Below are 230686 nucleotides of genomic sequence, written 5' to 3' on the forward strand. Positions count from 1 at the left end.
GGGTTCGCTCGGCATTTCCCCGCTGTATTTGCCGCTGCTCGTCGTGGACGTGGTGTCGGCGAGTCTGCAGGTGCTGTTGCTCGGGCTGCTGAATGTGTTCTTCTATCTGGACGGGCGGCGCGTCGTGCTGCGGCTCACCGGCGCGTTCGTGGTGTTGAACGGGTTGTTCACCGGCATCACGCTCAAGCTCGGTCCGGATTTCTACGGGTATGGTTTTGCGTTGGCGCTGCTCGTTGCGGTGGTGGCATCCGTGAAAGTGCTCGACCGGAAATTCATGTCTCTGGAATACGAAACGTATATGTTGCGCAGGTGACCATTCGGCTCGCTCGAACAACGCATAAAAAGGAACCGGGTTTGGCTGAGCAAGATCATCACAGGCAATTTTCATTGCGCGCAATGCTGCGCTTCTTTAGCCGACTCGCGCGGGTAGTCGCGGTCGGCGCGCTGGCGTCGGTAGCCCACGCGCAGGGCGTGGCCGGCGCGGCGACGGGGCCGTCTGTCGCGCTGTTCTACGGCGCGAATCCGCCGGTCGAGCAGCTCTCCGCGTTCGATGTGGTAGTCATCGAACCCGACGCGCACTTCGACCCAGGCGCTCATGCAAATACACACTCCGCGTGGTTTGCCTACGTGAGCGTCGGCGAAGTGAACGCGCATCGCGCCTATTTCAAAGCGATGCCGCGCGCGTGGCTGTCCGGTGTGAACGCGGCGTGGGCGTCGAAAGTCGTCGATCAGACCGCGGCGGGCTGGCCGGCATTTTTTGTCGATAAGGTGATTACGCCACTGTGGAACAAGGGCTATCGCGGCTTCTTTCTCGATACGCTCGACTCGTATCAATTCATCGCTAAGACGGACGCGGCGCGCGCCGCGCAGGAAGCGGGTCTGGTCAATGTGATTCGCGCGATCAAACAGCGTTATCCGGAGGCCAGGCTGATCTTCAATCGCGGCTTCGAGGTGTTGCCGCAGGTCCACGATCTGGCCTATATGGTCGCGTTCGAATCCTTGTATCGCGGCTGGGATGCCGGCAAGCAGCGCTATACAGAAGTGCCGCAGGCGGATCGCGACTGGCTGATGATGCAAGCCACTACCATTCGCGATACATACCGGCTGCCGGTGCTGGCTATCGACTATTGCGATCCCGCCGACCACGCATGCGGTCCCGCCACCGCGGCACGCATTAGCGAAACGGGCCTCGTCCCCTATGTCACCGATGGCGGCCTCGCTACGGTCGGCGTAGGTCCGGCACACACGTCCGATTGAACAGACCGGGTCATCTGCGTGGGCGGCCGAGCGATGCCGCCGGGCGCGGTTCGCCCGATGAATCCATCTGAAGGGGAGTTCTCCCCGCCACTCCGCCACTCCGCCACTCCGCCGGCCGCCGCACAAGGCGGCCCAGCAAGCCTTCCAGCCTGATTTCGATTTGTTCTCGCCGCGCAACACTGTTTGTCCAGTGTGGGTATTCGAAATCTGGGTCAATGCGCTTACATTTGCCTTTACCGAAGCCATCGGCCCGATCGGCGTTGAAGCCGAACACCCCATGTTTTGGGCGCAAGCCGGTGCCTTTTCATCCCTGGAAAACGGGATCAAGCACTATCTACTGGAGAAATGAAAAGTGAAATTCTCAGTGAAAGATGAAATCCGCTCGGACGATATTTCAACGATTGAACATGCGATGAAGACTGTCGACACCGATGCGAAGGTCAACGTCGACATCGATGCGAAGACGGTGAGCGTTGACTCGTGGCTGATGCCCGAAGAGTTTCTGGTCGCGTTCGAAGATGAAGACTATGAGGTGACCATTGTTGAAGCGTAGACAGGTAGTTTGACGGGCTCCGGTGAAGGCATGGAAGCCACGCCGGTCGCCTTTTCACAGCGTTCCAACACAACACCCTGCAAATACACGACACTCCGGAAATTTTGGCATGGTGGCCAAAAATAGACAGGAAATGTCCCGAAACCATCGTAGCTAGCGCGTCAGTGAAAACCCGCAATACCTAAACTGTTCTCATCGGTGGTCAGGAGACTGCTGGTCCTGGCGGGCACAGGGATCTGGTGACAGGAGTCACGGGGTTTTGCACAAATTGACGCGGACTGGATGGCGCTGAATGTTGCCTTCTTTCGCATTCGGATCTTTGTCTTCGTGTACCTGTGGACGCTTTGGGTTGACCAAAACGGCAACGGATGTTGCCGTGGGTAAATTCGTTGCAGATACCGGGCGTGAGCCCGACTGAGGACAGAGTCATCATGATGATGCGGAATCGGAATACCTCCTTCCTGTTTGGAGGCAATGCTCCTTATGTCGAGGAGCAATACGAGGCATACCTTGCCGACCCGAACACGGTGTCGCAAGAGTGGCGCGGGTATTTTGATGCGTTGCAGGGCACGCCGGCCGTTGATGGATCGGACGCCGGCGACGTCGCGCACGCACCGGTCGTGTCCCGCTTTGTCGAGCTGGCCAAGCAGACGCGAACTGGAGGACGCTCAGAGAACGAAGTACTGAGTTTCGCGCGCAAGCAAGTCGCCGTGCAGGCCTTGATTTCGGCGTATCGCATGGTCGGCACCCGCCATGCTCATCTGGATCCGCTGCGCTGGACCGCGCCGGTGCCGGTGCCTGAATTAAACCCGAGCTATTACGATCTGTCCCAGGCGGACACGAACACGAAGTTCAGCATGTCGGGCGCGTATTTTTCGGACGAAGATACGACGCTCGGTGATCTGGTGCAGGCGCTGACAGAGACCTATTGCGGGACGATGGGCGCCGAGTTCATGTACCTGGCTGATCCGGATCAGCGTAACTGGTGGGCCATGCGCCTCGAGTCTTCGCGTTCAAAAGCGACCCTGGATACCGGTGACAAACTGCACATCCTCGAACGGCTGACGGCCGCCGAGGGCCTCGAGAAATACCTGCATGCCCGCTATGTCGGCCAGAAGCGCTTTTCGCTCGAGGGGGGTGAGTCGCTCATCGTCCTGCTGGATGAACTGGTTGCATACGGCGCCCTGAAGGGAATCAAGAGCTCGATTCTCGGCATGGCCCATCGTGGACGTTTGAACGTTCTCGTGAATATTGTCGGGAAGCCGCCGGCAGCGCTGTTCGACGAGTTCGAGGGAAAAACCGCGAATCTTCTTCCGGCGGGCGACGTCAAATATCACAAGGGCTTTACCGGCTTGCTGCCGACGGCAACCGGGCCGGCAGAGGTGACGCTTGCGTTTAACCCATCGCATCTGGAAATCGTCAATCCGGTTGTTCAAGGTATCGCTCGCGCGCGCGCCGAAGTCCTGGGGCAAGGTGCGGGCGCAGTCCTGCCCGTGGAGATCCACGGGGACGCCGCGATCTCGGGGCAAGGTATCGTCATGGAGACGATGAACCTTGCGAATACCAGAGGCTACGGCACGGGCGGCACGATCCATGTGGTGGTGAATAACCAGGTTGGCTTCACCACGTCCCACCCGGAAGATACCCGGTCGTCGTTCTATTGCACCGACATTGCCAAGATGATCGAGGCGCCGGTCCTGCACGTGAACGGCGACGATCCTGAGGCGGTGATTGCCGCCACGCGTCTGGCAATCGATTTCCGTGCGACCTTCAAGAAGAGCGTGGTTATCGACCTGGTCTGCTTCCGCCGCCATGGCCACCAGGAACAGGACACGCCGATGATCACGCAACCGCTGATGTATCGCTCGATTGCAGGCCACCCGGGTGTCCGTACGCTCTATGCAAGGAAGCTCGTCGAAGAGCGGATTCTGACTGCGGAAGACGTGGAGAAGTATGTCCACGACTACCGTGAACGTCTTGACGCCGCCCAAACCGCTGAAGAGAGGAAACCGGTCGATCAAAAGAGCGAAGAAGTGAGCTGGCCGCAACTGCTCGATGGAAACGTCGGCCGCATCTACTACGCGCCACCGTTGCCGGATCTGGTTCAAAAGCTTGCACTCAAGATCACAAGCGTTCCTGAGCAATACTCGTTGCATCCGCTCGTCGGAAAAGTGATGTCTGCCCGTCGCGAGATGGCGGAAGGCAAGCGTCCGCTGGACTGGGGTTTGGCTGAGCATCTGGCTTTCGCCTCGCTTCTCTCCGCGGGTATCGACGTGCGTCTGAGCGGGCAGGATAGCGAACGCGGTACATTCAGCCATCGTCACGCGGTACTCCACGATCAGAAACGGTCGATTCGGGGAGAGGGCACGTACGTCCCGCTGCACCATGTGTCGGATACCCAGGGACGATTTTCGGTCACCAACTCGGTTCTGTCGGAGGCCGCGGTTCTGGGCTTCGAGTACGGATATTCGGTGGTTCGACAAAACGCGCTCGTATTGTGGGAAGCGCAATTCGGCGACTTCGCGAACGGGGCGCAGGTGGTTATCGACAACTTTCTGTCGGCAGGCGCTGCCAAGTGGGGGCAACACAGTGGTGTAACGATGCTGCTTCCGCACGGTCAGGAAGGGGAAGGTCCGGAACACGCGTCCGCCCGCCTTGAGCGCTATCTGCAACTGTGTGCACAGGAAAATATGCGGGTGGTTCAGCCCACGACACCGGCGCAGATTTTCCACCTGTTGCGGATGCAGGCCGTCCTGCACGATCGCGTTCCGCTTATCGTAATGACGCCCAAGTCTCTTCTGCGCCATCCCGAAGCTGTCAGCAGTCTCGAGGACCTTGCCACCGGCCGATTCAAAGAAATTCTTGCCGAATCGCCTACGAAGGAAGCAGCGTCCAAGGTGGACCGGGTCATTCTGTGTTCGGGCAAGATCTACTACGAGCTTCTGGAGCGCCGGCGTAAGGCCGAGAAGGACAACATCGCGTTGATTCGCGTTGAACAGTTATATCCGTTCCCGGCGAAGCAGATCAGTGCTGAGCTGGAGCGCTATTCGAATCTGAAGAGTGTCGTCTGGTGTCAGGAAGAGTCAAAGAACCAGGGTTCCTGGAGTTTTGTCCTGGAACAGCTGCTGGACATTGTGAAGGCACCTGCAGCGCTGCGCTATATCGGACCTGAAGCAACCGCATCGACTGCACCGGGTTACCGGTCGATGCACCTTGCACGTCAGGAGAAGTACCTGCACGCAGCGATTGAAGAGTAAGGAGGCAGCAAGGGCGAGTCGGAGACAACGTCACTGATTCGCCCTGATGGGGGCACAATTAACGAACTTCGACATACAAAGAAAGACGCAATAGCAAAAACGATGGATAAGATTTCAGCAATGAAGGCGTATGTGAAGGTGGTTGAATCGACAACCTTCGCGGGAGCGGCCGAAGTTCTGCACACATCGCCGGTCTATGTCACGCGCATGATTCAGGCTCTCGAGTCGGATCTGGGCGTGAAACTTCTTATCCGAACAACCCGTCGAAGCAAGCCGACAGATGCCGGCATGCGCTACTACGAACGTTGCGTTGCGCTTCTTCGGGATGTAGAAGAAATGGACGCCGACGTGCAGGCTTCCAGGGGAAGCAGAAGCGGAATAGTCCGTGTCAGCATGCCCTCGTTGGTCGCCAAGTCAGTTGTTATCCCCGCACTACCGAATTTTCTCGCTGATAATCCGGATATTCAACTGGACATCAGCATTGCTGATCAATACCCCGACCTGATCGAGGAAGGGTTGGACTGCGCCGTGCGCGTTGGACCGGTGAGCGAACTGGGCGTGGTTGCCAAGACTGTGGGCTTCTACAAAACGCTGACCTACGCGTCGCCCGACTATATCCGGGCCCATGGCGAACCGTTGACTCTGGATGACCTCAGCCATCACCTCGGCGTGAACTACGCCATGAAGTCAGGTCGTATCAGAAGCTGGGAGTTTCTCGAGGCAAACGAGGTCCGCTCCGTTGTGCTGAAGAGCGCGATCCTGGTGAACGACGCAGACACCTACGTGGCGTGCGGGCTCGCGGGCCTCGGACTGATCCAGGGCGGCACCTTTGTGCTCGACCCTCATGTGCGATCCGGCCGTTTGACCAAGGTCCTGAAGGACTATCCGTCAAATCCTCGCCCTGTGTCCGTGGTGTATATGCCTAATCGAACCAGGCCACGGCGGGTCGACATTTTTATCGACTGGTTGATTGATTTGTATTCGGTTCAACTTGCCGACTAAAGCTGATTCGCGTCAGCAACCATGGCGTTGCTGCATGGCGAAGAAGCCGATGTGTACGCCGGTGCCGGATATCAGGGTATTCACGGAAGAAGTTCGCGGACGAAATCAGGGATAACGCGCGGCGTAAGCGGTTGAACCTGGGCGACCGCTGTTTCAAAACATGAGAGTAGCTCATACTATCGCTGCACACAGGATGACGACGAGGCTCATGATGAATGGAAGAATATTGATCTCCGGCGCAGGTGTCGCCGGTCTGGCACTGGCTTACTGGCTGGATCGGGCGGGATTCGCTACGACGCTGGTCGAGCGCTCCCCGGAGTTTCGCCGTGGCGGCCAAGCTGTCGATATCCGTGGTGTCGCGCTCGATGTCGTCAACGCGATGGGCTTACTCGATGACACCCGCGCATTGCGTACGCGGCTCAAGGGTATGTCGATGCTCGATGCTGACGGCAACGAGACGCAACGTACCGAAGAGCGTACCTTCAGTGCAGGCCGGCTCGACAGCGAGGATATCGAAATCTTTCGCGACGATCTTTGCGAGCTTCTGATGGGCGCGATGAGCGACCGCGTCGAATTCATCTACGACAATAGCATTCGCGCGATCGATGATCAGGGCGATAGCGCGGCGGTAAGCTTCGCAACCGGCCAGGACAGGGAATTCGATCTGTTGATTGGCGCCGACGGAATCTACTCGAACGTCCGCAAGCAGTGTTTCGACGCTGAATCCACGTTTGTTTCTCCGTTGGGCATCGTGCTTGTCCTTTTCTCGACACCCAACCTGATCGCTCTGACCGATTGGCAACTCGGGCATCGCGAAGACGGCGTCGGCTACGTGATCTACCCGAGCCGCGACAAGAGCGAACTCCGGATTGGCGTTGGCTTCGCGGCGCCAGAGCCTGCCATGCCCCGAAGCGATATGGCAGCGCAAAAGCAACTTGTGGCCGCCCAGTGCGCTCGTCTGAAGGGCGAATTTCCGCGCTTCATCGAAGCAATGAAAGTCACCGATCAGTTTTACTACAACGAGCTCGCACAGATCCGCATGCCGTCGTGGTCAAAAGGCCGTGTCGTGCTTGCCGGTGACGCAGCACATTGTGCATCCCCTTTCTCGGGTCAAGGGACGAGCCTCGCGCTCGTCGGCGCTTTTGTGCTGGTTCGCGAGTTGGTTCGGCACTGGGATCATCCGGCGCAGGCCTTTGCCGCATACGAACACCGCATGCGGCCCTATGTGAACCTCAACCAGGCACTTGTGGACCTCACTCGCGAGGGTCCGACTCCGGATGATTTGATGACCGAAGCGAAGAACGGTATCGACCTTGGCGATTTGCTGAAAGAGTTGATATAGCCGTCGGGGCTCTGCCGCCTCGACCGGGCCGCGGACCGTGTTCAGGTGATGACGAACACTTCCACTTCTCTCGTCAGCCTGGCGGCCTGCTCCGCCATGGCCGTAGTGGAAGCTGACGCTTGCTCGACAAGCGCCGCGTTTTGCTGGGTCACCTGATCCATCTGCGAGATCGCGATATTCACCTGGTCGATGCCGTTGCCCTGCTCCGCGGATGCCGTCGCTATTTCGTTCATGATCGTATTCACCTGTCCGATCGCATCGACCGTTCGTGAAACCGTATTGCGGGCCGTCGTCGCCGTGTCGGCGCCTTCCTGGATCGCCGAGACCGATTCTTCTATCAACGATTTGATCTCCTTGGCTGCCGTGGCGCTTCGCTGTGCAAGTGCACGCACCTCGCCGGCAACCACCGCGAATCCACGACCCTCCTCACCCGCGCGAGCGGCCTCGACGGCCGCATTGAGCGCCAGAATATTGGTCTGGAAAGCAATCCCGTCAATGAGGCTGACAATCTCGCTGATTTTCGCGGTGCGGCTCGAGATCCTGTCCATGACGACAGCCACGGACTCGACAGCACTGCCGCCATCGCGAGATGTTGCCGATGCGGCGAGCGCAAGATTGAACGCGGCGTCGGCGTTCTGCGCATTCTGCTTCACGGTCGCCGTGAGTTGCTCCATGCTCGATGCCGTCTCTTCGAGCGATGCGGCCTGCTCCTCCGTGCGTTGCGAGAGGTCGGTGTTCCCGAGTGCAATTTCATTCGCGGACACTGAAATGGCATGAGCGCTGCGTCGAACGTTGCCGACCAGTTGCAAGAGCTGAATGTTCATGTCCTGCAACGCGAGTAGAAGCTGAGCGCTCTCGTTGTTGCCGGTTGTTTCGATATGACCCGTCAGGTCGCCTTTAGCCACTCTGCGCGCGAATTGGACGGCGAGATCAATGGGTTTGACCACCGAGCGAATTACAGCCACCGCGAACGCCGCGGACAGCAGCACGATAAACAGCAAAGCCGCGAGCACAGCGAGTTGTATCGCGCGCAAATGAGAGCTCTGTTGCTGGAGCAGCGCATCGAGTCCATCAATCGCAATTGCGTCGACAGTAAAAAACTGGTCGATCGCATTGGTGTACTGCTTGATGTAGTCGACGGGCGAGAGATCGGGCGCCGTCGAATTGATGATGCGCTTGTCTGCAAGGTCCAATGCTGCTGACGCCGCGGACTGCGCATCCTCGATTGGACGATTCAACAAACTGGCCAGTTGTGGATTCTGCCCCGTGGCTTTGTCCATCGAGCTTTTGAACAATGCGGATCGCTCCCTGCCACGTTCGAGGAGATTCGTCAGTTCGACCGTGTCGGCCGGCGTGGCGCTCCCTCTGGACAGGATATTGGCGCCTTTGGCTCGCGCCTTTCCAAGCTCTTCGGTAACGGCCGGAAGGTCGCTCAGCGAACTGCTCGCGAGGCGTGAACTGTCGAGATCTCCGTCGATAGACAATCCGTAGTGGTCAAGAAGCAAAGCGTTCGTCTTCAACAGATTACCGATAAGAGTTGCATGCGCCGAAAGACTCTCTCGTTGATCGATCGATTTGTTCGCGACTTTCTGGCGCAATGATCGCCATGCTTCCACCGTTCGTGCCCATTGCTGGATGGCGGGATCATCTCTATCGAATCGTCCAACTTCCGCTGCGACGGTCTCGTACGCCGCGTCCGCGTCTGCCGCCGTCTGCTGTGGAGAGTTGCGGCCGGCGCTGTCAGTCGCCAGCCAGATGGCGGCTTCGGCGCGGTGCTTCTGCGTCAACTGCAAAGCCTGTAGAACCGTTCGTTCAGTTTGGATACCTGAGCTTTCGCGCTGCTTCAGGCGGATCTGGGCATTCGTACCGTAGAAGTAAAAGGTGCTGGGTATGGCGACGAGGATAAGTGTCATCGCGCCAAGAACAGCGAACTTGGAGGCAAGGCTAATTTGTGAAAGTATTTTTGTCATGGCCTGAGCTTGTGTTCAAGTCCATTGAACCAGTTTTGCACAGCTGTGCATCCTCGCTGGGTCAATGGGAGACTCTCTTCTATTGCGAGAGCTGTTTAAGAATATCGGCGCACGTCGGGTTCTTCTTCAGCGCAATTGATCGTTTCTTTGGCAACGAACTTTCTGATTCTTGCCATTCTGGCAACGTCAACCGGATCGATGGTTTTCTACCGGCCCCGCGCCCTGACGGGCTAAGCGTACCGTCACTTATCGCACTAAAAGCAAGTGAGCTGCGAGTATAGGACTCCGACCAGGATAACCGGACGCTAGTCATCATTCCGTCGCGGAATAGTGTCTATGCAACGCGCGTGGATGGTAAAGGAATTGTGGCTAGCCTAATGTCAACCCTCGACGTTACTCCCCACGGGGGAAACGCGGCGGGAGACAACTGCCCGCTGCAACTGATGGCAGCAATACGCTGGACTTCGACTTCGTACCTGATCCAGGCAAGTAGAGCGGCACGACGGGCAATACTTTTTCCGACCCTTGACGCACGACCGATTGGACGTGCGGTGGGGAAGTGTTTTCTCGACGAATCACGAGTGGTCCAGAAAGCCGGTGCGAGCATAGCCCGCGCGTTATGGAGCCACGTGAAGCACGTAAAAGGTTTGATCAGACGGACTGGCGTGCATGCCCGGCATGAACACCACTGACAAAGGTCAACTCCGTTTGTCCGCGGGCAACCCTCAAGGAGACCGATAGTGATGAAACAACTTGTCGTGCCGAAATTGTCGAGAAGAGCTGTTCATGCATTGCTGCCGCCAACAAGCCTCAAACTGGCGCTCGTCGCAACGTTTGCCATGGTAAGCATTGACGGGTACGCCACCGAAGGCTGGGGTAATTCGTATCCGATCGGCAATGATACGGCTAACGCCGGCATGATGTTGCCTGAAGGATTGCACACGTTTCTCTTCTATCAGCACTACACGGCCCCACAACTGAAAGACAACAACGGCAACGACTACAGCCGGGCATCGACCTTCAAGATTCGGGCTGATGCAGTTGCAGTGCGCTTATCTTTCGTCTGGCCAGGCGTGAAGGTTTTCGGCGCCAACATCGAGACACGGCTGATCCAGGCCTATTCCATGACGGACCTCACGCTCGATCTGGCGCGTCCTGCGCCTTTGCGTCCGCTCGACAAAGGCGGGCATAAATCGGGCTTTACGGACACGCTGCTGGTTCCGATCATTCTTGGCTGGCACAGCCAGACCTATCATCAGACCGTGAGCGTGGAGACTCAAGTGCCAACGGGCGCGTACGACGTGACGTCGGCCGTGAATATTGGCCGGAACTACTACCAGATTGCACCTACCTATGCACTGACGTGGTTGCCGACCGACAGGATCGATATAAGCGCGAAGTTCCGTTATGCCTTTAACACCAACAATCGGACCACGAACTACGACTCCGGCGACGAGGCGACGATCGAATTCAGCGCCGGCTATCGCATCACGCCGGCTCTCGCGGCGGGTCTAAATGGTTACATCTATCGGCAGACCACTGACGACAGGCAGAACGGCGTGGTAGTCAACGGCAACGGCAATCGTGGCCGTGTCGACGCACTGGGCCCGTATATCCGATACAGCCTGACAGCAAAGATCGCCATGTCAGTCAAGCTGCAGCAGGAATTCGATGCGCGCAATAGGCCGCAGGGAACACGCGTGTGGGCGCAGGTCAGTTTGCCGTTCTGAAGACGTCTTTCTGCGTGACGAACATCACGCAGGCATAAGCACTGCCTTTATCCAGCATGTACTGCACCGTCTGGCTGTGCAGTCTGGTGGCTGCTCGTCGATCGAAATCCGCTTCATTCCACGCGGGAATAGTGTCTATGAGGCTGCATCCGTAGAGTTAAAGATTTGATCGGTGTACTGTAGATCGAACAAAACAAACGGGGCATCTTGCAACAGGGAGTGAATACAGCGGGCACGCACATCGTCCGGGATTGAGACTGATTTTTCCATGCACACGATTGACCTGACAGAGGAGTTATTTTGCTAATGCATACAATTGATTTGACCTATGTGGGGCGGCGTATGCGCTCAGGGAAAGACTACCAGGCCAGCCTTGAAATGGAGGCGACATCATGGCAGTCGCATTAATTACTGGAGCCAGCCGTGGCATTGGTGCGGCTATTGCGATGGAGCTGGCGAAGCAGGGGTATAAGGTGGTCGTGAACCATCGCGCCAGCGCGCCCCAGGCCGACGACGTAGTCGCGACTATCGTCGCGGCGGGTGGAGAGGCCGTTGCGATTAAGGCCGACGTCACCGAGCCTGACGACGTCACTGCGATGGTCGATGAAATCAATCAGCGATGGGGTGGGGTCGACGTTCTCGTGCACAACGCGTTGACGCCGTATGACGTTACCTCGTTCGCCAACCTCAGTTGGGAACAACTCGGCGGCAAGCTGGACACAGAGTTGCGTGCCGCCTTTCTGGCAACGAAGGCGGTTGTGCCAGGCATGATGGCTCGCGGCCGCGGGCGGCTGATCTATCTGAGCACCCTGCTGTCGCAGCGTCCGCGTGACGGGATGATTACGCTAGGCACCGCCAAGGCGGCTCTGGACCAGTTCGTACGCTACATCGCTGTGGAATTGGCCCCGCATGGAATCACCGCCAATCTCGTTGCGCCGACCACAGTGGAAGGCGCGACTTCGAGCACGCTGGTGTCGGCCGAACGACTGAAAGCAATTGCCGCGGCGAACCCCATGGGACGGCTCGCCCGTCCCGCTGAAGTGGCCCAGACCGTGTCGTTCCTGGCAAGCGACGCTTCGGGTTTCACCACCGGCCACTATGTTCCAGTAAGCGGCGGCTTCGGAATCTAGTGAATGCAACGAGCACGCAAATCGCCCGACACTGGGTGAGGCGTCATTTTGCCAGCGTGCTCGTTTGAACTGACAGAGGAGGTAATTGCTAATGCACTCGATTGACCTGACTTATGTGGGCAGCGGTATTCACGAAGAACTGATCGCCCATGTGGCTGATCAGGAGGGATATTTCGAAGAGGAAGGTGTTCACGTCGCCCTGCGCGACGGAGCCGTGTGGAAGACTGAACGCGTGCGCGGCGGCGCAACCATTGGTCTGGGCCGGGCGCTATTGTCGAGGCTGACCGACGGCATCCAATGGACGGTGCTCACGGCCAATACCCATCGTCCGCTCTTCTGGTTCCTCGGCGGTAGCGAGGTGAAATCCATGGATGATCTTCGAGGGCGCCGACTGGCGGTCCACGGCGCTCGCACGGCACCCGGTTGTTTCGCACGGATCGTGCTGCGTAAGCACGGGTTGGACCCCGATCGCGACCTGCAATGCGTAGAGCGCATCCCGGGTGACTACCAGATGGACCTGCGACGCCTTCGCGAGGGTTCGATTGACGCGGCCTACGTGGGCAGCACGCTTTCGGCCGAACAGGTCGCCCGCGAGGAGGGTTTTTCGGTGTTGTCCTTTGTGGGCGATCACTTCCAGATTCCCACCGTGGGTCTCGCCGTAGACCCCGAACGCATCCCGCTCGACGATCCAGCCCTGCAGGCGCTGGTGCGGGCCAACAAGCGGGCCCTCAAGACGATCGCCGAACAACCCAGTCTGGCAGTCAAACACATCCACTCGATGTTGGGGCGATTGACCAGCGCGGAAGCGGAGCAACATTACGAGCGCTACGTCCGCCCGTATTTCACTTCCGATGGTCGGGTGGATCTCAAAGCTGCCCAGCAGGGGATTGCGGCGGTCGCCACCGAACTCGGCGTCTCCGCGGGGACCGCTGATCAGATGTACCTGCCGGCCTTGTGATCGCGCCGCGACTTTAATCAGGGCGAGAATGAAGAATTGACGCGCAGTACGGCGTCATATCTCTTGTATAGGTTTTCGGACGCCGGCGTTGATGAAACGAACGGTGCGGTGATTGACCAGCGTCCGAAACGCGCCAATGAACGAAGCCGCGCAAATGTCTGCAGTGCCGCCCGACCTGAACCTGAGACAGAACTAGAGCCACAAGGCGCCGCGCCTGGCGCTGCAGAGTGGCCGTTACGCTCGCGCGATACGTCATGAACGCTTGTGGGCCGAGATTCCGTGAAAAGCGCGTGAATCCATCGAACTGGCCACGCTCGAATGGATGGTTTGATTCCATCACCATCGGCTGATGGAGTCCCTCGGCTATCTGGCACCCCCTGAAGCAGAGGCAGGCTACTACCGGCAACTCAACAATACCGTTTTCATGCCTGCATTAACTCGAACCAATTAGCTTCCCCGATTCCGTGGGCGGTTCAAAAGATTTTGAAGTGGACGTTATAAGACCAATAAAAATTCGCATAACAAAACTCGGAGACAAAAAATGAAGATGGTGAAAGGTTGGACATTAAAGTCCGCTTTGGGTGCGATATCGCTCATGTCTTGTGGTTTGGCGCAGGCGCAGAGCAATGTCACGCTATACGGGGTGGTCGACGGTGGATTGCTCTACACCAGCAAGACGCTCAATACAGCGACCGGACAGAACGGCGGCAAGACATTCGCGATGAACGACAGTGGACTCACGTCTTCACGATTCGGTATCAAGGGCACTGAAGACCTCGGCGGCGGCCTGAAAGTCAACTTCAATCTCGAAAGCGGAATCGATATCGCCAATGGCGGCTTCGAGGATTCGAACGGAAACTTTTTCGGTCGACAAGCGTGGGTGGCATTAGATAGCAAATTCGGGACGTTCACGGCAGGTTTGCAGTTCTCACCGTTCTTTATTGCTATGGTCGAGTCGGATCCGCGCGGCTTTACGCAGTTCGGGAGCGGCCTTGTAAATCTTATCGGCAGCGTCGGCGGTACCTCTGTGTTTACCTCGAATGCCGTCTCTTACACCAGTCCTAACATCGCAGGTTTTGTGGGTAAAGCGCTGATCGCTTTGGGTGGCGCGGCGGGCAATTTTCAGGCGGGCCGGCAGTATTCCGCCAGCCTGACATACCAGGCGGGTGCCTTGATGGTGGACGCTTCCATTTTTGACGGCAACAGTGGCGGCACCGTTCAGACACCGGTTCCGACTACCGTGGCCTTCGAAGGCCGAACCCTTGGCGTGGCGTACAACTTTGGCCCGGTCACCGCCCGGGCCTCGTTCGTCAACTATAAGGTCGCCGGGTCGTTCAATAGTGATGTTTTCGCGGTAGGTGTCGACAGCTTCGTGCTGCCCCAGCTCAATATTAATGGCGGCGTGTGGGTAACGAGCGACCGTGACCATACGGCGAATCACTCACTAGTGGTTGCCGTGGGTACGCAATATTTTCTGTCAAAGGCTACCTCACTCTATGCGCAGGTTGGCGTGGTGAACAACGACGGTGCGATGAACACGGGCTTGTCGGTAGCCCCTTTCAGTGCGTTGCATGGGGCCAGCGGTACAACAACCGGCGTAGGTATAGGAATACAACATAACTTCTAGGCACGATGTCTGTGTCTCTCGGAGCACCTCCGCCTTAACGCGGTGAAAGGTGGCTTTTGCGTATCTATACCGATGCCTTGAGGGAATAGTGTTTATGCCGCCAATCCGTAGATTCGCCCAAGGAAAAGGATAACAATCAATTCCATAAACGGAGAGGAAATAGGAAGCCCGAGTAACCTTTCATCTGGAGACGTGTTATGCCCGACACGCAGAAAATACGAGAACCAGCAGCCGATTCGGCAATTGCCAAGCTGGCAGGAAATCTGCCGGAGACAATATCCACCGAAGTGAGCGCGACGGAGTTCAGGGAGGCGCTCTCCAAAGCCATCACTCCCGTGACTATTCTGGCCACTGATGGACCGAATGGCAGAGCCGGAGTGACCTGCTCCGCAGTCTGTTCAGTATGCGACACGCCTCCGACAGTTCTGGTTTGCGTCAACCGCAATAGCTTTGCGAATGGCGTGATCAAGGCGAACGGAATACTCACCGTGAACTGGCTGAGTGCAGATCAAAGTGAATTGTCCCAGCTTTTCGCTGGCGTTGGTGGATTGCCAATGCCAGAACGGTTTTCCAGGAGTCAGTGGGGAACCCTGGCAAGCGGAGCGCCTTACTGTAAAGAAGCGATGATGACGCTCGACTGTCGTGTTGCAGATGCGATTGAGGTCGGGACACACAGCCTTATTTTCGCACGCGTGATTGCAACGACTAAAGCCGATGAGCGACACCCGCTGGCCTACTATCAGCGCGCCTACGCAACGACTCAACCCGCAACGTTTTAACCCGTCGTTTTCAATTCAATTCTTGAAGGAAAAATTATGATCCGAACCGGCCGTCAATACCTTGAATCCCTGAATGACGGGCGTCAAGTCTGGGTGGGAAATGACAAGATCGACAACATTGCCACGCACCCGAAAACACGTGACTATGCGCGGCGCCACGCGGATTTCTACGACCTGCATCATCGGGCCGATCTGCAGGATGTTCTGACCTATGTTGACGAGGATGGTGAGCGACGTTCAATGCAATGGTTCAGCCATCACAATAAGGATCAACTCCGGCGTAAGCGCAAGTACCATGAGACCGTGATGCGTGAAATGGCCGGCGCATCTTTCCCCCGCACTCCCGATGTGAACAACTACGTATTGATGACTTACCTGGATGACCCGACGCCGTGGGAAACGCAATCCATTGGTGCGGAAGGTCATATCAAAGGGAAAAATATCGTTAGCTTTGTCAACTTTGCTAAGGATAACGATTTTAACTGCGCGCCGCAGTTTGTTGATCCGCAAATGGACCGATCCGGCCCGGAGGCACAGCAGCGCTCACCGGGTTTGCGTATCGTCGAGAAGAACGAGAAAGGCATTGTTGTCAATGGGATCAAAGCGATCGGCACTGGCGTTGCTTTTGCCGACTGGATCCACATCGGCGTATTTTTCCGGCCCGGCATTCCAGGCGAGCAGGTTATTTTCGCTGCCTGTCCGGTCAATGCCAAAGGGGTGACGATCGTTTGTCGTGAAGGCGTGGTGAAGGAAGATCCAATCGAACACCCGCTGGCCTCGCAGGGCGATGAGCTCGATGGGATGACTCTGTTCGAGAATGTTTTCATTCCGTGGTCGCATGTCTTCCATATTGGCAATCCTGAGCATGCCAAGCTCTACCCGCAACGGGTATTCGACTGGCTGCATTACCATGCGCTGGTTCGCCAGATGGTGCGCGCTGAGCTGATGGCGGGGCTGGCCGTCCTGATCACCGAGCATATTGGAACCAACAAGATTCCCGCTGTCATGACTCGCGTGGCGAAGCTAATTGGTTTTCATCAGGCCATGCTGGCCCACGTGATCGCGGCGGAGGAATTAGGCTTTCACACGCCCGGCGGCCACTACAAGCCGAATATTCTGGTCTACGATTTTGGCCGCGCGCTGTATCTCGAGAACTTCTCGCAAATGATCTACGAACTGGTCGATCTTTCAGGGCGTAGTGCTCTGATCTTCGCCAGCGAGGATCAATGGAACGATGCGACACTCAATCCGTGGTTTGAACGCCTGAACAGTGGACCTGTCGGCAAGCCACACGACCGCGTCAAGATCGGCCGGGTGATCCGTGATCTGTTCCTGACGGACTGGGGTAGCCGCCTGTTCGTTTTCGAAAACTTCAACGGTACGCCGCTGCAAGCCATTCGCACACTGACCATGCAACGGGCGGAGTTCTCCGGTTCGGGTCCGTATGCAAGGCTCGCTCGCCGGGTTTGCGGCATCGAGGCAGGAGTAGACGACAACTCCGATTACAAGGCGACCGCCGACTACGCCAAAGCGCTTGATTCGGCACGGCATCAGGAATCGCTGGCGCTCAGCGGCACAATGTCCATTTAACGCAATTCCCGCCTAAGGGCGGGGCAGTTGCGTGAGCTGCATAGGGTGTAGGTACCGTGCGCTCGCACGGTACAGTTTCTCTCCAGGAAGGTGACAGAATATGGCCGATGAAAATTTTTTGGACCGTGTGTTTCGTCATGGTCGCAGCCAGAACGGGTGGCTTGCTGAGCCGGTGTCTGACGAACAGCTGGAGCAAGTTTACGATCTGATGAAGTGGGGTCCCACTTCAGTAAATTGTTCGCCCGCCCGGATCGTTTTCGTGCGCAGTGAGGCGGGCAAAGCAAAATTGAAGGACGCTCTCAGCCCGGGGAATGTCGATAAGAGTATGACGGCGCCTGTGCTCGCCGTTGTCGGCTACGAGACTCGCTTCTACGACGATCTGCCGCGGCTCTTTCCGCATAATCCTGCTGTGAAGACTTGGTTCGAAGGCGAAGCGAAGGTCGGGTTTGCTGAAACAACGGCCTTTCGCAACGGCACCCTGCAGGGTGGATATCTGATCGCGGCAGCACGCGCGGTCGGTCTGGACTGCGGGCCAATGTCGGGCTTCGACAATGCGAAGGTTGACGCCGCACTGTTCGCTGGCACGTCGATTAAATCGAACTTCATTTGCGGGCTGGGTCGCGGCGATCCTTCCAGGCTGTTTCCGCGCAGCCCACGGCTGTCTTTCGAAGAAGCCTGCAAGCTGATCTGATCCGCGATTGACGGTGCTTACGGGAGTCATCCATGATAGTCATCTCCGATCCAAGTGAATTCAATTTATCCGGGTCGGCCGTGTCGATCGGGATGTTCGATGGCGTTCATCGTGGGCACCGGCGTGTCCTGCGGAAGTTGCGAGATCAGGGATTGGCCTTGCAGCTTCCTACCGTCCTGGTCACATTTGATCCTCATCCGCTTGCCACGTTGCGTCCCGCCTTTTGCCCGGCGCTCCTGACGACCCTTGAAGGTCGTATGGAGTTGTTAGCGTCCACCGGTCATGTCGACTATTGTCTCGTTCTGACATTTGATCGGGTGCGAAGTGCGGAATCGGCGGACGAGTTTGTGCGGCGGACTCTGGTTGATATGCTGGGCATGCGCTCATTGATCGTCGGCGAGAATTTCGCCTGCGGCAGTGGGCGCCAGGGGAATATTGAGTACCTGGGCCATCTTGGCGATTCCCTGGGGTTCGACGTACGTCCTGTGCCGTTGCGGCCGGATACGTACGTCGGGAACAGTGCGCATTGTTCGTCGAGCGAAACAAGGCGGCTCATCCAGCAAGGCGACATTGCCAGTGCAAATGCCATGCTGGATCGCCCCCACGAGCTGTCCGGGACGGTGTTCGGACCGAGTGAATCCGCGTGCCGCGTGATCGACGTTGCGGTGCCTCGCGATATGTGTTCACCGCCGGTCGGGGATTACGCAGGAACTGTAAAAAAACAGGATGTTGCGGCGCCCTGGATCGGCGCTATCCTGCAAGTTCGGGAGCAACATCCGCAGATTGGCGCGCGCACGGTGCGGTTGCTTGTTGAGAAGGACACGGAAATCGCTCCCGGTGACGCAATGACCGTCCGATTCCTTGATAGGGCAAGGTCGGCCACAAGTCGCGTCGCATTCGGTACGATGGCCATGATCTGACGTGACCCAGGCGAAACTATCATGAACGAATTCACTTTTGTAAGCCATCCGCAGCGGGTTGTTTTCGGTGCCGGTACGCTAAGCCGGCTCGAAGCGGAAGTCGATCTGCTTGGCGCGCGTCGCGCTCTGATACTCGCGACGCCGGATCAGCGCCGCGACGCAGAACGTATAGCAGCAATTCTCGGGGCTCGTGTTGCCGGCGTGTTCGATAGGGCGGTCATGCATGTACCCGTTGAAGTTGCCCGTGAGGCGCGCGAACTGGCACGCCGTCTTGACGCTGACTGTGCTATAGCTATCGGCGGTGGGTCGACGGTAGGACTCGGAAAAGCCATAGCGCTGGAGTCAGACCTGCCGATTCTTGCTATTCCGACTACTTATGCCGGTTCTGAAATGACACCGATCTACGGCATAACCGAAGCGGGATTGAAAAAGACCGGTCGGGACATTCGTGTCATGCCAAAGACGGTGATCTACGATCCCGAACTCACGTACTCGCTGCCAGTATCTTTGAGTGTTAGCAGCGGGATCAACGCGATTGCTCATGCTGCGGAAGGTTTATACGCATCGGACGCTAATCCGATCACCGACCTGATGGCTGCCGAAGGTATCGCTGCCATTGGTCGAGCGCTGCCCCTACTGACGCGCGACGCTGAAGCTGCACAGGTTCAGCATGCACGCGCGGATGCGCTCTATGGCGCGTGGCTGTGTGGATCGGTGCTAGGAGCGGTGGCGATGTCGCTGCATCATAAGCTGTGTCATACGTTAGGCGGCAGCTTCAACCTGCCGCACGCGGAAACCCACACGATCGTCTTGCCGCATGCATTGGCCTACAACGCCTCGGCCGCCCCGCGCGCGATGAAGCACATCGCGCGCGCGCTCAACGGCACTAGCGCACCGCAGGCCATTTTCGATCTGGCGAAAACGAACGGTGCACGGTTGGCACTGAAAGACATCGGAATGAAAGCGTCAGACCTCGATAAGGCGTGCGAGATCGCGCTGCAGAATCAATATCCCAATCCACGGCCACTGGAGAAGGCGGCTATAAGACAGTTGCTGCAGGACGCATACGAGGGTGTGCGACCGCGGATCTGATCTGTCTGGGGTTCATCCAAACACCAAAACATCTGGAGACGAACATGCGCAACCTCAATGAAAGAACTGTCACGCAAGCAGTGCTCAATCTCTTATCCGGCACGCCGGATGCTCGCCTGAAATTCGTACTCACTAGCCTCATCACTCATCTGCACGATTTCGCGCGGGACGTCGAGCTAACGGAAGAAGAATGGCTGGCAGGGATTCAATTCCTGACCGCGACCGGGCACAAATGCGACGACAAGCGGCAGGAATTCATTTTGTTGAGTGACGTCCTCGGGTTGTCGATGTTGACCGTTGCGATGAACAACCAGAAGCCGGAAGGTTGCACGGAATCGACCGTTTTTGGGCCGTTCCACGTAGAAGGTGCACCTGAGTATGAGAACGGTGCCGATATTGCCAATGGCGCGGTGGGTGAACCTTGCCTCGTACGAGGCACGGTGAAGGATCGCAACGGCGCACCGATCGCCGGGGCGGTGCTGGAGGTTTGGCAGGCCGACGCTGAAGGGTACTATGACGTTCAGTATCCGGACCTCGCGACTCATCAGGGTAGAGGCGTACTCAGGTCTCAGGCAGACGGTAGCTTTGAATTTCGTACCGTTGTTGCTGTCGCATACCCGATTCCCGTCGATGGCCCCGTGGGCGATCTGCTACGTGCTACCGGGCGCCACCCTTGGCGCCCCGCCCACCTTCACTTCATGATCAAGGCGGAAAATTACCAGACCTTGGTCACGCACGTATTTCGCAATGGCGACCAATATCTGGATTCCGATGCTGTTTTTGGCGTACGGCAAACATTGGTAGCCGACTGGATCAAGCAGCCTGACGGTAGCCACACGTTGAGTTACGATTTCGTCCTGAACCCCGTGGGCTAAGGCGGTTCGTAGTCGTGCCGTATTGATCGATGGCTTTTGCAGGCGTCAGGTCTGCGTTGAATTTCGATTCAATGCAGACCTGATGGGCTCTCGCTTTACCCGGGCGTTGAAAACAGCGTGCGAAACACATTTCGAAGCCACTGGTTGCCGGGTTCGAGGTGGCAGCGATCATGCCAGTATTGAGCGATCTGGAGTTTTGGCAATGCAATCGGCGGCTCAACCAATTGCAAGTCGAGATCGTGACTCATCGCAACCGCAAGATTCTTTGGCACCGTGGCGATCACGTCGGAATGTTTAGCGATCAACGCAGCAGAAGTAAAGACGGGGACGCGACACACGATGTTCCTGCGCGGCACTTCGGCCTCGATGAGCCGCTCAATTGCCAGGTGCTCATGCCCGGTACCAAGTGCGGACACGAGGGCGTGCTTCTCCGCGATAAACTCCGCTTTGCTTGGATGCGTGCCGATGCGCGGATGGTCTTTGCGCGTAACGCTGACGTAGGTCTCGCTCCATAGCGGCAGGCGACGAATACCCATTGTGAGCGAAGGGAAGGAGCCAATTGCCAGGTCAACGAGCCCTGACTCAAGCCACAGATCGAGGTGTTGCGCGTCGCACGGAATCGACTGTACACATATTCCCGGCGCTTCAGCGGCGAGGTAGTTCAACAGCGCTGGGAAGATCTTTACCACGCCCGCATCAACAAGAAAGAAGCTGAACTTACGCGTTGATGTTTTTGGATCGAACGACGCGTGCTCCGAGCGCAGCGTGCGAAGTTTTTTTAATATCGCCCGCACGGGTTCTGCGAGTTCGAGTGCCTTCGGTGTGGGCTCCATGCGCAGCGCTACGCGCACAAAAAGCGGGTCGCCAAAATACAGTCTTAGTCGCGCCAGCGTCTTGCTCAGCGCGGGTTGAGAAAGATTAAGCACGCGCGCGGCCTTGGTCAAGCTATGTTCGGTCAACAATACGTCGAATACTTGCAGATGATGGAGATCGAGTTCGACTTCACCTTCATTTCTTTGTGGAATAGTGTCCATGCGGCAGCGGCCCTATCAATACCAATTTGGTAGGGCAACTGTAGCCGATCCAAAAGTCGGTGCCACTCGGAGTATTCACCAACCTGTGGCGCTCCCCGTGAGATAGGCTCGGTTCGGAAAGTGAGGATATCCTGGCTTATTTCCGCAGTGCCGCGACCATCTTGACTTCGACTAGCAACTCCGGACGCGCCAGTGATGCCACACCGAGAATCGTCCATGCAGGGAAGTCAGAACGGATGTAACGCTCCTTGATGGCCCTGAAGTCACCGAGTTGTGACGCAATGTCCACATGATATGAAACCAGTTCAACGAGGTCGGTGAAGTCGAGACCGAGCTCTCGAAGAATGACTTGGGCACGCTTGAATGCTAAATCGATTTGCTCTTCGGCCGACTCCGGAATGGTCCCGTCCGCTCGCAGCCCGACTTGCCCCGCAATGAAGACCAGACCGTTCGCCGACACAGCGGGCGAATATTGGAAGAGATCAAAAATTTTGTTGCCGCCGAACGTTTCATCGTTCTCGGGCAATCGCAGGCGTTCAATCTTGCTCATTTTTAGCCTCAAAGCAGTTCGTGTACCTGAAGAACAACATCACAGGTCAAGACGCAACCGTGGTCCAACCTCGACAAATCCTGCTGACAGATAGAATGCAAGCGTGCGGGCCCAGCGGTGCTGATCAGGCGCGCCTACATCGAGTCGTTTCCATCCCCGTTCCTTGCCGAACTTTACGGCTTCGCGCACCAGCGCAGCGGCGACCCCGCCAGACCGGAATTGCGGTTGGACGTATAGCTCCGTAATCTGCCCGAAGGCTCCGCCCGCGTATATTGCCATTCCTTCTGTCATGAGGAGTACGCCCACCGGGCTATCCCCTTCGAATGCCAGATAGCCGTAGTTGCGACTGGTCTGGGCCAGAACGGCTTCAGCGATACACACCCGGTCTGCGGGTTCGAGTTCGCCATTGTGGAGCTCAACCAGAAGCGCATCCACAAGGCGCGCAACAGAACGCGCATCGGTCGGTGCAACAGGGCGAATACGCGTCAAGATAATCTCCTTTACTGTCCCGCGCAGTGCTGCCGAATCTGTTGGCTTGACACTCATTCGCAGCAATGCCTCATATAATGGCAACAAGTAGTCATCTTTGAACTGCTCCTTCACTGAAGGCACCATGCCAAAATCTCAGAATCAGCCAGCCGTTGAAGAATCTCCGGACATTGAAGTAGCTGAGAAGCAGCCCGACCCTGCGGTAGAGAAAGTGTCCCGTGCTTTGGCTGCACAGATTCACGCCTTCCGGACCTCAGCAGGAATCGCGTCAGGCACCCTCGCGAAAATGGCCGGCATTTCTCATTCGATGCTCTCAAGAATCGAAAAGGGAACCGCTACCCCATCAATAGAAACGCTTACGCGGCTTGCCAATGCACTGGGCAAACCCGTGTCGCGCTTTTTCGTCGACCAGAGTGAACGCCACGACTGCTCGTTCGTACCCGCTGGGGAAGGCGTGACTGTCGATAGGGAAGGTTCGTCGTATGGTCACATCTATCGGCTCATTGGCCACGTACTATCAGGGAACCTGTCCGTGGAGCCGTATGTCGTTACGCTCGACGAAAAGTCCCAGCCGTGGTCGACCCACCAAACAACGGGAATTCAGTTTCTTCACGTACTCGAAGGCAGGATGAAATACCGCTACGCCAATCGACTCTACGACCTGAAACCCGGCGATAGCTTGCTGTTCGACCCGAATGCGGCGCATGGTCCGGAAGAAATCGAAAGCGTGCCCGTGAGGTTTCTCGCGGTATTCTTCAACATCCGGGAATACAGCTAGAAAATAGAGGCCATACTTCTGGCAGCGGCCTCCACCAGCAGCTTTCGCGCGTATCGGCTTATCGTTGCGACCGCTGTAATTCTGCGAACTGCTTTGCCACAACGCTTTCTCGACTCGCGACAATCTCTCCCGTCCCCACGCGCTCCCGGCCGTACACAATCCAGGCGTCATCGGGCGAGCCGATCGTTTCGTCCACTCGCAGCTTCTCCGGTTGCGAATCGAAATAGTATCGATAGACAAGCGCGGAATCGCATTCTCCCCGCATCAGTCGTTCGAAGGCCACCGGAATGGAGACCGCGGGAATCAGCCTGGAATACGAACCGAGGTCTGCGTAGTCATCGGTCGCCGGGGAGACAAGCGAGATGGATTCCGGTTTGCCCACCTCCTTACGCGTGAGAATCGCCAGTGTGTGACTCGGTGAGATGAAGGTGTCGACAACGAACCGTTCGCGGAAGTTGCTGCCCATCACTCGCGGGGTATCTGGATGGACTGCGCACTGAACGAGATAATCAATGTCGTGGGCGTCAAACGCAGCGAGAGCATCGTCGAAATTATCAAAGAGCTTGATCTCAGCCTCAAGCCCGTGGAATTCAATGTAACGACGCGTCACGTACTCGTGGTTGGTCCCGGATGGACCGAGCGTGCCAAATCTGATTGTGGCCATGCCTTACTCCTGAAATCCTGAAAATTCGCACGCATGTTCATCATGGCGCATTCATTTGTGAATCATCTGACTGAGGAATCGTTTGGCTCGCTCAGTCCTCGGTGCATCAAAGAAATTGGCAGGCTCGTTGTCTTCCACAATTTCGCCTTGGTCCATGAATAGGATGCGGTCAGCCACCGCCCTTGCAAATCCCATTTCGTGGGTGACGCAAAGCATGGTCATGCCGTCTTGCGCGAGTAGCGTAAGCGTGTCGAGAACCTCCCTGACCATTTCCGGGTCAAGCGCCGACGTCGGTTCGTCGAGAAGCATGATGGTTGGCGACATACAAAGCGCTCTGGCGATGGCAACCCGCTGCTGTTGACCACCGGAAAGCTGGGACGGGTATTTCGTCGCATGACTCGCAACGCGAACGCGTTCAAGCATTTCAAGGGCGCGTGCTTCTGCATCCTTGCGCTTCAGACCACGAACACGCATTGGCGCCAAGGTGCAGTTGTCCAGCACCGTCATGTGGGGGAACAGATTGAAATGCTGAAACACCATGCCGACATCTGCACGTACCATGCGCACGTGTTTCACATCGTCGGTGAGCTCGATTCCGTCGACGTGGACATCCCCCGAATCATGCCGCTCGAGTCGGTTCACGCAGCGAATCAGGGTCGATTTTCCGGAGCCGGACGGCCCACACAGCACAATCTTTTCGCCTCGGCGGACCTGCAGCGAAATAGAGTTGAGTACATTGAACTCGCCGAAGCTCTTTGAGAGTCCCTTGATAGATATCGCGAGTTCGGTGTCCGGTATCGTATTCATAGCGAAAATCCTGTGCTTTTTCGTGCGGCTCAGGTGTCGAGCCGCGTGAGCGTCTGGGCGCGGAATGCTTGCGCCGCCGGGCTCTCCTTCCAGGCTACCACCTGGCCGTCAGACAGCCGCTCACGGCCATAGACGATCCATGGGTCGTCGACGGTACCGATCTGCTCGTCGATTCTGAACCGGGTGGGGTTCTCGGTAGCAAGGGACGAGTACGTCAGGCCGCTCTCGTATTTGCCCGAAAGAAGTCCATTCGCAACTGACGCTGTCGATGTCTCCGGGATGAGGGTGAGTCCGTCTGTATTGACATAGTCTCGTGTGGCGGGCTGAAGCGCGAGCGTTCGGGGTGTGTTCACGTCAACGCGGGTCACTACCGCCATGTCTTTGCTGGAAGACACGAATGCATCAATGACGAAAAGCTGTTTGCGGTACTTCGCCACAATGTCTGCCGTCGAAGGATGCACCGCAACCTGAACGATATAGTCGGCCTCGCCGTCGATCACCTGTCGTGCTGCGTCGTCAAAGCTCAATACCAGAGCCATCGACGCTTGTCCTTCCAGGCCGTGATGTCGAATGTACCGGGCAGTCACGAACTCGTGATTGCTACCGCTCGGTCCAAGTGTCAGAAATCGAAGCAATTGGTGTTTCTCCATTAACTTTGCGTCAGGGACTCGGAAGCATGAGCCGACCTGTAAAAGTGCGCTATAAGCGGACTAGACTGTGTGAGCATCCCCAGAATCCGAAGACTTCAGCATCGCGGTTTGCTTGGGCTTTCGAGGGTTGACGAGGTTGACGTCCTTTCCTGTTCTGCGTGCAATGTTCAGTTCCAGAATCCGGAACGCATGCGATATGAAGAATGTCATCGCGAGATAAACCATTCCAGCGGCGACAAAAATCTCATAGGGCGCATAGGTCTCGCTAACCAGCAGTTTCGACGTTCCCGTCAATTCCATAATGGTCACCGTCGATGCCAGCGACGTCGCTTTCAGGTTCAGAATGGTTTCGTTCGCGTACGCGGGGAGGGCAATCCGAATCGCAATCGGTGCTTTAACGCGACTGAGGATGGTGACCCGGCTCAACCCCAGTGCCTCGGCCGCTTCCACGATGCCTTTGGGTACGGCAGACAGTGCCCCCATCAGAATGCGCGCCGTGTAAGCGCCCGAATTCAGGCCCAGGGCAATGACCGCGCAGGTGAATGGGTCACGCAAGAGCGGCCAGACCATGGAGTGGCGGATAAAAGAGAACTGTCCGAATCCGTAGTAGAGAAAGAACAGTTGCACGAGAGCCGGCGTACCGCGGAATGCGCCGATGTAAAACTTGACGCTACCGCGTACAACCTTTGACGAGCTCAGTCCTAATAGCGCTGCGGGCACGCCCACAATGAGACCAACAACCACAATGGCGACAAAAAGCTCAAGCGTGAGGGGCAACGCGGCAAGCAGACGCGGAAAACTCGACATGAGCAACGAGAAGTCAAACATGCCTCACCTCGCCAATGCGGTCGACGTCTTGCGGCGAACCGTGCTAAAAACGTTTGTCATGGCGAAGCTGAGGACAAAGTACAGCACGCCGGCGATAAGGTAAAAGAAAAAGGGGCGATTGGTCGCCTCAACGGCGAAGCCCGTTCGTCGCATCAGGTCTTCCAGACCGACCAGCGAGACAAGCGCAGTTTCTTTGAGTAGTACGGTCAGCTGGTTCCCGAAAGCAGGTACGGCGAGGCGCCACGCCTGTGGTGCAATGACGTGGACGAAGCTGCTAATGCCCGTCAGCCCGAGCGCTGCGGAGGCTTCGAATTGGCCGCGCGGCACTTCCAGAATTGCACCCCGGAAAATTTCCGTCGCATAGGCGCCAAACACCAGTCCCAGCGACACCGCACCCGCGCCGAACGCATTGATCTCGATGGGTCGGCCGAGGAGATGAGAAAGGGTTGCGCTGCCGCCGTAGTACACCAGGAAGATGACCAGCAGGTCCGGAACACCTCGTATCGTGGTCGTGTACGCGCCCGCAAACTGCCTGAGAATCCGCATGGGAGACAGCTTGGCAGCCGCCATCAGAATCCCGATCAGCGAGCCGATAGCGGTGGCCGCGAGCGCCACCAGCAGAGTCGTCAAGGCGCCAAGCAGAATGAGTCCGCCATAACCATTCAGAGTGAAACTGATCATGCTGGCTCCCGCATTACATCAGAGAGAAAGGGAAGTACTTTTTTCTGATCTGATCGTAGGTGCCGTTTGTCATGATGGCGGCCAACGCTGCGTTAATACGATTGCACAGTTCGGCGTCGTCGAGACGAACTGCAATTGCGTTGCCATCCCCGAGTACGCCACCTTTGAACTCAGGTCCGACGAAGGCGAAGTCCTTCGAGTCAGGCCTTTTGAAGAAGTCGGAATAGAACGTCGCTTTGTTGCCGATGATGAGGTCGACACGACCTGCGACGAGGTCCAGTTCCGGCTGACGGGTGTCGTCATACAGCACGAGCGACGCCGTCTTGTCATAACCGTTCGCGACCAGCCACTGGTGCTGCGAGGCGCCGCGTTGAACCCCGATGCGCTTGCCTTTCAGTCCCGCAGGCGAGACGTCCTTGATGCCGCTGTCTTTTGCTGCGATAAAACTGGACGTCGTGTCCTTGTACTTGTTAGTGAACAGAACCTGTTTGCGCCGCGCGGGCGTGGTCGACATCGAGGCAACAATTGCGTCGTACCGGTTGGCCTGGAGACCGGGAATGATGCCGTCCCATGCCTGCGCAACGATCTGGCATTTCACTTTCATCTGTGCGCAGAGGGCGTTCGCAATGTCCACATCGAAGCCCTGTAGCTGGCCGGAGGCATCTTTAAAGCTCCACGGAGGATAAGTGCCCTCGGTGGCGACCCTCAGCGTGTCGCCGGCCGACAAGGCGGGGGCCGACGTGGCCAATGCTGCTGCCGCCAGGGCGCAAGTGGCCAATCCTCGAAGACGTCGAAACAGGGTGTGTGACATGGCAACTCTCTCGTCGCGATTGCTGCGCCCCGGATATTCCGTCGCATTAGAGGTAAAGGTAGTCGTTCGTTAATTTAACGTCAATATTTTAATCTCATGCAAATTCCCTAACAGGGTTTACGCGTAGATTGCCGCGTGAGGCAGTTCGAAGGGGCGTGGCCTTCAATGACGCGGCCAAGGCGATAGAGACTTCATAGCCACTCGCGCACGGCAACGCGAGTTGTCCCGATTGCTACCTATGCTTCGCTCGGACAGATACCAAAGTGAAGCCAGCAATATGAGCATCGACATGTCGGCAGTGATGAAGACTCATCGTGATGCTGCGATCATTGGGCAACGTCTTAAGTGCGCTACCGCACCGCACTGCTTGTCGTCGCGCACGCATCATCTCCGCGGCGCATGTTTGTTCTTCGATAGCCAAATGACCAGCATCGCCAACAGAATGAGGCGTGTCTTCCCTATTGGAAGACATGTGTAGCTGCCACCTGCAGCGTTCCTGAATAAGGACGTCATATGTTGATGCGTGAAGTAGTCCCGACCGCCCTGAACCGAGGTTTCGCTCACCTTTCAGAGAACCCGATGGCCGAGATTTCGCTGAAAACCTTCCATCATGGTTTCGACATTTATCTAAAGGACTCGAATGCGTTCATGAACACGTATTTCTCGCGCTATTTCGAGTGGCAGGGGGTGTGCCGCGAGCGGTGGTTTCACGAGTGCATCCATAACGACTTGCTGGGATCGGACGGCATGTTCGTCACCAAACGCGCGCACCAGGAATATGTGCATGAAACCTTCCCGTTCCAACGGGTCGATTGCTATCTGAACACGGTGCAGGTCAGGCAATGCTCGGCATACCTGCTGTTTCGCTTCTGCGTGGATGGGCGCAAGGTTTCCCAGGGCTATCAGCAGATCCTGTACGCAGGTCGGGACCGGAAGATCAGGCGGTTCCCGGACGGAATCGTCGAGCGAGTCAAGGAGTATGAACTGCCGCTGTCGGCGCTGACGGAATAACAAGTAGCGTTCAACTGTAACTCTTCACGCCGGCGGCAGGACCACGCCGGCGCTCAGTGCAATGCGCGATCCGCTGGTGAACCTGGTGCCGGCAAGCGCACGGTGAAGGTGGTGTGCGCGCCGCGTCGCGAGCTGCATTCGATACTGCCGCCCAGAAGCTCCGTTGCGCGACGACAGAACGCGAGTCCCATGCCCGCGCCGCTGCCGTGCCGCTTGGTCGAGAAGAAGGCGTCGAAGATATGCGGCAACACGTCGGGCGCAATGCCCGGCCCTGTGTCGCGGAACCGCAGCACGCAGAAGTCCTGCTCCCGAATCGCGCTGATCACAATCTCGCCATCGCCGCTCACGCGAATGGCGTGCAAGGCGTTCTTCAGCAGGTTGAACAGGACGAAGATCATCAGGGTGTCCGAGCCCGAAAAGCACAGGCTTTCGTCGATGGGCAGGACCGTAACACTTGCGCGTTCGTCGCCACGGAATGGATAGCGATCGAGCGCCGACACCACGCATTGCTGCACGGAATGCGCGCTGAAGCCGCTGCGGTCCAGGCGATCGAGCGTGAACGAGGCGAGTGCCATTTCGACCATCGCGCTGGTGCCCGATACTTCCCGCCTGATCGCCGTGGCGAGCTGGCTGATGCGCTCGGACTGGCCGGAGTGTTCCTGATCGTCATAGATCCCATGCGCGACGGCCAACCGGTAACCTTTGAACACGTGAGTCCAGACGCTGGCGATTTCGTCTGCGTGCATGGCAATGGTTGCCAGCGGCGTCGCGATCTCATGCGCGATCGTTGCCGCGAGCGCATAAGGGTGAATCAGGTGATAGCGGACGATCGTGATCGCGAGAAGCCCCAGGCTGAGGGCGATGAACAGCACGCCCGGCGGGTAGAACGGGTAGCCGTAGTTGACCGCATAGTCGATCGCCGCGAACGCATAGAGGCACAGGCTCGCAAAGCAGAGGTCGAGACGCCTGCGCGCTTTACCGCCGGCTGTCTTGCGGGCCGCAAGCAGAAGCTGCCCGCTGCGTGCCGCGAGCAATACGGTCTGCAAAACGTGCAAAGGATGCAGCGGGCCAGCGATCGGATAGTAGCCAAAGAAGTAATGCCGGTATCCGGCGATCACTTCGTTGCCGGGAAGCAGTGCGGCGAGGACCAGGCAGATGCCGTAGGAGGTGAGCAGGAATGGCCGCTCGCGGCGCTGCGATGTCACCTCCGTCACGAAGTGATAGAAGGTGGTCGGCAGAAAGAGAATGAACAGATAGCCGACCCTGACCAGCAGGCCCGCGATCTGGGGATTGTCTGTCTGGAACAGCAGCGTCCACACGCCCTGCCAGGCAAAGGTGGCTGCGCACATTAACAGGAACGGCGCGGAGAGGCGCGTGACACCCTGGCTGATGAGTACGTAAAGGCCGAACACCACGAACATCGCAGACACGAAGGCAGTCGGAATGGCGTACATGTGGCTCAATGTGTCGGCAAGCGTTGGTCTGTTCCGGCTGTCTACCGCGGCGCCCTTGAATGGGCGAGTGTTCTATCCCGGCCTGGCGGCTATGCGGGCGCCCGCTGACTCCGATCGCGCCGCCATTGCGAAAAGGTCACGACATCTAAGCCCAATTCATTCGCCTCTACTCTGGTCCAGCCATAGAACGCGTCTTCCCAGCCCGGAATCTGATGCGGTGCCAGCGTTCTGAAGTCCATGCCGGGACGAAAAGCGAGATGTGGCCAGAAAAGCGGCATGGCCTCGCGGATTGCCATCCGCCTCAACAGGTCCGCCGGCCCACTCTCGTCCGCGACGATTTCGCCCTGGGAAATCCAGTCGTTCTCAGCCCAGGCAAGAAAAACGCTGGGGTTGCCTGCGCGGTCGAACATCAGAATGGCATTCTGCTCGGGACGCCAGTAGTACTCGACGATCCCTTCCGCGGCGACCACGTCGTCAATGACCTTCCTGGTTCTCGGGTCGCAATACGTCATGCCGTTCTCACCCAATGCCAGCCAGCCTCCTTCCGAGCAATGCCTGCTGCGGGCGTCCTTCAGGAAATTGACCAGTCTGCTGGGTGAATCCGGATCGGTCTTTCGCAGATACAAATCGACGATTCCGGCATTGAACGCCTTGACCGCGACGGTTTCGTCCGCGACGCCGGTGAGGAGCACCTTTGCGCAACGCAGGTTGGAGATGGACGAAAGGAATTCGACACCGCTCAGCCCGGGCATGTCGTAATCGACGACAACCGCGGCCACTTCCGAAAACCGGGAATCGCGGGTCAGGATGTCGCGTTCGGCCGAGCTTTCGACCAACCGCTCAAGACCCGTTTCGCTCAGGCACGCCGACGCTGGCGCAAACTCCAATGAGTTCTGGCGGGCATGTTTGCGGATGAAGGCGAGGGCGGTTTGAGGCCGCGTGAAAAAAAGATTGGTGGAAATATCCGGAAAGAATCGGCGCAGTGCATCGAGGTAGCTGTCGTTGTCGTCCACGAAAACGACGGATGCCGGATAGAAAACAGGGGGTCGAATAAAGTTGTTCATATTTTCACGTGGTCTGTCATGACGCCGCTGGCGACAACTGCGGCAGGGCAGCCACCACACGAAAACGCCTCACCGTGCGACATGTCACGGCGCCATTCGCACCTGCTCACATATTGGGTTTTCTAAAGTGGACTGCCGAACCGATTCCCGTGAACCGTATAGTACCTAGGTCTTTGCTTAACTGTGCAACTTGCGTCGCGTTTCGGGCCGGTGTATGCGGATAGGATATTTTGGCTGTAATACGCGGGTGATTACGCTTACGAACCGGCCTTGATCACATAGATCGCGTTACCTGGAGCGCGCGAGCCGGGACAACACCGCGGCGACGACCCGGTCGCAATGCGCACCGCCGAACTCAAACAGATCGCGCTCCGCGAGATCGATCTCACGCGCGAGCGATTCGCGCAGCAGGCTTCTCGCGCGGAAGTGTCTGCTGCGCACGGTCGCTTCCGTAATGCCCAGGCACTGGGCGGTTTCCTCAACGCTCATTTCTTCAACGGAACGGAGCACGAAAACCGTGCGGAAGGCGTCTGGCATGTGGTCCAGCTTACGCTCGAGTAAAGCGCGCATTTCCGCGCGTGCAAACTCCTTCTCCGGCGTGTTCACCTCGGGCGTGCTCATCACATCTGCATCCGCAAAGTTGTCCAGTTCGACCATTGGAATCACATTCTGACGACGCGCATACCGGCGCTGTCGCGCGAAGCATTCGTTGAGCAGGAGACGCGATAGCCAGGTGAACAGCGTGGCGTCGCCACGAAACTGTCCAATCGACCGGTAGGCGGACAGATACGCCTCCTGTAGCGCGTCCTCGGCTTCGGCGTCATTGCGTAGCGTTGCACGCGCCAGCCGGTACAAGCGCCGGTTGTGCAGGCGCATGAGCAATTCGAAGGCGGTTTGATCGCCAGCGACGATGCGGCGCACGAGTGTCTGCTCGTCGTCCGCACAAGGCGTCGCAATTGCCGCGACTACGTTTGTCATAAGTGCCTCACCCTACCGCTTTAACGAACAATCAGTACCGCCCGCATCGTTGGATGGAAACTGCATCCGTATGGATAACTGCCTGACTTGTCCGGCAGATAGGTCCATGATGCATTCGCTGCGATGCTGTGCGAATCGAATAACCTGGCATTTGCGCTTGCCGTGTGCGGAATCAGATCCTTGTTGGCCCACACCACGCGATCCCCGCGTTGCACCGTCAAGGTTGGCGGGTTGAATTGCATTCCCTCGATGGTGACGACATAGGTCTTCGGCGCCGCGGCCGCATCGTGCGCCGTAACGGGCAGGCTGGCGGTTGCGGTCAAGGCCACGACCGCGCCATAGAACACAGCACCTGTGCGCGGCACGCTCCGGTACGTGGCCTGTCCGGTCACGCAACGGTCAGCCACCGCTTTTTTCCAGCGACGCCTGGATCATCCGCGCATGCTCGAGATGCGCCACGAAGGCCGGCCGAACTTTGACCAGCAGTGCTTTCAAGTCGGCGTTTTGGGCATTCGGGATCAAGGTCTTGTCGAGCGCATCGAGAACTGCCTCGTGATACGCCACTTCATGATCAATATACGCCCGGTCGAACGGCGTGCCATTGAGGGGCTTCAGCGTTGCAACGTTGGCGTGGCCGCCTTGCGCCAGGCTCTGGCTCGTTGCGTTGTCCTGCGGCGTGACATTCAGTCGGTGCACCAGGTCAGTCGCCGCCTGGTTGACGGCACTGTGATCGGTCACCATGCGTTGCGCGAACGCTTTGACTTCCCTGGATTGGGTTTTCGACTCCGCGAGTTTGCCTGCGTCGATGTCGACCTGGTTAGCGGTCACCACGATGGCTGCAATCTGCGGGTCGGTCGGACCGGCGGTCTGCGCAGAGGCAACCACGCTGGCAAACACCAGCGCGCCGGCCGAGGCGGCATGGATCAATTTCATGAGACTTCTCCCCAAAAGGTATTCGCAAGTCAGCTACAGCCCAGCGGGCCGGTTCGATTCGACTTTCGATGTGGGGATAGATGTCACGTCCGCCGCCCGCGTTCCCGATTTTTCGCGGTGCGCTCTATTGGACTATCGGGCAGCGGTCACGGCGCAAGCCTGCAGTGGATACAGGCGCTTTCGGCAGGCGCCGCGGTCCACACACCGCGACCGGCGGCGCGCCGCGATTTATCCTGCTCGCCGTACCGGAGGGAAGCGCTTCGAGCCACGGCTGAGCGTCACGCGCCGGAAGCGTTCCCGTTTGTGTTCTTCGTCGAAGTGGGCGAGGGAAGGTTTGACCAGATCGCTACGCGAGACGATGCCGATCAGACACAGGCTGTCCCGGTCGGCGACCACGGGCAGACGCTCAAGACCATGAACCGCGAGCCGGGTCGCGACCAGCCGGCAGGTCTCGTCGGACAATGCCACCACCGGTGCGCTGCCGCGCAATACGTCGGCGACGCGCGCGTTGTCGGACTGGGCCGGGCTGCCCGCACGAAAACGCTCGAGTGTGGCACGGTCGAGCATGCCGGCCACGACGCCGTCCTTGACCGCCGGATAGGCACGGTGCGTTTGCGTGGCGCCAAAGAAGGTCGCCAGCGCTTCACGCACGGAGAGGTTCGCGTCGATGGTCTCGACAGAATGCGACATGACTTCATCGACGTAGTGACGCTCGAGCGGATCGACGCCATATTCGCGGTAAATGTGATAGCCGCGACGGGCGATTTTCTCCGTCATGATGGAGCGCCGCATCACGACGGTTGCGAAGCCGTGCGCCACCAGGGTGGCGGCCAGAAGCGGCAACAACGCGTTGCTGTCGTGCGTGAGTCCAAAGGCAAAAACGATGGCCGTGAGCGGCGCGCCAAGGGTCGCGCCGAGCGTTGCGGCCATGCAGACGAGCGGCCACAGCGCCGGCTCGCCGCCAGGCAGTACGTGGCCAAGTACCGTTCCAAGCCCCGCCCCCAGCATGAGCAGCGGCGCGAGCACCCCGCCCGACGTGCCGGAGCCCAAGGCGACCACCCAGATCACCGCCTTCACGCCCAGAATGGCGATTGCGACTTGCAAAATGATGTGCTGATGAAGCAGATCACCGATGACGTCGTAGCCGACGCCGAGCGCGCGCGGTTCGATGAATCCGCCGATCCCCACCGCGAGGCCGCCAAGGGCCGGCCACCACATCCAATGGATGGGCAGCTTGCCGAACAGATCTTCCGTTTTGTACAGCGCGGCCGAGAGCCCCGAGGCGAGTGCGCCGCTCAACAGACCGGCAATGACGCAGGACACCAGCGACAGCGCACCGGGCGGCGCCGTTTCGAGCGGAAATAGCGGACCGGTGCCAAAGAATGCCGCGCGTGCAAAACCCGCGACCGCACAAGCCAACGCAACCGGCAGAAAGCTACGCGGCCGCCATTCGAACAGCAGCAACTCCACGGCAAGCAGCACGGCGGCCACCGGGGTGCCGAACACGGCGGTCATACCGGCGGCCGCGCCCGCCACCAGCAGGGTTTTGCGCTCCGCGGCGGTGACCTTCACGCACTGCGCAATCAACGAACCCAGCGCGCCGCCTGTCATGATGATCGGACCTTCCGCGCCGAACGGGCCGCCGCTGCCGATCACAATGCCGGACGACAGCGGTTTGAGAACGGCCACTTTCGGCGACATGCGGCTCTTGCCGAACAGGATGGCTTCGATCGCTTCCGGAATGCCATGTCCGCGGATTTTTTCCGAACCGTAACGCGCCATCAGACCCACGATCAGCCCGCCGACGACAGGGATCAGAATCACCCAGGCGCCAAGCGTATTCTGTGCCGGCGATCGGTCCGCGAAAGAAAACGCGCCGAAGAAAAACAGGTTCGTGAACAAATGAATCAGACTGAGCAGGACGAACGCCGCGAGTGTGCTGAGCGCGCCGATGCCCGCGGCAAGCAGGGAGATGCCAGGCAGCCGTGCATTGGATGAAAAGTCGCGCTTATGCGTGTTGTGATTCATGGTTATTCAGGGTTACTCGAGATCGATTCGGGGAACGTTAAAGGCGCCTTCGAGCGACTTCAATTCGGCGCGGTGCATCTGGGCGAGACGGGCTAATACCTGCTCACCTGCTTTCAGCAAATGCACTTCGACCTGGCGCCGGTCCGTGTCACTGATCTTGCGGCGAACGAGATCGAGGGCCTCACAGCGCGACACGAGCGCGACCACGCCGTGGTGCTGCGCCTGAAGCCGTTCGGCGAGTTCGCCGATCGTGGCCCAGTCGCGCTCCGGATAACCCTTGATATGCAGCAGCAACAGATATTGCAGCGGCGTAATGCCCTCGCCCTGGGCGGCCTGTTCGGAGAAGCGCTCGAAGCGCCGCATCTGATAACGAAACTCGGATAGCTGCTCAAAGTCCGTCTTGGTCAAGCCGCGAGCGAGTGTTTTCATCGGAGCTCCGTCGAAACAGTAAGGAGAGCAATTATATCACGGTGTGATATGAAGTTTTTGCGGGTCGGCAGCCGTGGAATGGTGATCAGGCCGCGCGACGTTGTTGCGCATACGTCTCGCGATAGAGGCCGGCAATGAGGTCCGCCTGCGTAATCATCCCGGCGAGCCGCTTCTTGCTATCCAGCACCGGGAAATGGTGGTGCCCGCTGTTGGCGAATAGCGGCAGCAGTTCGCCGACGGGGGTCGTTACGTCGACGGTACGCGCCTCCAGGTTCATCAATGCCCCAACGAGCGGCGCTGGAGCGGTCTCGCGTTTGAACCAGCGTTGCATCGAGGGCGGCAGAATCGATGCTCTACCAAACGATCTCTTGTCGACCAGGTCAGCGCGAGTCACGATGCCGATGACGTGCTGGTTCTCATCCGTGACTGGAAGCGCCTTGAAACCGTGCAGCTTCAGCAGGCGCCATGCCGTCGACGCCCGTGCCGCGGCCGAAACGGCGACCGCGGGGCGCGACATGATATCGGCGCAGGTCAATTCGTTGAGCGTGCGGCCATAGGCATGCAGCTGGATTTCGCGTAGCAAGGATTCCAGATCGTCAACGTCGATGTCCAGCAATTCACTACGGCGCTTCAGTACGGTTTCGAGATCCGCGCGCGTAAAGCCTTCCTTCGACGTGTCCGGCGACCCTGCCGCGCTTTTACCCGGGCTATGGTGTGCAGCGTGCGGATAACGATGCCCGGTAACGGCGTGGTACGCGATCGCAGCGCACAGGAGCAGCACAGACTGGATCGCAATGGGTTCCGCCACAAAGCGGAAGCCCAGGGCGTGAACGGCCGGCCCGCCGAGAACCGCAGTCAGCGCGACCGCGCCAGACGGCGGGTGAACACAACGCAGCGCGAACATGAAACATATCGCTAGCGCCACCGCCAGCGCGGCGGCACCCACCGGGTCGCCAATCCAGTTCGCGCAAGCGACGCCGACCGTGGCGGAGACGAGATTGCCGCCGATGATGGACCACGGTTGCGCCAGCGGACTGGCGGGAACCGCGAACAGCAATACCGCGGAAGCGCCCATGGGCGCGACCAGCATGGGGATGTTCGCGGCCGGTCCGAGCAGAACGTGCATCGCCCCGCCGGTAAACGCAATGCCCACCAGCGCACCGAGCGACGACCTCAGCCGCTCCTGCCACCGGACGGCGATTGGACTGGGGATGAAGCTGGAAAGCCAGTGGATGACAGCGTAACGGGACAAAATTGGACCAGTAAAGGAGTGGAGAGAGAGTGGAGGAGATCGCGTGTAATGGACTCGCACCTTACGGTCAAACCCTCGCGAAACAAACGAATGTCTCGTCATAATTATATTTCATTGTGATATAAAAACGCGCACAGGGTTGTGCATGGCCTAAGCGGGAAACGGTAACGCTTTCATTAGTGGCGACGGCAGCGCGCGCGTGGACAATGCAGGCAACGTGTTGGGCATTCGCACGATCGTGCCTTTATCAAGAGTCTATTTCTTATGACGATTCGATGTCCGAGGCACCTGGAAAAAAGATGCTTCCCACATATTGATCTTTCGTTTGTCTCAAAGTTAAGATGAGTACATTGGCGTGCGAGACAGTCCACACTGAAGTGGACGCCGCAGCCGCCATCCCCGATGGTCCTGCCCGCGAAGCGGGTGCAACGGATCAGGTTCCCAGCGAAACGCAGGTGAAGCCAGGAGACGAAATGCTTAGTCCACATGAATTCGCAACCCTCATGCTGCTCAAGGATGCACCGGACCCAATGAATCTGGACCGTGCTGATCTGGAAGCGCTTCTAGAACGTCAGCTTGTCACACTGGAGCAACTCGAATCTGGCCAACGACGCCCTTTCATTACCAACGACGGACAGCTTTTCCTCAATGCTGCCGCCCGTATCCTCAACGACGAATGACACTAATGGGTTGATCCAGTTCTTCAGTCACGGAGTTTTTGCATGAGCGACTTGTGGGCAGGGATTGCCGTGGGGCTATTCGGTCTGGCCGCCGCCGCACTGCTGATTGCCGGTCACTATCGCCGCGAATTGATGCGGCGCAGGATGCTCCGGCAGATGGACCCGATTCAGTGTTGGGACGTCATGCGTCGCCGGCAATAAAAGCGGGCTTCGTACCTCCAGGTTATTGCGGTTCAGGAAGTCCCCGCACATTGCGTGCGGGGACTTCTTTTCTTATGGGGAAGGCGGCACGCCAGAACTGATCCCCCGGCGGCCGAAATTCAGGTAGGCTTACTGCCTGTCAGCACAACCGGCGCACACGCAGTGCCATAAACAGTCGGTAGAAAATCCCGGTTCCGCGCTATGCGCTCCCTTTCAATATAAAGCTGGCATATCGCCAGTCAGAGCTGGCTCGTCCGATAGAGATGATAAAAACGGGAAGCGGTCTGATCGCGGATCTGATCGGCCTTATCAAACGAAAGCTCGTTGCGTCTTCGCTCCTCATCGCCGGGTCAGGGGCCTTCATTGCGATCGTGATGGTGGGCCTGTGCGGGATGGTTCTGTATCAGAGCCGGGAGGACGCGCTGAATCACACTCGCGAGTCCTTGCGCGATATTGCGCTGATCGCCGAGCGCGACATCGAACGCAATTTCGAGCTCTATGAGTTGTCGTTACAGGCGGTGGTGGATGGCCTCAAAGACCCCGAGGTCATGTCCCTGTCACCCAGACTGCGCCGCGAAGTGCTGTTCGATCGTGCGGCGAGCGCCAAATACCTGGGCTCGATGCTCGTGCTCGACGCAAAGGGCAATATCATCCTCGACTCCGGCAGCGACAAGCCGCGCCAGGCCAATTTCGCCGATAGAGAATATTTCACGGTCCAGCGCGACAACCCGGCGGTCGGCATGTATCTCAGCGACCCCTATACATCGCGACTGAGAGGGGGAACGCCGAGCATCGCCCTGAGCCGGCGCATCTCGAATCCCGACGGCTCGTTTGCCGGTATCGTGCTGCTGACGGTGAACCTCGAGTACTTCCACAACCTGTTCGCGGGACTCTCGCTTGGCCCGAGTGGCTCGCTGTCGCTGATCGGCAAGGACGGTGTGATGCTGATGCGTCAGCCTTACGATCCGCGCATCATCGGCCGTAACATCAAAAACGCCAGCACCTTCCGGCACTTCATGGAGGATACGGAAGGCAGCTTCGGCGACACCGCGTCGATCGACGGCGTGCGCCGCCTCTACTGGTTCAGGAATTTCCCCAACACGCCCTTGATCATCATGGCGGCCTCCGCTGAACAGGACATCTACGCGGCATGGCGCCGCCGTGCCCTCACGATCGGTTCGCTGATGGTCGTATTTGGTTCGACGTTTATCGGCTTGGCGGCCTTGCTGGGGGTCCAGTTGCGTCAACGGATGCGCGCGGAGTCGGCGTTACGCCTGCTGGCACGCACCGATGGCCTCACTGGGCTGAACAACCGCCGCAGTCTCGGCGAGATCCTGGATGCGGAATGGCGTCGCGCCAAGCGCACGCGCAGCGTGATGTCATTGCTGTTCGTCGATATTGACCGGTTCAAGGCGTACAACGACACGTACGGCCACCAGGCGGGCGACGACGCGCTGGCGGCGGTCGCGCGCTGCATCACCGAGAGCATCCGGCGGCCGGCGGATACCGCGGCACGCTACGGTGGCGAGGAGTTCGTCGTCGTCCTGCCGGACACGCCTGCTGACGGCGCGTCCGAGATCGCGGAAAGGATTCGCCGCGCTATCAGCGATTGCGGTATCGAACACGCGGGCAGCGAGCACGGCCGCGTGACGGCCAGCATTGGCGCGGTCAGCCGTGCGCCGATGAGCGACGACGAAGTGACCGCCATGATCAAAGCCGCCGACGAAGCGCTTTACAACGCGAAAGCAACCGGCCGGAATAAGGTCTCGTTGAACCAGTATTAATAGTTGTGCGGATGAGTTCGTTCGCGTCAATCGTCTCAGACGCGAAGGAGGCCCATGACCCCGAGCCTTTTGACTACCGATAGAAAACGTAGTCCGCAAGATAAGGCGAACTGCCGAGCTGATGTTCCGTTGTGCACGGCGTCGCCGGCATCAGTCCGGCGACGGTATGCAGGCGCTGCACGTACCGCATGGATGAAAGTGTGCCGCTACCCGCCGTGCTGTGCGTTTCGAGCAACAACTGCGGGATGCTCGCCCTGGTTTCGCTGGGTTGCTGTGCGACCACGCGGCCGACGATCCGGCTTCCGTCTTCCGCTTCCCATGATGGCCCCGCACCGTGCCGGACCGCAGCGTGGCCGCTCGAGTCGAACAAGGTGGCTTGTGGGCTCTTGAACACCCATCCGAGATGATGCTGCGCATCGTATTCGCAGGAATAAGTTTGTACGCCGGATGCAGCCAGTGTCATCACGCGCTCGGCTTGAGGCGGATCGATGGATGCACTGGCTGGTGCGGCGGGCGGCGTTGCGCACGCGCCCAGCATGGAAAGGGCGGCGACCGCGAGGGCAGTTTGCGAAAGATTCCTGAGCATGAGTCTCACCTTGGATGGATGGCGCGCTGGTTCATGAGGCATTCGCCGCATGCAATCAGCCCATTGTCCCAGCCTCCTGCTCAGCAAACCACTGCAAGATGCGTTGGCGGCCCGGATGGAGGGCACCGGCGGTCTGCAGCCAAAGCACATAGACCCCCGTGGTTTTCAGAGGCGTGCCGAACGGGACAACCAGATCGCCACGATCGATCAACTCCTGCGCTAGCGTCAAGTCCGTCATTGCGACGCCGAGTCCGCGAGCGGCGGCATTCATTGCGAGTTCATCGAGATTGAAGGTGATGTGCTTGTAATTCCTGGCAACCGGTCCCCCTTGCGCTTTCAACCAGGTCGTCCACTCGTGCTGACCCGTGGAACCGTGAATGAGCGTGTGATCCGCTAACTCTTCCAGAGACTTCGGAAGCGGCTTGTCGTTGACCGCGAAAGGCGCGCACACCGGCACCAGAATCTCCTCGAACAGCGTGAGGAATGTCGGTTCCTCTCGCGCTTCGGGCAGGTAGAGGATGTAGGCGTCGCAGTTACCGGACGGGTCCACCACTTCCGTTGCCACGGTTTCGATTGAAAGGGATAGATCGGGATACTTTGCATAAAAGTCGGTCAGCCGCGGCAATAGCCAGCGAACCGCAAGCGACACGAAGATGCGGATGCGAAAGGGCCTGTCACGCGGCGATATCCGTTCATCGAGCGTCTCGAGGTCGCGAAGTACCTTTCGCGCGACCTCCAGCACCGCTTCCCCATGCCCGGTCAATTGCACGCTGCGACTATTGCGGGCGAACAGCGGCACGCCATAGTGGCTTTCCAGCTGCTGGATTTTCCGGCTCACCGCGCTCTGGGTCAGATGCAGCTTTTCCGCCGCCTCGGTGAAGTTGTCCGATTCCGCCACGACCGACAGCGCCTGAAGGGCTCCGATTGAGGGCGGCCGATAGAGTTTATCCATGCGTTTTTGGAATTCTTCAATGAATTTATAACGCTGGATAACGCACCCAGCTCCCAATATATTGACCTTCAAGCGAAGGCGTTGCCAGGCAAGCATGCCAATTGTTCATGCTTCGACAGCCTACGTCGTTCGTTGTGCCGAGGGGGAAATTATTTTGCTCAACAATACTTGTGGCTGGATCGCTCAAGCCGCTGTCTCGCCTCCGGGTGCGATCCTGAAGGGGCGGCAGAAGGCTGATTGGCTGGTGATCGGTGGCGGTTTTACGGGACTATCGGCGGCGCATACGCTCGCTGAACTGCATCCGCAAGCGCGCATCGTCGTGGTGGATCGGCAGCGCGCCGCTCAAGGCGCTTCGGCGCGGAATTCCGGGTTTGTGGTCGCTCACGAGCGTCCCGCGCCTGATGAACTCACGGGTCGACCGCTCAATGCGCAATATCACGTTGCTACCGCGATTGGCAAAGCCGCCTGCGCTGAGGTCAAGCGGCGCGTAGCGAGCCTGGGCATCGAATGTGAATTGAGCGATGCCGGCTACTTCTTCGCCGTGCACGACCCGGCCAAACTCGAAGACGCGGACCTCCAGGTGCAAACACTGCGCGAAGCGGGTGCGACCGCCGAGCTAATCGAAGGCGAAGCGTTGTCGCAAAGACTCGGCTCGGCTTTCTACCAGGCGGGCATAGCGTGCCGTGGTGGGAACGGGCTATTGCAACCGGCGAAGTACGTGAGGGGATTGCTGGATGCGTTGCCCGAGAATGTTTCGCTCTACGAGAACACCGAAATCACGGGCCTCGAGCATTTGCGCGGCGGCGGTGTTCGCGCACGGTGCAGCAACGGCGACATCGAGGCGGGGCAGGTGCTGGCATGTGTCGGTGCATTTTTGCCACGGGTGGGTCTGGTGGACCGTACGGTCTTCCCGCTCGAACTCAGTGCGTCTCTCAGCCGGCCTTTAAGCGACGACGAGTATGCCCGCATCGGCGGCGCGGCGCCCTGGGGCGTACTCTCGACGCGTCCCGCGGGCGCCACGTTACGACTGACACCGGACCGGCGGCTGCTGATCCGCAACACGGTGGAATATCGTCATCGCGACCTTGCCGGCCATTCGCTCGCGGTGCGGCGCGCGAGGCACCTAACCGGGCTAGAGCGACGCTTTCCGTGGATCACCGATGAGCATCTGCAATTCACATGGACCGGCCACCTGAGCGCCACGCGATCAGGCGAGCCACGCTTCGGAAAGCTGGCGCCAGGCATTTACTCCGCAGCCGGATGCAACGGCTCCGGTGTGGCGCGCGGCACGCTGTGGGGGCGACTGTTGGCGGAAATGGCATCGGGAGGCCAGTCAGTGTTGCTGACTTCCGTGCTGAACAACGCGAGACCCGGCTGGCTGCCTCCCAGGCCGTTCTTCGATATCGGCGCCTCGATACGTCTGCGATATGAAGCGCATCAGGCGAGAACCGAGTACTGAAGCGAAATGAAGCATCCCGCTATCGAGACTTTTGCAACATCACCCCGCAAGGAAAACACCATGCGAGTTTGTCATCCTCGAACCAGTCTGCGCTCCGCGGCCGTCGCCAGCGCTTTTATTGCGGCGGCCCTGTCGGCATGGACGGCGCCTGTCGCCCGCGCCGCGGACGCCGAGCTGAACGTGTACAACTGGTCGGACTACATCGCGAAGGACACGGTCCCGACCTTCGAGAAACAGACCGGCATTCACGTGCGCTACGACAACTACGACAGCAACGACACACTGCAGGCCAAGCTGCTTGCGGGCAATTCGGGCTACGACATCGTGGTGCCCACGTCGAACTACATGGCGAGGCAGATTCAGGCGGGTGCGTACCAGAAGCTCGACAAAGCGCAACTGCCGAATCTGAAGAATCTCAGCCCAGTGCTGATGGAAATGGTCGCGGGCGCCGACCCGGGCAATCAGTATGGCGTGCCCTGGGCATTCGCCGTGACCGGCATCGGCTACAACGTGCAGGCGGTGCAGAAGGCGCTCGGGGCGAACGCGCCCGTCGATAGCTGGGCGTTGGTGTTCGATCCCGCTAACCTCGCGAAGCTCAAGGGTTGCGGTGTGTCGTTCCTCGATGAGTCGGTCGACGTATTTGCCGCGGCGCTGCAGTACATGCACAAGGATCCCAACAGCACCAATCCTGCCGATTACCAGGCCGCATTCGAGATGCTCAAGAAGGTCCGCCCGTATATCACCGAGTTCAACTCGTCGGGCTACATTAACGACCTGGCGAATAACGACATCTGCGTGGCAATCGGTTTTGCCGGCGACGTTGGCATAGCGCACCGCCGCAGCGCCGAGGCCAGGCGTCCATACGACATCAGGTTCTCGAATGCAAAGGAAGGCGGCCTGCTCGCGTTCGACGTGATGGTGATTCCGAAAGACGCGCCGCATCCGCAAGCGGCGCTCAGGTGGATCAACTATATCGAGGACCCGAAGGTCAACGCGGCGATCACCAACGAAGTTTTCTACCCGACCGCCAACCACGCCGCGCGCCAATACGTCGTGCCCGCAGTCGCCCAGGATCCGACGGTGTACCCGTCTGACGATGTACTCAAAAAGATGACGCTGATGAAGCCGACGCCCGTCGAAATCGTGCGCCTCGAAAACCGCCTGTGGTCGCAATTGAAAACGCTTCACTGATCCGCGACACCCGTGGCGCAGAATTCTTTCGAATCCTGCGCCTGTCCCCATGTCATGCCAAACGTTTGCGCTTTTCCCTGACAAATCGACCCGTTAAAGATTTGTGTATTGCATGTCGTTATCCCATGAAACAAATCGGGACCATCATTCAGTTCGTGCTTTGCTCGTTGCCTCGAACGGGCGCGAACTGAACGAGGCAATAGCTCTACTGGGGAAAGCATCTTGAATCACCAACGATCGCCATGGTCGCGTACCGCGGCTCCGGGCGAAGTCATCTATTCCGAAGGCTTCGCGGGCGACGCCGTCATCTACGTGATCACAGATGGCAAAGTCGAAATCTCCACTCAGTGCGACGAAAAGAAAGTCATCCTCGCCACGCTAGGCAAGGGCGAGTTTTTTGGCGAAGCGGCGCTGTTACCCGCTGAGCCGCGGGCGCACACGGCTAAAGCACTTAGCTTCTGCCAATTCACCGTTATTTCCGCCAACGTGGTGGAAGCGGAGCTTGAGCGCGTGTCGCCGCTGCTTCGCCATATCGTGCGCACGATGATTCGACGTGTGAAGAAGAAGGACGACGTCCTCGCCACCTATACGCATGCTGATTTTCTGCCGGGTGTGCTTTCGTATGCTCACGTGCTGTCGCTGATGGCGGGTACCGACAACGCGGACCGACTGGATGGACGCACGCGTCGCTCGCAAGGGGAAGAGGTCTCCGTGCCGCTGCCCGACGTCATCAAGAAATGCCATGCGATCGCCGGCCATTCGCGTCCGCATGTGATGGCCATGCTCAAGCGGATGGAGAAACTGAACCTCGTCACGCTCGAACCCGGCCGGTCCGATCGTCCGGCCACGTCGACTCGCTATTCCGCGCAAGACGGCGCCACGAGCCGGCAAATCGTGACGTTCGATCCGGTGCGGATCACCGAGCGGGCGCAACAGGTGGCAGACCATGACCTCGACATCTCCATTAGCAGCGAGCTGGAACTGATCGAACTGGCTGATCTGGAGGCGCTGATCGGTGTCGAGAAGAAGCTGATTCTCAACAAACTGTCGCATGCAGAAATCGCCGAGGATATTTTCGCGTTTCGCAAGACCAGGGTTTTGAATTACGTCGAGGAAAAGGGCGTTACGTATTTTTCGCGGCGCAGCGTCCGTGGCCCAGTCGAACTGAAATCGCTGGACGATCTGGAGTTTGTCGATCAGCGCACCTTGTTCGAAGCCGTGAGCGCTTTCGACACCTACGACCTCGCGAAACTGCTCTCCGCGCTGGCGGACCAGCCTGCCGCCGATCGCCTGTATTCGGTGATGACCGAGGCGAGAAAAAAGGAAGTGTCATGGGTCATGCGGCGTGACATCAGGATCGATCCGCTCGAGATTGCCGAGATCGAGGAACGCTTCCTCGAGACCGTGCGAACGATCAAATCTCCGGCGGTTAGCGCTGGCCCGCTTACCAGCCTGGACGCCTGATCCCTGGTGCACGCACGACAGGTTGTTGACGCTTCGAGATTAACGGCTCGGGCAGCAGTTCGCGAGGATGTATGGATCTTTTGACGCTATTTGGCGCATTGTTCGGCGTGACGGCGATCGTTGCCGGATTCTCGCTCGAGGGAGGGCACTTCGCCTCCCTGTTTCAGTTGGAGGCGTTCGTCATCGTGCTGGGCGGCACCTTCGGCGCGGTGATGATCCAGAACACCTGGGCGCGCTTCCATGACGGCATCAAGCAACTGCGTCTGGCTTTTGTGCGGGCGCGGCAGGTTGACCGGGAAAGTCTGTCGGTCCTGCTCGAGTGGGGCGATCAGGCGAAGCTGAACGGCATGCTGGTATTCGAATCGATCGACGCCGGCGGCATCAATCCGTTTGCCAAACGAGGCCTGGAGCTTCTGGCAAACGGCGTATCCACGGCCGTGCTGGAAGACGCCCTGCAAAGAGAACTGGATGCGTATGAGCGCAATCACATGGCGGCTGCGCGGATATGGCAGCAGGCGGGCGGCTATGCGCCCACGTTCGGCATTCTTGGGGCCGTGCTCGGCCTGATTCAGGTCACGGGCCATATGCTCGAACCGGCGCAACTCGGGCAAGGCATTGCCATCGCCTTCGTGGCGACGCTGTACGGCCTCGCGCTGGCGAATCTGGTCTTTCTGCCTTTGTACGGAAAGTTGCGGGCGCAAGTAGATAGCGAGGTGCGGTTCAGGCGTTTATACCTCGATGGCCTGCTCGCGATTTCGCGCAAGGAGTCGCCCCACATGATCGAAACCCGGCTGACGGGTGAGGTTCGGGGAAGATCGGCTGAGTTGCTGGGGTAACCGGTCTCGATCAGGTGGCGAAGCGTTGTTGTGCGCGGCGCCATTCACATGTCATTCGGAAGCAGACTTTTCGGGTATGAACACGTCCTCGGGTAACAAGCGGCTGGTTGCGGATAAAACCGGCTATCAGCAGGAAGACGATGCAGAGGAGCAGTCCGGGCGCTGGTTGATTTCCTATGCGGATCTGATCACTACGCTGATGGTGTTGTTCCTTGCGCTCTATGCATTGCAGCTCGCAAAAAATAGAGAGCTTGAAGTCAGGATGCTCGAACGCCATGCGGAAAAGCAGGTGACGAGTGCCGGCAGCGCAAAGACCGCAGCCGTCGCGCCCGACGCAGCGAGACAGCAGATTCTTTCCGCATTCGAACCGCTGCGGGACAACCGGCAGATTACGATTTCGAATGTCTCGCAGGGCGTGGAAATCGCCATCGACGCGAAAATTCTGTTCAACTCGGGCGATGCGCGTTTGCTGCCGGAATCGTCCGGTGTCTTGAACCAGATCGCCGTGGTGCTGCGCGACCGTGCAAAAAACACCATCCTTGTCGAGGGACACACGGACAACGTGCCGATCTCGACGGCCAAATACGAATCCAACTGGGAGTTGTCGTCGGCACGGGCCGGGGCGGTGGTGCGATTCTTTGCCGACAAAGGCATCGAGCCGCACAGAATGGCCGCGATCGGCAGAGCGGACAATTTCCCGCTGATTATCGGTGACAGTCCGGCGGCGCGGGCCGCGAATCGCCGTGTGACTATCCTCGTGGAATAATGGGTTTCGTCGACGAGCGGCAGTCTGGCGTATCGGTCCAGCCCGCTCCGAAGTCGCTGTGTGCTTCAGGTTCACGGGAACTCCGGGTTCGTTCGGCCCTGCGCAATTTATCTCCTCTTCCTGGTGTGATCCTGGGCGCTTGCAGACTTGCAAGGCACGTAACAGGCATCACCCGTCATAATGTCTGTCGTTAATGGCGCCGACTGTGGTCGGTGCCTGAATCGAGATCCTGAGCATGCCCGCGATCCTTCCATCGGGGGATGCTGCCGGATGGGGTAACGTATCGGTCACGTTATTTTCCATCCGGTCACATTGAGCTTTGAGGCGCTTATGTCCATGGACGCAGACACAATCACCGATGAACAGGTCGCTGCAATCGCGGATCGCATGGTCGAAGAAGGCCGGAAAGTGTCCCCGGTGACAATCTGGCCAGAGATCCCAGGCGCTTCGGTTGTCGCCATTGCGGCGGCCTTGCAACGCTGGCGCGAGGCGCGGGAGCCCGTCATGCCCCACGTGCAGATTCAGGCCGCCTTGCCGCAGGACATCGCCGACACCATGATGAGCGCCGCCGACCGGCTCTGGATGGCGGCCCAGGGCCAAGCCGACCGGGCGATCAGTCAGCACCTGAGCGCGTTGAACCAGCACCTCGACACGGCCCGCGCGGAACGGGACGAGGTGCTGGCCGAGTATCAAAAGACAGCAGACGAGGTCGCTGCCGGCCATGAGCGGCAAAGTGCGCTGACGAGCGCGCTGAGCACCTCGGAGGCGGCGTCCACGCGGCTCACGGCGGAACTCGCTACGGCGACCGGCCGCGCTGAAGCGGCCGAGACACGGGTGGAGGAGCTCGTGCAGCGCGCGTCGGTGGAGGCGGTCGCGCTGGAGCACACGAAGGCGGAGCTGGATGAGGAGCGCAAGGCGCGCGAAGAACTGGCCGCCGTTGTCTCCGGCAAGAACGACGAGCTAGCGCGAGCGGCCCAGACGCTCGACGAGGCGCGTAAGGCGCACGAAGAACTGGCCGCCGTTGTTTCAGGCAAGAACGACGAGATAGCGCGAGCGACCCAGACGCTCGACGAGGCGCGTAAGGCGCACGAAGAGCTAGCCGCCGTCGTTTCAGGCAAAGACGACGAGATCGCGCGGATGGCGCAGGCGCTCCACGAGGCGCAGCAGGAGATTGCCAGCCTGGGCTACGCCTGTCAGGAGAAGTCGGCCGAAGCGGACAAATGGATGCAGGAAGCGAGCGCGGCTTCATCGCGCGCGGAAGCCGCTACGGCGCAGGCGAACGAGAGCGTCGCCCGGGTCGCCGCGCTGCAGGCTGAGCGGGACGAGGCGCACACCGCGCTCGCAGCCGAGCGGCAGACAGGCGCGGCGCGGATCGAGGAAGCATTGATTCAGCTCGACGAACTGCAGCACGTCACGCAGGAACTGCGGGCGGCGCGGGAGCAGATCAGCGCCATGACTGAGGCGAACACGGCCGCGACCGCTGAGCTGACCCAGCTTACGCAGGACGTCGCTGCCGCGAGCGAGCGGGCAGAGGCCGCCGAACAGCGTGCGACGACGTTGGAGCAGCGTCTTGCGGAAGCCGAGCAGGCGAAGTCGGCCGAAGCGGAACGATGGTTGCAGGAGTCCAGCGCGGCTGCATCGCGTGCGGAAGCTGCCACGGCGCAGGTCAACGAGAGTCTTGCGCGGCTGGCCGCGCGAGACGCCGAGCTGGAGCAGGTCTCGCAGGACGCGTTCGCCGCAAGAGACCGGGCGGAGGCCGCCGAACAGCGTGCAGAAGCGTTGGAGCGGCAGCTCGCAGAAGTGGAGCAGGCGAAGTCGGCGGAAGCGGCACGATGGTCGCAGGAATCCAGCGCGGCTGCTTCGCGCGCGGAAGCCGCTACGACGCAGGCGAACGAGAGCCTCGCGCGGCTCGCCGCTCAGGAGACTGAACTGGCTCGGGTTTCGCAGGACGCGTCTGCCGTGAGAGAGCGGGCAGAAACCGCCGAACTGCGTGCGACGACGTTGGAGCAGCGTCTCGCGGAAGTCGAGCAGGCCAAGTCGGCGGAAGCCGAACGATGGTCGCAGGAGTCCCATGCGGCTTCGTCGCGTGCAGACGCCGCCACGGTGCAGTTGAACCAGGGCCTTGCCCGGGTCGCCGCGCTGGAGGCTGAACTGGGCGAGGTACGCTCTGCACTCGCGGCAGAGCGCGAGACAAGCACTGCGCGCAGCGACGAAGCGTCGACCCATCTCAACGAACTGCAGCGCGTTGCCGCGGAGCTGGAGGCGGCGCGGGAACAGGTCAGTACGATGACTGAGGCGAAAACGGCCGCGACTGGCGAACTGGCTCGGGTGTCGCAGGACGCATCTGCCGCAAGGGAGCGGGCAGGGTCCGCCGAACAGCGGGCGACGAGGTTGGAGGAGCGTCTTGCGGTGGTCGAGAAGGCCCGCGTCGAAGATGTGCAGCGCGGCCATCAACTTGGGGTTCAGGCGGGCGAATCTGCGAAGGCGGAAGAAATCAGTTCGTTGCAACGCCAGATTGCGGCGCAGGCCAAGTCCCATGAGAAGGCCTTTAATGAGCTTCGCACGATTGCTGAACAGTGGGTGGCGCATGCGAAGGATCTGAAAGACCGACTCGGCTCGGCAAACGAGAAGCTATTGCTCATCGATTCGCGTAGCACGGGAGAGGTGGCGCTTATTCGGAAGCTTTCGTCGGAGATTGAGCGACTGAAGCCGGATCATGAGTTGGTGTCGCGGGAAGTGCAGCAAAAACTGATTGGGGCGACGATGGCCGATAAGCTGGCGCAGAAGGGTTATCGGTACGATCCGGCGACGGCGGTTATGTCGAAGGTGGAGCGTTGATTGACAGCTGTCGGGTTCAGAGCCCGGTGATATCAATGTGCTGAGTGGAGGCGGTGCGTTGTCCGCCTCCGAAGGTGCTTAGCTCTTAGTCTCTGCTTTGTTGGATCACGCTGTAGGCGTGAGACGGTGGCCGGTTGTGATTGTTAGTGTTGCGCGAGGGCCGGCTGCTGTGCTTTGTCTGTGCCTGTGCCTGTGCTCGTCGTGGCTGGCGTTGATGCCTGTTTGCGCTGGCTGGGGTTTGTGGCTGCCGGTGTTTCGTTTAATGCCCGTCTGGACTCTTCAAGAAGGCTCGCTGCGCGGCTGGCCGTGATGCGGCTTTGCGGGATCCCCTTCGCGTCGAGCGCGATGACCTGGTACAGTTCGCGATCACATTCGAGCGACTGCTGATATTGCTCCGTCGTGTCGACAAGCAGTTCAAGCTGCGTCCGTTGACGCTTTCTTTCGTCGCTCGTGATGGCAGGATTCCTACACATCGAGGACGAAACTGTGATCAGGGTGTTGATTTGGCTCAACTGCCGTTCGCATAGATCGAATGCGGATAGCGCGAGCTTTTCGTACTGCAGTGCGTCGACCGGCGGGCGTGAAGCGGGTAGAGATTGTTTTGTGGACTTGCTCATGGTGCGACCTCCCTAGTACTTCCTGGATCGCCCGACACTCGCTTTTTGAAGGGGTGAGCGGGCACGTAGCGGGGTTAGCAGACCGGGTCGGAAACAAACCGGCGAGCCTTGCGGCTCCCCCACCACGGCCCGCCCATTGAAATATAGACGTGCAGAGGTAGACGCACGACCCGCCTGGGCGGGTGTGCGGTTTCCGACTTCAGGCTGCTAAACCTGGCCGCCGGGTGTTTCCCGATGGCTCGATGATTACAAATCAGAGAGGAGCGGTGGATTTCAACCAGGCGGGCTAAATGGCCGAGTTTGGCCATTTGGACAAGGCTATCCGACATGCGGTGAGCTATGCGGCGACACACCGCCATCCAGAACCCGACAGGGGTAGTCGTGCTCTCTGACTTCCACGATGTGTTCGCACACCTCGTGCGAGCGAGTCCACTCTACTCGACCTTAACCCAGACCAACTCGGAAGTGCTTTCCTTGCCAGTCACTGGATTTTTGTCGGGCAGGGTCTTGAGGTACAAGTACTTGCCGTCGATTCTGAACTGACGCACCTGGGTCGTTCCTGTCCACGACTGATTCCACGACACATCAATATGATGACTAACCCGGTCGCCTTCTATGCTGTAGGTACCCGCGTATGAGCAAAGCCCGCTGTAGAGATCGATGCGTTCCGAGGCGGTTGGAACCAGATCGGTTGGCGCCGTTCGCCCTTCCTTGACCACAATTGCGTACATCCGGCCGTCGGGACCGTAGCTAAGATAACCACTTGGGTGACGGCCGAATAAATCGGTCTTCTGACCGGTGGCCAGGTCTTCAGTCGTGAAGGACTGTAGCTTCCACATTCCGAGGTGTGGACCGATGCAGTCCCGCCGTTCTTGCGCCATAGCTTCCTCCTTTCCAGAACAAGTAGGTCGTGTGGCCCGAAGCTGGGTCAAGCTCCTGGATGACGCTCATTCCAGTATTTTCTTATCCGTCTTTGCGTCCTCAGATTCTGTCAACAGTACCCGCAATCGTTCACCAGAACAATCAGCCTCGCACGACCGGAAAGTGCCGCGCTGACAACGGTAGGTGCTTTCATGACGATCTCCTTTCAAGTGAAGAGAGTGCCAATCTGCGCCAACCATCGGGGGCGATACCGGGAGCCGATTTTGGAAATCTCGTCGACGCCCCGATCAGGATTTTCGTTGGAACGGCGGACGACTACGACGGCGGAGATGCAGCTTGTGAGGAACTGCTGCACAGCTTGCCTCCCGCGGACGCGACGCATTTGTCGATACGTGCCTTTCCGGGCGCCACACACGAGTTCGATGTGTTCGACGGTCCTCGCGAATTCAGCGATCCGGGTGCCAACCGCCGTCATGGAGGCACCATTCGTGTCCGGCCTGATCCGCAGGCACGAGAACAGGCCCGTGATGACCTCGTCCAGTTCTTCAGCACGGCGTTCAAACAGGACCACGTCGACGCGCCACGAAACGGTCCGAATTGATCTCGTCAGCCTTTACCTTACGCGACTGGATCTTGCGCAATCACCAGACAGTCGGCAACTGGCTACTGGACGGTCGTGAGTCGATCGTGCGAGAACATGCAGGTTTGGGCTGAGACGGGTGATGAGTGACTCGGTTCGTTGAACTTTGGACAAGCCTTGACGGAGTCGGCCCGATGTTGATTGCCTCAGATCGACCCCGAACTGCCCTTCATGAGACGTTTCCACGGTCAGCAATGACATTCATAGCGGTCACCGAGCGGCGATTGCCTTAAGCGTTGCTGTCGATCGGGTTTGAAACGGTACAGCCAATTGGCCGCAAACTGCGGTCGATTGGTCCACTTACAACCCCGGCAACCGCTAAGCGTCGGAGCGCGTCAGTCGCATCGAAACCGAGAAGCGTTCTGCCGGATGGACGCTGATCGACACCTCAAAGGTTTCCCCCGCGGAGTCGAGGTAGCGCCGCACAATCTCAAGCGCCGCAGTCCCCTTTTCGACTTTCAGCCTTTCAGCCATCTCCTGCGAAATCAGCGCGGCGTGCACGTCCTGCTGGATCTCCGCGATGCAGCGACCATAACGCGCTTCGATTAACGAACTGATAAGCGCATCCGGTTGAGCTCGCGCAGCCTCTGCGACTTCCATATAAGCCGGGTCGATATATACGTCGGTCCAACCGACCGGCGGACTCTCTCTGTCGCCGTCGATGCGCAGGCTCGAAACGCGCAGCCATCGCGCACCGTCTGCACATTTCAGCGTTTTGGCGAGCTTGCCGCTTGCGAGGATCTCCTCCGTCGATTGCACCAGACGCAAGTGCTCGGAGCCGAACTGCACGAGATCGTCCACCGATGCGAGCGACGGCCGGAACTCGTTCTTCGGCTGCGCCGATTCGACGCGCGTTCCGGCGTTCTTGCGCCGCGACACGAACCCCAACTGCTGCAATTCATGCAGCGCTGCGCGAACCGTATGCCGGCTCGTCTGATAGTGGTCGCGCAGTTCAAGTTCGGTGGGCAGATACGAGCCGACCGGATAGCGACCGGACGCAATGCCCTCAGTCAAGTCGCGAGCGATGTCGGCGAAGTGCGGTCTGTTCATTTTTGGGTGCCGATGTAGTCAATTTATCAGGGGCTAGGGTAAATCATAGCTTGCCCAACATGTCCGAACATATTAATTTAATTATGTCCGGACATATCGTTGATTTTCGCGAATCATCCCGGCCCTTTTTTAACCGGTTTCCTGCACTTCCAAGAGGTCGTCATGACGAGTCGCACTATCCCTATGGCCAGCACTGTGGTTGATTCAATCCTGTTTCGCGACGCCTTCGGCACGGCGAAGATGCGTGCGCTGTTCTCCGATTACGCGCTCGTGCAGCGCTATATCGACGTGGAAGTGGCGCTGGCCAAGGCTGAAGCGCACGTCGGCGTGATTCCGTCCGACGCGGCGGAAGTGATCGCCCGCGAATCGACGATCGAGCGGATCGATTTCGATCACATGCGCGAGGAGACAGACATTGTGGGTTATCCGATTCTGCCGCTCGTTCACCAGCTCGTCGGCATGTGCGGCGAAGCGGGCCGCTATGTGCATTGGGGCGCGACGACACAAGACATCATGGATACGGCGGTCTCGCTGCAGGTGCGCGATGCGCTCGATGTGATCGACAGCGACATACGCGAACTGCGTACGATTCTGGTCGATCTTGCAAAGAAACACCGCGATACGCCGATGGCGGGCCGCACACACTTGCAGCAGGCGCTGCCCGTCACGTTTGGGTACAAGGTCGCGATCTGGCTGGCGATGTTCGACCGGCATCAGCAACGCCTCGCAGAACTGCGTCCGAGAGTGGCCGTCGTCGAATTCGCAGGGGCCGCGGGCACGCTGGCCTCGCTCGGCGACAAGGGTTTCGAAGTTCAGAGGGCGCTCGCCGATGAACTGAAGCTCGGCGTACCCGCAACCACGTGGCACGTAGCACGCGATGGTTTCGCCGAAGCGGTCAACCTGCTCGCACTCGTGACCGGCTCACTCGGCAAGATCGCGCTCGACATCATGATCATGGCGTCGACGGAGTTCGCTGAAGTGTACGAGCCGTTCGTCAAAGGCCGCGGCGCGAGCAGCACGATGCCGCAAAAGCGCAATCCGATTTCCAGCGAACTGATGCTTGCCGCGGCGAAAGCGGTGCGTCAGCACGCGGGTCTGATGGTCGACGCGATGATCCAGGATTTCGAGCGCGCCACCGGCCCATGGCACGCGGAATGGATCGCGATTCCCGAGAGCTTCATCCTTTCGGCCGGCGCGCTGCATCAGGCGAAGTTCGCGCTCGGGGGATTGATCGTCGACACCGAACGCATGAAACACAACCTGGGTATCACCAGGGGGCTAATCGTCGCGGAGGCGGTCATGATGGGTATGGCGCCGTTCACCGGGCGCCAGCAGGCTCACGATATCGTCTACGACGCCTGCCGCACCGTGAACGAGAAAGGCGGCACGCTCGCCGAAGCGCTAGCGGCGCTGCCCGAAGTCACCACGCATTTCGACCGCGCGGCGATCGACCGGATGACCGATCCAGCCAACTATCTCGGCCTCGCGCCGCAAATGGTTGATCGCGCCGTCGAATTGTCCAGCGGCATCTGAGTGAAAGACGTGGAGGAGCACACATCATGAACAGCGATATCGCATCAAACGAAACGCCGGACGTTCCACCGCCAAGAAAGCTGCCGTGGTACCGCAAGCTGGGCATGCAGGTTCTGGTCGGGCTGATTCTAGGAATCGCCGTCGGTCTGATTTTCCCGAAAGTTGGTGGACAGCTAAAGGTACTGGGCGACATCTTTCTGTCGCTTATCAAGGCCGGTGTAGCGCCGCTGGTGTTTCTCACCATCGTGCATGGCATCGCGTCGGCTGGTGACGTCAAGAGCGCAGGCCGGGTGGGATGGCGCTCGATTGTCTATTTCGAAGTGGTATCGACGATTGCCTTGATGGTCGGCCTGCTGGCGGGCAACCTGCTGCAAACCGGCAAAGGCATGACGGCCGCCGCCGTCGGAGCGGCACCGCCGGTGATTGCGAAGATGGAGTCACAAGGCTTCGTTGCGTTTGTCATGCACCTCGTGCCGGACAACTTTATCGGCGCCTTCGTGAAGGGAGAACTGCTGCAGGTGGTGGTGCTGGCTGTGATGGTCGGAATCGGCATACTTGCGATTCCTGAACGCCGCCGCGTCAGGATCAACGAGGGACTCGATCTGGTTTCCGAAGTCCTGTTCTCGTTCATCAACCTGGTGATGAAGCTTGCGCCGCTCGGCACCTTCGGCGCCGTCGCTTATTCGGTGGGTAGCAATGGTACTGCTGTGCTGATTGCGCTTGCCCAGCTCGTTTTCAGTTTCTATGCGGTCGTGATCCTGTTCATCGCCGTCGTCATGGGGATCATCGCGAAGCTGGCAGGTTTTAGTCTGTGGCGCTTCCTGCGCTATATCAAGGACGAGATCTTCATCGTGCTGGGTACCGCGTCGTCAGAAAGCGCGCTGCCGCGCCTTCTGATCAAACTCGAGCGGCTTGGCTGCGCGAAGCAGACGGTCGGGCTCGTGCTGCCTACCGGATATGCGTTCAACCTTGACGGGACGTCCCTGTTCATGTCGATGGGCGTGCTGTTCATTGCTCACGCGTATGGCGTGGCAATTACGCTGCAGCATCAGGTCGGCCTACTCCTGTTGATGCTGTTGACCTCCAAGGGTGCGGCCACGGTGTCAGGCGGATCATTTGGGGTGTTTGCTGCGACGGTGACGTCGACCGGCATCCTGCCCGTTGAAGGGGTCGCGGTGATCTTCGGTGTGTACCGCTTCATGTCGATGGCGATCGCCACCTGCAACACGATCGGCAACAGCCTCGCCACGGTCGTGATTGCAAAGTGGTCGCATACGTTCGACGCGCAGGTTGCTCAGCGTCATTTTTATCCGGAGCGCTACCCGGCCACCGCGCAGGCAGACGAAAGTCTTGCTGACGGTAACTTGCTGCCCGAGGACACGAGCGACGCAAATCCGCACCCGAGCGGCATCCCTATGAAAAGTGCCGGCACTGCGCAATGATCTGTTGCGCTAAGCCTCCGGCGCCCCGTCGGAGGCCAGGCGTTTCAGCGCTTTATCATTGGCTGCCGGATTGCCACTGATGTAGGCCGCGATCGTCCGAAATGACCGATGAACCGGCCATTCATGCGCAGCGACCGACCGTCGCTTGATGGCCGCACTGAGTCCGATGACGACCGGCTCGGCTCGACCCGATGCAGCCCTCCACGTTTCCCGAAAGGAGACGTTCAACGTCGCGCGCTGAAAGGTCTCCTGCATGCTGATTCAGGCTAAATGCATGAAAAACATGATCTCGTAACCCCAGATATCCTTTGCTACTCGTTGTACGTCGATTGTTTGGGTATTCGGTAGATGACGGACATATATTTCGATGTCTCGCGCCGCGCTACGACGACACCGCCGAGAGATTCGGCGATACGGCGGCTCGGGTAATTTTCCTCGGCTACGGGGTATGTGAAGCTCTCGGTGCCAAGTACCAAGCTTGCCCACATCGCGACAAGGCCTGCAGCTTCACGGCCAAAGCCTTGCGCGTGGAAGTCTTCTCGAATCCAGATTCCTAATTCCGCGCAAGCGTCCCGAACATTATGGAGTCCGGTCAATCCAAGGAAGCTCTCATCCGCCCTTTGGCGGATTGCAAAAGTGAAGTTCGTTCCTTCGGCTATTGTCGCCAACCAACCCTGCCAGATCCGATCGAAAACCTCTCTGTTTGCGGGTGGTTCCCATGACATGAAACGGGTAAGTGAAGGGGTAATGCAGCGAAACGCGGCGTCAGCATCGTCAGCCGAGAATGGCCGAATCGAAAGCCGTTCTGATTCAATGTGGATTTCATCCGAGCGTAATGGCATTTTTCCCCTGTTTACCTGCCAGTGTCGTCGGATTGTCGACGATCTACGTCTCTGTGTCGAACGCATCTTGCTGGCCGGTCACTGCCTCATGCGATCTGCATACCCAGGCTGAACCTCGTAAGGGCCACGGATCGACAGAACGCGATCCGATTGCTCCGTTAGGTCCGAAGTCGCCCCTATGGCCGCTGTCACGTAATGAGCGTCGGCCAAAGCCTTCGCTCGAGCATCAACGGTCGGTTTGTCCCACTCGTGTAGACTGCGCCGTTGTCCCAACAGATCGGCTACCTCGACCCGCTCTTCCCCCTGGGTCCGGCGTGTGTCATCGCCCGCGTTCGACGCGACCCCACCAACGGTTGATGGTTTTGACCAGCTGGTAGCAGGCCGGAGCGAGTACTCGATCGAGCCGCCAGCGGAAGAACAAATAAAAAGGGATGCATTTCTGGAACACCCCCTGATTGAAGTGGAAATCGAATTGCTGGATGATTGCCGAATCGGCGACGCCGCTCCGGACGAGGCAATCGATGTCTCGACGAATTCCCGATCCGGCGAATTCGACATCGCGACAAGCGCGCTCGCCGTCAATGGCTGGTGTGTCGTGTCGAACTTTTTGTCACAGACCCAGACACAGGCATTAGCGACCGAATGCATGGCTATGTACGCAGCCCAGCTGCTGACACCAGCCCGTGTGGGGGCCAACCGCGCTGCCACGCTTTTGCGCGGCGATAGTACGCGCTGGTTCCAACCCGACGCGCTGAGTCGGCGGCAGCAGGCGTTCGCCGATCGTATCGAAGCGCTACAGAACGCGCTCAACCGCGACCTGTTTTTAGGTCTGGTCGATAGCGAATCACACTACGCGGTATATCGGCCAGGTACCGGATACGCACGCCACCTCGACTGCCTGCGTAATGACGACAGCCGCGTGATTTCCGCCGTGTTCTACCTCAACGAAGCGTGGCAGGACGCCGAGGGTGGCGCACTGCGGCTCTACCTTACCGATCAGACATATCACGACGTCTTTCCGCGCGCCGGAACGCTGCTGTTGTTTCTCTCGGCACAATTTGAACACGAGGTACTGCCCGCGACGCGCGATCGCATGAGCATCGCGTGCTGGATGAGGCAACGGGTGTAAGACCGGCAGCACGCGACCCGTTGCGGACTTTGGTCAAGGCTGACTTGAAAGTCCGCGATGTGCTGGAAAGCGGCCCTTCAGAATCAATTTGCGTGATGGCAAGAACCATCGTATATCGCCACGCACTAGATGCCTACGACGCCTACACTTCGACGCGCCTTGCTTTCAATCGTTACGCCTGCGTAGATTAGTGAAACGGGGAAAAATCAGGGCGACGTTTTTCCAGAAAGGCTGTCAAGGCCTCACGAACTTCGCCGCTGGAAAGCGCCGCCACCAACGCTTCGCCTTCGCGCGCGACAACCGCGGATAGACCCGGTTGCTGCGCTTCTCGCAACAGCCGCTTGGTCGTTTGCACCGAATTCGGTGCTAGAGATGCCAATTGCTGTGCCCATTGCAGCGCCAGTGCCAGTTCCTCGCCGGCCGGCACTAACTCATTCACAAAGCCGGCACGCAGCGCCTTGTTGGCATCGAAGGTGTTGCCAAGGAGTAGCAACTCACTCGCCAGTCTCGATCCCGCCGCGCGCGGCAGCAGGAAACTTGACGCCAGTTCTGGGACCGCGCCCAGGCTTGTGAAGGGAAGCCGAAATTGCGTGTCGACAGCAGCAACCACAAGATCGCAATGCAGCAGCAAGGTTGCACCACCGCCGATGGCTTTACCGTGCACTGCCGCCAGCAATGGCTTTGGAAAGCTCACCAGGCACTTGATCAGGCTCGCCAGCGGCGATTTCTCAAAGCCTTGCTGCAGGGCGCTGGTGCGCATCCCAATAAGATTCGCGCCGGCACAAAATGCCCGTCCACGCGCGGAGAGCAACACGGCGCGCACGGCCGGGTCGTCTGTGGCACGCTGCAATGCCGATTCAAGCGCAATCCACCAGTGGTCATCCATGGCATTGAGGCCATCCTCTGACGTGAAAATCGGATTTAGCACGCCCTGCGCCAGGGTTGATTCAATGTTGGTATTCATGGCAGTTGCAGACCTTCTTTGAGGATTTCAGGAATGGGCAAGACTTCCTTCGAGTTAAGACTCAGTTAATCAATGGCACAGCGTTGCATTGCGATGGATTATTTTCACGCGAAATGACGGGCGTCGCTGGTCATTTCAGTCAATTCAGATGTCTGTAAGTGACCGATCTTCGAGCGAGGGGAACCTCAGCTTGTGAGAATGTCGAGGGGTACGTTTCGCGCCGCTGCGGACCTTTGCTCCGGCATTGCGGCGGTAGCGGACTCGGCCAGCTCGCTTGGCTCAAGGAGACAAGGTCAACGGCTGCTGCCGCGCGCACGGGCAATCTACTCAGTTATAGATGTCGAAATCAAAGTATTTCTTTTGCAATCGGTCGTAAGTGCCGTCTTTACGGATGGCGGAGATCGCATCATCGATTCGGCCGCGAAGCTCATCGTCGCCCTTTCTCAGACCAATCGCCGTGCCCGCCCCGAGAATGTCTGCGCCCTTTAGGGAGGCTCCGGAGAATGTATAGTCGGCGCCATTAGGCGTCTTGAGAAAACCGAGCGAAGCCTGTACGCCGTCCTGCAACGAGGCGTCCAGCCGTCCAAGCTTCAGGTCCGCATACACGAGGTCCTGGTTCTGGTACGGAATCACCTCGACGCCCTTTGGACCCCAGTACGTCTTGGCATAGGTTTCCTCAACCGTGCCTTGCTGAACCCCCACCTTTTTATGCGCAAGCGACTCCGCGGTCGGTTGCAACGGTGAGCCCCTCTTCACAATCAACCGGGACTGTGCGGCGTAGAGCTTGTCGGAGAACGAGACTTCTTGCGCGCGTTTCGGCGTGACCATCATGGACGACAGGATGCCGTCGAACTTGCGCGCCTTGAGAGCGGGAATCATCCCGTCGAAATCGTTTTCCACCCACACGCATTTCGCGTGCAGGTGCTTGCAAATCTCGTCGCCCAGATCGATGTCGAAGCCGACGAGTTTGCCATCGGCGCTTTTGGATTCGAATGGCGCGTAACTCGGATCGACGCCAAAGTGAATGCTGTCACTGTCCTTCGCATAAGCGGCTTCAAATCCTGATACGGCCAGCAATGCGATAGTCAGGGTTGCTAGAAATCTTTTCATTTTGATCATCTCCAATATGTGGTGTTTTCGATTGTCTCTTTGGACCGGGCAGACATCGATGACAGGCCCGTAAAGTCAGTTCGGGGACTGTGTTTACCGTGCGTTCGGAATAGTGGGAGGACCATCGCGCCAACTCGCTCCCAAGGCATTTATTACGAGTCGACCGGCTGTGATGCAGGTAATGGAGTTTTCGTAGTCGAACGAAGGTGCGATTTCCACGACATCAAGTCCCACGATCGTGCTCTTCCGCCCAATCGCATGCAGCAAAGGGATCACCTGCTCCACTCTCAGGCCGCCCGGTGACGGGCCAAGCACGCCCGGCGTTTGCGACGGATCAAGTCCATCGGCGTCAATGGTGACGTAGACAAGACCTCCTTCGGGGAGGGTGTCGACAACCTGTTGCATTCCGTTGCGATGGATTTCATTTGCCGTGAAAAGCCGCGATCCGTACGCTCGCGCAGCTTCAATTTCACTGCGACGCGCGCTTCCTGTGCCCCGCAATCCAATTTGCGTCATCCCACTTACCCACGGCTTTTCGCTGGCACGGCGCAGTGGGCTGCTATAACCGTTACGAACATCTCCAACAGAGTCTCGCCAGTCCAGATGCGCGTCAATGTGCACGATGTGTACGGGCTCGTTCAAGACGTCCAGCGCTTCGATTGCGGGAATAGTGATGCCGTGGTCCCCACCCAAGAGAACGACCTGCGTGCCGCTCCGCCACATCTGTCGCAACGCCGAGGTCTGCCAGGCGCTAAACGCCTCGTAGTCGCCATCGCTGAACGTCATGTTTCCGCAGTCCATTGGACGCATTCCGGCCAACTCGCAGAAAGGGCGATCGAGATCGAAGTCCCAGTGATCGGGTCCATCGCAGAACTGGAAGGACAGCCGGCGAATTTCGTCGGGCGCACGCGCCTGATCGTTGGGAACTCCATCTCTGGTGTAAGGCTCGCTACGCTGAACGCCTAGCAGCGCGACGTTTCCCGTCCATTCGGATGGGGTCGTTACGACCGGCCAGTCGAGGAACGGGCGCAGTGGCTCGGATGTACTTCTAAGCGGCGTGGCTGCGGGGCGGCTGGATCGCGAGGTTTCGGCTTGCACTTGATTTCTCATGGTCGTTTGCGGGGGACGACTCAAAGGTACAAGCGTCACAAACACTTGTGAAGCTAAAGTTTATAATCTGACTTTAGCCAAACTATTGTCACCGCCCATGATCGAACTGCGAGAGCTCGCTGCGCTACGCGCAGTGGTAACAGAGGGAAGTTTCGACGCTGCTGCCAGGCAGCTAAACGTTACGCCGGGCGCGGTATCGCAGCGCATCCGGGCGCTTGAGGATCGTGTGGGGCGCCCGGTTGTCGTTCGTTCTTCGCCGGTTCGGCTAACCGAGCCCGGAGAAGTCGTATTGCGATTGGCCCAGCAAATCCAGTTGCTACAGGACGAGGCGGCCGAACTATTGATCGACGAGGCTCGCCGCGAGGCGCGCGTAGTGTCCGTGGCGGTGAATTACGATTCACTCGCAACCTGGTTTCTCGGCGCCATGGCGGAATTCGCAAAGAAGTCGACGGCACAACTCGATCTGCGCGCAATGGATAGAGATCACACGCAGCGCTCGTTACGTGACGGTACTGTCGTTGCTGCAGTCACGTCGGAAAGCGCCGCAGTGCCTGGCTGCACAGTTCAGCACATTGGTGCATTGAACTATATAGCGGTAGCGAGTCGTTCCTTCGCGAAGGAATGGTTTGGCTCAGGATTCAACCCGCGATCGATTGACGTCGCACCGATGCTTCGTGCCGACAGAAACGATTTCATTGAAAGTAAGCTGGTGCGACGCGCAAGCCGTAAGCCGTTATCGTGCCCCGTGCACTTCATTCCTAGTGGCACACATGATCAGGTACGAGCGGCGTTGCTTGGGTTGGGCTGGTGCATGTTGCCCACCGGTGTTGTGAAAGAGCACGTCTCTGCAGGAAATCTGATACGCCTTTCTTCCACCGTACTGGACATTCCACTCTATTGGCAAGTGTGGAAGGTCGACTCACCCCTGCTGTCGACGCTGACTGAGGCAGTGCTGGCGGCTGCTCGCACCAGCCTCGAAAACACCGGTTTAGATGCCTGACCTCGACTTATCGGGATTCGCCACGACGCAGCGGGGCGAACACGGCGATAGAGGCACCGGCTATCGCGCTCTAAATGGCTGCCATGGCGCCATGACCGGCCATTCGGTGGCACCGGACGATTGTCTCTTCATGGCCGACCTCTGCCTGACGCGGTCGGCTCAGCTCGACCCTGAACCGCCTGGCGAGTCACCGTGTCGAATGTCCGTAAGAGAGCGGCAATTGGACACTCCAGACGATGGGTAATTGTCCCCTCTGTCTTTCACCCGACACCACATTTGCGGCTAGAACCTGCAGCGAGCACATCGATGGGGTGCTTGCTGTCGTCGGGCCCCGTTCAGGCGCCCCGCAAAGCGTCGATCTGTGCACGAAGTGCAGCTACTACGCCAGTCCAATCACCTCGCGTCGTTTGTCGAAACAACCGAGCCCCTGCGTACCAGGGGCTATCGCTTCTGTCGAGTTGCCATCGCCAGTCCGGCATGAAGGGCAAAGCGATCCACACGGGCTTCCCGAGCGCCCCTGCCAGATGCGCCACAGCCGTGTCGACGCTGATGACGAGGTCCAGGCGAGCAATCAGCGCAGCCGTTTCAGCGAACGTAGTGAGCCGGGCGGAAACATCGCGCAGCACCGCACGCTGCTCAAGCTGCGCGAGGCACGCACGATCACTGTCGCGGATATCCTGTTGCAGCGCGAAGAAATCTGCGTCGGCATCTAACAACGGCTTGAGTTGCTCGAGCGAGATAGACCGATTGCGATCGTCCACATGCGTCCGGCTCCCCGACCACACGATCCCAACCCTTGGCCGCCGAACGGAGTGTGCGAACAAATCGTCCCATTGAGCGACGAGCGCGTCGTCCGCGTGCACATACGGACCGGCCACCGCGAGATCGGTTGCGCGAACCTTGAGCGCAAACGGCAGACTGAGCATGGGAATGTGATAGTCGAAACGCGGCACTTGTTCCGTCTCACCGATTACTTCGGCCGCACCTCGATAATTCTGGAGGAGCGGCAACAGCGCATCCTGAACGCGCAACACGACACGAGCGCCCGCTGCACTGAGCCGATCCACGAAGCGCACGAATTGCAGCGTGTCACCAAACCCCTGCTCATGATGAACGAGCACTGTCCTGCCACCTATCGGTCGGGTACCCGTCCATAGAGTGCTCTCCGGAAAACCGTGGCTGCAGGTGCCATCGCGCCAACGCCATTCGTATTCGCGCCAGCCGTGTTCGAATTCGCCGAGCAGCAAATTCGTCTGAGCGCGATTGGTACGCGCGCCAGCGTCATTCGGATCGAGGGAAAGCGCCTTCTTGAATTGAAGCAACGCCTCATCGAAGCGCTGCAAATCTCGCAACGCGACACCAAGATTGACGTATGCGCGCACGAAACGCGGCTTGAGTGCTATCGCCTGCCGGTAGGCATCCAGTTCGTCCTCATAGCGCTCCATGTCACCGAGCAGCGCTCCCCGGTTGTAATGTGCTTCGGCTGATTGTGGCTGGATTTTGCACAGATGCACTAGCATCTCGAGTGCGCGCTGCAGTTCGCCACGCTGTATCAGCGACATCGCGATGCCATGCAACGAGTCGGCATGGTTCAGAAACTGGGCCAGGCAGCGCTCGAACAGCACTATCGCTTCATCGTGACGTCCCGCCAACTGACACACGCGCGCAGCGAAATTCAGTTGGTCCACCGACATGGACATGTGCGCCGATGCCCGCACCAGGTACTCCGCTGCGAGCGCATGATCGCCCTGTTTGGCGGCGATGTAGCCGAGACCTTCAAGCGCTTCGCCGTGGTCGGGAACGCTCACGAGGACACTGCGCAGCAGATGTGCGGCATCGTCGAATCGACCGCCCATGAGGTTCTTTTGTGCGGTAGCGAGAGCGTGTGCAATATCGTGATTCATTGCGATGTAGTCCGGCACAAAACGCGATTTGTCGACGAATAGGAAACGGCTCATTGTACGGGATGGCGGGAGCGGGCCGCCAGACTGGCTCGGCAGCAACTTGGGAAGGGTAAAGCGACACCCAAAAACCGAGTACTTTTGGGTTTTCACACACCCTCGGACGATCTTTGCCCGATGCCCGGCACGTCCGGACTCCCCAAGCCCACATCAAGTAGAAGACCGTAGGCGGTCGATTCTGTTTGCAAGGACTTCCCCCGAGAGTCAAGGGTGCAACGGCCATTCGTGTACTCGTGTCGGCCGGCAAGCGCACGGCCAAAAACGTCTTTCAAGAGACGCTGAGCGCACGCTTTAGCCAAGGACCATGATCCAGGAGATTGAATGCCAAAGATCGGCCCACAACAATACTCTAACCCGGCAGGATTTGAATCGCAGCTTTCAAGGTCCGTTGGCTGCCCCGTAAATTCGCGGTAGTCGGCAAGCTTTCGGCAAGCGGTCTATTGCAAGTCTTATCGGAGTGAACCGGCGACAAGCGCTCGTGGGCCGCTTTCAAGAACCAGAAAGACTAATCAAAACAGAAGAGTCGTAGTGCATCACTATGACGCTTCGATAAGTTTTATGACCGTCGCCCCGCTCAAGTTTTTGCTTGAGCTGCCGATATTGAGCGAATGCTCCGGCGCCGCTGGAGCAGTTGACAATGAGGTAACTCCACACATGAAAGCCGAATGTCATTCCAAGTACCGCTACTTGGCGTCGCTCGTTCGTCCGGTCATCTTCCGATGGTCGATGCTTGGAATTATTATCTTTGCCGATTCCGTTTGGCTTTTTTGGGACCAGTGGACGGTAGAACCAAGGAGCCTCCTTCCCAGGGCGATGATGGGCATAGTTTTCTGTACTCCGCTCCTAATCAAGCGATATCGCTGTGACGACAAACTGAGGAGTTTGGGGGAAGCGATAGCGTTTTCGTTGATTTTTGCGACGGCCGCCGAGATCTTCAGCTACTTAGTGGTCAGCACCGATGGACGGCTGGTGGACGCATCTCTGGCGGCGGCGGACAACGCTCTTAGTTTTGATTGGGGCAGTTACTATCTCTGGTCCACGAGACACCTGCTTTTTTCGCATGCTGTCCGCGCTGCTTATCAAAGCATGGGCCTACAGATTTTAATCGTATTGATCTATCTAAGCTTTACCCAGAGATTTTTGAAATTGTCTGAATTCCTCGATCTTTCGGCCTTACTGCTTATCCTGACGATCGTGGTCTCTCTGTTTTTCCCGGCCGAGGGAGCCTCCAAGTTTTACGGTTCGCGCTATCACGCCGACGTTTCCGGAATGTTTCACTTCGAATTGCTACGGTCGGGATCGATGAAGACGATCGATCTGGGCGTGATCCAAGGCCTGATCTCAATCCCCTCGTACCATACGATCATGGGGATCTTGCTTTGCTGGTCGGTATGGGGCTCGAGACTCTTCCCTTTTTTGGTAGTAGTGAATTCGGCGATGCTCTTCGCGACGCCGTTCGTCGGCGGGCACTACTTTGTCGATGTGGCCGCCGGAGCCTTGGTTACACTGGCGGGGATTACAGTGCGGCGCTATGTACGCATCAAATGGAACGTGCTCGGAGATCGTCTCACCTTGATTAGAACACATGCGTCGCACAACACTTGACGCCGTACTGTCTGTCTTATTTTCGGGTTCGGTGCATGGATAAAGCTCGAAGGCGTTGCTCCGTGACCTTATCGACGCCACTACCGTCTTTTCTCTCGATTGTTTCACCCTCCTGACTTTACTGGAGGGAAACCGATTTCGTGGTTTCCATCGAACGGTTGCGCAGCCCGAACCGAACCCGTGAGACTCAACGGGAAATCTCCCCCGACTACGGGGACGCAAGACGTCGCGATCGGTTCGTGTTGCCCCGGTCGCTTGGGGCTGCATGCGTTTAGGCGTCGTTCGACGCCTGCCAGCGAAGCGCGGTGACGCATTCACATTCCTGCGGGCGATGGCAGGCATCGAACAACCCTAAACGGATGACGACAGGCTCAGGTCGACCCGCAGCGGCCGGCCGGATTTCTCCATAGCAGCCGTTCGAATCGGGACCAACGATCTGGATCGGTCCCGATCCGCGAGTCCTGCTGTAATTGCTAGCGAACCCGAGCGTCGCGTATCATCGCAGCAAGGTGTTGCTGTTTACAGTGTCTGCAAATCATGTTCACTGTTTTTGGCGAGAACTGGCTTAGCCCCCGCCAGGTAAGGCCAGGAGTCCGGATTGCCAATTCTGTCATCCGTTGCGTTTCATCAACGGATGAGCGGCAGAGTGTCCGCTGATTTTGCTAGCGCGTTCGGTGTGTCTTCGAATTTGATTAGCGCATTGGTCTGAAGCGGCAGCAAGCGCAAATACCGGAGGTTATTTTTTGATCTCGGACGCCGGACATCTCAGCGCGCAGACCAAAACGCCAAGCAGTTTGGCACTTCGGGTGCTTCTTCGGCGGTCTTCACCACTGTTCGTATTGAGGGCGGTGAGAGCGTTATCGTACTGCGCTTTGTCAGTCGTTCCGGGCAATGAGTTCGTGCTCCGGGGGCAAAGCGACGCTAGTACAATAAACGGACAGTATTAGCGCTCCAATGGTCACCGCTAGCAACACTAACGATCTGCTACAGGAACTGCACGGGCGACGGATAATAGTGTGCATATGATTTTAAGCACCATTTTTAGGATTTAACATGGAAATCAAAGTCAACTTTCTCGATAAGCTACGCCTTGAAGCCAAGTTCGATGACTTCACGGTAGTGGCCGACCAGCCTATCCGTTATAAGGGCGATGGCTCGGCGCCTGGTCCCTTCGATTATTTTCTGGCCTCATCGGCTTTGTGCGCAGCCTACTTTGTGAAGTTGTACTGCGTAAATCGCAATATTCCTACCGAAAATATCCGCCTGTCGCAGAATAATATTGTTGATCCGGAAAACCGGTACCAGCAGATTTTTAAGATTCAGGTTGAGTTACCGCCGGATATCGCGGAAGTAGACCGCCGAGGTATTTTGCGCTTCATCGACCGTTGTACAGTGAAAAAAGTGGTGCAAGCCGGACCCGAGTTCGTCATTGAAGAGGTAGAAAACCTGGATGCCGATGCTCAGTCGTTGTTGACGTTGAAGCCGGCTTCTGATGCCAGCACCTATATTGCGGGTAAAGATTTGCCGCTGGAGCAAACCATCTCCAATATGTCGGGCGTTCTGGCGGACTTGGGCATGAAGATTGAGATCGCTTCGTGGCGCAATATCGTTCCAAATGTGTGGTCGCTTCATATCCGCGATGCGCACTCGCCGATGTGTTTTACCAATGGCAAGGGAGCGACCAAAGAAAGCGCGTTGGCGTCGGCGTTGGGAGAGTTTATCGAGCGCCTGAATTGCAACCATTTCTATGGCGGGGCGTTTTGGGGCGAAGACATCGCCAATGCGGCGTTTGTTCATTACCCGAACGAGCGCTGGTTCAAGCCTGGCCCTAAGGATGCGCTGCCGGCTGACATTCTGGATGAGTACTGCCTGCGAATTTATAATCCCGATGGCGAGTTGTGTGGCTCGCATCTGTACGACACCAACTCCGGCAATGTGCAACGCGGTATCTGTTCGCTGCCATTTGTGCGGCAGTCGGACGGCGAAGTGGTGTATTTTCCGTCCAACCTGATCGAAAACCTGTTCGTCAGCAATGGCATGAGTGCCGGCAATACGCTGGCCGAAGCGCAGGTGCAATGTCTGTCCGAAATTTTCGAACGGGCGGTAAAGCGTGAAATTCTGGAAGGTGAAATCGCATTGCCCGATGTGCCGCACGAAGTGCTGGCGAAATACCCTGGCATTCTGGCCGGAATTCAGGGGTTGGAAGAGCAGGGCTTTCCGGTGCTGGTAAAGGATGCGTCGCTGGGTGGGACGTACCCGGTGATGTGCGTCACGTTGATGAACCCGCGGACAGGCGGTGTCTTTGCATCGTTCGGCGCGCACCCGAGCTTCGAGGTGGCGCTGGAACGGAGCCTGACGGAATTGCTACAGGGGCGCAGTTTTGAAGGCCTGAACGATTTACCTCAGCCTACCTTTGTCAGTAACGCGGTGACTGAACCGAATAATTTCGTTGAGCACTTCATTGATTCCAGCGGTGTGGTGTCGTGGCGCTTTTTCAGCGCCAAAGCGAATTTCGAGTTTGTTGCGTGGGATTTTTCTGGCCAGGGCGAAAACTCGAATGCCGATGAAGCCGCAACGTTGTTCGGAATTCTCGAAGATATGGGCAAAGAGGTTTACACGGCGGTGTATGACCAACTGGGCGCCGTAGCCTGCCGGATTTTAGTGCCCGGTTATTCGGAAGTTTACCCGGTAGAGGATTTGATCTGGGATAACACAAACAAGGCGCTGTTGTTCCGCGCCGATATTTTGAACTTGCATCGCCTGGACGATGCCGGCCTTGCCGCAATGCTTGAACGGCTGGATAACAGTGAACTAGACGAGCACTCCGATATTGCTACTTTGATCGGCATCGAATTTGACGAGAATACGGACTGGGGGCAGCTAACAGTTCTCGAGTTGAAGCTGCTGATTCATCTCGCTTTGCAGCAATTTGAGGCGGCGCAAGAACTGGTTGGAGCGTTCCTGCAATACAACGACAACACGGTCGAGCGCGGATTGTTTTACCAGGCCCTGAATGTGGTGTTGGAGGTGCTGCTCGATGACGACCTGGAACTGGACGATTATGCGGTCAACTTCTGTCGGATGTTTGGCAAGGCCCGGATGGACGCGGTAATGGGATCAGTGGACGGCAGCGTGCGCTTCTATGGCTTAACGCCAACAAGTATGAAACTGGAGGGTCTCGATAGGCACCACCGCCTGATCGACAGCTACAAAAAATTGCATATGGCGCGGGCCAGTGTGGCGGCTACAGCGAGCTAGGGTCACAGCAACGGCTGGATGCGATGATGCCGTTCGTCCCGCTCGAAAAACACCGTTCGATACTCGAGTTGGCCGGCGTCGTGGTCCATCTGGCCAATACCACCGCGATCAAGAAGGATGGTGGGCTCTAGCACAGTCGCGACGAGACCGACGCGCGCTACCTTGCCCACCATTCGGGGCCCCGTTCTATAGAGACCGTTCTAATTGCTTCTTCGACGCCTTCCCGCCAAAGGTAAAGGACGAATGGGTCGACCGGGGCGATGACCAATGCCAGCTTCTGTATGCAGCCGAAAATCAGTGCCGGTGGCATCCACCAGCAGCAGGCGAGTCAGGTCTCCGTGAAGAAAGAGCTGACCGTTCAATACTGGGATTGCGGTCTCTGCCTGCCTGTCCATGACGAACGCGGGCCATCTGGCCAATGCACGATCCACGAGATTCTGTGGCGTTGCGTCCGCCACGGTTCAAACTGACGTTTGACCGCCCGGTGTGGATTGTCAACCATTCACGCGCGCTTGCCGAAGGTCCGAAATCGGCCGAATCCGGCTCGACGCTGACATGCCTTGATCGACCCACTTCCGCCACTGGACCAAGCAAGGCTCCGGCGGCAGCTTTCTGGGGAGCATCGGTCACACGAGTAGTTATGTTGCGCAGGGTGCGGAATAGCCTTGCCATGGAGAGAACTTCTAACTAGGGCGCAAGTACTAACGACAAGCCGCTATTGGTCATTTTCGTGCAATTAGACGCAATGCCGCTAACAGCAGTTATCGGTATTGAAACACGCGCCTGTTCGTCCGCCTTGGGCGTGTGCCAGCGCACCGACGCGACCAACCCAGCCGCGTAGCGTGAAGACGCCGGGCACGCTGTCTGCACCCACCATCAAGTCGACGCAGCGCGCCTTGTCTCCCTTGGCATTCCCAGATTTCGAGAAAATCAAGGATCAGAAAATGAACAATTGCGAATTTTCGAAGCAGGTGATGCTCACGGTACTTGACAAAGGTCTATTGGCGTTAATAGTTCTGCTCGCAGGGTTTTATTTGAACCGTGCGCTCGAAGGAATCAAAAGCAGACTATCTCGCGAACAAGATTTCGTTAAGACAGTTAACGTCGCTGTCGTGGACCTCGCAAAGAAGCTAGCCTCTGGAAATCATCTCGTTTCCTGGCTGTCGTGGAGTGCAACCCAGCCAGAGAACTCGCTATCTGCGGAGGATTTCAATTTATATGACAAGGACATGGTCGCTGTGCTGAGTGACTTGGTCGGCCTCCAGGCATCAGTTGCAGCTGTGGCGCCGGATAAGTTCGAGGTCCTATCGCCCTTCGCACAGAAACTGTATGAAATGGATGTAGAAGTTGGCAGGGCGCGAGACCTGTTCAAGTGTGAGCCGCAGAAACTGCAACGTTGTCTTGAAATTCTCAGGGCTGTACACGCTAAGACAGAGTACTTCGAACCGGCGCTGTTAAAATCCGTAACTGGACTCCTCATTATCAAGCATTCCGAAGACGCCATTCGCGGAACATAGGGGCAACGCGGCATAGATTGCGGCTCGCCCGGTTAGCGCACGAAGGTCCGTAACCTGGGCACAGCCGACGCCTGAATGTCCGGGCAATGCGCTGGACGAACGTCCCTTCATGGCCTCTCTCGCAAGATCCGGCCGTCACCTGGCTCGGCGGCTCGCCGGGCTCACAGCTTCGCTCAGTTCGCCGTGTTCGGCGTTAGCGGCTCGAGCCCGGTTCCCTCAATCGCGGGGGCCGCGTCCGGCGATGACAGAAAACGGATCAGGGCCGCTGCGCCCGCTGGATTTCTGGCATTGGTGGAGATGCCCCCGGAAAACACCGTGTACCTTTGGACCTCCGCGGGCAAATTGCCAACCACCGTCACCCCGTCCACCGGCAACAGCTCGACGATCTGCTGAAATCCGATCTCCGCTTCGCCGTTCGCGACGACATTGGCAACCCGCTCGGACGGGATCATGCGGCTCTTGCTCTTCGCCCGCTCCTCGATACCGACACGCCGGAATAGTTCGCTGCCGATATAGACTCCATTCGCGTCGCCCGGATAGACGATCGACTTCGCGGCGAGCAGCGTGCGCCGCAATGCGTCGACCGAGCTGACATCCGGCTTCGGCGCCCCCTCGCGAGCCGCGATGCCGATTGCCGAGCGTGCGAAGTCCACCTTGCTGCCAGACACGACCTTGCCAGCGTTGACCTGATCGTCGAGTGCATAGCCGACCACGATCAGCACGTCTGCCCATTCGCCCCGCGCGAGTCGCACAGGGATGGCATTCGCGGCCGTGCCCACCGCAGGCCCCCAGACGGTGACCAGCGTTTCGCCGGCCGCCTGCTCGAATTGTGGACCCAGTGCGCGATAGGCTGACGAAAATCCGCCCGAAATCATCACCTTAACTTCATCTGCCGAGGCCGCGACGTTGCCCAACAATGCGCCCATGACGCAGAATACGCGTGCGTGAACCCTCAGCTTGCGGCAAATCATGGCCCGCTCCATGTCGATGGATGATCCAGTCCAGACACGCATCGAGTCTGGACGCCACTCATGATGTTAGCCAGCAGCGTAGCATCGCGCGCAGCACCGATGCCGCGCCAATTCGGAGTCCCTCGATGCCGCCGTTTGCGCGATCGCTACCGCGCACAACCATCCCTGTGCGACGGGCTTCGTCGACGTCGCTTTCAGCGCCTCAAGTGGCTACGACGATCGCTTCGAATGGCGGAATTCGTAGTTGATGTTATCCACGCCATACTAGCCTGTCTGCACCTTCACAGGAACGTCGGCAATGACGTCTACCGCCTCGGCAGGAGACTCTGTCTCGACAGGCTCGATGGTAGCGGTGAGACCCGTCGCCAGCCCGGCATGGCGTTCGAACAAGGCTTTAAGTTCAGGGCGCAGTCCATCGCCGCGTTGGGCCGCAAGGGCATGAAGCGAGAGAAATGGCAGCATGGTTGAACTCCAGTCAATGAAGGACAGGCGAACCCTATGCCTATGACCGAATTGGCAACCGGGCGCCCGCAAGATTGATGTGATTCGAGCGCACCATTCTTCGTCCGTCGACCTCGTCTACTGTGCGATCGAATGAACAAGGTAGGGCAGGGGGGCGACGTGGGCACTCCGATTCTTGCTGTCTAATGTTTTGATAAACCCCGTGTCGGCTTCTCGAGTATTGCCGCAAGAAACGGGGGGCGGCTGACTGATCGAAACCCTATCGTTCGGATTGAGGGCAGCGATTTCGCTTCCCTCTCTCAACCACCGTCAATGAGGAATTCACCATGTCCAGGGAAGATGACAACAAGGCCGTCGTGGGCCGCTGGTTTACCGATTTCTGGGGCAAGACATGCAACCTCGATATCGTCGATGAACTTGCCGCTCCCGACATGCTTCTTCAATATTCACTGCACGAACCGCGCCGTGGCCGCGACGATATCAAGGCATTCATGACCGGTTTCCGCGAGGCGTTTCCGGACCTTAACTTCTGGGGCGCTGCTGATCTCATCGCCGAAGGGGACTATGTAGTTGGCCGCTGGGAGGGTGGTGGCACACATACGGGTCCGGCATTCGACGATTTCCTCATTGGATCATTGCCTGCTGCAACCGGCCGGAAAATGCGTTTCACGGGCACGACCGTGCTGCGGCTCAAAGACGGCAAGATAGTTGAAGAGATCGGACTGGACGACGGCGTGACCGCGCTGCAGCAACTTGGACTCATCAACGCGGCGTGATCTAAGGCGAAGTGCTTCTGCCGGTCATCAGGCAACGCTGTACGCATTTAACCCGACAACCGGCCGGGTGGTGCGAGATGGCAATGGCGCATGCGAACTGCGACTCGACGACGGCGCCGCGTTGAAACCGTCGCCGATCGTCGGAGGCGTGTTAACGATTTCTTCAGGTTAAGTCGATGGTGCAGAAGGCGGCTAGATCGCAGTATTGACGCAGCGATAGCAACGCGACGCCGCATTCTCGCGGGAACCGTCTGGGATCGCCTTACGGCCAGCCATGCGCTGACCGTTTCCGCACGAGTGGATAGGAGGAAATTGACATGAAGACGATCCGAATTGTGGCAATCTGTGCAATCGGCATGTTGCTGGGATATGCGCAGGCGCAAGACAAGCCCGTGCCGTCGGGCACTGCAACGTCCGCCCAGGATGTCGGAGGCGTTACCGATGCGTCAAGAGGTGAAACAGGAATGGCAATGAGTCCAGCACGGCAACAGGCTTACCCGGACCTCAGCAAATTCCACCAGTCCGCAGAGCAAAGCCTTGGCTTGAGCACGACGTTCGCCCACCATTGACTGCCGCGCGACGGTGTTGCGCGACCGCCGTCCCGCACGATGAGTGCACGCGAAAACACTCATGGTGCGTAACGGTGGCTGGCATGCAGGACTCGTTCGTCGGGTCATGCGGCTTCGCTCGCAGGCTCAGTAGCCAATGCGCTTTTCGATGTTTCGGAACCGCCCCGTGGACCGATAGCGATGGAACCATGCATTGGTGCGAAGTTCACACAGGCGCGGCGAATGTTCGGCAAGCGCAACGTCGAGCCAATGAAACATCTCGTCCTGCTGGTCGAGCCGTGCGTAAATTTCCGCGAACAGAAACGGCGATGTATAGCGCCTTTGCTGCCTCGCCATCAAGTCCCGCAAATACCATTCCAGGATCTTTTTGTAGCCCCCGGCGTCCCAGATCGTGCGAATGGTCTCTGCGCGGGCGAATTCGTTGCACCGCGTTAGCGCATCGATCGTCGCTTCGACAGCCTCCTCATATTGGCCCTCCTGTTCATAGGCGGTAGCCAGCAGCTGATAGGTCAGCGGGGAGCGGTTGCCATGTCCACTACTCACGCACTCCCGAATCACCTCGCCGTATTTGCCCGCCTGTACGAGCCCAAATATGCGTGACCCTTCGCAGCCGAGCGGGTCGACCCTTTCGGCAAGTTCAAACTGGGCTCTGCCTTCTGCTTCTCGCCCGAGCACCAACAGGAGTCTTGCATACAGGCGGCTCGTTTCGGCGTGGCTCGGGTTGAGCCGTAACGCCTCGAGAAACTCCTCCTCTGCCCGGTGCCAGTCCCAGTCATAGAAGTAGTGCACGCCGGCTAGCGCCTGGTGAGCCTCAGGAAGATCCGCATCTAGTTCCAGTGCTCGCAGCACCGCCTGCCGCGCTCTCGGATGGCCCTCCGACGGTGGACAGACCCCGTGTGTCGATGCGGCACCGAGGACGTTCGACATCCGCACATACCCGAGCGCGTAAGTCGGGTCCCGTTCAAGCGCGCGCTCGAAGTAGCCCCGCGCGCGAACGAAGTCCTCGTCGCCCAGCGCGTGATGCGCGGCAAATCCTGCGTCGAAGTGCACCCGACGGGTCCAGTAGTAACGGCCACGCAGATATGCATCATGCGCCGCCGGATCGACCGGCAAACGTCTCACCAGCATGTGCCGCTGCTGCTCCGCGAGCGCTGGCGATACCTCCTGGGCGAGCGCCATTCCAACCTCTTTCTGGATTTCCAGCGCTCCGCTCACCGTCGGCTCATGCGCGCGACTCCAGATCTGCACCTGATCGACGCAACGTATCAGTTGCGCCAGAATGCGAATCTTCGCGCCGTCGCGCTTTAGCGAACCCTCCAGCACATAGTCGAGCGACAGCTCTCGCGCGATCTCCGCGATACTCTTGCTGGCCCGCCGGTAGCGGGCGGCGGTCGTCCGCGAAATGACAAGGATGCGCTCTGGATCCAGCATGCCGATGTTGGCGGAGGTTTCGTCGGCCAGCGCGTCGCAGAAACTGTCCTGGCCGGAATCGCCGGTCTGGTTTTCGAATGGAAGGACCAGTATCCGCGCGGCTTCCTGCGGGGCGGGTACCGATTCTTCCGACACGGGCCGCACGTTATTCAGGCGATAGCCTTTGCCCTTCACCGTGACGACGTGCTGCGGGTTGACTGGATCATCATGAAGCGCGACGCGAATTTTCCGGATCGCCGTATTGATGCTGTTGTCCGTTTCTCGATACGCATTTGTGCCCCACAACGCTCGCACGATATCCGCACGCGTGACGAGTTGCCCGTTACGTGATGCCATCAGGATCAGCAACTCCATCGGCAGACGCTCGAGCCTGATCTTCTCGCCTGCACGGCGCAATTCGTAGCGCTGAATGTTGAGTTCGACATCCGCAATCCTGATGGATTCTGGCGTGTTCATCGGCACTCCTGCCGTCGCGAATTCCTGTTCGCATCGACGACGTCAGCGCGCTGTTGCTCGCGCTTCATCCCGAATGAAGCCGCGAATGCAAGCGCTGAGCACATCACGATGACGAGAGCGGGCGCGGCCGTCCAGTGCAGACTGGAAACGAGGATATTCGCCGCGAGCGGTGTTAGTCCCAGCGAGGTGGCCAGACCGAGATTCATGGCCGTGGCAACGCCGCTGAATCGGACTTCGACTGGAAACAATTCGGCAATCGCGCACGCGAAGGTTCCATTGGCGAGCGAGGCGACGACGCCGGCCATCAGAAACAGCACAGACAGGCTGGTGTAGTGACGGGCGGCCGCAATGAAGAACAAGGGCGCGAACAGCGCGGACAGGACGGCTCCCGACCTGAAAATATAACGGCGCGGTAACAGGTCGCCAACGTACGACGTCACGAGAATACAGACTGCCACGACGATCAGGTACCGCGTCTGGGCACTCGCGATCTGCTGCGCGTCGTATTGAAGGCCTTGCAGATAACCTGGCGTGAATCCGATAAAGATGCCACCCGACGCACCCACCAGCAGACACGCGGCAGCGCCTGTCGTCAGGCGGGAGAAATGGTTGCGAAACAGGACGACGAGAGGCTCGCGATGGCGGGCACCAATGGCACGCGCGTATTCGTCGGTCTCAGCAAGGGTCCGGCGCAGGGCAAAGCTCAACAGCCCGACCATCCCACCAAGCAGGAAGCCAATCCGCCATCCGAACGCGTTGACTTGCTCGGGTGTGAACGCCCATTGCACTGCAAGATTAATGCTCGTCGCCAGAAGCAACGCAAGGTTAACCGCGACGAACACGATGCCGCACAGGACACCAGGCCTTCCGCGCACGGTTTCAACGGCATAGACGACTGCTCCTGGCAGCTCACCGCCGAGGCAGAGACCCTGGATGAGCCGCAGCACGAGAAGAAGCGCCGGGGCGGACGCGCCCCACACGGCGTATGAAGGGAGTATTCCAATGAGGAGTGTCGAAACGGAGGCGATCATCGCTGACGACACGAAGACTAGGCGCCGGCCATGCGTGTCGCCTAACCGGCCAAGAAAGATGCCTCCCACCGGCCTTGAAAGGTAGCCGATGGCCAGCACCGCATACGACAAGGTCTCCGCCGCCATGCCAGTTCGTGATGGAAAGAACTCATTGCCGATGGCTCGTGCGAAAAATCCGAAAATGACGAAATCGAATACCTCCAGCGCTCCACCGGTACTGGCGACCAGAATGGTCCACCGTTGGCGCGCTGTCATGAACTCCTTTCGGATTGGGAGCGAATCGTCGAGCATGGAATCCCTGATATTTTCGTCGAAACCAATTGCGCTGTCGGGTGCCGCTGTCGGGTACGTTAACCCTTTTGGGTGCCCGACGGGATGTCGAGTTCCACCTTAATCGCAAACAGTTTCATTCTCGAATGCTCGCACTGGTCGACGCGCGCTACGACTATTGTTTTGATAAACCCCGTGTCAGCTTCTCGAGTATTCGTGATCGAAGGCGACTAGCGTGCAGAGAACAGCTCCACCACGCTCAGAGGAGCATCGTCGCCGAAGAAGCGCTGATGATTCTGGGCTGTCTGGTCAGCGAAGGAGGCGCTGCGAGGATAGAGCGCCCTTTCATATGCTGCCAATGCGGCCTCTATGTCGCCGGGATGGTCGCGCAGCGCGTGGCCCAGTTCGGCACCGTCATAAATGGCGAGGTTGGCCCCTTCGCCAGCAAACGGCGACATCAGATGGGCGGCATCGCCCACAAGCGTAACGCCAGGAACGCGATCCCACCGGTGGTCGACCGGCAGGGCATGAATGTGCCTCACGACGGGCACAGTATCGCTGTCGGTAATTAACGCCCGTAACTGTGGGGCCCAGCCTTCGAATTCGTTTGCAAGGTGACGGAGTGCGGCGGCCGGCTGGCTAAAGTCGATCGTGCCGAGCCACGCTTCCGACTTGTTCAACGCGACGTAGGTATGGAGGGTGCCGTTTGCGTAACGGTGCGCCAGGATGCCTTTGCCCGGTTCGACCGCCATCAGCGTGCCGCTGCCGATTGCCTTCGCGCTGCCTTTGTGTCGGGTGTCGCCGTCAAAGAGACGGGTCTCGACGAAGGTCGTGCCGACGTACGCCGGCATTGCGGCAGACAGAAGCGGACGAACTCTCGACCAGGCCCCGTCGGCCCCGACCAGCAGATCTGTGCTGGTCGTCGAGCCGTCAGCAAAGACCAGATGGTGCTGCCCGGCGGCGCGGCGGTTTGCCTGTACGAGCTTGCGGCCCCATCGGATGGCGTCGGCCGGCAGTGACTCGATCAGGAGACGACGCAGCGCGCCTCGGTCGACTTCAGGCCTGGCCGTGCTGCCCGAGCCGGGCTTTTCGAGCAGGACGTTACCGTGCCTGTCGACCACGCGCTTGGCATCCTCGCCCGGAAGCGTGAGGCCACGAAACGCGTCGTGGAGGCCTGCGGCTTTCAGCCCGAGCTGGCCGTTGTATTCGTGGATGTCGAGCAAGCCGCCCTGCGCTCGCGCATCGGGCGAGGCTTCGGCTTCATAAATCGTCGCGGGGATGCCGTTGACGTGCAGGACACGTGCGAGCGTCAGTCCGCCAAGGCCGGCACCGACGATGGCGATGCGGGGATTTCTCAATGGAGAGGAGTGGTCCAGGTCGCTGTTCATGGCGCGTTCCGATGACTACGAACATGCGCGTGGATGCGCGAACGTTCGCAGAAGGTCCGACATATGTCGGGGGAAACGCTGGCCGACCTCGCTAGAGATGCTTGGTGGCGTGTACGCGGCTGTCTGATTGCGTAGCCCGGAAGGCGATGTAGACAGCCGCTTTTTCGCGGTCTTCGAGAGCCAAGTATCGCACAGGCCGGTGCGAGGCAGCATAGCCGTCGCGCTCGGCCTGGAGGAAGTCCAACACGGGAATCGAGCGCAGGTGAAGATCGGCTTCATCACGCTATGGAATAGTGTCTATGCCGCCGCACCCGTAGATGGATTAATTTGGCGGGCCCACTGTTTCACGAAGCCAGTCTGTAATATTCAGCGCCTCACTCTTACCGGGAGTCTATCTCAATCGTTAAGGTATCCTTTTTATCCCAATCTTCTCATCCAGACAGCCTATTTGCATCAGAAGCGGAGCTAGGATCATGACTTCGTCAGACATCAAAGCCGGCTTACCACCCACGAACGGATGGCGTTTCAAACTTGGGATAGGCATCTTCGTGGCTGCTTTCGCGTTGTTGCCGGTCGTGCCGATCGCCGCTTCTCTGGGCACGCCCGTAAAAACCATGGCTGCACTGACGGGCGTCATTCTCGTCGCGAACAAGGTTCTGCTTATTACCTGTGCAGCGGTGATGGGCAAGCCCGGCTTTCAACGGCTCAAGGCGACCGTGACGGGCCATGCAACACGTCTGGCGCCTACCAGGACTGCGGGGGCTGTCCGCCACGTGATCGGGTTAGTGAGGTCAGTCGGAAGTCGTGGACGCCAGCGCGCTAAGCAGCGAGATGATTCTGATAGTAGCGCTGCGTGAGCGCCACGGGGGATGGATACTCGAGGCGGGCCTGCGTGCTACGCAAGGAAAACGATTGAAACGATCCAGGCATCGATGTCGACCGGCCGTTCATAGTCGAACCGTGCCCGATGGTGCCCAAGACCTGAGCTCGCGGGCCGCGCCGCGGCCCGTCCGCTGCAACCGATTGTTAGGCCGCCCTTACTGACGCACATAGCGCAAGTGCGTGGCAGCTGGACCATCAAGAACCTTGTCAATGCGAAACTGCGGCCCGGGCTCGCCCAGGTTCTCGAAGAGACGCCGCCCACCGCCGAACAACACGGGTGACAAGGCGATTTCCAGCTCTTCAACGACACCCATGGTCAGGTACTGCTGGATCACATCGGCTCCGCCCGCGATACGAATATCACGGCTGCCTGCGGATTCCCGAGCCAGCTCAAGGGCACGCTCCGGCCCTTCATTGATGAAGTAGAAGGTCGTCCCACCCGGGCGTACCCACGGTTCGCGTTTCTCATGGGTAAGAACGTATACCGGTGTGTGAAACGGAGCCTCCTCTGGCCAGGCGCGCTCGCCTTGGTCGAACATTCGCTTGCCCATAATGTTGGCACCGATGCGCTCCGTGGTGCTGCGAAGCAGATCATTGACCGGGCCGGTCTCTCCCCCTGGTCCGAGCTTGAGGTTCTCGCGGAAGTACTGTTGATTGAGGATCCAGGCCATCAGCGCGCCCCACTTGGCGCCCCAGTTCTTGTACTCAGGCGTATCCCAGTTCTCCATGGTCATTCCTTCCGGTGCCATGTAGCCATCGAGGCTAAGTCCAATGTTGACGAATACTTTACTCATGATTCTCCTCTCACATGTTCGGATGTCGGCCTAACTCCAATAAATGAAATGCATAAAGCAGCATATCGGAGAATGGTCTGCAGATCGTCCCTATGTCCGCTTTGGAGCGATTGACTGAATGTCGCCTGGTGGCCGCGCAATGTCCACCAACGGCTGGTTGGCATGAGTGATTGGCGCCGACGCGCCGGTGCACATCCCGTCCTGGGAGCGAATTGTCTTTGCTGTGCCGGTTCGCGGCATAGTGCGGCATAATGTGGCTCTCTCAGGTTCTGGCACGGCCCTCGGAATAGCCAGAATCTTTTAGCCGACCGTACCCCGGTCGGCTTTTTTTCGACTATTCCCCGCCGGGTCGGCTTCCGCTTATCCGCCGTTTGACGCCGCTGTACAGTGTCGATTGAATGGAAGGAGACGCGACATGGAGTACCAACCGAAAAAGGGGCCGATGCTTTGCGCGTTGGTTTTATGGCTCGCTGGCTGCGCGGCAGGCGGCAGCCCGCAAAACGCGGCGCACTTGAGCAAATTGCAATGCCGCGACCTGGCCGCGCTCAGGAACAACGCGCCTCCAACTCCGGAGCGAAACCGCAGCGAGTTGGCGGCTCTAAGGGAAGCTGGCTACGACCCATCCAGGTGGTTTGACCCGTATTACCCGGAGGATTTACAGGCGGCACAGCGCCGGGTCGACGGCTGGTTCCAGGCGGAATGCCAGCAGGCGCCGCCGGCTTGACGTTAAACCCATTTGGGCTCAATTCACCTGCCACTCTTTGGCCGACCTGGCGAAGCGAAAAGTTTGATGTCGACCCGCAAGGGACGTTCAAACTTGCCGGGAACGGCTATTCAAAACGGCATGCAGGAAGGGACCAACGATCATCAGCGTCCGGACGAGATCCTGGGCCACATGAGGCGTAGTCACCGTCGAACACATTGAAGCCGACAACCCACGTCATTTCATCTCCATGGAGTTTCGTTGAATCTCAGTGCTACAGCGCTGTTCGTAGATGAATGTCAGATCCGATGTGTTTCGATCGAGGGCCTTGAAAGTACCCCAATCCTCGCTTGGTTCACGGAGGCGGTTACACAATAGGTCAATCGCAGAGCCGGAGCGGGTACGCCGTTCATAGGCTGCTTGGACGAAATCAGAAAGTCCCGCATTGTCTCTGGCTGTTCCAGGTTGAGCGGGGCGTGCCATGGTAGCCGGCCCGATGTCCCATCAAACTGGACATACAAAGCGGGCCGAACCTTGAAGTGCATGTGGAACAGCCTATGCACATGGTCCGCGAAACGCTCGAAATAGTCCTCTATACGCGCCTGCAACGATGCGCGGGGATTGAGGGAAAGACCACTCGTGTCACAGGCTTCTAGACGAAATGTGACGAATCTTGCTTGCCCTTCCCGCGAAACCACTCCAACGCCGTACTGTCCTATCACTTGGATCGTGGTCGCCTGAAGGGGGGTATAAAACTTCTGACTGACATAGGAGACGTCCTCCCTATCGTCATCATCATCACGGGAGTTGCCCGCGCACAACCCATCCCGGGAGTTGCCCGCGCACAACCCATCCCAGTAGTTCACCCCGATCAATCGCACATCAACTGTCAATACTCCAAGCGGACGCTTCCATCTAACCCAGCAACGCATCGTGCCCCCGCGTCGTGCAAATTTCTGGCGGCGGGTCAAACTCGCATTTCGTCCGTTCCAATCACTGCGGTTCGTACCACGAATAGGTGCCCAGCGTGCTAACCGGTGTGCCAATCTGCAAGGTGATGTCGCGCAGCGACGTCAACTCGATGTCGCGCAAATCACCCATGTAGCGGCGCGAGTCGCCATTATCGTTGATGTATGCGACCACGGTCCCAGTTACGCCGGCCACATTCGTGCTGGTAAGCTGCTGGCCCCAAATATCGAAGAACTGACCAAGCGTGAAGGTTTTGAAAGTTGGCGTTTCAATATGGATGATGCCGGTCTGATCGTGTGTGTGCATTTCATAGTCGCACTGCGGCAGAATGCCAATATTTGCGGGCATCGCGAGCCACTGGCCATCTTTGAAAATGGCGAGGTGTGCATGGACGTGATACAGCACGCTCATATTGGGCGCGCAGATCAGCCCGTCAACTGCCGGACCGGCGCCACCCGTCGGCGTGTTGCCGTTCGGCCAAAAAGTGTTGCCCACCACACCGCCATACACGAGCGGGATCACGTTTGGATCGAATGGTGGTGGATCTGTCCATATGTACGTGGGAATCTGGGTCAACGGCGTGCCGATTTCGATCGTCACCTCGCCATGCGGCGGCAAAACAAGAGTTGCAGGATCGCCAGAGTATTGCGTGACAGTGCCGCCGTCGTTCACATAGATTGTGAGGGACCCGCCGGCAACTCCGGCGACGTTGGTCGTGTCAAGTGTTTCGCCCCAGATCGAGAAGAACTCACCGAGGGTGTATGACGCGTGAGTGCTCGCGTCCATGTGAATTTTGCCGGTTGAATCCACCGTGTGCAGCGGATACGCGCAGCCCGTCGGGGCAGCCATGGTCGGCTCGACCACACCAACGTTGCCCGGCAGCGCAAGCAGGCGGCCGTTCTGATAAATGGACAGATGCGTGTACGTATAGGCACTGCTACGCAGGGCGCAGTTGAGCCCGCTCACAGTTTGACCCAGGCCACCCGACGACGTGGAGCCTGCAGGCCAGAAAGCATCACCGAGCGTCGTACCGTCGATCACCGGTGTTGCGGAGGCCAGTGTCGGCGTCGTAGCACTGGGAGTCGATGCGCCTGACGGGGGAGTCGCAGCACTGGGAGTTGATGCACCGGACGCCGGAGTTGATGCGCCTGATGCCGGGGTCGCCGCTCCCGTTGCCCCTTCCGAGCCGATAGATCCGGCGGCACCCGGCGCGCCGACGGTGCCCGCGCCGCCTCCGCCTCCGCCGCAACCGGTCAATATCAGGAAGACCCCAATAGCGACCAACCGTGACCTCAATCCCATCAACATGTCTCTCTCCGCTCTGGCAGTCAAAAGAGGAATTGGGTGCACCAGATCACGTTCGGACCAAGCGCCTCGTCAGAGACGCATCAATAGACCGAGACAACACACAGTCGCCAGTTCCGCGATTGCACGACGTGTGCAAATCGCCCGGATTCGGATGCCAATACATGGCGAACAAATCGCTTCAAAATGTCCAATACGCGCAAATTTATCGTAACAGATGTCATCAGAAAGCGAACCAAATGAACCACAACACTTTGCGCCTTTTTATGTCGCAAATATGCGAGTCTGACGCAATGCCGCTTTCGATGTAATTAAAAACGATTTGTATAACTGAATATAAGTTTTGGGGCCACAGTGGTGGCCGGTATTTCTACATGCTAGTGCCAGATGGGTGCGCAATTTACATCCGGAATCCTAATTTCCAGCTAGCGCACGCGAAGGCGCCAAGGCACAGCGCGCTCATTTCAAATGGCTGTTGCGCCAGTCACGAGGTGTCACACCAAAGCGTGAATTAAACCAGTTTGTGAAGGAACCCTGCTGCGAATAGCCAAGCAGTGCAGACACCCTCCCGATGGGATAGCGTGGGTTGCTCATGTACCGCACGGCAAGTTCACCCCTGACTTCCTCGACCAGGCGCGAGAAGCTGGTATGCGCAAGTTCAAGTTGGCGCTGCATGGTGCGAACGCTCAGACGTAAATGGCGGGCAACCCGTTCGACGGTGGCCTGCTCGACAGGCAGCAACAAGTAGATCGCCTTGCGCACTTCCAGCGCGGTCGAATCGACACCGGTCACATTGAGTGAATCCGCGAGGCTCTCGGCATAGCGCACCAGTTCCGGGTCAGCGGAGGGATTCGGGTAGTCCAGATCAGCGGCCGCACACACGAAGCCGTTGAAATCGCTGCCGAACTCCAACGGACAGCCGAAGAACCGTCGATGAAACGTCAGGTCTTTCGATCCCTGATGAACAAAATGGACCGAGCGTGGTTTCCAATGATCGCCAAGCAGAGCGCTGGAGTGGCGCCAGAGGACACCGACCGCGAGTTCGATCGCCTGATTCGTTGGGGTCCCCGGTTCGACGACCAGTTCTTCGCGGATGGTAACCGTTTCGCCCATGTCCTCGACATACACAGCGAGAGCTTCGTTCAACAGATGCCGGTATTCAGCCGCGGCCAGCAATACCTCGCGCAGCGTGCGCTTGTGCGCGAGCAGGACATTGACCACACCGGTACCGAACTTCTGCCGGGTCTCGGCCATCTGCAGCGCGAACGTCGGGCATGACGCCTTTTCGGCCGTCAGTTCCAGCAGCCGGCACGCGGCGGCTGCCGGAATGCGATCGTCCGGATTCGCGAGCGCCGCGGTATCGACCCCGACCTGCTGCGCAAGCTCGACCGGGTTCAGTCCGACCCGCCGCGTCACATCAAAATAGCCGCTCATGGCTATCGAGCGCAACATCGTCTCCATCGCTTTGTCTCCGCGTACGCCTCGCAGGCGGCCTTCCTGCGGCTGGTATTGAAAGGTCTGCCGCACGCACCGGTGTTAACGCGTAGTGGCATGAAAAGCTAAAAGAATGGCGCCGTATCATAAAAGTGTAACGCAGGATTGCCGTATCGTGGGATCTCAACGGTTCATCATGTTCCGACCAGTTTTCATGCGGCCAGCCGTGTCGCGAGCGTCGGAACACCGTACTCATATTGGAGAACACGATGCAATTCCTCGACGATTCGCTGCACCCTGAGAACCAGGACAAGGTTGTTATCACGACCGCTCCGTACGGCCCGGAATGGATGCCCGAAGACTTTCCGGAAGACATTCCGGTAACGATGGAGGAGCAGATCCAGAAGGCCGTCGACTGCTACGAGGCCGGCGCGACGGTGCTGCACCTGCATGTGCGCGAACTGGATGGCAAGGGCTCCAAGCGCCTGTCGAAGTTCAACGAACTGATCGCCGGCGTGCGTGCAGCCGTGCCGGACATGATCATTCAGGTGGGTGGCTCGATCTCGTTTGCACCGGAAGACGACGGCCAGGCCGCGAAGTGGTTGTCCGACGACACGCGTCACATGCTGGCCGATCTCGACCCGAAGCCCGATCAGGTGACGGTCGCGATCAACACCACGCAGATGAACATCATGGAGCTGCTCTATCCGGAGTACCTGGAAGGCACGTCGCTGTCCAATCCTGCGCTAATGGCCGCCTACAGCGAAATGACGGTGCCCGCGGGTCCGGCCTGGGTTGAGGAGCATTTGCGCCGCCTGCAGGCCTCGGGCATCCAGCCGCACTTCCAGCTTACCGGTATCCATGCGCTCGAAACGCTCGACCGCCTGGTGCGCAAGGGCGTCTACAAGGGGCCGCTGAACCTGACGTGGATCGGCATCGGCGGCGGCTTCGACGGTCCGAACCCGCACAACTTCTTCAACTTCGTCCACCGCGCGCCGGACGGTGGCACGATCACGGCCGAGTCGCTGCTGAAGAACGTCCTACCGTTCAACATGATGGCGATGGCCATGGGCCTGCATCCACGCTGCGGCATCGAGGACACGATCATTGACCAGCACGGCAATCGCATGAGCTCGGTGCAGCAGATCGAGCAGTGTGTGCGCGTGGCGCGCGAACTGGGCCGTGAAATCGCGAGCGGCAAGGAAGCGCGCGCGATCTACAGGATTGGCGTGCAGTACAGGACGGTCGACGAGACACTCACGGCCAATGGCATGGCGCCGAATCGCAAGGCCGGTGTGAAGAACCTGCCGCTGCGCGCGGCGTAAGGGATTGAAGCGCGGCTGACGTTTCGCGGACGCCGGGCTTCAGAGGTAGGGCTCGCCGGCCAGGCCGGGGAGAGTTTCGCAGTATCCATAAAGGCTGCCTTTGTCCTGCGGGGCAAAGGCGGTCGCCAATGAGCTGGACACGAAGGAGACAACTCATGCTCACGCATGCCGAGCCCATGACGGGCGATATTTCGACGACGCAAAAAGGCGTGCACGCGTATGCGTGGGTGGTATTTGTCCTGACGGTGGGGTTGCTGCTATCCGACTACATGTCGCGGCAGGTGTTGAATGCGGTGTTTCCGATGCTCAAGGCGGCATGGAACCTTTCCGACACCCGGCTTGGTTCGCTGAGCAGCGTGGTCGCGCTGATGGTCGGCGTGCTCACCCTTCCGCTGTCGATACTCGCCGACCGCTGGGGCCGCGTGAAGAGCATTGTGCTGATGGCGGCGATCTGGAGTCTCGCGACACTCGGCTGCGCGGTCGCGACGAACTATGGTGAGATGCTACTCGCGCGCGCCTTCGTCGGCATCGGTGAAGCCGCCTATGGCAGCGTCGGCATCGCAGTCGTCCTCAGCATCTTTCCGGCGCGGCTGCGCGCCACGCTCACCGCCGCGTTCATGGCTGGCGGGGCGTTTGGTTCAGTGTTGGGCATGGCGCTAGGCGGTGCCGTCGCGGCTCGCTTCGGCTGGCGCGCGGCGTTCGGCGCAATGGCGGCGCTTGGAATCGTGCTGGTCGTTTTCTACCGGTTTGCCATCACCGAAAAGCGACTCGCGCCGCTGCAACCGGCTAACGTGGGCCGTCAGACGCACGGCGCCGGTGTGTGCAAGAGCTTGCGCACGTTGATCGAAGGACTCTTTTCAACAAAGTCGGTCGTGTGCGCTTACGTCGGCAGCGGCATCCATCTGCTGGTTCCGGCCGCTGTATGGGCGTGGATGCCCAGCTTCCTGAACCGCTACTACGGCATGCCTGCCGGCAAGGCGGCCATGGGCGCGGCCGTGTTCGTGCTGGTCACCGCTGTCGGCATGGTGGTGTGCGGAAATCTGGCCGACCGGCTTAGCAAGCATGCGCGGGAAAAGAAGTGGAGCACCGCCGTCGCCTTCTGCCTGATCTGCTTCGTGCTGCTCACAATCGGCTTCCGCATGCCGGCGGGTCCGGCACAGCTCGTCGTGATCGGCGCCGGCATGTTCTTCTGCGCCGGCGCGACCGGCCCCTCGGGTGCGATGGTGGCGAACCTTACCCCACCATCGATCCATGCATCGGCGTTTGCCACCCTGACATTGGCGAACAACCTGCTGGGGTTGGCACCCGCTGCCGTCCTGACGGGCATCGTGGCCGACCGGATCGGACTGCTCGGCGCGCTGCAACTCGTGCCGTTCGCCCCCATGGTCGCGGCAATCGCCTTCTTCATCGGCAAGCGGAACTATGGCGTCGACCTCGATCGCTTGAGTGCGCTGCGTGAGCAGGCCGGGAGCTGACCCGACGGTCAACCGCGCGCTTTAGACCTGGCAAGTGCGTCTGAGAGCAAATTGGGCAGCCCATCACAGGCGAAACAAATTCGCAGTTTGAGTAATGAAAAGGAGATTTGACATGGCGAAAGCAGTGCGCTTCCATGAAACCGGCGGTCCCGAAGTATTGCGCTATGAAAACGTTGAAGTGGGCGACCCCGGCCCCGGAGAGGTTCGCTTGCGCCATGAGGCAGTGGGCCTGAATTTCGCCGACACCTACTTCCGCACCGGCCTGTACCCCGTGCCGCTGCCTGCGGGCATGGGCGTCGAGGCTGCAGGTGTAGTCGAGGCCATCGGCCCCGACGTGACCAACGTTGCGGTCGGCAATCGCGTGACCTATACCGGCTTTCTCAACACACTCGGCGCTTACAGTACAGAACGCCTGATCCCGGCCGCGCCGCTCATCAAGCTGCCTGATGCGATCTCCTGCGAAACAGCTGCCGGCATGACGATGCGAGGGCTGACCTCCTCGTACCTGATGCGCCGCATTCATGACTTCAAGGCGGGCGACACCATCCTGATGCATGCCGCCGCCGGTGGAGTGGGTCTGATCGTGTCGCAATGGGCCAAACTGTTGGGTCTCACCGTGATCGGCACGGTATCGAACGAGGCCAAGGGCGAGGTGGCCCGCGCGCATGGCTGCGATCACATCATCTACTACAGCCGGGAGGATGTTGCGAAGCGTGTGCGCGAACTGACCCATGGCATGGGCGTGGACGTCGTGTTCGACAGCGTCGGCAAGGATACCTTCGAGGCGTCGCTCGATTCGCTCAGGCGCCGTGGCCTGATGGTATGCGTCGGCACGGCGTCCGGGCCAATCCCGCCGTTCAATCCGCAGATGCTGGCGATGAAGGGCTCGCTCTACCTGACGCGGCCCGCGCTGGCGGACTACATCGCCGACCCCGTCGAGAAGAACGAACTGGCTGGCGAACTCTTCGGGCATGTCGCTGCAGGCCGCATCAAGATCGAACTCAACCAGCGCTACGCACTGGAGGACGCGACGCAGGCCCACCGCGACCTCGAATCGCGCAAGACGACCGGCTCGTCGGTCTTCGTTATCTGAGGAGCAGATTATGCGAGTCGAACAATTGACGTGTGCCATCGGTGCGGAACTGGTCGGCGTAAATCTCGCCGATGCCATTCACGATGACAGCCTGTTTGCCGGCATCCGGGCGGCGCTGCTTGAACACAGGGTGCTGTTCCTGCGCGATCAGGACATTTCGCGCGGCGAGCATGTCGCATTCGCTGGCCGTTTCGGCGCACTGGAAGACCATCCCGTCGCCGGCAGCGACCCGGAACATCCGGGCCTCGTGCGCATCTACAAGAACCCGGACCAGCCCAACGACCGGTATGAAAACGCGTGGCACGCGGATGCCACCTGGCGCGAGGCACCGCAGTTCGGTGCTGTCCTGCGCTGCGTGGAGTGCCCGCCAGTCGGCGGCGACACGATGTGGGCAAACATGGTCCTCGCCTACGAGAACCTGCCTGATCACATCAAGACCCAGATCGCTGACCTGCGCGCCCGCCACAGCATCGAGGCGAGCTTCGGAGCCGCGATGCCGATCGAAAAACGTCTCGCTCTTAAAACGCAATTCCCGGACGCTGAGCATCCGGTCGTGCGCACGCACCCGGAGACCGGAGAGAAGGTGTTGTTTGTGAGCGCCTTCACCACCCATTTCACCAATTACCACACACCGGCGCGCGTGCGCTTCGGGCAGGACGCCAGTCCGGGCGCGGGCGACCTGCTGCGCTATCTCATCAGCCAGGCCTGCATCCCCGAGTACCAGGTCCGCTGGCGCTGGAAACCCAACAGCATCGCCATCTGGGACAACCGCAGCACGCAGCACTATGCAGTGATGGACTACCCGCCGTGTCACCGCAAGATGGAGCGCGCCGGAATTATCGGCGACAAGCCGTACTGATCGGACCGCAACCATCTGCATGGGATCGGAGTAGCGCGCTATGGGACTGGAGTAAGCGCTGAAGCGCTAACTCCAGCCGACACGCAAACTCCGATCGACAGGAGACCGCTTCATGACTCTCGATACGACGCCGACCATTCTGATGGTGCCCGGCTTGCGCGACCACGTCGCGGAGCACTGGCAAACTCTGCTGGAGCGGAAGTTGCCCAAGGTGGCCTCGGTGCCACCGCTCGAGCACGACAAACTCAGTTGCGCTGCGCGCGTTGCGGCGCTCGATGCCGCCCTCGCGAAAATCGATGGCCCGGTGATCCTGGTCGCGCACAGTGCGGGCGTGATGATTACGGTGCACTGGGCCGAGCAGCACAGCCGCAAGATTCACGGTGCGCTGCTCGCCACTCCTGCCGACCTCGAGACGCCGCTGCCGGCGGGCTATCCGGCTATTGACGCGCTGGCCCGGAACGGATGGCATCCGGTTCCACGAAAGCCGCTGCCGTTCCCGAGCATCGTCGGCGCGAGCCGCAACGATCCGCTCGCGCAGTTCGAGCGTGCGGCGGCGATGGCGAAGCACTGGGGCAGTCGTCTTATCGACCTCGGCGAAGTCGGACACCTGAATCCTGCTGCAGGGTTTGGTGAATGGCCGATGGCGGAGACACTGATCCATGAGCTTGTCTGATCAGAACTGGGCCGCACAGGCAGGTCGGGAAGCGGGCGAGCGGCCCTGCCTGGTGATCGAGGCCTTCTTCGATTTGAACTGTCTATCGGCAAGCGCAATCTGGACACGACCGTGTCCCGCCTTAAAGGAGCTGAGAATGTCACGTCAGATACCGGTTGGCGCGGTCGATGAACTCGCGCCCGGTCAGCGAAAACTGGCCTTCGTCGATGGCCGCAGCATTGTCCTGTTCAACATCGACGGCACGATCCACGCAATCGACGACTCGTGTCCCCACAACGGGGCCTCGGTCGCAAGCGGTCAGCTCGAGGGGTGCATGCTGCGTTGTCCGGCGCACGGTCTACGCTTCGACCTGCGCACTGGCCGCATGCCAGGCGCAGGCGGGTTAAGCCTGACCACTTTCCCGGTTCGGGCGATCGACGGCAAGCTGGTCGTGAATCTTGAAGATCCGGCCACACGTTGCGCGCACGCACCGGCGTGCAGTGCGACACCTTGATCCAGCCCGCGCGGGAACATACAGATATTCAGGGGAATTACCTGTCGGCCTAAGACATCGGCGCGGCAGGAACACAGTTTCATTCGAGTAACAAACCATAAACTGCCGGGTCCACCCGGCGGGCCTCAAATCTGGAGGAGACACAATGAAATTGAAATCATGCAGCCTGGCAGTGCTGATAATCTGTTCCAGCGCAGCCCATGCCCAGTCTTCGGTCACGCTCTATGGCGTACTCGACAGTGGGCTCCTGTATCAAAGCACCTCGGCGGCAACTTTCCTGCCGAACGCGCAAAACCAGGGGCATTTCTACCAACTTAAGGACGGCGGCATCTATTCCAGCTACTGGGGTCTGAAGGGAAGCGAGGACATCGGCGGTGGCTACAAGATCACCTTCAAGCTGCAAGGCACGTTTAACACCACGAACGGCAAGGTCGGGCTGTCCGATACGCCGGGCACGACCGCAATCTTCAACCAGTTCGCGACAATCGGGGCAACCGGGCCGTTTGGCACGTTCGACGCCGGCCGGCAGATCATCCCGATGATCTACGCGATGGCGGAAACAGACGTACGCGGGGCACAGTATTTCGGCAGCATCCTGACTGCGTGGCTCGGCATCAATCAGGCGGCCGGCTGGCCCGGTACCAGCACGAACGCTCCAATCGGCGCCCTCTATGACAGCAACGCGCTGGTCTACAATTCGCCGAAATTCTATGGTGCATCGCTTGCGCTTGAGTACGCGCCGGGCGGCGTCGCGGGACAGTTTCAGGGCGGCACGCGTGAGTCGGCTGTGCTCAAGTATTCGAACTACGGACTGAACCTGTCCGCTGTGTACTACAACGGACATGACACCAATCCGTTCCCGCTGACCTATCCGGCGGCGCCGGCTGTGCCGGCGACAGGCCAGAGCAACAATCGCTTCTACTATTTCGGTGCGATGTATACGATCAGCGGGTTTTCCATGTCCGCCTCGTACGGCATCGGCAAAAACCCGGCGAAGAGCAACACTGCTGACTTCGAAATGGTGTCGGGTGGCCTCGGCTACCAGTTCAATCCGCAATTCAAGATCACGTCCGGCTACTACTACCTGAAGGACCGGAATCATTCAGCGAATCACTCGAGCGAAATCGCAGTGGGTGCCGAATACAGCCTGTCCCAAAGGACCAAGGTGTACGCGCAAGTCGGCTACGTCGACAACAAGGGGACGATGAACCAGACGATCATCTATGGGGCACCGGTTGCGCCGGGCACCTCCACCACTGCGGCCATGATCGGTCTGCGCCATAACTTCTGATTCCGTCACCCTCATCAAGCGGAGCAATCCATGAAAACAATCAAGATACTCGGGCTGGCTGTCGCCACATTGTTCGTTGCAATGTCCATGACCACGTGGTGCCAGGCCGCTGAAACAGCCAGTACCCCGTCCAGTGCGCAAGGTGCGTCCGCGATAGCGGGATCGGACGCAGCGGCACCCACGGGCAGGAAAGCGGATCGCGCCCTGCGCCGGAAGGTTTATGCTGCCATCGGGAAATACAAGGAAATCAGCGCCGGAGACATCAGTGTCATCGCGAAAGACGGTGCGGTAACACTGAATGGCACAGTCACGGAAGCGGCCCAGATCGGCAAGGCCGAGGCGATCGCTCGGGGCGTTCCCGGCGTGACGTCAGTGATCAACAAGCTGACGGTGAAGAAGCCATTTGGCGGCATGTAATCAGCCGTAGTCAGGCACGGAGTGGGCGAGGCCGAAGACAACTGGCCACGCCGACTTCGGTCCATTAGTGGCGAAGCACGATTTGGCGGCCTCACTCAGCTACTGTCTGGCGTCGATATCCGGGCGGCATGCCATCTTCACCACATTCTCTAGCAAGGATCGTGCGTAGGGTGCCGACGCGTGCGTCGGCCATGGGATATGAGCGAATTGCGCTCAGGTGAACGGGCTGATTCACAAACGATGACTCGCTGGAGAGCACGCCCCTCTAATCGAGCGGTAAATTGGCCTGTGCCGGCAGTCTAGTCTGAACGCAAACACACGAAGGGGGGGCGGGTTGGTGGGATGGTTCGCCCTCGGTCCGAGGGGCCCCATTCGTCGCGACATCACTATGAAGGACGTCCCGCATGAAGGCCGGGCTACTTCGGTTAGACCGAGTCTCCCGAGACTCGCGGAGGGCGTAACGCACTATAATTTTGATGAATTTGTTGCGCCAGAGGTTTGCTCCCGTTTCAAATCCCGCCATCCCGATTGCCGGTGCAGACTTCCCGGGTCCCGAGGAGCCGAAATGACTTCCGAGCTGCGTTCGACTTCAGCGAAAAGCGAAGGCAAAGCGTCTGTTGTCTATGTCATCGACGATGACGAATCGATGCGGCTTGCCTTGAACGAGTTGCTGTTCTCGGTCGGCCTGCGGGTCGAGACTTTCGCGTCGTCGCAAGAGTTTCTCGCTTTTCCAAAGCACGACGGGCCCAGCTGCCTGATCCTCGACGTCAGGCTGCGTGGCGAGAGCGGCCTGGCGTTCCAGCAGGAACTCGCGAGGAGCAGCCTGCACATGCCGATCCTGTTCATGACCGGCCATGGCGATATCGAAATGACGGTCAAGGCCATGAAAGCCGGCGCCATGGATTTTTTCCCGAAGCCGTTTCGCGATCAGGACATGCTCGATGCCGTCGATCAGGCGCTCAAGCGCGACAGCGAACGGCTTGATGCCGAGCAGTCGACTGCGGCACTGCGCGCCGCCTACAAGTCGCTCACGCCGAGGGAAAAAGAGGTGATGGCCTTTGTCGTCAAGGGCCTGATGAACAAGCAGATCGCCTCAGAAATGCATTTGAGCGAAATCACCGTGAAGATCCACCGTGGACAGGCGATGAAGAAAATGTCGACGCGCTCCGTCGCGGACCTCGTTCGAAAAGCGGAAGCCCTCGGCATCGAGCCGCACTGCACGAAATAGTCCCCACTAGTTTGCAATATGAGTACGCGGGCCGGCCGCAATGGCAACGCTGGCATGCAATACATGGATTTCCATGAGGTGCGGCTCAGGCGTGGCGGGACTAGACTATGGACTGATAGTCCCCACGGTTCCCCTTGCCCGGCAGGCTTAGCCGACGGTGACAACAATGCTTCTCCGACAACGCTTAGGCCTCGATCATGACATCCGTTCGGCGCGCGACCGGCTTCTACGTCCGGGCGCGAAGTGGGGCACGACCGTTACGCGACAGCGAGGGTCGTATTACTGGATGGTTCGGTTCGTCGGTTGAAACCGACGTTCACAGGAAAACCGTGGCGGTGTTGCGCGACCGGGAGCGGGAGCTCTCGCAGCTCGTGGACATGGTCCCGAGCCATCTCTGGCGGCTGACCCCGGACGGCGAACCGATTTTCTTCAACAAGCGCATGGTCGATTTTCTAGGCCTGGACGTGGCGGATACGAACAGACCGGGAATGACCCGGCTGGCGGCGATGATCGAGGCCACGGTTCATCCTGACGACGCGGCCGCGTTTGGGGACGCGCTCAGCCGCTGTCTCTCCACCGGCGAGCGCTTTTTCATGAGGTATCGTCTGCGGCGTGCCGACGGTGTGTATCGCTGGATGTCGAGCCGCGCGGAACCGATGCTGGATCAGGATGGACGCATCGTCCAGTGGTACGGCCTCTGTCATGACATAGACGACCTGATGCGAGCAGAGGAGGCGCTTCGGCAGAGCGAGAGACAGCTTCAGCAGACGATCGACGCCGTGCCGATCCGCATCTGGCGCGCAACGTCTACGGGCGGCCCGGTTTATTTCAACAAGCGATACCGGGACCACCTCCGCTCGGTTGTCGCGGACCTTGAAGATCTCGAGGAGCCGCGTATCGACACATTGCTGCAAGCGCTCGTGCATCCCGAAGACGCTCCAGAGGTGCAGCGCGCGTTACGAAATTGTTCCGAAACCGGCGGCGCCGGCGTGATGCGGTTTCGTTGGCGTGAAAAAGATGGCGCCTATCGCTGGGTTGAGTGCAGGTTAGAGCCTCGGCGCGATCAAGGCGGCGCAATCGTGCAATGGTACGGCGTTTCTCTCGATATCGACGATGAGGTGCGTGCACAGGAGACGTTGCGTGACCGGGAGCGGGAACTCTCACAGCTCGTCGACATGGTCCCGGTCTACCTCTGGCGGTTGACTCCGGATGGCGAGCCGAACTTCTTCAACCAGCGCCTGATAGATTTTCTCGGTCTGGATGTAGCGGATGTGGACAAGCCCGGCACGAGCCGGCTGGCGGCCTTCATAGAGACCGCCGTCCATCCCGGTGATGCCACCAGCTTAGGCCAGGCGCTCAATCGCTGCTTCGTCACCGGCGAGCGCTTCTCGATGAAGTATCGTCTGCGTCGTACAGACGGCGTGTATCGCTGGATGGAGGGCAGCGCGGAGCCGATGCGTGACCAGCGCGGGCGCATCGTCCAGTGGTACGGCCTTTGTCACGACGTAGAGGATCAGCTGCACGCCGAAGAGGCGTTGCGTGGTCGTGAGCGGGAGCTCTCGTTGCTCGTGGACATGGTTCCAAGTAACCTCTGGCGCCTGACCCCGGACGGCGAGACCACCCTGGCTAACAAGCATATGTCGGACTTTCTCGGCATGGACCTCGGGGACAAGAGCCGGTTGGAAGTGGTGTTTGACACGATCTTCCACCCGGACGATGCGGAGGAGGTTAGCGACGTTCTCGGCCGCTGTCTCATCACGGGCGAGCGCTTCTCCATGAAGTATCGCCTGCGCCGCGCAGACGGCGTGTATCGCTGGATGTCGGGCCGCGCCGAGCCGATGCGGGATTCGAGCGGAAACATTGTCCAGTGGTTCGGCCTTTGTCACGACATAGACGATCAGATGCAAGCCGAAGAGGCGTTGCGGCGTGCCTCCGACAAGCTCGCGCGGGCGACGCAGGTAGCGAGCCTCGCGGAGCTTTCCGCCTCGATCGCACATGAGCTGAATCAGCCGCTGGCAGCGATCGTGACTAGTTCCCACGCATGTCATCGTTGGCTGTCCGCAGAGCCTCCGAATATCGAGCGCGCCAAGATCACCGCCGAGCGCATCTCCCGCGATGCCAACTCGGCTGCGGATGTCATTAGCCACATCCGGGCCCTGTTCCGCCGCGCGCCGCAAGCCAGATCCTTTGAAGACGTCAACCGCCTGATTGGTGAAGTCTGCCGACTCATGGCCGACGCGATCGCGTCGAAGAATATCCGCATCAAGACGAATCTCGACCCGGAACTGCCGGAGGTCGTGCTCGATCGCGTCCAGGTGCAGCAGGTGTTGGTGAATCTGATCCGGAATGGAATCGAGGCGATGGACGGTTTGACGGGCGGCACGCGTGCGATCCGGATACGTTCTTGCCGGGACGGCCTCGACACGATTCGCGTCGAGGTTCGCGACGACGGAACGGGTTTCACGGATGCCGAGCGCGTCTTCGAGCCCTTTTTCACGACCAGGCAGTGCGGGATGGGCATGGGGCTCGCCATCTGCCGCTCGATCATAGAATCGCATGGAGGCCGCCTCTGGATGGCCAACAACGAGACGCGCGGGGCAACCGTCGCCTTCACGCTCCCGTTGGTGGCGAGCGGGGCGCCATGAGCCCTCACGACGAGATCGTCTTCGTGGTGGATGACGACGTCAGAGTGCGCGAGGCGATCGGGGAGCTGCTGGAGTCCATGGGGTGGCGAGCCGAGACGTTCGCCGCCGCCGCGGACTATATCGCGTATGCGAAGCCCGACCTCCCTGCGTGCCTGATCCTCGATGTCGAGCTGCCCGATATCAACGGTCTCGATCTGCAGAGGCAGATTGCGGAGGGCGATGATCCGCCGATCGTGTTCATCACGGGACATGGGGACATCCCGTCCTCTGTGCGTGCGATCAAGCACGGCGCCGTCGATTTCCTGACCAAGCCGTTCAGTGATGTGGACCTCATGGCTGCAATCCGCATAGCGATCGCTCAGGACCGGGAAAAGAGAACGGAGCGAGCCGAACTCGGTGTGTTGAGACAACGCTATCTCGACCTGACACAGCGCGAGCGTGACGTGCTGCCGCTCGTAGTGAGCGGTCTTCTTAACAAACAGGCAGCGGCTGAACTGGGAATCAGCGAGGTCACGCTGCAGATCCATAGACGAAACGTCATGCAGAAAATGGCCGCGGCATCGCTCGCCGACCTGGTGCGGATCGCCGAAAAGCTGCAGATCCCAGTCACTCATTCCAGACGTTCAGGAAGCTTGAGGATGTCGAACCCGAAGCCCGTGGTGGCGATCGTCGACGATGATCAGCGCCTGCTCGAATCGCTCGAGGAACTTCTCGAGTCGGCAGGCCACGCTGTGCAGACATTTTCGTCGGCCCAGACCCTGCTCGACAGCAACGCCCTTCCGGAGATCGTTTGTCTGATCACGGACATCGGCATGCCAGGCATGGACGGCTTTGAGTTGCAACGGTTGATGCGGGAGAGGCGCCCCGACCTGCCGGTGATCCTGATCACCGGTCGTCACGAGCTCGCCGAGCTGCCGCAGGCAAAGTACAACCGGCTTTTCCGCAAACCGTTCGACGGGCGAGCATTGCTCGCGGCGATTGGCGACGCTCTGACCGGAAAGAATGACCCGCGAGGAGTGTGAACTCGTACCGCGCCTCTGGCCTCGGCAGGGGGCACGGGTCGGGTCGCTGCTTCACGCTGGGGGTTCGGCAGGGAGCGCCGTACGGGCCGTCCCGCCGAGGCGGCGACTGACGACCATGGTGAGACCCCATGCGGCGGCCGTGATTGCGACGCAAGCCACGGCGAGGCCGGCGTAGCCGGTCCCGGTGATCACGACCCCCGCGAGCAAGGGGCCGGCGGCGAAGCCGAGCAAATAGGCCGACCCCGCCGCCGCAGCCCAACGTCCACTGTGATCGAGTGCAGCGGCGAGACCGAACAGGTAGGGCACCGAGAAGTAGTAGATGACCACCGAAGCAACGAGGGCGATGATGAAGGCGCTCGGATTGTGTGAGAGGCAGAGCACGAGCACAACAAGCGCGAAGCCGGCGAAGAATCCTGAAATGGGGATCATCCGTCCCCATCGCACGTTGATCGCAGTGGCGGCACCTGCGCCTGCGAGACCGACCAGCGTTGCGACGGTCAGCGCATAGCTGACCGCGCGCGTATCGAGGCCTGCACGCTCGCCGAGGGGCGCGCTGAAGGCGTAGATCGCGGAGGAGACGCTCAGGTAGAGCACGGTCGCCGCGAGCGTCATGACGCCAAGCGCCGGGGAGATCCGCGCCGCTACCGTCGCGACGTCTTTTCCGCCTTTCGCGCGGGCGTCCGGAATGAGCAGCAGGAGCGGCGCGAGCGCGAGGGTCACGCCCGTCATGAGCGCGAAGATGCCACGCTGCGCAAAGGCGGCCGTGAGCTGACCACCAATGCCGAAGAGCGCGACGCTGCCCAGGGCCCAGGCGACCTGAAAGTAGCCATAGACTTTGTCCGGATTATTGGCGCGGGACGCGACGACGGTGAGCGACACGGCGTAAAGCACGCCTTCGCCGATACCCGCGAGCCCGCGCAGCAGGGTGAGCCATGGCAGCGATGCGCTGAAGATGGATGCGCCCTGGGCGGACAGCGCCAGCGCGACGGCGAGGAGGGCGACACGCCGATCGGAAAACCGTGACAGGACCGGAGTGATCGCGATCGCCGTGACGGCAAGGATGAGGAGCTCGAGGGAGACGACGAAGCCGGCGTCCCGTTCTGAAAGCGAGAGACCGTCCATCAAACCAGCAATCGTAAAGGGCGACATCTGCGTGACCAGCCCGCCGGCCACCTGCGCGGCGATCGCCCCGATTACGAGGGACGCAGGATCGCGAGGAGTCGACGGATCGCGCGCGGTTCGGGCATGGTTCGGCTGCGCTCCTTGCTGGTTATAGGGCCGCCTTTTCACGAACCAGCGCTTCAATTTCATCGATCGAGTCTATAAGGTTGACGTCAAAGTCAACGGTGGCGAAATCAATATCGAATTCCGCCTCCAGATGAGCGACGAGCATCAGCATCGAGAGCGAATCAAGTCGGCCGCTGATAAAAAGCGATTCATGGTCGGCAAGTTCGCCGTTGTCACCGCGATTGCGCAGTGCGTCCGCAACGAATGCACGAATCCGTACTTTATGCTGATTGTCCATCAATCGACTCCGATAAGACTAGCCATGAAGGTGATGCGCTGTTCAAGGGTATAGAAACGTGTTTCGTTGCCAAACGGGTGAAGGCAGATGACGAACAACCAGATCCCAACGAACGTGGCCACGCGGGCCGTCCGTGTGCGCGGCACGCGTGGAGCGGCAAGTGAGCGGACTTGCGAAATGCCGATGCCCAGCGCCAGGACGACGGAATAAAACACATAGCTCGCAAACGTCTCGCACGTGGCCTTTAATCCGATCAATGCGACAAGTCCGATATCTCGAACGAAGTGATACAACGCATTGCCGACACCTGCCGCCATGAAGGTCGCGAAGAAAATCCGCAAGCGCGGATGCTGGCGGAAGACCCGAAGAAAGGTCGGCAGGAAAAAGAAGTCAACCAGTAGTTCTTTGAAATAGTAGTAATACCGGTTCCAGAAATCCGCCAGCGAGCGCGACTCGAGCGGGCGCCACATGTTGCGCGGCAGACGATAACCGGCAAGGCGTGCCACCGCGATCGCCTGATGTCCCGCAACAGCGAGCGACAACGCGGAGAACACGACGTCCAGCACGAGCGCTGTCCAGCCGATTGCAATCGGATACGGCCGATGCTGAAAATACGCGGCCTGCACCCCTTCGAGAGTGGGAAGCCGCAGGACCGACGCGCCGATCCAGTGCGCCGCCGCATTGATGTCCAGCAGAACGCACGACCAGAGGAGCAGCTTCATCGCTTTGAGCTGCGTCACAGCGGTGTCGCGCCGGGTCGTCGACTGGACCTTGCGCAGGAATGCGGCGCCTTTACCCCACGGCGTCGAGGTCGAACCCCAGAACGGGTGAAACAGGCCTAGCTGATACAGCATCGGTCCCCGTGCTCGCGAACGCTGATCGACGAGCGCATAGGCGAAAAACCAGAGGTTCGGCGTCGCGATCGCCAGAAACGCCCAGACGCCAACTCTTAGCCATCCGTGGACGAACGGCATGCACGTGAGCCCGCACAGCACCGCTTCGATAGCGAGCAGCGTCGATACCGGCCGGCGTGCTACGAACAGCGCGTCGTTGCGCCGAACCGCGCTCAGCGTGAGCCACGCGACCAGCATGAAGGCGATCAGCGCCATATACGCCAGCACAACCGCCGACACGCCCGCGACCCGTTCCTGCACCATCGCCGCAGCGATAATGTCAAACGAAAACCAGAGGCCCGATGCCGGCAGCAACGATAAGGTGGCAACAAACGTGCCGATACCTCGAAAGCGCGGCGCATATGCCGACAAGGCAGCGGCGCCGCCGGCGATCAGCATCGACCAGCCACTCATCCGCATCAGCACGAGGGTAAACAGCGTGACGATCAGCAGCCGGCCGCGCCCAGTCTGCGCAAACGCGACGATCGGTTCGCGTCTGTCGATCGATATGATTTCACGAAACGTCCGTCTGGGCGCCTTTGCAACGGTCTGCGGATCCTCGATAGCCGGGTTGATTGTCAGGTCGCTCCGCTGGCTCATTGGCAGATCTCGCGTTCGAGCAGATGCAGCAACGCATGGCGATCTACTTTTCCGTTTCGATTGAGCGGCATGCCGGACAACGCGACGATCCGTGACGGCACCATGTAAGCGGGTAGACGCCGCGCCATCTCGTGGCGCGCCTGGGCAGTGTCGATCGCATCGCCGGCGACGAACGCTACGATGCCGCGCGTGCCTTCGCCATCGTGTGGCCAGCCTACGGCACCCACCAGATCAGCGCCGGCGACGATCCTCAAATGCGCCTCGACTTCTTCGAGTTCAACGCGATGACCGAGCACTTTCACCTGGTTGTCCACACGGCCTAAGTAATGCAATGTTCCGGACGTGTCGCGCACCACGCGGTCGCCGGTTAGATACCAGCGTGTGCCCGCGCGGGTCGGGAAGCGCTGCGCAGTGAGTTCCGGCGCATCCAGATAGCCGATGGCGAGTTGCGGACCGCCAATTCCCAGCTCGCCGGGTTCGCCATCGGCGAGCATCTCCCCCGTGTCGCTGAACACAGCGGCGAGATTTCCGGGCAATGGCCGCCCGATCGCCACCACGTCGCGCCCTGGCGTTAGCGGCGTCGGCTTGCCGACAACCTCATTCAGACAATAGACAGTCGTCTCAGTGGGGCCGTAGAGGTTGTGGATCATGCTGTTGGGTGCTGCCACTCGCCACGCGTCGACGATCCCAGCGGACAACTGTTCACCGCCAAAAGCAGCAATGCGAATATCCGGCAGCACGCCAGGACGCAACGATTTCAGCTGACGCAGCATTCCCACCAGCGACGGCACGGAGTTCCACACCGTGAGCCGCGCTTCGACTGCGAATTTGACCGCGTTCATTGCCCGGTGCTTTGGAAGGACATATAGCGATGCTCCGGCTTCCCATGTCGAAAACATGTTATGCACCGATGCGTCGAAAGACGGTTCAGAGGTTTCGAGCACCCGATCATCGGAGGTCAATCCGAGTATCCCGGAGGCTGAGTCAATATAGTGGCGTGCGGCGCCCGCCGGAATGACGACGCCCTTCGGTGTGCCGGTCGTGCCAGACGTGAAGATGATGTAGGCGGGGTGTCCCGCGCCGACATGCATCGGCTCCGGCACCCGGTCGGGCGGTAGCGCATCGGTGGAAACCACGTTGATGACACCACCCCTCCATTCACTCAACGCCTGTCGATCAGGAGCGACGACAAGCGGCGGGCAGACATCAAGCAGCCCCTGGGCGAGCAACGACGCGCCGTGCGTGTCCACCACGATCGCGGCGAGGCTGCAGCGCGCCAGGATTTCGGCAATCCGCTCGGGCGGCGCGCTTGTGCTGATCGGCACATAGGTGCCTCCCGCCCAACACGTGCCGAGCAGTGCGACATACGCCTCGATGCTCTGCTGTGCGAGGACGCCAATGCGCGGCGGATGTCCCCTGTTGACGTTCCACTCAGGGCTTTCGCGCAGGAAGCGAGCCAACTGCGCGGCACGTTGTGCGAGGTCGGCATAGGTCAGGGAGCGGCCATCACAGCAAATGGCGATCGCGTTGGGCGTCTCGATACCGTGATGGCAAAGCGTCAAAGCCAGATTATGGTTGTCCATAAATCGCTCAGCTGCGATCGATTTTCGTTACTCTGAACCGGCAAACCGGCCGGCAATATCGACGCGATGGATTCCGTGCGCACCGTCAAGCGTGATAACGGCAAAATAGCCGCCGACTTGAGGGCATGCCGGAATTGCTTTGAATTCGGCTGGGGCAACGAAAATTTAGCGACGACGACTACGCTTTGGCGCGCTTTCGAGCTGTGCGCGTAACCTCTGGCTTCTGAGAGAGCGCGCATTGCTGAATCACGCTCTGGAGATGATCCGGACCCGCTGTGATGGCGCCAAGTAGCGTCATCACGACGAAGTCGATCAACTTTGGTATCGCCACTTTCGTGTCCGCGCGCGGCGCGCGGTACGCCAGGATCAGCGTGGCGAGACCATGCTCCAGACTCCACGCCGTATGGGTCACAAGCTTGAGATCGGAGGGGGCCCAACCACTCTCGATAGCCAGCGCCTCGATCGCTTCGGAAAATAACCCAAAAGACCTGTTACTTTCCTCGATGAGTTCTGGATACGCTTGATGCGCCACGATGCGAGGCCCGATCATCAGACTGAACAGTCCATTGTGGCGCTGCGCGAACTCGATATACGCCCGCATCATCCGATACGCCTTGGCAAGCGCCGCATCCTCGCTGTCACGGATCGCAACGCGCAACGCAGCGAGGTCACGATAACCGCTCGCCGCGATCGTCGCCAGCAGTTCGTCGATACCCGCAAAATGCCGCGAGGGCGCGGCTTCTGAAACGCCCACCATGCGCGCGAGGTAACGCAGGCTCAAGTCTTGTGCCGATACCTCCATGAGTGCGCTGCGCCCCGCTTCGACGAGCGCGTTGCGCAGATTGCCATGGTGGTAATCCGCATTCTTCGGAATAGATGACCTGGGGCTCACGTGACCTTCGTTCGAGGAGCAAAACAAGGAAATGATTATAAATTCTGCGCAGAGAGGCACGCAATATTGCGGGTCACGCGCGAAACAAGCGTGTGTCGCTACACGTATTCTAGCGGCTCCGTTGCGCGACAGGGCCTTGAACCGAGCTGTCGCCAACGCGTGATCCCTTCCGGACAATGCGCTGTACGCCGAACAGAAGAACAACGACGCCAAGTGCCTGGACGCAGGCCACCATGACGAATCCGCTCGCATACGTTCCCGTTGCGTCGCGAACATACCCGATCAGAAAGGGCGTAACGAAGCCAGCCACATTAGCGACGGAACTGATCAACGGCACGGCAACCACCAGCGACTTGCCGCTGATCAGGCCGACAGTCATCTGCCAGAAGAGCGTGATACCAGCCCCCGTTCCCGCGAAGCCAAGGACAAGCAGGAAGAAAGTCGCGGTGGTACTGCTGTGCCAGACAAAGACGAGTGCTGAGAGGCTCGCCGCAGTGAAGACCGACGCCAGCGCACAGAAGAGCCGGCGGCGATGCGGGGCGCCCCCGATGCTGCAGATGAGCACATTGCCCAGCGCACCCAGAATGCAGGCACCGGCAACCGCACGGCCGATCTCTTTGTACCCGCCGAATCCCGCCTCGCGAAGTATCGTCGGGGAGAAGAAAAACAGTGCTGCCGTGGCCGCAAGGAGGCTGAAGTAGGCAGCGCTCAGGATCCAGATAGCCGGATCGAGTAACAGCGGACGCTCGTCTGTGCCGACGTCGTCCATCGTTTCGGCATTCTTCCTGAGATCGTCCTCGACGAGTTGACGCTGTCGCGCCGAAAGCCACTTCGCGCCAGCGGGCAGGTCCGGAAGTATCGCAAACGCGACGCAGGCCAACAGAACCGTCGGGACAGCCTGAGTGAAGAACATCCATCGCCAGCCCTGAAAGCCGACCAGTCCGTTTAGGTGCTCGAGCACGAATCCCCCCGTCAAGCCGATCGCGACCGGCGAGAAGAGTGATCCTGAGTGGAAGATGCTGAAATTGCGGGTACGCCTTTTCCCCGGGAACCACGCATTGAAGTACAACACAACACCTGGGTAGAAACCGGCCTCGAACACGCCGAGCAGGAACCTCAACGCGTAGAACGTCGGTGCGCTATTGACGAACGTCATTGCAACACTCGTCAAGCCCCAGCCGCCGGCGACACCGGCAAGCACGGCGCGTGCACCGAATTTCTTTTGCAACGTGGTGGTGGGCACGCCGAACAGCACATAGCCGACGAAGAAAAGCCCCGCGCCCAATCCATATACCGTTTCGCTAAATCGCAGATCCACGACCATCTGCAACTTCGCAAAGGCAACGTTCGAACGACCGACCCACGCCAGCATCCATAAGCCAAACAGTATCGGCAGTATCCTCCATTGCGCCGAAGCGTAGGCCTTCCGAAGGAGGGTGTCGTCATCTGATGATGACCCGTCTGCACAGGCTTGCTTCACCACTTCCATTCGGTCCTCCGACGTGTTGTGTTGATACTGGTAATACGAGGCGGAACGCAGCCCGCTAGCGGGCCGCGACACGTGGTTGCGTTTAGTCGGACGGTGCTTCCGCAAGAACAGCGGCGTCGATTTCCTTCGCGGACAGTGGCGGCCCGCCAACGAGAATGCCGGTGTCGACCGCATTGCGGATTTCGACATCGGCGAGGCCCGCTTCGCGGAACACCTGCTCGTTGTGTTCGCCGCGAAACGCCGGCGCGCTGCGCATTCCAAGCTCGTCATCGGAAAAGCGCCACGGATAGCCGTGAATGAGATACGAGCCGCCGCGGCGATCCGGGACCTCGTGCACCGCACCCCACTGCTTCGCCCAATCGGTATCGGCCAATTCTTTCAGCGTACGGATTTGGCCTATCGCGATCTTGGCCTCGTCGAGTTGCGCGTCGAGCGTCTTGAGATCGCGAAATGACAGCATCCACGTCTGGATCACTGCATGCAGTACCTTGTAGTTTTGCAGGCGGCGCTCAGCGGTGCTGAAGCGCGGATCCTTCACGAGGTCCATCCTGCGCATGGCCCGCAAATAATTCGGAAACGTGTTGCTGCCGACGATGCTTTGCGCCGCGACAAACTCTTCGCCGCCAGGGCCAACGAAATGTGGGCCGTCGGCGGCGCCGAGGATGCCCGGCTCGGCGCCTGTATCGACGCCTGCGAGATCTAGGTGAGCGCGTTCGTTGATCGACAGCATCACGGCGGCCATCGCGACGTCGATGTATTGGCCGTGTCCGGTGACTTCACGTTTGCGCACCGCCGCGAGCACGGCGATTGTCGCTTGCAGGCCCGCATAGACGTCCGCGTGCGAGAGGGGATCGGTCCACCTGCGGCCGTCGCCCGCGCTTTCGAAATGGCGCAATGTGTTGTGCGTGAATCCCGCTTCAGCCTGCACGGTCGGTGCGTAAGCCATGCGCGAGGCCCAGGGGCCACGCTGGCCGTAGCCGGTGATCGATACGTAGACCAGCTTTGGATTGCGCTTCGCGAGCGTCTCATAGTCGAGTCCGAACCCCTTGAGCGTGCCGGCCCGAAAATTCTCGACGACGATGTCCGCCTCGTCGCACAGGCGTAGCACGAGCCCGCGTGCGTGCGGCGCGTTCAGATCGATGCTGACGTTGCGCTTGCCGCTATTCTGCTGCGCGTAATAGCCGGACATGCCGTCGCGGTTCGGGAACGCGGCACGCGACACATCGGGTCGCGGCGGCTCGATCTTGATGACGTCTGCGCCAAGATCGGCCAGCGTCCGGGCGCACAGCGGACCCGCCAGCACCCGCGAAAAATCGACGACCTTGAGTCCTTCGAGTGGTCCGGTCATGTCAATTTCCTTCGAAAATTGCGGTACCTGGGCCGGCGGTATCGAAGGCCTCCAGTCCACGCTTGAGATCCTGCGACCCCCAGATCGGCTTTTGCAGTTCGAACATCGCTTCGTCAGCCGCAGCGATCCCCTCGTTGACCGCGACCCGGACGAGCTGCTTGGTCGCGGCGTGCGCGACGGTCGGCCCGGCCGCCAGTTCCTGCGCAACCGACAGCGAGACTTCATCGAGTTTGTCGTCGGGCACAACGAGATTGATCAGGCCCCAGCGTTCGAGCGTCGCTGCGTCGTAACGGCGGCCGAGCATCGCGAGCTCTTTCGCACGTGCGGGGCCTGCCCGCATCACCTGACGCTGGATACCACCGAGCAGCGGATGCAAGCCGAGCGCAACCTCGACTGAGCCAATCTTGGCCGATTCGGCGACCACGCTGAAGTCGCAGGCCAGCGCCACTTCGAAACCACCGCCGAGACATGTGCCGTTCACCGCGACGACGATCGGGATCGGTAGGGTCTCGAAGCCGCGAAGCACTTCAAGCGGATCCATCAGCGCCTTGCCTTGCTTGGCGATGCGGTCCGGAAAAAGCGCCACTTCAGCGCCGGCCGAGAAGTGCCGCAGACCGCTGCGCAGCAGGATCGCCCGCGAGCCGTGTTTTACCGCCTCGTCGAATTCGCGGAGCAGGGCGCGATACAGCGTCGGGCCCATCAGGTTATGCGGGCGACGGTTCATCGTGAGAACCGTTACGTGGCCCTTGAGTTCTTTCAGAACAATTGCTTCGTCCATGCTTGCTCCATTTCGTCAGGTTCAAGTGTTTTCCGATTTATATGTTAACAAGCATAACATCGGAATGACGTATTGATACCAGCGTTTTCCCTGGCCGAAAAAAGTAAGGACTGGGGAGGTTCGTTTCTCAGCCGTAGCCGGGACAATCAGACTACGGCGAGACGCGAGGCGGGGTACGGGTATTCGAACGTCGTAATGCAGTCTGCGACGCATTATCGGTAGCATACCGAACCATGCGGCGCGACAGGAGGCACGTGGCCTGCCCGGCCTCGGTAGCCTTTGGTGAACATCTCAGTCGTCGACACCTGCGACGACGCGCGCGTCCCTTTCGGCTCCATCTGCCAGTACGGCTAACGCTTCCTGATAAGCCTCACTCTGAAACGTGGCAAGCGCCAGTTCGAAGCTCGGGAATTCGACTACGACGGTCCGTTCCTTGAGACCCGCCTGGAACGCAACGACCTCGCCGCCTCGCACCAGAAATTTTCCGCCGGCCGCTTTCACCACCTCTGTCGCGAGGACGCCGTACGCCGCGAGCTTGCTTGTGTCGTGGACCGCCCGATACGCTGCCACCCAATATCCCTTTGCCATTTCGCTTCCTCCGTTGAAAAATACCTGTCTATAGTAACGCCGTTAACATCAATATCAATGAGGGTTATTCCTGACCTCAAAAGTGGATGCAAGGAATTAGATAACGGTGTTAACATGAGGCCATGCGATGACTCAATGCCAACTTTTTCGCGGAGAACCTCATGCCGTACGCGACTATCAATCCTGCTACCGGCGAACTGCTCGCCACATATGACGATATATCTGACCAGTTGCTCGAAGCGAAGCTCGCTGCAGCGCATCACGCGTTTGAAACCGACTGGCGCCGGCGTCCGGTCAGCGATCGGGCACGCATTGTGTCGCGCGCCGCGGCGCTGTTGCGGGAAAAGGCTGTCGAATACGCCGGCTACCTGACGCTGGAAATGGGCAAACGCAGCGGTGAGGCGCTCAGGGAAGTCGAATCGGCGGCCAGCATCCTCGACTACTACGCGAAGCACGCAAACACCTATCTCCAGCCCCGCCCGCTCGCGCAAGCGCCCGGCGCGGCGGTGCACATCGAGCCGATTGGCGTGCTGCTCGGCATCGAGCCGTGGAATTTGCCGTACTACCAGATTGCGCGAGTGGCCGGGCCCCAACTCATGGTGGGTAACGTCCTCCTGCTCAAGCACGCAGATAACGTGCCGCAATCGGCATTGGCCTTCGCGCGACTGTTCGAGGAAGCGGGTGCGCCCCAAGGCGTCTATACGAATCTGTTCATCTCGATCGAGCAGGCCGGGCGCGTCATCGACGACCCGCGCGTGCAGGGTGTGACGCTAACGGGCAGCGAGCGCGCGGGCTCCGCCGTCGCCGAGCGGGCCGGCCGCAATCTGAAGAAAGTCGTGCTGGAGTTGGGCGGCAGCGATCCGTTCGTCGTACTCGAGGATGCTCCGCTCGACTGGGCAATCCAGAGCGCGATCGCGGGCCGCATGACCAATGCAGGTCAGCTATGCGTCGCTTCCAAGCGCATCATCGTGGTCGGCAAGGCACGCGGCGACGCATTCCTCGAAGGCTTCGCGCAGCGGATGGCAGCGCTTGAAACCGGCGATCCGGCCGATCCGGCGACCGCCGTCGCGCCAGTCGCGTCCGAGCGCGCGCTGAATCTGCTGCTTGAGCAGATCGATCGCGCGACTTCACACGGCGCGCGCATCGTGTGTGGCGGCAAGCGCGTCGAGCGCCCGGGCTTTTACCTGGAACCAACTGTTCTTACCGACATCACCCCGCAAAACCCGGTCTTCACCGAAGAACTGTTCGGCCCGGTCGCCGCTTTCCACGTCGTCGAGGACGAAGCCGCCGCCATTGTGCTCGCCAATGGCACGCCCTACGGTCTCGGCGCGTCGGTGTTCACCGCCGATACCGAACGCGGCGAGCGGGTCGCCGCACAGATCGACAGCGGTATGGTGATTGTTAATCAGCCGTTCGCCACGGCGGCGGAACTGCCGTTCGGTGGCGTCAAACGTTCAGGTTTTGGCCGGGAGCTTTCTCAACTGGGCTTCGACGAATTCGTCAACAAGAAGCTGATCCGGGTTGCCCCAGTCGGGGCGCCGCCGTTCGGCCCTGCACGGGCCGCCTGAACGGGCGCCTGGTGTGCTCCCCTGGCGAAGCGCGCGATCGTGGCGCCTCGTTCTTCTTTCCCTTTGATCGAACACTATGATGAACAAGACGATTATCAGTTGCGCGCTCACTGGAAGCGACGATACCCCGCGGCTGAACCCTGCAGTGCCCGTGACTCCCGAGCAAATTGCCAATGAGGCCATTGCAGCATGTGAAGCCGGCGCGAGCATCGCTCACATTCATGTTCGCGACCCCAGGACTGGCGCTCCAAGCACTGAGCTGTCGCTCTACGGAGAAGTCGTTTCTCGTATCCGCGATAGCGGGTGCCCGATCCTGATCAATCTGACGACGGGCCCGGGTGCGCGTTTCGTTCCCAGCGACGAAGACCCGAACCGGGGAAGTGAGCTGAGTACGATGACGACGCCTAAGGCACGTGTCCAGCATGTGCTCGAGTTGCGTCCGGAAATCTGCACTCTGGACATCGCGACCATGAACTTCGGCAATCGCGCATTCGTCAACGTGCCCGACCATCTCATCAAAATGGCAACCTTGATCGAGCAGGCAGGTGTGAAGCCGGAAATCGAGGTATTCGATCTCGGGCACGTGCGCCTCGCGCGCCACCTGATCGAAACGCAGGGGATTCTGCAGGCTCCCATGTTCCAGTTGTGTCTCGGTGTGCCATGGGGCGCGGCCGCCGACACCGAGAGCCTTCTTCAGATGAAGCGCTATCTGCCCGAGAACGCCAGTTGGTCGGCGTTCGGTATCTCTCGCGCGCAATTTCCGATCGTGGCGCAAAGTGTGATTCTTGGCGGCCATGTGCGCGTCGGCCTCGAAGACAACCTTTATCTTGCCAAAGGCGAACTGGCGCCAGGCAATGCAGCACTGGTTAAACGTGCGGTCAGTATCGTCAGAAGCATCGGCGCGGATGTGGCAACGCCTGACGAGGCTCGCAGCATACTCGGCCTTCCCCGTCGCCGATAGAACGGGTTGAGAGCGTGTTACAGGAAGATTAATGGTTCTAACCGGTAGTCTGTCCCTGGGCTACCGATACCGCCGCCTCACTCATGTCGAGTTCATCCCTTTCTCGCAGGAGACTTAGATGTTCTGACATGAGAAACGCGGCATCTATTGATGCATGGAGACAAAAATGCCTTTGTGGAATATTTATCATCCGGTCGGCGCCTATACGGCAGAGGACAAGCAGGAGATGGCGAGCCGGATCGCCGACATTTACATCATTCCTCGCTTCTACGTAGGCGTGCTGTTCCACGAACAGCCGAAAGATTCCTTCTTCATGGGAGGTGTGTCGCGAGACGACTTTGTCAGAATCAGATTAGACCAGTTCGCCAGACACATTTCGAAGGACGTGGAGTGGACAGCGTCCTGGCTGCGCAAGGCGAACGCTGCGATTGCACCATTTGTCCAGGATCGAGGCTACCACTACGAGTTGCATGTCGGCGAAACGCCGCGAGAACTGTGGTTGATCGACGGCATTCGACCACCTCGGCCTGATACGGAAGCTGAGAAGAAATGGAAGCTTGAAGACCGGGCGTCGCCATATGATCCGAGTGAAGGCTGAATAGGTCAGTTTGGTTTGAAGCTGTGTCGGGCGGGCGGGCGTCGCGCGCGCGGTGGCACGATTGACACCGTATCTCGAAGGAGAACTACATGAAGGCCCTGATCATCGAACGCAATGGCGAGCCGTCAGAGGTAGTCCACTGGCGTGATTTGCCCGAGCCCACGCCCGGGCCAGGCGAAGTCCGTGTGAGGATGCTGCTGGCGCCCGTGCACCCGTCCGACTTGCACGTCATCCGTGGGCGATTCGCCCGTCAGCGTCAGCCTGAACTGCCTGCCTCGCCCGGACAGGACGGCGTCGGAATCATCGATGCCGTGGGCAGCGACGTGCCGCGCGCGCGGGTCGGGGAGCGCGTCGTGTTGCTGGATGTGCCCGGAACCTGGAGAGAGCAAGTCATCAGTCCGGCTGCCCGCGCCATACCTGTACCGGCGGCGATCTCCGACGAGGACGCCGCACAGGCCCTGATCAATCCGATGACCGCGTGGGCAATGACGATGTCGGAGCACCAGCTTGGACGCGGCGACTGGCTTGTCCAGAGCGCGGCCGGCTCAACGGTTGGTCGCCTCGTGCTGCAGATCGCGAAAGCGGAGGGGTTCCGCACCATCAATCTCGTACGCCGTGAGGAGCAGGTCGCCGAGATCCAGGATCTGGGCGGTGACGTCGTGCTATGCACCGCGGACGAAAGCTGGCCCGAGCGGCTGAACGAGGCCACCGGCGGCAATGGCATCGTGAGCGCGATCGATTGCGTCGCGGGCCGCACCGGCGCCACGCTGGCGCGTCAGCTGGCCCCGAACGGACGCCTGCTCGTCTACGGAGCCTTGTCGTCGCACCGTCAGACCGACCCGGCGGCCTTCGAGATGCCGATTTTCGCCCCGGCGCTTATCTACTCGAGTGCCGAGGTGCGCGGCTGGCTCATCTTCTCGTGGCTCGCACGCAAGGGGGTCAGTGAAGGCAGCGCGGCGCTGTGCGGTCTGCTCGATCGCATGGCCGCGGGCAGCCTGAAGCCGCCGGCAGCGCGGCGTTACCACGTCGATCGCGCACTCGAAGCCTTCGCGGCCGCGGAGCGCGCCGCACACGACGCCAAACCGCTGCTGGCGTTCGCGGAGCGCTGAGCATCGCCTGTGTCACCGTCGCAAGCGGCATACGCCGCTCGGCGGCCACGACTGGCGGAAAAATTCCTATCGGACAGAGGCGTGTTGCAGCGGTGCATTCGATGTGCGAAACGACGAGCATATGGCGGCCGACCGCCGCATCTAGCGCGTATGCTCCGACAAGCATCGCAGTGAAACAGTAGCCTGCAATTAAAGAAAACCGTAACACTCACGCTCCTGGGAGGTCGGCATGCTTTCTTTCATTGGTACGGTGATTGTTGGGCTCGTCGTCGGATTGATTGCGCGGGCGCTGAAGCCCGGAGACGACAGCATGGGCCTCGTGATGACCATCATCCTCGGCATTGCCGGCTCGCTGATTGCGGGCTATGCCGGGCGTGCGCTGGGCTGGTATCAACCAGGCCAGGCGGCGGGCTGGATCGCGTCGGTAATTGGCGCGATCGTCCTGCTGATCATTTACGGATTGGTGCGCCGGCGGAGTTAATCTGCGCGCGGTGACGCGCCTACGGCGGCAATTGAAAAGCGGCGCACTCGCATGAATGTGGACCCGGAACGTTAGCCGGCTCAGAGATATTCGCCACCCGATTGAAGTTCGTCGGCATTCCGTTCTGGGACCGACACGCGAGGTTCGCGTGACCTTCTCGGCTGGACTGAACGTGGCGCATACTGCCGATCGCTATCTTGCGCGAATCGGGCGAAGCATGCCGTTTGCTTAGGGCAGCAGCCGGCCATCTACGGCCGTTGGCCAGCGCGACAATTCGTCCGCCTGAAGGCATCATTGATGCTTATCAACGGACACTCGAGTGCCGCGTTCTGCGGTCGCCTGATCGGCCTTCGAAGCTGTTGATGTTCGTTAATTCCGCATGTCCAGAGCTTGTGCTAGCGAACGAAATCCCGCAGCCCGCTGCCGATCGGGCTTGAAGGATAAATATCCGGTTTTGCCGCCGTTGCGTCTCAGCAAAGTGCAACGGCTGGATGTCCATTGATTTTGCTAATGCGTTTCAAGAACACCGCAGCCAACTAACGCCGTGCTACCGGCGACCAACGGTACTGTCCGAAAATGACAGGCAGTTGTCTGAACGTGAACAAGACAACCTCGCGATTACAGCGTCATCATGCTCTATGCGAACTCACGCGGATGCGCTGAGCGCACGTCGACGTGCCCGAGATAACCGAGCCGCGGCAACCGCCCCGAATTCGCACGGAAAGCGCGGCAACCGCTGCATGACCAAAGCGGGGTGCACATCGTCGACGCTTTGCCGCTGACCGCTTCAGAGAAGGTCCATAAACCTCCGCTGTGTATCGATGCAACGCACCGACTTCTTGGGCAACGTTGGCGCCAATCGCACCCGGTCCTCTGATCGAAATCGAGCGAAGGAACGGGGGAAATGCGGCCTCGAAGTTGTCGTCACGATGTTTGACACCATCATGTAAAAGTTCGACGCCGTGCAAGAAGTTCACTTTTGAATCCACCATGCGGCGCGCGGACGCCTGCGTGCAACGCGCGTGGTAACGCTTGCGACAACGCCTTCCTTATCAACGAAGCAAGATTAAATTCGAGCCTTTTTGGAGACACCATGCTCATTACCCAGTATTTCTCTAGAGACCTGTTCAAAGGCAAAACCGCTTTTATCACCGGTGGCGGCAGTGGGATAAATCTCGGTGTAGCAAAGAACTTCGCCGCGCTCGGGGCCAACATTGCCATCTGCGGGCGTACTCAGGAGAAGCTCGATGCGTCGGCTGCGGATTTGCGGGCGCTCGGCACCCAGGTCTGCGCGGTCCGTGCAGACGTGCGCGACAGTGCCGCACTCGAAGCGGCGTTCGAAAAGGCCAGCGCAGAGCTTGGCCCAATGGACGTTCTGGTTTGCGGTGCGGCCGGCAACTTTCTCGCGCCTGCCGAAAAGCTCTCTGCCAATGGATTCAAGACAGTGGTCGACATCGACCTGCTTGGATCTTTCAACGCCACTCGCAGTGCGTTCGAACAACTCAAGGAAACCAAAGGGACGATCCTCTACATCTCGGCCGGCATGGCGTACATGCCGCATGCTTTCCAGGTGCACGTGGGCGCTGCCAAGGCTGGCATCGACATGATGATGAAGAACATCGCTCTGGAATGGGGGCGATTTGGCATCCGTGCCAACAGCATTGTGCCAGGGCCCATCGAGGGCACGGAGGGGTTGAAGCGCTTGTCCGATCCAGCGCAAAAGGCAAAGCTGATTGACGCCGTACCGTTGCGCCGCACGGGAACGGTGGACGACATCGGTCAGGCCGCAGCGTTTCTCGCTTCGCCATTGGCCTCATACATTACGGGCTGCGTGGTGGTTTGCGATGGTGGACAGAATCTGCTCGGGTCGGCGCTGTTCAACTCGGGGGCCGAACAAATGCTGCGCGCCCAGCAAGGATGAAACCCGTCAGGGTCGACGTCGACAAGCTCGGCCGCGGTTGCAGATCGCGGCCGTTACAGGATATGGAATGTTGACGCTGACGTTCTCCGACCGACCTCAGTTTGGAGACGTCATCCAGTGCATATCGCGCGACGGGTACGAAAGTACGGCCTCGGGCCCTGCGAAGCGGGCGTCTGCCACACACCACCCAATCACCCTCGCGTAGCCAGATAGCCAGTCGGGCTGATGCCCTTGTAACGGCGAAACCCCCGGCTAAAGTTAGCCACGTCATTGAAACCCAACCGGGAAGCAATCTGCGAAACATTCAATTCGCCTGCTTCCAGTAGATCGCATGCGCGCTCGAAGCGCACGCGTTGGGAGATATCGCGAAAGCTCGAACCCTCTTTGGCCAGATATCGGTTGATCGTTCGCGTCGTCACATTCAAGGAGCGCGCTATGTCTTCTAGCGTGAGTTGCAGATTTTCGCTCTCACGCAACATCATCGTAATGAAATTGGCCCACTCGTTGATCTGGTTCCGCTTGGCACCCAATGCCTGGCACTGGGCTTCCGTGCGCCGCACCACCGACTCATCCGCCATAGACAAGGGCTTGTCCACCAGGCTGAGTGCGATCTTGACGGTCACACCCGGCACCCGGCGCTCACCGAAATGAAAGCGTGCCGGCGCGCTACCGAGATAACGGGGCACATGCGGAGGCGATTCCATCGAAAGATAGATGTCGTACCCCTCGTTGTCGGCTCCCAACGTCATCTGAGCCTGGACGTGGAAGGACACGGCAATCGCTTCGAGAAAAAATTGCAGCGTTCGCTGATGCATCATCGCGCACGGGGTGAAGGTGACTTCCGCAGACTTGCTACGCCGTTCATAGCGCATCTTGAAGATCGGAACGATGAGGTGGTAGTACCGCACACAGAGGCGCAGCACCTGGTCGAGGGTCTGGCTGCTGACAAGCGCGTACCCGAGCGGGCCGTGGGAATTGAGCCGAACCTGTCGGCCTACTTCGAACCCCAGATCTCCTCGCCCTGTCATTCTGGACACCACATCGACGAGTGATTCAAGTTGGGCGATCGGCAAGGAACCATCGGGATCTTCGAGCGCCGCGACGTCAATTTTGGCGTTCGTCAGCAGGCTCCTGTAGTCGGGTGTATGCGCCCGCAATAGTTGTCCGAGCACCGCGTAGTAGCGGCTGGGAACACGTTGCACGAGCTTGCCCACAATCTGTCTCCCTATCCTTATATCGAAAACCCTGCCTGTCTGGAAATGACAATCGAGTGTCCGATTCTGATAGTGCTGTCTCGACTACTCACACGTGATCATAGGGTCACGCGAGCACTGCGGGCATCGTACGAGTAATGGTGCCCCGCATGGTAGCGCTGATAACCCTGATCTGGAGACACCAAATGTTCTATGAAAAAGTTGCGACTGAGTGCATCGATGACGCGTCGATTCCGTGGGTGCCGTTCGCGCCTTACTCGGCTGACGTGCTGCTGAAGTACTTCAAGCTCGATCCTACACGCGGCGAAACCATCACACTGCTCAAAGCGCCTGCTGGCACGGAAATGCCGAAGCACCATCACACGGGCACGGTGATCGTCTACACGTTGAAGGGGCGCTGGAAATATGCCGAACATGACTGGGTCGCGGGCCAGGGCAGCGTCGTGTTTGAAACCGCTGGTTCCAGTCACACGCCGGTGTCGCTCCCAGGTGAGGAGATCATCACGTTCAACATTGTCCAGGGCGACCTGATCTATCTGAACGACGACAATCAGGTGATCGCAATGGAGAACTGGAAAACCGCGTTCGATCGATACCTGGCGTATTGCGAGGCGAATGATCTGGTGCCTAAGGATCTGACGGCATTCGGTGGCTGACTACGCACCGATCGGTGCGCTATGACCGGGAGTCATAGCGCGGCGATCGGCGTCGCTCAATAGCACACATGGAGTGCACGTGAAGATTAGTAGCCTTAGGAACAAGCGCGTGCTTGTCACAGGTGCCGCATCGGGTATCGGCTATGCAACAGCGCTGGCATTCGCACGACGAGGCGCGCATCTGTTCATAACGGACATCGACGAGCAACGACTGGTCGAGGCGCGTAAGAAGATCGATGAACTTGGTGTTCCGTGTTTTGCCCAGGTGGCCGACGTTTCGAAGCAGCCGAGCATGCAGGCCTTCGCCGATCATGTCCATGACGAGGGCGGCGCCATCGACATCCTCGTCAACAACGCGGGCATCGGATATCTGGGGCCGTTCATCGGTAGCCCGATCGAATCGTGGCATCGCACTCTCGCCGTTAACGTGATGGGCGTGGTGCACGGCTGCCATTACTTCTTACCCGGGATGATCGAGGCTGGCGGTTGCCGGCGCGTCGTCAACGTTGCATCGCTGGCTGCGATTGCGCCGGCGCCCAACATGAGCGCCTACGCCGCGACGAAATCCGCCGTGCTGGGATTTTCGGATGTGCTCTCGATGGAACTGAAGCTTGCCGGAACCTCGGTTGGCGTAACCACGATATGTCCGGGCGTTATCAATACCGATATCGCGCACTCGCGCGCCAACGTTTCAGCCGCCGTCAGCGACGCGCAGTTCGCGAAGCTCCAGTCCTACTACCGTAAGAACGGGGCAACTGCGGATCTCGTCGCGGAGGCGATCGTCGACGCAGTCCTGAATGGGAAGGCAATCGTTCTTGTGGGGCCGTTCGCGCGCCTGATGTACCACACGAAGCGCCTGTCGCGGCGCCTGGTAGAGAAACTGATGCTCGCAGAGGCAAAGAAGCTGGGTTACTCGTAACGGCCATCGTTCGTTGCTCACACGAACCGGATACCGCAAAGCGTCGTCGAGCCGGTTGGGACAAGAACCTGGAAGCAGGTTGCTTGCGACCGTCTGTCGCGAGCTGCCGCCTGCGCTCACGTCTCACTTCTCACGTCGTAAAGATGGATCGGGGTAGTTGTGGATCGACTTAAGTAATATAAAAAGTGGAGATAAAAATGAAGTTGAAGTTGAAGTGGTGCACCGCGGCCGCGCTGGCTGCATTCGGCAGTTCGGTCTATGCGCAGTCTTCGGTGACGCTATATGGTGTGCTCGATTCGGGTCTGTTATATCAGAGCACTTCCGCCGCATCGTTCAGTCCGACTGCAAAGAACCTCGGGAAAGTGTATCGGTACAAGGACGGTGGCATCTATGCAAGCTTCTGGGGGTTGAAGGGCATTGAGGACATCGGCGGCGGTTACGCCGTCAATTTCAAGGTGCAGGGATCGTTCGACAGCGGCACCGGCAAGTTTGGTCTGTCGGATACGGCGGGCGCCGTGGCAATCTTCAATCAGGTCGCGACAGTCGGATTATCCGGTCCGTTCGGTTCGGTCAATGTCGGCCGCCAGTACGCACCCATGGCCTATGCGATGGTGGACACCGACGTGCGCGGAGCCCGCTACTTCGGCAGCATCCTGACCGCCTGGATCGGCATGAACACGGCAGCGGGCTGGCCCGGCACCAGCACCAACGGTCCGATCGGCGCACTGTACGACAGCAACGCGATCGTCTACCAGTCACCGACCTTCGGCGGCGTAAGTGGCGCGCTCGAATATGCGCCAGGCGGCGTGGCCGGCAGCTTCCAGGGCGGCACGCGCGAATCGGCGGTCCTGAAGTACTCGAACTACGGCCTGAAGCTGTCAGCGGTGTATTACAACGGTCACGACACGAATCCCGGTCCGACGACCGTCCCGAGCGGCTTGAACAACAACCGTTTCTGGTATCTGGGAGCGCTCTACACGATCAAGGGCTTCTCCGTTTCAGCGTCCTACAGTAACGGCAAGAATCCCGCGCACTCGAATCTGGTCGACCTCGACCTGTATTCGTTCGGCCTCGGGTATCGCTTCGCGCCGGACTTCCAGGTCACCAGCGGAGTCTACTACTTGCATGACCGGAACAATTCCGCCAACAAGTCCACTGAGGTCGCCGCCGGAGCCGAGTACAGCCTTTCCAAAACCACACTGGTCTTTACGCAGGTGGGCTACGTGAACAACAGAGGCAATGCGACTACGGCCATCAGCTATGGCGCGCCCGTGGCGCCGGGCATGGGCACAACCGCTGTCAACATCGGCATTCGTCATAACTTCTAAGCGGTCCATGGACCGGCTCGCGCAGCGCCACATGTGAGCCGGTCCATTAGTGGACGACAATGCCCCGCACCACTCGATACCATGGTCAAGAACCTTACTATCCGCACCTGGCTGAGCGTCACGATTGTCAGTTACACACTGGTTCTGGTTGCCTTAACGCTGATCGCGGCCTTTGGCATTCATCGCCGCGACGTCGAGCTTGAAGAGATGTATAGCAAGGATACGGTCGTGCTGATCGATCTTAAAAGCAGCGCCGTGGATCTGTTGCAGGCACGGCTCGCGCTCAGCGAGGCGGAAACGCGTGAGCGTCTCGGCGACGATGCCTCGGCTGCACTGGCGGAGGCTCGCAAGTTGCTCGCTCAAAGCCAGGCACTGTTGACGACGGTTCTGGCGCGACAACCGATGGCAGACGCCGAGCAGGCCCTGTCGGATGCACTGCGGCACAAACATGAGTCGCTCGTGACCGACGCCCTTGCGAAGAAGGCTGCTGCGCTCGAGCATCATGATCTTGAGGCATTTCATGCGATTCAGGAGCAGGCGGTGGACGCCCTGTACGCAGACTATCGATCCGCGAGTGAGGTGCTTGAGTCATACCATCTCGAACGCGAGCGCGGCCGTTACGAAATGTCCACTAAACGATTCCAGTTGGGGCTATCGATACTTGTCCTCGTCGACGTGGGGGTTGTCCTGCTGGGCCTCTTCGCCCGTTTCGCACTCGCTGCCGCAATCGTGCGGCCGGTCGACACCACCATCCAGCACTTCGAAAGGATCGCGGCCGGAGACCTTACCAGTCGGATTGTGAACGGGAGCCGCAACGAGATGGGAAGGCTCGCCGCCGCGCTTCGCCGCATGCAGGACGGCCTGGTCGACACGATAGGACAGGTGAACAGCAGCGCCGGCGCGATCGGTCACGGAGTCCGGGAGATCGCGGCTGGCAATAATGACTTGTCGGCGCGCACGGAGCAGCAGGCCGCTTCACTCGAAGAGACTGCCGCGAGCATGCAGCAATTGACAGCGACAGTCCGGCAGAACACCGAGAGTGCAAGAACAGCAAGCGTGCTCGCGGGCAATGCATCCGAGGTTGCCGCAAGAGGCGGACAGGTAGTGGATCAGGTCGTCGAGATGATGGGTGGTATATCGGCGAGCTCCCGCCAGATTGCCGAGATCATAGTGATGATCGAGAGCATCGCTTTCCAGACCAACATTCTCGCTTTGAACGCCTCCGTCGAAGCCGCCCGGGCCGGCGAGGAAGGACGCGGCTTCGCGGTGGTGGCGGGCGAAGTGAGAAATCTTGCACAGCGCTCCGCGGCAGCCGCGCGGGAAATCAAGGATCTGATCGGCGGTGCGGTGGCCAAGGTGGAGAGCGGCAGCGAACTAGTCGCCCAGGCGGGTAGCACGATGAATGACGTCGTCCTCGCCGTGAAGCATGTGACAGACATCATGAACGAAATCCGCGTGGCGTCGGATCAACAATCGGCAGGCATCGAGGAAGCCAATCTCGCGATTGCGCAAATGGATGTGGTGACGCAGCAGAACGCAGCGCTTGTCGAGCAGGCCGCGGCGGCCGCCGCGTCTCTCGAGGAACAGGCGGCTCGACTCGAAGAAGCGGTCGCGGCGTTTCGGGTTCGCGATGCAGTGGAGGCGTGTTGATCCTCCACGCCGGCCACAAGCTATACCCGGCGAAGCGATCTATAGGCACACACAAAGATACACGGTAAGGAGATAAGTTTATGGAACTGTTGGGCCAAATGATGTACGCGCCGATGCTTTTGTCATCGATCCTCGAACAGGCCGCACGCCATTCCGCCAATGTGGAAATCGTGTCGCGGCGGGTTGAGGGAGACGTCCACCGCTATACCTATCGCGACTGTCACGCACGCTCCATGCAGCTTGCGAAGGCGCTCACATCGCGCGGCATCGAAATGGGTGAACGTATCGGCACGCTGGCCTGGAATGGCTATCGGCACATGGAGCTGTATTACGGTGTGAGCGGTATCGGCGCGGTATGCCATACGATCAATCCGCGGCTTTTCCCCGAGCAGATTGCCTACATCATCAATCATGCGCGCGACCGCTTTGTCTTTTTCGACTCGTCGTTCACTGCTCTCGTCGAACAGATCGCCCCCCAGTGTCCGCATGTCGAGACGTGGTTCATGCTGTGCGATGAAGGCGCACTGCCGTCCGCGTTCTCCGCGCCGCTCGAAAGCTACGAGACGCTGATCGCCGGGCACACCGGGCGCTTCGCCTGGCCCCAGTTCGATGAACAGCGGGCTGCGCTGCTTTGCTATACATCCGGCACGACCGGCGATCCGAAGGGCGTTCTGTATTCGCATCGATCGAGTACGTTGATGGCGTATGCGTCGGCGCTGCCCGACACACTCGCGCTGTCCGCTTCGGAAACCGTTGCCCCGATCGTGCCGATGTTCCATGTGAACGCGTGGGGCCTGCCATTCTCGGCAACGCTCGTCGGCGCCAAGCTCGTGCTGCCGGGTGCGAAGCTCGACGGCGAGTCGCTCTGCACGTTGTTCGAGCAGGAAGGCGTGACGATGTCCGCCGGCGTGCCCACCGTGTGGCTGGGCCTGGTCGACTACATGCGGCGTACCGGCAGGAGCAGCAAGACATTCCGCCGTGCGATCGTGGGCGGTGCGGCGTGTCCGCCGCATCTCGCAGCGTCGCTGCAGGAGATTGGCGTGAAGGCGGTGCATGCGTGGGGCATGACCGAGCTGTCGCCGCTCGGCACGGTGTGGTCGGCATCGCATGGCTATTCAGGCAAGTGTGCCGACGAGCAGAGACGCATCGATATCAAGCAGGGCCGTGCGGTGCCGGGTGTGGATCTGAAGATCGTCGGCCCGGCCGGGGCCGAACTGCCGTGGGACGGCAAGTCAGCGGGCGAACTGATGGTGCGTGGTCACTGGGTGGTGGACCGCTATTTCGGCACTGAAAACCCGGCGCTCGACGGCGGCTGGTTTCCGACCGGCGATGTCGCGACAATCGATGCCGACGGCTACATGCACATCACCGATCGAAGCAAGGACATGATCAAGTCCGGCGGCGAATGGATTTCGTCGATCGAACTCGAGAACATTGCAATGTCGCACCCCGCGATCGAGAAGGCGGCATGCATTGCCTGCACACACCCGAAGTGGGATGAACGACCGCTTCTGGTTGCGGTGGTCCGCGAGGGCAGCGCGGTGAGTGCGCAGCAGGTGTTGGACTTTTATGCGGGCAAGGCGGCGAAGTGGAGCATCCCCGACGATGTCGTTTTCGTTGCCGACCTGCCGCTCACGGGCACGGGGAAGGTGCAAAAGCTGATGCTGCGGGAGCGTTTCAGCCGTCACTTCGTCGACGCTCCCAGTCGCACCGTTTGAAACGTGCGGGCACGATGGGCAACGGTATTGCCGGGACAGTCGCCGTCGCAGGACTCAAGGCGATCATGAAAAACGTCCGCGAAACTGCGCTGAGGACGGGCATGCGAACTCGACCAGAATTCCGGCCTGTCCGGAAATGATAAATCGATGTCCGAATCTGACCGAGACGGCATCCGGGATGCAGCCGCATCATCCTCCTATGCAGTGGCCATCGCCCCTTTCTTGCACTCGCAAACATGGGTCGGCGTACGGTCGCGAACCGATTGAATGTCCCAATACGGCGACGCAGGCAGGCCGCCCGTATGGGAATGTCCAGGGAGAGGAGTCAGAGGATGTCACCTATCACGCCGACCAGGATCGAGCACCACGTCACCGCACAAGGCACGCTGCCGGATCGTCGATCCGCGCTCGCGTTGCTGGAGCGAAGCATCGATTACGGACATCGGCACGTCGCAGTGATTCGCTTCGCGATGGCGGTCTCGATTGGTGCAGAAGTAACCGTCGAGCATTGCAAGTATTGCGAAGAAGTGGCAGCCAGGGCAGACGATCCAGCATTGCATGCATTACTGGCGACGGCCATGCACGCTGTATCGCTGCAACCTTTATAGGGACAGGGACTCGATTCGACGCTTCGTGGTTACGCCCGGAGCGAGCGCAAGGGAGGAGAGCGACCGCCCGAGATGCATGAGAGCTCGCATGACGCCCATCCAGACTGGTGAGCGACGCCGCGAGCGCACAGGAATTTAATTGGAGGAGACGAATGAAAAGCTCGACGATTTATACGAGCGGTTTGCTGTCAGTCGGAATGCTGACAGCCTGTTCTGCGACCAGTACACCGGAAGTGCTGCCGTTCCCACCCACGCCGTCTGCCAGCACGGTGGGCAAGACACTGGCCGACTCGAAAAACGTGTGGCGCCAGCCGCAATCACATCTGTCGCCTGACGCCCCGAACGTCCTGATCATCATGCTTGACGATGCAGGGTTCGCGCAGTCCGATACCGTTGGCGGGGAGATCCATACGCCCACGCTCACGCGCATCGCGCAGACCGGCATCACCTACAACGCCTTCCACACCACGGCGATCAGCTCGGCGACGCGTGCGTCGCTGCTCACCGGTCGCAATCATCATCGCGTCGGCTTCGGTCAGATCGCCGAACTGTCCGCCGATTTCGACGGTTATGTCGGCGTCCTGCCGAAAACCTCCGCGACCGTCGCCGAAGTGCTGAAGGACTACGGATACAGCACCGTTGCGTTGGGGAAGTGGCACAACACGCCGCCTTCGGAAACTACCGCAATGGGGCCGTTCGATCATTGGCCGACAGCCTATGGCTTTCAGCATTTCTACGGCTTTATCAGCGGCGAATCGGATCAGTACAAGCCGCGCCTCTTCAGCGACACCACACCGGTCGAGCCGCCGAACGACCCGAAATACAACCTGACCGAGGACCTGGCAAATCAGGGCGTCAACTGGCTGCGCGAACGTCAGGCTTATGCGCCCAACAAACCGTTCATGATGTACTGGGCTCCGGGCGCGGTTCATGGGCCGCATCAGGTCGCGAAGGAATGGGCGGACAAGTACAAGGGTAAATTCGACAGCGGTTGGGACGCCTATCGCGAACGTGTTTTTGAGCGTCAGAAGGCGATGGGCTGGATTCCGAAGGACACAAAACTCACCCCGCGCCCGGCCGAGATGGCCGCGTGGGACAGCCTGAGTCCGGAGGAAAAGAAATTCCAGGCGCGCCTGATGGAAGTCTACGCGGGGTTCCTCGAACAGGCGGACACCCAGGCGGGCAGACTCGTGGACGAACTCGAGCGCCAGGGCATCCGCGACAATACGCTGATCTTCTATGTGTTCTCGGATAACGGCGCGTCGTCCGAGGGCATGCAGGGCACGATCAGCGAACTGCTGGCGCAGAACGGCATCCCCGTTCCGCCGCAGCAGCAGATGAAGGCGCTCAATACGATGTACGGCGGCCTCGATGCGCTTGGCGGCCCGAAGGTGCACAACATGTACAACGCTGCCTGGGCCTGGGCGGGGTCGAGCCCGTTTGTCGGTACGAAACTGGTGGCCGGTTATTTTGGCGGCACGCGCGTACCGCTCGCGGTCTCATGGCCGCGCAAGATCAAACCGGACGGCATCGTACGTACCCAGTTCGAGCATGTCAACGACATCGCGCCGACCATTTACGACGCGGCGGGCATCGAGCCGCCGAGCGAGGTCAACGGCGTCAGGCAAGACCCGATAGACGGCATCAGCATGGCGTACACCTTTGCCGACGCCCACGCGCCGGGCAGAAAGGGCGCGCAGTACTTCGAGATGATGGGTAGCCGCGCCGAGTATTCGGACGGCTGGGTCGCATCGGTGTTCGGTCCTCGCAAGCCGTGGCAGGCTGGACTGGCAGGCTTGCAGAACTGGGATCCGAACAAGGATCAGTGGGCGCTCTATAACGTGAACGCCGACTACTCGCAATCAACCGATCTGTCCGCGCAATACCCGGAGAAACTCGAAGCGCTCAAGCGGCAGTTCGACAAGGACGCAACAGCCAACAAGGTTTATCCGGTGGGCGGAGGACTCTACGCAATACTGCACCTCGGCGAGCAGCATGGCGGAACGCGCGCCGACTGGCACTTCGCCGGGTCAATCAGCCGGCTGCCCGAGTTCGCGGCGCCGAATATCCGGTCGCGACACAACGCGGTCACCGTCGACGCCGAGCTTCCCGCTCATGCCAACGGGGTGCTGTTTGCACTCGGCGGCATGTCCGGCGGCATTACGCTGTACATGCAGGATGGTTATCTGGTCTATGAATACAACGGGCTGGCGATTCAACGGACCCGAGTCCGCCTGAGCGAGCCGCTCCAGGCTGGCCATCATGTCATCGAGGTCGAACTGAATCCGACCGCGCGCAAGCCGGCTTCGCCGGCAACGGTCACCATCCGGGTCGATGGCACGGAGGCGGCGCGCGGAACCGTACCGTTCACAGTGCCACTTGCGTTCACTTCCGACGAAACGTTCGATGTCGGCCGGGACCTCGGATCGCCGGTGTCGACCGAGTATTTCGACCGCGCGCCATTCGCGTTCGACGGCCGGATCAGCGATGTGCACGTGCGCTATCTGCCCTGAACCTGACGGGCCGGTGGCGCACCGCCGGCCCGTATAGTGGCGTCATCGCTTGCGATGGCACCATGGAGAATTTCGATGTCAGACACGTCCGCATCATCGCAAGGCATACACCTGATGGCGAAGCCCATTGGACCGCTGTGCAATCTCGATTGCTCCTACTGCTTCTATCTGGAGAAAGAGGCGTTCTACCCGGACCGTCACCGCTTTCGCATGTCCGACGAGGTGCTACGCGCCTACGTCAAGGGCTATATCGCGGCACAGGCGACGCCGGAAGTCGAATTCACGTGGCAAGGCGGTGAGCCGCTGCTGATGGGGCTTGAATTCTTCGAGCGCGCCGTGACATTGCAGCGCGAATACGCCGGCGACAAGGTGATACGCAACACGTTGCAGACAAACGGAACGCTCCTCGACGAAACGTGGTGCGAATTCCTGCGCCGCGAACGTTTTTCGGTCGGACTGAGCCTTGACGGCCCTCGTGAAGTGCACGATCTCTATCGACCCGACAAGCAGGGGCGCTCCAGCTTTGACGATGTCATGCGCGGGCTGCACCTGCTGCAGCGCTTCGACATCCCGGTCAACATCCTGGTGACCGTCGCACGAGATACCGCAAAGCACCCGCTTGAGATCTATCGCTTTCTGGTTGCGCAAGGCGTGCGGTACATCCAGTTCAACCCCGTGGTCGAGCGCGCCGCGCCGCAAGGCGAGAGCCGGATCGGTCTGCATTTCGCGCGACCGGCCAAACTATCGCCGGGTGCACGCAAGGCCGACGACGTTAGCGCGGTGACACCCCATAGCGTCGAACCGGGCGCCTACGGCGATTTCCTGAACGCGATATTCGATCAATGGGTTCGTAACGACGTGGGCCGCGTGCACGTGATGAACTTCGAATGGGCACTTGCGGCCTGGTGCCAGATGCCCGCCACGGTATGCCTGTTCTCGGCTCGCTGCGGCAAGGCTGCAATCGTCGAGCATGATGGGAATGTCTACTCGTGCGATCACTTTATGTACCCGGAATATCGACTTGGTAACGTACGCGAGGATGATCCGTCCTCACTCATCGCGTCCGACGCGCAGATCGCATTCGGCGCGGCAAAGGAGACATCCCTGCCGGACTATTGCGTGCGCTGCCCGTACCGGTTTGCGTGCCACGGCGAGTGTCCCAAGAATCGCTTCGTCATCTCGCCGGATGGCGAGGCTGGACTTAACTATCTCTGCCCGGGCTACAAGCGTTACTTCTCCCACATCACCCCGGCGATGAACGCGATGGCACAGTTGCTAAGCCAGGGCCTGCCTGCGCAGACCATCATGGAAGCGTACAAGCGGCCGCTGATGATCAAGCTGCCTGCGAAACAGGTGTCCCCACGCGGTGGGGAATGATGCGTCGTCACAAGGAATGACGCGGCCGTGTCCGCAAACGGACTGTCGGGTAGGGATGGAGCGGCAACTTATGACGGCCCGACAGCTTCGCCAGCATCCATCCCATCGACATTCACCGTTTTCACGACCCCGGGTCAGCGGACCATCTTCACAGGCGGCGGCGACCATGTGCCGTCGAGAATCGACGGCGGTGGGGTCTGCCTCGGCCAGTACATCCGCGATCTTCTCATTCGCGACCTTGACCACATCCGCCAGAGCCGCCTGGTCTGCTGCGGACAGCTTGCTCATGTCAAAAGGCTTGCCCGGTACGATGCCGATCCTGGCCATGTCCTTGAGGATCGGACTATCCTGCGGCAGCATCGGTGGATTCTGAACCATCGACTTCGTCATCGCGCTGAAGTAGGTTTGCAGATCCACGGCGGAAATGATGTTGCGGACCTTTTCCTTGACGCTTGGCGCGTTCGGATTCAACGTGCCCTCGGGGGCGGCATATAGACCGTGCCGTAGGCACTCAGCGGCACGAGCCTGAATTCCTTCTGCGCTGCGTTCACCTCGGCATAGTCGGCGTCGGTACCGTCGGCATAGTGCCAGCCAAATTTGGGGAAGCGGAGAAGCAGCCCCAAACCCACCGCTCCACCGATTTTCAGCCGAACCTACCCAACTGACCGCTCGGCTGCGGTTACTTACCGTTAAGCCAGCGAGCTGCGGCGTTTGCAGTGTCTTCGGGGCGAGTATTGAAGGCGATGGATGCATCGGGAGCGCATTTGTGCACGGTATTCACGAGTGCCTCAAATAGCAGCAAGCTTTTTGGGGGAATACGTATCCCGCCGCCGATCACAACGCAATCGTAATTTGAGGTTGTCAATTGGCGCTCAAGCGCAATGGGCGCGGTTTCATCTGGTCTCACCAAGCAAAGATCGGCACGCCATCCATGCGCCTCCATTTGCTGCATGCCAACTGAAATCCCGGCATGAATTTTCGCGGCGTCGAACCCCGGCGGTAACGCGGGGTCCGCGAAGTCGACCGTTTCAGGCTCCTGGCCGACGAACAGCACCCGCTTCAAGTCATGCATTTCGCTCATTACCTTCTCCAGAATCGGTGATGGTTCTTGCAAACGCGCCGCGAGTTGTGACAACGAAAAGGAAGCAGGCGATATGGATCGCGCGCAAGCCACTTTAGCATGCCTGAAACCCTGAAGTTGAAGGGCCCGGGTTTGTGCCATCCGCTTTCGCTGCCGATATCCATGTCGTCGCAACGACTGATCAAACGTTGATCCGCCCGGCGAAGGTTGCTATCGCGCAGCACATCGGCATCGATGAGAGCATTCGTCCGTTCAGAGTTCATGTGCCACAGGCGCAGCTTGACGATCTGCGCCGACGCATCGCGGCCACGCGTTGGCCCGACAAGGAAACCGTCAACGATGATTTGCAAGGCGTCCAGTTGTCGAGCGTGCAGGAACTCGTTCGGTATTGGGGTACCCCGACTGGCGCAAGGCCGAGGCGCAACTCAATGCGCTACCGCCGAAATCTGGTTGTCTATCATTGGCGCACGGGCGGGCAATCGCAGCATTCGGCGCTGCTCGAACTCGAGCCCAAATCGGATCGCATTCAGTCCGTGCTGACATACGCGAAGAAAAATCTCGCCGAACCGCTTTCAGTCGAGCAACTGGCCGAGGTCGCCCGTTTGAGTGCGCGTCAGTTTAGCCGCGCGTTTCGCGCCGAGACGGGACAAACGCCGGCAAAGGCGGTCGAGCGGTTGCGGCTTGAAACAGCGCGTCTGATGCTTGAGGACAGCCGACACACCATTGATCAGATATCTGTTGCGACAGGGTTCTCCGATCCTCGAAGAATGCGCGAGGCATTCTTGCGCACTTTCGGCCAATCGCCGCAGGCATTGCGTCGCAACGCTCGAGGCGATCCGCGCATCCCGTAGCCCTCACGTGTCAACGCGGCGGCCAACGTGGATTGGCTGGTGAGCTTCCTGCAGCGGGCGTGGGTCAAACAACGCCTCTTTTCCTCAGTTCACCGAGTTCATCCCCATCGATCCCGCACAGCGATACCAGCACATCATCGGTATGTTGCCCGAGCGTGGGCGGCGCACTCCGATATTGGATCGGCGACGCTGACATCCGGATCGGATTCGCCACGCTGGGCGCGCTGCCCGAGAGCGGATGAGGCAAATCTACTCGCATGCCGCGGTGTTGAACCTGCGGGTGCGCGAACGTCTGTGCGATGTCGTTGATCGGTCCGCAAGGTATGCCCGCGGCCGCGAGCGGCGTCACCCACTGCTCGATCGTGCGCGTGACCAGGATTTCCTGAATCATCGGGACGAGCGTTTCGCGGTTCGTCACGCGTGCCGCATTCTTGGCGAAACGCGGGTCGGTTGCCAGATGTGTGCAATCCGCAATCTCGCAGAATTTGCGGAACTGTCCGTCGTTGCCGACTGCCAGCACCATCTGTCCATCTTTGGCCTTGAACACCTGATAAGGCACGATGTTCGCGTGCGCATTGCCTTCGCGCTTCGGCGTCTTTCCCGATACCAGGTAGTTGAGGTTCATGTTTGCCATTGCCGCGACTTGTACATCGAGTAATGCCATGTCGATGTATTGGCCTTCGCCCGTCTCGGTGCGATGCGCCAGGGCGGCCAGGATGCCGACGGTTGCATACATGCCTGTCATCAGGTCGGCAAACGCTACGCCGACCTTTTGTGGGCCACCACCCGGTAGCTCGTCCCGCTCTCCGGTGATGCTCATCAATCCGCCCATCGCCTGAACGATGAAATCGTAACCGGCCATCTTCGAGAGCGGACCGTCTTGCCCGAAGCCCGTTATCGAGCAATAAATGAGCTGAGGATTGATGGCGCGCAGATCGCTATACGCAAGCCCGTAGCGTGCCATGTCGCCAACCTTGTAGTTCTCGATGAACACGTCGCTCTGTTGCGCCAGCTTGCGGATGATGGCCTGTCCTTCATCCGTCGCAATGTCCAGCGTCACCGATTTTTTGCCGCGATTTGCCGACAGAAAATAGGCTGACTCGCCAGTGGCATTGCCGTCCTGGTCGTGCAGGTAGGGCGGGCCCCAGCCGCGCGTGTCGTCGCCTGTGCCGGGACGTTCTATCTTGATCACTTCGGCGCCCAGATCCGCCAGCGTTTGGCTCGCCCAGGGGCCGGCCAGGACGCGAGAGAGATCGAGAACGCGAAGGTGTGAAAGTGCTCTGGACATGGAAGTCATCCTCAAATCAAAGATGATTCGGGGGATTTCTTTCTGGTGGTTCGCTGTGCGGACCGATAGGATAGAATCCGAATCGATACGCACCTTAACGGAGCTGGTGAGGAATGTAAACACCGCTAAATTTTCAGTGTGATGCCCGCAATCGCTCGCCTCTATGCAATATTGCACGATCGTTCCAAAATGGTCCGCTGTGCGGACCGTTTTCAGAAAATATTTGACACGGAGATTTTCACCATGACAGGATTCGGCAAAAGGAAAGGTTCGGTAGAGCAGGAGCAGAGTGCAGCCATGTCGAAGACGAAGAACGCGGCGGGATCATCAGTCCCTCCGTATGAGCAACGTGACATTGCGCGTTTCGACGAAGAGGCCGCCACGGATCGGCAGTTCGTGACCGCGCTAGCGAGGGGGCTCGAGGTGCTGCGGTGCTTCGGCCCCGGGGAGCGCTACCTCGGGTTGTCGGAGCTGGCTCGCCGCACGAGCCTGCCGAAAGCGACCGTGGCGCGATTGGCGGGCACGCTCGCGAAGCTGGGTTATCTGCGCTACTCGGAGTCGCTCGGGAAATATAGCCTTGGGACCGGTGTGCTTTCGCTTGGCTATTCGATGCTGTCGAATCTGGACATCCGCGATGTCGCGCGTCCGTTCATGCAGGAACTTGCCGAGTATGCGCGCGCATCGGTGGCGGTCGGGGTTCGTGACCGCCTCTCGATCGTCTACATCGAGTGGGTGCGCAGCAGCGCGCCGATTACGGTAATGCGTGCCGTTGGCGTCCGCTTGCCGCTCGCGACGACGTCGATTGGACGGGCATACCTGGCGGCGGCGTCCGAGGACGAGCGCAACGAGGTGCTCGAGCAAGTGCGTCTTCAGGATGAATTGGACTGGCCGCGCATTAAACGCGGCATCGATCAGGCAGTGAAAGACTATGAGGAGCGCGGTTTTTGCCTCTCAGTCGGCGAATGGGACAAAGATATCGCAAGCGTTGGCGCCCCGTTCACGGCGCCCGATGGCACGCGTATGGCCTTCAACTGCGGTGGGCCGGCATTCGTGATGAGCCGGGATACGCTGGAAAACGACATTGGTCCACGCCTCGTGGACCTTGTGCAACGTTTAGGTGCCGCCATAGGGCGGCGATGACCGACACATGGGACGCTCGAAATACGCGTCCTTCTGGAATCAGGAATACAGATGATCCGTGACCATGAAACGCTAATCCTCCTTCTCGGCGCAGTGTCGCGCTTCGTGCGCGAGCGGCTCGTCCCCGCTGAGGATGAAGTGGCGGAAACCGACCAGATTCCCGCTGCCATCGTTGCCGAGATGCGCGAGCTAGGGCTTTTCGGTCTTTCCATCCCTGAGGAATACGGCGGTCTTGGGCTCACGATGGAAGAGGAAGTGCTGGTGGCGTTTGAAATCGGGAAAACGTCGCCATGCTTTCGCTCGTTGTTCGGCACCAATGTCGGCATTGGGTCGCAGGGGATCATCATCGATGGAACGGCAGAGCAGAAGCAACACTATCTGCCGCGGCTCGCATCGGGCGAACTCATCGCCTCGTTCGCGCTGACCGAGCCGGGCTCGGGTTCGGATGCCGCTTCACTGTCTACGCGGGCCGTGCGCGACGGTGAGCACTACGTCATCGACGGCACCAAGCGCTTCATTACGAACGCACCCGAGGCCGGCATCTTTACCGTCATGGCTCGCACCAATCCCGATGTCAGAGGCGCGGGCGGCATCTCCGCATTTATCGTTGAAAGAGGCAGCCCCGGTGTATCGCTAGGGAAAATCGACAAAAAGATGGGCCAGAAGGGCGCACACACATGTGACGTCATCTTCGAAAACTGCCGCGTGCCCGCGCAAAACCTTATCGGTGGTGTCGAGGGAATTGGATTCAAGACCGCCATGAGAGTGCTGGACAAAGGGCGCCTGCACATTGCTGCGATTTGCGTTGGCGCGGCTGAACGCATGCTCGACGATGCGCTTCACTACGCGATGGAGCGGCAGCAGTTCGGCAAGCCGATCGGTGAATTCCAGCTTGTCCAGGCCATGCTCGCCGATAGCAAGGCGGAGATCTACGCCGCCCGTTCGATGGTGCTCGATGCGGCCCGTCGCCGTGACGACAAGGAAGACGTATCCACGGAGGCATCGTGCTGCAAGCTGTTTGCTTCGGAGATGTGTGGCCGTGTAGCCGATCGCGCTGTGCAGATCCACGGCGGCGCGGGATACGTGTCCGAGTATGCGATCGAACGCTTTTACCGCGACGTGCGCCTGTTCCGCATCTACGAAGGCACGAGCCAGATCCAGCAACTTGTCATTGCGCGAAACATGATGCGCAACGCGAGTATCTGATCGCGGCCGCTACGTTGAAATAGTGAAGGGAGCGGTGAGCGGTCACCGGAAATTGTTTGCCATAAGAGCGCCGCAGAGCGCTTGCCGGCATGTTTGTCGTCAGGAGGAGTGTAGATGGAAGTCAATTCGTTTAGCCGGCAAGGCTTGATCGCGCACGATCGTGTATGGATCGCGGCGTTTGTGTTTGCTTTTCTCGGACTGATGGTCGACGGTGCAGACCTGATGTTCCTGTCCTATAGCCTGTCAAGTCTCAAGCGCGAATTCGGGCTCTCGAATGTGGAAGCGGGGGCCCTCGGTAGCATCACGCTCGCGGGCATGGCGATCGGCGGTATCTACGGCGGATGGGCCTGTGATCGCTTCGGCCGCGTGCGCACGGTGGTCTGGACTATCGCGGTGTTTTCGATTGGTACAGCAGCACTCGGCTTCACGCACACCTTCTCGCAGTTCGCCGTATTTCGTTTCATTGCAGCGCTTGGACTCGGCGCACAGTATGTTGCCTGCAATACGCTGATGTCCGAATATTCGCCTACCCGATTTCGTTCGACGATCCTCGGCACGCTACAGGCAGGATGGTCGGTGGGCTATGTCGTGGCCACCGTTCTAGCCGCCTGGATTCTGCCGGAGTTCGGCTGGCGCTATCTCTTCTTCATCTCGATTGTTCCTGTTGTCCTTGCGTTGATCATGCAGCGTATTGTTCCCGAACCAGAGAGTTACGTTGTTTCGCGGGACGCGCGTCGTCGCGGCGAGGCTGTGGGAAAAGAAAAGAACACGGGGACGATGAAGCTTGTCTTTGGCGATCAGGCTCAGCGGCGCATGTTCATGTTGTGGGCGCTGACAGCGGGCCTGCTGCAGTTCGGCTACTACGGTGTCAGCACCTGGATGCCGACCTACCTGGAGAAGGAACTGCATCTGAACTTTTCGTCGATGACGAGCTATATGGTCGGCACCTATGTCGCCATGATTCTCGGAAAGATCATGGCAGGCTGGCTCGCAGACAAGTTTGGCCGGCGAGCGGTTTTTGCATTCGGTGCATTCGGAGCGGCAGTGTTCTTGCCGGCTATCGTGCTATGGCACACGCCCGGGAACATTGTCTATCTGATGACCTTTTTTGGCCTCCTTTACGGAATGCCTTATGGCGTGAACGCGACTTACATGACGGAAAGTTTCGAGGCCCGCATTCGTGGCTCGGCGGTCGGCGGCGCATACAACCTGGGACGTGCCGGTGCAGCGATCGCCCCTGCCGCGATTGGATTTCTTGCAACGAACGGAACGATCGGCCTTGGTTTTCTGGTCATGGGCGGGGCTTACTTTCTTTGCGGTCTTGTGCCCGCGCTCTTCATTAAGGAGAAGCTCTACGATCCGCAGAATGCGTGACCCGGAACGATTGATCGCTGCCGAACCTGCTCAGCTTGCGGGGCGGCGGCATTTTTGTTGATTGAGGATGTTATGAAGATTCTGGTGCCAGTAAAGCGCGTAGTCGACTACAACGTGAAAGTTCGAGTGAAATCGGACGGCACGGGCGTCGACATCGCGAACGTGAAGATGTCGATGAATCCGTTTGATGAGATCGCGGTTGAGGAGGCGGTGCGGTTAAGGGAAGCGGGCGTTGTCAGCGAGGTAGTTGCCGTTTCTTGCGGCGTTGCGCAAGCGCAGGAAACGCTGCGCACGGCGCTGGCGATCGGCGCGGATCGTGCGATTCTGATTGAATCGTCCGAAGAACTGCAGCCGCTGGCGGTCGCGAAGCTGCTGAAGGCGCTGGTCGACAAAGAGCAACCGTCTTTGGTGATTCTCGGCAAGCAGGCGATCGACGACGATTCGAACCAGACCGGCCAGATGCTGGCTGCTTTGGCGAATCTGCCGCAGGCGACGTTTGCATCGAAGGTTGTCGTCGCTGACGGTAAGGCAACGGTGTCGCGCGAAGTGGACGGCGGTGCTGAAACACTAGCTTTGAAGCTCCCCGCAGTCATCACCACCGACCTGCGCCTGAACGAGCCGCGCTACGTGACGCTGCCGAACATCATGAAGGCGAAGAAAAAGCCGCTGGAAGTCGTCAAGCCGGAAGATCTGGGTGTTGACGTCACGCCGCGCCTGAAAACGCTGAAGGTTGTGGAGCCGCCGAAGCGCTCCGCCGGTGTGAAGGTGCCGGATGTGAAGACGCTGGTCGAGAAGCTGAAGACCGAAGCCAAGGTGCTGTAAGGAGACGGACGAAATGACGAATCTGGTGAATCTTGTAATAGCAGAACACGACAACGCGTCGATCAAGGCCGCGACGCTGAACACGATCGCAGCGGCGCAAAAGATTGGTGGCGACATTCACGTGCTGGTGGCCGGCCACAACGCGCAAGCCGCAGCGGATGCAGCAGCAAAGATTGCAGGCGTTAGCAAAGTATTGCTGGCCGACGCACCGCAACTCGAAGCGGGCCTGGCAGAAAACGTCGAAGCGACCGTGCTGAACATCGCGAAGGACTACACGCACATCCTCGCGCCGGCTACCGCCTACGGCAAGAACATTGCACCGCGTATCGCCGCGAAGCTCGACGTCGCACAGATCAGCGACATCACCGCAGTGGACGCGCCCGATACGTTTGAGCGCCCAATCTACGCAGGCAACGCGATCGCTACAGTTCAATCTCAAGACCCGATCAAGGTCATCACGGTCCGTTCGACCGGTTTCGACCCAGTGTCGGCCGAAGGCGGCAGCGCAACGGTCGAGAAGATCGAAGCGGCAGCTGACACCGGCCTGTCGCAATTCGTGAGCCGCGAAGTGACGAAGCTGGATCGTCCGGAACTGACGTCGGCGAAGATCATCGTTTCGGGTGGCCGTGGTCTGGGCAATGGCGAGAACTACACCAAGGTTCTCGAGCCGCTGGCCGACAAGCTGAACGCAGCGCTCGGCGCCTCGCGCGCAGCAGTGGATGCGGGCTTCGTACCGAACGACTATCAGGTCGGGCAAACCGGCAAGATTGTCGCACCACAACTGTACGTGGCAGTCGGCATCTCGGGCGCGATCCAGCATCTGGCCGGCATGAAGGACAGCAAAGTGATCGTGGCGATCAATAAAGACGAAGAAGCACCGATCTTCAGCGTCGCGGACTATGGCTTGGTCGGAGACCTGTTTGCAGTAGTGCCAGATCTCGTAGCGGCTACCTGAAGCAAGCTCGCTTCAAACCCGCGAATAGCGGGAAAAACGCGGAAACAATTCGAATCTTTCGTTCGCTAAAGATTGAAACTGAAGGAGCCACGGAGCTCCTGCAACCTCAAATTGGAGAAGACAGGATGAGCGAGGCTTTTCTGTGCGATGCGATTCGCACGCCGATCGGCCGCTATGCGGGTTCGCTGTCGTCGGTGCGCGCCGACGATCTGGGCGCGGTGCCACTCAAAGCACTAATGGAGCGCAACAAGGAAGTCGACTGGAGCGCGATCGACGACGTCATCTACGGCTGCGCGAACCAGGCGGGCGAAGATAACCGCAACGTCGCGCGCATGTCGCTGGTGCTGGCGGGCTTGCCCAAGGACGTGCCGGGCTCCACGGTGAACCGTCTGTGCGGCTCGGGCATGGACGCTGTCGGCATTGCGGCGCGCGCGATCAAGTCGGGCGAGGCCGGCCTGATGGTGGCGGGCGGCGTGGAAAGCATGAGCCGCGCACCTTTCGTGATGGGCAAGGCGACGAGCGCGTTTTCGCGTCAGGCCGACATCTACGACACGACGATCGGCTGGCGTTTCATTAATCCGCTGATGAAGCAGATCTACGGCGTTGACGCGATGCCGGAGACGGGCGAAAACGTCGCAACCGACTACACCGTCAGCCGTGCGGATCAGGATGCATTCGCGCTGCGCAGTCAGCAGAAGGCCGCGCGTGCGCAGCAGGACGGCACGCTCGCGCAGGAAATCGTTGCGGTGACGATTCCGCAAAAGAAGGGCGATGCAATCGTCGTCTCAAAGGACGAGCATCCGCGCGAAACGAGTCTCGAGGCGCTGGCAAAGCTGAAGGGCGTCGTGCGTCCTGACGGCACGGTGACGGCGGGCAACGCGTCGGGCGTCAACGATGGCGCGGCGGCCTTGCTGCTGGCCAACGAAGAGACCGCGAAGCGTTATGGCCTGACGCCGCGCGCGCGTGTGCTGGGCATCGCGACGGCTGGCGTCGACCCGCGCGTAATGGGCATCGGACCGGCGCCCGCGACGCAAAAATTGCTCGCGCGTCTGAACATGAACATCAACCAGTTCGATGTGATCGAACTGAACGAAGCGTTCGCGTCGCAAGGCCTCGCGGTGTTGCGCGCGCTGGGTGTCGTGGATGACGATGCACGCGTCAATCCGAACGGCGGCGCCATTGCGTTGGGCCATCCGCTCGGCATGAGCGGTGCGCGACTGGTCATGACGGCGATGTATCAGTTGCAGCGCACGCGGGGACGCTTCGCACTTTGCACCATGTGCATCGGGGTCGGGCAGGGAATTGCGGTCGCCATCGAGCGCCTGTAAGCGTGACCACGCGCACGAGCGAGGTGATCGTGAACGCGATGACAAACTTCGAGTTGCGTCGGGTCATGGCGGCGGCGTCCGCGAATCAGGAAGATGCTGACCTGTGGCGGACGTTCTCAAGTCTCTACGAAGAGCGTCGCATCCGCTGGTGCGATTCGGCGCGAGGTTGGCTTGTATCGATCGACAATCGTCATCTGGCCACCGAATCCAGCTTCGATCAGGCAATCCGGCTCGCGATTGCGCGATTTCTCCAGGTCAGGACTGGCACCAGCTCGGCAAGTGGGCGGGGTTCGCCCACTTGAACGGCTCCCGTAGGGAGTTCGGGCGGAGGTAGCGGCGCGCGATGTTCAAACGAACATCGACACGATGCTCGTCCGCGCGCTCGCAATCCATACCGTCCTATTGCCGAACGATTTTCGTGAAATCCGGCTGGCGCTTTTGCGCAAAAGCCGTGAAGGCTTCTTTCGCTTCGGCGCTTGCAAGTCGCTCCATAAAGATGGCGCTTTCGGAATCCATCTGAGCGACCAGTTTCTCGGCGTCCCGCATCAGTCGCTTCGTAGCGGTCAGCGATCCGATGGGCTTGGAAGCGATCCTCTCGGCGACACGGCATGCTTCTGCACGGAGTTCCGCGTTGGGGATCGTTTTGTTTGCAATACCCCATGCAACGGCAGAATTTGCAGGAACGGCTTCCCCGAGGGCGAACATTTCGAATGCCTTGGCATGCCCAATTCGCAAGGGAAGCAGGTAACTTGAGGCGGCTTCGGGCACGAGAGCCAGATTCACGAAGGGGGTAATCAATTGCGCCTCTTCGGAGAGAAGCACGTAGTCACAATGGAGCAACATGGTCGTTCCGACTCCGACAGCCTTGCCCTGGACTGCGGCAACGATCGGCTTCCTGGCATTCGCCAGTCCTTGCAGAAAGCGGGTGACGTTGCGTTCTTTCGGGCCGTTGCCCTCCGCTTGCGCTGCGAATTCTGAAACGTCGTTGCCGGCCGTGAATGTGTCTCCATCAGCCTGAATCAACAACACGCGGATCTCGTCGTCGTCATTCGCTCTCGCGATGGCATCTGCAAGTGCGCCATACATATCGTTGGTGAGCGCGTTTTTCTTATCCGTTCGCGCAATCGTGACGGTGAGTACACCACTGTCTGATAGTTCAACTTTGATTTCTGCGGTCATTAGCTTGCTTCCTAAAATGCGTGGCGTCGCGAGGTACATTCTCTGGAACGCCATCGTGTTTAAATGTTCGCGCGCTGTACATGCGCTAGCCTGTACAGCGTCTTGCGGTGCTTTAGTGACTGGCTGCTTCCATAGGTGATATGCCTGTCTGGGAGATAAACTCCTGCGCGTCGAAGGCGGCAATTTCCTTTTTTGCGCGAGCAGTGCGGTCAAGCTTCGAGAAGACAAATATGCCTGCGAAGGCGAGCGGCACGGAAAGAAGGGAAGGATTGTCGAGACTGATGGGCGCAGTGGCGTGATGCATGACATCAACCCATACCGGTTTGGACAGTATTGTCAAAGCCACGGCCGAGGCAAGGCCGAGCAGGCCGCCAAGCACAGCGCCTATCGTGGTGGTACCCCGCCAGAATATTGAACAAAGAAGAACGGGGCAGTTGGCGCTGGCAGCGATCGCTGCTCCCATGCTGAGGATGAACGCGACATTCACATGCTCAAAAGGAATGCCCAGGCCGACTGCGACCGCTGTGAGTGCGACAGTTGAGATGCGCGATATCTGCATTTCCCGGCGATCAGACTGTTTCCCGCGAGCTATACACGAAGAATACAGATCATGCGAGACGGTTGCCGCACCGGCCAACGTCAGACCAGCCACCACGGCGAGTATGGTCGCGAAAGTCACAGCGGCAATGAAGCCGTAAAAGACACTTCCACCGACCGCCTTGGCGAGATTAACCGCGACCATGTTTGTTCCCCCGATAAGGTCTCGGGTGAGCAGAAACTGACCGGCCGAATCAATTTTGAAAAATTCCGGATGCTGCGAGAGAAGGGCGATCGCGGAAAAGCCAATGACGAATGTGAGCAGGTAGAAATAACCAATAAAGCCCGTCGCGAAGAATACCGACTTTCTCGCTTCGGCCGCATCACGAACGGTGAAAAAGCGCATCAGGATATGAGGAAATCCCGCTGGGCCGAGTATGCCGGCTATGCCGAGTGACAGCGCGTTCAGTGGCTCGTGCATGAGGTGCCCGGGTCCCATGATCGCATCCGAGTGCGGATGGGCGCGAACGGCCGCAGTGAACATCGCCTCTGGACTGAAGCCAAATTGGGCAAGAGAGGCTACCGCCATGAACGTGACGCCAAAAAGCAGAAGCCCAGCCTTGATTATCTGCACCCAGGTAGTTGCGGTCATCCCTCCAAATGAAACGTAGGTGACCATTAATATGCCGACGATCACCTCTGCAATCCAGTAAGGAAGGTGAAAAAGCAACTCGATGAGCTTTCCCGCGCCCACCATCTGCACGACCAGAAAGAAGACGACAACTACGAGCGAGGTACACGAGGTAAGCAACCGTATTGGCACCTGTCGCAACCGGTGTGCAACCACGTCTACAAATGTGAACTTACCCAGGTTTCTCAGCGGTTCGGCGAGCAGAAACATGAGGAATGGCCATCCCACGAGAAAGCTGATCGCGAATATAAGGCCATCGAGGCCAAACACGAAAACCATGCCGGAAAGGCCCAGAAAGGACGCAGCAGACATGAAGTCGCCCGCCATCGCCAGCCCATTCTGAAACCCCGTGATGTTGCCAGCGCCAGTATAGAAAGCACGCGTCGACGTATTTCGACTGGCAGCCCAACGTGTAATGGCGAGAGTCACACATACGAACAGGAAGAACATCGAAATGGCGATAGGGTTCAGCGCCGTTCCGAGTGCAGCGGAACGGGTACCCTCGGCGGCCTGAACGCAAACTGGAGCACAGAGAGCGAGAAGCGGAATGTGTACTGTCGGTTTCATTCTGCGTGAGCTCCGCTGGCTTTCTGTAAGACGCGCTTCATGCTGGGGTCGAATACGCGGGTCACCACAAGCGCGTACCATCCGGTCAGACTGACAGCAGTCACAATGACGATTACACCGGCAAGGATCCCGATGCTGGTGGAAGCGCCGTGGTAGAGCGGCCGTGCCAGAAAGCGAGGCGCCGCCGCTACGAGAACAATGAATCCGTAATACGTCAGTGTCATCAGTCCAGCAAAGGTGAAGCTAAAGCGGCGTTTAGCTCTCACAAGCGCCCGATAGTCTCCACTTTTCCGTATTGCGTCTATTACGATCTGCTGCATGGATGTCTCCTTTCTGCCTCTGGTAATCGCCCTTTGGCGTATGTCGGCTTGATTTCTGCTGATCAACCGTCTTGTGCGATGCGCGCCGCGGCTATTTGATCGATGACTGGCGTCGAACTCATACACGTCCCTCAAACGCGATGTATCTTCGGAGATGATGGTCCTCGTCGCCGAGTTGATGATCGATCATCACGAGACGCTTTGCGTAGTGAGACATGGCTAGTTCCCAGGTCATTCCGATGCCGCCGTGTAACTGGATTGACTCTTCAGCGACGAATGTCCCCGTGCGCCCAACCGTTAGCTTCGCGGCTGACAGCGCTCGTTCACGTCTGGGTCCTTCGTCTTTGACGGCTGCTGCGGCATTGATTACTGCGGAACGAGCCTGTTCAATCTCGAGGAGCACGTCGGCCATTCTGTGCTGTAGAGCCTGAAAACTTCCGATCGGCACGCCAAACTGCTTACGTGTGCGCAAATAGTCGAGCGTTTGTTCCTTCACGAACTCCATGGCTCCCACGGCTTCCGCACTCAATGCGAGGATGCCGTAGCCGACGGCATGTTCCAGTATCCCAATGCCTTCGCCAGGTTGACCGATGAGCGACTCTGGGCCAAGAGCAACATTGGAGAAGCGAATGTCGGAAGCCCGGCTGGCATCAATATTCGAGTACGAGATCCTGTGCAGGTTTGCGACGTCTGCCGGGACAATGAAGAGTGAAATGCCGTCAGTGTCGTGATCCGACCCAGAAGTGCGCGCGGAAACAAGCAGGACGTCGGCGAACTCCGCGTACGGTACAACTGCCTTGTGGCCGTTCAGTATCCAACCAGCCGGTACCGCAGTCGCCGTTGTGCGTACAGTCGCCAGGTCATAGTGGGCTCCAGCTTCATCGAGCGCAGCAGCAGCGATCGTGGTGCCCTCGATTAGTCCAGGTAGGTGTTTGTGTTTCTGCGCCTCTGATGCTGCGAACTCGATAGCCTTGCCGAATAGCAGCGTGCCAAGCAACGGGCCAGATACCAGCCCCCGACCGAGGCACTCAAAGACAACAGCAATGTCGAAACCGTGGCCGCCATAGCCCCCGTACTGCTCGTCAAACAGCGCTGAAACCACGCCGAGGCTGTTCAGGCTCTCCCATATCTGCCGATTGTGTTCATCGATTCCATGATCGTTTGGCGCGTGTGTACCGGGTGGCCGGCGGGTCGACAAGAGTCGATTCAAGCTGTCGGCCAGCATCCGGCGATCTTCGGTATGCTCAAATTTCATCCTGATCTTCCTCAGAGCCCAAGAATGGATTTGGAAATGATGTTCTTTTGAATCTCATTCGAGCCGCCATAGATCGAGAGCTTCCGATTATTCAGGTAGAGCGCTGTGACGGAGGAGGTTCCGGCAGGACCGACACCTGAAACGTCCTCACCGTGCAGTGCCGCCTCGACATAGGGGAGCGCATACGGTCCCAACGCCCTGCGCATCAGCGAGGAGATTTCCTGTCGTATCTCGGTGCTTTTGATTTTGAGCATCGAGCTTTCCGCACCTGGGGCGCCGCCGGACGTCGCTGAGGCAATGACACGAAGGTTGGTGGTCTTCATGTTTTCAAGTTCAATCTCAACGCGCGCGACACGAGCAGCGAAATGCGGATCGTCGATGAGGGGACGTCCCCGGAGAGTCTGGCTTTTGGCGATGCGTTTGAGCCGATCGAGCAGGGCGACGGACAGTCCGACACCAGCGATATTGGTTCGCTCGTAGGTAAGCAGATACTTGGCGTATGTCCAGCCACTGCCTTCTTCTCCAATGAGGTTTTCGGCAGGAACTCTTACATCACTGAAGAACACCTCATTCACCTCGTGCTCACCATCAAGCGTGAGAATGGGGCGAACCTCTACACCTTCCGATTCCATATCGATCAGAAGGAAGCTGATTCCCTCCTGCTTACGGCCTTCCGATGAAGTTCGAACGAGGCAAAAAATCTTGTTGGCGTAGTGCCCAAGCGTAGTCCATGTCTTTTGCCCGTTGACAATATAGTGTTCGCCCTGAGAGTCGATCTGGCGTATTGCGCTTGTCCGGACCGACGCCAGATCGGAGCCGGACCCCGGCTCAGAATAGCCTTGGCACCACCAATCGGATCCGTCGAGTATTCTGGGCAGCCAGTGGCGTTTTTGCTGTTCCGTCCCGTACTTGATAACAACCGGTGCCAGCATGTTCACCCCAAATGGGACGACGCGCGGCGCACCGGCAAGCGCGCATTCGGTCTCGAAGATGTATTTCTCGGTGGGCGTCCATCCGGTGCCCCCATATTCGATGGGCCAGTGAGCGGCCAGCCAGCGTTTGGCGTTCAGGATGCAATGCCAATCATGGAGGTCGGCACGAGTCAGTCGAATTCCGTTGCGTACCTTGTTTGATATATGCGCAGGCAAACTGCTTTGCAGGAAAGCTTGCACCTCAGAGCGGAAGCGGCTCTCCTCTGCGCTAAATTCGAGGTCCATCTGCCCGGCCTCCTCAAAAGATCTCAAAGAGCGCCGCCGCACCCATGCCGCCAGCAATACACATTGTGACTACGGCATACTTCACGCCGCGTCTGCGTCCTTCAAGGAGAACATGGCCGGCGAGGCGTGCACCTGTCATTCCGAACGGATGGCCGAGCGCAATGGCACCTCCGTCGACATTGAGGCGTTCAGATGGGATGCCGAGTTTTTCCTGGCAATAAATCGCTTGTGACGCAAATGCTTCATTCAATTCCCAAAGTCCTATGTCATCGACCTTGAGATTGTGTCGATCAAGTAGCTTCGGCACGGCCAGCGTAGGTCCGATGCCCATCTCATCAGGCTCGCAGCCAGCGACAACCATACCTCTGAACGCACCGAGAGGATCGATGTTCGCCCGTTCGGCATCCTTGGCGTTCATCAGGACACACGCCGACGCGCCGTCAGACAATTGCGAAGAGTTTCCGGCTGTCACGAATCGGTCTGTGCCTTTTACTGGCTCAAGCCGAGAAAGGCCTTCGAACGTGGTGTCGGGCCGATTACATGTGTCTTTATCGATCGTGACTTCTTTCAGCGTGACGGCGCCGGTGTTTTTATCCTTGACCGCCATCGTGGTGGTAACAGCAATTATCTCTTCCTTGTATCGGCCTTCAGCCTGCGCCCGCATAGTTTTCTGCTGGCTTGCGAGGGAGAATCGGTCTTGCGCTTCGCGGCTGATGCCGTAGCGATTTGCGACGATGTCACCCGTATCGATCATGGCCATGTAGAGATCTGGCTTATGCTCCGCAATCCACGGATCGAGGTGTTTGTCGGCGTCTTCGCGAGTCTGGATTCCGGTGATGCTTTCAACGCCTCCGGCGATAACAGCCTGTGCACCATCGACGACAATACGCGCGGCCGCCGTGCCGATTGCCTGAAGTCCCGAGGCGCAAAAGCGGTTGATGGTTGTCCCTGCAATGGACAGCGGGAGGCCTGCCCGCACGACAGTCTGGCGGGCTACATTGCGTCCGGTGATGCCCTCTGGATACCCGCAGCCGAGAATGGTGTCTTCGATCAGGGACGGGTCTACACCCGAGCGGTCAACGGCAGCCCGAACGGCCCATGCCGCGAGGGTCGGGCCATGTGTCCGGTTGAACTCTCCGCGGTGAGATTTTGCAAGCGGAGTGCGGGCGGTGGAAACAATAACGGCTTCACGCATAGATTTTTTCAGGAAAGAAGTAGTTCTTCAGTCGTTCAAACAGGAGGAGTGGTGTCTCTTCCGATACGCTCACCACCCTTCCATCCAGGGGCGAATGTCGAGCTCATGCGTCCACGCATCGCGTGGTTGCTGATGCAGCATCCAGTAGGTGTCCGCAATATGTTCGGGATTGACAATGCCGTCGACTTCCTTGAGTTTGTAACGATCGGGGAAGTTCTCACGGATAAATTCCGTGTCGATGGCGCCGTCGACAATCAGCTGTGCAACATGTAATCCTTTAGGCGCCAATTCCTTGGCCATCGACTGGGCCAACGCGCGCAACGCGTGCTTCGCGCCGGAAAACGCTGCGTAACCGGCTCGGCCGCGCAAACTCGCCGTGGCGCCAGTGAAGAAAATGGAGCCTCTTTCACGGGGCAACATCACCTTTGCTGCTTCCCGGCCCATCAGGAAGCCGGCAAAACACGCCATCTCCCAAACTTTCTGATACACGCGAGCGGTGGTGTCCGTAATGTCGAATTTGACGTTCGCGCCAATGTTGAAAATTGCGGCTTCGACGGGCGCAATGTTCGCTTCGATTTCCTGAAACAGGGAAATCATCGCCTCTTCTTTTCGCGCGTCTGAACCGAACGCGTACGCCTCACCACCTTCCGAGCGAATCTGTTCGACAAGGGGCGTGAGCTTCTCCGCATGTCTGCGGGTCACGCACGCGACGTAACCCTCGCGCGCAAAGCGACGCGCGATTGCTCCGCCGGTCGCGTCGCCGGCCCCGATCACCACTACAGCCTTTTTGGATGTTGCCATCATGTCTCCGATATTGAACCGCAGCGCAGAATGACGAACTGCACTGCAATCCATTATCGGAACGCATTCTGGAAAAGTCAAAGAATCTTTGCGCTGTCAGGCCTGATAAAATTTGCATCCGTGAACCGCATTGCAGTATGATGAACCGCACAGCGCTACAAAAGCGACTCGGAGACACTGAATGACTGTCCTGCTGAACGGGCGTCCGCTGCGGCGCATTCACAACGTGATCGACCCATGGGTCAGTGCAAGTCCAGACGCGCCGGCCTTGCTCGACCGGGTTGCCGGTCTGACTTACAGGCAGTTGCATGAGGCCGTTGAGGAGGCTGCGGAACGCCTGGGCGAACTCGGCGTGCGATCGGGTGATCGCGTACTCATTGTTTGCGAGAACTGCGTCGCGGTAGGCGTGCTCCTGCTGGCGCTGAGTCGGCTTGATGCGTGGGCTGTCGTGGTCAATGCGCGTCTGTCACCGCGGGAGATCGATACATTCGCCGAGCATTCGGGTGCGCGGCGTGTCATCTATACACCTGACGTTTCTCTTGAAGCTGAGGCGCATGCGCGTCGGGGCGGTGCAAAGGAGGAGTTTTGGCCGCTGACGGGCCGTCTATGTATCGGGCCGCAGAACGAGTCGGCTGTGGCGGAGCAAACGCACACTGATCCCGCGGAACAGGTCGCGGTGATGATTTACACGTCCGGCACCTCAGGCATGCCGAAGGGCGTTATGTTGACGCACTCAAATCTCTTATACATATCGGAAGTCGCGCGCTCGGTCAGGCTCCTGTCGCCGCGAGACACGGTGTATGGCGTCTTGCCCATGGCGCATGTAGTGGGACTCTCGTCGCAACTGCTGGGGGCGCTTGCTTGCGGTAGCAAGTTGTTCATTGAGTCGCGCTATTCGGCGGAGGCGCTGGCCGACGCGATACTGAAGCGCGGCGCGACAGTTTTCGTCGGTGTGCCGGCGATGTTTTCGAAGTTGCTTGAATGGTCTCGTGCGAATGGCGTGGATATCAGTCGCCATCAGCTACGTTCAGTCGGTGCGGCAGGGTCGCCTCTGACGCCGGAACTCAAGGCGCAGGTCGAGGCGGCCATGCAAACAACCCTGCAAAACAGCTACGGGCTCACAGAGACCTCGCCGACCATTTGTCAGACATTATTGCTGTCTAACCCGCGGAATGACTGTTCCGTTGGACCACCTGTACCGGGCGTCGAGCTTCGTCTGATGGGAAGTGACGGCCGCGAGGTTGCACGCGGCGAAGTTGGCGAACTGTGGGTGCGTGGACCCAATGTAATGAAAGGCTACTACCGCGCCTCGGACCTGACGGCAGAGTCGATTCAGGATGGTTGGTTCAATACCTGTGATCTCGCTAGACAGAGCGAGGACGGCGGTGTCTTCATCATGGGCCGTACCCGCGAGTTGATCATCCGCTCAGGATTTAACGTTTTTCCGGTCGAAGTCGAGCAGGCGATAAATTCCTATCCGGGGGTGGTTCAATCCGCAGTGATCGGCCGCCCCGCCGCAGGAAACGAACAGGTTATTGCTTATGTAGAGCCCGAAGCCAATGTCTATATTGACACCGACGATCTGAACAGATGGGTTCGGCAGCAACTTGCGCCGTACAAGGTCCCGGCAGAAATTCACGTGATAGAGAAGCTCCCGGCCGCGCCGACGGGGAAAGTGCTAAAAAGCAATCTCCGCGCGCTTGACGTGCAACAAAGCACGGAGCACCGCGCGGCGCATCCTGGTGGCTGACAGTGAAGCTGGCAAGCGCGCTTTTTCGTACAGGACGCATGGTATCGTGTCGCGGCTCGCGAAGCCGACCAGGGTGCCAGGCTGCTGCAGAGTGTGTTGTGCGATGCAGTAATCTTGACAATCCTCTACGAACGGCGATCGGCCGGAGATGAAAAAGTGAATATGAACACAGCAGAAGGCGATCGCGTGGATGATGACGCAGCGGACGAGGAATCAGGATCTGATGGCGCGTCTGATCGTCATTTTGTTACGGCCCTCGCTCGTGGCCTTGAGGTATTGAGCTGCTTTGAGGCGGGCAATAACTTTCTGGCAAATCACGAGATTGCGCAAAAATGCGGGCTGCCGCGTTCAACCGTTACCAGGCTGACGTACACGCTGACAAAGCTCGGCTACCTTCATCTGGTGCCGAACAGCGGTAAATATCGCCTCGGGACAGCAACGGTTGCATTGGGCAGCGCCATGCTGGCCAAACTCGACGTGCGCCAGATCGCTCGTCCGTTCATGCAGTTGCTTGCCGCGGAAACTGAGGCCGTTATTGCGCTGTCAACGCGCGACCGGCTTTCGATGCTGTACCTGGAATGTCTCCGGGGGAGTTCTATCGTCACCCTTAGCCTGGACGTAGGGTCGCGCATCCCCTTGGGCACCACGGCGGCAGGTCGGGCGTTGCTGGCCGGATTGCCCGCACCCGAACGTTCAGATCTGATGGAACGAATCCGCGCGCTGGACGATGCTGCCTGGCCTGCGATAAGCGCGGGTATTGTGCGGGCGGTCGACGAGTATGAAGCGACCGGATGTTGCTCTTCTCTCGGAGACTGGGTGAAGGGGGTGCACGGTATTGCTGTTCCGTTCAATCCGGGGAGAGGGCTGCCGGTTATGGTCATGAGTGTTTCAGGTCCTGCACAAGCGTTCCCTAAAGATCAGCTGATGCACTTCTCTTCGAAGTTGATCGATACGGTCAAAAGCATTGAGGAAAATCTCGGCAAGATGCCGTAGCGGAAAAATGTGCGCGGTGGCATGGGTGCCTTGTCGGCACGATGACGGTGCCAGCGCGATCATTTTCAGCATCGGTGGCTGTCGTTGAGTAGTCGATTGTTCATTGCGAATTCTGGTCGCAATGACTGTTTGCGAGTGTATATGCACAATATAGTGCATGTTGAACGACATGACGGGAGACAACATGAGTAAGGTCCAGGTTGATTTTCTTTTTGACTTCGGCAGTCCGAATGCGTACCTCAGTCACAAGGTGATCCCGCATATCGAGGCGCGCCAGGATGTGGTGTTCCGGTACGTGCCGATTCTGCTCGGAGGACTATTCAAGCTGAGCGGGAATCAATCGCCCGCAGACGCCTTTTCCCACATCAAGAACAAACCACAGTTCGGCAAACTCGAAACTGCCAGGTTTATCGCCCGGCATGGGATCACGGAGTACAGATTCAATCCACATTTTCCGATCAATACGCTAAAGCTGATGCGTGGAGCCGTTGCGGCCCAGCTGAACGGAACGTTCGACTTGTACGTCACTTCAGTGTACCGGTTCATGTGGGAAGACGAGCTCGACATGGGCGACCCAGTCGTGCTTTCCGCGGCACTCGATAAGGCCGGTCTGGACGGCAAAGGATTTGCACAGCGGATCGACGTTCCCGAGGTCAAGCAGCGGCTGATCGACAATACCCAGAAAGCTTTTGAACGAGGCGCATTTGGCTCGCCGACTTTCTTTGTTAATGACGAAATGTACTTCGGCAAAGACCAGCTGCGCGATGTCGAAGAAGAAATCATCCGGTTGACAGCACCTCAGGCCTGAAAGAAGGGGCCAACGGGTAGAAGCAGCGCCCTGCAGGTCTCGCTTACAGCGGTACCTTTCCCAAATCGTTTCACGATGGAGTATGTGTATGGCTATTCCCAGCATTCTGCATAACAGGCTTTCTGTTCCAGTCGTTGGATCGCCTTTGTTCATCATTTCGAACCCTGACCTCGTCATTGCACAGTGCAAGGCCGGGATTGTCGGTTCCTTTCCTGCGCTGAATGCCCGACCTGAAGGGATGCTTGAGCAATGGCTCGATCGCATCACAACCGAATTGGCGGAGCATGACAGGAATCATCCGGAGCGGCCATCGGCACCGTTCGCGGTCAATCAGATTGTCCATCGATCAAACAATCGTCTCGACACGGATATGGAAGTGTGCAGGAAATATCGCGTCCCGATTGTCATCACTTCACTCGGAGCGAGGAAAGAGATCAATGACGCAGTCCATGAGTGGGGAGGGATTGTGTTTCACGATGTCATCAACAACGTGTTTGCACGCAAGGCAATCGAGAAGGGCGCAGACGGACTGATAGCCGTTGCGACCGGCGCGGGTGGTCACGCCGGCGTGCTTTCGCCGTTTGCTCTTGTGCAGGAAATTCGGGAATGGTTTGATGGCCCGCTATTGTTGTCAGGAGCAATTGCCAACGGCAACTCGATCCTGGCAGCGCAGGCGATTGGTGCCGACCTCGCCTATGTCGGCAGTGCTTTCATCGCCACGGAGGAGGCCAACGCCGTCGACGGTTACAAGGATGCCATTGTCGAAGGCGAGGCGTCGGACATTGTTTATACGAATCTGTTTACGGGTGTGCATGGCAACTATCTGCGCAAAAGCATTGTTGCAGCAGGACTTGATCCAGATGGCCTGCCTGAGTCAGACCCGTCAAAAATGAATTTTGGATCGGGAAGCAATGCAAAGGCCAAAGTCTGGCGGGACGTGTGGGGCGCAGGCCAGGGAATCGGCTCTGTCAAGCAGATCGTACCTGCAGCAAAACTGATAGAACGGCTCAGGCAGGAGTATGAGCGGGCGCAAGCACGAGTGGCCGTTTCGGAATCGAGCCTGCGCAGCGTCTGACAACCTGCGAACTTACCGTCACAAACACCCGCTGACAGAGAGAAAGCAGCATGGTCCCATCCCGCATTTCCGATACTGAAGACGTTGTGACGAACCCTTATGCCGGTTATGACATCGCCACATGGCTGGTCGAACTTGCTGCACGTCGAGGAGATCATCCCTTCCTTATATGGGATCCATTCGATGGCCACGGTCGTACGTATAGCTATACGGATCTTCTCGACCATGTGCAGCGTCTCGCGGGCGGTATGGCTGCTCGTGGAGTGCGGGCGGGTGACCGGGTCGTCGTCCACATGGAGAACTGTCCCGAAGCAGTGTTGGTTCGCTTTGCGTGCGCCTGGCTTGGCGCGGTGTGCGTCGCAACGAATGCGCTAGCAGCCGGACCCGAACTCGCCTATCTGGTTGCCGCTGCGCGCGCTGTCTGCGCCGTGACCCAGGCTCATCTCGCGCCACTTCTCGCCGAGCATTGCCCCCAACTTGCCTGGGTTGCTGTAGTGAATACTGAGGCCGAAGGCGGTGAGCGTGCAGGGACACAGAGTGTATTTGACTTCTCAAGTCTGTACGCCGAACCTCTGCCTCGCAGGCCGGCCGATCCTTTGGCCCAGGCATCGGTGATGTACACAACAGGTTCTACGTCTCGACCAAAGGGTGTGGTTTGGACGCATGCCAATGTCCTTTGGGCAGCGGAAGTGAACGCCCGGCAACAGCGCTTGCAGGACGGCGATATTCACTTGCTCTTTCTTCCGCTCTTTCATGTCGTTGGCCTGTCCTGGTGCTTTTTTTCGACAATGTGGGCGGGTGGCACGGTCGTCCTTCAGCCAAAATTCTCCAGAAGCCGCTATTGGGACAGCGCGCTGCGACACAGGGCGAACGTGGGCTCTCAGGTGCACTTCACCATGGCAGCGTTGAAGGCCGAGCCAGTGCCCGACCACAACTTCCGCGTCTGGGTCACTTCCCGACATGACCACGCCTTGTCATCCTTTTACCGTGTTCCGATGGTAGCCGGATGGGGCATGACTGAGGTGCTGACCCAAGTCATCGTATCGACGCCCAGTCACGGAAAATTGACAGGGGGAATCGGTCGACCGAGCCACGCATATCAGGTGCGAGTGGTGGACGACGAGGGGCGCCACGTTAAAGCGGGTGAAACAGGAGGACTCCTCGTTGGCGGCCGTCGCGGACTCTCGATTTTCAGCGAGTACGATGGCGACGAGCGCACGACGGAAGAGTCGTTCGATTCGGCTGGCTACTTCATAACAGGAGACCGGGTCAGGCTCGACAAAGATGGCTGGATTGAGTTTGCCGACAGACAGAAGGACATCATTAAAGTTGGCGGCGAGAACGTTTCAGCAGCGGAAGTCGAGGCGACCATCGCAACGCTGCCTTCCGTGAAAGAAGTCGCGGTCGTCGGTAAGCCTTGTGCCATGTATAACGAGGTGGTTGTCGCATACGTCGTCGCAAGCCCGGACCTTGATCCGGAGCAGATCCGACTGTTGCCCCAAGTGGTGCGTGAGCATTGTGCGCAGAACCTGGCAAGATTCAAGGGGCCGAGCGAGGTTCTGCTTATCGAGAGCCTGCCGCGCATCGGAATCGGCAAGATTGCAAAGGCTGTCTTGCGCGAACGGGCCGCAGCGGACCCCTCGATACGCACCGGCACGACTCGAGCGGACGTGCCTGGACCCACGCCTGGCAACCCATAACCGCTGACCATGATCGACCTCTATCATTGCGCCCGGTCGCGATCGTTTCGCCCTCTGTGGATGCTCGAGGAACTGCAACTGCCTTATCGCTTGCACGTCCTGCCATTTCCTCCGCGGGTAAAGGCGCGCGAGTACCTGGGATTGAATCCGCTAGGAACCGTCCCGTGTTTCATCGACGGGGACGTGATCATGACGGAGTCCAGCGCGATCTGCCAGTATCTGGCAGATCGGGACGAAGCCCATAGATTCTCCGTTTTGCCGTCGGATTCAACGTACGCGCGTTACCTTAATTTTTTGAGTTTCGGTGAAGCGACACTAACGTTTCCAATCGCCATTTACATGCGATACACGCGCCTCGAACCCGAGGAAACTCGAGCACCGCGGGTGGCCAACGATTACCGTCGCTTCTTTTTCGGGCGCCTTCGGGCCATCAGCGCAATTCTTTCCAAAGACGATTACGTGTGCGGTGACCGTTTTACGGCAGCGGATATCTCGGTCGGATATGCGCTCATATTTGCTGCAATGAACGGGCTACAGGACGATTTTCCACCGGAAGTATCCGCCTATCTCGAACGGCTGCGCGAAAGGGATGCATTCAGGCGCGCGATGATTGCAGAAAGTGTTCCGATGTAGCGAAAGGCGATCTGCATCACCATGCAAGTCGCAGAACGTGCCGCGGCCGGGAAGAATTCTCCGGCTCATTAAGACGATGCCGACCGCCTGCGGGGCGGGCGTGGCGTGCGCGGATCTGCAGCACTCGGGAGGCCGAGCCTTTCCCTCAGTCTTGGAATGGCAAAGTCAATGAATGCCCGCAGCTTGAGCGGTATCTGCCGTTGGGCCGCGTACATGAGGTTGACCGGCGCCGGCAGCGGTTCGAAGGCTTCCAGAAGCTTCACGAGACTGCCCGATTTTACGGGTTCTTCAATCTGGTACGACACTACCCGTGCAATGCCGGCCGCTTCCGTCGCGGCAACCACGGCAGCCTCCACTGAGTTCACTACTAGCCGGGACGGCACCTCGATCTTCAGTGTCCGGCCTTTTGATTGAAATTCCCAGTTGCTCCCCACCGCATATCCTTCGTATGTGACGCAGTCGTGCGACAGAAGGTCTTCGGGCTTGCGCGGTGTCCCATGCTTCTTCAAATAAGCGGGGCTTGCGCACAGCACCTGCCGATGCAGGCCGACACGCGTTGTAACCAGGCTGCTGCTCGGTTGTTCCCCAAGCCGCAGCACCAGGTCTACGCGCTCTTCCAGCAAATTAACGAGCCGGTCTGTCAATTGCACGCGCATGCGGATTTGCGGAAACGCGCTTAGAAATTCGACTATCACCGGCATGACGTGGATGCGCCCCATGACCGGCGGCACGCTGATGACCAGTTCTCCCTGCGGCGCATGATATTCGCCGGAAGTCGTGCGTTCGATTTCCGCGATCTCGTCCAGAACCTGCCGGCATGACGCCACGTAGCCGCGCCCGGCTTCCGTCAGTGTCAGCTTGCGGGTACCACGCACAAGCAATCGCACATTCAGATGGGCCTCCAGTTCGGATACGCGTCGGCTCACGGTCGCCAAAGGAATGCGAAGCTTTCGACTCGCGGCGGACAGGCTCCCGTTGTCTATCGCCGCCAACAAAATGACCATTGCTTCGAGTCGATCCATGGCCTTCCACCAATGAAAGGGTAGTTCTCAATTCTACCGGCTACTCAATGACCGGGGAAAGGCCTAGATTTCTGTTCATCCGGCCGCGCCCGCGCCTTCTGTGCGCCAACGTCAGGCGCACGGCTTTATGTTCCTTTGCCTCATACCAGCCTTGCCCATCGGGAGCCAGCCATAACATTCGATACGCTCAAAGTGAATCGCGACGGAGCAGTTCTGTTCGTGAAAATTTCCGCCCCACCCATGAACCTGCTAGGCCCCGAGCTTGTGCGCGACCTGGTCACGCTGATCCGGGACGCCGAAGCCGACGAAGGCACAAAGGTGCTCGTATTCAGTAGTGCCGACCCCGACTATTTCATCTCCCACGTGGATGTGACAAAGGTAAAGGAATATCGCGACGAAGCCGCAAAGCTGACCGGCGAACCATCGATCGCGCTGCTGTTCCGCCATCTGAGCGCCAGTCGGCTTGTCTCGATCGCGCAGATCGAAGGCCGCGTGCGCGGCGCGGGCAGCGAATTCGTGCTGGCGTGCGATATGCGCTTTGCCGCACGGGAATCGGCGGTGTTTAGCCAGATGGAACCGGCTTTCGGATTGATTCCTGGCGGTGGCGCAGCCCAGTTCCTCACCCGTCTGATGGGCCGCGGCCGTGCGCTCGAAGTGATGCTGAGCGCGTTGGACTATGACGCGGATATCGCGGAACGGTATGGATGGATCAACCGGGCGTTGGCCGCCGAGTCGCTCGGTGACTTCGTCGCATCGCTTGCGCGGCGCATCTCGCGTTTTCCGGCCGCCGGACACGCGATGGTCAAGGAGCGCGTCAATGCCATTGCGCTGGCTCCCGCCGATGAGTTTCGCCACGATTCGAATCTCTTCGGGACAAACGTGCAGTCTCTGCCAGCGCAACGCCGAATGCAAACCGCCATGGCACGCGGGTTCCAGACGCGCGAAGCGGAACTGGACCTGGGCCGGCTGCTGGGCGAACTCGACGAGTGATAACCAGGCGCTTCTAGACCAACGTTGACCAGCCGCTCAACGTGGCATCCTCCGTCGCATCCATAAAGAACTGCGAAGATGTCATCCATCGCGCGTGTCTTTCACACTGTCTCATCCAGCAGCGGGTAGTCGTTGTAGCCAGTTTCGTCGTCTGCGTAGATGGTTTCCGGATTGATCGCATTGAGTGGCGCACCACGTCGAAAGCGCTCCACCAGATCAGGGTTGGCGATAAAAGGACGCCCAAACGCTGCCGCGTCTGCATCGCCACGTTCGATGGCGAGTTCTGCACTCTCCCTCGTCAGTCCCTCATTAAGGATGTAGGCCCCTTTGAAGATACGCCGCACGTCACGGCCGATGCGATCGTCGCCGCGATCCAGCGACTCGCGCGCGAAAATGAAAGCGATGTTGCGCGCGTTGAGTTGCTCGGCGACATAGGTGAATAGCGCGCGCGGATCCGAGTCGCGCATCGAGTAGGAACTCGACATCAGATTCAAATGCACGCCGATACGGTCCGCGGGCCAAACCGTGAGCAACGCATCGAGCGCCTCCAGCAGGAAGCGCGCGCGGTTCTCGATCGAGCCGCCATAACGGTCGGTCCGCAGGTTCGATCCGTCGTGCAGGAACTGATCGAACAGGTAACCATTTGCCGCGTGAAGCTCGACGCCATCAAATCCAGCGCGTTGTGCATTTGCGGCGCCGACCCGGAAATCCTCGACGATGCCGGGAATTTCTTCGGTTTCCAGCGCGCGTGGTACGGTGTACGGGCGCTGAGGCCGCACGCGGGTGACATGGCCTTCCGGCGCAATGGCACTGGGGGCGACCGGAAGCTGGCCGTCGTGGTAAAGCGGGTCCGAGACACGCCCGACGTGCCACAACTGGGAGACGATCAGGCCACCTGCATCGTGTACCGCTGAAGTCACCTCTTTCCAGCCGGCAATCTGCTTCTCGGTCCAGATGCCCGGCGTGTTGGGATAGCCAACGCCCTGAGGCGTGACGGAAGTGGCCTCGGTAATGACGAGTCCTGCGCTCGCACGCAGCGCATAGTGGTGCGCGTTGAGCATACCCGGACTGCGCTCGGCAAACGCGCGCATGCGCGTGAGTGGTGCCATGACAATCCGGTTCGACAACTTCAGCGCGCCAATCTGGATGGGATCGAAGAGGGTGGACATCTGCGGGCTTCTCATTTCGGTGTTGAAGGTAAGAACGGCTGCTGCTTTTCCATCGGCTATGGAATGTTGCGGGCCATACGTTTATCGTCACAACAGACTTGATGTAACAATAGTAGTTACAACATAAACGATCCAGGCCATCGGCACAAGTTTCTTGTCGTGAACGGTTGGCGTCGCTGTGAGAAGGATGACGCGCGCGAGGTGGCTCCGGCACGCCAACACGACGGCGCGTGTAGCCCGAAAACGTCCGTCTTTTAAGGCGGGAAGCACGTTATGTCGCCGGATTCTTCAAGCATGTCAGGATTGACTACTCATGCTGTAACGAATATAGTTACAACTAAACTGACTAACACAGGCTTGCTATGAGCGCCAACAGCCGCTTGACCGTGGCGACCCACATCCTGGCGTGGATGGCGCTCGTCGCACGGCGCAGTTCTGACCCCGTCACGTCCGATCGGATCGCTGCGAGCGTCAACACCAATCCGGTGGTGATTCGTCGTACGCTTGGGCTGCTTGCGCAAGGCGGCCTTGTCGAGAGCTATCGCGGTGTCAATGCGGGATGGCGTCTGGCCAGGAATGCGGACGCAATCAGTTTGCTCGACGTCTTTGATGCACTCGAAGAGGGTGCACGTTTCGCGCTGCATTCTTCGAAACCCAGTCAGGCTTGCCCCGTGGGTCGAGGCATCGGGTCGACGCTGAGCCATGTATATGATTCGATCGACGATGGCGTTCGAAAGACGCTTGCCGCCACGACGATCGAAGCGGTGCTCACAGACACTCTCGCATCGCAACCATCCAAAAAACGCGGCTGAATCCGGGGCGCTCAATGGCCCGCCGCGGCTTGCAGGGCTGACCTCGCTTTATTGGGTTCCGCACAGCCCGCAATGACAGTACTTGGGGAAGATCCCGTGCTGGAAATCCCTTGTCATAGTTCGCGTCGCGCCGTCACCGCCGGTCGGGAGCGTCATTGGCCCCGTCGCTCGCTTCAGCCCGGCACGCGATACAGGGCGCCGAGCTTGTTGCCGTCCGGGTCGCGCAGATAGGCGAGATAGAGGCTGCCAGACGCGGCCTCACGCACGCCGGGCGGCGCCTCAGCCGATGTTCCACCGTTGGCGACCCCCGCGGCATGGCAGCGATCGACGTGTTCGCTCGACTCGCAGGTAAAACCAATCGTTCCACCATTGGCAGGAGTGGCCGGCTGACCATTGAGCGGCTGGGTGATGATGAAAAGCGCCGTGTGGGCGCGATAGACATAGCGCCGACGCTTATCGTTGTCATCGCTGAGACCTTCACCATAGCCGAGCACGCCTAGCACGGCATCGTAGAATCGCTTTGATTTTTCCAGGTCGTTGGTACCGACCACTACATGACTGAACATTGCTTCCATACTCCTAAATAAATAAACCACGACCCATCCGATGCCGTGGCCGGCCCGCATGATGAGCGACCCTGCGCGACGAAACAGCGGCGGAGCGATTCACCGTCTGGTGGTGTGCGAAGAGGCTATCAGGCGACGTCACTGCGACATGGCACCCCGCTTGGGACAGTCCGGAGACTGCACTGCTATACGTCTCTTCAGAGCTAGCTAAGTCGTCGCGTTCGGCGTCGACGGTTCGCGCGCGCTGAGTGAGACGCGCGTGCCTTATCCGATCACACCGTAACGATGTTCGTGACGACCTCGATGTTGCCGCGCACAGATTTCGAGTAGGGGCAGATCTGATGGGCCAGGTGCGCGATTTCCTCGACGACTTCCGTTGCCAGACCCGGCACGCGGACGGTGAACTGAGCGCCGAGGCAATGCCCCTTGCCGACCGACCCAATGCTTACCTGGATGTCTACGGAATAGTCGGACGGCAGTGTGACCTTCTTCAGCGACGCCGCGATCCCGAACACGGTGGTGTAACAGGCCGACCATGCCCCTGCAAACAACTGCTCGGCTCGCGGGTGCAACTCGGTGGCGATGAACTCGAGGTTTTCAAGGCCGGGCGCTGACAGCTTGAGGTCGAGGGCGCCGTGCTCACCGCGCTGGACACTGCGGTCGCGATTGACCGTGGCGTGGCTGTTGCCTGAGGCGAGTACTTTTTCGATCTTTTCCATGATGGGTTCCTTCGATGTGTGGGTAGGAGCCGCAACTTTAAAGCGAGGCGTGACGCTCGCCGAGTCTTGAACGGGTCAAAGGCGTGCTCGAAAGGATCAATCAGTGACAGGTGGCGTCAGTTCGCGACGCTTTACCAAAGGAGCAACTGCTGCTGTGGGCTAGCAGGGGTCGGTCGACCGGTCTACCAGCACGCTCCGCAGTCCGGTGGACCGCGGTGTCGTGAACAGTCACACTCCCGGAAATTGACGATAAACCCACGCCGCACTTGACGATATGAATATCATAGTTATATTCTTCGCTCACCGTGCGGGATGCGTGAGACGTCACAAATCGTCCTACAAGAACAGTCCGGCGCCGACCGCGCGATGCGAACATGTCCGCACTCATTTTTTGACTGGAATACTGAAATGCACAATCCTGTATATGACGCGCAGCGCAACTGGCTGTTACTGGTCGATCCGTACAACGAACGATCGATGGTTGCGCGAAAAAGCGCTGACTAAGGATCGCTCCGAGGCAGCTGGCCTCGCGTCGGACAGGTTCGGGAAAGTGCAGAAGGCGATCGCGGCGCTGCGGAACAGTCTTATCAAGTCAGTCCAAAACGGCGAACGAGCGCTTAAAGATCGTATTGCCGCTATCAACAGGAATGCCCGATATGCAATACCAGACTGACTGGCTCACCCGTTTCATGGAACTCGTGACCGTCACCGGGAAAGTGGATGCCCGTTGCGCGTTGGGGGCGCCGTGGGTAAAGAAGTTCACCCGGGCCGAAGCTCAGGAAATACCGTACCACATCATATTGACCGGCAGGGCCTTACTCGAGAATTCGGATGATGGAGCAACTTATGAATTACGGGCGGGCGACATCGCTTTACTGCCGCATGGTTCGGCGCACGTGTTGCACGACGGCAGCGGCGCGGCACCGGTGCCGGCCAGGGAACGCCCTTCGGGCAGCATCCTTATTAGCGAAAATGGCGGCGCTGGCGAAGCGCTGGATATGTTGTGCGGCCGATTTGTCGTCGCGCCGCCCCACGACCGGTTAATCCGGAGCTATCTACCGTCGGAACTCGTGGTTCGCACCGAAGACATCGGCATCGCTGCACAGAGCTTGCCGCAGACTGAACGTCTGAGCCGGCTCGTTGCGCTGATGCGGGCCGAAACGATGGACAACGAAGTAGGCAGCGGCGCAATCCTGAACGCGCTTTCGTCTGCGTTGTTCGCGTTGACGCTGCGGGCGGCCGGTGAGGCCGGTCAGGCACGTACCGGGGTGCTGGCGCTCGCCGCCCACCCGAGGCTCGCGCCTGCGGCCGCTGCAATGTTCAACGACCCCGCCCGAGCCTGGACGCTTCCGGAACTGGCCGAAATATGCAGCATGTCGCGCGCCACGTTCATGCGGCATTTCCAGGCCAGTCTCGGCCGCTCCGCGATGGATCTGCTGACCGATATCCGAATGAGCGCTGCCGCGAACGCGCTGCGAAATTCCACATCGTCCACCGAGGCGGTTGCCGATCTGGTCGGATATCAGTCGGTGTCTGCGTTCCGGCGCGTGTTTGCTGAGCGGATGGGGATGACACCGGGAGATTGGCGACAGCGCGCGCTCAAGGGCGCTGTCCCGCATTTATCTGACTGACTTCATTTGATTCTGCTGTGCAGTTGCGGCCTTGGAACGGCAACGCGGATCTGACTTCATTGTTCGACTTTGTTCCGCCCGCTTTCTGGGCAGAAGTTATAGGCTTACAACTCCCGGGCTGCGCTGCGCAAAATCTCCTGAGCGCGTTGCGCGATCGGGGATAGGTAGCCGGCCCTTCGTATCAGTCCGACCTGTCGCAGCAGACCGTCGAGCTGGATCGGGCGCACAGCAATGTCAAGCGGTAGGGAGTCAGGGTCGAAGCTGCGCGTGTTGATCAAGCTGACCAGTTGTGTAGTGGATACGATAAGAATCAACGCGGCCAAACTATTGGCCTCGGCTACGATGCGCATACGCGGGTAGCCGTGTCTTGCAAAGGCTTGCTCGATTTGCACGCGGGCAAATTCCTGCTGACCGGACGCAGCCCATGCGCAGTTCACCAGATCCGCGAGCGTGACCGATTCCCGCTCAGCCAGAGGGTGCGCAGTGCTAACCATCAAGCTGTAGTGATCGTCATACAGTACCTCCTTGGCCATGGATGCGTCCAATGTGTCGGGCAAGGGGCATACAGCCAGTTCCACTTCACGCTTGTCGATGGCGTCCAATAGCGTGTCGCTAAACGCTGTCGTTACATTAACGCGTGCGGCGGGCCGCTCCGCCAGCAGCGTTGGGAACAGCGAGCGCAGCGCGAATCTCGTGGTGGCCGGTGTCGCACCGATGCGCAGCAGGCCTGCGTGCCCTCCACCAATGTCGCGTGCTTCCTGCACCGCGCTATCGAGCTGCATGGACACGCCCAATACCCGTGTATGGAATATCTTGCCCGCCTCGGTCAATACCGAGCCGCGTGCGGTGCGCTCAACCAACCCTACCCCTACCTTTCGCTCCAGGCGCTGTATGGCCTTGGTCACGGCCGGCTGAGAAATCCCCAGCTGTTCGGCGGCGCGTGCCAGCGTACCTGTACCCGCGATGGTCAGGAAGTATGCAAGGTCGTCATCAATCATGCTATTCCTGGGAGTTATGGATTTCGACTTTCCAGTTATTGGATTTTATATCGCGCTCGCTCAAATAATGAAGCTCCAATCACAGAGAAGGAGTAGTTCCATGGAACACAATGAACAGTGCGCCGCGTTCCGCCATATGTGCGAAGGTACAGAGCAGGATTGGACGATCATCGGCAATGAGGTTGGACCGTTCGCCAAAGGGTTGCCTGGCCGCCTGCTGGACCACCTGCGCTTGCTGAATGGCGACTTCGGCGGCTTACCTGTCGATCGTCTGACGCATAGCCTGCAGACTGCTACGCTGGCGCATCGCGACGGCCAGGACGAGGAATACGTGGTCTGCGCGCTGCTGCACGACATTGGCGATACGCTGGGAAGTTACAACCACGCTGACGTTGCAGCCGTGCTGCTGGAGCCATTCGTCAGCGCGGAAAATCACTGGATGATCAAGCACCACGGGATCTTCCAGGGGTATTACTTCTTCCACCACATGGGCATGGACCGCAATCTGCGCGATAAATACCGCGATGTGCCGGAGTTGTTCAAACGTACCGCCCATTTCTGCGAGAAATATGACGCAGCGGCCTTCGATCCGGATGCGGAAACGCTGCCGCTAGAGTTCTTCGAACCGATAGTGTGGCGAGTGTTTGCCGAGCCAAAGCGAACCCTGTACGAGGTCGCATTCGAAAAAATCGGCTGAATGTCTCCATCCCGGACGACCATCCGCGGAAACGTTCGCCCCGCCGTCAGTGAAACGGGCGCACCTCGACCGATGCCCGACAGGCGACGGCGGCCTTGCGGCCCCACGCCCCAGCGCCTCGTCCAGGTTAGCGGCTTCCAGCACCCCCTGTCGTGCGCAAACTCATTTCCATTTTTCTGGCCCCGTTAGCGTTTGTGATGGGCGTCGTGACTACGTCGGGTGCTTTCGCTGCAAACGGCGATTTCCGCTGGTCATTACGCGCCCCTTTCACGCAGCCAACGAAAGACCCGGTGGTCATTTCGGTACGCTTGATTCGTCTAATGATGGGCGAAAACCGCCACTTTCGACGCAACGCCATATAGCTCAGCTGCCACTGTGTACTATCTGATCTGAACACATCTGACGATTGCTACACATGTAGCCATCGTCAGATGTGTCATTGCAACTCGACTCGAAAGCGGTCCTGGGAGACGATGGAATGCGCGTACTGATCGTCGATGACCACGAGCTGTTCAGAGCCGGATTGGCGTTTCTACTGAAAGAGCTCTTTCCGAACATCGAGTTGCTGCACGCGAGTACGTTGTCGCAGGGGTTGAATCATGCACTTTGCGAACTCCTGAACATCGTTTTTCTCGATCTCGACCTGCCCGATGGCCACGGTTGCGACGCCCTTGCCGAATTGAGGGAGTCGCGACCGTCGTTACCGGTGATCGTGATATCGGCCGATGAGAGCGTGGAAACCATCAGTCGATGCATCCAGCTTCGCGCCATGGGATACGTGCCCAAATCGTCGCCGCCTGAAGCGCTTCATGCAGCGATAAGCGCGGTGCTTGCTGGCGGCGTGTTCCTGCCCGCCTCCAGCATCGCGAGGCTCAGGCATGACATGGGGACGGGCGAGGCTGAGGCTCTGGCAAATGGGCCAGGGGATGCACAGTCGCGCGTTAATTCGGACATGAGCAACGCATCCGAGCTGGGACTCACGCCGAGAGAGTTCGAAACATTGGCTTGGCTGGTGCGCGGACTTCCGTCCAAGTCCATTGCCCTGAGAATGGGGCTAGAGGACACTACGGTACGGAAATACGTCAGTCATCTGCTCGCGCATTTCAATCTGCGGCGCCGTACGGAACTCATCGTCATGCTGGCGGATAGAGGGATCAAACTCGGCGTCCCGCCCGTCACGGATCCCGCACATGATCGAAGCCTGTTGGCGGATGGGCGACAACGAACCGACTGACCTCAGCGAGCGTACTTTCCGGCGCGGATGACTTGCGCAACAGCACGAACGGTTCGGGGAAATCGCGAAGTTCGCGGGGAGACACCAGTTCGCCCGTGATGAACGCGACGGGAAGCGTGCCCGCCCAGGCGAAATGCTGCCTGACCCTGGCGGCGACCTCGATGCCGGTTGGCCCGTCGCGCAGGCGAATATCAGTGACGATGACATTCGGCACGCGACCGTCGTCGGCCAGTATTGCTTCAATACCCGCCATCGACCCGGCACTATCCACCAGTGCGCCGGCACTCAAGAACAAGCGCCGCAAGCCCTCGAGGACGGTCGGTTCGTCGTCGCACAGCAGGACATATCGACCCTCAAGCATGGACGCGCATGCACCACTCTTTCGATCGTTTATCTCGATGACGGGCGCCATTTGCGATATCGGAGCGTAAAGAGAAAAACGCGACCCGCGCCCGTCAACCGACCAGAAACTCATGGTGTGCTTCGGCAGAATTCCGACAATCCGATGGACGATGGACAGTCCGAGTCCCAGGCCTTTCGACCGATCGCGACCGGGGTTGTCAATCTGATAGTACTCGGCGAATATCGCATCGCGATGCTCGGGCGGGATACCGACGCCGGTGTCCCATACATCGATGCGAAGCCGTTCCCCAATCAGCACCCAGCCGACTACTACGCCTCCCGCGGCGGTGTTCTTGATCGCGTTCGATACCAGATTGGACAATGTCCGCTTGAACAGGGAGCGGTCACTTTCAACGGGCGGTGGGCTGCGCCGACGCACGCTGAGTCTGAATTCGATGCCGCGCGATCTCGCCGGTTCAAGGTATTGCTCGAAGATCTCCGCCAGCACGGCCTGCGTATCGACTGGCACCAGGTGCGGGACGTATGAGCCTAGTTCGCTATAGTCCTGAATATCCTTGAACATATCGAGGATGTCGCGCGCTGTTTCCTCGATGACGTCGAGATCGTGACTTGCGGCGTGTTCACCTCCGAGTTTTATCTGCGCGCTACGGATAAAGAGGTTGATCGCCGCGAGAGGCTGCTGGATGTCGTGATAGGCCGATGAAAAGAAGCGCTCCTTCTCTCTGACAAGTTCTCTCATGCGCTCATTTTGTTGCTTGATCACGCGGGAAGCAGCTTCCACGCGTGCCTTGGCTGCGCGCAACGTCCGCCGGAACATGAATTCGCGCCGGGCAGCGAGTTCAAACTGAATGCAGACGACAATGCCAGCGAGATACATGATAGACACCGTATTCCCACGGGAAACCCAGGAAACCCCGTGAAGTCCCGGCGTGGAAACGTTGCCCCGTAGCCAGAGGTAGATGGTAAGACGGAAGATTACTACGCATAGTCCGACCAACCACGTTGCCGTGATTGCACGGAGTCGGAACGATGTGAAAATCAGGAAAATGATAAGAAAAAACTCGGGGAAAATTTCCTCGAAGACCCGGCTCGCCGGGTAAACATTTATCAACACTAATTGGGCGAACCAGCAACTCAGTATTGCTACACAAAGTAATCTGACGGCCCAGCGTTCGTCAAAGGTGCGTGGTCCCCTCATCAGCCATAACGGCAGGGCCATACCCACGGCACCTGCGAGTCGCACATAGCCAACGTGGAAGAGGATGCTGGGATCAAGGGTGTTCAGCAGCCACCAGTCACGGACAACAAACACGACCCATACAAGTATGAGGCTGGCGATCGCCAGCCTGCGTTGGCCCGCGTAGCGACGCGCATAGTCGATACGGAACGCACGCTCCATCGCCGCGGACCTGAACTTGCGTACTACGAAGCCTGACGATTTCATAAGGCTGCTTAGGGACATGCTCTTATCTAAGGGCGGTGCCGCCAGTCACGAATTCCGCACATGATCGAAGCCTGTTAGCGGATGGGCGGCGACGAGCCGACTGACTTCAGCTAGCGTGCTTTCTGGCGTGGAAGACTTCCGTAACAGCACGAACGGCTCGGCAAAATTGCGAAGTGCGTGAGGAGACACCAGTTCGCCCGTGATGAACGCGACGGGAAGCAGGCCGGCCCAGGCGAAATGCTGCCTGATCCTGTCGGCGACCTCGATGCCGGTTGGTCCGTCGCGTAGGCGAATATCGGTGACAATGATGTCGGGTACGCGGACGTCATCGGCGAAAATCGCTTCGAATCCCTTCATTGACCCGGCAGTATCCACCAGTGCGCCAGCACTGAGGAACAACCGGCGCAGGCCTTCGAGAACGGTCGGTTCGTCGTCGCACAGCATGACGTATTTGCCTTTAAGGATAGACGTGCGCGCGCCGTCCTTTCGATCGTCCGTCGCGTTGACGGGCGCCATTTGCGATATCGGAGCGTAAAGAGAAAAACGCGACCCACGCCCTTCAACCGACCAGAAACTCATGTTGTGCTTCGGCAGAATTCCGACAATCCGATGGACGATAGACAGTCCGAGTCCCAAGCCTTTCGACCGGTCGCGACCGGGGTTGCCAATCTGATAGTACTCGGCGAATATCGCATCCCGATGCTCGGGCGGGATACCGACGCCGGTGTCCCATACATCGATGCGAAGCCGTTCCCCAATCCGCACCCAGCCGACTACTACGCCTCCCACGGCGGTGTTCTTGATCGCATTCGATACCAGATTGGACAATGTCCGCTTGAACAGGGCGCGGTCACTTTCAACGGGCGGTGGATGGCGCCGACGCACGCTGATCCTGAATTCGATGCCGCGCGATCTCGCCGGTTCGAGGTATTGCTCGAAGACTTCGGCCAGCACGGCCTGCGTATCGACTGGCACCAGGTGCGGGACGTATGAGCCTAATTCGCTATAGTCCTGGATATCCTTGAACATATCGAGGATGTCGCGCGCCGTTTCCTCGATGACGTCGAGATCGTGACTTGCGGCATATTCGCCTTCGAGTTTTATCCGCGCGCTACGGATAAAGAGGTTGATCGCGGCGAGGGGCTGCTGGATGTCGTGGTAGGCCGATGAAAAGAAGCGCTCCTTCTCCCTGACAACTTCTCTCATGCGCTCATTTTGTTGATTGACCACGCGGGAAGCAGCTTCAACGCGTGCCTTGGCTGCGCGCAATGTTCGCCGGAACATGAATTCGCGCCGGGCAGTGCGTTCAAACTGAATGCAGACGGCGAGTCCGGCGAGATACATCATAGACACCATGGCTCCACGGGTGACCCAGTGAGTCCACGCCATGGAAGTGCCCAGAACGTATTGCAGCAACGCTATGAGATGGTAGGTTACGACGCACAGGCCAACTAACCAGGCTGCCGTGATTGCGCGAAGTCGGAACAGCGTGAATATCAGGAAAAGGACAACAAAAAAGCCGGGGAAAATCTCCGATCCGATCCGGGCCGGCGGGTAAACGTTCACTAGCCCCAATAGGGCGAACCAGCAACTCAGCGTCACTATACAAAGTAATCTGACGGCCCAGCGCTCGTCAAAGGCGCGTGGTCCCCACATCAACCATAACGGCAGGGCCATACCCACGGCACCTGCAAGTCGCACATAGCCGACGTGGAAGAGGATGCTGGGATCAAGCGTGTTCAGCAGCAACCAGTCACGGACAGTAACCGCGACCCATATCACGATGAGGCTGGCAACAGCCAGCCTGCGTTGGCCCGCGTAGCGACGCGCATGGTCCACACGGAACGCATGCTCCATGGCCGCCGACCTGAAATTGCCTACTACGAAGCCTGACGATCTCATAAGGCCGCTTGATCAGGTAAGCTGCCGAGGGCGGATAGCGCGCGACATCGAGAGGCTTCATCGGCACGCCACGGCCCGATTAAAACAGAATAGCAGGTCGCCATTCCTGCCATCAGGTACAAATGTATCAGCAACGTGGTGGGTACGGACCGGCTTCGTTAAATGTATCGGACGGTCGGCAGTCGACCGATCAGATCAGATCACCGACGCGTCGGCGCCAGGATTGATCAGGAGAGAGTTCGAAACGCGCGCGTGGCTGGTGCGCGGACTGCCCTCAAAGTCCATCGCCTCGCCACGGGCGTATTCCTGATTGCGTTCGATACGCGTTGGACAGTGCCCGCTTGAACAGGGGGCGATCCGCCCCGACGGACTACTTCACTGCTCCCAACGCCAACCCCTTCACCAGATACCGCTGCAACCACGCAAATACAATCGAAACCGGCAAGGTCGCACAGAGGGTAGCGGCCATCACCAGATGCCACTCAACAACATACTTCCCAGCCACCATATCGGTCACCTGCACAGTTAGCGTCTTATTCTCCGGCGACCGAATCAACGTATAAACAACGGCAAACTCATTCCACGCATTAATAAACGTGAAGATCGCCGTCACAACAATCGCAGGCACGGCAAGCGGCAAAAACACCTTAAAAACCGCCCTGGTTCTCCCACACCCCTCCAGCCACGCCGACTCCTCCAGATCCCTCGGCACCGTCTGAAAGTAAGAAGACAGCATCCACACCGCAAACGCGATATTGAACGCCGCATAAGAAACGATCACCCCAATCTTCGAGTCAACCAGATTCCCGTCCCCATAAGGAATCATCGCGGCGAGCCGGAACAGACCCACCACCAGCAGGATCGGCGACAGCATCTGCGTCACCAGCAAAAACTGCGAATACAAGCCCTTCCCACGAAATGGAAACCTCGCCAACGCATAAGCCGCCGGCAAGCTGACCGCCAAAGCCAGCGCAGTCGACAAAAAGCTAACCACGCAGCTATTCCTGAGCGCCACGCCAAAATTAGCCGCAACCCACATATCCGAAAAATTGCTCCATTGCCAATGCACTGGCAACCACCTCGCCGGATAAACAAAGATCTCAGTAGCTGGCTTCAAAGCAGTAAACAGCATCACAGCGAACGGAAACAGCACGGCCACTATGAGAGGCGAAAGTGCCAACCAGCACCACAACGAGCGCTTCATCTTGACGCTAAGACTCATGACGTCTCTCCTTCTTTCGCGGGCTGCAGGCGCAGATAGGCGATTGAGAAAACGAACAGCATGACTAGCATGATGAGCGACACCGCCGCCGCCTGGCCAGGACGTCCCAGCCGGAAACCGAGCTCGTAGAGATACGTCACCAGGATATGCGTCCCGTTGTCCGGGCCGCCTTGCGTCATCACCCAGATAATCGGAAACGAATTGAACACGTAGATCACGTTCAACAGAATCGTCATGTTAATGAAAGGCCGCAAAAGCGGCATTGTCAGCTTGCGAAACTGCTGCCAGGCGCTTGCGCCATCCATACGCGCCGCTTCATAAATATCGCCCGGCACGGAAGACAAACCGCCCAGCAGAATCGTCACCGTAAAGGGAATCGACACCAGAATGCCGACCGCGATCTCCACGGGGAATGCAAGCTCCGGCGTCGCGAGCCAATGAATCGGACCGCTGATCAACCCGAGCCGCTGCAACGTAACATTGACCATGCCGTAGTCATCGTTGAAGGCCCAGCGCCACACCACGGCGGTCATCGTCAGCGAGACGGACCATGGCAGCATCACAATCGTGCGCGCCACGCCGCGGCCATAGAAGTCCTGATTCAGCACCAGCGCAACCGGCACCGAAATCAGCACAGTGCCGCCCACCACGCACACGGTCCAGACAATCGTCCGTTTGGCGGCGGCGAGAAAGGCGGGGTCGCTGAAGATCGTCGCGAAGTTCTGCAGACCAGTGAAATCGCGGATCGCGCCGAAGCGCGAGACCTCGTGCAGCGATTGCCACACGATGTTGAAAATCGGATAGCTGATGATAAAAAGCGCCAACACCAGGCTCGGCGCAATCAGCAACCAGGGCGCTTGCAGGCGCGAAGAGGTGGAACGGCTCATGCGTGCTCGATCGTAAGACGCGCCTTCATGCAGGAACGGGCGCGACGGGATGGGCCGGATAGTGCGGATGGTGCAGTACAACCGGAACGCGCGCCGCCTTCAAAACGGCGGCACGCGTTCCGTGTTCAGCAAATCACTACGAGACCGCGAGACTGCGCGATCACTTACCGAGCGACTTGTTCGCTTGCGTAGCCGCTGCGTTCAGCGCATCGGCCGGCTTCGCCTTGCCCAGGTAGATCGATTGCATTGCATCGGTCACGGCCTTCGCGGTGTCTTCCCAGCCGGTCACGGTCGGAGCGAAGTGGGCTGTCGGCAGCAACGCGACAAACGCCTTCGTGTCCGGATCGTTGAACGCCGGATCGGTTGCCTCAGCCTTGGTGGTCGGCAGGAAACCTTCCGTGGTCGTGAACTCGACACGCGGTTCCTTCGTGAACAGATAGTCGAGGAACTTCCATGCCGACTTCTTCACCTTCGAGTTCTTGAACATCACGATCGAGTCCGTCACGGCATACGTGGCGTGCGTCGTGCCCATCGGGATCGGATCGATGCCGTACTTCAGGTTCGGCGCTTCCTTCTTGATCTGCTTGGCGAGGAACGGCGCGGAGATCATCATCGCGACGCGGCCCTGCTTGAACAGGTTCTGCACGTCTTCACGGCTGTAGCCGGTCACGCCCGGTTGCGTCAGACCCTGGTCGATCATCGTCTTGTACAGCGTGGCCGCCTTGATGCCGGCCGGCGAATTGAACGCCGCCTTGCCGTCCTTGCCGACCACATCGCCGCCATTGGTCCACAGGGCGTAGTAATAGTAGACGTCGGTTTCGATTTCCTTGCCTTGCAGACCGAAGCCGGCAATGCCCTGTGCCTTCAGTTTCTTCGACGCCTCGATCACGTCATTCCACGTTTTCGGGCCGTCCGGATAGCCGACCTTCGCCAGCAGGTCCTTGTTGTAGTACAGCCCGCGTGCGGAAGCGGCGATCGGCAGGCCGTACACCTTGCCGTTGATTTCACCCGGAGCCAGGAACGGACCGATGAAGCGGCTCTTGAAGCTCGCGTCCATGTAGCCGTCGAGCGGCTCGGCCACATCGTCTTTCACGAAGTCGAGCAGCCAGCGCGTGCCGACGATCGCGAGGTCGGCGTTGGCGCCGCCGGAAATGTCCGTTTGCAGCTTTTGTTGCAGCGTGTCCCAGTTCACGTCTTCGATCTTGATCGTCGTGCCGGGATTGGCCTTCTCGAAGTTACGCGCCATTTTTTCGAAGTACGGCGCGGTCGCATCGCTGTAATGCGCGACGGTCACGCGGACCGTGTCGGCGTGGGCCGCGACGGCGATACCTGCAAACGCGAGCGCCACGGCAACTTTGCCTAGCGCGAGGGAAGCACGGGCATGCAACGACATTTCTCTCTCCTGTGTCGAACGGAGTTAGCGTTTTAGCGCTTACCCCGGTCCCATCCAACGAAGGTGGGGGGTGGTCTGCTGCCGTCGCCGGCCGCTTGGGTTGAATTGTTTGAAAAAATCCTACAGGACGCAAAATAGCTTGTCACGTAGGGTCTGCCATATTTTTTCTCGGCCAGTTTTGTGCCTAAGATGCTGTAAAGCAGGGTTATTCTGTGCAGCGCAATGTACTGGATACCCAATCTTCGGGATGGCTGGCCAACTGTGTAGCGTCAGATTTGTAGGAAATTTACACGCCACGGCTCGGGCAGCAAGCAGTTTCAGGAGCGAGGACGCAGATGAATCGTGTGGTGTTGGTAACCGGCGCGTGCGGCGGGATCGGCAGCGTGTTGTGCAGGCGCTTCGTGGAGCAGGGCGACACGGTGCTGGCGCTCGATATCGACGCCGCCGCGCTCGGCGCGTTGACCGCGCAATTGGGCGCCGCGCACGTCACGCCGATCGCGGTCGATCTCGGCGACGCCGCCGCAGTGCAGCAGGCGGTGGCCGAAGCGGTCAGGACGCGCGGCCCGGTAGACGTGCTGGTCGCCAACGCGGGCGCCGCCGAGGGTTTGACGCTCGCCACTACGGACGCCGCCAGCTGGCAGCGCGATATCCATCTGAACCTGAACGGCACGTATCACACGGTGGAAGCGGTGCGCGCGTCGATGATCGAACGGCAGCAGGGCGCGCTCGTGCTGATCGGTTCGGTGAACGGCATGGCCGCGCTCGGCCACCCGGCGTACAGCGCGGCGAAGGCCGGGCTCATCAGCTACACCAGGGCGCTGGCGATCGAGCTCGGCCGTTACGGCATCCGCGCGAACATCGTCTGTCCGGGCACGGTGAAGACGCAGGCATGGCAGGCACGCGTCGACAAGAATCCGCAGGTGTTCGAGGACCTGAAGAAGTGGTACCCCTTGCGCGACTTCGCGACGCCCGATGACATCGCCGACGCGGTGCTGTTCCTCGCCTCGCCGATGGCGCGGGTGATTACCGGTGTCGCGTTGCCGGTCGACGGTGGCCTGATGGCCGGCAACCGTCTGATGGCCGAAGAACTGACGCTCGAATCGCTTTGACTGGTGACCGCGGCGCGCGCTTCACGCAAGCGCACCGCACGACAATGAGGACAGCATGGCAGCAGTGCAACTGAGCGGCATCTTCAAACGCTATGGCGACACGCAGGTGGTGCATGGCATCGACCTCGACATCGACGACGGCGAGTTCGTCGTGCTGGTCGGCCCGTCGGGCTGCGGCAAGAGCACGCTGATGCGCATGGTGGCGGGTCTTGAAGAAATCAGCGGCGGCGATCTGATGATCGGCGGCACGCGCGCGAACAGCCTTGCGCCGCAGCAGCGCAATATCTCCATGGTGTTCCAGAGCTACGCGCTCTATCCGCATCTGTCGGTCTACGAAAACATCGCGTTCGGGCCGCGGATTCGCAAGGAAGCGTCGGAGAGTTTCAAGCCGCGGATCGAGGCGGCCGCGAAAATGCTGAACCTGAGCGGCTATCTGGACCGGTTGCCGCGCGCGCTCTCCGGTGGGCAACGGCAACGTGTTGCGATGGGCCGCGCGGTGGTGCGCGAGCCGTCGCTGTTTCTGTTCGATGAACCCCTGTCGAATCTCGACGCCAAACTGCGCGTGCAGATGCGCACGGAAATCAAGGCGCTGCATCAGCGTCTGAAGAACACGGTGATTTACGTCACGCATGATCAGATCGAAGCGATGACCATGGCCGACCGCATCGTCGTGATGAACGCCGGGCGGATCGAGCAGATTGGCCGTCCGCTGGAACTGTACGACCATCCGGCGAATCTGTTCGTCGCGAGTTTCCTCGGTTCACCGTCGATGAATTTCGCTGAAGGCGTGCTGGTGAATCGCACGCAGGGGCAAGGCCTCGCCTTGAAACTCACGGACGGGGGCGAGATTGCGCTGGAGGGTGTACCTTCGTCGGCGGCCTTGGGCGCGAAGGTCACGCTCGGTGTGCGCCCGGAGCATATCGAAACCATGCCGCCAACGCCGGACGCGACGATGGAAGTCGAAGTCGTCGAGCCGACTGGCGCCGAGACGCATTTGTACGGAAAAATCGGTGGCGGCACGTGGTGTGTGACGACGCGCCAGCGCTCAAAAATCGAGCCTGGTCAGCGCGTCACGCTGCGTCTGCCCGCTGAACATATTCATCTGTTCGATACGGAGAGTGGACGCAGGCTGGTCTGAACCGCGTGTTGCCCACTGAAGCTGCGACGCGACGCGGATTCATTTACCCCTTAAGGAACACTGGGTGTCCGCACCGAACTTGATTCCTCACATCCGCAGCGCGCTGGCTAGTCTGCGGCCCGCCGAGCGCAAGGTCGCCGACATGGTGCTGAGCGACGTCGACTTTGCGATGCGCGCGAGCATCACCGAGCTTGCGCAGCGCGCGGAGGTCTCCGAGCCTTCCGTCACGCGTTTTTGCCGCGCGATCGGTGCGCATGGTCTGCGCGACTTCAAGATGCAACTGGCGCAGAGCGTGGCGGGCGGTGTGCCGTATGCGTCCACGGCGGTGGCGCGTGATGACGACGTGCAGACGCTGATGGACAAGGTCGGCGAAGCAGCCGTCGAGGGCATCATGCATGCGCGTGGGGCGTTGGATCCCGCTGTGGTGGAAAGCGCGATTGCGGCCTTGTCGAGCGCGGGGCGGGTGTTTTTCTTTGGTGTCGGCTCGGGCTCGGGGTTGGTCGCGCAGGATGCGGCGCTGCGGTTTTTGCGGCTCGATATTGCGTCGACCGCGTTTACGGACGGTCATCTGCAACGGTTGTATGCAGGGCTGATGGAACCGGGCGATGTGGCCTTCGCGATCTCGCATTCGGGCCGTAGCGTCGAAGTGAATGAAAGCATTCAGATCGCCAAGGAACGCGGCGCGACCACGATTGCGCTGACCAACGTCGGTTCGCGGCTCGCGTGGCTGGTGGATATTCCGCTGCTGCTGCGAGTGCCGAGCCCGATCGATCCGAATACGCCGGGCGTGTCGCGGCTCGTGCATCTGTGCATCATGGATGCGCTGGCTATTGGGGTGGCGCTAAAGGCAGGGCCGAAGACGCTGGAGAAGATGCGGCATGCGAAGGCGCGGCTGGCATCGCATGAGCCGGAAGCGAGGGGAGATTGATTGCGCGGGCGGTGCGTCGGCGGATCAGGGTGTGGCCGCCATCCATCCAAACCGCCGCGACAACCTCAACGTTGCCGCGCCCAAAGTCTGCGCCGGCCCGCCCTTCAGTTCGCTGTCGAAGCTGCCGCTCGGCCCCATCAAGGCCAGAACCAGGCAGATGCTGCCGGTATGGTCCAGCACCGGTGCGGCCAGGGTATTGATGCCCGGCACAGGCCGGCTCAGCGCGGTATCGATACCGTCCGCGCGGATTTGCGCGAGGCGCTGTGCGTAATGTTTGGCCAACTGTGACGGCTGGGCGTCTTTGACACCCGCCGTTGCCGCTGCAGCCGCAAAAATCTCCTTCGCTTGCGCCCCCGCCAGCCGCAAATAATCCTGCGCCAGCAGACCATTGCGCACGTCGTCCGCGACATAAGCGGCGAACACGCGGCCGATCGCCGTATTCACCAGCGACATCACCGTGCCCACCCGCAAGCTCACGTGCAGCGGCCGCGCCGACTCCTCCAGGCGCACGACAGTCGGCCCGAGCGGCCCGAGCACCGCCATCGCGACGCTCATGCCGGTCGACGCGGCCAGTTCGACCACTTCCGGCTCGGCCTCGCGCGTCGGCGATAAACGCTGCAAGCCGATCAACCCAAGCTCCAGCGCGAGCGGACCGGCTTCGAAACAGCCCGCGGCATCGCGGTTCAGCAGACCGATTTTCTGCAGACTCACGAGGTGTGGAAACGCTTTGGCCGGCGGCATGCCCGCAGCGGCGGCCAGATCGCGCAAGGTCAACGGCCGGGCCGCAGCAACCAGCGCGGCAAGCAATTCGCCGGTGCTGTCGAGCGACTGGATGCCGCGCTGCGGTTTCGCATCGGCGGCGTTGTCGGCAGAGGTGTCGGGAGTGTCGGTCACGGTGCGGAAGACGCTTGCAGGGAGGGGGCGGCCGCCAGTTCGGCGCCGATGTCATGTGTGGCCGCAAGCAGCGCGCGAGCGGTCGGGCCGTCGGCGGCGACATCGATCGTGCCGGTCGAGCCGATCACCGTCAGCGCGAGGCACAAGTGGCCAGCCGCATCGAGCACCGGCGCGCTCAGGCTGCTGATGCCCGGACTCGGCGCGTCCACGCTGCATTCCAGTCCGCGTGCGCGGATCTGTTCGAGCACCGCCTCGAAGGCGGCGCGTTCATCGGGCGGCGTCATCGCCTTGCCTGCGGCGCCGGACTGATTGGCCCACATGCCGGCCAGCGCCTCGCCCGGCAGATGCGCGCAAAACACGCGTCCCGTCGACGTGGCCGGCAGCGACATCACCGTGCCCACATGCAGATTCACATGCAGCGGAAACCCCGCATGCTCGTAGCGGACGATGGTCGGCCCTTGCGGCCCCGCAATACAGATCGCGACGCTAAAGCCGATCGCTTCGGCCAACGCGGCTACGCGCGGCACGGCGGCGCGAAACGCCGGCTGGTTTTCCAGATGCAGCAAGCCAAGCCGCAGCGATAAAGGGCCGGGTTCGTAGCGGCCCGATAATTCGTCGCGTTTGATCAGGCCCAGCCGGCTCAAACTCACCAGATAAGCATGAGCTTGCCCCGGCGCGATTTGTGCAGCGTTGGCGAGGTCGGACAGCGCGAGCGGACTGCGCGCCTGCGCGAGCGCCAGCAGCACGCGGCCGCCCACTTCGACGCTCTGGATTCCGCGCTGGGTCTTGCCGCCGTCCGCCGTCTCGCTGACGCCCGCGCCTTTGCCCGCGCCCGATTTCGCTGCTTTGCTCACACTGCGCCCGTCTGTAAAAAGGGTCTATGTTAACCGAAGGCCCGCGCGAAACCGGCGCCAACCAGCCTTCATCTTAGGCGCTTTGAAATTTGCGTATAGCAATACATTTCGCTATTGACAAATAATCCAGCCCAGCCATAAGATGCATTCACCCCGACACACCGGCGCATTGACAGAGTCAAAAAACGGGGCGAGACAATCCTCCAATCCAGTCGGCCTGCGCGGAACGCGCGGCCGGCGGTCTCGCCTCACACCCACTTTTGAGGGAGACAAGCATGGCAAAGGCATTCGCATCCCAGGCCGACCTGGAAGTCAAGAAAGTCACGTGGACGCAACTGTCCGAGAACGCCTACGCGTACACCGCTGAAGGCGATCCGAACTCGGGCGTGATCATCGGCGATGACGGCGTGCTGATCGTCGACACCACCGCCACGCCGGCCATGGCGCAAGACCTCATCGCGAAGATTCGCAGCGTGACCGACAAGCCGATCAAATACGTCGTGCTGTCGCACTACCACGCGGTGCGCGTGCTCGGCGCATCGGCGTATTTCGAAGAAGGCGCGCAAGAGGTGATCGCGAGCCGCGGCACCTACGAGATGATCGTCGAGCGCGGCGAAGCCGACATGAAGTCGGAAATCGAACGCTTCCCGCGCCTGTTCGCCGGCGTCGAAACCGTGCCGGGCCTGACGTGGCCCACGCTGGTGTTCGAAAAAGAAATGACGCTGTTTCTCGGCAAGCTCGAAGTGCGCATCGCGCATCTGGGCGCTGGTCACACGAAGGGCGACACGGTAGTGTGGCTGCCGTCGCAGAAGGTGCTGTTCTCCGGCGACCTGGTCGAGTACGACGCTGCCTGCTATTGCGGCGACGCGCAGCTCGAACAATGGCCGACCACGCTCGAAGCGCTGCGCGCACTGAAAGCCGAGAAGCTCGTGCCGGGCCGCGGCCCCGCGCTGACTACGCCCGACGATGTCGACAAAGGCCTCGATTACACCAAAGACTTCGTCACCACGCTACTGCAACAGGGCCGCGAAGCGGTCGAACAGAAGCTCGATCTGAAGGCCGCGATGGCGCACACGCGCAAGGCGATGGACCCGAAATTCGGCCACGTATTCATCTACGAACACTGCCTGCCGTTCGACGTCTCCCGCGCGTTCGACGAAGCGAGCGGCATCACGCATCCGCGCATCTGGACGGCGCAGCGCGACAAGGACATGTGGGACGCGCTGCAAGCCTGATAAAAAGTACCGCAGAGCAGAGCAGAGCAGAGCAGAGACGGACGGAGACACAAGATGAGCATCAACTACCAGACGCTGTCGTTCGAATACCGGCCGTGCCGCGAACAAGGTGCACAAGACGGCACGGACCAGGCGGTCTATCCCGTGATCGTGGTCGGCGCCGGTCCGGTGGGCCTCGCCACCGCGATCGACATCGCGCAGCAGGGCGTGCCGGCCGTCCTGGTGGACGACGACTGTTCGTTATCCACCGGTTCGCGGGCGATCTGTTTTTCGAAGCGCTCGCTGGATATCTTCGACCGGCTCGGCTGCGGTCAGCGGATGGTGGACAAGGGCATCAGCTGGAATGTCGGCAAGGTGTTCCTGAAAGATGAACTGGTGTACACGTTCAATCTGCAGCCGGAAGCGGGCCACAACCGGCCTGCGTTCATCAACTTGCAGCAGTACTACGTGGAAGGCTTTCTGCTCGAACGCGCGCAGGCGCTGTCCAATCTCGAGATCCGCTGGAAGAGCAAGGTGGTCGGCGTGCAGCAGAGCGGCACACCGGGTGCGCAGGACGCTAGCGTGACGCTGACCGTCGATACACCCGATGGCCAGTACCCGTTGCGTGGCCGCTATGTGGTCGCCGCGGATGGTTCGCGCAGTCCGATCCGTAACCTGATGGGACTCGACAGCAAGGGCGTCACGTTCAAGGACCGCTTCCTGATCGCGGACGTCAAGATGGAAGCAGACTTCCCGACCGAGCGCTGGTTCTGGTTCGATCCGCCGTTCCACCCGAATCAATCGGTGCTGTTGCATCGGCAGCCGGATAACGTGTGGCGGATCGACTTTCAGCTGGGCTGGGACGCCGATCCGGTGCTGGAAAAAACCCCGGAACGCGTGATCCCGCGCGTGCGGGCGTTGCTCGGGCCGGATGCGAAATTTGAGCTGGAATGGGTCAGCGTCTATACGTTTTCGTGTTTGCGCATGGACCGTTTCCGCCACGGTAACGTGCTGTTCGCGGGCGATTCGGCGCATGGCGTCTCGCCGTTCGGCGCGCGTGGCGCCAACAGCGGCGTGCAGGACGCGGAAAACCTCGCATGGAAACTGGCGATGGTGCTCGAAGGCAAGGCATCCGACGCGCTACTCGACACCTATGCCAGCGAACGCGAATTCGCCGCCGACGAAAACATCCGCCATTCCACGCGCTCCACTGATTTCATCACGCCGAAGAGCCCCGTGAGCCGCGTATTCCGCGACGCCGTGCTGAAGCTCTCGCGCAAACACGCATTCGCACGGCAATTGGCGAATAGCGGCCGCTTGTCGGTACCGGCGGTGCTGCGCGATTCTCCGCTGAATACAGCGGACGTCGATCGTTTTACGGGTTTGATGGTGCCGGGCGCATCGTGCGTCGATGCGCCGGTGCGGGCAGCCGGACAACCGGCATGGCTGTTGCAGCAACTCGGTCAGCAGTTCACGGGCGTGGTGTTCTGCGGCCCGCAAGGCATCGATCCGACAACCCAGACCGCGCTGGACGCATTGCGTGCCGGTCCGATTCCACTGAACCTGGTGATCGTGTCGAGCGATGCTGCGCAGGTGGCGGCTTCGGCGGCCGCGGTGACTTCCAGCGCGAACGTCGTACACGACGCCGAAGGGCTCGCAGCGGCACGCTATGACGCTATGCCCGGCACGTTCTATCTGATTCGCCCGGATCAGCATGTCTGCGCGCGTTGGCGGCAACTCGATGTGCACGCCGTGCAAGCGGCATTGAAGCGCGCGTTGTGCGTGGAAGGCACCGCCTGAATCGCGCATCGAACAGAGCGCATCGATAAACGCGTACCGGCGCAAGAAAATAGCAGGAGACAGACATGGCATTGAACACGCAACCCAATCTCGCCCGCCCCGACGATTTCTACGAGGCGTTGATCGACATGCATCGCGATCTCGACGATGCGCAGAGTCAGTCGGCCAATGCGCAACTGATTCTGCTGCTCGCCAACCATATCGGCGATCACGCGACGCTGCTCGAGGCCATGCAGCACGCGCGTGAAGGCGCGGTCGACGCCGAGGCTAAAGGCGCCGCGACGCATTCGCTGGCCGCCTGAACGGACAAGACGATTAAACACTGCACGCGTGGGGCCATTCGAGCCACGCGCCATTCACCCCGGCGCGCGGCGCCTTAACACCGCCGCATGCCGTCCCTGTAGCACACCGGAAACGCGGCGCATCAAGACGCCGGACCCAGCGGGTCCGTTGGACCCTCACGTTTGGAGATAACTGATGAACCAATCCCTCGCCCGCGCGCTCGCGCCGGACGCGTCCGCTGCCGCGCACGACGATCTGTTGTATCGCAAGGTCTCACTGCGGATCATTCCATTTCTGTTCCTGTGTTACGTGGTGTCGTTTCTCGACCGCATCAATATCGGCTTCGCGCAATTGCAGATGAAGCACGACCTCGGTTTCAGCGATGCCATGTACGGTCTTGGCGCCGCGGTCTTTTATATCGGCTACGTCCTGTGCGAAGTACCCAGCAATATGCTGCTGGCACGCTTCGGCGCGCGGCGCACCTTCACGCGAATCATGCTGCTGTGGGGCATTGCATCGGTTGGCATGATGCTGGTGTCGAAACCCACGCATTTCTACGTGTTGCGCTTCATGCTCGGCGTGTTCGAAGCGGGTTTCTTCCCCGGCATCGTGCTGTATCTGACCTACTGGTATCCGGCGCGGCGGCGCGCGGCGGTGCTGTCGATTTTCTTTGCCGGCGTCGCGGTGGCAGGCGTACTCGGCGGTCTCGTGTCCGGCTGGATCATGCGCGACATGGGCGGCGTGATGGGCCTGTTCGGCTGGCAGTGGATGTTCGTGATCGAAGGCGCACCGGCCATCGTGCTCGGCCTGCTCGCGGCGTTCTATCTGGTGGATGGACCGCAGCACGCAACGTGGCTGAACGCCGACGAGAAGGCGCAGTTGATCGCGCAACGCGACGAGGACCGCCGTCCGGCGTCGGAAGCGCATTCGTCGCGCTCTTTCATGCAGGCGCTACGCAATCCGCGGGTCTATCTGTTCGCGTTCATCTATTTCTCGCTGACCTGTGCATCGTTGACGCTGAACTTCTGGATGCCGCTGATGATTCGCGACTTCGGCGTTCACGATGTGCTGGCGATCAGTCTCTATACGGTGATCCCGAACGCGATCGGCGCGGTGGGATTGATACTGATTGCGCGCCACTCGGATCGTCGTGGTGAACGCCGTCGGCATTTTGCGGTGTGCACGATCGGCGGCGGCATGGCGCTCTCGCTATTGACGCTGCATTTGAGCAGCTTCCCGGCGATGCTCGCGATTCTCTCGCTGGCCGCCGTGCTGATCTTCGCCGCGTTGCCGATCTTCTGGACCGTGCCGTCGGGCTATCTGTCGGGCGCCGCGGCGGCGGCCGGCATTGCGCTGATCAGCAGTATTGGTATCACGAGCGGGATCGTCAGTCCGTGGGTGATCGGTCTGATCAAGACGCGCACGGGCAGCATGGACAATGCGCTCTATCTACTGACCGCGCTGCTGTTCGTGAGCGGCGTCGCTTTGCTGCTCGGCGTGCCGAAGGAAACGAAGCGTATCTAAAGATCGCAGGGGATTGGACGTCATATCGGGTAGAGTCGCGAGTATTTCCTTGCGACCTCGCGTGTGAGGCCCGAACCCTGCGATGCATTTCGTCGAACCTGTTCCACTACCGCAAGACGTTCCGTCCGACATCGCGTTGTGGCGAATCGACTTCGCCGCCGGCGCCGCGCTGGACGATGCCGCTTTCGCGTCGCTCAGCGAGGACGAGCGCGCCAGAGCCCGAGGCTTTCGCCATCACGCGGATGCGCTTCGCTTTGTGTCCGTGCGCGCGGCGCTGCGCGAGCAACTAGCGCAGGCGCTCGGCATTGCGGCACACGCTGTGCGCTTTGCGCTCGATGCGAACCGTCGCCCGCATCTCGTCGATGCAGACGGCGATGCGCCGGATTTCAACGTGTCGCACGCAGGCGCGCATGGACTCATCGCGATGTCGTCGGTGCGGCGTGTCGGGGTCGATATCGAGCAGCACAGCGACAAGTTCGATTGGCGCTCGATTGCGTCGTTGACACTCGCCGAGAGCGAAGCAGCGTGGCTCGAGGGACTCGGTCGCGCGGAACAGTTCACCGCGTTCTACGAGGTGTGGGTCGCCAAGGAGGCGCTGGTTAAAACCACGGGCGTGGGGATCACGCGTGGATTGCAGAAGCTGACCGTTCTGCCGCGCGATGGCGCGCAGGTGAGATTACGCGATCACGTCCCGGACGATATGCGCGATCTGGCGGGCCGCTGGCTCGCGGCGCCGGACGCTTATGCCGCCTGCCTCGCGTGGTCGGTTTCAGGGATCGCGAGGTAAGCGCCAGGTAAGCGCCAGGTAAGCGCCAGATAGAACGGACGCGACCCGCCGACGTTCAGTCGCTGGCGCCGAATGCCAGCGCCTTCGGCCAGCCGAACGCATGGACCTGGGTGACCGGCTGCGCGAGTGCAACGGCGGCGCGAATTTTTCCAGCCATCGGCAGGTCGAGCACATGCCAGCGACCATGCCGGGCGAGATCGAACGCGCACGACACAGCGTCGCCGCCCAGCAGATCCAGGTCGAGGTCCTCCGGTGCATAACGCAACGCATTGCACAGACTGCTGTAGCGTGCGCGTCGACGTTCGCTGTCCGGCGCCGGGTCGGGCGGCGCGCCAGGCGAGGGCACGCTGACGCCGAGACCGAGCATGGCCGGCGCGATGCCAATCACGATCCAGATGCCGCCATACGCGATATCGATGACAATGCCGCGGCCGTCATGCGGATGCCGCGCGCGCAACTTCTCCTGGCCGTCGTCCTGCAGATCGACGGCGCGCGGTTCGCAGCCGAACAGATGCCCGACGATCCAGCGCACCACCGCGCGCGCGCTGATAAAGCGTTTGCGCAGCGCCGCGTTCGGATGCAATCGCGCGCGCTCGCGTTCGGACTTCGATAGCCAGCTATCGGCTTCCTGCACGGGCACCGGCAACCACTCGCAGCGGAAGCGCCATAGATGCAGCTCGCCCGCGCGTGGCACGGTGATCGTGCGTGGATAGTTGCGCGTGAGCGGGTGTGAGACAAAGGTGGGCTGCGCCGTCTTGACGATGGCGGGGGCCACTCGGGCAGACTGAGCGACGGGCGCAGCGTGCGAGTCGACACTGTCGCGCACACGTGGCGGCGCGGGATAAGCCAGTTCCAACGGCATACGCTCGGGTCCTCAATGCATATACGTGACGCGCCGCGCTTGCACGTTGAGTTCGAGACCGGCGTCGAGCAGGTCGATGGCGAACCAGCGGATCAGCTTCAAGACGCCGCTAACGGCCGGCGCGGGCAGCCACTCGGTCAGCATGCGCAGCGCGGCGCCACTATGGGTTTTTTGCAGTAGCGCGATGGTTTGCAGAATCACGGCTTCATCCTTGCCGAGATCGGCGGCGCAGCGGCATCGCGTGTCGAGCGGCCGATACGAGACGTGCATCAGCGAACGCATCAGCAGGTCGAAATGTTCGATGCCGTCCTGCCGCAAACCGACGCCGCTCAGAATGTCGCGCCAGTTCACACCACCGCGCGCCGTTTCACACGCCGGCCGCAACCATGTACGCACGGCGGTGAGCACCGTGCGATCGGTCGCGTCACTGACGTCGGTCACATGATCGTCGATCAGTTCGGGACGGCTGCTGTATTGAGAGCGAAAGTTCATCAATGGCTCCGGAATGGACACGGTGGTGTTCGGCTGATAGCACGAGCTCCATGATGCGCTAATTTCCACGTAAATGCAAATCATTCGCATTTACAAAGCGAATTATCGGATGATTTGACGCGCTGTGATGCGTGCTGTACCAGGCGTCGGCAGCCGGTGAGCGCCCACACGCATGCAAACGCGCAACTAACTGTCAGCCGCCAAATGCGACCCCAGATATGATGGCGAAGCGCCGCAGCAACTCTGCCGGCATCCGTGCCTACCGACGTCAGCCCATGTCAACAAAATCTCTCCACACGGCATCGACCGTGACGGCCCCCGAAGCGGCGCAACGCCGGCCCACCTTGTTGCTGGCCGTCGCCCTGTCGCTCGGCAGCGCGATCGCGCTGGGTCTGGCCCGCTTCGCCTACGCGTTGTTGCTGCCCTCGATGAAACTCGACCTCGGCTGGAGCTTTGCCGAGGCTGGCGCGATGAACACGGCGAACGCGCTGGGTTATCTATTGGGTGCATTGGCTTTTCCACGTGTCGCGCGACGCTGGCCGGCGGGGACCTTGTTCAGCGCCGGTTGTGCGGCCACGGTACTTCTGATGGCAGCGAGCGGCCTGCTCGCCGATACGCATTCGCTGCTGGCGATACGCGTGATGACCGGCGTGAGCAGCGCGGCGATTTTCATCAGTGGCGGCGTACTGGCGGCGCGCCTGGCGTCGGCGAGACCCCGCGATGCGGGGCTCGTACTCGGTCTCTATTACGGCGGCACGGGGTGGGGCATTGTGGCGTCGTCGGTGCTGGTGCCGTTGACGATTTTCAATGTCGTGCACGGTTGGCAGTACGCATGGTTTGCGCTGGCGGCCGCGTGCGCTGCGTTCGCGGCCATTGCCATCGGCACCGCCCGAAAAATCGACAGCGTTCACGCGACGGGGTCTGCGACCGCGCACGCTTCTGGCGCCACCGCTGCGCCGGGCTGGCCGAGTTTCAGTGCCGCGCTGGCAGGCTATGCGCTGTTTGGCGTCGGCTATATCGGCTACATGACGTTCATCGTCGCGTTGCTGCGTAACGCGGGGATGAGCGCGGCGGTGGTGACCGGCTTCTACATGTTGCTTGGCGTGGCGACGGTCGTGTCCGCGCGGCTGTGGTCCGGTCTGCTCGATCGCATGCGTGGCGGCCAGGCGCTTGCGGTGCTCAACGCGCTGCTTGCCGTCGCGACGCTCATGCCCGCGCTATTCACGCAACCGTGGGTGGCGTTCGTATCCGGTGCGCTGTTCGGCGCGACGTTTCTCTCCGCCGTTGCTTCGACCACGGCGTTCGTGCGCCACAACCTGCCTGTCAGTCACTGGGCGAAGGGCATCAGCGCCTTCACGATCGTGTTCGCGTTCGGACAGATCGTTGGGCCGATGGTGATCGGCTGGGTCTCGGACGGCGCCGGCCTCGCGCGCGGGCTCGTGTATTCCGCGCTGCTGCTCGCTGCCGGCGCGCTACTCGCGGCGTGTCAGAAGCCGTTGAGCCGAGCGTGATCGGGTGCGGACGATACCCGTCAGATCTGCACGGACGGGATGCTTTTCATACAGCGCAGCGCGAACATCGAGCGGCTGTGACGGATGCCCGCAATCTTGTAGAGCTTCTCGCGCAGGAAGCGCTCGTAACCCGCCGTGCCATCTACCGCCACCTTGACCAGATAGTCGTAATCGCCTGACACCAGATAGGCTTCCAGCACTTCGGTCAGGGTTGCCAGCTCCGCGCCGAAGCGGGCAAGGGCGTCGTCGTCGTGACGATCGAGGGTGACTTCGAGCAGTACCACGTCCGCGAAGCCAAGCTTCTGCTGATCGAGCAACGCGACGTAGCCCCGGATATACCCCTCTGTTTCCAGTTGCCGCGTGCGATTCCAGCACGCGGTGGTCGACATGCCGACCAGTTCAGATAGCTCGGCATTGCTCAGGCGCGCGTTCTTTTGCAACTCACGCAGGATTTTCCGGTCCTGGTTGTCCAGTGGGCGATTTCGGGTGCTCATGGCTTGCTCGGAAGATTGTTCTGTCGAGCGTCATTCTAAAGGAAGATCATTCTGATGCGGGCGGTCCGGCACCATGCTTTAAGAAGCCTATCCAGCCTATGCCTGGGTATATTTTCAAGGTGCATTGATGCCCGGGACAACCGTCCGGGCTGCCCGCCTCGAGCGGGTGGTCTTACGCGGCCACGAGCTGCCATCCGGTGTCTCGCCGCCTTCACAGGAAGAAGGCGGCACGCGGGCGAATTCCGGCGCTACCCGCGCTGGAGGACGCATTCGCCGGGCATGCGCACATTTGTTTTCTCTTGTGGCCGTTTGCTGACTGCGTCAACTGATCGGCGCGGCTAGAACCGGTACGCACGAGTGAAGGCTCAGCTTGGTTTGGTGGGGACTTTGACGGCGCTTTGTACGGCGACATTGCGATAGACGTCGCGACAGAATTGCATGCCGCTGTCGTGCGTACCGTTGAGGGCTGCTGCAATTTCCACGCTGCCTTCGACGCGTTTGGGTGTTGAAGGATTGACCTCGGCCGCGTCGATGGCGAACGGATCGGTGGGGGATGCCCGCATGATGCCGATGCCTTTGATGGTGACTGCGAGACAGGGATCCACCACTTGCGGCCCGTGCGTGGCCGCGACATTGAAGTTGACGTTTAGCGTCCAGAAGCCTTCATGAATATTCTGATGAATGATTACGGCTTTTACTATGTCTTGATGCGACAGCGTGAATTCATTGCTTGCCATCGGTCCCTCCTTGCTCACACGCGGTGTGTGCGTGCTGTGTGCGCGTTGCGCGCGTCCGCATGCGTGACTGGCGATTCTGGTGGAGTAGTGAGGTTAGTTTTACGCGCCTTTTTCCGCACTGCAAGTGAAAATGGTCCGTGATTGTTTTGTCACTGACCCGTAAGTTCGGGTTGGCGCGCTAAGCGCAAAGAGGGACGCCCATGTTGCGGGCGTCCTGGTCCTGTCATGCCGCTGTGGCCGTCGTGTGGCGGCTCGCAGCGCGAAGAGGTTATCTTCAGGTGAACTGCCGAGTTTCCTCAATGGAAAATGAGGTACAGGATGACAAGCACGATCAACGGGACGCCAAGAAGCCAACCGAGAAGGTAAGGCATGATGTGATCTCCTTTCGATGTTGAAAATGTCTGTGACAGTGTTGTTTCAGCATTTGGTGTGCCCGGCGGTGGTTTCTTTTTTTGCCTTTGGCGGCGGCATTTTCCTGGTTCTTGCTTCTTTGGCCTTTTCTTGTTTGCTTATTGGTTTATTAGCGTTCCCCCTGTGCGGGGGGCACCTACTTTTCTTTGCCGCCGCAAAGAAAAGTAGGCAAAAGAAAGCGGCTCAAACCGCCAACTCTTAAGTGGGTCCCCTGGCTTGGAGGGACTGGTGGTGCGATTAACGGATCACAGCTCGGTCCATAAGTGCCTGTGACACAGCCGTCATCCGCTCCCACTCCGCACTACGTGCGTCGCGGTTGGGTCAACCAGGGAAACCGGGGGCTTCGTTTGCGCGTGGTGGGGGACCATCGGCTTCGCCTCGGCGAGGCGCCGAAAACACCAACCGGATGGTTTTGAGAAGTACCGCCCCGGCGCGCGCAGCGCCGCCGGAGGAATGACGGCCTTGTCACTCACGCGGACGGCTGCGGGAGCCCAATCTCTACGGAGCCACGATCCCCTCCAAGCCAGGGGACCCGCTTAAGAATTGGCGGTTGGAGCCGCTTTCTTTTGCCTACTTTTCTTTGCGGCGGCAAAGAAAAGTAGGTGCCCCCCCCGCACAGGGGGAACGCTAATAAACCAATAGCAAAAGAAACAGCCAACGCCGTAGGCAAAACAGCAGGGGGAACGCCAATAAAACCAGAAACAAAACAAGAAAAGGCCAACGCCGCAGGCACAAGGAAATGCCGCCGCCAAAGGCAAAAAAAAAGCCGCACCCCGCTCAGGGCAAATTCTCCCGAAGCACAATACTAAACACCACAGGCCGAACATCACTCATCACATCCCTCCCATCCTTCACATTGCGGAAAATCCGCAAACAATTCCCCACCATCGCCTGCGGCGTCTGCGTAATCAACGCGTCCATCGTCCCATCGATCAACAGCGCCCGGGTATCCGGCGTCAACCCATGTCCGACGAATAAAATCTTCTGCTCGGAACGAGCTTCAACAATCGCGCGAGCGACGCCATCCGATCCACCACCACTGTTATAAATCCCCGCTAGATCCGGATGCTGCTCCAGTAACTTGCGTGTCTGCGCATAATTGCGCTCGCTATCATCGTGCCCCTCCCTCAAACCGATCACCCGCACCTGTGGAAACGTCGATTCGATCAGGTGCAGGAAGCCAATCTCGCGTTCCTCATGCCCGCGATAATTGAGGCTGCCGGCAAGCATCGCAATCTTCCCACTCGGCCGTGGTCCCATGAATCGCCCCAGCAACAACGCCGCCGTGCGTCCAGCGGACCGGTTGTCGATACCCACATAAGCGAGTCGCCGCGCATTCGATAAATCCGAAATCAACGTGATCGCCGGCACACCCTGGTCAGCCAGCGCATTCACCGCGTCGCGCACCACAGGATGCTCGAGCGCCATAAACACCACGCCGTCCGCGCGCTGTCCGTAATGCAACAGACGGTCAGCCAGTTCCTTGGGATTGAAACTCTCGACGTAGTGCACGCGGCACTTCATATCCAGCGCGCTCCATTGCTCGTGCGCGAAATCGATGTAGTCGCCAAGCATGTGCAAATAACGATTGGTGCCGGCAGGCAGCAGAAACGCGATGCGCATCGGTTTTGAAACCGGCGCGGCAGGCACATCCGGCGCGGGCAGATAGCCGAGTTGCGCGGCCACCTGCAGCACGCGCTGCGCGGTAATGGCGCGCACGCCTTCGCGGCCATTGAGCACGCGATCGACCGTGGCGGTCGAAACGCCGGCAGCACGCGCAATGTCAGGAATGCGCGCCCGCGCAGTGACAGCAAGGGAAAGCGGTTCGGACATGGCAGTCCTTCGCAGATTGGAAGTCCATCAAAAACCATCAAGTTCGCGGTTTGACAGCCATCACCGCGCACGCCTAGTCTTGCAGCTATCACACGGCGACCGACGACCAGTGACCGGAAATCAAGGTATTGTCAGCGAGTGGTGATGGTTTTTGATGGATTCAACAGTCACATCAATTATAAGCAAGGAGACACTCAAATGACCAATCTTGCAAGGCGCACAGTGCTGCGTGCCGCGGCTGCGCTCCCGGTAGCCAGCGCGCTGGGCTTTCCGGCGATCGTGCGCGCGGCCTCCGGCCCGGAGTTCGTGTTCAAGTACGGCAACAATCTGCCGCTCACGCATCCGCTGAATGTGCGCTCGCAGGAAGCGGCCAATCAGATCAAAGAGGCGTCCAAAGGGCGCATGGAGATCCGGATATTCCCTAACAACCAGTTGGGCGGCGACACCGACATGCTCGCGCAGGTGCGCAGCGGCGGCATCGAAATGTTCACGCCGTCGGCGCTGGTGGTGTCGACGCTCGCGCCATCGGTCGCCATCAACGCAGTGGGCTTTGCCTTCAGCGACTACAACCAGGTGTGGAGCGCCATGGACGGCAAGCTCGGCGCCTACGTGCGCGCGGCGATGCAGAAGGCCGGCCTGGAATCGTTCGAAAAGATGTGGGACAACGGCTTCCGGCAGACCACCACCAGCAACGGCCCGATCACGAGCGCGCAGAACATGCGTGGCCTGAAGATTCGCGTGCCGGTGAGTCCGCTCAGTATCGACATGTTCAAAGGTCTCGGCGCGGCGCCGACCAGTCTGCAATTCAGCGAAGTCTATTCATCGCTGCAAACGCATATTGTCGATGCGCAGGAAAATCCGTTGCCTATCGTCCAGGTCGCGAAACTCTATGAAGTGCAGAAGTTCTGTTCATTGACCAATCACATGTGGGACGGCTACTGGTTCGTGCTGAACCCGCGTGCGTGGCAACGTCTGCCGAAAGACCTGCAAGGCATCGCCAGCGACGCCTTCAATCAATGCGCGCTAAAGCAACGCGATGATGTCCGCAAGCTCAACGACGCGGCCGTCGCGGACCTGCAAAGCAAAGGGCTGGCGATCAATCGTCCGGCGCCGGACACATTCCGCACAGCGCTGCGTCAAGCGGGCTTCTACGCCGACTGGAAAAGCAAGTTCGGCACGCAGGCCTGGGATCTGCTCGAACAGTCGGTCGGCAAACTGGCCTGAGCGTGCGGTACACCGCTGAGCATGAGACGAAGCGCGGCTACCGGCCGCAAGGAGGCAACGGCATGTCGAATCACGCATTGAATCCGGCGGAGGCCGCGGTGACGTTGCACGCGGCCAGCCTGCCGCGCCGCTGGCTCAGAGCCTTCGACCGTGGCCTCATTGCGTTGGTCGAATTGTGCGCGGCGGCGCTGCTCGCGGTCGAGATTGTCGTGATGCTGGCGGGCGTAGTGTCCCGTTATGTGCTGCATCAGCCGCTGGTGTGGTCGGACGAACTGGCCGGGATCCTGTTCCTGTGGCTCGCCATGCTCGGCGCGGTGCTCGCCTTGCGGCGCGGTGAACATATGCGGATGACAGCCTTCGTCAGCCGTCTTTCGCCGCAACGGCGGCCCTTTGTCGATACGCTCGCGATTGCCGCCTCGATTGCGTTGCTCGCATTGCTGGTCGCACCGGCGTATGACTACGCATCCGGCGAGGCCGCGATCGTCACGCCCGCGCTGCAAATCAGCAACGCATGGCGCGCGCTCGCGCTACCGATCGGTGCCGCGCTCATGCTGCTGGTCGGCCTGATCCGTCTCGCCCAGATCAGCCGCGTGCGTGACGTCCTGATTGTGTTGATGATCGCCGCGCTGTTGGGTGCGGTGGCCGTGTTCGCTGGGCCGTGGTTCCAGACACTCGGCAAAACCAACCTCGTGATTTTCTTTGTCGGCGTGGTGGCGAGCGGCATCTTTTCGGGTGTGCCGATCGGCTTTTCTTTCGCGCTCGCCACCTTCGGTTATCTCGGCCTCTCGACCTTCACGCCGCTAGAAGTCGTAGTGGGCCGCATGGACGAGGGCATGTCGCATCTCGTGCTGCTGGCGGTGCCGCTCTTCGTATTTCTCGGCTTGCTGATCGAAATGACCGGTATGGCGCGCGCGATGATTGAATTTCTCGCGAGCCTCGTCGGTCACGTGCACGGTGGTTTGTCGTTCGTGCTGATCGGCGCGATGTATCTGGTGTCGGGCATCTCCGGTTCGAAAGTCGCGGACATGGCCGCGATCGCACCGGTGCTGTTCCCGGAAATGAAGAAGCGTGGCGCGTCAGAGGGCGATCTGGTTGCATTGCTGGCCACCACGGGTGCGCAAAGCGAAACCATTCCGCCGAGCATTGTGTTGATCACGATTGGTTCGGTCACCGGATTATCGATCTCAGCGCTCTTTACCGCCGGAATGTTGCCGGGTGCCGTGCTCGCGTTGATTCTCTGTGTGGTGGTGTGGTGGCGCTATCGCAAGGAAGACCTGAGCGGCGCGCAGCGCTTCAGCAAGCGGCAGATCGGCCGGTTATTCATCGTGTCGCTGCCGGCGCTGGCGTTGCCATTCGTGATTCGTATGGCGGTGGTCGAAGGTGTAGCGACCGCGACGGAGGTGTCGACCATCGGCATTACATATTCGATGGCGATCGGACTGCTGGTGTACCGCCGCTTCGAATGGCGGCGCCTCGGTCGCATGCTGGTGGATGCCGCGACCTTGTCGGGCGCGATCCTGTTCATCATCGGTTGCGCGACCTCGATGGCGTGGGCGCTGACGCAATCCGGCTTCTCGCAGGACCTCGCGCAATGGATGGGTGCGATGCCCGGTGGCGCGTACGGTTTTCTGGCGGTGTCGATTGTCGTGTTCGTGATGCTCGGCAGCGTGCTCGAAGGCATTCCCGCGATCGTGCTGTTCGGGCCGCTGCTGTTTCCGATTGCGCGGCTCGCGGGCGTCAACGAGGTGCACTACGCGATCGTCGTGATCCTTTCGATGGGCGTCGGTCTGTTCTCGCCGCCCTTCGGCGTCGGCTACTACTCGGCCTGCGCGATCAGCAAGGTCAATCCCGATGCGGGCATTCGTCCGATCGTCGGCTATATGGGCGCGCTGATCGTCGGCCTGATTCTGGTCGCGGCGATCCCCTGGATTTCTATCGGTTTTCTTTAAGGCTTCTTTCCGGGTTGAACATTCGGGCGCGGCGGTCCCGCCGCGCCGGGGCGTCGCTCGTCTTTTAAAACTGGCAGCATCGGGAGAGTTTCATGAGTCGCTTCTTTGGCGAGATACGTCAGGCAGGGTACGTGGTGCGCGATATCGAGGCCGCGATGGACTACTGGAGCCGCGTGCTAGGCGTCGGCCCGTGGTTCTACAACGAACGGGTGCCAATCGAAAACTATACCTATCGCGGCCAATCGTATGAGGTACACAACTCGGTGGCGCTGGCGAACTCGGGACCGTTGCAAGTCGAACTGATCCAGACCCGCAACGACGCGCCCTCGATGTACCGCGACTTTCTCAAGGCCGGCCATACGGGCTTGCAGCACAACGCGTATTGGACGACCTCGTTCGATGCGGATCTCGCCCGTCTGCAGGAGCAGGGGTTCAACGTGGCGATGAGCGGTGAAGTGGGGCGCAACGGCCGCTTCGTCTATTTCGACACGGAAGACCATCCCGGCACCGTGATCGAACTATCGGAAATCGCCGGCCCGAAGGGCAAACTGTTCGACATGATCTACACGGCCTCGCGTGACTGGGACGGCCGTGAGCCGGTTCGCGCGTTTCCCGATCTGAGGACGCTATGAGCGCCGCGTGGGCACCGCAAGGTGTCAACGACGATTGCCTCGAAGCCGACTATCTGATCGAGACGCCGCTCGACCCCGCCCGCGTGGCGGAGGTGATGGCCGGCGAGCAGTCGAGTGGCACCTTCGTGCGCGTCGCCAACGAAACCGACGCACTGCGCGCCCGCAGCCGCGCGAGCGTGCTGCGGATCCGGGAACTCGAGTCCGCTGCGCAGCCCAGTTTGCCGAGCGCATGGCTCACGCGTCAGGGCACCCGCGGGCCATGGCGGCGTGCACGCATCACGCTGTCGTTTCCGCTGGCCAACATTGGCGCGAATCTGCCGACACTCGCCGCGACTGTCGCCGGCAATCTCTACGACCTCGGCGAAGTGACCGGCATGCGCTTGTTGTCGCTGCGCTTGCCGGCCTCGTATCGCGCGCGCTTCGAGTTGCCGCGTCATGGCGTAACGGGGACGCGTGTGCTGACGGACGTCGTGTGCGGGCCGATGATCGGCACCATCGTGAAGCCGAACGTCGGCCTGAGCGCGGCGGAAACGGCGGCGCTGGTACGCGAGCTCTGCGAAGCCGGAGTCGATTTCATCAAGGATGACGAAGTATGCGCGAACCCCGCGCATGCACCGCTCGCCGAACGTGTGCGGGCCGTGATGTCGGAGGTGCGGCGCTACCGCGAACGCAGCGGCCGCCTCGTCATGGTCGCGTTCAACATCACCGACGACCTCGACGCGATGCGCCGTCACGCGGAACTGGTCGAGCAGGAGGGGGGCAGTTGCGTGATGGCCAGCATCAACTGGTGCGGCTTCTCCGCGATCCAGACGCTGCGGCGCGCGACGCCGCTCGTCTTGCATGCGCACCGCAACGGCTACGGCATGATGTCACGCGATCCCGCGCTCGGTATGTCGTTCCAGGCGTATCAGACGCTCTGGCGTTTGACCGGCGTCGATCACATGCACGTGCATGGTCTCGCCGGTAAATTCGCGCAGAGCGACGCCGAAGTGATCGAGTCCGCCCGCGATTGCGCCACGCCGCTCGCGGCCGGTTGCAACGATGCCGTGCTGCCGGCGTTTTCGTCGGGACAATGGGCCGGCACCGCGCAAGCGACCTTCGACGCAGTGCAATCCACCGACTTGCTGTTCATGTCCGGCGGCGGCATTCTCGCGCATCCGGACGGCCCAGCGGCGGGTGTCACGAGCGTGCGCCAGGCGTGGGAGGCGGTACAGGAACGCACGCCGTTGCCGGTCTACGCCGAACACATGCCCGAATTGCGCCGCGCGCTGCAATTTTTCGGCGGCCGCGCGTGAGCGGTGCAGAGGTCATCAACAGAATGAGCGACGCGGACCCCATCAGCCGCACTGACGCGCCGGCATACGGCTTCTACGGCGACGATTTCACCGGCGCAACCGACACGCTTGCCCATCTCGCCCGCGCCGGTCTGCGCGCGATGCTGTTCTTTGCGCCGCCCGACGCCGCGCGCCTTGCAATGGTAGGACGGCTCGATGCAATTGGCGTCGCGGGAGCTGCGCGGACCATGCCGCCGCACGCACAACGCGAGGAGCTCTCGCAGGTAGGCGCCGCGTTCGCCGCGCTTGGCGTGCGGCTGATGCATTACAAGGTGTGTTCGACCTTCGATAGCGCACCGCAGACCGGCAGCATCGGCGTGGCGATCCGGACCTTGCGGGAGTACTGCGCGAGTCCGCTCGTGGCGGTGGTCGGCGGTCAGCCGAATTTGCGGCGCTACTGCGTATTCGGCGAGCTGTTCGCGGCCGCCGGCGCCGACGATCATCCGCAGTCGATCTACCGGATCGACCGTCATCCGACGATGAGCCGTCATCCCGTCACGCCGATGAACGAAGCGGACTTGCGCATCCATTTGCACAGCCAGGGGCTGGAGAATGTGCAATCGATCGACTGGCGCTGGTACACGCGCGGCGACACGGCATTGCAAGCAGAGGTGGCACGTCAACTCGATTCGAAACCCGGCGCCGTCCTCTTCGACGTGCTCGACGACACGCATTTGCAGGCGATTGGCCGCGTGCTCGCGCGTCATGCCGCGGCACGCGCGCCATTGCTCGCGGTGGGTGCAAGCAGCGTGGCGCAGGCCTATGTGTCGGCGCTTGCCGCCCGCAACGAAGATCCGCAAAGGGTGACGCCACCATCGTCACCATCGCCCACGTTGCCGCGCGCACGCGGCCCGGTGTTCGTGCTGGCCGGCAGTCTGTCGCCGCTGACCGAAGTGCAGATTGCCGCCGCGCATTCGTATTTGCGCGTGGAACTGGACCCGCTGCAAATGACGGACGATGGCGCGTCCGACTATCTGGCGGCGCGGGTCGCCGCGATTGCCGGGCCACTGCGTGACGGTCGCAATGTGCTCGCGTTCACGACGCGCCGTGCGGCGCAAATGAGTGGTACGGCTGGCGCACTGCCGCAACTCGCGCAGGTCTGTGCGGAACTGCTGCGCCAGGTGCTCGGCGCGGTGAAATTGCAACGCGTTGGCATCGCCGGCGGCGACACCTCGAGCTTTGCCGTTCGCGCACTTGGCGCCTGGGGTTTGTCATACCTCGCGCCATTGTCGGCGGGTGTGACGGTGTGCCGCCTGCATGCCGATCGCAGCGAACTCGACGGGATGGAAATCATGCTCAAAGGCGGGCAAATGGGCGACGCTGATCTGTTCGAGCAACTGCTCACCGGCGCACTAGGGGATGCAGTGGAAAATGGCTAGCGACCGCGTGCTCCGTGGTAACGGAGGTAACAACGCTGGCGAGGCTGGCGACGCGAATCCGCATTGGCAATTGGCATAACGAAGCCGCCGGATATCGAGGCAGCGAACTGCCTCGATATCCGGCGGCTTGCGAGCGCTGCGACCCGGCTATATGACGCCGACGACCAGCAGCACGATCACGACGATCAAGACGACGCCGAGACCGCCGGTCGGCCCATAGCCCCATGCCCGGCTGTGCGGCCACGTCGGGAAAGCTCCGATGAGGAGAAGGATCAGCACAATCAGAAGAATAGTTCCCAACATGTATAACCTCCGCTTGGTTATCAGGACCTGCCTGTTGCGAACGCGATGACAGTCGTTCGCGCAATGCGTACCACGCGCGCATTGCTAAAGACAGTATCGATGTCATACGTCAGCAAACCGCATGCCCAGGGCGGAGATTCGAGCCGGAAACGTTTAAAACAGGTGCAACCGCGATTACTGTGCCGCGGCGCGTGAGGTCGCGATGCGCGAGGTCCCCAGATCGGCGATGAAGGCAACACCGAGCGCGATGGCTCCGCACATAAAGATCAGCGCGTAGTTGTTATGCGTGTGCGAGAACAGATACGAGTAGCCATATCCACCCAGTGCCTGAAAGAGTGCGAAGGCGGTGGTCGCGCGACTCCACGCGGCGCGCTGTTCGGTGTGGTCGTGCGGCACGAGTTCATGAATGCGGCCGAGCGTGAGCGGCACGATGCCCGGTGTGAAGATGCCGAGAACGACGGTTGCCACAATCAGCGCGAGCGTGCTGCCGGACAGCGCGAGCATTGCCACCGCCGTCGCCTGCAGGAGCAAGCCGATGCGATAGGCTTTGCCGAAGCCGATGCGATCGGCGACATTGCCGCAGATCACCGGACCGACGATCGCAGCGAGTCCGTACAGCACCCAGTAGTTGGCGCCGATCGCCGCGCCTCGTCCCAAACCGCGCGCCACATAGTCGACCAGCAACACCATCGCGGGCACGAGGCCGAGGGCGTTCGCCGCGTACTGCGCATACAGCACGCGCAACCTCAGGCCTTCGTGGCGCGTCGCATGATGGTGACTGGCGGTGACAACCGGCGCAGGCGGATTGACTCGCGGCCAGCCGAACCAGCTCACTGCGGTCAACAGCAGCGCCAATGCACCGAGCCCGATCCAGGTGTTTTGCAAACCGAAATGGAGCAGTTTCGGAATCAGCGTGCCCGAGGCCGCGATGCCGAGTCCCAGACCCAGAAAGATCATGCCGCTGACAAAGCCACGGCGCGGCGCGGGAATGTGCGGCAGGATCGAGGTTGCGACCAGCACCATGATTGCGCCGCCGGAAATGCCTGACAGCAAGCGCCAGACAAAGAACCAGCTCACCGAGAGCGGATATGCGCAGGCAAAAAAAGCTGCCGTCACGATCACCATCAGCATGCGCAACGCGCTGCGATTCGACAGTACCGACACGAGCGGACGGCCGATCAGCGCGCCAACCAGATAGCCTGCAAAATTCGCCGCGCCGAGCGTTACTGTTTGCGACGAAGTGAACCAGTGCGCCTGGATCAGCGAAGGGATCAGTGGCGTATACGCGAAACGTGCGAGGCCGATCGCGACGAGGCTGCCGCACATGCCGGCAAGCGCCGCGAAGAGCGCGCGGGCATCGAGGGACGTGGCATCGGCCGACGGTATGACGGAGGGTGTTGCGGACATGACGGTTCCTTTACCGGCGCGCGTGCTGGTGGCGGCGTCGCCGGATGTCGGTGAGAAACGGAGGAATGCGAAGGAGTGCGCCTGGTCAGGCGCGCGGATCAGAGGTGGTCGTCTATCACCGGTAGAGCGGGCAAGCCGAGCAGCAGCAGAGCCGGGGCGACGGCGCTCGTCAGCACCGCGCGTTGCGGATCGACGCGTGCCAGCACGCGCACGCCGATCAGGATGGCGAGCAGGTGCGTGGCGGCATCATCCGCGGAGATCACTGCGGGAATGTCGCCGCTATTGCGAGCCGCAACCAGGCAACGATAGAAAAACGCCCGGATGTCGGCGAGTTCCGTGGCAACGGTGTCGCGGAACTCTTCGTCATCTGACGAAGTTTCCAGCGCCGAGTTGACCAGCATGCAACCGCGCCTGTCTGGATCGGCAATTGACCGTTCGATGATCTCGTGCATGAACGTCGTAATGCCCTGCGCGGGGGAGACGGTTGCCTCGAGCCGGCCGATCCGTTCGCGCAGTGTGTGATCCAGGTAGTGTTCGAGCGCGCGCAGGTAGAGCCCGCGCTTGTCGCCGAATGCGTTGTACAGGCTCGGCTGCGTCAGACCGGTCGACTTCACCAGGTCGCGCGTGGACGTAGCCTCGTAGCCCTTGCTCCAGAAGGCGGCGGCCGCTGCCTCGAGCACTTCGTGTTCATCGAAACCGCGGGGTCGTGCCATGGTGAGTTTCCTTCGCGCGCAGGCCGCGACGCATTCTGTATCAGTCGATATAAAACCGGATTATATATCGGTCGATACAAAACGCAACAAAGAATTTGAAGCTGACGGTTCGAACGGCGCTAAGCACTCTGGCGGGGGATGAGGCGTTTTTCGGGCGGCCGCTTGCTGCCCGGGGAGGGAGGCAAGAAGTCGCGCCGGGAGGTTCAGACTTCGAGGATGCGAAACCGCTGCAGGGTGTCGATCTGAAACTGCAGACAGCGCGCGCGATAGTCGCGGCACAGGCGTTCTGCGGTGGCGCTATCGTGGGCGCGGATGGCTTCGACGATGGCGCGATGTTGGGGTGCTGGCAGATCGGCTAGCGAGGTGAGGCGCAGAGTGAGATCGCGGACACGCCGAATCTGGTCCCAGCATTCGTTGACGATTTGCGTGAGTTTCGGGTTGCCGCCGAGTTTGAGCAGATGCGCATGGAAGGCTTCGTCGGCGGCGGCCCAGGCATCGGCGTCATTTTTGGCGAGTGCGCGGTCCATGGCGTTGCAGGCTTGATCGAAGGGGGTGATGTCTTTGACACGCAGTGTCGCGGTGGCGACGTCGCCGGCGGCGGTGGCTTCGAGACTGGTTTGGACCTGGTAGATTTCTTCGATATCCGCGAGCGAGACCTGGCGCACGCGGATCCCGTGACGCGGGACGATTTGCAGGAGGTTTTCTTTTTGCAGACGGACGATTGCCTCACGGACTGGGGTTCGGCTGACGCCGAAGAGTGTGACCAGATCCCGTTCGAGTAGCTGCATGCCTGGGCGGAATTCATTACTGAGGATTTTGGCGCGGAGCTTCTGATACACGGCGTCGGTGGATTTTTCGCGCAGCGTAATCATGAGGTTTGGATTTTTTTTGTCTTGCCGACGGGAAGTGGGGTTTTATTATAGACCGGGGAAGGGGGTGGCTTTTTTGCCTTTGGCGATATGGTTTTTTTGATTGCCCACGGCGGTGGCATTTCCTGGTTCTGGCTTCTTGGGCCTTTCCTTGTGTTCTTATTGGTCTATTAGTGTTCCCCCTGTGCGGGGGGGCACCTACTTTTCTTTGCCTGCCGCAAAGAAAAGTAGGCAAAAGAAAGCGGCTCCAACCGCCAACATTTAAGTGGGTCTCCTGGCTTGGAGGGGCTGGTGGTGCGATTAACGGATCACACCTCGGTCAATCACCGCCCGTGACACAGCCGTCATCCGCTCCCACTCCGCACTGCGTGCGTCGCGGTTGGGTCAACCAGGGAAACCGGGGGCGTCGTTTGCGCGTGGTGGGGGACCATCGGCTTCCCCTCGGCGAAGCGCCGAAATACACCGATGGTTTTGTGAAGTACCGCGTCGGCGCGCGCAGCGCCGCCGGAAGCATGACGGCCTGGTCACTCACGAGAGCAGGTGCGCAGGCTCAATCTCTACGGAGCCACGATCCCCTCCAAGCCAGGGGACCCGCTTAAAAATTGGCGGTTTGAGCCGCTTTCTTTTGCCTACTTTTCTTTGCGGCAGGCAAAGAAAAGTAGGTGCCCCCCGCACAGGGGGAACGCTAATAAACCAAAATGAAAACAAGGAAAGGCCCAGGAAGCCAGAACAAGGAAAGCCCACCGCCGCAGGCACAAAAAAAATGCCGCCTGCCAAAAGGCAAAAAAACTATCTATCCCATACCTCATCCGGCAACGGCAACCCCTGCAAATCAGCCGCCATGAGCGGCCTCTCAACCAAAACCCCTTGACTCTCAAGCATCAACATAACCTGCCTGGTATGCTGCGCGCTATGCCACGCAGTGCGCTCCAACACTTCATGCATAGGGCGCCGCCCATAATAAGTCGGCACATCATAACCAAGAGACCGATCCCCCTCCGCATCCCACCACGCGCGCAATCGAGCGCGCACACTCTCACCCCAGGTGGCGATCTCCTCCGGCCCCCACTGCGCCGGCGGCAGATCATCAAACCCTTCAAATAGCAATTCGACCTGCTGCGCCGCCTCGATCCCCATCTCCGCTACGCGGAAAACATGAAACGTTAGCCCCGCTGGTGTCCTGTTGCGATTGCGGAACGGCTCCCGGAACGCCGCGCCGCTAAATTGCCGCGTATACCGCGCATTCGACTCAAGCACCCACTCAAGACGGCTCACCAATTCTGCCGGCGGCAACGGTTCCATCACCTTCGTTTTCAGATCCAGAAACTTGATCACGTCATTGATCGACTGGCACAACGTGTATTTGCTCCCAAGCGATACCACCGGCACACTGCGCGCGCCCAACGCGGCCAGTTGCTCGCGGCCGTCAGGATCGTTGTGCACGTCGATGGATTCATAGTCAATGCCCTGCTTCGTCAGAAACTCCTTGGTCCGCAGACACGACGAACAGCCGGGTTGCCAGAACACCTTGATCTTTGCATGCGTCGCGGTTTGCATCGCTCGCTCCCTGTCGATGGTTCAATTCATTGCATTGTTGCCGGGTAACGCGCCAGCGCAAAGCAGTGCTTGATCATGCCGTCATCGCGAACCACGATGGCCAGACACACGCCCTCGATCGTTTAGGTACACTGGCCAAAGTCGATGCAGTTGCAACGGATCATGCGCACAACGCGGGCCGGGCGGCATCGGCGCAATCTTTCATTTCGCTGCGGGACGTCATGCCGACCCTCGATCCGCTTTCGCTCAGACTTTTTGTCAGCGTCGCCGAAGCCGGCACCATCGCCGCGGCGGCGGAGCGGGAACACATCGCGGCGGCCGCAGTCAGCAAGCGCATCAGCGAGATCGAAGCCACACTCGGCGTCGCACTCCTGCGGCGCACCAACAAGGGCGTCGTGCCGACCGTCGCGGGCGAGCGGCTGGTCGCGCTGGCCCATCGCGCGCTGCATCAACTGGACGACATCACCGTGCAGATGCGCGACTACGCAAGCGGCGTCAGCGGTCTGATAAGAGTGGCCGCCAATGTCTCGTCAGTCGTGCAGTTTCTGCCCCGCGAGATCCAGTCGTTCGCGGCGCAACATCCGCGTATCCAGATTCAGCTCGAAGAAAAGCCCAGCACGGGTGTGGTGAAAGCGGTCGCCGAGAACGCCGTCGATATCGGTATCTTCACGTCTGTGCCGCACGGCTATGACGTGCAGACCTTCCCCTATCACCACGATCGCCTGACACTCGTCGCGCCGGCCGGCCACGCGCTTGCACAGCGTGAAGCCCTCGCTTTCGCCGATACGCTCGACTTCGAATTCGTCGGCCTGCCACCCGATACGGCGATCAGTCAGCAACTCACGCGCGCTGCGCATGAGCACGCGCGGCCCGTGAATCTGCGCATTCAGGTGACGAGCTACGACGCGCAATGTCTGATGATTGCAGCCGGCCTCGGGCTCGGCGTGATGCCCCAGGCCGTCGCGCAACAACAGGCGGCAGCGCTCGGGCTTTCGCTCATCGCCCTCACCGATGCATGGGCCGAGCGCGATCTGCTCATTGCCGTGCGCTCGCTGGATGCATTGCCGGTCGCGTGCCGCATGCTGGTCGCCCATTTGCGTGGCGTGTAGGCGAGCAAACGCACGGCGCGCTGAATTAAGCGTTTCCCTGCCTGTCGCCGTGAGGTTCGCGGTGCTAGGATCAAAGCGTCGATGTTTCGTGCGCGGTCTCTGAAGTGCGGTGTCCGCGTTGTCATGCTGGTTTGCCGCGTCCATCGGGCGTCGCGAGGAGAACCGTCGTGCCAGAACGCAAATCGGTCACGCCGCGGCGCGCAATCACGCGCGCCGCGCCAAAACATGCAACCGCCGCAGCGAACGACAAACCGCCTGCAACACGTGGCACAAAGACAGCAGAGCCCGAAACGCTGCCGGACGCGCAGGAGCAAATACAACTGCCTCCCCAGCCGGAACCGCGCAACGGCAACTCATCCCAGCAAGCTTACGAGCGCCTCCGCCAGAAGATCATCGAAAGCGAACTCACGCCGGGTTCCTATCTGCTCGAACAGGAACTCGCCTTGATGCTGGGCGTGAGCCGCACGCCAATCCGGGAAGCGGCGATCCGTTTGCAAGGCGAGGGCCTTGTCGAAATCGTGCCGCGGCATGGCATCCGCATCGTGCCGACTTCGGTCACGGATATCAGTCACATCTATCAGGTGCTGATCAGTCTCGAGTCGACGGCCGCGGGTCTGGTGGCGGCACGCGCAGGCGTCGATCTAACTCCGCTCGACAAAGCCTGCCAGCAAATGACCGAAGCGCTCGAAGCGCAAGACATGCACGCGTGGGCCGCCGCCGACGAAGCCTTCCACGAAGCGCTCGTGCAACTCGGCGGCAATGCGCGGCTTGCCCAGGTGGTGATGAACTGCCGCGACCAGGTGCATCGCGTGCGCCGTTTCACGCAGCAGCTCCGGCCGCATCCGCAGCCAAAAAAATCGATCGCCGAGCACTACGAAATCATCGAAGCAATGCGTCGCGGCGATGCAGCGCGCGCGAGCCGTTTATATCGCGCGCACCGTGAGCGCGGCTGGCGCGAACAGACTGCGGTGCTGCAGCAATACGGGATCAATCAGGCTTGAAAACAGACGATTCGCTCGCGCTGCGCCGGGTAAACCCAACCGGCACATCGCGATCTAGTCCTGTACTTTCAACGATTTAATGCATACATTAACTTACACGGTGATCGGGTTTCGAGCGCTTGCGCGAGCCCGTTTGCTGACCCGTCGCCGGCGTGAAAAACGCGCGGCGGCATAACGAGAATGACGGCCAGTCGACCGTCAATCGTGGATGGAGACAAACCACATGAATGCGATTCGCGATGTCGCGCGGAGGACCTGTTTGAGCGCGTGTTTGAGCGCGTGTCTGGCGATTGCGGGCGTGAGCGCGCATGCCAGTTCGCTGACGGTCACGCATTGGGGCGATGGCATGTACGGCGTGCCGTTCGCGGTTGCGCTCGATAAAGGCTACTTCAAGGACGAAAAAGTCGACGTCACCGGTTTCATCACATCGGAAGGTGGCGGCACCAGTATCCGTAACGCCATGGCCTCCGAGATTCCCTACGGCGAAGTCGCGCTGCCCGCTGCGATCGCGGCAGTGAAGCAGGGTGTCGATGTGACGATCGTGCACGGCGGCGTGCAAAGTCTCGGCGACCTGGTCTGGGTGGAAATGAAGAACGGCTCGATTACCAACATCAAACAGATGAAGGGCAAGACTATCGGCTACAGCAGTCCCAAATCGACCACCGACATGGTCTCCACCATCGCGCTCGATCGCGTCGGCCTGCTCGGCCAGGTGCAGCGCAAACCGGTGGGCAGTTCGAGCGGGATGCTGACTTCGCTGCAACAGGGCGCCGTGGATGTCGGCTATATGACCGAACCGTCCTATAGCGCGAAGAAAGAGGGTCTGCGTATCGCGTTCCGTTCGACGGAGGTGGTGCCGAACGAAACGCAAACGGTCGGCATTGTCCGCACCGATTACCTGAAGTCCCATCCCGAGGTGATTCGCGGCATCATCGCGGCGCGCCGCAAGGCGGTGGTGTATATGGCGACGCACCGCGCGGAGGCCGCACAGATCCTCGCGAAGCAGTACAAGATGGACCCCGCGGTGGCGGCCTCGGCGATCAACAACGTGCTCGACTCCGATCCAAAGTACTGGAGCGAAGGCAGCTTCGACTACAAGAGCATGGATGAAGTCCTGAAGGGTCTCGTGTTGGTCAAGGCCATTCCCGAAGGTCCATTCGACTGGCCGAAGATCGTCGACGAGTCGATGTTGCCGGCCGATCTGCGCAGCAAGAAGTGAGGGATCGATGAGCGCTCTGACACGTCATAAAGCCAACATCTCGGTGGTCGCTCCGAGTGCGCTGTCGCCGGACGGCCAGCGCATTCAGGCGACCCTCACCGACGTCACCCGCATCTATCAGGGCAACGACGGCAAGCCGCCGTTTCACGCGCTCGGTCCAGTGAGCCTGGAATTGCGCGCGGGCGAGTTCTTTTCGGTGGTCGGCCCATCGGGTTGCGGCAAATCCACGCTGCTCGACGTGCTCGCGGGTCTGAATCCGGCGAGCGGCGGCACGGTGACGTTCGAAGGCAAGCCGGTCGGCGCGCAAGTGCCGGACGGCGTAGCGGTCGTGTTTCAGGAAGACGCGAGTTTTCCGTGGCTCAACGTGTTCGACAACGCCGCGTTCGCGGCACGTCAGGCTGGCGTCACTGAAACGGAAGTGCGCGAGCGGGTCGAGCATGCGCTCTCGTTCATGGGCCTCAAGGCCTTTGCGCGTGCCTATCCGGCGCAACTGTCGGGCGGTATGCGGCAACGCGTTTGCATCGCGCGTGCGATGGCGGTGCGGCCACGCCTGATGCTGCTCGACGAACCGTTCGGCGCACTCGACCAGCAAACGCGTCTCCTGATGGGCGACGAAACCCTGAAGCTTTGGCGCGACACCGGCGCGACCGTGCTGCTGATCACCCATTCCATCGACGAAGCCGTGCTGCTGTCGGACCGTATCGGCGTGATGTCGGCATGCCCCGGCCGCTTCATCGCGACGATCGAAACCGGCTGGCCGCGCATGCGTGACAGCACGACCGCGCTTGATACGCGCTTTGGCGAACTCACCGCGCAAGTGTGGGGTCTGCTGCGCGAAGAAGCGTTGAAGGCGCTCGGGAGCCAGCAATGACAGCGGCCGCACGTTGGCGGTTCGGTCTGGTCCTTGCGCTGATCGCCCTGCTGGAAATTGCCAGCCGCGCCGCATGGATCAATCCGATTTCGTTCATACCACCGTCGCAGATGATCGTCAGCGCGGTGCAGTTGCTGATCTCCGGACAGTACACCACCGACATTCTGCAAACGCTCGGTAGCGCGTTGCTCGCGGTGGCGCTGGCGGTTGTCGCCGGCTTTGCCGGGGGCGTGTTGCTGTTTCGCCTCCCGCGTATGCGGCGTGTGCTCGATCCGTTGCTGCTGTCGTATTACGCTGTGCCGGTGTTCGTGCTCTATCCGATTCTGATCGTCGTGTTCGGTCTGAACCGCTGGCCGCTGGTGGGGATCGGCTTCCTGTTCGCGGTCGTGGCGATGGCGGTGAACACGCTGAACGGTCTTGAGCGTGTACCACGCGTACTGCTGCGAACCGCGCGCGTGTGCCGCCTGAATACCTTCGATGAGATCCGTCTGATCACGTTGCCGTCGAGTTTGCCGTTCGTGTTCACAGGCATCAAGCTGACCGTGGTCTATGCATTCATTGCGGTGGTGGCCGGTGAATTCGTGTTGTCGGGCTCCGGCTTTGGTTATCAGATTGCGTTCGCGTACAACAACTTCGATAACCCGACCATGTACGGCTTGATGGTGTTGATGCTGCTGTTCGTCGGCACGCTCAACGCGCTGCTGCGTACCGCCGAGGCGCGCCTGTACCGGCGGACCCGCAGGGAGGCCGCATGAGCACGATCGTCGTTGCGCATACCGCGAAGCCGAGGCATGCAAGGCGCTGGCTCGATGGCGTCGTCCTGGTTGTGGTGCTGGCAGTGCTGTGGCAAGTGCTGAGTGAATTACTCGGCCCCGATGCGGTCACCACGCCGTGGCGCACGATCGAACGCGCGTTTCATATTGTCAGCGACCCGGATTTTCCCGCGAGTCTCTATGTGACGGGCGTTGCATTCGGCACGGCGTTCCTCATTTCCGCCGTCGGCGGCGTGGTGCTCGGCATGCTGCTCGGCGCGCGCAAGCTCGCGGGTGACGTGATGGAACCGCTGATGATGGGCTTCTATTCGATTCCGAAGGTCACGCTGTACCCCGTCGTGCTGCTCGCATTTGGTTTGGGCCTGTGGGCCAAGATCGTGTTCGGCGTGATGCACGGCATCGTCCCAATTACGATCTTCACGATGAACGCCGTGCGCAACATGCCGCCAATCTATACGCGTGCCGCGCGTACCTACCGTCTGAGTCCCGTCGCATTCGCGCGCCATGTTTTGCTGCCCGCCTGTATGCCGGAGGTGGTCGCGGGTTTGCGTATCGGCTTTTCGCTGACGCTGCTCGGCACGCTGATCGGCGAGATGTTCGCGTCGCAAAGCGGCATCGGCCACATGCTGATGATCGCCATGAACCGCAGCGAGACCAGCACGATCATGGCGCTCGCGCTGATGCTGTTCGTCTTCGCGACCCTCGTCAATCTGCTGTTGCTGGCATGGCAGCGGCGCCTCACCCATAGCACCTGAGCAGGAGTTGTCGATGAGCACTTCAGAGAAGCTGAAAGATATTCTCAAGAGCGGACGGTTTGTCGTGGCGCCCGGCGTGTTCGATATGTTTTCCGCCCGCGTCGCCGACCGCTTGCCGTTCGCTGCGCTGTACATGACCGGCTACGGCGTGTCGGGCTCGTATCTGGGTGTCGCCGACGCGGGTCTCGTCAGTTACGCGGACATGGTGGGCCGCGCGCGGCAGATCGCGGAAGGCATCAGCAAACCGCTGATCGCTGACGCCGACACGGGCTTTGGCGGCCTGATCAACGTGCGTCATACGGTGCGAGGCTACGAGGCCGCCGGCGTGCAGGCGATCCAGATGGAGGACCAGGTGATGCCGAAGAAATGCGGCCATACCGAGGGCCGTCAGGTCGTGCCGCTGAACGACATGCTGAAGAAAATCGAAGTGGCGCTGGAAGCGCGCCGCAGCGACGACATGCTGATCATCGCCCGTACCGATTCACGCACAACGCTTGGCCTCGATGAAGCGATCAAACGCGGCAAGGCGTTTGCGCGCGCCGGTGCGGACATCGTGTTCGTCGAATCGCCGGAAAGCGCGGAGGAGTTCAAGCGGATTGGCGGCGAGCTGGCCGATTCGGGCGCATGGGTGTTCGCCAACATGGTGCCTAGCGGGCGCTCGCCGGTGGTACCTAGCACCACGCTCAAGGAGTGGGGCTTCAGTATCGCGATCTATCCGTCGATCGGCATGGCGGCGGCAACGTCCGCGCTGCATAGCGCGTACCGGCATCTGCTCGATCACGGCGACTCGCTCGATCTGCAAGTGCCGTCGTTCACAATGGATCAGTTGCACGAACTCGTCGGTTTTCCGGAGGTATGGGACTTCGAGAAGCGTCACGCGCAAAGCAGCGAGGCTGCATCATGAGCGCGCCGCGCACGCTATTCGACAAGCTGTGGGCCAGCCACACGATTGCGAATCTGCCAGGCGGTATCGATCTTTTGCAGGTGGATCGCAATCTGATGCATGAGCTGACAGGCGTCGAAGCAGTGCGGGTACTCGAAGCACGCAATCTACCTGTGAGCCAGCCGGAGTTGACCTTCGCCACCCTCGATCACGTGATCTCCACGCAATCTGGCCGGCGCGCGGGCGACGCCGACTGGAGCACGACCATGGTCGACGCGATGCGCGAGCAGATGGTGAAGCACGCGATTCCACTATTCGACATTGGCGCTACTGGTAACCAGGGTATCGTCCACGTGATCGGGCCGGAACTCGGCTTGTCGTTGCCGGGCACGCTGATCGTCTGCGCCGATAGCCACACTTGCACGCATGGCGCGATGGGCGCGCTGGCGTTCGGTATCGGCTCGACGGAACTCGTTCATGTGCTCGCCACGCAGACGGTGCGTCAGAAGAAACCGCACACCATGCGCATACACTTCAAGGGTCGCGTCGCCGAGGGCGTCACCGCCAAGGACATGATCCTGTACGTGATCGGTGCGCTCGGCGCGGGTGCGGGTACGGGCTATGCGATCGAATTCACCGGCGAAGCGGTCGAGGCGCTGTCGATCGAAGCGCGCCTGACGCTCTGCAACCTGACGATCGAACTCGGCGCCAAGTTCGGCCTCATTGCACCGGACGACACCACCTTCGCCTATCTGCGCGGACGCCCCTATGCGCCGCAGGGCGCGAGCTTCGATGCGGCGCAGGAAGATTGGCGCGCACTCGCGACCGACGCCGGCGCACAGTTCGACCGCGAAGTCGAAATCGACGCGACGGCGATTGCGGTACAGGTCACATGGGGCACGAGCCCCGAGCATGTCATCGCGATCGACGCAGCAGTGCCCGATCCGCTCAACGAGTCCGATCCCGCGCGCCGCGAGGCGCTGCAACGCGCGCTCGACTACATGGGTGTCCATGCCGGCCAGCATCTCGACGAACTGCCGGTGGATCGCGTGTTCATCGGTTCATGCACCAACAGCCGCATCGAAGATTTGCAGGCGGCGGCGCGGGTCGTCGCGAGTCAGCATGTCGCCGACGGCGTCAAGGCGTGGGTCGTGCCGGGCTCGTTGAGCGTCGCGCGACAGGCTGAAGAGCAGGGGCTTGCGCAGATTTTCCGCGCGGCGGGGTTCGACTGGCGGGAGCCGGGCTGCTCGATGTGTGTCGGCGCAAACGGCGATGTAGTAGGGCGCGGCGAGCGGTGCGTATCCACCTCGAATCGCAACTTTGTCGGCCGTCAGGGGCCGGGCGCGCGCACGCATCTGGCGAGTCCCGCAGTGGCGGCGGCCAGCGCGCTGGCGGGTCATATTGCGTCGCCCGCGGCATTGCGCATGGAGGCCGTACGATGAAAGCATTCACGGTAGTCAAAGGGCCGGCCGCGCCGCTCCTGCGCAATAACGTCGACACCGATCTGATCATTCGCATTGAGCGCATCTCGCAACTGGTGCGCGGCCAACTCGGCCCGTGGCTGTTCGAAACGCTGCGCTATCGCGAGGGGGCGGCCAGCCAGGAAGAGCGCGAGGAGTTCGTGCTCAATCAACCGCCGTTCCGCCACGCGTGCATTCTGCTCGGCGGCGTGAACTTCGGCTGCGGCAGTTCGCGTGAAATGGCGGTATGGGCACTCGAAGAATTCGGCATCCGCTGCGTGATTGCGCCTTCGTTCGGCGACATCTTCTACAACAACTGCCTGCAGAACGGATTACTGCCGATCTGTCTGGATGCCGCATCGCTTGAAAAGCTCGCGGCAGTGGCGGCGACCGGCACACCGCTCGAAATCGATCTGCGTGCACGGGAAATCCGCGCGAGCGGAATCAAACCGATGCCATTCGAGTTCGACGCCGCGCGCCAGGCGCTTCTGCTCGAAGGATTGGACGAGGTCGATCAGACGCTGCGCTTCTCGGACGAGATCGACGCGTTTCGCCGCGCGGACCGCGTGAAACGCAGCTGGGCCTATATGACGCGATAGTTCAAAAGCCAGTTGCGCCTCGCGTAGCTGATGAACATCGCCCGATCCGACCTTACCGGGAGAAGTACCGTGAGCCGCTCAGCACGTTTCAGGGAACTGTTGAAGTCACCGCCTTTCGTCTGTCTTGGCGCGCACGACGCCGTCACCGCCAAGCTCGCCGAACAGGCGGGCGCCAAGGCGCTCTACGTTAGCGGCTTCGCGGCATCCGCGATCGTGGCCGGTCAGCCGGACGTCGGCTTGTTGACGCAGACGGAGATGTTCGAGCATATCCGCCGCATCTGCCGGGTGACCACGTTGCCGGTATTCGCCGACGCCGATACGGGTTATGGCGGCATTCTCGACGTGCAGCGCACCATCCGTCTGTGGGAAGAAGCGGGCGCCTCCGTGCTGCATCTGGAGGATCAGGCCGTACCCAAGAAGTGCGGTCACTTCGCCGGCAAACAGGTGATCCCCATCGAAGAGATGCAGGCGAAATTGCGGGCGATGCTGGCCGCGCGAACCGATCCGGATTTTTTCGTCGTGGCGCGTACCGACGCGATCGCCGTGACCGGCCTGAACGATGCGATCGAACGGCTTCAGGCCTACGCCGAAGCGGGCGCCGACGGCTTGTATGCGGATGCACCGGAAAGCGTGGAGCACATGCAGGAGATCGTGCGGCGCCTGAAGCCGCTCGGCAAGCCGATCCTCTTCAACATGGCGCGTTCCGGCAAGAGTCCGTATCTGACGCTCGACCAGGTCTACAAGCTCGGCTTCGACTACGCGCTGTGCCCGATCGAACCGATGTTCGCGATGCACAAGGCGGTCAAGGAGATGATGGAAATCTTCATGCGCGAGGGTTCGACCGACGCGGTCGCGGACCGCCTGACCTCGTTCGAGGAGTTCAACCGCTTTGTCGGTCTCGATGAGGCGGTGGCCGAGGAGTCGTCGTTCAACGTCTCCGTAGCGCAGCCCATACGTAAAGCTGACGCCGCTTGAAGCGTGCTGCCTCGTGCCTTAAGCGGTCGGTGTCCGCTTCCGCTTACGTACCTGATATGGGTTCGTTATCCGGATAGCTGATCCGCACAGGCGGCACGAACCACGCGAGGCATAGACCAATAAGTGCGGCAGCGGCCGCCACCAGAATGCCGATATGAATCGATTCCACGAGCGCCTCGCGTGCGGAATTCATCATTGCGTCGCCTGCATGGCCGGCGCTCACCAGACGATTGATCAACGCTGCCTGCTCGGCGCGGTCCACCAGCAACTCCGGGCTCGCGAACGATTTGAACCACTGTGTCGCCTGATACGAATCGAGCGAGCGATGCACGCCACTGGTATAGAGATGCCCGAGTAACGCGCCGGTCATCACGGTGCCGAGCATCCCGCCGAAAGTCCGCAACGACTGCAGCAACGCCGTCGCTGCACCGAGATGATCGCGCGCAACGATCTGCTGCGAACACACGGTCAGGCTGGTGGCGACCAGGCCAAGCCCGAGCCCGCTGATCCCCATGCACGACATCCACACCAGATGCGGTTCATTGCCCCTGAGCGCCACCACGCTGAGACAGGCCAGCGCGGAGAGCGCGAAACCGACATACATGATGGCGTTGGCGCGGCGGATTCGTGTGACGATACGATTATTGAGCACGCTGCCCACGGTTGTGCCGAGTAGCAGCGGCGTGATCAGCATGCCTGAGGAGCGCGCGGACATCGCGTAGCCACCCTGAAACAACAAGGGCACATAAAACACCAGCGAAAACAGCGCGAAGCCGCCGAGCACCGACATGGCGAAGAGCGCGGAGAGCTTGCGGTCCATCAGCATATCCACCGGCACGATCGGATAACCGATGCGCCGCTCCCACAGCCAGAGTGTCAGCCCACAAATCGTCGTGATGACGGCGAGGACGATCGTGACCGTGCCGACGCCCTGCCGCGGGAACAACTCGATCAGCAGTTGCAATGCGCTGAACGTGACGGCGAGCACGAACGCGCCGAGCCAGTCGAGCCGCACCGGCCCGTCGCGGCGCTGCGGGCGCAGCGGTGGTAGAAAGCGCTGCACGAACAGCAGCGACACGAGGCCGACGGGCACGTTGACGAAGAACACCAGCCGCCAGCCACCATATTGGGTCAGAAGGCCGCCGAGCGTCGGGCCGACCATGTTGGCGACCCCGAACGCTGACGTGACGAAAACAAGCCAGCGCAGCCGCAACTTCGCACTGGGGAACAGATCGGCGACGGTGGCGAACACCGTGCCGATCAGAATGCCGCCGCCGATGCCCTGCACGCCGCGCCAAATCACCAGAAGCAGCATGTTGGTGGCGAGGCCGCAGAGCACCGACGCGCCGGTGAACAATACAATCGCGGCGACCAGAAACCGCTTGCGGCCGAACAGATCACCGAGTCGCCCGAAGATCGGAATGGTGATGACCGAGGCGAGCATGTAGGCCGTCGCGACCCACGCGTACAGATCGAAGCCCTTCAGTTCCGCAACGATACGCGGCAGCGCCGTGCCGACAATGGTCTGATCGAGCGCCACCAGCATCGCAACGAACGCGATCCCGAGCATGGCCAGCAGCGATTCGCGAAACGGCAGCAATTGTCCGCTGGGCAGTGGAGCGGCCGCATTGGGCGTCATGGCGTGATGCAACGAGTGTGGAGTCGGTGTGCGCCGCTTGTTGGCCTATTTCCGCGCGGCCTGATACGCGCCCAACGCGGCGCCTAGTTCCTCGTCGGTCAAGGCCGGGAAGACGCCCATCGTCAACAGATCGCCCCATTCGAGCGACAGTGCCGCGAGCGCGCGCGTATCCTCCGCCTCGACGATCGCAACCCCATGCAAGCCGCCGACGGCGTGCCAGCGCCCGAGCAATTTGACGCCGTCCGGTGGCTGGCCGCCGGTTTTCATGAAGCGTTCGATCACGGCACCTTCAGCGGTCGGCAGGCCGTTCCATTGCACGATGAATTTCATGGCGGATCTCCAATCTGATATTGGCGATGCCGGCTCGTGGCGCGCTGCCATCGTCGCAAGTGCCGTGTGAGGTTTTGTCTGTCTTTCGCCGCAGGCACTTCTACGCCAGGAGAAAAAAACCACGTGGCGTCCTAAGCATCATAGGTGACCGCGCGGCAGTCGGCGTCGCCGCCTGCGGACATTCACCAGGCGTATGGCACCGCCCCTTCCAGGGGCGAGGCATGGAGGAGCCGTTTGTTTCCAATTAAGGACGTCTCGTGCGTCCTATAGGAAAGTCCCTTTAATACGGTCTTCCAAGATGGCGTTGTTGCGCGCAGGCTCGACGGATTGGTTCGCGGCGCTCCAGGCGGTGTGCGCGGACGGCTTGCGTGCGTGGGAAGTAAAAACGCAAAGGCAAAGGCAAACGCAAACGCAAACGCAGACGGCACGCGCCAGAGGCGTGTGCCGTCGCTACGAGAGCGTGAGGCAGAGTCTAGCTGCGCGGCGAACCACGGCGCGCGGCGGCATCGGCAATGGCCTGGTGCGCGCCGGGAAAGCCCGGGGGATATTCGACCACGCGTGGCGAACCCGGTGCCGGTTGAGCGGTAACGCTCGCGCGCGCGCCGATTCGTGCGCCACCCACAATAGCCGCCATCGCCTGACGGTCGAGTTCAACGCTGTCGCTGAGGTCCTTGATGACGAGCTTGGCCATGGCGGCTCCAGAGAAGAAAGCGAGACGGCGGCGGATTCGATGGTCCGGCCGCCGCTCGGGTGTGTCTTTAAGTGTGCTGAGGTCTCGTCGCACTATCAGTATAGGAAATCTGCCTGCAGCGCGCCTGTTCTGTTCGAACAGGCGGCAGTAGAGAAGCCCCCGGTGCTTCGCTACTGCGCCGCGTTAAACGTCGGCATAGTTCGCGGCCCACAGCGACGGGCTGACATTCAGCTTCAGCGGCACGACGCCTGCGCCGATCATGCCGACGTTATTGAGGGCGGCAACGTTCACGTATTGCAGCTGGCTGACGCTCTGATTGATCGAGACGTTGACGTTGGCGAAGCCGCCCGGGCCGCCCAGGCCCGATACCGACGGCAGGCCGGGCACGCTGCTGCCGGTGCCGCCGGACACCGCCAACATTGCGTGGCGGTCGAGCTCGCGAGTGCGGGACAGATCGCGAATCATGAGGGATGACATGGTGATTCTCCTAAGGTGCGCGGAAGACGGGCGTGATCGGGGCGAAGCGAGCCGGCCCGGGGGCGTGGCTGCTTCGCCTCCCCATGCTTTACACGTGGATGTTGTTGCTCGACGTGATGCAAGGATTGATCGTCGAGGTGATGCCCGTGGCGAACGCGACGTTGTTGCCGTTGGCGTTCTGGAGGTTCAGTTCGTTGCTGATCAATTGCGTGGCGTCGACCTTCTTGCTGTTGTCCGGTGCGACTACCGGGCTGAAGTTGAAGAACGACGAGGTGGGGTAGCCGTAGCCGCCGCGCACACCGCGCATGGCCTTGCTGTCGAGTTGTTCGGTGATGGACAGGTCTTTGATCATCAGCGTGTTCATGGTAAATCTCCTGGAGGAAAACATCAGAGTCTTGCGATTGGGTTCGAGCAACTTGTCTGCTCGAGTGTCACTAATGCATGGGCTGTGCCAGCTTTATTCGTGCGTCCTAAGAAATTTAACGAAGGCATGATGGGCGAGGCTTTCGCGGTGGGTGAACAGGTTCGGACGGGTGTACAGCGTGACGGTTGCGTTGTGGGGCTGGTGGCGCGTAGCCAACCATTCGCCGCGCGCTGTTGGGTAGCGCACGACACCGTTGCGCCGCGTGCGCAGCGGGGCAATCCTGGTTTGCGAAAGGGCGGGTCCGGCGCTAGTATCGAAGCGGCACATGTAACTGATTACGACAGGTTTTCTATCGGCCCGACAGGCTCCGGTCGCACGCGATCCGGCCTAAGGACAGCGGCGGCGCTTCGCACAAATGGCTAGCCTTGCGCATGTGATTCGCGACTTTCAGAGCGGCGAGCTGTCACGCGACGAGTTCGTCGCTCAGCTCGACAGCACGTTGACGACCGAGGGACTCGGTCCGGCGCAGCTGCTGGAGATGCTCGGCACCGCGCATCGCAAAGCCCCCTTGCCCGACGATCTCTATGCCGAAGTGCGGCGGCGCATCGAACAGCTGCGCGTGTCCAATGTGGCGGCGGGCGGCGAGGAAACCGGCGTTCAGACCACCATCGAGATTCCGTCGGTACGCTCGTCGAGCGCGGCAAGCGTGTCGAGCGTATCGAACGCAGCGGCCGGCGCGGGAACGCCGGGACCCGACCAGATCAAAGGCACCGGTGACACACTGAACAACCGCTTCGTCCTGGAGGAATGTTTGGGCGTGGGCGGAATGGGCACGGTGTACAAGGCGCTCGATCTGCGCAAGCTCGAAGCATCGGACCGCAAACCGTATCTTGCGATCAAGGTGCTCAACGTCCAGTTCCGCGGCAATCCGAATTCACTCGTCGCGCTGCAACGTGAGGCGCGCAAGGCGCAGGTGCTCGCGCATCGCAACATCATCACGGTGTACGACTTCGACCGCGACGGGCCGATCGTCTACCTGACGATGGAGTATCTGACCGGCAAGCCGCTGAGTCAGCTATTGCGCACACCGGGCTATAAGGGCATGCCGGTTCGCGCCGCGCTGCCGATCGTGCGCGGCATGTGCAGCGCGCTCGCCTACGCGCACGAACGCGGCTTCGTGCACTGCGATTTCAAACCCGCCAACGTGTTTCTCACCACCAACGCCGAAGTGAAGGTGATCGACTTCGGCATCGCGCGTGTGTTCCAGCGGCCGGAAGAGGAGAGCGACGCGACTGTCTTCGATCCCGGCAGCCTCGGCGCGTTGACGCCTGCCTACGCGAGCCCGGAGATGATCGAGCATCGCGAGCCGGACCCGCGCGACGATATCTATGCACTCGGCTGCATCACTTATGAACTGTTGACGGGGCACCATCCGTTCGATCGACTGTCGGCGACCCAGGCGCGTAACGCCGACTTCAAGCCGCAGCGGCCGGCCAGTCTCGATGCCAGACAGTGGCGCGCGTTGCGGGCGGCGCTTTCGTTCGATCGCAATGCACGCATGCCGAGCGTGGTGCGCTTCATCGCGGAGTTCGACAACGAAGCACGCGCGGAAAAATCGGGCACGTTGGCGAAGGCGGGGCTCGCGGGTCTCGCCGTGGTGTGCGCCGCGGCGGTCGGCGTGTTTGCGTTCCGCTCCGCGCCGAATCGGCAGAGCGGCACGCAGACGGTCGAGGCGGCGTCACAGGACAGTGTGGATCAAGCGGCCTCGGCGCAACCGCTGGCCTCCGCAGCAAGCGTGGCGAGCACGCCCGCGCCGCCAGTTGCCGGGCCAGTGGCAGCCGTGCCACCGGCCGCGGTGCAAGCACCGGCGTCCCCGCCGCCCAAACCCGCACTGACGCTGGCCGCCGTCACGCCCGTGCTGGCGCAGGTGCCCTGTTCGGCGCTGAGCGCTTCGGCGCAGGACCACACGTTGACGGTGCAGGGCTACGTTTCGCGGCAATACGGCGTGGCGCATCTGAAGGACACGCTCGCTGCGTTGCCGGGCGTCGATACGCTCACGCTCAAAGTCGAGCCGCTTGCCGACGACAAATGCGACACCGTCAAGGCGCTCGCCCCCTACTGGATCCACAACTGGCAGGCCGGTCGCGTCGCGGCGCTGCATGTGCGGCCGCAAGGCGGCCTGCTGAGCGAAGGCGATCCGCTGGTCGTCAACGTGACGACGCCGGGTTACGACTCCTATGTGAACCTGGACTACTACCAGCTCGACGGCAGCGTCGTGCATATGCTGCCCAGCCCGCGGCTGAAGGACAATCAGGCGCCGCCGCACTATGCGGCCACGGTCGGCAGCGCGGGCGACTGGATCATTTCGAAGCCGTTCGGCGCGGAGATGGTGGTGTTGCTGATTACGCCGGCGCCGCTGTTCGACAAGCCGCGGCCCGAAAGCGAATCGCGCGCCGATTATCTGCGCGCACTCGACGCGCGGCTTGCGCAACTCGGCGGAAAATATGGCCAGGATCGTATCGTCGCCGATTTCGCGCCGATCACGACAAAGCCGCGTACGCCCTGAGCGGCACGCGGTGTCATCTCCATCATGGTGGGGTCAACGGCGCGTTACTTGAGGTCCTTGGCGACCCTGAAGCCGTCCTGCGACTGGCGCACACCCGCGCTGTACTTGAAGCGCGTTGCGCTGAGCATGTAGCCGGCGCCTTCGCGCCATGAACCGCCGCGGATCACGCGCATGTCGCAACCTGGGCTGTCCCACGCGTGGCCGTCGGCGGGTGCGCCCTGGTACGAGTTGTGCCAGCAATCGGCCACCCATTCCCAGACGCTGCCGTTCATGTCGTGCAGGCCGAGCGGATTCGGCGCGAACGAACCGACGGCTTCCGGGCCTTCCTTGTGCCACGGATCGCCGCAGTCCTTGCAATTGGCATTGCCCTTGCGCATCTGCTCGCCCCACCAGTACTGCGTGGTGGTGCCGCCCCGGTCCGCGTATTCCCATTCCGCCTCGGTAGGCAGGCGGTACGGTTTGCCGGTGACCTTGCTGAGCCATTTCACGTACTGCTGCGCGTCGTCCCAACTGAGGTCGCGCGCCGGTGCGGCTTTATTGGCATTGTTTTCGGGCGTCAATTTCTGGCAGGCGTTGGCGCTGGCGCACGCATTCCACTGTTCGACGGTCACCTCGTATTTGCCAATCGCGAAGGGCGCACCGATGCTCACGCGATGCACCGGTTTTTCAGAGGGATCGTCGGTGCTGCTTCCCATCGAGAATGAACCTGCCGGCAAGGCGATCATGATCGGGCAATTCGCGCAGTCGCGGCTTTCACCGGTGGCGAGTGGGCGCGTTGCGGACTTTTGCGCCGCTGCGGCTGCGGGCGCGGGCGCGGGCGCTGGTGCTGATGGTGGCGCGGCGGCCGGCGGGCCCGGTGCTGGCGTCACGGCTGCGCGCGGATGGTCTTGCGGTGCCGCGCTCGCGGGCGCGGCAGGCCGCGCGGTTTGCGCAGGCGGCGCATTCGATGGCGCGCTCGACGATGCAGCGGCGCGCAACCGGTCGATGCGCGCATGAGCAAGCGTGGCGAAGCGGCCATTCGGATAGGCCTTCAGATAGGCCTCATAGTCGCTCGGATAGTTGCTGTCCTTGATCGAATCCCAGAAGGTGATTTCGTATTGCTCGCTACTGTCTTTCGGCAGGATGCCTCTGCTATGCAGCACGACAACGGGTTGATCGTCGAGCGCAGCGGTGCTGAACGGCGGCGCGCTGAAGCGGACGGTCTCACGAAGTGACGACGCGACCCACGGCGTTTGCTGACCGCCGGTCGCCTCACGGACCTGCGTGGCGACGCGCTGAAACAAACCGCTGAGATCCTGCGACGGTGCGCCGGCGAGCGCACGCAGCAATGCGTCCGTGTACACGCCGTGACGCGTGCCATCCGCTGCAAAGCCCCCGGGGGCGGTTGCGTAGGCGACCAGCGTATTGGCTGGCAGCGCGTAAGAATCGAGCGTCGTGTCGGCCGCAAACGGATTGTTCAGGCAGGTGTCGAGGAGCACCAGATTGAGCTGGCCGGCACGCGGCGCGCGCATTGCCTGCAACACGGCCTGTAAATCGAGACCCTCGTTGACCATTCGCGCCGGCGCGCGCGCGTCGAGACCGGCAGGAATCAGCAAGGTCTGCCCGCCGAGCTGTAGGCCGTGCCCCGCGAAATAGAAGAGGCCCACGCCGCCCGCTCGCAGACGCTCACCGAATTCGCCGACAGCCTGACGCATTTGCTGCGATGTTGCATTGGTGCGCAGGATGACGTCGAAGCCGAGCGCGTGCAACTGGTCGCGCATCGCCAGCGCATCGCGCGGCGCATTACCGGCAATCTGCCCCGCGTGAGCGCCGTACGCGCCGTTGCCGATCACGAGTGCAATACGGTGAGACTGCCCATCTTCCCTCGATGAGGTGAATGGCGCGATCGTCGTGCTCGACGCGCTTCTGCCGCCATGCGCGGCGTCACGCTGCGCCGCGGCATGAGCACCGCCCCCAAGCGCCTGCATTGCCCCGACCATGCACACCAGCAGGAATTTTCGCCACATATTCAAATCCTGTTTGTCCCGGACAGAACATAGGTATTCGACGACCACGACGCCCGCGGCGGTGGTTGGAATGCAACGGGCGGCGCATCGATGCCGCTCCATGCATCGACAACCTGTTAATAACGATAGCACGCAGTTAGCGCGTCACCACGGTCCAGGTGTCGCGAATGCGTTATACGGTTAACGAATGTGCCGTATCTTTTTAGCAAGTTACGTCCTAAGCTAATTCACAAAGTAACGCAGTACGGCCGTTTTCATAGAGCGGCGTCCGATCAGGCGTGCGCGCGAAATCCAGCCGGAGCGCGCGGCCTGCGCGCCGCGCGGTGGCGGCCACGATCACTCTTCGGGAGAGTGCGCAATGCAAAGAACTATCCCAACCGGCGTTCTCGACGTACGTCATAGCGTGAAGGCGCAGTTTGCAATGCGCCGCACAACCCTTGGCGCCACGCTTCTCATCCTGCTCGGCATCGTGCCGCTGTCGCGTTCCGCGCTCGCCGCGCCAACCACCTCGCCGCCGGGCGCCGAGGAGTACATCATCTGGCCGCCGGATGGCGCGGTGATTCACGGCGGCAAGCTGTGGGTGCGCATGGGCTTGCGCAACATGGGCGTGTGTCCGAAGGGCGTGGTGTTTCCGAACACGGGTCATCACCACCTGCTGATCGACACCGATCTGCCGCCGCTCGATCAGGAGATTCCGTCGGACCGCAATCACCTGCACTTCGGCGCGGGCGAAACGGACGCGCGCATCGAACTGCCGCCGGGTAAGCACACGCTGCAACTCCTGCTCGGCGACCATAATCACGTGCCGCACAACCCGCCCGTGTATTCGAAGAAGATCACCATCAACGTGCAAAAAGACTAGTGCGACCCGTTCGTTCAGAACGGGTCCGCCATGACGGAGGGACCAACATGTACAAGATCATCGCGGTCGCGGCGCTGACTGTGGCGGCACTGGCCTCGCCGAATCTCGTCGTGGCCGGCACGACACCATCGCCCGCCGGTGCGCATGCGTATATCGGCTATCCGAACGACGGTCAGGTGGTGGCCGCCAACAAGCCGTTTCGCGTGTGGTTCGGCTTGCGCTACATGGGCGTCGCGCCGAAGGGCGTCAAGTACCCCAACACAGGGCACCACCATCTGCTGATCGATACCGATCTGCCACCCATGGATCAGGAGATTCCCTCCGATCGCAACCACCTGCATTTCGGCGCCGGCGAAACGGAAACGATGATTCAGCTGCCGCCCGGCAAGCACACCTTGCAGCTGCTGATGGGCGACGACATGCACGTCCCGCACAATCCGCCGGTGTACTCGAAGAAGATCACGGTCATCGCGCGTTGATGCCCGCCGCGCGCCGTGTCGTGATCTGACCAACAGCGCGGCGCACCTAGTTGGCTTTAATCCACCACCTCTCACCTGCTGCCTGGCTGCCATCGCGATGGGCCGCGCAGTACGGCACGCCCGAAGTCCTTTGCCATAAGCCATCGGGAAGATTTCTTAGGATCGGAAAGCAAACCTGGCACAGCCCATGCGTTAGTGACACTCGAGCAGACAAGTTGCTCGACCCCAAACCGCAGGACTGTGCTGTTTCCCTTCCAAGGAGATTTACCATGAACACGCTGACGATCAAAGACCTGTCCATCACCGCTCAACTCGACAGCAAGGCCATGAGCGCCGTGCGCGGCGGCTACGGCTACCCTTCTTCGTCGTTCTTCAACTTCACGCCGGTGTATGCGCCGAACAACAGCAAGGTGGTCGACGCCACCCAACTGATCAGCACGACGATGAACATCGAGAACGCGAACGGCAACAACGCAGCCTTCGTGGCCGGCGTCACCACGACGATCGACCCGCACGTGACCTCGAGCAACAACATCAACGTGCACTGAACGGCGCACGCCGCCGCGGAGGCCCTTCCGCCTCCGCGGGCCGCGCAGCAGCAGCGCGTCAAAAAGCGTTCGCGTCCAATCGTTCTTTCCACACGACCCCGCGTCACCGTACGATCCCCGCGCCGATCTTCCCGTACCGCTTCGATGGTGAAGCCGGGCAGGACATGCTTTACTTGAAGGGCGCGTTCTTCTCGTGCAGCGCAGCCGGCGTCATCGGAGAAAATCGTGTCAGCGTTGCCTGATTCATCGGTCTACCAGCGCAGCATCAGCACAATGGCGCGACCTGTGGTACGCCGTGCGGGTGCGTCGATGCGCGGACTCGGTGCCGCCACCGCATGCGCTTTGCTGCTGTGCGCGTGTGTCGATGTCAGCATGCCTGACTACAAACGGCCCGACACTCCAGCTAAAACGTCGTGGTCCGATCAGAAAGGCTCACCGGTATCCGCCGCCGCGACCATTGAACCCGATTGGTGGAAGGGCTTCCACGATCCGTATCTGGATACGCTGATTGCCAAAGCGATTGCAGGCAACTTCGATATCAAGGTGCTTGCCGCACGCATCGACGTGGCCGGCACGCAGATCGGCGAGGCGAAAGCAGGTGCTTTGCCGACCATGGATCTTGGCGCCGGCGCCGACTTCGAAAAGACTACCAGGCAGACCTTCGCCAAACAGTACAACGTGGCGACCCAGGTGAACTGGGACATCGATATCTGGGGCAAGGTGGAGAAGGGCGTACAGGCGCAGAAAGCCGAGTTTCATGCCAGCGAGGCCGACTGGCGCGCCGGTTATCTGGAACTGGTTTCCAACGTGTCGAGCACTTATTTTCAGATTCTCCAGTTCGACGACCAGATCGAACAGCAGCAAAAAACACTCGTGACCAACCGGCAGATTCTCACGATTTACGACGGCCAGAGTCGCAATGGCCTCGTGCCGAAAACGCAGGTGTTACGCCAGCAGGCGGAAATCAACCGCCTCACTAATCAGTTGCTGGAATTGCGCCGCTCGCGCGATCTCGCGAACAACGCACTGTGTACGCTCATCGGCGTGCCGGCCGGCGAATTCCAGATGCCCAAGGGGCATTTGCAGCAACGCGTGCAATTGCCCGCCGTGCCGGACGGCCTGCCCGCGCAACTGCTCGCACGGCGCCCCGACGTGGTCGCCGCCGAGTTCAGAGTGCTGGAATCCTACGACCTCGTCGGCCAGGCCAAGCTCGCGCAACTGCCGACCATCAGCCTCACCGGCCACGGCGGCACGGCGAGTTTCGCGCTGACCGACCTGCTGAAATCGTTCACCTACGGTTTCATGCCCAGCATCAATATTCCGCTGCTCGACCCGGGCGTGCGCGCGCACGTGAAGGTGACGCAGGCGCAATCGACGGTTGCCGAGCAGCAGTACCGCGTGGCCGTGATGGGCGCGTTCGAAGAAGTGGAAAACGCGTTGGTCAATCTGAATTCACACAAGGCCCAGCGTGTGGAATTAGAGCAACAGGTCGCGCGTTTACAGATTGTGGCGGATCAGATCGAGGCGCAATTGCGCCTCGGTGTGGTGTCGCAACTGGAGGTTTTCGAAACCGAACGGACGCTGCTGGAAGCACAGCAGGAACTGCTCTCCAATCACCAGCAGATTCTGTCCGATACGGTGTTGCTCTATAAGGCGCTCGGCGGCGGCTGGCCGAGCGTCGACGTGCAGGCGCAAGTAAAGGACAAATGAAGGACAAATGAAGGACAAATGAACGGCTAAATGAAATGCAAGTAAAGGAACACTGCGCTAATCCGCAGCGTGGCGTGCAGCGTGGGGTATTTAGGCTGGATGTCACGTATTGATTGCTTCTCAACCGATGATCCGAAAAATTGACACTCGCCATGTGTGACTTAAAATCGTTACAGAGCCGTCACCTGTCTGGCTCATTCCAACAACACCTGTTCGCCGTCGTCTTCTTCCCCCGTTTTCATTGCGTTCCCGGTGCAACGGGTAAACGCTTAGTGATCCAGATAAAATGACCGCCGGCGAAGCCCAGATTGCCGAGATGCGCACGACCCTGGACCCCGTGTTCGACGTGGTGCTGTCGCCGGTTGCCTCCGCGCAGCGTCCCGCGCTCGACGCCATCCGGATCGTCGACGACCTGTTCGCGATCGGCCGCAGCGAGGTTCCGTTTACTGATTACCCCGCCGAGCGGATTACCCGCCTGTCGCGCCGGCATGCGCGGATTTTCACGGAGCACGGCGCGGTTTATGTCGCCGATCTCGGCAGCAAGAACGGCACGACGGTGAACGGCGTGCCGGTGCGGCAAACCCCTGCGCGCGTGCGTGCCGGCGACGAACTGTGCTTCGGCGGCGAGCTCTGCTATCGCGTGAGCATCGAACCGCGCGCCCGTATCGTGGCCGCTGCCGGTGCACCGCCTGCAGCCGGCCTGCTGCTGGTACCGCAACGCGACGATCTCGGTCTTCAGCCGATCGAGGTGCTGGCGTTTCCGTTTCTCGTCAGCAAAGCGGACGACGTCTTCGCGCGCTACAAAGAGCGCTATCCGCATCAGGTCAATTACATCTCACGGCGTCACGCGCACATCTTCCAGAAGGGCGGCGAGTTATACGTCGAGGATCTCGGCAGCACCAATGGCACATTCGTCGGCGGAAAGCGGCTCGACGAATCGGCGCTGCCGCTGGTTGAGGGCGACCTCGTTGCATTTGGCGGCGACCACTTCGTCTACAGGGTGTCATTGCACAAACCCCCTGAAGTCGAGCCGACCGTGACCCAGCTATTCCTGAATCCCGCCATCGACGAGGCTGCCGATACCGACAAGACCACGTTCGTTGCCGCCGCGCATTCGTTCCTCGATATCTTTTGCGTCGACCCGGGGCTACAACGCGAAGACGAAGTCAACGACGCAGCGCTGGCGGCACCGGCGCAGGCAAAACGCGACGCGACCGGCAACGGCGCGCACGCAACGAATGGCGCGAGCGGTGCGAACGGCGCCAGTGTTGCGAGAGGCCGGCCGCAGCGTTGGCGTTTACTGATTAGCGAACTCAGCCAGGCCTTCTCGGGCGGCGATCGCACGAACGTGCGGCGCATCGCGTGGTGGGGCGCCGCGGGCGTCGTCGTACTGGTGGCGCTTGCGCTGACGCTCTATCTGCGAGGCTCGTCGGAGCGTGAATTGAGGAATCTGCTGGCGAGCGGCGACTATTCCAGCGCGGTCACGGCGGCAAACGGCTATCTGGCGACCCATCCGGCCGACACCAAAGTCAGCGCGCTGGCGAGCGAAGCGCTGTTGAAGGCGAACCTCCCCGACTGGTTGAATGCGTTGCAAAAGGCGCAGTTCGATCGGGCCGATGCGCTGCTCAAGGAGATGAAATCGTTGAGTGCGAATAATGCGGATGCCGCGTCGCTGGTCGGCGAATTGCAATGGGTCGGCGATCTGGAGCGTTTTGTGGTGGGACGGGGTGGCGTGGATGCGCCGATCCGGATGTACGCGGACGAGACTACCATCAACGGCCTGCTGCAACGCTGGGACGACGACGCTAAAAGTCACCAGCGTGCGCTCGATCGCATCGCGTCGTACGTGCCCGCCTTCACGGACCCCTACGCGCAGGCCTTGAGCCAGCTGCGCAAACTGGAAAGCGACGACTCGGTGTATGTCGCCGCCATCGACCGCCTGAACACGACGATTCGCACCGAACTGGCCCGCGACAAACCCGACGCGCTGCCCCCCATGCTGGACGACTATGCGCAGCGCTATCCGCGTCTCGCGGGTCTCGACCGGGTGCGCGAAGATTTGCGCGAGTACAGCGACGTGCTGAACGCCGCGCTGGCGCGTCAACTCACGCCGCTGCTGGCGTTGCTGAAATCGGTGCATTTCAGCACTCCGCCGTTTCAGGCGCAATTCGGGCAGCTGGCCGCAAGCCGTCTACCTTCGACGGACGTCATCCAGCGCCATGACGCGGTGACGGCGGCGTGGCTGCGCGGCGACGGTCAACAGGCGCTGGCCGGTTTGCAGGCCATGCCCGCCGGCCCGTGGTCGGATGTACTCGCGGCGGAGCAGGCGCACAAGAAGGCGCTGCTCGATCAGTTCGCCGATCTGCAGAAGACGCGCGGCGGCAAGGATTACGACGAACGTTTGCTGTCGTTCTACGCGAGCCTCGATCCGACCGCCGACGCGTGGTTCGTGCAATCGATCCAGAAAGACGTGTCGGCGCTGCACGACAAGGCGCTGGCGCGTGCGCAGGATTTACTGCTGCGCGCTCAAAGCCTCTGGAAGCAATACCGTGCGAACGGCTCGATTGGCGGCACGCAACGGCTCGAAGCAGGGATCTCGGCCGGCTTTCGCAGCGAGGCGCGGTTGTTGACGGACGCGCAAAGCGCGGCGCAGCAGGGTATGCGCATTTACACCCAACTGAAGGCAGACCATCCTGCCGACTTCGACCGCCTGCTCGCGGACATCGACGCAGAAGCGAATTTGCAGCGCCGTTCGCTCACCGATTTACGCATGGTGCTGGACCCGGGCCTGTTGAAGGCGAAGCTGGCATTGATTGGAGGCGAGCAGAGTGAAGCGCGACGGTCACCCTAAACCGTTGTCGGAGGCGCTGGAGGACCACAGCGTCGAAGGCATCGCGATTCTCACCGCCGAACCGGTGCGGATAGCGCGCGCGCTGATCTGGGCGATGGTCGCGCTGGTGGTGGCCGGCTTGCTGTGGTCGTTTGTCGGCCGCGCGGATGTGATCGTCAGCGCGCAGGGGACCCTCTCGCCGGAATCGGAGGTGCGTCGCATCTATGCGCCGATCGACGGCGAACTGGCCGATCTGTATATCGCGGAAGGGCAGCCGGTTTCGAAGGGCGACGTGCTGGCGCGCCTGAACGCGCGCGGTGCGATCGAGGCGGCCAGCAACGCGCTGCAGGCGCAACTCAAACTCGAGGACGCCGAGCGCGACTGGAAACAGTTTCCCGAGAAGAAAGCGCTCATGGAGCGCAAGGCCTCCGCGCTCAAGGCACAGATGGAAGTGGAAGCGCGCCAGCACGAAAACCGCGTCTCCGAAGGCACCACCAAGCTCGCCGAAGGCCAGAAGGCCGAACTCGACGAAGCCCGCAGCGTGCTCGATAACGCCCGCCGTACCCGCGAGGCCGCGCGCCAGGAACTGGACCGCTACTCGCGCCTGTTCGCGCAGCCAGGCGGCGGCGGGATTGCCGAACTGCAGGTCGAACAGAAGCGCACCGCCGCGATGGAAGCGGACAACGCGTACCGGGTCGCGCAGTCGAAACTCGCCGAACTGGATTTCCGTCTGAGCCACGAATACGCGCAGGCCAATGCGCAACTCGAAACCAGCGGCCAGCAGACCACCGACCTGCAATTGCAGTACGACCAGGCAGTACGCGACATCACCGACGCGGAAGACAAGGTACGTCTGCAACTGCAGACCGCCCGCCTCGTGTCCGAAGCCGCCGCGCGGATTCGCTTCGAGAACATCGACAAAGACAATTTCCTGCTGATCCTCGCACCGGTCTCCGGCGTCATCACTGACGTGACCTCGACACAACGGGGCGACAAGATACAGGCGAACGCGCCGCTCGGCGGCATCGCGCCAAAAGACGCACGGCCCGTACTGAAGATCGAAATCGCCGAACACGATCGCGCGTTTCTACACGAAGGCTTGCCGGTGAAGCTGAAATTCAATGCGTTCCCGTATCAGCGCTACGGCCTGATCAGCGGCACGCTCGCCTACATTTCGCCCGCCACCAAGCCGTCCTTGACGGACAAACAGCCCGTGTACGAAGGCCGCGTGACGCTCGACAAGAATTACTACCAGATCGCCGATACCCGTTATCCATTGCGCTACGGCATGACCGCGAGCGCGGAGATCGTGGTGCGCGAGCGCCGACTGATCGACCTCGGTCTGGACCCATTCAGGCAGGTTGCGGGCTAACGGCGCAGATTACACGTCAATGAAAAAGGAGCGGATGACATGACCGCGATAGTGCGAATCGATGACGAAGTCGTGGACGTGGGCGAGTTCATTCGTCTTCTGAAATTGACCGGCCAGTTCGAAAGCCTGATCGAGCAGATCGTGCGCGACAAGCTCACCGTGCATGCCGCGAAGAAACAGGGCATCGCCGTGACAGCGGACGAAATCCAGGAGCGCGCCGATCAGTTCCGCCGCGTGCGCGGGCTGCATCGCGCGACGGATATGAACGGTTATCTGGATGCGCTCGGCGTAAGCCTCGACGAGTTCGAGGCATTCATCACCGACGGGTTGTACCAGGAAAAGCTGCTCGACGTGGTCGGCAACGAGGCGGCGATCAAAGACTATTTCGCGCTGAATTCGCCGAAGTTCGACGCGATCGAAGTAAGCCATATCGTGCTCGACAGCGACGGCAAGGCGAAAGAGATGATTTCGTATCTGCACGACGATCCCGACAGTTTCGCGGATATGGCACGCGAACATTCGATCGCGGATACACGCGAAGCCGGCGGCGTGATCGGCAAGGTGCTGCGCGGCTCGCTGAAACCGGACATCGAGGCGAAGATCTTCAACGCGGCGGTGGGCGATCTGCTCGGACCGTTCCCGTCGGCGGATCGGTCCTGCTTCGAGATCTTTGCGGTCACGGCCAAGTATCCGGCAACGCTGGATGCCGACGTCGCGGCCGAAGTCAGGCGACTGCTACGAGAGAGCTGGTTGATTGCCCGTTCCCAGGAGCATGTGATCGAAGCCCGCTAGATAGCCAAGACGCTGTCATACCGACACGATTTGCCGCGTCACGCCGCGACGATATGCAGTTGAGTAAAGAGTAAAGGTCCGCACGCCCATGGATGCACCCCAAACCGCGCCCTCCGCCGCCGAGTTTCTGACCTCGGTGGAAATCCTCTCGCCGTTTTCGCGCGACGAGATCGAACGCCTTGCCGAATTCGCGCAAGCGCGCTTCTATTCGTTCGGCGAAACGGTGTGCTCCGCGGGCGAAACTGCCGACGGTCTGTACGTGGTGCGCTCGGGCTCGGTGCGGATCTTCACCGAGGAGCACGGCAAGGAAACCAGTATGGGCGTGCGCAAAAGCGGCGAGATTTTCGCCGACATTGCGATGTTGCGCGCCTATGTGCACGAAGCGTCGGTGCGGGCCTCGGCGAAAACCGAGTTGCTGTTCATTCCGCGCGCGGCGATCGAACCGGTGATCGCCGGCAACCAGGCGGCGCTCGCGTTTGTCGCGAGCTATGTGGCGATCAATTCGGCCGGCGGGTTCGTTGCGCAACTGTTCGATCTGCGCGGCAAACTGAACAAGGCCGAGCTCGAGGAATACGTGCGCAGCGTCGGTGTGAAACGCGTGGCCGCGGGCAAGGAGATTCTCAAGCAGGACGGGCGTGACGATCGGCGTCTATACGTTGTGCGGCAAGGCGGCGTGCGTATCGTGCGTCAGGAGGAGGGGCACGACTACACGCTCGCCACCTTGGGCGAAGGCGAAATCTTCGGCGAAAAATCCTGCCTGATGCGCCAGGAACAGATGGCCTCGGTGGTGGCGACCACCGATACCCGGCTGCTGGTGATTCCCGAGCGCACGGTCCATTTCATCCTCGAACGCAATCCGAAACTGCGTGAAGTGCTGGACGAACGGATTCGCTATGGCGACCGTGAATTGCAACGTCAGAAGCGGCTCGAACAGCGGCGCAAGTTGCCGCTCATGCTCGATCTGCACACCAAACCCGAGTTCGGCGAGAAAGTCATCAAGCGCTTTGCGCTGGTCGAACAGGCGGAGGAAATGGATTGCGGCGCAGCCTGCCTTGCCATGGTGTGCCGCCACTACAACATCCCGATGACGCTCGGCAAGCTGCGCGAACTCGCCAACGTCACCACCCAGGGCGCCACGCTCGACAGTCTGGCCCGAGCCGGCGAGTCGCTCGGCTTCACCGCACGCGGCGTGCAATGCACGTTCGATTCGTTACGTGGCTTTGATTTGCCGTTTATCGTGCATTGGGAGGGCTACCACTACGTGGTGGTGTACGGGCTCTCGAAAGACTATGTGTGGGTTGCCGACCCGGCGATCGGCTTCAAAAAAATGACGGTGGAAGATTTCGAGCGCGGCTGGAGCGGCACGTGTCTGCTGTTTACCGCCGGTCCGAATCTGCTGCAGATGTCCGCTTCGCGTTCGCCGTGGATCCGCTTTGTGGGGTACCTCAGGCCGTACAAGAAGATTCTCGGCCACCTGTTTCTCGCCACATTCGTGATTCAGGTGCTGGGCGTGATTCCGCCCCTGATCATCCAGAACATTCTCGACGGCGTGATCGTGCATCAGAACGTGAGCCTGCTGCATCTGCTGATCGGCGGACTGATTATCGCCAATGTGTTTTCCCAGTTGATGTCGTCGATTCGTGCGTATCTGGCGAATTTCATGGTGCGCAATATGGACTTCGCGATGATGTCGCAGTTCTTCAGGCACACCATGTCGCTGCCGTTCTCGTTCTTCGCCAAACGCAAGACAGGTGACATCTTCGCGCGCTTCCAGGAGAACCAGACGATCCGCGCGTTTCTCACCGAATCCACCGTGACCACCGCGCTGAATCTGCTGATGGTGTTCATCTACTTCACGATCATGTTCGTCTACAACGTGAAGATGACGCTGGTGCTGATCGCCTTCGTGATTCCGATCCTGTTGCTGACCGCGCTCGCTACGCCAAAGATCAAGGGCTACGCGCGCGAGGTGTTCACCGCATCCACCGATTCGAAAGCGTTCCTGATGGAAGCGCTCGCCGGCGTCGAAACCGTCAAGGGCATGGGCATCGAGCGGCCGGTGCGGTTGCGCTGGGAGAAGAAGTACGCGAAGGCGCTCGAAGTGCAGTATCGCGCTCACGCGTTCAGCATTCTTGTCGGGCTCGGCAGCCAGTTGCTCAATGCCGCGACCACGATCGCGATTCTTTGGGTCGGCGCGAATCTGGTGCTGGCGCGCGAGATGACGATTGGTCAGCTGATTGCGTTCAACGCGTTCATGGGTAGCGTACTGGGGCCGCTGATGGGGCTGGTCGGCTTGTGGAGCATGTTGAACGACGCTGGTGTGGCGATGGAGCGGCTTGGCGACGTGCTCGATATCGAACCGGAGCAGAAACCGCAGGATCTGCCCTCACGCGTGATGTTGCCCGAATTGCAGGGCGACATCAGTCTGAACGGCGTGTACTTCCGCTATGGCGAGAACGATTCGGCGTATGTGCTCGAAAACATCAGCTTCGAGATCAAGCCCGGCGAACTGGTGGCGATCGTGGGGCGCAGCGGTTCCGGCAAAACCACGCTCGCCAAGCTGCTGGTCGGCTTTTATGCGCCGACCGAAGGCAAGATGACAATCGACGGCTACGATCTCGGCGTCGTCGACAAGGCCTATTTCCGCGCGCAAATCGGCTATGTGATGCAGAGCAATCTGCTGTTCTCCGGCACGATTTCGGAGAACATCGCCAGTGGCGACGACGCGCCCGACCGGCGCCGTATCGAGGAAGTCGCCAAGATGGCTGACGCGCATGCGTTCATCAGCAAGATGCCGCTGGGTTACGAGCAGATTGTCGGCGAACGCGGAATTGGATTATCCGGTGGGCAGATCCAGCGGCTCTGTATTGCGCGGGCGCTGTATCACGATCCGCGCTTACTGGTTTTCGACGAGGCGACCTCTGCGCTGGACTCGCAATCGGAAAGCAATATTCTGGGCAATATGCACGACATTCTGAAGGGACGAACGGCGGTAATCATTGCACACCGGCTCAGCACGATCATGCGCGCTGACAAGATTCTCGTGCTGTATGAAGGCGCGATCGTCGAACAGGGTCGTCATGATGAACTGATCCAGCGCGGCGGTATGTACTACCAGCTGGTCCAGAAACAGCTGAGCGCCTGATGAAGATACTCGACCAGATTGAAGAGCCCAGCCCGGCGATTTCATATGCGGGGTTGATCGAGCGTATCGAGATATTGCGCTCGACACTGCGCTGGTCGTCGCGGCTCGAACGCGCGGACATCGACAAGCTGCTCAGGCAAGCCACGTCGTTGCGCGACGAGGTGATGCAACTCTCGCACAAGGAGCGCTTCGTTCAGGCGGCTGTGGCCGAGCCCACGCGTGCTGATCTGTCGCGCGGTGCGCGCAGAAAGGCCTTGCTCGAACGCAGCTTCATTTTTGAGGGGACCTTCGGCGACAATCCGCGCCTGCTCGAATCGCTGGAAATCGCCGAGAAAGCCGCGCCAACCGATCTGCCGGTCTTGATCGACGGCGAGAGCGGCACAGGCAAGGAACTGATGGCGAAGGTGGTTCACGCGAACGGGTCGCGCGCGGACAAGCCGTTCATCTCCGTTAACTGCGGCGCGATTCCGGACAATCTGCTGGAATCGGAATTGTTCGGGCATCGCAAGGGCGCATTCACAGGCGCGTCAGCCGACCGCAAGGGCAAATTCGAAAGCGCGCATACGGGTACGATCTTTCTCGACGAAATCGGCGAGTTGCCGCTGGCGGGCCAGGTGAAGCTGCTGCGCGTGCTGGAAGCGCATGAGATTCAGCGGGTGGGTTCCGATGAAACGATAGCGGTCGACACACGCATCGTGGCGGCGACCAATCGCAATCTGCGGCAACTGAGCGAAGAGGGCAAGTTCCGCGAGGACCTGTTTTATCGGCTGAGCGTGATTCATGTCACGCTGCCGCCGCTGCGCGAACGCCGCGATGAGATACCGCTACTGATTGCATGGTTCGGCGACGAGGCCGCGGGCACCTTGAAACGCAGGCCGGTGCGACTGACGCCGCGGCTGCGCGACTTTCTTCTGAACTATGCGTATCCAGGTAATATCCGCGAGCTGCGCAACGTGATGTATCGCGTGTCGTGTCTGGCAGGCGATATGGCCGATCTCGATCATCTGCCGGTGGACATGCGGCCGGCAGCAACGGGCTCAGCCGCCGCGGCGGCGAGCGGGAAGAGCGAGGCGGGCAAGGAACCCATTAGCGTGGCAAATCTGATGTCGCTCAGCGACGCCAAGCGTGCGGCCAGCGACGACGCGGAAAAGGCCTTCCTCGAGCGGGGCTTGCGCGAAGTGAGCGGTACGGTCGCAGAACTGGCACGCCGCATCGACATGAACCGTTCACATCTGCAGATGCTGCTGAAAAAGCACGGTCTGCATTCGAAGGATTTTCGCAACCGGAATGCGCCGTCCGTGGGCAAAAACGGCGCCGAGGACAGCGATGAGGACGACAGCGATAGTTGAGCGCGTCCGCCGGCAGCGCACTTGCGGCAACGCTGGCTAAGGGCTAAGGCGAGGGGTTCAGCAAGGTTTTGTCGGACGCGTTGGGGTCTTCGGCCTGCACCACCACCGCCGTGATGTTGTCGCGCCCGCCGCGTGCGAGCGCGAGCTCCACCAGTTCTTCCGACGCACGGTCGCAGGCCACCGTGGTCAGCACGGTCAGCATTTCCTGGTCGCTAACTTCATTGCTCAGGCCATCGCTGCAAAGCAGGAAGACGTCGCCGTCCGCGACTTCGATCGCATCGTCGTCGAGTTCCAGCAGATCGGTGGCACCGACCGCGCGCGTGATCATGTGCTGCGCGGGATGGTGCCGCGCCTCTTCGTCCGTAATCGCGCCCAGCGACTTGAGCACCTCGACCTGGCTATGGTCGCGCGTCAGCTGCCGCAGTTGACCGTCGCGGTAAAGATAGAGGCGGCTGTCGCCGGCCCATAGATAGCCGCAGAAACGGTCGCAGGCGAGCAGGACGATCACGGTGCTGCCGATCCGCTGCACCTGGCGGCGCGCGGCTTCGTCCCGCAGTTGACGATTGGCTTTTTGCAACCGCGTCCGCGCGTCGGCGACGAAGGCCTTCATGCCGGCCGGCGGCGCGAGCCGGCTCAGCGTGTCGATCACCAGACGACTCGCCAGATCGCCGACCGCGTGCCCACCCATGCCATCGGCAACGGCCCAGCGCCCGAGGTCGGGCTGGTCGAGGCAGGCATCTTCGTTGATTTCACGGACCCGTCCGGCGTCGGAACGCGCGGACGACGTCCATCGAAATTGGCTCGCACAGGTCACAACGTCTACACCGTATCGTTTCTGCTGCGTGCGTCGGGGGACACATTGATGTTCGAGTTCGCGCCGGTATTGCGCACATCGACCGACTGGAACGTGTTGATCATCTGGTTAGCATAGAAGTTGTTCGAGATGTCGTACAGGTTGACGACCGGCCCGATGCTAGGTGTTTCCCGCACATAGGGCTGAATCCAGCCGTATACCCACGGTGCACCGCCGCCGCCGCGAATCGACGCCATTGCTTTGCGGTCGAGTGCGAGGTTCAGCGAGAGGTCATTTACTGTGATCGAGGCCATGTCGTTCTCCGGTTGGCCGCCCGAAGGCGACGCGCGCGTTAAATGAAGCAGTGAGCGTCATGCTGCAAGTGCCATGCCAATTTGTAGCGCGTCGGCGCGATTTTCCGTGACGCATTGACTGCGCGGCGATTCCCCGCATCTGCTCGCAGGGCGCCGTGCGAACGGTGCCACAGAGGTCGGCGCACGGCCAACAGCTCCACGCACAAAGCGGTGTGGCGCCCAACACATCGAAGCGACCCGCGTACCTTCAGTAGACCTCCGCTTTGCAGCCGAAAATGATTGTGGCGCGCCAACACATCGAGGTGAATTCTGTCGGCCTTCAACGGACACCTGACGAACTCACACGCTCCAGAATTTCCGCTTAGTCCCGCCCATCAAGGCTTTCGCGCGCCTGGCCCGGATGATGCAAAAGACCTCGCAACAGTGTTGGAAAGCGAAACGAGGCCAGCCATGAACACCAACCCTCTTCAGACGAACATCGAACCGCGGAATGAACGCCGCGGCGAATCGTCGACCATCGATCTGCCAATCGGCGCGCATCTGGTCACGCAACGCAACGGTTACGAACATCACGGGATCTATGTCGGCAACGGCCGGGTGGTGCACTACGCCGGCTTTGCGACCTCGGCGCACCGTGGCCCGGTTGAAGAAGTGGAACTGGCGCGCTTCGCCGCCGGTCATCCGCTGTCGGTTCGGCCCACGCCGAGCGCCCGTTATGTCGGCGACGAAGCCGTGCGCCGCGCACGCTCACGCCTCGGCGAAAACCGTTACCGCTTGCTGACGAACAACTGCGAACACTTCTGCGCATGGTGCCTGCTCGGCGAAAGCCGCAGCGAACAGGTGCATTGCTGCCTGCGCCATCCGCGCACCGGCATGCACGCGCTGGTGTGCCTCGTGAAGGCTTTTGTCGAGAGCGGCAAGACGAGTGGTCGGATCGCCGCGCAGATCGCGTGAGCGGGTGATAACGAATTCAAGGAGAGCATCATGGTTGCCGCAGAAAAGACTTTGCACTGGGCCGTGGACAAATGGCTCGCCCCCACACCGTCGATGCCCGCACGCGTGGTGCGCTTTTGCCATCGCGCCTCGCAACAGCAGCGCTACGTCTGCGTGGAAGCGCTGCGGCCGAGCGGCTTGCTGTCGATCTTCTTCTTCCGCCACGACGACGGCTCGTGGAATGTGTTTCCGCCGCAAGCCGAGCGGCCTGCCATGAACGGTCATCGCCGCGTCGCGGTTTCCTAGCTTTGCGCGTGCGCGGCCGCTTCCTTTGCGATCCATTGACTGAACAGCAGCATCGCCGGCGTCATCGGCCGGGTCTTCAATGAGGTCAGCCAATAGCTGCCGGCGTGCACTTCCACCTCGAACGGGCGCACCAGACGGCCTGTGTTCAACTCGTGATCGAACATCAGCGCCGGCGCCAGCGCGATCCCCGCGCCTTGCATCGCCGCTTCCACCATTAGCCGCGACGAATCGAACACTGGCCCGCGAATCGGGCGCGGCGGGATGCCGGCGGCCGTGAACCAGTTCATCCAGTCGTCAGCGCGATAGGAACGCAGCAAGGTCTCGTTTGCCAGATCAGCGGGTTCGGATAGACGTGCCGCGATTTCCGCTGTGCACAGGATTGCGAGCGGTGTGTCGAGCAGCCGGGTCGCGAGGGAGCCGGGCCACGTGCCGTCGCCGAAACGAATGGCGAAGTCGAGACCTTCGGTGGCGAGATCGACCAGGTTGTTATTCGTGAGCAGCCGCAATTCGACGAACGGATGCGCGTCGCGAAACGACTTCAGGCGCGGCATCAGCCAGCCAACTGCGAATGTGCCCACCACGCCGACCGTCAGCACCTCGTGAAAGTGCCCACCTTCGAACTGCTTGAGCACGGCTTCGATGCGATCGAATGCCTCGGAGAGGACCGGGCGCAGCGCGAGGCCTTCGTCAGTCATCGCGAGACCGCGCGGCAGGCGCTTGAAGAGCGGGGTGCCGAGCCGTTCCTCCAGCGTTCTGACCTGCTGGCTGACAGCCGCCTGGGTGACGTTCAGTTCGAGCGCGGCGCGCGTGAAACTCAGATGCCGCGCGGACGATTCGAAGGCGCGCAGCGCGTTTAGCGGAAGATACGGTCGCATGACGAAGGTATAAGATTTTCTTGTGACACGGCTAAATTATCATCGTTTGCCATGGGTCGGCGGAAATCGAACTGTGCGACACTCGGGTCACACCGAATGAGGCCATGCATGCGGCAAGCGAGCGTCCGCCTCGACGTACGCGGTGAGAAGTTGACTGTCCAGTTGAAATGCTCGACACCTTCCGCCGACGTTCGTCCAGGTAGGCCGTCGGCTTGTCCAACCGCGCGTCCTGTGCCCTGATCCGGAGTCTTTCATGAGCGTGTATGTCTTCGCATTGCTGATTGGTGTGGTGGCCGGCCTACGCGCGATGACCGCGCCCGCAGTTGTGAGTTGGGCGGCGCGTCTGGGATGGTTGCCGCTGCAGAGCACGCCGCTGGCGTTTCTCGGTTATGCCGTCACGCCGTACATTTTCACCGTGCTGGCGATTGTCGAACTGATCACCGATCAACTGCCGAAAACGCCTAGCCGTACCGTGCCGGTGCAGTTCGGCACGCGTGTCGTGGTGGGCGGTTTGTGCGGCGCGGCAATCGGCGCGGCGCATGGTGGACTGACTGGCGGCCTGATTGCCGGCGTGGTCGGCGCAGTGATCGGTACGCTTGGCGGGGCGAAGGCGAGAGCCGCGCTGGCTAATGCATTTGGTCGGGATTTGCCGGCCGCGTTGATCGAAGATGTGGTGGCGATTGTCGGCGCGGTGGTGATTGTGATGACGGCGGGGTGATGCGGTGATCGGTTGGCATGACAGCCCTTCGCATGGCGTAAAATTCCCGTTTCGACAGACACCTTGCTGCGCACATTCATGCCAACGCCCGCGGACAAATCAAACTCGAAGGAAACCGAAGGCGTCGCCGTCATCGACCGTGCCTGCGCGATCCTGTTCGCCTTCCGCCCGGACGATGTCGCGCTCACGCTCGCCGAACTCGCGGCACGCACGGGGCTCTATAAAAGCACGCTGCTGCGGCTCGCCGGCTCGCTGATCCAGCACCGCCTGCTGCTGCGTCTGGACGACGGCCGCTATCAACTGGGCTCGGCCACCTTCATGCTCGGCGCGCTGTATCAGCGCAGCCTGAATCTCGGCGACATTCTGGTGCCGCTGATGAGCGAACTCGCGGAAACGAGCGGCGAAAGCGTGTCGTTCTACGTGCGGGATGAGGCGGTACGCGTGTGCCTGCATCGGGTGGACTCGAAGCATGCGGTGCGTTTTCACGTGCGCGAAGGCGACGTGCTGCCGCTCGAAAGCGGTTCGGGCGGTCACGCGCTGCTGGCGTTCGGCGGCATGCCGGGCGTGCCGTATGAGCGGATTCGTGAAGACTTCTACTGTGTGTCGATCGGCGAGCGCGATCGGGAGACGGCTGGCATTTCAATGCCGGTATTCGGCGTGCGCCAGGCGTTGCGCGGCGTGTTGACGCTCGCGGGCCCCAGTTCGCGCATCGATCAGGCCTTTCTCGAACGCAATCTCGATGCGCTATTCGACTGCGCCGCACGCGCGACCGACGCACTAGGCGGCGACTCGCGCGCCATGCGCAACGCGCAGCGGCGTGCGGCCGAAGTTCAGGACAGGTGACGCTCAGGCTTGCCCGTGTAGGTGTAGTTCATCTGGCGCGGCAGCGGGCCTTTGTTGCGCTCCTTGCGCCCACGTTGCTCCCATGCATGCGACAGAATGCCGACCGCGCGTGACAGGCAGAACACGCCGCGCGCCAG

At 60.2% G+C, this 230686-nt stretch carries 213 protein-coding genes and 5 pseudogenes (2 of these 218 only partly in view); 127 read left to right on the forward strand and 91 right to left on the reverse strand.

Going from position 1 to position 230686, the window contains the following annotated elements:
* The 7 genes from pelG to PQR27_RS34105 form a co-directional block, all read left to right on the forward strand.
* A protein-coding gene (gene pelG, locus PQR27_RS34075) for an exopolysaccharide Pel transporter PelG (protein WP_408527936.1) crosses the window boundary here: on the forward strand, positions 1-313 show its 3' end. It extends 1061 nt beyond the left edge of the window; 313 of the gene's 1374 nt are visible here — the last part of the coding sequence; the start codon falls outside the window, past its left edge; it ends in the stop codon at positions 311-313.
* 41 nt (positions 314-354) lie between these two features.
* Entirely contained in the window at positions 355-1257 is a 903-nt protein-coding gene (locus PQR27_RS34080) for an endo alpha-1,4 polygalactosaminidase (RefSeq protein WP_408527937.1), read from the forward strand.
* A 160-nt stretch (positions 1258-1417) separates the two neighbouring features.
* Positions 1418-1606, forward strand: a complete 189-nt coding sequence (locus tag PQR27_RS34085; RefSeq protein WP_408527938.1) for a hypothetical protein — start codon at positions 1418-1420, stop codon at positions 1604-1606.
* Positions 1607-1609: 3 nt separating this feature from the next.
* Positions 1610-1810, forward strand: a complete 201-nt coding sequence (locus tag PQR27_RS34090) for a copper chaperone (RefSeq protein ID WP_408527939.1) — start codon at positions 1610-1612, stop codon at positions 1808-1810.
* A 431-nt stretch (positions 1811-2241) separates the two neighbouring features.
* Positions 2242-5067, forward strand: coding sequence for a 2-oxoglutarate dehydrogenase E1 component (locus PQR27_RS34095; protein WP_408527940.1), 2826 nt, complete (start codon positions 2242-2244; stop codon positions 5065-5067).
* A 102-nt stretch (positions 5068-5169) separates the two neighbouring features.
* Positions 5170-6069: a LysR family transcriptional regulator gene (locus PQR27_RS34100; protein WP_408527941.1), complete on the forward strand. Its 900-nt coding sequence runs from the start codon at positions 5170-5172 to the stop codon at positions 6067-6069.
* Positions 6070-6277: 208 nt separating this feature from the next.
* Entirely contained in the window at positions 6278-7411 is a 1134-nt protein-coding gene (locus PQR27_RS34105; RefSeq protein ID WP_408527942.1) for an FAD-dependent monooxygenase, read from the forward strand.
* 41 nt (positions 7412-7452) lie between these two features.
* On the opposite strand, the gene PQR27_RS34110 is transcribed toward PQR27_RS34105, so the two are convergent.
* Positions 7453-9324: a methyl-accepting chemotaxis protein gene (locus PQR27_RS34110; RefSeq protein ID WP_408527943.1), complete on the reverse strand. Its 1872-nt coding sequence runs from the start codon at positions 9322-9324 to the stop codon at positions 7453-7455.
* Between the two features lie 800 nt (positions 9325-10124).
* On the opposite strand from PQR27_RS34110, the gene PQR27_RS34115 reads away from it, so the two are divergent.
* The 11 genes and pseudogenes from PQR27_RS34115 (at position 10125) to PQR27_RS34165 (ending at position 20773) form a co-directional block, all read left to right on the forward strand.
* Entirely contained in the window at positions 10125-11111 is a 987-nt protein-coding gene (locus tag PQR27_RS34115; protein WP_408527944.1) for a SphA family protein, read from the forward strand.
* 392 nt (positions 11112-11503) lie between these two features.
* Positions 11504-12241, forward strand: coding sequence for an SDR family NAD(P)-dependent oxidoreductase (locus PQR27_RS34120; protein ID WP_408527945.1), 738 nt, complete (start codon positions 11504-11506; stop codon positions 12239-12241).
* Between the two features lie 91 nt (positions 12242-12332).
* Complete coding sequence (locus tag PQR27_RS34125) at positions 12333-13199, forward strand: ABC transporter substrate-binding protein (RefSeq protein ID WP_408527946.1); 867 nt, start codon at positions 12333-12335, stop codon at positions 13197-13199.
* 283 nt (positions 13200-13482) lie between these two features.
* Positions 13483-13650: pseudogene (locus tag PQR27_RS34130) on the forward strand (IS3 family transposase); the annotation flags it as partial.
* Positions 13651-13746: 96 nt separating this feature from the next.
* The gene (locus PQR27_RS34135) at positions 13747-14826 is read left to right on the forward strand and encodes a porin (protein WP_408528391.1); all 1080 of its coding nucleotides are present in this window, start codon (positions 13747-13749) and stop codon (positions 14824-14826) included.
* Between the two features lie 197 nt (positions 14827-15023).
* Positions 15024-15605, forward strand: coding sequence for a flavin reductase (locus PQR27_RS34140; protein ID WP_408527947.1), 582 nt, complete (start codon positions 15024-15026; stop codon positions 15603-15605).
* 36 nt (positions 15606-15641) lie between these two features.
* The gene (locus PQR27_RS34145) at positions 15642-17195 is read left to right on the forward strand and encodes a 4-hydroxyphenylacetate 3-hydroxylase N-terminal domain-containing protein (protein ID WP_408527948.1); all 1554 of its coding nucleotides are present in this window, start codon (positions 15642-15644) and stop codon (positions 17193-17195) included.
* Between the two features lie 100 nt (positions 17196-17295).
* Positions 17296-17886, forward strand: coding sequence for a malonic semialdehyde reductase (locus tag PQR27_RS34150; protein WP_408527949.1), 591 nt, complete (start codon positions 17296-17298; stop codon positions 17884-17886).
* Positions 17887-17918: 32 nt separating this feature from the next.
* Positions 17919-18806, forward strand: a complete 888-nt coding sequence (locus PQR27_RS34155; protein WP_408527950.1) for an FMN adenylyltransferase — start codon at positions 17919-17921, stop codon at positions 18804-18806.
* A gap of 21 nt (positions 18807-18827) precedes the next feature.
* Positions 18828-19898 (forward strand): maleylacetate reductase, encoded by a 1071-nt coding sequence (locus tag PQR27_RS34160; protein ID WP_408527951.1) that lies wholly within the window; start codon positions 18828-18830, stop codon positions 19896-19898.
* A 44-nt stretch (positions 19899-19942) separates the two neighbouring features.
* Entirely contained in the window at positions 19943-20773 is an 831-nt protein-coding gene (locus PQR27_RS34165; protein WP_408527952.1) for an intradiol ring-cleavage dioxygenase, read from the forward strand.
* Positions 20774-20868: 95 nt separating this feature from the next.
* Here the strand turns inward: PQR27_RS34165 and PQR27_RS34170 are convergent, their stop codons facing one another.
* From PQR27_RS34170 to PQR27_RS34180, 3 genes are all read right to left on the reverse strand, one after another.
* Entirely contained in the window at positions 20869-21807 is a 939-nt protein-coding gene (locus tag PQR27_RS34170; protein WP_408527953.1) for a LysR family transcriptional regulator, read from the reverse strand.
* Positions 21808-21943: 136 nt separating this feature from the next.
* The gene (locus PQR27_RS34175; RefSeq protein WP_408527954.1) at positions 21944-22357 is read right to left on the reverse strand and encodes a RidA family protein; all 414 of its coding nucleotides are present in this window, start codon (positions 22355-22357) and stop codon (positions 21944-21946) included.
* A 39-nt stretch (positions 22358-22396) separates the two neighbouring features.
* Positions 22397-22972, reverse strand: a complete 576-nt coding sequence (locus PQR27_RS34180) for a GNAT family N-acetyltransferase (protein ID WP_408527955.1) — start codon at positions 22970-22972, stop codon at positions 22397-22399.
* Here PQR27_RS34180 and PQR27_RS34185 point away from each other — a divergent pair.
* The gene (locus PQR27_RS34185; RefSeq protein WP_408527956.1) at positions 22971-23624 is read left to right on the forward strand and encodes a helix-turn-helix domain-containing protein; all 654 of its coding nucleotides are present in this window, start codon (positions 22971-22973) and stop codon (positions 23622-23624) included. The genes PQR27_RS34180 and PQR27_RS34185 overlap by 2 nt on opposite strands.
* A gap of 58 nt (positions 23625-23682) precedes the next feature.
* Here the strand turns inward: PQR27_RS34185 and PQR27_RS34190 are convergent, their stop codons facing one another.
* The 6 genes from PQR27_RS34190 to PQR27_RS34215 form a co-directional block, all read right to left on the reverse strand.
* Complete coding sequence (locus PQR27_RS34190) at positions 23683-24288, reverse strand: hypothetical protein (RefSeq protein WP_408527957.1); 606 nt, start codon at positions 24286-24288, stop codon at positions 23683-23685.
* Positions 24289-24339: 51 nt separating this feature from the next.
* Positions 24340-25095, reverse strand: coding sequence for an amino acid ABC transporter ATP-binding protein (locus tag PQR27_RS34195; RefSeq protein ID WP_408527958.1), 756 nt, complete (start codon positions 25093-25095; stop codon positions 24340-24342).
* 29 nt (positions 25096-25124) lie between these two features.
* On the reverse strand, positions 25125-25634 hold the full coding sequence (locus tag PQR27_RS34200; protein ID WP_408527959.1) for a hypothetical protein: 510 nt from the start codon (positions 25632-25634) through the stop codon (positions 25125-25127).
* Positions 25635-25805: 171 nt separating this feature from the next.
* Positions 25806-26573 carry an ABC transporter permease gene (locus PQR27_RS34205; protein WP_408527960.1) on the reverse strand — a complete coding sequence of 256 codons (768 nt, stop codon included), beginning with the start codon at positions 26571-26573 and terminating at the stop codon, positions 25806-25808.
* Between the two features lie 3 nt (positions 26574-26576).
* Entirely contained in the window at positions 26577-27254 is a 678-nt protein-coding gene (locus tag PQR27_RS34210; protein ID WP_408527961.1) for an ABC transporter permease, read from the reverse strand.
* Positions 27255-27267: 13 nt separating this feature from the next.
* Complete coding sequence (locus PQR27_RS34215; protein WP_408527962.1) at positions 27268-28065, reverse strand: transporter substrate-binding domain-containing protein; 798 nt, start codon at positions 28063-28065, stop codon at positions 27268-27270.
* 513 nt (positions 28066-28578) lie between these two features.
* Here PQR27_RS34215 and PQR27_RS34220 point away from each other — a divergent pair.
* A complete protein-coding gene (locus tag PQR27_RS34220; RefSeq protein ID WP_408527963.1) occupies positions 28579-29076 on the forward strand; it encodes an acyl-CoA thioesterase in 498 nt (165 codons plus the stop codon).
* Between the two features lie 53 nt (positions 29077-29129).
* Here PQR27_RS34220 and PQR27_RS34225 read toward each other — a convergent pair whose 3' ends face one another.
* The 8 genes from PQR27_RS34225 to PQR27_RS34260 form a co-directional block, all read right to left on the reverse strand.
* The gene (locus tag PQR27_RS34225; RefSeq protein WP_408527964.1) at positions 29130-30530 is read right to left on the reverse strand and encodes a sensor histidine kinase; all 1401 of its coding nucleotides are present in this window, start codon (positions 30528-30530) and stop codon (positions 29130-29132) included.
* Between the two features lie 89 nt (positions 30531-30619).
* Complete coding sequence (locus PQR27_RS34230; protein ID WP_408528392.1) at positions 30620-31594, reverse strand: response regulator; 975 nt, start codon at positions 31592-31594, stop codon at positions 30620-30622.
* Positions 31595-31882: 288 nt separating this feature from the next.
* Complete coding sequence (locus PQR27_RS34235) at positions 31883-32572, reverse strand: RNA polymerase sigma factor (protein ID WP_408527965.1); 690 nt, start codon at positions 32570-32572, stop codon at positions 31883-31885.
* 20 nt (positions 32573-32592) lie between these two features.
* Entirely contained in the window at positions 32593-32901 is a 309-nt protein-coding gene (locus tag PQR27_RS34240) for a cupredoxin domain-containing protein (protein WP_408528393.1), read from the reverse strand.
* Between the two features lie 70 nt (positions 32902-32971).
* On the reverse strand, positions 32972-33505 hold the full coding sequence (locus tag PQR27_RS34245) for a DUF4142 domain-containing protein (protein WP_408527966.1): 534 nt from the start codon (positions 33503-33505) through the stop codon (positions 32972-32974).
* Positions 33506-33733: 228 nt separating this feature from the next.
* The gene (locus PQR27_RS34250) at positions 33734-35533 is read right to left on the reverse strand and encodes a chloride channel protein (protein ID WP_408527967.1); all 1800 of its coding nucleotides are present in this window, start codon (positions 35531-35533) and stop codon (positions 33734-33736) included.
* A 12-nt stretch (positions 35534-35545) separates the two neighbouring features.
* Entirely contained in the window at positions 35546-35962 is a 417-nt protein-coding gene (locus PQR27_RS34255; RefSeq protein WP_408527968.1) for a MarR family winged helix-turn-helix transcriptional regulator, read from the reverse strand.
* 85 nt (positions 35963-36047) lie between these two features.
* Positions 36048-37214 (reverse strand): HPP family protein, encoded by a 1167-nt coding sequence (locus PQR27_RS34260; protein ID WP_408527969.1) that lies wholly within the window; start codon positions 37212-37214, stop codon positions 36048-36050.
* Between the two features lie 473 nt (positions 37215-37687).
* Between PQR27_RS34260 and PQR27_RS34265 the strand changes: the two genes are divergently transcribed.
* The 3 genes from PQR27_RS34265 (at position 37688) to PQR27_RS34275 (ending at position 39879) form a co-directional block, all read left to right on the forward strand.
* Positions 37688-37894, forward strand: a complete 207-nt coding sequence (locus PQR27_RS34265) for a hypothetical protein (RefSeq protein WP_408528394.1) — start codon at positions 37688-37690, stop codon at positions 37892-37894.
* 42 nt (positions 37895-37936) lie between these two features.
* Positions 37937-38095, forward strand: coding sequence for a hypothetical protein (locus tag PQR27_RS34270; protein ID WP_408527970.1), 159 nt, complete (start codon positions 37937-37939; stop codon positions 38093-38095).
* A 263-nt stretch (positions 38096-38358) separates the two neighbouring features.
* Entirely contained in the window at positions 38359-39879 is a 1521-nt protein-coding gene (locus PQR27_RS34275) for a sensor domain-containing diguanylate cyclase (protein WP_408527971.1), read from the forward strand.
* 73 nt (positions 39880-39952) lie between these two features.
* On the opposite strand, the gene PQR27_RS34280 is transcribed toward PQR27_RS34275, so the two are convergent.
* Together PQR27_RS34280 and PQR27_RS34285 are read right to left on the reverse strand one after the other, a co-directional pair.
* The gene (locus PQR27_RS34280; protein ID WP_408527972.1) at positions 39953-40465 is read right to left on the reverse strand and encodes a DUF3455 domain-containing protein; all 513 of its coding nucleotides are present in this window, start codon (positions 40463-40465) and stop codon (positions 39953-39955) included.
* A gap of 55 nt (positions 40466-40520) precedes the next feature.
* Entirely contained in the window at positions 40521-41513 is a 993-nt protein-coding gene (locus PQR27_RS34285) for a LysR substrate-binding domain-containing protein (protein WP_408527973.1), read from the reverse strand.
* A 58-nt stretch (positions 41514-41571) separates the two neighbouring features.
* Between PQR27_RS34285 and PQR27_RS34290 the strand changes: the two genes are divergently transcribed.
* The 6 genes from PQR27_RS34290 (at position 41572) to PQR27_RS34315 (ending at position 49971) form a co-directional block, all read left to right on the forward strand.
* A complete protein-coding gene (locus PQR27_RS34290) occupies positions 41572-42876 on the forward strand; it encodes an NAD(P)/FAD-dependent oxidoreductase (protein ID WP_408527974.1) in 1305 nt (434 codons plus the stop codon).
* A 60-nt stretch (positions 42877-42936) separates the two neighbouring features.
* Positions 42937-44067: a polyamine ABC transporter substrate-binding protein gene (locus PQR27_RS34295; RefSeq protein WP_408527975.1), complete on the forward strand. Its 1131-nt coding sequence runs from the start codon at positions 42937-42939 to the stop codon at positions 44065-44067.
* Positions 44068-44289: 222 nt separating this feature from the next.
* A complete protein-coding gene (locus PQR27_RS34300; RefSeq protein ID WP_408527976.1) occupies positions 44290-45531 on the forward strand; it encodes a Crp/Fnr family transcriptional regulator in 1242 nt (413 codons plus the stop codon).
* Between the two features lie 71 nt (positions 45532-45602).
* Positions 45603-46367 carry a flagellar motor protein gene (locus PQR27_RS34305; RefSeq protein WP_408527977.1) on the forward strand — a complete coding sequence of 255 codons (765 nt, stop codon included), beginning with the start codon at positions 45603-45605 and terminating at the stop codon, positions 46365-46367.
* 76 nt (positions 46368-46443) lie between these two features.
* Positions 46444-47133, forward strand: coding sequence for an OmpA family protein (locus PQR27_RS34310; RefSeq protein WP_408527978.1), 690 nt, complete (start codon positions 46444-46446; stop codon positions 47131-47133).
* A 336-nt stretch (positions 47134-47469) separates the two neighbouring features.
* A complete protein-coding gene (locus tag PQR27_RS34315; protein WP_408527979.1) occupies positions 47470-49971 on the forward strand; it encodes a DNA-binding protein in 2502 nt (833 codons plus the stop codon).
* 143 nt (positions 49972-50114) lie between these two features.
* Here the strand turns inward: PQR27_RS34315 and PQR27_RS34320 are convergent, their stop codons facing one another.
* Positions 50115-50588, reverse strand: a complete 474-nt coding sequence (locus PQR27_RS34320) for a hypothetical protein (protein ID WP_408527980.1) — start codon at positions 50586-50588, stop codon at positions 50115-50117.
* Between the two features lie 434 nt (positions 50589-51022).
* Positions 51023-51469: a lipocalin-like domain-containing protein gene (locus PQR27_RS34325; protein ID WP_408527981.1), complete on the reverse strand. Its 447-nt coding sequence runs from the start codon at positions 51467-51469 to the stop codon at positions 51023-51025.
* A 59-nt stretch (positions 51470-51528) separates the two neighbouring features.
* Between PQR27_RS34325 and PQR27_RS34330 the strand changes: the two genes are divergently transcribed.
* Entirely contained in the window at positions 51529-52071 is a 543-nt protein-coding gene (locus PQR27_RS34330) for a dienelactone hydrolase family protein (protein ID WP_408527982.1), read from the forward strand.
* Positions 52072-52428: 357 nt separating this feature from the next.
* On the opposite strand, the gene PQR27_RS34335 is transcribed toward PQR27_RS34330, so the two are convergent.
* Positions 52429-53160, reverse strand: a complete 732-nt coding sequence (locus tag PQR27_RS34335) for a GntR family transcriptional regulator (RefSeq protein ID WP_408527983.1) — start codon at positions 53158-53160, stop codon at positions 52429-52431.
* A 162-nt stretch (positions 53161-53322) separates the two neighbouring features.
* Between PQR27_RS34335 and PQR27_RS34340 the strand changes: the two genes are divergently transcribed.
* Entirely contained in the window at positions 53323-54693 is a 1371-nt protein-coding gene (locus PQR27_RS34340) for a class-II fumarase/aspartase family protein (protein WP_408527984.1), read from the forward strand.
* A 26-nt stretch (positions 54694-54719) separates the two neighbouring features.
* Positions 54720-56135, forward strand: coding sequence for a cation:dicarboxylate symporter family transporter (locus PQR27_RS34345; RefSeq protein WP_408527985.1), 1416 nt, complete (start codon positions 54720-54722; stop codon positions 56133-56135).
* Between the two features lie 311 nt (positions 56136-56446).
* On the opposite strand, the gene PQR27_RS34350 is transcribed toward PQR27_RS34345, so the two are convergent.
* Complete coding sequence (locus PQR27_RS34350) at positions 56447-56977, reverse strand: GNAT family N-acetyltransferase (protein WP_408527986.1); 531 nt, start codon at positions 56975-56977, stop codon at positions 56447-56449.
* Positions 56978-57293: 316 nt separating this feature from the next.
* Here PQR27_RS34350 and PQR27_RS34355 point away from each other — a divergent pair, with 316 nt between their 5' ends.
* Positions 57294-58106, forward strand: a complete 813-nt coding sequence (locus PQR27_RS34355) for a 2OG-Fe(II) oxygenase (RefSeq protein WP_408527987.1) — start codon at positions 57294-57296, stop codon at positions 58104-58106.
* A 187-nt stretch (positions 58107-58293) separates the two neighbouring features.
* Here the strand turns inward: PQR27_RS34355 and PQR27_RS34360 are convergent, their stop codons facing one another.
* The 3 genes from PQR27_RS34360 to PQR27_RS34370 all read right to left on the reverse strand — a co-directional run bounded on the left by PQR27_RS34360 (position 58294) and on the right by PQR27_RS34370 (position 61290).
* Positions 58294-59070, reverse strand: a complete 777-nt coding sequence (locus tag PQR27_RS34360; RefSeq protein ID WP_408527988.1) for an enoyl-CoA hydratase/isomerase family protein — start codon at positions 59068-59070, stop codon at positions 58294-58296.
* A gap of 327 nt (positions 59071-59397) precedes the next feature.
* Complete coding sequence (locus PQR27_RS34365) at positions 59398-60180, reverse strand: ABC transporter substrate-binding protein (RefSeq protein ID WP_408528395.1); 783 nt, start codon at positions 60178-60180, stop codon at positions 59398-59400.
* A gap of 93 nt (positions 60181-60273) precedes the next feature.
* The gene (locus PQR27_RS34370) at positions 60274-61290 is read right to left on the reverse strand and encodes an arginase family protein (protein ID WP_408527989.1); all 1017 of its coding nucleotides are present in this window, start codon (positions 61288-61290) and stop codon (positions 60274-60276) included.
* A gap of 97 nt (positions 61291-61387) precedes the next feature.
* Between PQR27_RS34370 and PQR27_RS34375 the strand changes: the two genes are divergently transcribed.
* On the forward strand, positions 61388-62290 hold the full coding sequence (locus PQR27_RS34375; protein WP_408527990.1) for a LysR family transcriptional regulator ArgP: 903 nt from the start codon (positions 61388-61390) through the stop codon (positions 62288-62290).
* A 335-nt stretch (positions 62291-62625) separates the two neighbouring features.
* Here the strand turns inward: PQR27_RS34375 and PQR27_RS34380 are convergent, their stop codons facing one another.
* Positions 62626-64194, reverse strand: a complete 1569-nt coding sequence (locus PQR27_RS34380) for a tetratricopeptide repeat protein (RefSeq protein WP_408527991.1) — start codon at positions 64192-64194, stop codon at positions 62626-62628.
* Between the two features lie 615 nt (positions 64195-64809).
* On the opposite strand from PQR27_RS34380, the gene PQR27_RS34385 reads away from it, so the two are divergent.
* Both PQR27_RS34385 and PQR27_RS34390 read left to right on the forward strand, forming a co-directional pair.
* Positions 64810-65856, forward strand: a complete 1047-nt coding sequence (locus PQR27_RS34385; protein WP_408527992.1) for a phosphatase PAP2 family protein — start codon at positions 64810-64812, stop codon at positions 65854-65856.
* A 1053-nt stretch (positions 65857-66909) separates the two neighbouring features.
* On the forward strand, positions 66910-69114 hold the full coding sequence (locus PQR27_RS34390; RefSeq protein WP_408527993.1) for an OsmC domain/YcaO domain-containing protein: 2205 nt from the start codon (positions 66910-66912) through the stop codon (positions 69112-69114).
* 2 nt (positions 69115-69116) lie between these two features.
* Here the strand turns inward: PQR27_RS34390 and PQR27_RS34395 are convergent, their stop codons facing one another.
* Complete coding sequence (locus PQR27_RS34395; RefSeq protein WP_408527994.1) at positions 69117-69287, reverse strand: hypothetical protein; 171 nt, start codon at positions 69285-69287, stop codon at positions 69117-69119.
* Positions 69288-69374: 87 nt separating this feature from the next.
* On the opposite strand from PQR27_RS34395, the gene PQR27_RS34400 reads away from it, so the two are divergent.
* Both PQR27_RS34400 and PQR27_RS34405 read left to right on the forward strand, forming a co-directional pair.
* Positions 69375-69584, forward strand: a complete 210-nt coding sequence (locus PQR27_RS34400) for a hypothetical protein (RefSeq protein WP_408527995.1) — start codon at positions 69375-69377, stop codon at positions 69582-69584.
* Positions 69585-69956: 372 nt separating this feature from the next.
* Positions 69957-70631, forward strand: a complete 675-nt coding sequence (locus PQR27_RS34405) for a hypothetical protein (protein WP_408527996.1) — start codon at positions 69957-69959, stop codon at positions 70629-70631.
* A gap of 173 nt (positions 70632-70804) precedes the next feature.
* On the opposite strand, the gene PQR27_RS34410 is transcribed toward PQR27_RS34405, so the two are convergent.
* Both PQR27_RS34410 and PQR27_RS34415 read right to left on the reverse strand, forming a co-directional pair.
* Positions 70805-71602 carry a substrate-binding domain-containing protein gene (locus PQR27_RS34410; protein ID WP_408527997.1) on the reverse strand — a complete coding sequence of 266 codons (798 nt, stop codon included), beginning with the start codon at positions 71600-71602 and terminating at the stop codon, positions 70805-70807.
* A 264-nt stretch (positions 71603-71866) separates the two neighbouring features.
* Entirely contained in the window at positions 71867-72064 is a 198-nt protein-coding gene (locus tag PQR27_RS34415) for a hypothetical protein (protein ID WP_408527998.1), read from the reverse strand.
* A gap of 326 nt (positions 72065-72390) precedes the next feature.
* On the opposite strand from PQR27_RS34415, the gene PQR27_RS34420 reads away from it, so the two are divergent.
* Both PQR27_RS34420 and PQR27_RS34425 read left to right on the forward strand, forming a co-directional pair.
* Positions 72391-72840, forward strand: a complete 450-nt coding sequence (locus PQR27_RS34420; RefSeq protein ID WP_408527999.1) for an ester cyclase — start codon at positions 72391-72393, stop codon at positions 72838-72840.
* A gap of 317 nt (positions 72841-73157) precedes the next feature.
* Positions 73158-73409, forward strand: a complete 252-nt coding sequence (locus PQR27_RS34425) for a hypothetical protein (protein WP_408528000.1) — start codon at positions 73158-73160, stop codon at positions 73407-73409.
* A 126-nt stretch (positions 73410-73535) separates the two neighbouring features.
* On the opposite strand, the gene PQR27_RS34430 is transcribed toward PQR27_RS34425, so the two are convergent.
* The 3 genes from PQR27_RS34430 to PQR27_RS34440 all read right to left on the reverse strand — a co-directional run bounded on the left by PQR27_RS34430 (position 73536) and on the right by PQR27_RS34440 (position 77985).
* Entirely contained in the window at positions 73536-75296 is a 1761-nt protein-coding gene (locus tag PQR27_RS34430) for a winged helix-turn-helix domain-containing protein (RefSeq protein ID WP_408528001.1), read from the reverse strand.
* Positions 75293-76582, reverse strand: coding sequence for an MFS transporter (locus PQR27_RS34435; protein ID WP_408528002.1), 1290 nt, complete (start codon positions 76580-76582; stop codon positions 75293-75295). The genes PQR27_RS34430 and PQR27_RS34435 overlap by 4 nt, the downstream gene beginning before the upstream one ends.
* Before the next feature lie 245 nt (positions 76583-76827).
* A complete protein-coding gene (locus PQR27_RS34440) occupies positions 76828-77985 on the reverse strand; it encodes an FAD-dependent oxidoreductase (protein WP_408528003.1) in 1158 nt (385 codons plus the stop codon).
* Between the two features lie 473 nt (positions 77986-78458).
* Here PQR27_RS34440 and PQR27_RS34445 point away from each other — a divergent pair, with 473 nt between their 5' ends.
* Positions 78459-78842 (forward strand): transporter suffix domain-containing protein, encoded by a 384-nt coding sequence (locus PQR27_RS34445; RefSeq protein ID WP_408528004.1) that lies wholly within the window; start codon positions 78459-78461, stop codon positions 78840-78842.
* 180 nt (positions 78843-79022) lie between these two features.
* On the opposite strand, the gene PQR27_RS34450 is transcribed toward PQR27_RS34445, so the two are convergent.
* A complete protein-coding gene (locus tag PQR27_RS34450) occupies positions 79023-79661 on the reverse strand; it encodes a dihydrofolate reductase family protein (protein ID WP_408528005.1) in 639 nt (212 codons plus the stop codon).
* A gap of 415 nt (positions 79662-80076) precedes the next feature.
* Here PQR27_RS34450 and PQR27_RS34455 point away from each other — a divergent pair, with 415 nt between their 5' ends.
* Positions 80077-80385, forward strand: coding sequence for a DUF4148 domain-containing protein (locus PQR27_RS34455; RefSeq protein WP_408528006.1), 309 nt, complete (start codon positions 80077-80079; stop codon positions 80383-80385).
* A 972-nt stretch (positions 80386-81357) separates the two neighbouring features.
* Here PQR27_RS34455 and PQR27_RS34460 read toward each other — a convergent pair.
* Both PQR27_RS34460 and PQR27_RS34465 read right to left on the reverse strand, forming a co-directional pair.
* The gene (locus tag PQR27_RS34460) at positions 81358-82641 is read right to left on the reverse strand and encodes a hypothetical protein (RefSeq protein WP_408528007.1); all 1284 of its coding nucleotides are present in this window, start codon (positions 82639-82641) and stop codon (positions 81358-81360) included.
* A 456-nt stretch (positions 82642-83097) separates the two neighbouring features.
* Positions 83098-84099, reverse strand: a complete 1002-nt coding sequence (locus PQR27_RS34465; protein WP_408528008.1) for an AraC family transcriptional regulator — start codon at positions 84097-84099, stop codon at positions 83098-83100.
* 242 nt (positions 84100-84341) lie between these two features.
* On the opposite strand from PQR27_RS34465, the gene PQR27_RS34470 reads away from it, so the two are divergent.
* From PQR27_RS34470 to PQR27_RS34520, 11 genes are all read left to right on the forward strand, one after another.
* Complete coding sequence (locus tag PQR27_RS34470; protein WP_408528009.1) at positions 84342-85397, forward strand: beta-keto acid cleavage family enzyme; 1056 nt, start codon at positions 84342-84344, stop codon at positions 85395-85397.
* 155 nt (positions 85398-85552) lie between these two features.
* A complete protein-coding gene (locus PQR27_RS34475) occupies positions 85553-86872 on the forward strand; it encodes an MFS transporter (protein WP_408528010.1) in 1320 nt (439 codons plus the stop codon).
* Between the two features lie 112 nt (positions 86873-86984).
* The gene (locus PQR27_RS34480; RefSeq protein WP_408528011.1) at positions 86985-87965 is read left to right on the forward strand and encodes a quinone oxidoreductase family protein; all 981 of its coding nucleotides are present in this window, start codon (positions 86985-86987) and stop codon (positions 87963-87965) included.
* A gap of 10 nt (positions 87966-87975) precedes the next feature.
* Positions 87976-88824 carry a TauD/TfdA dioxygenase family protein gene (locus PQR27_RS34485; protein WP_408528012.1) on the forward strand — a complete coding sequence of 283 codons (849 nt, stop codon included), beginning with the start codon at positions 87976-87978 and terminating at the stop codon, positions 88822-88824.
* A gap of 112 nt (positions 88825-88936) precedes the next feature.
* A complete protein-coding gene (locus tag PQR27_RS34490; protein WP_408528013.1) occupies positions 88937-89497 on the forward strand; it encodes an RBBP9/YdeN family alpha/beta hydrolase in 561 nt (186 codons plus the stop codon).
* 136 nt (positions 89498-89633) lie between these two features.
* Positions 89634-89990: a Rieske (2Fe-2S) protein gene (locus PQR27_RS34495; protein WP_408528014.1), complete on the forward strand. Its 357-nt coding sequence runs from the start codon at positions 89634-89636 to the stop codon at positions 89988-89990.
* Positions 89991-90135: 145 nt separating this feature from the next.
* Positions 90136-91281, forward strand: coding sequence for a porin (locus PQR27_RS34500; RefSeq protein WP_408528015.1), 1146 nt, complete (start codon positions 90136-90138; stop codon positions 91279-91281).
* Positions 91282-91311: 30 nt separating this feature from the next.
* Entirely contained in the window at positions 91312-91698 is a 387-nt protein-coding gene (locus tag PQR27_RS34505; RefSeq protein WP_408528016.1) for a BON domain-containing protein, read from the forward strand.
* 565 nt (positions 91699-92263) lie between these two features.
* A complete protein-coding gene (locus PQR27_RS34510) occupies positions 92264-92926 on the forward strand; it encodes a response regulator transcription factor (RefSeq protein WP_408528396.1) in 663 nt (220 codons plus the stop codon).
* Positions 92927-93123: 197 nt separating this feature from the next.
* A complete protein-coding gene (locus PQR27_RS34515; protein WP_408528017.1) occupies positions 93124-95571 on the forward strand; it encodes a PAS domain-containing sensor histidine kinase in 2448 nt (815 codons plus the stop codon).
* Positions 95568-96593, forward strand: coding sequence for a response regulator transcription factor (locus PQR27_RS34520; RefSeq protein WP_408528018.1), 1026 nt, complete (start codon positions 95568-95570; stop codon positions 96591-96593). Before PQR27_RS34515 ends, PQR27_RS34520 begins: the two co-directional genes overlap by 4 nt.
* Positions 96594-96644: 51 nt before the next feature.
* On the opposite strand, the gene PQR27_RS34525 is transcribed toward PQR27_RS34520, so the two are convergent.
* From PQR27_RS34525 to PQR27_RS34565, 9 genes are all read right to left on the reverse strand, one after another.
* Positions 96645-97904: an MFS transporter gene (locus tag PQR27_RS34525; RefSeq protein ID WP_408528019.1), complete on the reverse strand. Its 1260-nt coding sequence runs from the start codon at positions 97902-97904 to the stop codon at positions 96645-96647.
* Positions 97864-98118: a phosphopantetheine-binding protein gene (locus PQR27_RS34530; RefSeq protein WP_408528020.1), complete on the reverse strand. Its 255-nt coding sequence runs from the start codon at positions 98116-98118 to the stop codon at positions 97864-97866. The genes PQR27_RS34525 and PQR27_RS34530 overlap by 41 nt, the downstream gene beginning before the upstream one ends.
* Positions 98118-99611 (reverse strand): hypothetical protein, encoded by a 1494-nt coding sequence (locus tag PQR27_RS34535; RefSeq protein ID WP_408528021.1) that lies wholly within the window; start codon positions 99609-99611, stop codon positions 98118-98120. Before PQR27_RS34535 ends, PQR27_RS34530 begins: the two co-directional genes overlap by 1 nt.
* Entirely contained in the window at positions 99608-101194 is a 1587-nt protein-coding gene (locus PQR27_RS34540; RefSeq protein WP_408528022.1) for an amino acid adenylation domain-containing protein, read from the reverse strand. Before PQR27_RS34540 ends, PQR27_RS34535 begins: the two co-directional genes overlap by 4 nt.
* A gap of 178 nt (positions 101195-101372) precedes the next feature.
* Positions 101373-102086 (reverse strand): TetR/AcrR family transcriptional regulator, encoded by a 714-nt coding sequence (locus PQR27_RS34545; RefSeq protein WP_408528023.1) that lies wholly within the window; start codon positions 102084-102086, stop codon positions 101373-101375.
* Positions 102087-102195: 109 nt separating this feature from the next.
* Positions 102196-103575, reverse strand: a complete 1380-nt coding sequence (locus PQR27_RS34550; RefSeq protein WP_408528024.1) for an MFS transporter — start codon at positions 103573-103575, stop codon at positions 102196-102198.
* Positions 103576-103657: 82 nt separating this feature from the next.
* Positions 103658-104923 carry a CaiB/BaiF CoA transferase family protein gene (locus tag PQR27_RS34555; RefSeq protein ID WP_408528025.1) on the reverse strand — a complete coding sequence of 422 codons (1266 nt, stop codon included), beginning with the start codon at positions 104921-104923 and terminating at the stop codon, positions 103658-103660.
* 1 nt (position 104924) lies between these two features.
* Positions 104925-105701: an enoyl-CoA hydratase/isomerase family protein gene (locus PQR27_RS34560; protein WP_408528026.1), complete on the reverse strand. Its 777-nt coding sequence runs from the start codon at positions 105699-105701 to the stop codon at positions 104925-104927.
* A 291-nt stretch (positions 105702-105992) separates the two neighbouring features.
* Complete coding sequence (locus tag PQR27_RS34565) at positions 105993-106289, reverse strand: DUF1330 domain-containing protein (protein ID WP_408528027.1); 297 nt, start codon at positions 106287-106289, stop codon at positions 105993-105995.
* A 161-nt stretch (positions 106290-106450) separates the two neighbouring features.
* Here PQR27_RS34565 and PQR27_RS34570 point away from each other — a divergent pair, with 161 nt between their 5' ends.
* The 6 genes from PQR27_RS34570 (at position 106451) to PQR27_RS34595 (ending at position 112927) form a co-directional block, all read left to right on the forward strand.
* Positions 106451-107857 (forward strand): NAD-dependent succinate-semialdehyde dehydrogenase, encoded by a 1407-nt coding sequence (locus tag PQR27_RS34570; protein WP_408528028.1) that lies wholly within the window; start codon positions 106451-106453, stop codon positions 107855-107857.
* Between the two features lie 76 nt (positions 107858-107933).
* On the forward strand, positions 107934-108818 hold the full coding sequence (locus PQR27_RS34575) for a beta-keto acid cleavage family enzyme (RefSeq protein WP_408528029.1): 885 nt from the start codon (positions 107934-107936) through the stop codon (positions 108816-108818).
* A gap of 166 nt (positions 108819-108984) precedes the next feature.
* Entirely contained in the window at positions 108985-109416 is a 432-nt protein-coding gene (locus PQR27_RS34580; RefSeq protein ID WP_408528030.1) for a tautomerase family protein, read from the forward strand.
* Between the two features lie 89 nt (positions 109417-109505).
* Positions 109506-110525, forward strand: coding sequence for a zinc-dependent alcohol dehydrogenase family protein (locus tag PQR27_RS34585; RefSeq protein WP_408528031.1), 1020 nt, complete (start codon positions 109506-109508; stop codon positions 110523-110525).
* Between the two features lie 229 nt (positions 110526-110754).
* On the forward strand, positions 110755-111006 hold the full coding sequence (locus tag PQR27_RS34590) for a GlsB/YeaQ/YmgE family stress response membrane protein (protein WP_408528032.1): 252 nt from the start codon (positions 110755-110757) through the stop codon (positions 111004-111006).
* A 1093-nt stretch (positions 111007-112099) separates the two neighbouring features.
* Entirely contained in the window at positions 112100-112927 is an 828-nt protein-coding gene (locus PQR27_RS34595) for an SDR family oxidoreductase (RefSeq protein ID WP_408528033.1), read from the forward strand.
* Between the two features lie 191 nt (positions 112928-113118).
* Here the strand turns inward: PQR27_RS34595 and PQR27_RS34600 are convergent, their stop codons facing one another.
* Positions 113119-114141 (reverse strand): helix-turn-helix domain-containing protein, encoded by a 1023-nt coding sequence (locus PQR27_RS34600; RefSeq protein ID WP_408528034.1) that lies wholly within the window; start codon positions 114139-114141, stop codon positions 113119-113121.
* A gap of 185 nt (positions 114142-114326) precedes the next feature.
* On the opposite strand from PQR27_RS34600, the gene PQR27_RS34605 reads away from it, so the two are divergent.
* The 9 genes and pseudogenes from PQR27_RS34605 to PQR27_RS34645 all read left to right on the forward strand — a co-directional run bounded on the left by PQR27_RS34605 (position 114327) and on the right by PQR27_RS34645 (position 124910).
* Positions 114327-114797 carry a 2,4'-dihydroxyacetophenone dioxygenase family protein gene (locus PQR27_RS34605; RefSeq protein WP_408528035.1) on the forward strand — a complete coding sequence of 157 codons (471 nt, stop codon included), beginning with the start codon at positions 114327-114329 and terminating at the stop codon, positions 114795-114797.
* Between the two features lie 109 nt (positions 114798-114906).
* The gene (locus PQR27_RS34610) at positions 114907-115716 is read left to right on the forward strand and encodes an SDR family NAD(P)-dependent oxidoreductase (RefSeq protein WP_408528036.1); all 810 of its coding nucleotides are present in this window, start codon (positions 114907-114909) and stop codon (positions 115714-115716) included.
* A gap of 197 nt (positions 115717-115913) precedes the next feature.
* Positions 115914-117044: a porin gene (locus PQR27_RS34615; RefSeq protein WP_408528037.1), complete on the forward strand. Its 1131-nt coding sequence runs from the start codon at positions 115914-115916 to the stop codon at positions 117042-117044.
* 81 nt (positions 117045-117125) lie between these two features.
* Positions 117126-118694 carry a methyl-accepting chemotaxis protein gene (locus tag PQR27_RS34620; protein ID WP_408528038.1) on the forward strand — a complete coding sequence of 523 codons (1569 nt, stop codon included), beginning with the start codon at positions 117126-117128 and terminating at the stop codon, positions 118692-118694.
* A gap of 80 nt (positions 118695-118774) precedes the next feature.
* The gene (locus tag PQR27_RS34625; protein WP_408528039.1) at positions 118775-120412 is read left to right on the forward strand and encodes a 3-(methylthio)propionyl-CoA ligase; all 1638 of its coding nucleotides are present in this window, start codon (positions 118775-118777) and stop codon (positions 120410-120412) included.
* 14 nt (positions 120413-120426) lie between these two features.
* Positions 120427-120522: pseudogene (locus PQR27_RS34630) on the forward strand (3-hydroxybutyryl-CoA dehydrogenase); the annotation flags it as partial.
* 222 nt (positions 120523-120744) lie between these two features.
* Positions 120745-121020: a hypothetical protein gene (locus PQR27_RS34635; protein ID WP_408528040.1), complete on the forward strand. Its 276-nt coding sequence runs from the start codon at positions 120745-120747 to the stop codon at positions 121018-121020.
* 152 nt (positions 121021-121172) lie between these two features.
* Complete coding sequence (locus PQR27_RS34640) at positions 121173-123533, forward strand: sulfatase-like hydrolase/transferase (RefSeq protein WP_408528041.1); 2361 nt, start codon at positions 121173-121175, stop codon at positions 123531-123533.
* A gap of 75 nt (positions 123534-123608) precedes the next feature.
* Positions 123609-124910, forward strand: a complete 1302-nt coding sequence (locus PQR27_RS34645) for an anaerobic sulfatase maturase (protein WP_408528042.1) — start codon at positions 123609-123611, stop codon at positions 124908-124910.
* On the opposite strand, the gene PQR27_RS34650 is transcribed toward PQR27_RS34645, so the two are convergent.
* The 3 genes from PQR27_RS34650 to PQR27_RS34660 are packed head-to-tail and all read right to left on the reverse strand — an operon-like array spanning position 124809 to position 125991.
* Positions 124809-125381 carry a hypothetical protein gene (locus PQR27_RS34650; protein WP_408528043.1) on the reverse strand — a complete coding sequence of 191 codons (573 nt, stop codon included), beginning with the start codon at positions 125379-125381 and terminating at the stop codon, positions 124809-124811. The genes PQR27_RS34645 and PQR27_RS34650 overlap by 102 nt on opposite strands.
* On the reverse strand, positions 125378-125533 hold the full coding sequence (locus PQR27_RS34655) for a hypothetical protein (protein WP_408528044.1): 156 nt from the start codon (positions 125531-125533) through the stop codon (positions 125378-125380). The genes PQR27_RS34650 and PQR27_RS34655 overlap by 4 nt, the downstream gene beginning before the upstream one ends.
* Before the next feature lie 56 nt (positions 125534-125589).
* Positions 125590-125991, reverse strand: a complete 402-nt coding sequence (locus tag PQR27_RS34660; RefSeq protein WP_408528045.1) for a hypothetical protein — start codon at positions 125989-125991, stop codon at positions 125590-125592.
* 134 nt (positions 125992-126125) lie between these two features.
* On the opposite strand from PQR27_RS34660, the pseudogene PQR27_RS34665 reads away from it, so the two are divergent.
* Together PQR27_RS34665 and PQR27_RS34670 are read left to right on the forward strand one after the other, a co-directional pair.
* Positions 126126-126374: pseudogene (locus tag PQR27_RS34665) on the forward strand (epoxide hydrolase N-terminal domain-containing protein); the annotation flags it as partial.
* Between the two features lie 57 nt (positions 126375-126431).
* Positions 126432-126842 (forward strand): annotated as a pseudogene (locus PQR27_RS34670) (helix-turn-helix domain-containing protein); the annotation flags it as partial.
* A gap of 64 nt (positions 126843-126906) precedes the next feature.
* Here the strand turns inward: PQR27_RS34670 and PQR27_RS34675 are convergent.
* Positions 126907-128130, reverse strand: a complete 1224-nt coding sequence (locus tag PQR27_RS34675) for a CaiB/BaiF CoA transferase family protein (RefSeq protein ID WP_408528397.1) — start codon at positions 128128-128130, stop codon at positions 126907-126909.
* A 297-nt stretch (positions 128131-128427) separates the two neighbouring features.
* Between PQR27_RS34675 and PQR27_RS34680 the strand changes: the two genes are divergently transcribed.
* The 7 genes from PQR27_RS34680 (at position 128428) to PQR27_RS34710 (ending at position 135257) form a co-directional block, all read left to right on the forward strand.
* Positions 128428-129270: an IclR family transcriptional regulator gene (locus tag PQR27_RS34680; protein ID WP_408528046.1), complete on the forward strand. Its 843-nt coding sequence runs from the start codon at positions 128428-128430 to the stop codon at positions 129268-129270.
* A gap of 51 nt (positions 129271-129321) precedes the next feature.
* On the forward strand, positions 129322-130476 hold the full coding sequence (locus PQR27_RS34685) for an acyl-CoA dehydrogenase family protein (protein ID WP_408528047.1): 1155 nt from the start codon (positions 129322-129324) through the stop codon (positions 130474-130476).
* Between the two features lie 114 nt (positions 130477-130590).
* A complete protein-coding gene (locus tag PQR27_RS34690; protein WP_408528048.1) occupies positions 130591-131850 on the forward strand; it encodes an MFS transporter in 1260 nt (419 codons plus the stop codon).
* Between the two features lie 72 nt (positions 131851-131922).
* On the forward strand, positions 131923-132672 hold the full coding sequence (locus PQR27_RS34695) for an electron transfer flavoprotein subunit beta/FixA family protein (RefSeq protein ID WP_408528049.1): 750 nt from the start codon (positions 131923-131925) through the stop codon (positions 132670-132672).
* Positions 132673-132694: 22 nt separating this feature from the next.
* Positions 132695-133627 carry an electron transfer flavoprotein subunit alpha/FixB family protein gene (locus PQR27_RS34700; RefSeq protein WP_408528398.1) on the forward strand — a complete coding sequence of 311 codons (933 nt, stop codon included), beginning with the start codon at positions 132695-132697 and terminating at the stop codon, positions 133625-133627.
* Between the two features lie 125 nt (positions 133628-133752).
* Positions 133753-134955, forward strand: a complete 1203-nt coding sequence (gene pcaF / locus PQR27_RS34705) for a 3-oxoadipyl-CoA thiolase (protein WP_408528050.1) — start codon at positions 133753-133755, stop codon at positions 134953-134955.
* A 2-nt stretch (positions 134956-134957) separates the two neighbouring features.
* A complete protein-coding gene (locus tag PQR27_RS34710; protein WP_408528051.1) occupies positions 134958-135257 on the forward strand; it encodes a hypothetical protein in 300 nt (99 codons plus the stop codon).
* Between the two features lie 97 nt (positions 135258-135354).
* Here the strand turns inward: PQR27_RS34710 and PQR27_RS34715 are convergent, their stop codons facing one another.
* From PQR27_RS34715 to PQR27_RS34745, 7 genes are all read right to left on the reverse strand, one after another.
* Positions 135355-136134, reverse strand: coding sequence for an enoyl-CoA hydratase (locus PQR27_RS34715; RefSeq protein WP_408528052.1), 780 nt, complete (start codon positions 136132-136134; stop codon positions 135355-135357).
* Between the two features lie 112 nt (positions 136135-136246).
* Positions 136247-137929: a cation/acetate symporter ActP gene (locus tag PQR27_RS34720; protein ID WP_408528053.1), complete on the reverse strand. Its 1683-nt coding sequence runs from the start codon at positions 137927-137929 to the stop codon at positions 136247-136249.
* Complete coding sequence (locus PQR27_RS34725) at positions 137926-138249, reverse strand: DUF485 domain-containing protein (RefSeq protein WP_408528054.1); 324 nt, start codon at positions 138247-138249, stop codon at positions 137926-137928. The genes PQR27_RS34720 and PQR27_RS34725 overlap by 4 nt, the downstream gene beginning before the upstream one ends.
* 118 nt (positions 138250-138367) lie before the next feature.
* A complete protein-coding gene (locus PQR27_RS34730) occupies positions 138368-139504 on the reverse strand; it encodes an acyl-CoA dehydrogenase family protein (protein ID WP_408528055.1) in 1137 nt (378 codons plus the stop codon).
* Between the two features lie 11 nt (positions 139505-139515).
* Positions 139516-140721, reverse strand: a complete 1206-nt coding sequence (locus PQR27_RS34735; RefSeq protein ID WP_408528056.1) for an acyl-CoA dehydrogenase family protein — start codon at positions 140719-140721, stop codon at positions 139516-139518.
* A 13-nt stretch (positions 140722-140734) separates the two neighbouring features.
* Positions 140735-141916 carry an acetyl-CoA C-acyltransferase gene (locus PQR27_RS34740; protein ID WP_408528057.1) on the reverse strand — a complete coding sequence of 394 codons (1182 nt, stop codon included), beginning with the start codon at positions 141914-141916 and terminating at the stop codon, positions 140735-140737.
* Positions 141917-141985: 69 nt separating this feature from the next.
* Complete coding sequence (locus tag PQR27_RS34745; RefSeq protein ID WP_408528058.1) at positions 141986-142720, reverse strand: SDR family oxidoreductase; 735 nt, start codon at positions 142718-142720, stop codon at positions 141986-141988.
* Between the two features lie 178 nt (positions 142721-142898).
* Between PQR27_RS34745 and PQR27_RS34750 the strand changes: the two genes are divergently transcribed.
* The 6 genes from PQR27_RS34750 to PQR27_RS34775 all read left to right on the forward strand — a co-directional run bounded on the left by PQR27_RS34750 (position 142899) and on the right by PQR27_RS34775 (position 149676).
* Entirely contained in the window at positions 142899-144467 is a 1569-nt protein-coding gene (locus tag PQR27_RS34750) for a class I adenylate-forming enzyme family protein (protein WP_408528059.1), read from the forward strand.
* Between the two features lie 114 nt (positions 144468-144581).
* Complete coding sequence (locus PQR27_RS34755; RefSeq protein WP_408528060.1) at positions 144582-145460, forward strand: IclR family transcriptional regulator; 879 nt, start codon at positions 144582-144584, stop codon at positions 145458-145460.
* Positions 145461-145644: 184 nt separating this feature from the next.
* Positions 145645-146268: a 2-hydroxychromene-2-carboxylate isomerase gene (locus tag PQR27_RS34760; RefSeq protein WP_408528061.1), complete on the forward strand. Its 624-nt coding sequence runs from the start codon at positions 145645-145647 to the stop codon at positions 146266-146268.
* Between the two features lie 88 nt (positions 146269-146356).
* Positions 146357-147343 carry an NAD(P)H-dependent flavin oxidoreductase gene (locus tag PQR27_RS34765; RefSeq protein ID WP_408528062.1) on the forward strand — a complete coding sequence of 329 codons (987 nt, stop codon included), beginning with the start codon at positions 146357-146359 and terminating at the stop codon, positions 147341-147343.
* Positions 147344-147393: 50 nt separating this feature from the next.
* Positions 147394-149043, forward strand: a complete 1650-nt coding sequence (locus PQR27_RS34770; protein ID WP_408528063.1) for a class I adenylate-forming enzyme family protein — start codon at positions 147394-147396, stop codon at positions 149041-149043.
* Between the two features lie 9 nt (positions 149044-149052).
* Positions 149053-149676, forward strand: coding sequence for a glutathione S-transferase family protein (locus PQR27_RS34775; RefSeq protein ID WP_408528064.1), 624 nt, complete (start codon positions 149053-149055; stop codon positions 149674-149676).
* Between the two features lie 68 nt (positions 149677-149744).
* On the opposite strand, the gene PQR27_RS34780 is transcribed toward PQR27_RS34775, so the two are convergent.
* Positions 149745-150698, reverse strand: a complete 954-nt coding sequence (locus tag PQR27_RS34780) for a LysR family transcriptional regulator (protein WP_408528065.1) — start codon at positions 150696-150698, stop codon at positions 149745-149747.
* A 192-nt stretch (positions 150699-150890) separates the two neighbouring features.
* On the opposite strand from PQR27_RS34780, the gene PQR27_RS34785 reads away from it, so the two are divergent.
* Positions 150891-151688, forward strand: coding sequence for an enoyl-CoA hydratase/isomerase family protein (locus PQR27_RS34785; protein WP_408528066.1), 798 nt, complete (start codon positions 150891-150893; stop codon positions 151686-151688).
* Positions 151689-151789: 101 nt separating this feature from the next.
* On the opposite strand, the gene PQR27_RS34790 is transcribed toward PQR27_RS34785, so the two are convergent.
* The gene (locus PQR27_RS34790) at positions 151790-152857 is read right to left on the reverse strand and encodes an alkene reductase (protein WP_408528067.1); all 1068 of its coding nucleotides are present in this window, start codon (positions 152855-152857) and stop codon (positions 151790-151792) included.
* A gap of 362 nt (positions 152858-153219) precedes the next feature.
* Here PQR27_RS34790 and PQR27_RS34795 point away from each other — a divergent pair, with 362 nt between their 5' ends.
* Positions 153220-153669 (forward strand): Rrf2 family transcriptional regulator, encoded by a 450-nt coding sequence (locus tag PQR27_RS34795; protein ID WP_408528068.1) that lies wholly within the window; start codon positions 153220-153222, stop codon positions 153667-153669.
* Positions 153670-153842: 173 nt separating this feature from the next.
* Here the strand turns inward: PQR27_RS34795 and PQR27_RS34800 are convergent, their stop codons facing one another.
* A complete protein-coding gene (locus tag PQR27_RS34800) occupies positions 153843-154235 on the reverse strand; it encodes a VOC family protein (protein ID WP_408528399.1) in 393 nt (130 codons plus the stop codon).
* Between the two features lie 272 nt (positions 154236-154507).
* Entirely contained in the window at positions 154508-154954 is a 447-nt protein-coding gene (locus PQR27_RS34805) for an OsmC family protein (RefSeq protein WP_408528069.1), read from the reverse strand.
* Positions 154955-155610: 656 nt separating this feature from the next.
* On the opposite strand from PQR27_RS34805, the gene PQR27_RS34810 reads away from it, so the two are divergent.
* Positions 155611-156585, forward strand: coding sequence for a cupin domain-containing protein (locus PQR27_RS34810; protein ID WP_408528070.1), 975 nt, complete (start codon positions 155611-155613; stop codon positions 156583-156585).
* A 104-nt stretch (positions 156586-156689) separates the two neighbouring features.
* Here the strand turns inward: PQR27_RS34810 and PQR27_RS34815 are convergent, their stop codons facing one another.
* Complete coding sequence (locus tag PQR27_RS34815; RefSeq protein WP_408528071.1) at positions 156690-157583, reverse strand: LysR family transcriptional regulator; 894 nt, start codon at positions 157581-157583, stop codon at positions 156690-156692.
* Between the two features lie 100 nt (positions 157584-157683).
* On the opposite strand from PQR27_RS34815, the gene PQR27_RS34820 reads away from it, so the two are divergent.
* On the forward strand, positions 157684-158280 hold the full coding sequence (locus PQR27_RS34820; RefSeq protein ID WP_408528400.1) for an HD domain-containing protein: 597 nt from the start codon (positions 157684-157686) through the stop codon (positions 158278-158280).
* Positions 158281-158758: 478 nt separating this feature from the next.
* The gene (locus PQR27_RS34825) at positions 158759-159514 is read left to right on the forward strand and encodes a response regulator (RefSeq protein ID WP_408528072.1); all 756 of its coding nucleotides are present in this window, start codon (positions 158759-158761) and stop codon (positions 159512-159514) included.
* Here PQR27_RS34825 and PQR27_RS34830 read toward each other — a convergent pair.
* From PQR27_RS34830 to PQR27_RS34850, 5 genes are all read right to left on the reverse strand, one after another.
* Positions 159456-161321 carry a hybrid sensor histidine kinase/response regulator gene (locus PQR27_RS34830; protein WP_408528073.1) on the reverse strand — a complete coding sequence of 622 codons (1866 nt, stop codon included), beginning with the start codon at positions 161319-161321 and terminating at the stop codon, positions 159456-159458. The genes PQR27_RS34825 and PQR27_RS34830 overlap by 59 nt on opposite strands.
* A gap of 45 nt (positions 161322-161366) precedes the next feature.
* Positions 161367-163178 carry a hybrid sensor histidine kinase/response regulator gene (locus tag PQR27_RS34835; protein ID WP_408528074.1) on the reverse strand — a complete coding sequence of 604 codons (1812 nt, stop codon included), beginning with the start codon at positions 163176-163178 and terminating at the stop codon, positions 161367-161369.
* 415 nt (positions 163179-163593) lie between these two features.
* The gene (locus PQR27_RS34840; protein ID WP_408528075.1) at positions 163594-164445 is read right to left on the reverse strand and encodes a carbohydrate ABC transporter permease; all 852 of its coding nucleotides are present in this window, start codon (positions 164443-164445) and stop codon (positions 163594-163596) included.
* Positions 164442-165332 (reverse strand): carbohydrate ABC transporter permease, encoded by an 891-nt coding sequence (locus PQR27_RS34845; RefSeq protein ID WP_408528076.1) that lies wholly within the window; start codon positions 165330-165332, stop codon positions 164442-164444. Before PQR27_RS34845 ends, PQR27_RS34840 begins: the two co-directional genes overlap by 4 nt.
* A 160-nt stretch (positions 165333-165492) precedes the next feature.
* Positions 165493-166725: an ABC transporter substrate-binding protein gene (locus PQR27_RS34850; RefSeq protein WP_408528077.1), complete on the reverse strand. Its 1233-nt coding sequence runs from the start codon at positions 166723-166725 to the stop codon at positions 165493-165495.
* A gap of 335 nt (positions 166726-167060) precedes the next feature.
* Between PQR27_RS34850 and PQR27_RS34855 the strand changes: the two genes are divergently transcribed.
* The 3 genes from PQR27_RS34855 to PQR27_RS34865 all read left to right on the forward strand — a co-directional run bounded on the left by PQR27_RS34855 (position 167061) and on the right by PQR27_RS34865 (position 169900).
* Entirely contained in the window at positions 167061-167834 is a 774-nt protein-coding gene (locus PQR27_RS34855) for an SDR family oxidoreductase (protein WP_408528078.1), read from the forward strand.
* 55 nt (positions 167835-167889) lie between these two features.
* The gene (locus PQR27_RS34860; protein ID WP_408528079.1) at positions 167890-168972 is read left to right on the forward strand and encodes an ABC transporter ATP-binding protein; all 1083 of its coding nucleotides are present in this window, start codon (positions 167890-167892) and stop codon (positions 168970-168972) included.
* Between the two features lie 64 nt (positions 168973-169036).
* Complete coding sequence (locus PQR27_RS34865) at positions 169037-169900, forward strand: MurR/RpiR family transcriptional regulator (RefSeq protein ID WP_408528080.1); 864 nt, start codon at positions 169037-169039, stop codon at positions 169898-169900.
* A gap of 24 nt (positions 169901-169924) precedes the next feature.
* On the opposite strand, the gene PQR27_RS34870 is transcribed toward PQR27_RS34865, so the two are convergent.
* A complete protein-coding gene (locus PQR27_RS34870; RefSeq protein WP_408528081.1) occupies positions 169925-170794 on the reverse strand; it encodes an IclR family transcriptional regulator in 870 nt (289 codons plus the stop codon).
* Complete coding sequence (locus tag PQR27_RS34875; RefSeq protein ID WP_408528082.1) at positions 170791-171648, reverse strand: IclR family transcriptional regulator; 858 nt, start codon at positions 171646-171648, stop codon at positions 170791-170793. Before PQR27_RS34875 ends, PQR27_RS34870 begins: the two co-directional genes overlap by 4 nt.
* A gap of 275 nt (positions 171649-171923) precedes the next feature.
* On the opposite strand from PQR27_RS34875, the gene PQR27_RS34880 reads away from it, so the two are divergent.
* The 5 genes from PQR27_RS34880 (at position 171924) to PQR27_RS34900 (ending at position 177255) form a co-directional block, all read left to right on the forward strand.
* Entirely contained in the window at positions 171924-172883 is a 960-nt protein-coding gene (locus PQR27_RS34880) for an MBL fold metallo-hydrolase (RefSeq protein WP_408528083.1), read from the forward strand.
* 54 nt (positions 172884-172937) lie between these two features.
* The gene (locus PQR27_RS34885) at positions 172938-174662 is read left to right on the forward strand and encodes an FAD-dependent oxidoreductase (protein WP_408528084.1); all 1725 of its coding nucleotides are present in this window, start codon (positions 172938-172940) and stop codon (positions 174660-174662) included.
* Positions 174663-174727: 65 nt separating this feature from the next.
* The gene (locus PQR27_RS34890; RefSeq protein WP_408528085.1) at positions 174728-174964 is read left to right on the forward strand and encodes a DUF2783 domain-containing protein; all 237 of its coding nucleotides are present in this window, start codon (positions 174728-174730) and stop codon (positions 174962-174964) included.
* A gap of 175 nt (positions 174965-175139) precedes the next feature.
* Positions 175140-176468 (forward strand): MFS transporter, encoded by a 1329-nt coding sequence (locus tag PQR27_RS34895; protein ID WP_408528086.1) that lies wholly within the window; start codon positions 175140-175142, stop codon positions 176466-176468.
* Between the two features lie 82 nt (positions 176469-176550).
* Positions 176551-177255: a 4'-phosphopantetheinyl transferase family protein gene (locus PQR27_RS34900; protein ID WP_408528087.1), complete on the forward strand. Its 705-nt coding sequence runs from the start codon at positions 176551-176553 to the stop codon at positions 177253-177255.
* A gap of 55 nt (positions 177256-177310) precedes the next feature.
* Here the strand turns inward: PQR27_RS34900 and PQR27_RS34905 are convergent, their stop codons facing one another.
* Both PQR27_RS34905 and PQR27_RS34910 read right to left on the reverse strand, forming a co-directional pair.
* The gene (locus PQR27_RS34905; protein WP_408528088.1) at positions 177311-178117 is read right to left on the reverse strand and encodes a 4'-phosphopantetheinyl transferase family protein; all 807 of its coding nucleotides are present in this window, start codon (positions 178115-178117) and stop codon (positions 177311-177313) included.
* Between the two features lie 12 nt (positions 178118-178129).
* Positions 178130-178609 carry a hypothetical protein gene (locus PQR27_RS34910; RefSeq protein ID WP_408528089.1) on the reverse strand — a complete coding sequence of 160 codons (480 nt, stop codon included), beginning with the start codon at positions 178607-178609 and terminating at the stop codon, positions 178130-178132.
* 275 nt (positions 178610-178884) lie between these two features.
* Between PQR27_RS34910 and PQR27_RS34915 the strand changes: the two genes are divergently transcribed.
* Positions 178885-180120: a YbfB/YjiJ family MFS transporter gene (locus PQR27_RS34915; RefSeq protein ID WP_408528090.1), complete on the forward strand. Its 1236-nt coding sequence runs from the start codon at positions 178885-178887 to the stop codon at positions 180118-180120.
* A gap of 20 nt (positions 180121-180140) precedes the next feature.
* Here the strand turns inward: PQR27_RS34915 and PQR27_RS34920 are convergent, their stop codons facing one another.
* Positions 180141-180614, reverse strand: a complete 474-nt coding sequence (locus PQR27_RS34920; protein WP_408528091.1) for an Lrp/AsnC family transcriptional regulator — start codon at positions 180612-180614, stop codon at positions 180141-180143.
* Positions 180615-180979: 365 nt separating this feature from the next.
* Positions 180980-181351 carry a hypothetical protein gene (locus PQR27_RS34925; RefSeq protein WP_408528092.1) on the reverse strand — a complete coding sequence of 124 codons (372 nt, stop codon included), beginning with the start codon at positions 181349-181351 and terminating at the stop codon, positions 180980-180982.
* A 388-nt stretch (positions 181352-181739) separates the two neighbouring features.
* On the opposite strand from PQR27_RS34925, the gene PQR27_RS34930 reads away from it, so the two are divergent.
* The gene (locus tag PQR27_RS34930) at positions 181740-181964 is read left to right on the forward strand and encodes a hypothetical protein (protein WP_408528093.1); all 225 of its coding nucleotides are present in this window, start codon (positions 181740-181742) and stop codon (positions 181962-181964) included.
* A 575-nt stretch (positions 181965-182539) separates the two neighbouring features.
* Here PQR27_RS34930 and PQR27_RS34935 read toward each other — a convergent pair.
* Positions 182540-183595 (reverse strand): LacI family DNA-binding transcriptional regulator, encoded by a 1056-nt coding sequence (locus PQR27_RS34935; RefSeq protein ID WP_408528094.1) that lies wholly within the window; start codon positions 183593-183595, stop codon positions 182540-182542.
* Positions 183596-183793: 198 nt separating this feature from the next.
* On the opposite strand from PQR27_RS34935, the gene PQR27_RS34940 reads away from it, so the two are divergent.
* The 5 genes from PQR27_RS34940 to PQR27_RS34960 all read left to right on the forward strand — a co-directional run bounded on the left by PQR27_RS34940 (position 183794) and on the right by PQR27_RS34960 (position 190113).
* Positions 183794-184819 carry a TRAP transporter substrate-binding protein gene (locus tag PQR27_RS34940; protein ID WP_408528095.1) on the forward strand — a complete coding sequence of 342 codons (1026 nt, stop codon included), beginning with the start codon at positions 183794-183796 and terminating at the stop codon, positions 184817-184819.
* A 62-nt stretch (positions 184820-184881) separates the two neighbouring features.
* Entirely contained in the window at positions 184882-186768 is a 1887-nt protein-coding gene (locus PQR27_RS34945; RefSeq protein ID WP_408528096.1) for a TRAP transporter large permease, read from the forward strand.
* A gap of 92 nt (positions 186769-186860) precedes the next feature.
* Positions 186861-187400 carry a VOC family protein gene (locus PQR27_RS34950; protein WP_408528097.1) on the forward strand — a complete coding sequence of 180 codons (540 nt, stop codon included), beginning with the start codon at positions 186861-186863 and terminating at the stop codon, positions 187398-187400.
* Positions 187397-188695 carry a ribulose-bisphosphate carboxylase large subunit family protein gene (locus PQR27_RS34955; protein WP_408528098.1) on the forward strand — a complete coding sequence of 433 codons (1299 nt, stop codon included), beginning with the start codon at positions 187397-187399 and terminating at the stop codon, positions 188693-188695. Before PQR27_RS34950 ends, PQR27_RS34955 begins: the two co-directional genes overlap by 4 nt.
* Positions 188696-188718: 23 nt before the next feature.
* Entirely contained in the window at positions 188719-190113 is a 1395-nt protein-coding gene (locus PQR27_RS34960; protein ID WP_408528401.1) for a four-carbon acid sugar kinase family protein, read from the forward strand.
* Between the two features lie 147 nt (positions 190114-190260).
* Here the strand turns inward: PQR27_RS34960 and PQR27_RS34965 are convergent, their stop codons facing one another.
* From PQR27_RS34965 to PQR27_RS34985, 5 genes are all read right to left on the reverse strand, one after another.
* Positions 190261-190416, reverse strand: coding sequence for a DUF3309 family protein (locus tag PQR27_RS34965; protein WP_408528099.1), 156 nt, complete (start codon positions 190414-190416; stop codon positions 190261-190263).
* Positions 190417-190590: 174 nt separating this feature from the next.
* Positions 190591-191823, reverse strand: coding sequence for a YbfB/YjiJ family MFS transporter (locus PQR27_RS34970; RefSeq protein WP_408528100.1), 1233 nt, complete (start codon positions 191821-191823; stop codon positions 190591-190593).
* Positions 191824-191921: 98 nt separating this feature from the next.
* Entirely contained in the window at positions 191922-192536 is a 615-nt protein-coding gene (locus tag PQR27_RS34975) for a TetR/AcrR family transcriptional regulator (protein ID WP_408528101.1), read from the reverse strand.
* 203 nt (positions 192537-192739) lie between these two features.
* On the reverse strand, positions 192740-193408 hold the full coding sequence (locus PQR27_RS34980; RefSeq protein WP_408528102.1) for a GntR family transcriptional regulator: 669 nt from the start codon (positions 193406-193408) through the stop codon (positions 192740-192742).
* 786 nt (positions 193409-194194) lie between these two features.
* A complete protein-coding gene (locus tag PQR27_RS34985; protein WP_408528103.1) occupies positions 194195-194962 on the reverse strand; it encodes a glutaredoxin domain-containing protein in 768 nt (255 codons plus the stop codon).
* A 221-nt stretch (positions 194963-195183) separates the two neighbouring features.
* Here PQR27_RS34985 and PQR27_RS34990 point away from each other — a divergent pair, with 221 nt between their 5' ends.
* From PQR27_RS34990 to PQR27_RS35035, 10 genes are all read left to right on the forward strand, one after another.
* Complete coding sequence (locus PQR27_RS34990) at positions 195184-196071, forward strand: LysR substrate-binding domain-containing protein (protein WP_408528402.1); 888 nt, start codon at positions 195184-195186, stop codon at positions 196069-196071.
* Positions 196072-196238: 167 nt separating this feature from the next.
* Positions 196239-197072, forward strand: coding sequence for a GntR family transcriptional regulator (locus PQR27_RS34995; RefSeq protein ID WP_408528104.1), 834 nt, complete (start codon positions 196239-196241; stop codon positions 197070-197072).
* A 223-nt stretch (positions 197073-197295) separates the two neighbouring features.
* A complete protein-coding gene (locus PQR27_RS35000) occupies positions 197296-198291 on the forward strand; it encodes an ABC transporter substrate-binding protein (protein WP_408528105.1) in 996 nt (331 codons plus the stop codon).
* Positions 198292-198298: 7 nt separating this feature from the next.
* Positions 198299-199162: an ABC transporter ATP-binding protein gene (locus PQR27_RS35005; protein ID WP_408528106.1), complete on the forward strand. Its 864-nt coding sequence runs from the start codon at positions 198299-198301 to the stop codon at positions 199160-199162.
* On the forward strand, positions 199159-199917 hold the full coding sequence (locus PQR27_RS35010) for an ABC transporter permease (protein WP_408528107.1): 759 nt from the start codon (positions 199159-199161) through the stop codon (positions 199915-199917). The genes PQR27_RS35005 and PQR27_RS35010 overlap by 4 nt, the downstream gene beginning before the upstream one ends.
* Positions 199914-200690: an ABC transporter permease gene (locus PQR27_RS35015; RefSeq protein ID WP_408528108.1), complete on the forward strand. Its 777-nt coding sequence runs from the start codon at positions 199914-199916 to the stop codon at positions 200688-200690. The genes PQR27_RS35010 and PQR27_RS35015 overlap by 4 nt, the downstream gene beginning before the upstream one ends.
* 13 nt (positions 200691-200703) lie before the next feature.
* On the forward strand, positions 200704-201594 hold the full coding sequence (locus PQR27_RS35020) for an isocitrate lyase/PEP mutase family protein (RefSeq protein WP_408528109.1): 891 nt from the start codon (positions 200704-200706) through the stop codon (positions 201592-201594).
* Positions 201591-203015 (forward strand): 3-isopropylmalate dehydratase large subunit, encoded by a 1425-nt coding sequence (gene leuC, locus PQR27_RS35025; RefSeq protein WP_408528110.1) that lies wholly within the window; start codon positions 201591-201593, stop codon positions 203013-203015. Before PQR27_RS35020 ends, leuC begins: the two co-directional genes overlap by 4 nt.
* Entirely contained in the window at positions 203012-203632 is a 621-nt protein-coding gene (gene leuD, locus PQR27_RS35030) for a 3-isopropylmalate dehydratase small subunit (RefSeq protein ID WP_408528111.1), read from the forward strand. The genes leuC and leuD overlap by 4 nt, the downstream gene beginning before the upstream one ends.
* A gap of 69 nt (positions 203633-203701) precedes the next feature.
* A complete protein-coding gene (locus PQR27_RS35035) occupies positions 203702-204607 on the forward strand; it encodes an isocitrate lyase/PEP mutase family protein (protein WP_408528112.1) in 906 nt (301 codons plus the stop codon).
* Positions 204608-204650: 43 nt separating this feature from the next.
* Here PQR27_RS35035 and PQR27_RS35040 read toward each other — a convergent pair whose 3' ends face one another.
* The 5 genes from PQR27_RS35040 to PQR27_RS35060 form a co-directional block, all read right to left on the reverse strand.
* A complete protein-coding gene (locus PQR27_RS35040; RefSeq protein WP_408528113.1) occupies positions 204651-206246 on the reverse strand; it encodes an MFS transporter in 1596 nt (531 codons plus the stop codon).
* 45 nt (positions 206247-206291) lie between these two features.
* On the reverse strand, positions 206292-206576 hold the full coding sequence (locus PQR27_RS35045) for a DUF3303 domain-containing protein (protein WP_408528114.1): 285 nt from the start codon (positions 206574-206576) through the stop codon (positions 206292-206294).
* Between the two features lie 472 nt (positions 206577-207048).
* A complete protein-coding gene (locus tag PQR27_RS35050; protein WP_408528115.1) occupies positions 207049-207267 on the reverse strand; it encodes a hypothetical protein in 219 nt (72 codons plus the stop codon).
* 183 nt (positions 207268-207450) lie between these two features.
* Complete coding sequence (locus PQR27_RS35055; RefSeq protein WP_408528116.1) at positions 207451-207744, reverse strand: hypothetical protein; 294 nt, start codon at positions 207742-207744, stop codon at positions 207451-207453.
* 88 nt (positions 207745-207832) lie between these two features.
* Positions 207833-208108, reverse strand: a complete 276-nt coding sequence (locus PQR27_RS35060) for a hypothetical protein (protein ID WP_408528117.1) — start codon at positions 208106-208108, stop codon at positions 207833-207835.
* A gap of 415 nt (positions 208109-208523) precedes the next feature.
* Here PQR27_RS35060 and PQR27_RS35065 point away from each other — a divergent pair, with 415 nt between their 5' ends.
* On the forward strand, positions 208524-210674 hold the full coding sequence (locus PQR27_RS35065) for a serine/threonine protein kinase (protein ID WP_408528118.1): 2151 nt from the start codon (positions 208524-208526) through the stop codon (positions 210672-210674).
* A gap of 44 nt (positions 210675-210718) precedes the next feature.
* Here PQR27_RS35065 and PQR27_RS39430 read toward each other — a convergent pair whose 3' ends face one another.
* Positions 210719-211816 carry a formylglycine-generating enzyme family protein gene (locus PQR27_RS39430; RefSeq protein ID WP_494471440.1) on the reverse strand — a complete coding sequence of 366 codons (1098 nt, stop codon included), beginning with the start codon at positions 211814-211816 and terminating at the stop codon, positions 210719-210721.
* Between the two features lie 69 nt (positions 211817-211885).
* Positions 211886-212782: pseudogene (locus PQR27_RS35075) on the reverse strand (caspase family protein); the annotation flags it as partial.
* 256 nt (positions 212783-213038) lie between these two features.
* Between PQR27_RS35075 and PQR27_RS35080 the strand changes: the two are divergent.
* The 9 genes from PQR27_RS35080 to PQR27_RS35120 all read left to right on the forward strand — a co-directional run bounded on the left by PQR27_RS35080 (position 213039) and on the right by PQR27_RS35120 (position 225767).
* Positions 213039-213542, forward strand: coding sequence for a DUF4399 domain-containing protein (locus tag PQR27_RS35080; RefSeq protein WP_408528119.1), 504 nt, complete (start codon positions 213039-213041; stop codon positions 213540-213542).
* Between the two features lie 47 nt (positions 213543-213589).
* Positions 213590-214021, forward strand: coding sequence for a DUF4399 domain-containing protein (locus PQR27_RS35085; RefSeq protein ID WP_408528120.1), 432 nt, complete (start codon positions 213590-213592; stop codon positions 214019-214021).
* 269 nt (positions 214022-214290) lie between these two features.
* Positions 214291-214569: a hypothetical protein gene (locus PQR27_RS35090; protein ID WP_408528121.1), complete on the forward strand. Its 279-nt coding sequence runs from the start codon at positions 214291-214293 to the stop codon at positions 214567-214569.
* Positions 214570-214842: 273 nt separating this feature from the next.
* Entirely contained in the window at positions 214843-216279 is a 1437-nt protein-coding gene (locus tag PQR27_RS35095) for an efflux transporter outer membrane subunit (RefSeq protein WP_408528404.1), read from the forward strand.
* A gap of 286 nt (positions 216280-216565) precedes the next feature.
* The gene (locus tag PQR27_RS35100; protein ID WP_408528122.1) at positions 216566-219130 is read left to right on the forward strand and encodes an FHA domain-containing protein; all 2565 of its coding nucleotides are present in this window, start codon (positions 216566-216568) and stop codon (positions 219128-219130) included.
* Positions 219108-220481, forward strand: a complete 1374-nt coding sequence (locus PQR27_RS35105; RefSeq protein ID WP_408528123.1) for a beta-barrel domain-containing protein — start codon at positions 219108-219110, stop codon at positions 220479-220481. The genes PQR27_RS35100 and PQR27_RS35105 overlap by 23 nt, the downstream gene beginning before the upstream one ends.
* Positions 220482-220520: 39 nt before the next feature.
* Positions 220521-221273, forward strand: coding sequence for a peptidylprolyl isomerase (locus tag PQR27_RS35110; protein ID WP_408528124.1), 753 nt, complete (start codon positions 220521-220523; stop codon positions 221271-221273).
* 88 nt (positions 221274-221361) lie between these two features.
* Positions 221362-224418, forward strand: a complete 3057-nt coding sequence (locus PQR27_RS35115; protein WP_408528125.1) for a peptidase domain-containing ABC transporter — start codon at positions 221362-221364, stop codon at positions 224416-224418.
* On the forward strand, positions 224415-225767 hold the full coding sequence (locus PQR27_RS35120) for a sigma-54 interaction domain-containing protein (protein WP_408528405.1): 1353 nt from the start codon (positions 224415-224417) through the stop codon (positions 225765-225767). Before PQR27_RS35115 ends, PQR27_RS35120 begins: the two co-directional genes overlap by 4 nt.
* Positions 225768-225810: 43 nt before the next feature.
* Here the strand turns inward: PQR27_RS35120 and PQR27_RS35125 are convergent, their stop codons facing one another.
* Together PQR27_RS35125 and PQR27_RS35130 are read right to left on the reverse strand one after the other, a co-directional pair.
* On the reverse strand, positions 225811-226581 hold the full coding sequence (locus tag PQR27_RS35125; protein WP_408528126.1) for a PP2C family protein-serine/threonine phosphatase: 771 nt from the start codon (positions 226579-226581) through the stop codon (positions 225811-225813).
* A gap of 5 nt (positions 226582-226586) precedes the next feature.
* On the reverse strand, positions 226587-226874 hold the full coding sequence (locus tag PQR27_RS35130) for a hypothetical protein (RefSeq protein WP_408528127.1): 288 nt from the start codon (positions 226872-226874) through the stop codon (positions 226587-226589).
* Positions 226875-227324: 450 nt separating this feature from the next.
* Here PQR27_RS35130 and PQR27_RS35135 point away from each other — a divergent pair, with 450 nt between their 5' ends.
* Both PQR27_RS35135 and PQR27_RS35140 read left to right on the forward strand, forming a co-directional pair.
* Positions 227325-227828, forward strand: a complete 504-nt coding sequence (locus tag PQR27_RS35135; RefSeq protein WP_408528128.1) for a lecithin retinol acyltransferase family protein — start codon at positions 227325-227327, stop codon at positions 227826-227828.
* A gap of 30 nt (positions 227829-227858) precedes the next feature.
* The gene (locus tag PQR27_RS35140) at positions 227859-228113 is read left to right on the forward strand and encodes a hypothetical protein (protein WP_408528129.1); all 255 of its coding nucleotides are present in this window, start codon (positions 227859-227861) and stop codon (positions 228111-228113) included.
* Here the strand turns inward: PQR27_RS35140 and PQR27_RS35145 are convergent.
* Positions 228110-228988 carry a LysR family transcriptional regulator gene (locus PQR27_RS35145; protein WP_408528130.1) on the reverse strand — a complete coding sequence of 293 codons (879 nt, stop codon included), beginning with the start codon at positions 228986-228988 and terminating at the stop codon, positions 228110-228112. The genes PQR27_RS35140 and PQR27_RS35145 overlap by 4 nt on opposite strands.
* Positions 228989-229241: 253 nt before the next feature.
* On the opposite strand from PQR27_RS35145, the gene PQR27_RS35150 reads away from it, so the two are divergent.
* Entirely contained in the window at positions 229242-229706 is a 465-nt protein-coding gene (locus PQR27_RS35150) for a DUF4126 family protein (RefSeq protein WP_408528131.1), read from the forward strand.
* Between the two features lie 78 nt (positions 229707-229784).
* Positions 229785-230549, forward strand: coding sequence for an IclR family transcriptional regulator (locus PQR27_RS35155; RefSeq protein WP_408528132.1), 765 nt, complete (start codon positions 229785-229787; stop codon positions 230547-230549).
* On the opposite strand, the gene PQR27_RS35160 is transcribed toward PQR27_RS35155, so the two are convergent.
* On the reverse strand, positions 230537-230686 hold the final stretch of the coding sequence (locus PQR27_RS35160) for a citryl-CoA lyase (protein WP_408528133.1). 675 nt of this gene lie beyond the right edge of the window; 150 of the gene's 825 nt are visible here — the last part of the coding sequence; the start codon falls outside the window, past its right edge — the gene reads right to left on this strand; it ends in the stop codon at positions 230537-230539. The two genes, PQR27_RS35155 and PQR27_RS35160, sit on opposite strands and share 13 nt — an antisense overlap.

Origin of the sequence: Paraburkholderia fungorum (assembly GCF_046027215.1) — a bacterium.
GTDB lineage: Bacteria > Pseudomonadota > Gammaproteobacteria > Burkholderiales > Burkholderiaceae > Paraburkholderia > Paraburkholderia fungorum_D.

What these genes read in the sequence shown, in the direction of transcription:
- PQR27_RS34725 (WP_408528054.1), bottom strand. Translation starts at nt 138,249, where the DNA reads ATGCAGCAGATCGTAATAGACGCAATACGGAAAAGTGGAGACTATCGG.
- PQR27_RS34620 (WP_408528038.1), top strand. Translation starts at nt 117,126, where the DNA reads ATGGTCAAGAACCTTACTATCCGCACCTGGCTGAGCGTCACGATTGTC.
- PQR27_RS34595 (WP_408528033.1), top strand. Translation starts at nt 112,100, where the DNA reads ATGCTCATTACCCAGTATTTCTCTAGAGACCTGTTCAAAGGCAAAACC.
- PQR27_RS34510 (WP_408528396.1), top strand. Translation starts at nt 92,264, where the DNA reads ATGACTTCCGAGCTGCGTTCGACTTCAGCGAAAAGCGAAGGCAAAGCG.
- PQR27_RS34855 (WP_408528078.1), top strand. Translation starts at nt 167,061, where the DNA reads ATGAATCGTGTGGTGTTGGTAACCGGCGCGTGCGGCGGGATCGGCAGC.
- PQR27_RS34590 (WP_408528032.1), top strand. Translation starts at nt 110,755, where the DNA reads ATGCTTTCTTTCATTGGTACGGTGATTGTTGGGCTCGTCGTCGGATTG.
- PQR27_RS34420 (WP_408527999.1), top strand. Translation starts at nt 72,391, where the DNA reads ATGTCCAGGGAAGATGACAACAAGGCCGTCGTGGGCCGCTGGTTTACC.
- PQR27_RS34160 (WP_408527951.1), top strand. Translation starts at nt 18,828, where the DNA reads ATGAACGAATTCACTTTTGTAAGCCATCCGCAGCGGGTTGTTTTCGGT.
- PQR27_RS34450 (WP_408528005.1), bottom strand. Translation starts at nt 79,661, where the DNA reads ATGAGTAAAGTATTCGTCAACATTGGACTTAGCCTCGATGGCTACATG.
- PQR27_RS34905 (WP_408528088.1), bottom strand. Translation starts at nt 178,117, where the DNA reads ATGCCGTTGGAACTGGCTTATCCCGCGCCGCCACGTGTGCGCGACAGT.
- PQR27_RS34925 (WP_408528092.1), bottom strand. Translation starts at nt 181,351, where the DNA reads ATGGCAAGCAATGAATTCACGCTGTCGCATCAAGACATAGTAAAAGCC.
- PQR27_RS35065 (WP_408528118.1), top strand. Translation starts at nt 208,524, where the DNA reads ATGGCTAGCCTTGCGCATGTGATTCGCGACTTTCAGAGCGGCGAGCTG.
- leuD (WP_408528111.1), top strand. Translation starts at nt 203,012, where the DNA reads ATGAAAGCATTCACGGTAGTCAAAGGGCCGGCCGCGCCGCTCCTGCGC.
- PQR27_RS34460 (WP_408528007.1), bottom strand. Translation starts at nt 82,641, where the DNA reads ATGTTGATGGGATTGAGGTCACGGTTGGTCGCTATTGGGGTCTTCCTG.
- PQR27_RS34765 (WP_408528062.1), top strand. Translation starts at nt 146,357, where the DNA reads ATGGCTATTCCCAGCATTCTGCATAACAGGCTTTCTGTTCCAGTCGTT.
- PQR27_RS34235 (WP_408527965.1), bottom strand. Translation starts at nt 32,572, where the DNA reads ATGACAAACGTAGTCGCGGCAATTGCGACGCCTTGTGCGGACGACGAG.
- PQR27_RS34860 (WP_408528079.1), top strand. Translation starts at nt 167,890, where the DNA reads ATGGCAGCAGTGCAACTGAGCGGCATCTTCAAACGCTATGGCGACACG.
- PQR27_RS34495 (WP_408528014.1), top strand. Translation starts at nt 89,634, where the DNA reads ATGTCACGTCAGATACCGGTTGGCGCGGTCGATGAACTCGCGCCCGGT.
- PQR27_RS35135 (WP_408528128.1), top strand. Translation starts at nt 227,325, where the DNA reads ATGAACACCAACCCTCTTCAGACGAACATCGAACCGCGGAATGAACGC.
- pcaF (WP_408528050.1), top strand. Translation starts at nt 133,753, where the DNA reads ATGAGCGAGGCTTTTCTGTGCGATGCGATTCGCACGCCGATCGGCCGC.
- PQR27_RS34320 (WP_408527980.1), bottom strand. Translation starts at nt 50,588, where the DNA reads ATGAGCAAGTCCACAAAACAATCTCTACCCGCTTCACGCCCGCCGGTC.
- PQR27_RS34340 (WP_408527984.1), top strand. Translation starts at nt 53,323, where the DNA reads ATGACGAGTCGCACTATCCCTATGGCCAGCACTGTGGTTGATTCAATC.
- PQR27_RS34885 (WP_408528084.1), top strand. Translation starts at nt 172,938, where the DNA reads ATGAGCATCAACTACCAGACGCTGTCGTTCGAATACCGGCCGTGCCGC.
- PQR27_RS34505 (WP_408528016.1), top strand. Translation starts at nt 91,312, where the DNA reads ATGAAAACAATCAAGATACTCGGGCTGGCTGTCGCCACATTGTTCGTT.
- PQR27_RS34915 (WP_408528090.1), top strand. Translation starts at nt 178,885, where the DNA reads ATGTCAACAAAATCTCTCCACACGGCATCGACCGTGACGGCCCCCGAA.
- PQR27_RS34695 (WP_408528049.1), top strand. Translation starts at nt 131,923, where the DNA reads ATGAAGATTCTGGTGCCAGTAAAGCGCGTAGTCGACTACAACGTGAAA.
- PQR27_RS34645 (WP_408528042.1), top strand. Translation starts at nt 123,609, where the DNA reads ATGTCAGACACGTCCGCATCATCGCAAGGCATACACCTGATGGCGAAG.
- PQR27_RS34330 (WP_408527982.1), top strand. Translation starts at nt 51,529, where the DNA reads ATGACGCTCATTCCAGTATTTTCTTATCCGTCTTTGCGTCCTCAGATT.
- PQR27_RS34270 (WP_408527970.1), top strand. Translation starts at nt 37,937, where the DNA reads ATGAGCGACTTGTGGGCAGGGATTGCCGTGGGGCTATTCGGTCTGGCC.
- PQR27_RS34840 (WP_408528075.1), bottom strand. Translation starts at nt 164,445, where the DNA reads ATGAGTCTTAGCGTCAAGATGAAGCGCTCGTTGTGGTGCTGGTTGGCA.
- PQR27_RS34120 (WP_408527945.1), top strand. Translation starts at nt 11,504, where the DNA reads ATGGCAGTCGCATTAATTACTGGAGCCAGCCGTGGCATTGGTGCGGCT.
- PQR27_RS35005 (WP_408528106.1), top strand. Translation starts at nt 198,299, where the DNA reads ATGAGCGCTCTGACACGTCATAAAGCCAACATCTCGGTGGTCGCTCCG.
- PQR27_RS34555 (WP_408528025.1), bottom strand. Translation starts at nt 104,923, where the DNA reads ATGACCGGACCACTCGAAGGACTCAAGGTCGTCGATTTTTCGCGGGTG.
- PQR27_RS34730 (WP_408528055.1), bottom strand. Translation starts at nt 139,504, where the DNA reads ATGAAATTTGAGCATACCGAAGATCGCCGGATGCTGGCCGACAGCTTG.
- leuC (WP_408528110.1), top strand. Translation starts at nt 201,591, where the DNA reads ATGAGCGCGCCGCGCACGCTATTCGACAAGCTGTGGGCCAGCCACACG.
- PQR27_RS34230 (WP_408528392.1), bottom strand. Translation starts at nt 31,594, where the DNA reads ATGAACAACTTTATTCGACCCCCTGTTTTCTATCCGGCATCCGTCGTT.
- PQR27_RS34315 (WP_408527979.1), top strand. Translation starts at nt 47,470, where the DNA reads ATGGACGCAGACACAATCACCGATGAACAGGTCGCTGCAATCGCGGAT.
- PQR27_RS34305 (WP_408527977.1), top strand. Translation starts at nt 45,603, where the DNA reads ATGGATCTTTTGACGCTATTTGGCGCATTGTTCGGCGTGACGGCGATC.
- PQR27_RS34485 (WP_408528012.1), top strand. Translation starts at nt 87,976, where the DNA reads ATGCGAGTCGAACAATTGACGTGTGCCATCGGTGCGGAACTGGTCGGC.
- PQR27_RS35150 (WP_408528131.1), top strand. Translation starts at nt 229,242, where the DNA reads ATGAGCGTGTATGTCTTCGCATTGCTGATTGGTGTGGTGGCCGGCCTA.
- PQR27_RS34375 (WP_408527990.1), top strand. Translation starts at nt 61,388, where the DNA reads ATGATCGAACTGCGAGAGCTCGCTGCGCTACGCGCAGTGGTAACAGAG.
- PQR27_RS34740 (WP_408528057.1), bottom strand. Translation starts at nt 141,916, where the DNA reads ATGCGTGAAGCCGTTATTGTTTCCACCGCCCGCACTCCGCTTGCAAAA.
- PQR27_RS34115 (WP_408527944.1), top strand. Translation starts at nt 10,125, where the DNA reads ATGAAACAACTTGTCGTGCCGAAATTGTCGAGAAGAGCTGTTCATGCA.
- PQR27_RS34980 (WP_408528102.1), bottom strand. Translation starts at nt 193,408, where the DNA reads ATGATTACGCTGCGCGAAAAATCCACCGACGCCGTGTATCAGAAGCTC.
- PQR27_RS34530 (WP_408528020.1), bottom strand. Translation starts at nt 98,118, where the DNA reads ATGGACAATCAGCATAAAGTACGGATTCGTGCATTCGTTGCGGACGCA.
- PQR27_RS34825 (WP_408528072.1), top strand. Translation starts at nt 158,759, where the DNA reads ATGCGCGTACTGATCGTCGATGACCACGAGCTGTTCAGAGCCGGATTG.
- PQR27_RS34425 (WP_408528000.1), top strand. Translation starts at nt 73,158, where the DNA reads ATGAAGACGATCCGAATTGTGGCAATCTGTGCAATCGGCATGTTGCTG.
- PQR27_RS34445 (WP_408528004.1), top strand. Translation starts at nt 78,459, where the DNA reads ATGACTTCGTCAGACATCAAAGCCGGCTTACCACCCACGAACGGATGG.
- PQR27_RS34580 (WP_408528030.1), top strand. Translation starts at nt 108,985, where the DNA reads ATGCCTTTGTGGAATATTTATCATCCGGTCGGCGCCTATACGGCAGAG.
- PQR27_RS34640 (WP_408528041.1), top strand. Translation starts at nt 121,173, where the DNA reads ATGAAAAGCTCGACGATTTATACGAGCGGTTTGCTGTCAGTCGGAATG.
- PQR27_RS34195 (WP_408527958.1), bottom strand. Translation starts at nt 25,095, where the DNA reads ATGAATACGATACCGGACACCGAACTCGCGATATCTATCAAGGGACTC.
- PQR27_RS34675 (WP_408528397.1), bottom strand. Translation starts at nt 128,130, where the DNA reads ATGTCCAGAGCACTTTCACACCTTCGCGTTCTCGATCTCTCTCGCGTC.
- PQR27_RS34680 (WP_408528046.1), top strand. Translation starts at nt 128,428, where the DNA reads ATGTCGAAGACGAAGAACGCGGCGGGATCATCAGTCCCTCCGTATGAG.
- PQR27_RS35010 (WP_408528107.1), top strand. Translation starts at nt 199,159, where the DNA reads ATGACAGCGGCCGCACGTTGGCGGTTCGGTCTGGTCCTTGCGCTGATC.
- PQR27_RS34780 (WP_408528065.1), bottom strand. Translation starts at nt 150,698, where the DNA reads ATGGATCGACTCGAAGCAATGGTCATTTTGTTGGCGGCGATAGACAAC.
- PQR27_RS34345 (WP_408527985.1), top strand. Translation starts at nt 54,720, where the DNA reads ATGAACAGCGATATCGCATCAAACGAAACGCCGGACGTTCCACCGCCA.
- PQR27_RS34225 (WP_408527964.1), bottom strand. Translation starts at nt 30,530, where the DNA reads ATGTACGCCATTCCGACTGCCTTCGTGTCTGCGATGTTCGTGGTGTTC.
- PQR27_RS34265 (WP_408528394.1), top strand. Translation starts at nt 37,688, where the DNA reads ATGCTTAGTCCACATGAATTCGCAACCCTCATGCTGCTCAAGGATGCA.
- PQR27_RS35045 (WP_408528114.1), bottom strand. Translation starts at nt 206,576, where the DNA reads ATGAAATTCATCGTGCAATGGAACGGCCTGCCGACCGCTGAAGGTGCC.
- PQR27_RS34435 (WP_408528002.1), bottom strand. Translation starts at nt 76,582, where the DNA reads ATGACAGCGCGCCAACGGTGGACCATTCTGGTCGCCAGTACCGGTGGA.
- PQR27_RS34490 (WP_408528013.1), top strand. Translation starts at nt 88,937, where the DNA reads ATGACTCTCGATACGACGCCGACCATTCTGATGGTGCCCGGCTTGCGC.
- PQR27_RS34165 (WP_408527952.1), top strand. Translation starts at nt 19,943, where the DNA reads ATGCGCAACCTCAATGAAAGAACTGTCACGCAAGCAGTGCTCAATCTC.
- PQR27_RS34210 (WP_408527961.1), bottom strand. Translation starts at nt 27,254, where the DNA reads ATGATCAGTTTCACTCTGAATGGTTATGGCGGACTCATTCTGCTTGGC.
- PQR27_RS34965 (WP_408528099.1), bottom strand. Translation starts at nt 190,416, where the DNA reads ATGTTGGGAACTATTCTTCTGATTGTGCTGATCCTTCTCCTCATCGGA.
- PQR27_RS34760 (WP_408528061.1), top strand. Translation starts at nt 145,645, where the DNA reads ATGAGTAAGGTCCAGGTTGATTTTCTTTTTGACTTCGGCAGTCCGAAT.
- PQR27_RS34795 (WP_408528068.1), top strand. Translation starts at nt 153,220, where the DNA reads ATGAGCGCCAACAGCCGCTTGACCGTGGCGACCCACATCCTGGCGTGG.
- PQR27_RS34810 (WP_408528070.1), top strand. Translation starts at nt 155,611, where the DNA reads ATGCAATACCAGACTGACTGGCTCACCCGTTTCATGGAACTCGTGACC.
- PQR27_RS35155 (WP_408528132.1), top strand. Translation starts at nt 229,785, where the DNA reads ATGCCAACGCCCGCGGACAAATCAAACTCGAAGGAAACCGAAGGCGTC.
- PQR27_RS34110 (WP_408527943.1), bottom strand. Translation starts at nt 9,324, where the DNA reads ATGACACTTATCCTCGTCGCCATACCCAGCACCTTTTACTTCTACGGT.
- PQR27_RS34615 (WP_408528037.1), top strand. Translation starts at nt 115,914, where the DNA reads ATGAAGTTGAAGTTGAAGTGGTGCACCGCGGCCGCGCTGGCTGCATTC.
- PQR27_RS34215 (WP_408527962.1), bottom strand. Translation starts at nt 28,065, where the DNA reads ATGTCACACACCCTGTTTCGACGTCTTCGAGGATTGGCCACTTGCGCC.
- PQR27_RS34350 (WP_408527986.1), bottom strand. Translation starts at nt 56,977, where the DNA reads ATGCCATTACGCTCGGATGAAATCCACATTGAATCAGAACGGCTTTCG.
- PQR27_RS34205 (WP_408527960.1), bottom strand. Translation starts at nt 26,573, where the DNA reads ATGTTTGACTTCTCGTTGCTCATGTCGAGTTTTCCGCGTCTGCTTGCC.
- PQR27_RS34535 (WP_408528021.1), bottom strand. Translation starts at nt 99,611, where the DNA reads ATGAGCCAGCGGAGCGACCTGACAATCAACCCGGCTATCGAGGATCCG.
- PQR27_RS34185 (WP_408527956.1), top strand. Translation starts at nt 22,971, where the DNA reads ATGCCAAAATCTCAGAATCAGCCAGCCGTTGAAGAATCTCCGGACATT.
- PQR27_RS34790 (WP_408528067.1), bottom strand. Translation starts at nt 152,857, where the DNA reads ATGTCCACCCTCTTCGATCCCATCCAGATTGGCGCGCTGAAGTTGTCG.
- PQR27_RS34935 (WP_408528094.1), bottom strand. Translation starts at nt 183,595, where the DNA reads ATGTCCGAACCGCTTTCCCTTGCTGTCACTGCGCGGGCGCGCATTCCT.
- PQR27_RS34245 (WP_408527966.1), bottom strand. Translation starts at nt 33,505, where the DNA reads ATGAAATTGATCCATGCCGCCTCGGCCGGCGCGCTGGTGTTTGCCAGC.
- PQR27_RS34325 (WP_408527981.1), bottom strand. Translation starts at nt 51,469, where the DNA reads ATGGCGCAAGAACGGCGGGACTGCATCGGTCCACACCTCGGAATGTGG.
- PQR27_RS34135 (WP_408528391.1), top strand. Translation starts at nt 13,747, where the DNA reads ATGGTGAAAGGTTGGACATTAAAGTCCGCTTTGGGTGCGATATCGCTC.
- PQR27_RS35055 (WP_408528116.1), bottom strand. Translation starts at nt 207,744, where the DNA reads ATGTCATCCCTCATGATTCGCGATCTGTCCCGCACTCGCGAGCTCGAC.
- PQR27_RS34775 (WP_408528064.1), top strand. Translation starts at nt 149,053, where the DNA reads ATGATCGACCTCTATCATTGCGCCCGGTCGCGATCGTTTCGCCCTCTG.
- PQR27_RS34685 (WP_408528047.1), top strand. Translation starts at nt 129,322, where the DNA reads ATGATCCGTGACCATGAAACGCTAATCCTCCTTCTCGGCGCAGTGTCG.
- PQR27_RS34410 (WP_408527997.1), bottom strand. Translation starts at nt 71,602, where the DNA reads ATGATTTGCCGCAAGCTGAGGGTTCACGCACGCGTATTCTGCGTCATG.
- PQR27_RS35110 (WP_408528124.1), top strand. Translation starts at nt 220,521, where the DNA reads ATGACCGCGATAGTGCGAATCGATGACGAAGTCGTGGACGTGGGCGAG.
- PQR27_RS34430 (WP_408528001.1), bottom strand. Translation starts at nt 75,296, where the DNA reads ATGAACACGCCAGAATCCATCAGGATTGCGGATGTCGAACTCAACATT.
- PQR27_RS34850 (WP_408528077.1), bottom strand. Translation starts at nt 166,725, where the DNA reads ATGTCGTTGCATGCCCGTGCTTCCCTCGCGCTAGGCAAAGTTGCCGTG.
- PQR27_RS34605 (WP_408528035.1), top strand. Translation starts at nt 114,327, where the DNA reads ATGTTCTATGAAAAAGTTGCGACTGAGTGCATCGATGACGCGTCGATT.
- PQR27_RS34105 (WP_408527942.1), top strand. Translation starts at nt 6,278, where the DNA reads ATGATGAATGGAAGAATATTGATCTCCGGCGCAGGTGTCGCCGGTCTG.
- PQR27_RS34820 (WP_408528400.1), top strand. Translation starts at nt 157,684, where the DNA reads ATGGAACACAATGAACAGTGCGCCGCGTTCCGCCATATGTGCGAAGGT.
- PQR27_RS35140 (WP_408528129.1), top strand. Translation starts at nt 227,859, where the DNA reads ATGGTTGCCGCAGAAAAGACTTTGCACTGGGCCGTGGACAAATGGCTC.
- PQR27_RS35015 (WP_408528108.1), top strand. Translation starts at nt 199,914, where the DNA reads ATGAGCACGATCGTCGTTGCGCATACCGCGAAGCCGAGGCATGCAAGG.
- PQR27_RS34845 (WP_408528076.1), bottom strand. Translation starts at nt 165,332, where the DNA reads ATGAGCCGTTCCACCTCTTCGCGCCTGCAAGCGCCCTGGTTGCTGATT.
- PQR27_RS34455 (WP_408528006.1), top strand. Translation starts at nt 80,077, where the DNA reads ATGGAGTACCAACCGAAAAAGGGGCCGATGCTTTGCGCGTTGGTTTTA.
- PQR27_RS34515 (WP_408528017.1), top strand. Translation starts at nt 93,124, where the DNA reads ATGACATCCGTTCGGCGCGCGACCGGCTTCTACGTCCGGGCGCGAAGT.
- PQR27_RS34520 (WP_408528018.1), top strand. Translation starts at nt 95,568, where the DNA reads ATGAGCCCTCACGACGAGATCGTCTTCGTGGTGGATGACGACGTCAGA.
- PQR27_RS35100 (WP_408528122.1), top strand. Translation starts at nt 216,566, where the DNA reads ATGACCGCCGGCGAAGCCCAGATTGCCGAGATGCGCACGACCCTGGAC.
- PQR27_RS35050 (WP_408528115.1), bottom strand. Translation starts at nt 207,267, where the DNA reads ATGGCCAAGCTCGTCATCAAGGACCTCAGCGACAGCGTTGAACTCGAC.
- PQR27_RS35060 (WP_408528117.1), bottom strand. Translation starts at nt 208,108, where the DNA reads ATGAACACGCTGATGATCAAAGACCTGTCCATCACCGAACAACTCGAC.
- PQR27_RS34150 (WP_408527949.1), top strand. Translation starts at nt 17,296, where the DNA reads ATGGCCGATGAAAATTTTTTGGACCGTGTGTTTCGTCATGGTCGCAGC.
- PQR27_RS34550 (WP_408528024.1), bottom strand. Translation starts at nt 103,575, where the DNA reads ATGGAAGTGGTGAAGCAAGCCTGTGCAGACGGGTCATCATCAGATGAC.
- PQR27_RS34910 (WP_408528089.1), bottom strand. Translation starts at nt 178,609, where the DNA reads ATGAACTTTCGCTCTCAATACAGCAGCCGTCCCGAACTGATCGACGAT.
- PQR27_RS34715 (WP_408528052.1), bottom strand. Translation starts at nt 136,134, where the DNA reads ATGACCGCAGAAATCAAAGTTGAACTATCAGACAGTGGTGTACTCACC.
- PQR27_RS34370 (WP_408527989.1), bottom strand. Translation starts at nt 61,290, where the DNA reads ATGAGAAATCAAGTGCAAGCCGAAACCTCGCGATCCAGCCGCCCCGCA.
- PQR27_RS34500 (WP_408528015.1), top strand. Translation starts at nt 90,136, where the DNA reads ATGAAATTGAAATCATGCAGCCTGGCAGTGCTGATAATCTGTTCCAGC.
- PQR27_RS34990 (WP_408528402.1), top strand. Translation starts at nt 195,184, where the DNA reads ATGCCGACCCTCGATCCGCTTTCGCTCAGACTTTTTGTCAGCGTCGCC.
- PQR27_RS34400 (WP_408527995.1), top strand. Translation starts at nt 69,375, where the DNA reads ATGACCAATGCCAGCTTCTGTATGCAGCCGAAAATCAGTGCCGGTGGC.
- PQR27_RS34335 (WP_408527983.1), bottom strand. Translation starts at nt 53,160, where the DNA reads ATGAACAGACCGCACTTCGCCGACATCGCTCGCGACTTGACTGAGGGC.
- PQR27_RS34970 (WP_408528100.1), bottom strand. Translation starts at nt 191,823, where the DNA reads ATGTCCGCAACACCCTCCGTCATACCGTCGGCCGATGCCACGTCCCTC.
- PQR27_RS34625 (WP_408528039.1), top strand. Translation starts at nt 118,775, where the DNA reads ATGGAACTGTTGGGCCAAATGATGTACGCGCCGATGCTTTTGTCATCG.
- PQR27_RS34900 (WP_408528087.1), top strand. Translation starts at nt 176,551, where the DNA reads ATGCATTTCGTCGAACCTGTTCCACTACCGCAAGACGTTCCGTCCGAC.
- PQR27_RS34750 (WP_408528059.1), top strand. Translation starts at nt 142,899, where the DNA reads ATGACTGTCCTGCTGAACGGGCGTCCGCTGCGGCGCATTCACAACGTG.
- PQR27_RS34140 (WP_408527947.1), top strand. Translation starts at nt 15,024, where the DNA reads ATGCCCGACACGCAGAAAATACGAGAACCAGCAGCCGATTCGGCAATT.
- PQR27_RS34480 (WP_408528011.1), top strand. Translation starts at nt 86,985, where the DNA reads ATGGCGAAAGCAGTGCGCTTCCATGAAACCGGCGGTCCCGAAGTATTG.
- PQR27_RS34835 (WP_408528074.1), bottom strand. Translation starts at nt 163,178, where the DNA reads ATGGAGCATGCGTTCCGTGTGGACCATGCGCGTCGCTACGCGGGCCAA.
- PQR27_RS34575 (WP_408528029.1), top strand. Translation starts at nt 107,934, where the DNA reads ATGATGAACAAGACGATTATCAGTTGCGCGCTCACTGGAAGCGACGAT.
- PQR27_RS34395 (WP_408527994.1), bottom strand. Translation starts at nt 69,287, where the DNA reads ATGGTGGGCAAGGTAGCGCGCGTCGGTCTCGTCGCGACTGTGCTAGAG.
- PQR27_RS34945 (WP_408528096.1), top strand. Translation starts at nt 184,882, where the DNA reads ATGTCGAATCACGCATTGAATCCGGCGGAGGCCGCGGTGACGTTGCAC.
- PQR27_RS34470 (WP_408528009.1), top strand. Translation starts at nt 84,342, where the DNA reads ATGCAATTCCTCGACGATTCGCTGCACCCTGAGAACCAGGACAAGGTT.
- PQR27_RS34255 (WP_408527968.1), bottom strand. Translation starts at nt 35,962, where the DNA reads ATGAAAACACTCGCTCGCGGCTTGACCAAGACGGACTTTGAGCAGCTA.
- PQR27_RS34220 (WP_408527963.1), top strand. Translation starts at nt 28,579, where the DNA reads ATGTTGATGCGTGAAGTAGTCCCGACCGCCCTGAACCGAGGTTTCGCT.
- PQR27_RS35145 (WP_408528130.1), bottom strand. Translation starts at nt 228,988, where the DNA reads ATGCGACCGTATCTTCCGCTAAACGCGCTGCGCGCCTTCGAATCGTCC.
- PQR27_RS34635 (WP_408528040.1), top strand. Translation starts at nt 120,745, where the DNA reads ATGTCACCTATCACGCCGACCAGGATCGAGCACCACGTCACCGCACAA.
- PQR27_RS34930 (WP_408528093.1), top strand. Translation starts at nt 181,740, where the DNA reads ATGTTGAAAATGTCTGTGACAGTGTTGTTTCAGCATTTGGTGTGCCCG.
- PQR27_RS35115 (WP_408528125.1), top strand. Translation starts at nt 221,362, where the DNA reads ATGGATGCACCCCAAACCGCGCCCTCCGCCGCCGAGTTTCTGACCTCG.
- PQR27_RS34310 (WP_408527978.1), top strand. Translation starts at nt 46,444, where the DNA reads ATGAACACGTCCTCGGGTAACAAGCGGCTGGTTGCGGATAAAACCGGC.
- PQR27_RS34540 (WP_408528022.1), bottom strand. Translation starts at nt 101,194, where the DNA reads ATGGACAACCATAATCTGGCTTTGACGCTTTGCCATCACGGTATCGAG.
- PQR27_RS34960 (WP_408528401.1), top strand. Translation starts at nt 188,719, where the DNA reads ATGAGCGACGCGGACCCCATCAGCCGCACTGACGCGCCGGCATACGGC.
- PQR27_RS34690 (WP_408528048.1), top strand. Translation starts at nt 130,591, where the DNA reads ATGGAAGTCAATTCGTTTAGCCGGCAAGGCTTGATCGCGCACGATCGT.
- PQR27_RS34735 (WP_408528056.1), bottom strand. Translation starts at nt 140,721, where the DNA reads ATGGACCTCGAATTTAGCGCAGAGGAGAGCCGCTTCCGCTCTGAGGTG.
- PQR27_RS34975 (WP_408528101.1), bottom strand. Translation starts at nt 192,536, where the DNA reads ATGGCACGACCCCGCGGTTTCGATGAACACGAAGTGCTCGAGGCAGCG.
- PQR27_RS34295 (WP_408527975.1), top strand. Translation starts at nt 42,937, where the DNA reads ATGCGAGTTTGTCATCCTCGAACCAGTCTGCGCTCCGCGGCCGTCGCC.
- PQR27_RS35000 (WP_408528105.1), top strand. Translation starts at nt 197,296, where the DNA reads ATGAATGCGATTCGCGATGTCGCGCGGAGGACCTGTTTGAGCGCGTGT.
- PQR27_RS34100 (WP_408527941.1), top strand. Translation starts at nt 5,170, where the DNA reads ATGGATAAGATTTCAGCAATGAAGGCGTATGTGAAGGTGGTTGAATCG.
- PQR27_RS34125 (WP_408527946.1), top strand. Translation starts at nt 12,333, where the DNA reads ATGCACTCGATTGACCTGACTTATGTGGGCAGCGGTATTCACGAAGAA.
- PQR27_RS34570 (WP_408528028.1), top strand. Translation starts at nt 106,451, where the DNA reads ATGCCGTACGCGACTATCAATCCTGCTACCGGCGAACTGCTCGCCACA.
- PQR27_RS34830 (WP_408528073.1), bottom strand. Translation starts at nt 161,321, where the DNA reads ATGAAATCGTCAGGCTTCGTAGTACGCAAGTTCAGGTCCGCGGCGATG.
- PQR27_RS34950 (WP_408528097.1), top strand. Translation starts at nt 186,861, where the DNA reads ATGAGTCGCTTCTTTGGCGAGATACGTCAGGCAGGGTACGTGGTGCGC.
- PQR27_RS34920 (WP_408528091.1), bottom strand. Translation starts at nt 180,614, where the DNA reads ATGAGCACCCGAAATCGCCCACTGGACAACCAGGACCGGAAAATCCTG.
- PQR27_RS34200 (WP_408527959.1), bottom strand. Translation starts at nt 25,634, where the DNA reads ATGGCTCTGGTATTGAGCTTTGACGACGCAGCACGACAGGTGATCGAC.
- PQR27_RS34585 (WP_408528031.1), top strand. Translation starts at nt 109,506, where the DNA reads ATGAAGGCCCTGATCATCGAACGCAATGGCGAGCCGTCAGAGGTAGTC.
- PQR27_RS34955 (WP_408528098.1), top strand. Translation starts at nt 187,397, where the DNA reads ATGAGCGCCGCGTGGGCACCGCAAGGTGTCAACGACGATTGCCTCGAA.
- PQR27_RS34890 (WP_408528085.1), top strand. Translation starts at nt 174,728, where the DNA reads ATGGCATTGAACACGCAACCCAATCTCGCCCGCCCCGACGATTTCTAC.
- PQR27_RS34390 (WP_408527993.1), top strand. Translation starts at nt 66,910, where the DNA reads ATGGAAATCAAAGTCAACTTTCTCGATAAGCTACGCCTTGAAGCCAAG.
- PQR27_RS34095 (WP_408527940.1), top strand. Translation starts at nt 2,242, where the DNA reads ATGATGATGCGGAATCGGAATACCTCCTTCCTGTTTGGAGGCAATGCT.
- PQR27_RS34770 (WP_408528063.1), top strand. Translation starts at nt 147,394, where the DNA reads ATGGTCCCATCCCGCATTTCCGATACTGAAGACGTTGTGACGAACCCT.
- PQR27_RS34380 (WP_408527991.1), bottom strand. Translation starts at nt 64,194, where the DNA reads ATGAATCACGATATTGCACACGCTCTCGCTACCGCACAAAAGAACCTC.
- PQR27_RS34465 (WP_408528008.1), bottom strand. Translation starts at nt 84,099, where the DNA reads ATGGAGACGATGTTGCGCTCGATAGCCATGAGCGGCTATTTTGATGTG.
- PQR27_RS34175 (WP_408527954.1), bottom strand. Translation starts at nt 22,357, where the DNA reads ATGAGCAAGATTGAACGCCTGCGATTGCCCGAGAACGATGAAACGTTC.
- PQR27_RS34565 (WP_408528027.1), bottom strand. Translation starts at nt 106,289, where the DNA reads ATGGCAAAGGGATATTGGGTGGCAGCGTATCGGGCGGTCCACGACACA.
- PQR27_RS35085 (WP_408528120.1), top strand. Translation starts at nt 213,590, where the DNA reads ATGTACAAGATCATCGCGGTCGCGGCGCTGACTGTGGCGGCACTGGCC.
- PQR27_RS34275 (WP_408527971.1), top strand. Translation starts at nt 38,359, where the DNA reads ATGATAAAAACGGGAAGCGGTCTGATCGCGGATCTGATCGGCCTTATC.
- PQR27_RS34285 (WP_408527973.1), bottom strand. Translation starts at nt 41,513, where the DNA reads ATGCTTGCCTGGCAACGCCTTCGCTTGAAGGTCAATATATTGGGAGCT.
- PQR27_RS34660 (WP_408528045.1), bottom strand. Translation starts at nt 125,991, where the DNA reads ATGAGCGAAATGCATGACTTGAAGCGGGTGCTGTTCGTCGGCCAGGAG.
- PQR27_RS35130 (WP_408528127.1), bottom strand. Translation starts at nt 226,874, where the DNA reads ATGGCCTCGATCACAGTAAATGACCTCTCGCTGAACCTCGCACTCGAC.
- PQR27_RS35040 (WP_408528113.1), bottom strand. Translation starts at nt 206,246, where the DNA reads ATGACGCCCAATGCGGCCGCTCCACTGCCCAGCGGACAATTGCTGCCG.
- PQR27_RS34280 (WP_408527972.1), bottom strand. Translation starts at nt 40,465, where the DNA reads ATGCTCAGGAATCTTTCGCAAACTGCCCTCGCGGTCGCCGCCCTTTCC.
- PQR27_RS34250 (WP_408527967.1), bottom strand. Translation starts at nt 35,533, where the DNA reads ATGAATCACAACACGCATAAGCGCGACTTTTCATCCAATGCACGGCTG.
- PQR27_RS34800 (WP_408528399.1), bottom strand. Translation starts at nt 154,235, where the DNA reads ATGTTCAGTCATGTAGTGGTCGGTACCAACGACCTGGAAAAATCAAAG.
- PQR27_RS34475 (WP_408528010.1), top strand. Translation starts at nt 85,553, where the DNA reads ATGCTCACGCATGCCGAGCCCATGACGGGCGATATTTCGACGACGCAA.
- PQR27_RS34385 (WP_408527992.1), top strand. Translation starts at nt 64,810, where the DNA reads ATGACCGTCGCCCCGCTCAAGTTTTTGCTTGAGCTGCCGATATTGAGC.
- PQR27_RS34815 (WP_408528071.1), bottom strand. Translation starts at nt 157,583, where the DNA reads ATGATTGATGACGACCTTGCATACTTCCTGACCATCGCGGGTACAGGT.
- PQR27_RS34365 (WP_408528395.1), bottom strand. Translation starts at nt 60,180, where the DNA reads ATGAAAAGATTTCTAGCAACCCTGACTATCGCATTGCTGGCCGTATCA.
- PQR27_RS34745 (WP_408528058.1), bottom strand. Translation starts at nt 142,720, where the DNA reads ATGATGGCAACATCCAAAAAGGCTGTAGTGGTGATCGGGGCCGGCGAC.
- PQR27_RS34560 (WP_408528026.1), bottom strand. Translation starts at nt 105,701, where the DNA reads ATGGACGAAGCAATTGTTCTGAAAGAACTCAAGGGCCACGTAACGGTT.
- PQR27_RS35080 (WP_408528119.1), top strand. Translation starts at nt 213,039, where the DNA reads ATGCAAAGAACTATCCCAACCGGCGTTCTCGACGTACGTCATAGCGTG.
- PQR27_RS34525 (WP_408528019.1), bottom strand. Translation starts at nt 97,904, where the DNA reads ATGAAATTGAAGCGCTGGTTCGTGAAAAGGCGGCCCTATAACCAGCAA.
- PQR27_RS34985 (WP_408528103.1), bottom strand. Translation starts at nt 194,962, where the DNA reads ATGCAAACCGCGACGCATGCAAAGATCAAGGTGTTCTGGCAACCCGGC.
- PQR27_RS34180 (WP_408527955.1), bottom strand. Translation starts at nt 22,972, where the DNA reads ATGGTGCCTTCAGTGAAGGAGCAGTTCAAAGATGACTACTTGTTGCCA.
- PQR27_RS34880 (WP_408528083.1), top strand. Translation starts at nt 171,924, where the DNA reads ATGGCAAAGGCATTCGCATCCCAGGCCGACCTGGAAGTCAAGAAAGTC.
- PQR27_RS34145 (WP_408527948.1), top strand. Translation starts at nt 15,642, where the DNA reads ATGATCCGAACCGGCCGTCAATACCTTGAATCCCTGAATGACGGGCGT.
- PQR27_RS34415 (WP_408527998.1), bottom strand. Translation starts at nt 72,064, where the DNA reads ATGCTGCCATTTCTCTCGCTTCATGCCCTTGCGGCCCAACGCGGCGAT.
- PQR27_RS34155 (WP_408527950.1), top strand. Translation starts at nt 17,919, where the DNA reads ATGATAGTCATCTCCGATCCAAGTGAATTCAATTTATCCGGGTCGGCC.
- PQR27_RS34190 (WP_408527957.1), bottom strand. Translation starts at nt 24,288, where the DNA reads ATGGCCACAATCAGATTTGGCACGCTCGGTCCATCCGGGACCAACCAC.
- PQR27_RS34720 (WP_408528053.1), bottom strand. Translation starts at nt 137,929, where the DNA reads ATGAAACCGACAGTACACATTCCGCTTCTCGCTCTCTGTGCTCCAGTT.
- PQR27_RS35090 (WP_408528121.1), top strand. Translation starts at nt 214,291, where the DNA reads ATGAACACGCTGACGATCAAAGACCTGTCCATCACCGCTCAACTCGAC.
- PQR27_RS34360 (WP_408527988.1), bottom strand. Translation starts at nt 59,070, where the DNA reads ATGAATACCAACATTGAATCAACCCTGGCGCAGGGCGTGCTAAATCCG.
- PQR27_RS34895 (WP_408528086.1), top strand. Translation starts at nt 175,140, where the DNA reads ATGAACCAATCCCTCGCCCGCGCGCTCGCGCCGGACGCGTCCGCTGCC.
- PQR27_RS34440 (WP_408528003.1), bottom strand. Translation starts at nt 77,985, where the DNA reads ATGAACAGCGACCTGGACCACTCCTCTCCATTGAGAAATCCCCGCATC.
- PQR27_RS35020 (WP_408528109.1), top strand. Translation starts at nt 200,704, where the DNA reads ATGAGCACTTCAGAGAAGCTGAAAGATATTCTCAAGAGCGGACGGTTT.
- PQR27_RS34170 (WP_408527953.1), bottom strand. Translation starts at nt 21,807, where the DNA reads ATGGACACTATTCCACAAAGAAATGAAGGTGAAGTCGAACTCGATCTC.
- PQR27_RS35095 (WP_408528404.1), top strand. Translation starts at nt 214,843, where the DNA reads ATGGCGCGACCTGTGGTACGCCGTGCGGGTGCGTCGATGCGCGGACTC.
- PQR27_RS34805 (WP_408528069.1), bottom strand. Translation starts at nt 154,954, where the DNA reads ATGGAAAAGATCGAAAAAGTACTCGCCTCAGGCAACAGCCACGCCACG.
- PQR27_RS34940 (WP_408528095.1), top strand. Translation starts at nt 183,794, where the DNA reads ATGACCAATCTTGCAAGGCGCACAGTGCTGCGTGCCGCGGCTGCGCTC.